This is a genomic window from Sphaerisporangium sp. NBC_01403, assembly GCF_045040145.1.
Lineage (GTDB): Bacteria > Actinomycetota > Actinomycetes > Streptosporangiales > Streptosporangiaceae > Sphaerisporangium > Sphaerisporangium viridialbum.
In genome coordinates this window covers 5202360-5433045 of sequence record NZ_CP109534.1, presented here as the reverse complement: position 1 = coordinate 5433045, position 230686 = coordinate 5202360, and the positions used below count along the sequence as shown (strand labels likewise).

General features: G+C 70.4%; 181 protein-coding genes, 3 tRNA genes and 2 pseudogenes. 102 read left to right on the top strand and 84 right to left on the bottom strand.

Annotated features, from left to right (window positions below; genetic code table 11):
* The first annotated feature begins 73 nt into the window (after positions 1 to 73).
* Together OG589_RS24335 and OG589_RS24330 are read left to right on the top strand one after the other, a co-directional pair.
* On the top strand, positions 74 to 1795 hold the full coding sequence (locus tag OG589_RS24335; RefSeq protein WP_405139824.1) for an ABC transporter ATP-binding protein: 1722 nt from the start codon (positions 74 to 76) through the stop codon (positions 1793 to 1795).
* An 83-nt stretch (positions 1796 to 1878) separates the two neighbouring features.
* Complete coding sequence (locus tag OG589_RS24330; RefSeq protein ID WP_405139822.1) at positions 1879 to 3795, top strand: ABC transporter ATP-binding protein; 1917 nt, start codon at positions 1879 to 1881, stop codon at positions 3793 to 3795.
* 19 nt (positions 3796 to 3814) lie between these two features.
* Here OG589_RS24330 and OG589_RS24325 read toward each other — a convergent pair whose 3' ends face one another.
* The 4 genes from OG589_RS24325 to OG589_RS24310 all read right to left on the bottom strand — a co-directional run bounded on the left by OG589_RS24325 (position 3815) and on the right by OG589_RS24310 (position 8351).
* Positions 3815 to 4624: an SAM-dependent methyltransferase gene (locus OG589_RS24325; protein ID WP_405139820.1), complete on the bottom strand. Its 810-nt coding sequence runs from the start codon at positions 4622 to 4624 to the stop codon at positions 3815 to 3817.
* A gap of 132 nt (positions 4625 to 4756) precedes the next feature.
* On the bottom strand, positions 4757 to 6388 hold the full coding sequence (locus OG589_RS24320) for a DHA2 family efflux MFS transporter permease subunit (protein WP_405139819.1): 1632 nt from the start codon (positions 6386 to 6388) through the stop codon (positions 4757 to 4759).
* 21 nt (positions 6389 to 6409) lie between these two features.
* Positions 6410 to 7045 carry a MarR family winged helix-turn-helix transcriptional regulator gene (locus tag OG589_RS24315; RefSeq protein WP_405139817.1) on the bottom strand — a complete coding sequence of 212 codons (636 nt, stop codon included), beginning with the start codon at positions 7043 to 7045 and terminating at the stop codon, positions 6410 to 6412.
* Between the two features lie 259 nt (positions 7046 to 7304).
* Positions 7305 to 8351: a hypothetical protein gene (locus OG589_RS24310; RefSeq protein WP_405139815.1), complete on the bottom strand. Its 1047-nt coding sequence runs from the start codon at positions 8349 to 8351 to the stop codon at positions 7305 to 7307.
* A gap of 257 nt (positions 8352 to 8608) precedes the next feature.
* Between OG589_RS24310 and OG589_RS24305 the strand changes: the two genes are divergently transcribed.
* The 16 genes from OG589_RS24305 (at position 8609) to OG589_RS24230 (ending at position 24052) form a co-directional block, all read left to right on the top strand.
* Positions 8609 to 9205, top strand: coding sequence for a class I SAM-dependent methyltransferase (locus OG589_RS24305; protein WP_405139814.1), 597 nt, complete (start codon positions 8609 to 8611; stop codon positions 9203 to 9205).
* 302 nt (positions 9206 to 9507) lie between these two features.
* Positions 9508 to 10326 carry an NAD(P)H-binding protein gene (locus tag OG589_RS24300; RefSeq protein ID WP_405139812.1) on the top strand — a complete coding sequence of 273 codons (819 nt, stop codon included), beginning with the start codon at positions 9508 to 9510 and terminating at the stop codon, positions 10324 to 10326.
* 51 nt (positions 10327 to 10377) lie between these two features.
* Complete coding sequence (locus tag OG589_RS24295; protein ID WP_405139810.1) at positions 10378 to 10977, top strand: RNA polymerase sigma factor; 600 nt, start codon at positions 10378 to 10380, stop codon at positions 10975 to 10977.
* Positions 10961 to 11737 carry a hypothetical protein gene (locus tag OG589_RS24290; RefSeq protein WP_405139808.1) on the top strand — a complete coding sequence of 259 codons (777 nt, stop codon included), beginning with the start codon at positions 10961 to 10963 and terminating at the stop codon, positions 11735 to 11737. Before OG589_RS24295 ends, OG589_RS24290 begins: the two co-directional genes overlap by 17 nt.
* Positions 11734 to 12435, top strand: coding sequence for a hypothetical protein (locus OG589_RS24285; protein ID WP_405139806.1), 702 nt, complete (start codon positions 11734 to 11736; stop codon positions 12433 to 12435). Before OG589_RS24290 ends, OG589_RS24285 begins: the two co-directional genes overlap by 4 nt.
* Positions 12432 to 13244, top strand: a complete 813-nt coding sequence (locus OG589_RS24280) for a hypothetical protein (RefSeq protein WP_405139804.1) — start codon at positions 12432 to 12434, stop codon at positions 13242 to 13244. Before OG589_RS24285 ends, OG589_RS24280 begins: the two co-directional genes overlap by 4 nt.
* A gap of 1 nt (position 13245) precedes the next feature.
* Positions 13246 to 14112 (top strand): ATP-binding cassette domain-containing protein, encoded by an 867-nt coding sequence (locus OG589_RS24275; protein ID WP_405139802.1) that lies wholly within the window; start codon positions 13246 to 13248, stop codon positions 14110 to 14112.
* Between the two features lie 381 nt (positions 14113 to 14493).
* A complete protein-coding gene (locus tag OG589_RS24270; protein ID WP_405139800.1) occupies positions 14494 to 15570 on the top strand; it encodes an ABC transporter substrate-binding protein in 1077 nt (358 codons plus the stop codon).
* 5 nt (positions 15571 to 15575) lie between these two features.
* Positions 15576 to 16442, top strand: a complete 867-nt coding sequence (locus OG589_RS24265) for an ABC transporter permease (protein ID WP_405139798.1) — start codon at positions 15576 to 15578, stop codon at positions 16440 to 16442.
* Positions 16443 to 16456: 14 nt separating this feature from the next.
* Positions 16457 to 17173: an ABC transporter ATP-binding protein gene (locus tag OG589_RS24260; protein WP_405139796.1), complete on the top strand. Its 717-nt coding sequence runs from the start codon at positions 16457 to 16459 to the stop codon at positions 17171 to 17173.
* Between the two features lie 31 nt (positions 17174 to 17204).
* Positions 17205 to 18251 carry an ABC transporter substrate-binding protein gene (locus tag OG589_RS24255; protein ID WP_405139795.1) on the top strand — a complete coding sequence of 349 codons (1047 nt, stop codon included), beginning with the start codon at positions 17205 to 17207 and terminating at the stop codon, positions 18249 to 18251.
* Positions 18251 to 19318, top strand: coding sequence for an LLM class flavin-dependent oxidoreductase (locus OG589_RS24250; protein ID WP_405139793.1), 1068 nt, complete (start codon positions 18251 to 18253; stop codon positions 19316 to 19318). The genes OG589_RS24255 and OG589_RS24250 overlap by 1 nt, the downstream gene beginning before the upstream one ends.
* Complete coding sequence (locus OG589_RS24245; RefSeq protein ID WP_405139791.1) at positions 19308 to 20471, top strand: LLM class flavin-dependent oxidoreductase; 1164 nt, start codon at positions 19308 to 19310, stop codon at positions 20469 to 20471. The genes OG589_RS24250 and OG589_RS24245 overlap by 11 nt, the downstream gene beginning before the upstream one ends.
* A complete protein-coding gene (locus OG589_RS24240) occupies positions 20471 to 21385 on the top strand; it encodes an ABC transporter substrate-binding protein (RefSeq protein ID WP_405139789.1) in 915 nt (304 codons plus the stop codon). The genes OG589_RS24245 and OG589_RS24240 overlap by 1 nt, the downstream gene beginning before the upstream one ends.
* A gap of 127 nt (positions 21386 to 21512) precedes the next feature.
* Positions 21513 to 23093, top strand: a complete 1581-nt coding sequence (locus OG589_RS24235) for a protein kinase domain-containing protein (protein ID WP_405139787.1) — start codon at positions 21513 to 21515, stop codon at positions 23091 to 23093.
* A gap of 107 nt (positions 23094 to 23200) precedes the next feature.
* Positions 23201 to 24052, top strand: a complete 852-nt coding sequence (locus OG589_RS24230; RefSeq protein WP_405139785.1) for a PHP domain-containing protein — start codon at positions 23201 to 23203, stop codon at positions 24050 to 24052.
* Positions 24053 to 24061: 9 nt separating this feature from the next.
* On the opposite strand, the gene OG589_RS24225 is transcribed toward OG589_RS24230, so the two are convergent.
* From OG589_RS24225 to OG589_RS24210, 4 genes are all read right to left on the bottom strand, one after another.
* Positions 24062 to 24847 carry an aminotransferase class IV gene (locus OG589_RS24225; protein ID WP_405152111.1) on the bottom strand — a complete coding sequence of 262 codons (786 nt, stop codon included), beginning with the start codon at positions 24845 to 24847 and terminating at the stop codon, positions 24062 to 24064.
* A 124-nt stretch (positions 24848 to 24971) separates the two neighbouring features.
* Complete coding sequence (locus OG589_RS24220) at positions 24972 to 25931, bottom strand: D-isomer specific 2-hydroxyacid dehydrogenase family protein (RefSeq protein ID WP_405139783.1); 960 nt, start codon at positions 25929 to 25931, stop codon at positions 24972 to 24974.
* An 81-nt stretch (positions 25932 to 26012) separates the two neighbouring features.
* A complete protein-coding gene (locus OG589_RS24215; RefSeq protein WP_405139781.1) occupies positions 26013 to 26345 on the bottom strand; it encodes a YnfA family protein in 333 nt (110 codons plus the stop codon).
* 26 nt (positions 26346 to 26371) lie between these two features.
* Complete coding sequence (locus OG589_RS24210; RefSeq protein WP_405139779.1) at positions 26372 to 27304, bottom strand: NAD(P)H-binding protein; 933 nt, start codon at positions 27302 to 27304, stop codon at positions 26372 to 26374.
* A 309-nt stretch (positions 27305 to 27613) separates the two neighbouring features.
* Here OG589_RS24210 and ppdK point away from each other — a divergent pair, with 309 nt between their 5' ends.
* Positions 27614 to 30274: a pyruvate, phosphate dikinase gene (gene ppdK, locus OG589_RS24205; protein ID WP_405139778.1), complete on the top strand. Its 2661-nt coding sequence runs from the start codon at positions 27614 to 27616 to the stop codon at positions 30272 to 30274.
* 173 nt (positions 30275 to 30447) lie between these two features.
* Positions 30448 to 31683, top strand: a complete 1236-nt coding sequence (locus tag OG589_RS24200) for a deoxyguanosinetriphosphate triphosphohydrolase (protein WP_405139776.1) — start codon at positions 30448 to 30450, stop codon at positions 31681 to 31683.
* Positions 31684 to 31701: 18 nt separating this feature from the next.
* Here the strand turns inward: OG589_RS24200 and OG589_RS24195 are convergent, their stop codons facing one another.
* Positions 31702 to 32601 (bottom strand): M23 family metallopeptidase, encoded by a 900-nt coding sequence (locus tag OG589_RS24195; protein WP_405152110.1) that lies wholly within the window; start codon positions 32599 to 32601, stop codon positions 31702 to 31704.
* 143 nt (positions 32602 to 32744) lie between these two features.
* Between OG589_RS24195 and dnaG the strand changes: the two genes are divergently transcribed.
* The 4 genes from dnaG (at position 32745) to OG589_RS24175 (ending at position 37901) form a co-directional block, all read left to right on the top strand.
* Positions 32745 to 34622: a DNA primase gene (gene dnaG, locus OG589_RS24190; protein WP_405139774.1), complete on the top strand. Its 1878-nt coding sequence runs from the start codon at positions 32745 to 32747 to the stop codon at positions 34620 to 34622.
* Between the two features lie 144 nt (positions 34623 to 34766).
* Entirely contained in the window at positions 34767 to 35903 is a 1137-nt protein-coding gene (gene rpoD, locus OG589_RS24185; protein ID WP_405152109.1) for an RNA polymerase sigma factor RpoD, read from the top strand.
* Between the two features lie 234 nt (positions 35904 to 36137).
* Positions 36138 to 37412 (top strand): amylo-alpha-1,6-glucosidase, encoded by a 1275-nt coding sequence (locus OG589_RS24180; protein WP_405139772.1) that lies wholly within the window; start codon positions 36138 to 36140, stop codon positions 37410 to 37412.
* Between the two features lie 9 nt (positions 37413 to 37421).
* Complete coding sequence (locus OG589_RS24175) at positions 37422 to 37901, top strand: hypothetical protein (RefSeq protein ID WP_405139770.1); 480 nt, start codon at positions 37422 to 37424, stop codon at positions 37899 to 37901.
* 107 nt (positions 37902 to 38008) lie between these two features.
* Here OG589_RS24175 and OG589_RS24170 read toward each other — a convergent pair whose 3' ends face one another.
* On the bottom strand, positions 38009 to 38311 hold the full coding sequence (locus tag OG589_RS24170; protein WP_405139768.1) for a YtxH domain-containing protein: 303 nt from the start codon (positions 38309 to 38311) through the stop codon (positions 38009 to 38011).
* Between the two features lie 223 nt (positions 38312 to 38534).
* On the opposite strand from OG589_RS24170, the gene OG589_RS24165 reads away from it, so the two are divergent.
* The 6 genes from OG589_RS24165 (at position 38535) to OG589_RS24140 (ending at position 43692) form a co-directional block, all read left to right on the top strand.
* A tRNA-Asn gene (locus OG589_RS24165) sits at positions 38535 to 38610 on the top strand.
* A gap of 298 nt (positions 38611 to 38908) precedes the next feature.
* Positions 38909 to 40195 carry a nitric oxide synthase oxygenase gene (locus OG589_RS24160; protein WP_405139766.1) on the top strand — a complete coding sequence of 429 codons (1287 nt, stop codon included), beginning with the start codon at positions 38909 to 38911 and terminating at the stop codon, positions 40193 to 40195.
* 71 nt (positions 40196 to 40266) lie between these two features.
* Positions 40267 to 41043, top strand: a complete 777-nt coding sequence (locus tag OG589_RS24155) for an enoyl-CoA hydratase-related protein (RefSeq protein ID WP_405139764.1) — start codon at positions 40267 to 40269, stop codon at positions 41041 to 41043.
* 292 nt (positions 41044 to 41335) lie between these two features.
* Entirely contained in the window at positions 41336 to 41539 is a 204-nt protein-coding gene (locus OG589_RS24150) for a cold-shock protein (protein ID WP_248964071.1), read from the top strand.
* Between the two features lie 121 nt (positions 41540 to 41660).
* Positions 41661 to 42017: an STAS domain-containing protein gene (locus OG589_RS24145; RefSeq protein ID WP_405139762.1), complete on the top strand. Its 357-nt coding sequence runs from the start codon at positions 41661 to 41663 to the stop codon at positions 42015 to 42017.
* Positions 42018 to 42162: 145 nt separating this feature from the next.
* Entirely contained in the window at positions 42163 to 43692 is a 1530-nt protein-coding gene (locus OG589_RS24140) for a hypothetical protein (protein ID WP_405139760.1), read from the top strand.
* Positions 43693 to 43738: 46 nt separating this feature from the next.
* Here OG589_RS24140 and galK read toward each other — a convergent pair whose 3' ends face one another.
* Positions 43739 to 44875: a galactokinase gene (galK, locus tag OG589_RS24135; RefSeq protein WP_405139758.1), complete on the bottom strand. Its 1137-nt coding sequence runs from the start codon at positions 44873 to 44875 to the stop codon at positions 43739 to 43741.
* Between the two features lie 77 nt (positions 44876 to 44952).
* Here galK and OG589_RS24130 point away from each other — a divergent pair, with 77 nt between their 5' ends.
* The 4 genes from OG589_RS24130 to mshB all read left to right on the top strand — a co-directional run bounded on the left by OG589_RS24130 (position 44953) and on the right by mshB (position 49192).
* Positions 44953 to 45918: a 1-aminocyclopropane-1-carboxylate deaminase/D-cysteine desulfhydrase gene (locus OG589_RS24130; RefSeq protein WP_405139756.1), complete on the top strand. Its 966-nt coding sequence runs from the start codon at positions 44953 to 44955 to the stop codon at positions 45916 to 45918.
* A gap of 28 nt (positions 45919 to 45946) precedes the next feature.
* Positions 45947 to 46774, top strand: a complete 828-nt coding sequence (locus tag OG589_RS24125) for a patatin-like phospholipase family protein (protein ID WP_405139754.1) — start codon at positions 45947 to 45949, stop codon at positions 46772 to 46774.
* Positions 46775 to 47130: 356 nt separating this feature from the next.
* Entirely contained in the window at positions 47131 to 48159 is a 1029-nt protein-coding gene (locus OG589_RS24120) for a LacI family DNA-binding transcriptional regulator (protein ID WP_405139752.1), read from the top strand.
* A 181-nt stretch (positions 48160 to 48340) separates the two neighbouring features.
* Positions 48341 to 49192, top strand: a complete 852-nt coding sequence (gene mshB / locus OG589_RS24115; protein ID WP_405139750.1) for an N-acetyl-1-D-myo-inositol-2-amino-2-deoxy-alpha-D-glucopyranoside deacetylase — start codon at positions 48341 to 48343, stop codon at positions 49190 to 49192.
* Positions 49193 to 49245: 53 nt separating this feature from the next.
* On the opposite strand, the gene OG589_RS24110 is transcribed toward mshB, so the two are convergent.
* The 5 genes from OG589_RS24110 to OG589_RS24090 form a co-directional block, all read right to left on the bottom strand.
* On the bottom strand, positions 49246 to 49629 hold the full coding sequence (locus OG589_RS24110; RefSeq protein WP_405139748.1) for a hypothetical protein: 384 nt from the start codon (positions 49627 to 49629) through the stop codon (positions 49246 to 49248).
* Between the two features lie 86 nt (positions 49630 to 49715).
* Positions 49716 to 55451, bottom strand: coding sequence for an amino acid adenylation domain-containing protein (locus OG589_RS24105; protein WP_405139747.1), 5736 nt, complete (start codon positions 55449 to 55451; stop codon positions 49716 to 49718).
* Complete coding sequence (locus OG589_RS24100; RefSeq protein WP_405139745.1) at positions 55448 to 61999, bottom strand: amino acid adenylation domain-containing protein; 6552 nt, start codon at positions 61997 to 61999, stop codon at positions 55448 to 55450. The genes OG589_RS24105 and OG589_RS24100 overlap by 4 nt, the downstream gene beginning before the upstream one ends.
* A 2-nt stretch (positions 62000 to 62001) precedes the next feature.
* Complete coding sequence (locus OG589_RS24095; RefSeq protein ID WP_405139743.1) at positions 62002 to 65202, bottom strand: non-ribosomal peptide synthetase; 3201 nt, start codon at positions 65200 to 65202, stop codon at positions 62002 to 62004.
* A 145-nt stretch (positions 65203 to 65347) separates the two neighbouring features.
* Complete coding sequence (locus OG589_RS24090; protein ID WP_405139741.1) at positions 65348 to 66850, bottom strand: class I adenylate-forming enzyme family protein; 1503 nt, start codon at positions 66848 to 66850, stop codon at positions 65348 to 65350.
* Between the two features lie 134 nt (positions 66851 to 66984).
* Here OG589_RS24090 and OG589_RS24085 point away from each other — a divergent pair, with 134 nt between their 5' ends.
* On the top strand, positions 66985 to 68388 hold the full coding sequence (locus tag OG589_RS24085; RefSeq protein ID WP_405139739.1) for a hypothetical protein: 1404 nt from the start codon (positions 66985 to 66987) through the stop codon (positions 68386 to 68388).
* Positions 68385 to 69107, top strand: coding sequence for a tyrosine-protein phosphatase (locus OG589_RS24080; RefSeq protein WP_405139737.1), 723 nt, complete (start codon positions 68385 to 68387; stop codon positions 69105 to 69107). Before OG589_RS24085 ends, OG589_RS24080 begins: the two co-directional genes overlap by 4 nt.
* A 23-nt stretch (positions 69108 to 69130) precedes the next feature.
* Here the strand turns inward: OG589_RS24080 and mshA are convergent, their stop codons facing one another.
* The 3 genes from mshA to OG589_RS24065 form a co-directional block, all read right to left on the bottom strand.
* A complete protein-coding gene (mshA, locus tag OG589_RS24075) occupies positions 69131 to 70432 on the bottom strand; it encodes a D-inositol-3-phosphate glycosyltransferase (protein WP_405139735.1) in 1302 nt (433 codons plus the stop codon).
* Between the two features lie 225 nt (positions 70433 to 70657).
* Entirely contained in the window at positions 70658 to 71119 is a 462-nt protein-coding gene (gene lepB / locus OG589_RS24070; RefSeq protein ID WP_405139733.1) for a signal peptidase I, read from the bottom strand.
* Positions 71116 to 71340: a hypothetical protein gene (locus OG589_RS24065; RefSeq protein ID WP_405139732.1), complete on the bottom strand. Its 225-nt coding sequence runs from the start codon at positions 71338 to 71340 to the stop codon at positions 71116 to 71118. The genes lepB and OG589_RS24065 overlap by 4 nt, the downstream gene beginning before the upstream one ends.
* A gap of 479 nt (positions 71341 to 71819) precedes the next feature.
* Between OG589_RS24065 and tnpA the strand changes: the two genes are divergently transcribed.
* A complete protein-coding gene (gene tnpA / locus OG589_RS24060; protein ID WP_405139730.1) occupies positions 71820 to 72248 on the top strand; it encodes an IS200/IS605 family transposase in 429 nt (142 codons plus the stop codon).
* Positions 72218 to 73465: an RNA-guided endonuclease InsQ/TnpB family protein gene (locus OG589_RS24055; protein WP_405139728.1), complete on the top strand. Its 1248-nt coding sequence runs from the start codon at positions 72218 to 72220 to the stop codon at positions 73463 to 73465. The genes tnpA and OG589_RS24055 overlap by 31 nt, the downstream gene beginning before the upstream one ends.
* 133 nt (positions 73466 to 73598) lie before the next feature.
* Here OG589_RS24055 and OG589_RS24050 read toward each other — a convergent pair whose 3' ends face one another.
* The 5 genes from OG589_RS24050 to OG589_RS24030 form a co-directional block, all read right to left on the bottom strand.
* Positions 73599 to 75149 (bottom strand): glycoside hydrolase family 13 protein, encoded by a 1551-nt coding sequence (locus OG589_RS24050; RefSeq protein WP_405139726.1) that lies wholly within the window; start codon positions 75147 to 75149, stop codon positions 73599 to 73601.
* Between the two features lie 194 nt (positions 75150 to 75343).
* Positions 75344 to 76240, bottom strand: coding sequence for a carbohydrate ABC transporter permease (locus OG589_RS24045; RefSeq protein ID WP_405139724.1), 897 nt, complete (start codon positions 76238 to 76240; stop codon positions 75344 to 75346).
* Positions 76241 to 76362: 122 nt separating this feature from the next.
* Positions 76363 to 77277 (bottom strand): carbohydrate ABC transporter permease, encoded by a 915-nt coding sequence (locus OG589_RS24040; protein ID WP_405139722.1) that lies wholly within the window; start codon positions 77275 to 77277, stop codon positions 76363 to 76365.
* A 70-nt stretch (positions 77278 to 77347) separates the two neighbouring features.
* The gene (locus OG589_RS24035) at positions 77348 to 78727 is read right to left on the bottom strand and encodes an ABC transporter substrate-binding protein (RefSeq protein WP_405139720.1); all 1380 of its coding nucleotides are present in this window, start codon (positions 78725 to 78727) and stop codon (positions 77348 to 77350) included.
* 290 nt (positions 78728 to 79017) lie between these two features.
* On the bottom strand, positions 79018 to 80061 hold the full coding sequence (locus OG589_RS24030) for a LacI family DNA-binding transcriptional regulator (protein ID WP_405139718.1): 1044 nt from the start codon (positions 80059 to 80061) through the stop codon (positions 79018 to 79020).
* 274 nt (positions 80062 to 80335) lie between these two features.
* Here OG589_RS24030 and OG589_RS24025 point away from each other — a divergent pair, with 274 nt between their 5' ends.
* Positions 80336 to 83125: a discoidin domain-containing protein gene (locus OG589_RS24025; RefSeq protein WP_405139716.1), complete on the top strand. Its 2790-nt coding sequence runs from the start codon at positions 80336 to 80338 to the stop codon at positions 83123 to 83125.
* 321 nt (positions 83126 to 83446) lie between these two features.
* Positions 83447 to 84007 carry a GNAT family N-acetyltransferase gene (locus OG589_RS24020; RefSeq protein ID WP_405139714.1) on the top strand — a complete coding sequence of 187 codons (561 nt, stop codon included), beginning with the start codon at positions 83447 to 83449 and terminating at the stop codon, positions 84005 to 84007.
* Between the two features lie 69 nt (positions 84008 to 84076).
* On the opposite strand, the gene OG589_RS24015 is transcribed toward OG589_RS24020, so the two are convergent.
* The 4 genes from OG589_RS24015 to OG589_RS24000 all read right to left on the bottom strand — a co-directional run bounded on the left by OG589_RS24015 (position 84077) and on the right by OG589_RS24000 (position 88640).
* Entirely contained in the window at positions 84077 to 84364 is a 288-nt protein-coding gene (locus OG589_RS24015) for an iron-sulfur cluster biosynthesis family protein (protein ID WP_405139712.1), read from the bottom strand.
* 163 nt (positions 84365 to 84527) lie between these two features.
* Positions 84528 to 86003: a class II fumarate hydratase gene (locus OG589_RS24010; RefSeq protein ID WP_405139710.1), complete on the bottom strand. Its 1476-nt coding sequence runs from the start codon at positions 86001 to 86003 to the stop codon at positions 84528 to 84530.
* Between the two features lie 58 nt (positions 86004 to 86061).
* Entirely contained in the window at positions 86062 to 87804 is a 1743-nt protein-coding gene (locus OG589_RS24005; protein ID WP_405139708.1) for an NAD-dependent malic enzyme, read from the bottom strand.
* Between the two features lie 218 nt (positions 87805 to 88022).
* Complete coding sequence (locus OG589_RS24000; protein ID WP_405139706.1) at positions 88023 to 88640, bottom strand: TetR/AcrR family transcriptional regulator; 618 nt, start codon at positions 88638 to 88640, stop codon at positions 88023 to 88025.
* A gap of 195 nt (positions 88641 to 88835) precedes the next feature.
* On the opposite strand from OG589_RS24000, the gene OG589_RS23995 reads away from it, so the two are divergent.
* The 14 genes from OG589_RS23995 to OG589_RS23930 all read left to right on the top strand — a co-directional run bounded on the left by OG589_RS23995 (position 88836) and on the right by OG589_RS23930 (position 103189).
* On the top strand, positions 88836 to 90446 hold the full coding sequence (locus tag OG589_RS23995; protein WP_405139704.1) for an MFS transporter: 1611 nt from the start codon (positions 88836 to 88838) through the stop codon (positions 90444 to 90446).
* Between the two features lie 184 nt (positions 90447 to 90630).
* Entirely contained in the window at positions 90631 to 91623 is a 993-nt protein-coding gene (locus tag OG589_RS23990) for a phosphotriesterase (RefSeq protein ID WP_405139702.1), read from the top strand.
* A 49-nt stretch (positions 91624 to 91672) separates the two neighbouring features.
* Positions 91673 to 92626 (top strand): phosphotriesterase, encoded by a 954-nt coding sequence (locus tag OG589_RS23985; protein WP_405139700.1) that lies wholly within the window; start codon positions 91673 to 91675, stop codon positions 92624 to 92626.
* Positions 92627 to 92640: 14 nt separating this feature from the next.
* Positions 92641 to 93759 (top strand): FAD-dependent monooxygenase, encoded by a 1119-nt coding sequence (locus OG589_RS23980; protein WP_405139698.1) that lies wholly within the window; start codon positions 92641 to 92643, stop codon positions 93757 to 93759.
* A 4-nt stretch (positions 93760 to 93763) separates the two neighbouring features.
* Entirely contained in the window at positions 93764 to 94690 is a 927-nt protein-coding gene (locus OG589_RS23975) for an alpha/beta hydrolase (RefSeq protein WP_405139697.1), read from the top strand.
* Complete coding sequence (locus tag OG589_RS23970) at positions 94687 to 95625, top strand: MBL fold metallo-hydrolase (protein ID WP_405139695.1); 939 nt, start codon at positions 94687 to 94689, stop codon at positions 95623 to 95625. Before OG589_RS23975 ends, OG589_RS23970 begins: the two co-directional genes overlap by 4 nt.
* A gap of 24 nt (positions 95626 to 95649) precedes the next feature.
* Complete coding sequence (locus tag OG589_RS23965) at positions 95650 to 97380, top strand: CocE/NonD family hydrolase (protein ID WP_405139693.1); 1731 nt, start codon at positions 95650 to 95652, stop codon at positions 97378 to 97380.
* A gap of 6 nt (positions 97381 to 97386) precedes the next feature.
* Entirely contained in the window at positions 97387 to 98574 is a 1188-nt protein-coding gene (locus OG589_RS23960; protein ID WP_405139691.1) for a thiolase family protein, read from the top strand.
* The gene (locus OG589_RS23955; protein WP_405139689.1) at positions 98571 to 99266 is read left to right on the top strand and encodes a 3-oxoacid CoA-transferase subunit A; all 696 of its coding nucleotides are present in this window, start codon (positions 98571 to 98573) and stop codon (positions 99264 to 99266) included. Before OG589_RS23960 ends, OG589_RS23955 begins: the two co-directional genes overlap by 4 nt.
* Positions 99266 to 99904 carry a 3-oxoacid CoA-transferase subunit B gene (locus OG589_RS23950; protein ID WP_405139688.1) on the top strand — a complete coding sequence of 213 codons (639 nt, stop codon included), beginning with the start codon at positions 99266 to 99268 and terminating at the stop codon, positions 99902 to 99904. Before OG589_RS23955 ends, OG589_RS23950 begins: the two co-directional genes overlap by 1 nt.
* 204 nt (positions 99905 to 100108) lie before the next feature.
* Positions 100109 to 100243 carry a hypothetical protein gene (locus OG589_RS23945; RefSeq protein WP_405139686.1) on the top strand — a complete coding sequence of 45 codons (135 nt, stop codon included), beginning with the start codon at positions 100109 to 100111 and terminating at the stop codon, positions 100241 to 100243.
* Positions 100240 to 101088: a fumarylacetoacetate hydrolase family protein gene (locus tag OG589_RS23940; protein ID WP_405139684.1), complete on the top strand. Its 849-nt coding sequence runs from the start codon at positions 100240 to 100242 to the stop codon at positions 101086 to 101088. The genes OG589_RS23945 and OG589_RS23940 overlap by 4 nt, the downstream gene beginning before the upstream one ends.
* Entirely contained in the window at positions 101088 to 101798 is a 711-nt protein-coding gene (locus tag OG589_RS23935) for a maleylpyruvate isomerase family mycothiol-dependent enzyme (RefSeq protein WP_405139682.1), read from the top strand. The genes OG589_RS23940 and OG589_RS23935 overlap by 1 nt, the downstream gene beginning before the upstream one ends.
* Positions 101789 to 103189 (top strand): FAD-dependent oxidoreductase, encoded by a 1401-nt coding sequence (locus OG589_RS23930; protein ID WP_405139680.1) that lies wholly within the window; start codon positions 101789 to 101791, stop codon positions 103187 to 103189. The genes OG589_RS23935 and OG589_RS23930 overlap by 10 nt, the downstream gene beginning before the upstream one ends.
* Positions 103190 to 103422: 233 nt before the next feature.
* Here OG589_RS23930 and OG589_RS23925 read toward each other — a convergent pair whose 3' ends face one another.
* Together OG589_RS23925 and OG589_RS23920 are read right to left on the bottom strand one after the other, a co-directional pair.
* The gene (locus OG589_RS23925; protein ID WP_405139678.1) at positions 103423 to 106884 is read right to left on the bottom strand and encodes a right-handed parallel beta-helix repeat-containing protein; all 3462 of its coding nucleotides are present in this window, start codon (positions 106882 to 106884) and stop codon (positions 103423 to 103425) included.
* A gap of 634 nt (positions 106885 to 107518) precedes the next feature.
* A complete protein-coding gene (locus tag OG589_RS23920; RefSeq protein WP_405139676.1) occupies positions 107519 to 108193 on the bottom strand; it encodes a GntR family transcriptional regulator in 675 nt (224 codons plus the stop codon).
* 124 nt (positions 108194 to 108317) lie between these two features.
* Here OG589_RS23920 and OG589_RS23915 point away from each other — a divergent pair, with 124 nt between their 5' ends.
* From OG589_RS23915 to OG589_RS23845, 15 genes are all read left to right on the top strand, one after another.
* Entirely contained in the window at positions 108318 to 109373 is a 1056-nt protein-coding gene (locus OG589_RS23915) for a sugar ABC transporter substrate-binding protein (RefSeq protein WP_405139674.1), read from the top strand.
* Positions 109374 to 109400: 27 nt separating this feature from the next.
* Entirely contained in the window at positions 109401 to 110486 is a 1086-nt protein-coding gene (locus OG589_RS23910) for a mandelate racemase/muconate lactonizing enzyme family protein (protein ID WP_405139672.1), read from the top strand.
* Positions 110483 to 111553 carry an ABC transporter permease gene (locus tag OG589_RS23905; protein ID WP_405139670.1) on the top strand — a complete coding sequence of 357 codons (1071 nt, stop codon included), beginning with the start codon at positions 110483 to 110485 and terminating at the stop codon, positions 111551 to 111553. Before OG589_RS23910 ends, OG589_RS23905 begins: the two co-directional genes overlap by 4 nt.
* Entirely contained in the window at positions 111550 to 112548 is a 999-nt protein-coding gene (locus OG589_RS23900; protein WP_405139668.1) for an ABC transporter permease, read from the top strand. The genes OG589_RS23905 and OG589_RS23900 overlap by 4 nt, the downstream gene beginning before the upstream one ends.
* On the top strand, positions 112545 to 114083 hold the full coding sequence (locus OG589_RS23895) for a sugar ABC transporter ATP-binding protein (protein WP_405139666.1): 1539 nt from the start codon (positions 112545 to 112547) through the stop codon (positions 114081 to 114083). Before OG589_RS23900 ends, OG589_RS23895 begins: the two co-directional genes overlap by 4 nt.
* Positions 114080 to 115084, top strand: a complete 1005-nt coding sequence (locus OG589_RS23890; protein WP_405139664.1) for an aldo/keto reductase — start codon at positions 114080 to 114082, stop codon at positions 115082 to 115084. The genes OG589_RS23895 and OG589_RS23890 overlap by 4 nt, the downstream gene beginning before the upstream one ends.
* Complete coding sequence (locus OG589_RS23885) at positions 115081 to 115914, top strand: amidohydrolase family protein (RefSeq protein WP_405139662.1); 834 nt, start codon at positions 115081 to 115083, stop codon at positions 115912 to 115914. Before OG589_RS23890 ends, OG589_RS23885 begins: the two co-directional genes overlap by 4 nt.
* On the top strand, positions 115911 to 116750 hold the full coding sequence (locus tag OG589_RS23880; RefSeq protein WP_405139660.1) for a fumarylacetoacetate hydrolase family protein: 840 nt from the start codon (positions 115911 to 115913) through the stop codon (positions 116748 to 116750). The genes OG589_RS23885 and OG589_RS23880 overlap by 4 nt, the downstream gene beginning before the upstream one ends.
* Entirely contained in the window at positions 116747 to 118042 is a 1296-nt protein-coding gene (locus tag OG589_RS23875) for an L-fuconate dehydratase (RefSeq protein WP_405139658.1), read from the top strand. Before OG589_RS23880 ends, OG589_RS23875 begins: the two co-directional genes overlap by 4 nt.
* Positions 118033 to 119649, top strand: a complete 1617-nt coding sequence (locus tag OG589_RS23870) for an aldehyde ferredoxin oxidoreductase N-terminal domain-containing protein (protein ID WP_405139656.1) — start codon at positions 118033 to 118035, stop codon at positions 119647 to 119649. The genes OG589_RS23875 and OG589_RS23870 overlap by 10 nt, the downstream gene beginning before the upstream one ends.
* An 11-nt stretch (positions 119650 to 119660) precedes the next feature.
* Positions 119661 to 120410, top strand: a complete 750-nt coding sequence (locus OG589_RS23865; protein ID WP_405139654.1) for an SDR family NAD(P)-dependent oxidoreductase — start codon at positions 119661 to 119663, stop codon at positions 120408 to 120410.
* Between the two features lie 156 nt (positions 120411 to 120566).
* Positions 120567 to 120920 carry a hypothetical protein gene (locus tag OG589_RS23860; RefSeq protein WP_405139652.1) on the top strand — a complete coding sequence of 118 codons (354 nt, stop codon included), beginning with the start codon at positions 120567 to 120569 and terminating at the stop codon, positions 120918 to 120920.
* 13 nt (positions 120921 to 120933) lie between these two features.
* Entirely contained in the window at positions 120934 to 121329 is a 396-nt protein-coding gene (locus OG589_RS23855) for a hypothetical protein (RefSeq protein ID WP_405139650.1), read from the top strand.
* A gap of 80 nt (positions 121330 to 121409) precedes the next feature.
* Positions 121410 to 122942, top strand: a complete 1533-nt coding sequence (locus tag OG589_RS23850; protein ID WP_405139648.1) for an MDR family MFS transporter — start codon at positions 121410 to 121412, stop codon at positions 122940 to 122942.
* A 336-nt stretch (positions 122943 to 123278) separates the two neighbouring features.
* Complete coding sequence (locus tag OG589_RS23845) at positions 123279 to 123446, top strand: hypothetical protein (protein ID WP_405139646.1); 168 nt, start codon at positions 123279 to 123281, stop codon at positions 123444 to 123446.
* Positions 123447 to 123592: 146 nt separating this feature from the next.
* Here OG589_RS23845 and OG589_RS23840 read toward each other — a convergent pair whose 3' ends face one another.
* On the bottom strand, positions 123593 to 124528 hold the full coding sequence (locus OG589_RS23840) for a helix-turn-helix transcriptional regulator (protein WP_405139644.1): 936 nt from the start codon (positions 124526 to 124528) through the stop codon (positions 123593 to 123595).
* A gap of 169 nt (positions 124529 to 124697) precedes the next feature.
* Between OG589_RS23840 and OG589_RS23835 the strand changes: the two genes are divergently transcribed.
* On the top strand, positions 124698 to 125738 hold the full coding sequence (locus tag OG589_RS23835) for a zinc-dependent alcohol dehydrogenase family protein (protein ID WP_405139642.1): 1041 nt from the start codon (positions 124698 to 124700) through the stop codon (positions 125736 to 125738).
* 21 nt (positions 125739 to 125759) lie between these two features.
* Positions 125760 to 126350 (top strand): MFS transporter, encoded by a 591-nt coding sequence (locus OG589_RS23830; protein WP_405139640.1) that lies wholly within the window; start codon positions 125760 to 125762, stop codon positions 126348 to 126350.
* Positions 126351 to 126669: 319 nt separating this feature from the next.
* On the opposite strand, the gene OG589_RS23825 is transcribed toward OG589_RS23830, so the two are convergent.
* Both OG589_RS23825 and OG589_RS23820 read right to left on the bottom strand, forming a co-directional pair.
* Positions 126670 to 130365 carry an FHA domain-containing protein gene (locus OG589_RS23825; protein WP_405139638.1) on the bottom strand — a complete coding sequence of 1232 codons (3696 nt, stop codon included), beginning with the start codon at positions 130363 to 130365 and terminating at the stop codon, positions 126670 to 126672.
* 49 nt (positions 130366 to 130414) lie between these two features.
* Positions 130415 to 130858 (bottom strand): HPP family protein, encoded by a 444-nt coding sequence (locus tag OG589_RS23820; RefSeq protein ID WP_405139636.1) that lies wholly within the window; start codon positions 130856 to 130858, stop codon positions 130415 to 130417.
* A 282-nt stretch (positions 130859 to 131140) separates the two neighbouring features.
* Here OG589_RS23820 and OG589_RS23815 point away from each other — a divergent pair, with 282 nt between their 5' ends.
* From OG589_RS23815 to OG589_RS23805, 3 genes are all read left to right on the top strand, one after another.
* On the top strand, positions 131141 to 131389 hold the full coding sequence (locus OG589_RS23815) for a hypothetical protein (protein WP_405139634.1): 249 nt from the start codon (positions 131141 to 131143) through the stop codon (positions 131387 to 131389).
* A gap of 573 nt (positions 131390 to 131962) precedes the next feature.
* Positions 131963 to 133261 (top strand): MFS transporter, encoded by a 1299-nt coding sequence (locus OG589_RS23810; protein WP_405152108.1) that lies wholly within the window; start codon positions 131963 to 131965, stop codon positions 133259 to 133261.
* A 94-nt stretch (positions 133262 to 133355) separates the two neighbouring features.
* A complete protein-coding gene (locus OG589_RS23805; RefSeq protein ID WP_405139632.1) occupies positions 133356 to 134303 on the top strand; it encodes an endonuclease/exonuclease/phosphatase family protein in 948 nt (315 codons plus the stop codon).
* Between the two features lie 39 nt (positions 134304 to 134342).
* Here the strand turns inward: OG589_RS23805 and OG589_RS23800 are convergent, their stop codons facing one another.
* Both OG589_RS23800 and pulA read right to left on the bottom strand, forming a co-directional pair.
* Positions 134343 to 136094 (bottom strand): carbohydrate-binding module family 20 domain-containing protein, encoded by a 1752-nt coding sequence (locus OG589_RS23800; protein ID WP_405139630.1) that lies wholly within the window; start codon positions 136092 to 136094, stop codon positions 134343 to 134345.
* Positions 136095 to 136233: 139 nt separating this feature from the next.
* Complete coding sequence (gene pulA, locus OG589_RS23795) at positions 136234 to 142035, bottom strand: pullulanase-type alpha-1,6-glucosidase (RefSeq protein ID WP_405139628.1); 5802 nt, start codon at positions 142033 to 142035, stop codon at positions 136234 to 136236.
* Between the two features lie 602 nt (positions 142036 to 142637).
* Between pulA and OG589_RS23790 the strand changes: the two genes are divergently transcribed.
* Positions 142638 to 143222, top strand: coding sequence for a hemerythrin domain-containing protein (locus OG589_RS23790; RefSeq protein ID WP_405139626.1), 585 nt, complete (start codon positions 142638 to 142640; stop codon positions 143220 to 143222).
* 99 nt (positions 143223 to 143321) lie between these two features.
* Here the strand turns inward: OG589_RS23790 and OG589_RS23785 are convergent, their stop codons facing one another.
* On the bottom strand, positions 143322 to 143996 hold the full coding sequence (locus OG589_RS23785; RefSeq protein WP_405139624.1) for a hypothetical protein: 675 nt from the start codon (positions 143994 to 143996) through the stop codon (positions 143322 to 143324).
* 17 nt (positions 143997 to 144013) lie between these two features.
* Between OG589_RS23785 and OG589_RS23780 the strand changes: the two genes are divergently transcribed.
* Entirely contained in the window at positions 144014 to 144313 is a 300-nt protein-coding gene (locus OG589_RS23780) for a hypothetical protein (protein WP_405139622.1), read from the top strand.
* A gap of 264 nt (positions 144314 to 144577) precedes the next feature.
* Positions 144578 to 146695: an ATP-binding protein gene (locus tag OG589_RS23775; protein WP_405139620.1), complete on the top strand. Its 2118-nt coding sequence runs from the start codon at positions 144578 to 144580 to the stop codon at positions 146693 to 146695.
* Between the two features lie 88 nt (positions 146696 to 146783).
* Here OG589_RS23775 and OG589_RS23770 read toward each other — a convergent pair whose 3' ends face one another.
* Positions 146784 to 147140, bottom strand: coding sequence for a hypothetical protein (locus OG589_RS23770; RefSeq protein WP_405139618.1), 357 nt, complete (start codon positions 147138 to 147140; stop codon positions 146784 to 146786).
* 163 nt (positions 147141 to 147303) lie between these two features.
* Here OG589_RS23770 and OG589_RS23765 point away from each other — a divergent pair, with 163 nt between their 5' ends.
* Entirely contained in the window at positions 147304 to 147714 is a 411-nt protein-coding gene (locus OG589_RS23765) for a hypothetical protein (protein ID WP_405139616.1), read from the top strand.
* Positions 147715 to 147757: 43 nt separating this feature from the next.
* Here OG589_RS23765 and OG589_RS23760 read toward each other — a convergent pair whose 3' ends face one another.
* A complete protein-coding gene (locus OG589_RS23760) occupies positions 147758 to 148639 on the bottom strand; it encodes an NAD(P)-dependent oxidoreductase (RefSeq protein ID WP_405139614.1) in 882 nt (293 codons plus the stop codon).
* A 95-nt stretch (positions 148640 to 148734) separates the two neighbouring features.
* On the opposite strand from OG589_RS23760, the gene OG589_RS23755 reads away from it, so the two are divergent.
* From OG589_RS23755 to fabG, 3 genes are all read left to right on the top strand, one after another.
* Entirely contained in the window at positions 148735 to 149091 is a 357-nt protein-coding gene (locus OG589_RS23755) for a winged helix-turn-helix transcriptional regulator (RefSeq protein WP_405139612.1), read from the top strand.
* A 124-nt stretch (positions 149092 to 149215) separates the two neighbouring features.
* The gene (locus OG589_RS23750) at positions 149216 to 150589 is read left to right on the top strand and encodes an NADP-dependent succinic semialdehyde dehydrogenase (RefSeq protein ID WP_405139610.1); all 1374 of its coding nucleotides are present in this window, start codon (positions 149216 to 149218) and stop codon (positions 150587 to 150589) included.
* A gap of 140 nt (positions 150590 to 150729) precedes the next feature.
* On the top strand, positions 150730 to 151479 hold the full coding sequence (fabG, locus tag OG589_RS23745) for a 3-oxoacyl-ACP reductase FabG (RefSeq protein ID WP_405139608.1): 750 nt from the start codon (positions 150730 to 150732) through the stop codon (positions 151477 to 151479).
* Between the two features lies 1 nt (position 151480).
* Here fabG and OG589_RS23740 read toward each other — a convergent pair whose 3' ends face one another.
* The 11 genes from OG589_RS23740 to OG589_RS23690 all read right to left on the bottom strand — a co-directional run bounded on the left by OG589_RS23740 (position 151481) and on the right by OG589_RS23690 (position 163316).
* On the bottom strand, positions 151481 to 152278 hold the full coding sequence (locus OG589_RS23740; RefSeq protein WP_405139606.1) for an anti-sigma factor antagonist: 798 nt from the start codon (positions 152276 to 152278) through the stop codon (positions 151481 to 151483).
* Between the two features lie 282 nt (positions 152279 to 152560).
* Complete coding sequence (locus OG589_RS23735; protein WP_405139604.1) at positions 152561 to 153439, bottom strand: carbohydrate ABC transporter permease; 879 nt, start codon at positions 153437 to 153439, stop codon at positions 152561 to 152563.
* 22 nt (positions 153440 to 153461) lie between these two features.
* A complete protein-coding gene (locus OG589_RS23730; protein WP_405139602.1) occupies positions 153462 to 154565 on the bottom strand; it encodes a carbohydrate ABC transporter permease in 1104 nt (367 codons plus the stop codon).
* A gap of 10 nt (positions 154566 to 154575) precedes the next feature.
* Positions 154576 to 155973 carry an extracellular solute-binding protein gene (locus OG589_RS23725; protein ID WP_405139600.1) on the bottom strand — a complete coding sequence of 466 codons (1398 nt, stop codon included), beginning with the start codon at positions 155971 to 155973 and terminating at the stop codon, positions 154576 to 154578.
* Between the two features lie 211 nt (positions 155974 to 156184).
* Positions 156185 to 157195, bottom strand: a complete 1011-nt coding sequence (locus OG589_RS23720; RefSeq protein WP_405139598.1) for a LacI family DNA-binding transcriptional regulator — start codon at positions 157193 to 157195, stop codon at positions 156185 to 156187.
* 182 nt (positions 157196 to 157377) lie between these two features.
* Complete coding sequence (locus OG589_RS23715; RefSeq protein ID WP_405139596.1) at positions 157378 to 158004, bottom strand: response regulator; 627 nt, start codon at positions 158002 to 158004, stop codon at positions 157378 to 157380.
* Between the two features lie 13 nt (positions 158005 to 158017).
* The gene (locus OG589_RS23710) at positions 158018 to 159271 is read right to left on the bottom strand and encodes a sensor histidine kinase (protein ID WP_405139594.1); all 1254 of its coding nucleotides are present in this window, start codon (positions 159269 to 159271) and stop codon (positions 158018 to 158020) included.
* Entirely contained in the window at positions 159268 to 159990 is a 723-nt protein-coding gene (locus tag OG589_RS23705; protein ID WP_405139592.1) for an ABC transporter permease, read from the bottom strand. Before OG589_RS23705 ends, OG589_RS23710 begins: the two co-directional genes overlap by 4 nt.
* Positions 159987 to 160703: an ABC transporter ATP-binding protein gene (locus OG589_RS23700; protein ID WP_405139590.1), complete on the bottom strand. Its 717-nt coding sequence runs from the start codon at positions 160701 to 160703 to the stop codon at positions 159987 to 159989. Before OG589_RS23700 ends, OG589_RS23705 begins: the two co-directional genes overlap by 4 nt.
* A 142-nt stretch (positions 160704 to 160845) precedes the next feature.
* Positions 160846 to 161958 carry a zinc-dependent alcohol dehydrogenase family protein gene (locus OG589_RS23695; RefSeq protein ID WP_405139588.1) on the bottom strand — a complete coding sequence of 371 codons (1113 nt, stop codon included), beginning with the start codon at positions 161956 to 161958 and terminating at the stop codon, positions 160846 to 160848.
* A gap of 83 nt (positions 161959 to 162041) precedes the next feature.
* Entirely contained in the window at positions 162042 to 163316 is a 1275-nt protein-coding gene (locus OG589_RS23690; RefSeq protein ID WP_405139586.1) for an MFS transporter, read from the bottom strand.
* 179 nt (positions 163317 to 163495) lie between these two features.
* Here OG589_RS23690 and OG589_RS23685 point away from each other — a divergent pair, with 179 nt between their 5' ends.
* Positions 163496 to 164032: a DUF2243 domain-containing protein gene (locus tag OG589_RS23685; RefSeq protein WP_405139584.1), complete on the top strand. Its 537-nt coding sequence runs from the start codon at positions 163496 to 163498 to the stop codon at positions 164030 to 164032.
* A gap of 2 nt (positions 164033 to 164034) precedes the next feature.
* Positions 164035 to 164820, top strand: coding sequence for a cytochrome c oxidase assembly protein (locus tag OG589_RS23680; protein ID WP_405139582.1), 786 nt, complete (start codon positions 164035 to 164037; stop codon positions 164818 to 164820).
* Positions 164821 to 164834: 14 nt separating this feature from the next.
* Here OG589_RS23680 and OG589_RS23675 read toward each other — a convergent pair whose 3' ends face one another.
* The 4 genes from OG589_RS23675 to OG589_RS23660 all read right to left on the bottom strand — a co-directional run bounded on the left by OG589_RS23675 (position 164835) and on the right by OG589_RS23660 (position 167341).
* A complete protein-coding gene (locus OG589_RS23675) occupies positions 164835 to 165362 on the bottom strand; it encodes a hypothetical protein (protein ID WP_405139580.1) in 528 nt (175 codons plus the stop codon).
* Positions 165362 to 165601, bottom strand: coding sequence for a helix-turn-helix transcriptional regulator (locus OG589_RS23670; protein WP_405139578.1), 240 nt, complete (start codon positions 165599 to 165601; stop codon positions 165362 to 165364). The genes OG589_RS23675 and OG589_RS23670 overlap by 1 nt, the downstream gene beginning before the upstream one ends.
* A 61-nt stretch (positions 165602 to 165662) precedes the next feature.
* Positions 165663 to 166499 carry an ABC transporter permease gene (locus OG589_RS23665; RefSeq protein ID WP_405139576.1) on the bottom strand — a complete coding sequence of 279 codons (837 nt, stop codon included), beginning with the start codon at positions 166497 to 166499 and terminating at the stop codon, positions 165663 to 165665.
* A complete protein-coding gene (locus tag OG589_RS23660; RefSeq protein WP_405139574.1) occupies positions 166496 to 167341 on the bottom strand; it encodes an ABC transporter ATP-binding protein in 846 nt (281 codons plus the stop codon). The genes OG589_RS23665 and OG589_RS23660 overlap by 4 nt, the downstream gene beginning before the upstream one ends.
* Positions 167342 to 167489: 148 nt before the next feature.
* Between OG589_RS23660 and OG589_RS23655 the strand changes: the two are divergent.
* A pseudogene (locus OG589_RS23655) lies at positions 167490 to 167807 on the top strand (catalase-related domain-containing protein); the annotation flags it as partial.
* A 29-nt stretch (positions 167808 to 167836) separates the two neighbouring features.
* On the opposite strand, the gene OG589_RS23650 reads toward OG589_RS23655, so the two are convergent.
* Positions 167837 to 168355: an Lrp/AsnC family transcriptional regulator gene (locus OG589_RS23650; RefSeq protein WP_405139572.1), complete on the bottom strand. Its 519-nt coding sequence runs from the start codon at positions 168353 to 168355 to the stop codon at positions 167837 to 167839.
* A gap of 155 nt (positions 168356 to 168510) precedes the next feature.
* Between OG589_RS23650 and OG589_RS23645 the strand changes: the two genes are divergently transcribed.
* From OG589_RS23645 to OG589_RS23630, 4 genes are all read left to right on the top strand, one after another.
* Positions 168511 to 170874 (top strand): transketolase-like TK C-terminal-containing protein, encoded by a 2364-nt coding sequence (locus OG589_RS23645; RefSeq protein WP_405139570.1) that lies wholly within the window; start codon positions 168511 to 168513, stop codon positions 170872 to 170874.
* A 43-nt stretch (positions 170875 to 170917) separates the two neighbouring features.
* Positions 170918 to 171343 (top strand): PH domain-containing protein, encoded by a 426-nt coding sequence (locus tag OG589_RS23640; protein ID WP_405139568.1) that lies wholly within the window; start codon positions 170918 to 170920, stop codon positions 171341 to 171343.
* A 123-nt stretch (positions 171344 to 171466) separates the two neighbouring features.
* Positions 171467 to 174124 carry a glycoside hydrolase family 3 N-terminal domain-containing protein gene (locus tag OG589_RS23635; protein ID WP_405139566.1) on the top strand — a complete coding sequence of 886 codons (2658 nt, stop codon included), beginning with the start codon at positions 171467 to 171469 and terminating at the stop codon, positions 174122 to 174124.
* A gap of 474 nt (positions 174125 to 174598) precedes the next feature.
* Complete coding sequence (locus OG589_RS23630; protein WP_405139564.1) at positions 174599 to 175000, top strand: hypothetical protein; 402 nt, start codon at positions 174599 to 174601, stop codon at positions 174998 to 175000.
* 39 nt (positions 175001 to 175039) lie between these two features.
* Here the strand turns inward: OG589_RS23630 and OG589_RS23625 are convergent, their stop codons facing one another.
* From OG589_RS23625 to OG589_RS23615, 3 genes are all read right to left on the bottom strand, one after another.
* Positions 175040 to 175513 carry a transposase gene (locus tag OG589_RS23625; protein WP_405139562.1) on the bottom strand — a complete coding sequence of 158 codons (474 nt, stop codon included), beginning with the start codon at positions 175511 to 175513 and terminating at the stop codon, positions 175040 to 175042.
* A gap of 86 nt (positions 175514 to 175599) precedes the next feature.
* The gene (locus tag OG589_RS23620; RefSeq protein ID WP_405139560.1) at positions 175600 to 176442 is read right to left on the bottom strand and encodes an alpha/beta fold hydrolase; all 843 of its coding nucleotides are present in this window, start codon (positions 176440 to 176442) and stop codon (positions 175600 to 175602) included.
* Positions 176443 to 176464: 22 nt separating this feature from the next.
* Positions 176465 to 176537 (bottom strand) — tRNA-Ile (locus OG589_RS23615).
* 81 nt (positions 176538 to 176618) lie between these two features.
* On the opposite strand from OG589_RS23615, the gene OG589_RS23610 reads away from it, so the two are divergent.
* Positions 176619 to 176885 carry a putative glycoside hydrolase gene (locus OG589_RS23610; protein WP_405139558.1) on the top strand — a complete coding sequence of 89 codons (267 nt, stop codon included), beginning with the start codon at positions 176619 to 176621 and terminating at the stop codon, positions 176883 to 176885.
* Between the two features lie 72 nt (positions 176886 to 176957).
* Here the strand turns inward: OG589_RS23610 and OG589_RS23605 are convergent, their stop codons facing one another.
* Positions 176958 to 177863, bottom strand: coding sequence for a LysR family transcriptional regulator (locus OG589_RS23605; RefSeq protein ID WP_405139556.1), 906 nt, complete (start codon positions 177861 to 177863; stop codon positions 176958 to 176960).
* Positions 177864 to 177985: 122 nt separating this feature from the next.
* Here OG589_RS23605 and OG589_RS23600 point away from each other — a divergent pair, with 122 nt between their 5' ends.
* Positions 177986 to 178345 (top strand): YybH family protein, encoded by a 360-nt coding sequence (locus OG589_RS23600; RefSeq protein WP_405139554.1) that lies wholly within the window; start codon positions 177986 to 177988, stop codon positions 178343 to 178345.
* 34 nt (positions 178346 to 178379) lie between these two features.
* On the opposite strand, the gene OG589_RS23595 is transcribed toward OG589_RS23600, so the two are convergent.
* The 4 genes from OG589_RS23595 to OG589_RS23580 all read right to left on the bottom strand — a co-directional run bounded on the left by OG589_RS23595 (position 178380) and on the right by OG589_RS23580 (position 184512).
* A complete protein-coding gene (locus OG589_RS23595) occupies positions 178380 to 178787 on the bottom strand; it encodes a RidA family protein (RefSeq protein ID WP_405139552.1) in 408 nt (135 codons plus the stop codon).
* 105 nt (positions 178788 to 178892) lie between these two features.
* Positions 178893 to 179318: a hypothetical protein gene (locus OG589_RS23590; protein WP_405139550.1), complete on the bottom strand. Its 426-nt coding sequence runs from the start codon at positions 179316 to 179318 to the stop codon at positions 178893 to 178895.
* A 173-nt stretch (positions 179319 to 179491) separates the two neighbouring features.
* Positions 179492 to 180463, bottom strand: coding sequence for an ArsR/SmtB family transcription factor (locus OG589_RS23585; RefSeq protein ID WP_405152107.1), 972 nt, complete (start codon positions 180461 to 180463; stop codon positions 179492 to 179494).
* Positions 180464 to 180969: 506 nt separating this feature from the next.
* The gene (locus OG589_RS23580; protein WP_405139548.1) at positions 180970 to 184512 is read right to left on the bottom strand and encodes a discoidin domain-containing protein; all 3543 of its coding nucleotides are present in this window, start codon (positions 184510 to 184512) and stop codon (positions 180970 to 180972) included.
* A gap of 761 nt (positions 184513 to 185273) precedes the next feature.
* Here OG589_RS23580 and OG589_RS23575 point away from each other — a divergent pair.
* Together OG589_RS23575 and OG589_RS23570 are read left to right on the top strand one after the other, a co-directional pair.
* Positions 185274 to 185771 (top strand): GNAT family N-acetyltransferase, encoded by a 498-nt coding sequence (locus OG589_RS23575; RefSeq protein WP_405139546.1) that lies wholly within the window; start codon positions 185274 to 185276, stop codon positions 185769 to 185771.
* 304 nt (positions 185772 to 186075) lie between these two features.
* The gene (locus tag OG589_RS23570; protein WP_405139544.1) at positions 186076 to 186213 is read left to right on the top strand and encodes a hypothetical protein; all 138 of its coding nucleotides are present in this window, start codon (positions 186076 to 186078) and stop codon (positions 186211 to 186213) included.
* 214 nt (positions 186214 to 186427) lie between these two features.
* Here the strand turns inward: OG589_RS23570 and OG589_RS23565 are convergent, their stop codons facing one another.
* From OG589_RS23565 to OG589_RS23535, 7 genes are all read right to left on the bottom strand, one after another.
* Positions 186428 to 188062 carry a cytochrome bc complex cytochrome b subunit gene (locus tag OG589_RS23565; protein WP_405139542.1) on the bottom strand — a complete coding sequence of 545 codons (1635 nt, stop codon included), beginning with the start codon at positions 188060 to 188062 and terminating at the stop codon, positions 186428 to 186430.
* 296 nt (positions 188063 to 188358) lie between these two features.
* Positions 188359 to 190233, bottom strand: coding sequence for an acyl-CoA dehydrogenase family protein (locus OG589_RS23560; protein ID WP_405139540.1), 1875 nt, complete (start codon positions 190231 to 190233; stop codon positions 188359 to 188361).
* Between the two features lie 240 nt (positions 190234 to 190473).
* A complete protein-coding gene (locus OG589_RS23555) occupies positions 190474 to 191523 on the bottom strand; it encodes a hypothetical protein (protein ID WP_405139538.1) in 1050 nt (349 codons plus the stop codon).
* Between the two features lie 98 nt (positions 191524 to 191621).
* Positions 191622 to 192257, bottom strand: a complete 636-nt coding sequence (locus tag OG589_RS23550) for a hypothetical protein (protein WP_405139536.1) — start codon at positions 192255 to 192257, stop codon at positions 191622 to 191624.
* 118 nt (positions 192258 to 192375) lie between these two features.
* Positions 192376 to 195618: an OmpL47-type beta-barrel domain-containing protein gene (locus tag OG589_RS23545; RefSeq protein WP_405139534.1), complete on the bottom strand. Its 3243-nt coding sequence runs from the start codon at positions 195616 to 195618 to the stop codon at positions 192376 to 192378.
* A gap of 497 nt (positions 195619 to 196115) precedes the next feature.
* Positions 196116 to 196748 carry a hypothetical protein gene (locus OG589_RS23540; RefSeq protein ID WP_405139532.1) on the bottom strand — a complete coding sequence of 211 codons (633 nt, stop codon included), beginning with the start codon at positions 196746 to 196748 and terminating at the stop codon, positions 196116 to 196118.
* 109 nt (positions 196749 to 196857) lie between these two features.
* The gene (locus tag OG589_RS23535) at positions 196858 to 198702 is read right to left on the bottom strand and encodes an LVIVD repeat-containing protein (protein WP_405139530.1); all 1845 of its coding nucleotides are present in this window, start codon (positions 198700 to 198702) and stop codon (positions 196858 to 196860) included.
* 424 nt (positions 198703 to 199126) lie between these two features.
* Here OG589_RS23535 and OG589_RS23530 point away from each other — a divergent pair, with 424 nt between their 5' ends.
* Positions 199127 to 199594 (top strand): DUF305 domain-containing protein, encoded by a 468-nt coding sequence (locus OG589_RS23530; RefSeq protein WP_405152106.1) that lies wholly within the window; start codon positions 199127 to 199129, stop codon positions 199592 to 199594.
* Positions 199595 to 199879: 285 nt separating this feature from the next.
* Here OG589_RS23530 and OG589_RS23525 read toward each other — a convergent pair whose 3' ends face one another.
* From OG589_RS23525 to OG589_RS23505, 5 genes are all read right to left on the bottom strand, one after another.
* On the bottom strand, positions 199880 to 201520 hold the full coding sequence (locus tag OG589_RS23525; protein ID WP_405139528.1) for a family 16 glycoside hydrolase: 1641 nt from the start codon (positions 201518 to 201520) through the stop codon (positions 199880 to 199882).
* 214 nt (positions 201521 to 201734) lie between these two features.
* Positions 201735 to 201926, bottom strand: coding sequence for a hypothetical protein (locus OG589_RS23520; protein ID WP_405139526.1), 192 nt, complete (start codon positions 201924 to 201926; stop codon positions 201735 to 201737).
* A gap of 46 nt (positions 201927 to 201972) precedes the next feature.
* Positions 201973 to 204813 carry a hypothetical protein gene (locus OG589_RS23515; protein WP_405139524.1) on the bottom strand — a complete coding sequence of 947 codons (2841 nt, stop codon included), beginning with the start codon at positions 204811 to 204813 and terminating at the stop codon, positions 201973 to 201975.
* Complete coding sequence (locus OG589_RS23510; RefSeq protein ID WP_405139522.1) at positions 204810 to 208019, bottom strand: DUF6493 family protein; 3210 nt, start codon at positions 208017 to 208019, stop codon at positions 204810 to 204812. The genes OG589_RS23515 and OG589_RS23510 overlap by 4 nt, the downstream gene beginning before the upstream one ends.
* On the bottom strand, positions 208016 to 209344 hold the full coding sequence (locus tag OG589_RS23505) for an SWIM zinc finger family protein (RefSeq protein ID WP_405139520.1): 1329 nt from the start codon (positions 209342 to 209344) through the stop codon (positions 208016 to 208018). The genes OG589_RS23510 and OG589_RS23505 overlap by 4 nt, the downstream gene beginning before the upstream one ends.
* 52 nt (positions 209345 to 209396) lie before the next feature.
* Between OG589_RS23505 and OG589_RS23500 the strand changes: the two are divergent.
* A pseudogene (locus OG589_RS23500) lies at positions 209397 to 209534 on the top strand (IS3 family transposase); the annotation flags it as partial.
* Here OG589_RS23500 and OG589_RS23495 read toward each other — a convergent pair.
* From OG589_RS23495 to OG589_RS23475, 5 genes are all read right to left on the bottom strand, one after another.
* Entirely contained in the window at positions 209512 to 209952 is a 441-nt protein-coding gene (locus OG589_RS23495; RefSeq protein WP_405152105.1) for a HEAT repeat domain-containing protein, read from the bottom strand. The pseudogene OG589_RS23500 and the gene OG589_RS23495 overlap by 23 nt on opposite strands.
* A 168-nt stretch (positions 209953 to 210120) precedes the next feature.
* A tRNA-Ile gene (locus OG589_RS23490) sits at positions 210121 to 210194 on the bottom strand.
* 316 nt (positions 210195 to 210510) lie between these two features.
* A complete protein-coding gene (locus OG589_RS23485; protein ID WP_405139518.1) occupies positions 210511 to 211602 on the bottom strand; it encodes a cellulose binding domain-containing protein in 1092 nt (363 codons plus the stop codon).
* Between the two features lie 132 nt (positions 211603 to 211734).
* Complete coding sequence (locus OG589_RS23480; protein WP_405139516.1) at positions 211735 to 212016, bottom strand: hypothetical protein; 282 nt, start codon at positions 212014 to 212016, stop codon at positions 211735 to 211737.
* Positions 212017 to 212047: 31 nt separating this feature from the next.
* On the bottom strand, positions 212048 to 213724 hold the full coding sequence (locus OG589_RS23475; RefSeq protein WP_405139514.1) for a sodium:solute symporter family protein: 1677 nt from the start codon (positions 213722 to 213724) through the stop codon (positions 212048 to 212050).
* Between the two features lie 338 nt (positions 213725 to 214062).
* On the opposite strand from OG589_RS23475, the gene OG589_RS23470 reads away from it, so the two are divergent.
* Complete coding sequence (locus tag OG589_RS23470) at positions 214063 to 217278, top strand: cellulose binding domain-containing protein (protein ID WP_405139512.1); 3216 nt, start codon at positions 214063 to 214065, stop codon at positions 217276 to 217278.
* Positions 217279 to 217372: 94 nt separating this feature from the next.
* On the opposite strand, the gene OG589_RS23465 is transcribed toward OG589_RS23470, so the two are convergent.
* Positions 217373 to 218464 (bottom strand): hypothetical protein, encoded by a 1092-nt coding sequence (locus tag OG589_RS23465; protein ID WP_405139510.1) that lies wholly within the window; start codon positions 218462 to 218464, stop codon positions 217373 to 217375.
* A gap of 371 nt (positions 218465 to 218835) precedes the next feature.
* On the opposite strand from OG589_RS23465, the gene OG589_RS23460 reads away from it, so the two are divergent.
* From OG589_RS23460 to OG589_RS23450, 3 genes are all read left to right on the top strand, one after another.
* Positions 218836 to 219258: a TIGR02611 family protein gene (locus tag OG589_RS23460; RefSeq protein ID WP_405139508.1), complete on the top strand. Its 423-nt coding sequence runs from the start codon at positions 218836 to 218838 to the stop codon at positions 219256 to 219258.
* A gap of 198 nt (positions 219259 to 219456) precedes the next feature.
* Positions 219457 to 220656: a PucR family transcriptional regulator gene (locus OG589_RS23455; RefSeq protein WP_405139506.1), complete on the top strand. Its 1200-nt coding sequence runs from the start codon at positions 219457 to 219459 to the stop codon at positions 220654 to 220656.
* A 183-nt stretch (positions 220657 to 220839) separates the two neighbouring features.
* Positions 220840 to 221679: an esterase/lipase family protein gene (locus tag OG589_RS23450; RefSeq protein ID WP_405139504.1), complete on the top strand. Its 840-nt coding sequence runs from the start codon at positions 220840 to 220842 to the stop codon at positions 221677 to 221679.
* 34 nt (positions 221680 to 221713) lie between these two features.
* Here the strand turns inward: OG589_RS23450 and OG589_RS23445 are convergent, their stop codons facing one another.
* Together OG589_RS23445 and OG589_RS23440 are read right to left on the bottom strand one after the other, a co-directional pair.
* Complete coding sequence (locus OG589_RS23445; RefSeq protein ID WP_405139502.1) at positions 221714 to 223222, bottom strand: protein kinase domain-containing protein; 1509 nt, start codon at positions 223220 to 223222, stop codon at positions 221714 to 221716.
* Positions 223223 to 223303: 81 nt separating this feature from the next.
* Entirely contained in the window at positions 223304 to 223624 is a 321-nt protein-coding gene (locus tag OG589_RS23440; protein ID WP_358553256.1) for a co-chaperone GroES, read from the bottom strand.
* 107 nt (positions 223625 to 223731) lie between these two features.
* Between OG589_RS23440 and OG589_RS23435 the strand changes: the two genes are divergently transcribed.
* The 4 genes from OG589_RS23435 (at position 223732) to OG589_RS23420 (ending at position 228604) form a co-directional block, all read left to right on the top strand.
* Positions 223732 to 224286, top strand: a complete 555-nt coding sequence (locus OG589_RS23435; RefSeq protein WP_405139500.1) for a DUF1349 domain-containing protein — start codon at positions 223732 to 223734, stop codon at positions 224284 to 224286.
* Between the two features lie 221 nt (positions 224287 to 224507).
* A complete protein-coding gene (locus tag OG589_RS23430) occupies positions 224508 to 225326 on the top strand; it encodes an SAM-dependent methyltransferase (protein ID WP_405139498.1) in 819 nt (272 codons plus the stop codon).
* A 127-nt stretch (positions 225327 to 225453) separates the two neighbouring features.
* A complete protein-coding gene (locus tag OG589_RS23425; RefSeq protein WP_405139496.1) occupies positions 225454 to 225771 on the top strand; it encodes an ArsR/SmtB family transcription factor in 318 nt (105 codons plus the stop codon).
* Positions 225772 to 226060: 289 nt separating this feature from the next.
* Positions 226061 to 228604: a penicillin acylase family protein gene (locus OG589_RS23420; protein WP_405139494.1), complete on the top strand. Its 2544-nt coding sequence runs from the start codon at positions 226061 to 226063 to the stop codon at positions 228602 to 228604.
* A gap of 10 nt (positions 228605 to 228614) precedes the next feature.
* Here OG589_RS23420 and OG589_RS23415 read toward each other — a convergent pair whose 3' ends face one another.
* A complete protein-coding gene (locus OG589_RS23415) occupies positions 228615 to 229940 on the bottom strand; it encodes a sensor histidine kinase (protein ID WP_405139492.1) in 1326 nt (441 codons plus the stop codon).
* Positions 229937 to 230602, bottom strand: coding sequence for a response regulator transcription factor (locus tag OG589_RS23410; protein ID WP_405139490.1), 666 nt, complete (start codon positions 230600 to 230602; stop codon positions 229937 to 229939). Before OG589_RS23410 ends, OG589_RS23415 begins: the two co-directional genes overlap by 4 nt.
* Positions 230603 to 230686: the final 84 nt, after the last annotated feature.

Sequence of the window (230686 nt, the reverse complement as noted above, 5' to 3'; positions counted from 1 at the left end):
CGTATAGCGTGTTCCGCGTGATTCCGACCTCCCGTAGGGCCGCGTCCGCTGGGGCGGGCCCATGCTGAGCCGGTTGCTCCGTACCTATCTTCGGCCCTACTCGTCGGCGCTGGCCGCCGTAGTGCTGTTCCAGCTGGTCGGCACCATCGCCTCGCTGTACCTGCCGAGCCTGAACGCCGACATCATCGACCAGGGTGTCGCCGCCGGCGACACCGGCTACATCCTGTCCACCGGCGGCTGGATGCTGGCCGTGTCGCTCGTGCAGATCGCCTGCTCGATCGCGGCGGTCTACTACGGGGCGCGCGTGGCGGCGGGGTTCGGACGTGACGTCAGGTCGAGCGTCTTCCACCAGGTGGGCGCGTTCTCCGCCCGTGAGGTCGCCCACTTCGGAGCGCCGTCGCTGATCACCCGCAGCACCAACGACGTGCAGCAGGTGCAGATGCTCGTGGTGATGACCTGCACGATGCTGGTCGCCGCTCCCATCATGGGCCTCGGCGGCATCATCATGGCCCTGCGTCAGGACATCGGCCTGTCGTGGCTGATGCTGGTCTGCGTCCCGGCGCTGCTCATCTCGATCGGCCTGATCGTCACCCGCATGGTCCCGCAGTTCCGCGCGATGCAGACCCGCATCGACCTGGTCAACCAGGTGTTGCGCGAGCAGCTCTCCGGCATCCGCGTCGTGCGGGCCTTCGTACGGGAACGCGAGGAGACCCGCCGGTTCGCCGAGGCGAACGACGCGCTGACCGGCACCGCGCTGCGCGTCGGGCGGCTGACCGCGCTCATCTTCCCCACCGTGATGCTGATTCTCAACGTCTCCAGCGTGGCCGTGCTGTGGTTCGGCGCGGCCCGGGTGGACAGCGGCGAGATGCAGGTCGGCGCCCTCACGGCCTTCCTCATGTACCTCATGCAGATCCTCATGTCGATGATGATGGCCACGTTCATCTCGATCATGATCCCGCGCGCCGCCGTCTGCGCCGAGCGCATCAGCGAGGTGCTCGACACCGAGTCGTCGGTGCGCCCGCCCGAGAATCCCGTACGGCAGGTGCACGGCCGCGCCGAGCTGGAGATGCGCGACGTCGAGTTCCGCTACCCGGGCGCGGCGGCGCCGGTGCTGTCCGGCATCTCGTTCCGCGCCGTCGCGGGACAGACCACCGCCGTCATCGGCAGCACCGGGTCGGGAAAGACCACGCTGGTCTCCCTGGTGCCCCGGCTGTTCGACGCCACGTCCGGCACCGTGTCGGTCGACGGCGTGGACGTCCGCGACCTCGACCCCCAGATGCTCTGGACGCGCATCGGCCTGGTGCCGCAGAAGCCGTACCTGTTCACCGGAACCGTCGCGAGCAACCTGAGGTACGGCAACCCCAACGCCACCGACGAGGAGCTGTGGGAGGCGCTGGAGGTCGCCCAGGCGCGCGACTTCGTCGAGGCGATGCCCGAGGGCCTTGAGGCGCCCATCACGCAGGGCGGCACTAACGTCTCCGGCGGGCAGCGGCAGCGGCTATCGATCGCCCGCGCGCTGGTGAGCAAGCCCGAGATCTACCTGTTCGACGACTCGTTCTCGGCGCTGGACCTGACCACCGACGCCCGGCTGCGCGCCGCCCTGCGCCCGCACACCGCCGAGGCCGCCGTCGTCATCGTCGGACAGCGGGTCTCCACCATCGCCGACGCCGACCAGATCATCGTCCTCGACGACGGCGTGATCGTCGGCATCGGCACCCATGACGAGCTGCTGGACTCCTGCCCGACCTACATCGAGATCGTCGAGTCCCAACTGACCGCGGAGAGCGCAGTATGAGCGACCGGCCAACGGCACCCACGCGACCGCGACCTCCCGCGGGAGGCGGACCCTTCGGGCGGGGGCCCTTCGGAGGCGCGGGGATGCCCGCCGAGAAGTCGATGAACTTCGGGCCCTCCACCCGCCGCCTGCTCCGGCGCCTGAGCCCCGAACGCTCGAAGATCGTGGCCGTGATCGTCCTCGCGGTGGCCAGTGTCGGGTTCGCCGTCGTCGGCCCCAAGATCCTCGGCCGCGCCACGGACGTGATCTTCAGCGGTGTGGTCGGCAGGCAGTTGCCCGCCGGGACGACCACGGAGCAGGCGGTCGAGGCGGCCCGCGCGTCGGGCAACGGCAACTTCGCCGACATGCTCGCGCGGATGGACGTCGTCCCCGGTCACGGCATCGACTTCGGCGCGCTGGGCACGATCCTGGCGTGGGCCCTGGCGCTCTACGTCGCGGCGTCGGTCTTCAGCTGGCTGCAGGGCTACCTGCTCAACGACGTGACGCAGCGCACCGTGTACCGCCTGCGGGCCGACGTCGAGGACAAGCTCAACCGGCTTCCCCTGAAGTTCTTCGACGGCCAGCCGCGCGGCGAGCTGCTCAGCCGGGTCACCAACGACATCGACAACGTGTCGCAGACCCTGCAGCAGACGCTCAGCCAGCTGCTGAGCTCGCTGCTCACCGTGATCGGCGTGCTGGCGATGATGCTGGTGATCTCGCCGCTGCTCGCGCTGATCGCCCTGGTGACCATCCCGCTGTCGATGCTGGTCACCGGGCTGGTGGCGAAGCGCTCGCAGAAGCTGTTCGTCGCGCAGTGGGCCCACACCGGCACGCTGAACGCCCACATCGAGGAGGCCTTCACCGGGCACGAGCTGGTGAAGGTGTTCGGGCGCGGGCCCGAGGTCGAGGAGGTCTTCAGGCAGCGCAACGAGGAGCTGTTCAAGGCCGGCTTCGGCGCGCAGTTCATCTCCGGCATCATCATGCCGATGATGATGTTCATCGGGAACCTCAACTACGTCGCCATCGCCGTCGTCGGAGGCGTGCGGGTGGCCACCGGCTCGATGAGCCTGGGCGACGTCCAGGCGTTCATCCAGTACTCCCGGCAGTTCACCCAGCCGCTGACCCAGGTCGCCTCCATGGCGAACCTTCTGCAGTCGGGCGTGGCGTCCGCCGAGCGGGTCTTCGAGCTGCTGGACGCCGAGGAGCAGGCCCCCGACCCGGCCGACCCTGTGCTGCCCACCGCCCGGCGGGGGCGCGTGGAGTTCGAGGACGTCTCCTTCCGCTACAACGCCGAGCAGCCCCTCATCGAGAACCTGTCGCTGGTGGCCGACCCCGGGCACACCATCGCGATCGTCGGCCCGACCGGCGCGGGGAAGACCACGCTGGTCAACCTCATCATGCGCTTCTACGAGCTGGACGCCGGCCGCATCACCCTGGACGGCGTCGACATCACCGCGATGCGCCGCGAGGACCTGCGCTCGCACATCGGCATGGTGCTCCAGGACACCTGGCTGTTCGGCGGCACGATCCGCGAGAACATCGCGTACGGCAACCCCCAGGCCACCGACGAGCAGGTCCACGCCGCCGCGCGGGCGACGTTCGTCGACCGGTTCGTCCGCACACTGCCCGACGGGTACGACACCGTGATCGACGAGGAGGGCGGCAACGTCAGCGCCGGCGAGAAGCAGCTGCTGACCATCGCCCGCGCCTTCCTCGCCAACCCGTCGCTGCTCATCCTCGACGAGGCCACCAGCTCGGTGGACACCCGCACCGAGGTGCTGGTGCAGCACGCGATGGCGGCGCTGCGCACCGACCGCACCAGCTTCGTCATCGCCCACCGGCTGTCCACCATCCGCGACGCCGACCTCATCCTGGTGATGGACGCCGGAAGCATCGTCGAGCACGGCACCCACGACGAGCTGCTCGCCGCCGGGGGCGCCTACCACCGGCTGTACTCCTCGCAGTTCAGCGGCGCCCTGGTGCCGGCCGACGGCGAGCCGGCCGGTGAAGCGGTGCATTGACCCCTGGGCAGTGGGGGGGTCAGTGGCGGGCGACGGCGGCGAGGATGGCGGGCTTGGCCGGGTCGAAGGCGGCGTCGCCCTCGTAGTCCGGACGCCAGGCCTGCACCGGCACGATGCCCGGCTCCAGCAACGTCATGCCCGCGAGGAGCTCGGCCAGCCGGTCGGCGCCGCGCGAGGTGAGGGAGCCGGTGGTGGTCGAGCGGTAGACCTGCTGGCCGGCCTCGTGCACTTCGGCGCTGACGTCGCCCGCGAAGGCGTGGGTGATGATCAGGTGGCTGCCGGGGGCAAGGCGTTCGCGGATCGTGGCCACGATGCGCGTGACCAGGGCCTCTTCGGGGACGAAGTGCAGCATCGAGACCAGCAGCACGGCGACCGGCCGGTCGAAGTCCAGAGCACTCACGATCTCGGGATGCGCCAGCAGCGCCTCCGGCTCGCGCATGTCGGCCTGCACGACCGTGCTGTGGCGGTGGTCCGCGAGCAGCGCGCGGCCGTGCACCAGAACGATCGGATCATTGTCGGCGTAGACCACCCTGACCTCGGGGTCGACGCGATGCGCGATCTGGTGGACGTTCTCCTGCGTGGGCAGCCCTGATCCGATGTCCAGGAACTGCCGGATGCCCTCGCGGGCCAGCAGGTCGACGACGCGCGCGAGGAACGCGCGGTTCGCCCGCGCCATCTCCCTGATGCCCGGCAGGACGGTGATGAACTGTTCGGCGGCCCGGCGGTCGGCGGCGAAATTGTCCTTGCCGCCCAGGTAGTAGTCGTACATCCGCGCGACGCTCGGGATGGTCGGATCGATGCTCGCCGGAAGGTTGGTGTGTTCGGCCATGCCTGCGCTCTCTGCCGTTCGCGGACCTTCAGCCTACGGCAAATCCAATGCCGTGGATCTTACATACGTCCGATGTCTGTGCATGAGACAGGTGTCCGCGCCGTCACCATAAGGAGTCTCGGTCCACCGGCGTCAGACCTCCTCGGTGGCCCGCTGCTCGCGCCGGGACCGGGCGGGCGGGATCGGGGTCTCCTTCAGGAAGAGGCTCGCCACCAGCGGTACGGCGAGGATGACGGCGGCCACGAGGAACACGTGGTGCAGCACGTCGGCGAGGCCGGCTCGCATGGAACGCTCGACCAGCTCGAACAGCGCTCGCCGTGCCTCGGGAACCTGCTCGCGCAGCCGGCCGGTCTGGGCCGGGTCGAACAGCGTGGAGAGGTCCCGCGCGCCGCCGCCGGTGAGGGTGCGCAGCAGTTCGGGGGGAGCGCTGAGCGTGGCGAGCCTGGAGGCGATCTCGGCGGACAGGCGGTTGGCCATGATGCTGCCGAGCACCACCACCGCCACCGTGCCGCCGAGGTTGCGCCAGAAGTTCACCTGGGCGGTGGCGACCCCCACGACCTCCTTGGCCATCGAGGCCTGGACGACCGCGGTGGACAGCGGCCAGACCAGCCCCATGCCCATGCCGAGCACCACGAGGTCGGCCAGGACGTGCCAGTGCGGGCTGGCCGGCGTCACAGAGGTCAGCATGAGCAGCCCGGCGACCATGGCGGCGAGGCCCGCGGTGCCGATGAACCGGTAGTGGCGCACGCGCGCGATGAGCTGGCCGGACACCGGCGAGGCCACCAGCATGCCGAGCAGCAGCGGGGTGAGCAGGGTGCCCGAGCCCGTCGCGGTCTCGCCGAGCACGCCCTGGTAGAGCAGCGGGATGAACACCGCCAGGCCGTACAGGCCGACGGCGGACAGGCCCGCGATGACCATGGCGATCGTGAACACCGGGTCCAGGAACAGGCCGAGCGGGACGATCGGGTTGGCGACGGCCCGCTCCACGAACAGGAAGACCGGCAGCCCGACCACCGACACCGCGATCAGGCCGAGCATCAGTGGCGACGTCCAGGCGTGGTCGTTGCTGATGGACAGCGCGATCAGGATGGGGACCAGCGCGACGGCCAGCGCCACACAGCCGGCGAAGTCGATGTCACGCCAGCTCCGCCGGGTCGCCACGTACGGCAGGAAGAAGAAGGTGAGCCCGGCCGCGAGGGCGCCGATCGGCACGTTGACGTAGAAGATCCAGCGCCACCCCCAGTTGTCGGTGATGTAGCCGCCGAGCGGCGGCGCGGCCACCACGGACAGGCCGATGATCGCGCTGAGGAGGCCGTGCAGCTTGACCCGCTGGCGCACGGGGTGGATGTCGGCGACCACGGCGAACGTCACCGCGGTCAGGATGCCGCCGAACAGGCCCTGCACACCGCGGAGCAGGATCAGCTGCAGGGTGCTGGTCGAGGCGCCCACCAGCCAGGAGGTGCCGAGGAAGCCGGCCAGGCCGATGAGCACGAGCGGCTTGCGGCCGAACAGGTCGCCGAGCTTGCCGGCGATGGGCATGAGGATGGTCGAGGTCACCAGGTAGGCCGTGACCACCCAGGCGTAGTAGTTCAGCCCTCGCAGGTCGGCGAGGATGCGCGGCATCGCGGTGCCGACGATGGTGCCGTCGAGGGAGACGACCAGCAGGGCGATGGCGACGCCCGCCGTCGCCGCCACCTTGCGCGAGGCGGACAGTCGCGGCCCGTCTTCATCCGCGGGGGGAACCGATGGCTCTTCCCGGGTCATCGCGACCTCCATGGCCCGTCTTCATCCGCCGGGGGGACGGGCGGTTCTTCCTGCGTCATCGCGACCTCCACGGTCGGCGGTATGCGGGGGGCCGGCGGGCGGCGTCCCGCCGGGACCGGGGTCGTTCCGCTTCGCGGTCGCTCGCCTGACGTTCTGCACGAGACGCAGGCACAGGTGCCGTAGCTGGAGCAGCTCCTCGGTGGTGATGCCGTCGGTGATGCCGACCTGGCGCTCCACCTGGGTCGACCAGATCTCGTCGACGCGCTCACGCCCGCGCGCGGTGAGCGTGGCCAGCAGGGAGCGCCGGTCGCCCGGGTCGGGCTCCCGCCGCACCAGCCCGTCCTTCTCCAGGGAGTCGACGAGGCCGGTCAGCGAGGGAGGGGCGATCTCCAGCGCGGCGGCCAGGTGGACGAGGCGCATGCCCCGCGGCTGGCGGCGCAGCACCAGCAGCACCTGGAGGCGGGCCTCGCTCAGCCCGTGGCGCATGGCCCAGCGCTCCAGCGCCCATCGGTTGACGCGGGCCGCCTGGTTGATCGCCGCGAATGCCTCGACCACGGCGAGCGCCTCGTCGCCCAGCTCGTGGCCGACCAGGTCGCGCAGCTGCGGGTTGAACAGCAGGCCGGTGTCGTCGACGGCGAAGCCGGACTCGTCGGGCATCAGACCTCCATATCATTAGGAGCCTAACTATAAGCTTCCTAACTAAATCTCGGCAAGAACACGCCGGACCGGCTTCGAGAGCTTCCTCGGCACCACGAACCACGAGGAGATCGGCTACTTCACGGGCATGAGCCGCCGCCGGCTCGACGCCCGCACCCCTCAGGCCCCATCGAGACCGAGTCGGCGGCCCTCCTACGGCCCCCCACCCGAAGGCAGCCACCGCCGTACCCGCTCACGGTCGATGGCCGCGAGGGTGGCGTCATGGCAGGCTCGTGGGGGAGGTCCAGCCGAGGCGGTAGGACGTCCAGTCGTAGTCCGTGGCGGTGAAGTCGACGTAGAGGGCGACGCCGAAGCGCTCTCGGCCGGCGGCGCCGAGACCGAGGCGGACCCCCTTGATGGCAGCGCTCACGGTCTCGGCGGAGGCGTGGTGGGTCGGGTTCTCGTCGTGGTAGGCGGGCAGCCCCATGAGCAGCCGGGTGCCGGGCGGGACGGCCGCGAGGGCGAGCTCGGTCTGCCGCCGGACGTAGCCGGCGTAGAGAGCCTCGGTCGGCTGCGCCGTGTCGTAGCTCATCACCGCCACCTGGTCGAGACGCCGGGCGACCTGGGTCAGGTAGCCGGGAGTCCACCACTTGGCGTACCCGAGGAGGCGGCCGCCCAGGCTCATGCCCGGCACCGGTTCGACGTGGTGGGCCGACATCGACAGCACGCCGTGGCCGGGCGGTATGGCGGCACGGGTGGCGTCGAGCAGTGTGAGCAGGCCGGGGTCGCCGTCGGGCACCGGCTCGAAGTTGTAGTGGATGCCGTCGAAGCCCGTGGCCAGCGCCTGCCCGGCCGACCGCACGATGTTGGCGCGCACGGCGGGGGAGGAGAGGTCCAGCTCGCCTGGCTCGACCCGCTGCCCGAGCCAGGCGTGTACGCGCAGGCCCGGCATGATGCTGTGAAGCGCGGCGACGGCCCAGGCGGCGCGCGGATACAGGGAGGCGGGCAGGGTGCCGTCGTAGTCCAGCGGCCCGGTGTGCAGATACAGGTCGCTGATGCCGCTGCCCCGGAGCCGGGTGGCGAGCGCGGCCAGCTCGCGGTCGCCCTTGCGCCCGTCCACCCAGGCGTGCCCGAGCCACACCGCGTCCTGGCCGCGCGTGTACGAACGCGGCGCCGGAGTGCCGAGGCTCAGCGCGTACAGCGAGGCGCCGCCCGCCATGAAGATCAGCACAGGAACGGACACGAGCACCACGACCGCCCGCCACACCCGCGACCACCGTCCAGGCACTCCCGCCGCGACGGATCCGGGATCCTCCGGCCCTGTCATCGGAGGCCCGTCGTCGTGGCGATCTTGGTGCTCAGCGTCTCGGTCCCCTCGACGTGACTGCCTCCGCGCGCGGGCCTTGGCGCTCGTACGGCCCTGCGTCCTGGCCGGGCGCGGCCCGCTCGCGATCAGTGATCCGGAACCCCCCGAACCGCCAAGAAGAGTACCGCCCGTACCTGGTCCCCGAGCCCCGGCCGTCGAAGGTTCTCGCTTTCGGGGCCGGTCCGCTAGTTTGACGTTCCCCTACATGGAGGTGCCGCGTGAGCCGTTGGGCCGAGTTGACCGGTGGTGGTTCGGGGGCGGAGTACGCGTCCCGGTTCGCGAGGTTGGCGGACTCGGGGGTGGACGTGCACGGCGAGGCGACGCTGTGCGCGTCGCTGGTACCGGCCGGCGCGCGGGTGCTCGACGCGGGTTGTGGCACCGGGCGGGTGGCGATCCGCATGGCCGAGCTGGGATACGACTGTACGGGCGTGGACCTCGACGTCTCGATGCTCGCGGAGGCCCGGCGACGTGCACCCGAAATGAGCTGGATCGAGGCCGATCTGGCCACCCTCACAGGGCTGCATGGCTTTGACCTGGTGGTCGCGGCGGGCAACGTCATCCCGCTGCTCGCGCCGGGCACGGAGCCCGCCGCCGTCCGGGCTCTGGCCGGGGCGCTGCGTACGGGCGGCCTGCTGGTCGCGGGGTTCGGCCTCGACGCGGCGCACCTGCCGATCCCGCCGAGCGTGGAGCTGGCCGAGTACGACGGCTGGTGTGAGGCGTCCGGCCTGACCCTGGAACACCGCTTCGCCACCTGGGACGCCGCGCCGTACGAGGGCGGCGGCTACGCCGTCAGCGTCCACCGCCGCCCCCTCTGATCCTCCGACCGCCGAACAGCGGCACCCCGTCGCGCCACGCGGCCAGTCGTGGCGGCCTGAGAAGGACTCCCTGAGCGCATCGGTGCGCGGATCAGGGGGCGCCGAAAATGTGAGGCGGTCGCGGAGGGCGATTCGGTACGCTCACCGGGCTCCCTCGGCAACCAGTGCGCCGGCGTCGAAGCTCTCCCTCCAAAGCCGCTTGACCTGCTGAGGTGGGCCGTTCGTGGTGCTGCTTCCGAAGTCGCAGGACCGGTGAAAGAGGGTCGTTTCCAAAGTCGCCTACCTCGGGAAGAGGGTCGTCAGTGGGCAAGATCGCTGTTACCGGGGTCACCGGGAATCTTGGGCGCGTCGTCGTGGAAGACCTCCTGAGCAGGGTCGAGCCCGGTGACGTCGTCGCGGTCGCCCGCACTCCTGAGAAGGCCGCTCACCTCGCCGCCCGTGGTGCCGAGGTCCGGTTCGGCGACTACGACGAGCCCGCTTCCCTCGACGGCGCGCTGGCCGGGGTGGAGGTCCTGCTCCTGGTGTCGGGTCCGGACCTCACACCCGGGGTACGCGTCGCGCAGCACCTCGCGGTGGTCGAGCGGGCCGCCCGGGCAGGGGTGCGGCGCCTCGTCTACACCAGCGGCATCGGCGCCGAGGAGGGGCAGGGCTTCGCCGCGGACCACACCGCGACGGAGAAGGCGGTGGTCGAGACCGGGCTGGCGCACACGTTCCTGCGCAACGCCCTGTACTCGGAGGCGTTCCTCGGCGCCGCGCTGGCCGAGGCCCGGGGGAGCGGCACGGTCACCTCCTCGACCGCCGGCGGGCCCCTCAACACCGCCCGGCTCCGCGACCTGGCCCTCGCGGCGAGCGCCGCCCTCACCGGCACGGGCCACGAGAACGCGACGTACGAGCTGCGCGGGCCGTTGTGGACCTATCCGGAACTGGCCGGAGTGCTCTCGCGGGCCCTGGGCGAGCCGGTCGCGTACCGGGAGGTCTCGGACGCGGAGGCCGGATGGCTCGGGTCCCTGGCCCCGGCGGTGCGCGCCGGCGCGTTCGCCAGGACCGGCCCTGATCTCGCCCGTCTGCTCGGCCGCCCGCCGGCGAGCCTCGAAGACACCGTCACCGCACTCCTCGCCTGACGCCCGCTTCTGCGATGAACCTCGTTGGGCGGGTGGTGCTACGTACCTGGCATGGGCGGGGGAGCGGAGGGGATGGCGTTGCGCCGGGTCGCGGGAGCCGGTCGTCGCGCACGGGCGGGGACGCCGGTCGAGGACGCGGCCGTCCTGGCCAGGGTGGCCGACGGTGACACCGACGCGCTGACGGAGCTGTACGCGCGCTACGGCAAGCCGGTGTTCGCCTTCCTCTATCGCCTGGCCGGTGACAGGGGCACGGCCGAGGAGATCCTCCAGGACACGTGGCTGGCCGTGTGGCGGTCGGCGGGCACGTACCAGAGCCGGTCCAGCGTGAGCACCTGGCTGTTCGGGGTCGCCCGCCGCCAGGCGCACAACCGGCTGCGCGGCGTTCCCCCTCCGGTCGCGGCCGAGCCCACCGCCGACGGGGCGGACTCGGCCCCGGGGCCCGAGGAACTGGCCGTCGGCCGCGACCGGGTGCAGGCCGCGCTGGAACGGCTGCCGCCGGCGCAGCGCGAGGTGGTCGTGCTCGCGTTGCTCGAGGACCTGAGCCACCAGGACATCGCCGAAGTGCTGGGAATCCCGGTCGGCACGGTGAAGAGCCGGCTGCATCACGCTCGCGCGACCCTCAGGGAGTGCATCGATGAACCAACGAGGTGAATGGCCGGAGTTGCGGGGGATCGCGGACGGAATCCCGCCCACGCCCGGCCCCGAGATCCTGCGCGGCGTCCTGCTGAGGTCCCTGCTGGACGGGGCCGTGCCGCCGCCCGTGCCGAGGCCGATGAGGGCCCGGGCGCTGCTCGCGGCCGAGGCCGCGGTCGTGCATCGCGCGGTCTGGCTGACGTCGGCGCTGGTCATGGCGGCCGGTGTGGGGTTCGTCCTCGCCCAAGGGCACATCGCGGAGCCGGTGATGGCCCTCGTCGTGCCGCTCGTCACCGGCATCGGGGTGGCCGGGGCCTTCTCTCCCGAGCGTGACGAGGCCTTCGAGGTCGTGGCCGTCACACCGACGTCCCCGCGCGTCGTGCTGCTGGCCCGGATGACGCTGGTGCTCGGGTACGACCTGGCCCTCGCGCTGCTCGGCTCGGTGGTGCTGTCCCTGGCGGGCCTCACCCCCGCCGGGCTCGGAAGGCTCGTCATGGTCTGGCTCGGGCCCATGGCGCTGCTCGCGGCGCTCGGCCTGCTGCTCTCGGTGTGCTGGAACCCCGACGGGGCGATCGGCGTGGCGCTCGCGGTGTGGATCCTCTACGCGCTGACCTTCACCCCGTGGTCCTTCACCGGACGTCTCGGCGCCTTCTGGCTCACCAGCCCGGCCGCTTACGCCGTCATCCTCGCTCTCGCCGCCGTGCTCGGCGTCGCGGCCGTGGTCGCCGCCGGCCGGGGTGAACCGATCAGGCGTGCCCGCGCAACCCAATGGTCATGAAACGTCTTGACCTCTGGTCGTACGAGATAGGCCGGGCCGGGCCGGCCGCCCTGGTGGTGCCACCGGTCATCGTCCTGCTGACCGGGCTTCTCGCCGTCTTCGGCGGCCGGCTCGGCTCACGGGAGGGCGCCACGGCGTGGATGATCCTCGGGACCGTCGAGGCGGGGTTCCCGCTCGTGACGGGTATCGCGGCGGCCTCGCTGATCGGCCGGGACCACGCCGTGGAACTCCAGCTCACCCTCCCCTCGCGCTACCGGGTGACCCTGCTGCGACGCCTGGCCGTGACGTTCGGGTGGACGGCCGTCTGCGCGTCGGCCGGCTCGGTGCTGTTCATCGCCACGGGCTGGTGGGACGTGCTTCCCGGCACGCCTGACGGCCTGGCGGGCCAGCTCACCTGGCTGGCTCCCACTCTGTGGCTCACGGCGCTCGGGCTGCTCGCGGCCGCCGTCTTCCGGAGCACCGTGGCCGCCACCACGACGGTCGCCATGGTGTGGCTGCTTGAGCAGATCGCCACCGACGCCCTGCGGGGGAACGCCGTCTCCCGGTGGCTCTACCTGTTCGCCACCTCTCATCGCCCGGTTTCGGCCGACTGGCTCGGCAACCGGGTGACCCTGCTGGTGACGGCCATCTTGCTCCTCGTCGCGGCGTGGCCCCTGCTCGGCGACACCGAGCGCGTGCTCGGAGGTGAGACCGAGTGATCGCGACCCTGCGGTACGAGTTCCTCATGCAGGTGCGGCGGCCCGTCCTGTGGATCGTCTACGGGCTGGCCTTCGCGGCGCTGGTAAGCCTGCTGCGGCAGGGGTACGTCGTCCCGACCCCGGGGTCCGGCGACCCGGACGACCCTCGGCCGGCCATGATCGCGGTAAGCGAGACGGTCGTCGCGCTGATGCCCGCCGTCTACGGCTGCCTGCTGGCCGACCGGCTCATCCGTGACCGGCGGCTCGGCGTCGCCGGTGTCCTGGACAGCACTCCGGCGGGGCATACCGGCCGGTTGATCGGCAAGTACCTCGGTGTCTGCGCGGCCACCGCGCTGCCGATCGCGCTCATCCACCTGGGCCGGGCCGTCGCCTTCGCCGTCGCGGAGGGGCGACCGGCCGCGCTGGGCTGGGCGCTGCTCCTCCTCGTGGTGAAGATCGTCCCAGCGCTGCTCTTCGTCGGCGCCCTCGCGCTCGCCGGCCCGTTGCTGGTCCCGCCCTTGCTGTTCCGGGTGCTGTTCGTCGGCTACTGGTTCTGGGGCAACCTCATCCCCGCCAACATGATGCCGACCATTTCCCACACCGTCTTCTCGGCGAACGCCCGCTACGTGGAGTACGGGCTGTTCGGCGACCCGTACGCGGCGCCGGGGGTCGATGCGATCCCGTACGGTCCGCAGGACGGGGCGGCGCTGAACTTCCTTCGCCCGCTCACCTCCCCGGCCGTCGCCGTCCTCTGGATCGGCGTGATGCTCGCCATGGCGGCGGCCGTGCTCCTCCTCGCCCGCCTCCACGCCATCCGTACGGAGTCCTGACATGCGTATCGAGATCGCCCGCCTGACCAAGACCTACAAGGGCGATGTGCACGCCCTCGACGGGGTGGACCTCGACGTGCCGACCGGCATGTACGGGCTGCTCGGATCGAACGGGGCGGGGAAGACCACCCTCATGCGGATCCTGGTGGGGCTGCTGAAGCCCACCGCGGGGACGGTCCGCGTCGGCGGGCACGATGTGACCACCCCGGACGGGCTGCTCGCCGTGCGGCGGGCCCTCGGCTACCTCCCTCAGGACCTCGGGGTCTATCCCGACCTGACCGCACGGCGGTTCCTCGACTACATCGCCCTGCTCAAGGGGCTCGACGCCCGCGACTTCCGGCGGCGGCGGGTCGGCGAGCTGCTGGAGGTGGTGGGGCTGTCCGACGTCGCCGACCGCAGGCTCAAGGGCTTCTCCGGGGGGATGCTGCGACGGGTCGGCATCGCCCAGACACTGCTCGCCGATCCCCGCCTGCTCGTCGTGGACGAGCCCACGACCGGGCTGGACCCCGAGGAGCGCATCCGCTTCCGCACGCTGCTCTCCCAGCTCGCCGGGGACCGCACGGTGCTGCTCAGCACGCACATCGTCGAGGACGTGGCGCAGACCTGCCGTTTCCTGGCGGTGATGACCAAGGGCCGTGTGGTCTTCAGGGGCGGCGTCGGCGAGCTGGTGGCGCAGGCGGACCGGCGGGTGTGGACGGTCACCACGACGGGCCCCGAGCCGGCGCGCGGAACGATCGTGGCCGCGCTGCCGGAGGGCGCGGGGATGCGCTACCGCGTCGTCGCGGCCTCGCGGCCCGATCCGTACGCCGAGCCCGCCGAGCCGACGCTGGAGGACGGCTACCTCGCCCTCATGGAGGCCGGCCGCTAGGAGCGGACCCGCCGCCGCGCCGTACGGGCGCACGTACCTCGCGTACGTGCGCCCGTACGGCGTTTTGGGGTGTTTGCGGTCTTTGTGGCGTCTCGTCATGTGAGACACGACTTGACTGCTATATTACCTACCTGAAATATAGGTATTGTGCCGAAAGTGACCTTGACCGCCCGGCGCGTGATCGACTTCATGTACGTGGACAGCAGCCTCTGTCGGTGAACGTGGTCCGTCTCGCGCGTGGGTCGCGCTGGAGACGTCTCTCCTGATCCCCATCTCTTCTGGTCGCCCCTGGTCGCAGGGGTCTCTCGCCGTGCCCGGTGGCAGGACGCCGCCGGTCGCGACCGCCGCTACATCCCACTGTCTAAGGGGCTCGTCATCATCATGTGGAATCGCCATCTCCTGGATCCCCGGCCTCGCCGCCGCGTGCGCGCCGCGGTCGTGGCCCTGGCCATCTCGCTCGCCGGCCTCGCCACCGCCTGCGGCACGCCTTCCGCGGCCGGCGAGGAATCCTCGTCCGGAGGGGGGACGGGGGCGGTGCTCAAGCTCCAGGACCCCGGCAACGCGGGCCCCCTCGCCTACGCCAAGCGCGAGGGCATCCTCGAGAAGCGGCTCAAGGCGGTCGGCGCCTCGGTCGAGTGGGGCGGCTCCTACGCCTCGTTCACCGCCACCATCGACGCGGTCCACTCCGGTTCGGTGAACGTGCTGGCCGGGGCCATCTCGCCCGCCGTCGGCTATCTGGCGAACAGCCCGGACATCAAGATCTTCTCGGTGACCGACCCGATCACCGACCCGGCCGCCCCGCAGACCGACGGCCTGGTCGTGGCCCCCGACAGCCCGGTCAAGTCGGTCAAGGACCTGGTGGGCAAGCAGGTGGCCGTGAACAAGGGGGGCAAGGGCGAGTACCTGCTCCTGCTCGCCCTGGAGAAGGCCGGGGTCCCGGTCGACCAGGTCAAGCGGGTGTATCTCAACCCCGACCAGGGCGCGTCGGCGTTCGCGACCGGCAAGGTGGACGCCTGGTGGGCGATCGTCAAGGCCTACCCCGAGGTGGTCGCCAAGGGTGCGCGGGTGATCGTGCACGGCCGCGACCTCGACGACAGGGACCTGACCATCGCCGCCGCGCGCGACGAGCTGCTCGACCGGCACCCCGAGGCGGTACGCGTCTACCTGGACGTGCTGCGGGAGCTGACCGCAGAGGCCAAGAAGGAGCCGGAGAAGTTCGAGAACGTCTTCCTCAAGCAGGGACCGACGGCCGTCACCGGTCCTCGGCTGGAGCTGGACATCGCCACCGCTAAGTACGCGAACATCCCCCGCACCGTGACAAAGGACGACGGCGCCAACATCCAGGAGGTCGCCGGCCTGTTCCAGAAGTACGGCGTGGTGTCGGGCTCCATCGACCCGGCGGACGTGCTCTTCGACCTCGACGCGGCCGGGTCCTCATCGCCCGCCGCGTCCGGGTGACCGCCATGACCCTGGAGAGAGTCCACCCGGTGGACCAGACGGCGACCCGTCCGGCCGATGAGAGCGCCGGGCTGGAGGTTCCGAGGTTCCTCGGTTCGCGCCGCCGCCCGGCGGCCCTGTCGGCGGGCGTGCGCATCGGCGTGCCGCTGCTGCTGCTCCTCGCCTGGTGGTACGGGGCGGGCAGCGGGCGCATCCCCCCGGACGTGCTGGCCGGGCCCGCCTCGGTGCTCGCCGCCCTGCGCGAGCTGGCCGCGACCGGCCAGCTCGCCGAGTACCTGCTCGCCTCGGCGCAGCGGGCCGGGCTGGGCGTGCTGGTCGGCGGGGGGATCGGGCTGCTGCTCGGGGTCGCCGCCGGCATCTCGGCGCTCGGCGAGGAACTGGTCGACCCGACGATGCAGATGATGCGCGCCGTGCCGTTCCTCGCGCTGGTGCCGCTCTTCATCTCGTGGTTCGGGGTAGGCGAGACGTTCAAGATCGTGCTAATCGCAGTGGCGGCGGCCATCCCGATGTACGCCTACACCTACCTCGGCGTGCGGAACGTCGACCGCAAGGTCGTCGAGGCGGCGCGCGGCTTCGGCCTGCGTGGCCACCGGCTCGCGCTCGGCGTCATCATCCCGAGCGCCCTGCCCAACATCCTGATGGCGCTGCGCATCTGCCTGTCGGTCTCGCTCACCGGCCTGATCGCGGCCGAGCAGGTCGGCGCCACCGAGGGCATCGGCTACCTGGTCACGCTGGCGCAGCAGTACTTCAGGCCCGACTACATGGTGCTCTGCATCCTCATCTACGCCGTCCTCGGGCTGGTCTTCGACGCCGTGATCCGGCTGGTGGAGCGGCTCGCCATGCCCTGGCGCGGGCACGTGGTCGCCCGATGAACCCAAAGGACGAGATGAGCGAGCCGGCGCGCGACCTGGCCGTGCGCATCAGCGGGCTGAGCAAGGCCTTCGGCGCCAAGACCGTGCTCTCCGGCATCGACCTTTCGATCCGCAGGGGCGAGTTCTTCGCCCTCCTCGGCCCGAGCGGCACGGGCAAGACCACCCTGCTGCGCATCCTGGCGGGCCTGGACCTCCCCGACGAAGGGACCGTGCTCGCCGCTCCCCGCCGTACGACCGTCTACCAGGAGCCCCGGCTGATCCCCGCCAGGAGGGTGCTCGCCAACGTCACCCTCGGCCTCCCGTCCTCCGCCCGCGAGGCCGGGCGCCGGGCCCTGGCCGAGGTCGGGCTGGACGGGTACGGCGGGGCGTGGCCGGCGACCCTGTCCGGAGGCGAGGCGCAGCGCGTGGCCCTCGCCAGGGCACTGGTCCGCGATCCGGAGGTGCTGCTGCTCGACGAGCCGTTCGCCGCGCTGGACGCGCTGACCCGGCTCCAGATGCAGGAGCTGGTCGCCGAGCTGTGCGCGCGGCACCGCCCGGCCGTCGTCCTGGTCACCCACGACGTGGACGAGGCCGTACGGCTGGCGGACCGGGTCGTGGTGCTGCGGGAGGGGGCGCTGGCGGTCGACAGGACGATCGACCTGCCCCATCCCCGGGACCGCGACAGCCCTCCTTTCGCCGAGTACCGCCGCCTGTTCCTGAACCACCTCGGCGTCGTCACCGCCTCGCACTAGACGTATCGCCAACGAGCCGATGAGGAGACACATGTCATCCATAGACAAGATCTGGTACACCCGCTGCCCCGTGCCCACCGCCAGCGGCCTGGCCCACAACCAGGGCTGGCTGGCCGAGGAGTTCCAGGCGGCCGGCCTTGCGGTCGGCATCCTCCAGGACGCGGGACCTGAGCTGGCCCAGCACCATTTCGACCACCAGCTGCTCGGGCTGTTCCGGGAGGGCGGCAACGTCCCCGCGCTCGCCGCGCGGTCGGCGGGCGCCCCGACCCGGCTGATCGGCCTGACCTGGATCGAGGAGTGGCAGTCCATCCTGGTCAGGGCGGACTCCGGCATCACCGGGGCGGCCGGCCTCGCCGGTGCCAGGGTGGCGCTCCCCGCGTGGGCCGAGACCAGGGCCAAGAGCTTCCCCAGGGCCATGGCCCTGCACGGGACCAAGGGCGCGCTGGCGCAGGGCGGGCTGACCCTCGACGACGTCACGTTCGTGGAGGTGGCCGCCCCGACCAGGCCGTCGGTCGGCCGGGACGCAGGCCGGGACACAGACGGCCGCGCGTTCTCCTGGCCCGGCATCGCCGAGCTCGCCCGCGGCGAGGTGGACGCGGTGTACGCCAAGGGGGCGCGGGCCGCGGAGCAGGCCAAGGAGATAGGCGCCGTGGTGGCCGTCGACCTGGACGCGCACCCCGACCGCCGTACGCGGGTCAACAACGGCACCCCGAGGCCGATCACCGTGCACGAGCGGCTGCTGGACGAGCACCCCGACCTGGTGGTGGGGTTCCTGGCCCAGACCCTGCGCGCCGCGGACTGGGCGGAGGGCAACCTCGATCGGGTGCGCGAGATCCTGGCCGGCGAGACGCGGTCCGGGGCGGAGGCCGTGGAGACCGCCTACCGGGGCGACTTCCACCACTCGCTCCACCCCGACCTGTCGCGGGAACGGCTGGACCTGCTGCGCGTCCAGAAGGACTTCCTGCTGGTGCACGGCTTCCTCGACGCCGACGTGGACCTCGACGCGTGGGTGGCGCCCGAGCCCCTCGAACTGGCCCGCGGGCGCCTCGCCGCACAGGCCGCGGGGGTGGGTGCGTGATGGGCGGGCACCCGGACTTCCTGATCACCGTGCCGACCCGGGGCGACGGGCGCGACCCCGGGCGCGGGGACCGGGGCGACTGGCGGCCCGGCGCGCGGCGCCCGCTGCCCTCGCTCGTCACCGATCCGCGGCCGGGCGCCTTCGGGCCGTTCGACCACCTCGCGCAGATCGGCAGGGCCGCGGAGATCGCCGCCCTCGGCGGCGCGCTGGTGCCGTTCGACCCGGCGGGCGAGGAGTCGCTGGTGGTCGCGGCCGGGCTGCTCCGGCAGAGCCGTCACCTGCGCGTCGTGGCCGGGTTCCATCCCGGCGTGGCCACGCCGGTGTACGCGGCCAAGTTCTCGGCCTCGCTCCAGCGGTTCACCGGCGACCGGCTCGGCTGGCAGCTCGACGTCGACCTGGACCCGGCCGTCGCGCGCTCGCAGGGCGACCACCTGCGAGGCGCCGACCGCTATGCGAGGGCCGACGAGTTCCTCACCGTGGCGAGGGGCGTGTGGCACGAGGAGGGCTACACCTACGAGGGCCGCTTCTACCAGGTGCTCGCGGGCGGCTTCCAGCCGCCGAACTCGGGCCTGCCCTTCCCGCGCGTCCACCTGACCGGCACCTCGCCGGAGGCGCTGGCGCTCTCGGCCCGCCACGCCGACGTCCACCTGTTCACCCCGGACCAGGACGTCCAGGCGGGCATCGAAGAGCTGGCCGCGCTCGCCGAGGCGCAGGGACGCCGCGTCGGGTACGGCCTGCGGATTCCCGTCCTCGCGCGAGATGACGACGACGAGGCCTGGGACGAGGCCCGGCGGCTCTGGGTGCTCACCGGGGGTGAGGAGGCGGGCCTGCCGGACCCTGACCCGCGCACCCGCCTGTGGCCCGGTTTCGCCCGGATCAGCGGTGACGGTTCCGGCTCGTCCGGTCTGGTCGGCTCGTACGAGACCGTCGCGGCCGGGATCCGCGGCTACCTCGGCCAGGGCGTCACCACGTTCGTCCTGGAAGCGCGGCCCGCCATCGAGGAGACCTACCGGCTGGGCGAGCGGCTGCTGCCGCTGTTCGCGAAGGAGATCGAGCATGCCCATTGACATCTACTGGCGTATCGGCACCCACGGCGACCAGCAGTCGCTGCGCCGCCGGGTGACCAGCCGGGGGGAGTGGGCGCCGGTCGTGCCGGGCAGCCTGACCCCCGGCGTGCGGGACGGCCGCCGCGACGGGTACTCCTACGTCGACCACATGGCCGACGTGGCGAGGGCGTCGGAGATCTCGGGGTTCGTCGGCGGCCTGCTGCCGTCGTTCCCCTTCACCGACGACCCGTGGGCCACGGCCGCCGCGCTGGCCCGCGAGACCACGACCTACCGGTTCATGATCGCCTACCAGCCGGGCTTCCTGCACCCGGTGCAGGCGGCGCGGATGTCGGCGAGCCTCCAGCGGGCGACCGGCGGGCGGGTCGTGTACAACATCATCTCCGGCGGCGGCGGCCCGGCCCAGCTCTGGTGGGGCGACAAGGTCGACCACGACGACCGCTACGCCCGCACCTCGGAGTTCCTCGACGTGCTCAAGGGCGTGTGGAACGGCGGCCCGTTCGACTACCAGGGCCGGTTCTACCAGGTCGAGGGGGCGGGCCTGCCCGAGCCGCTCGCGCGGCAGCCCTTCCCTGAGATCTACTTCTCCGGCTCGTCCAAGGCCGCGATCGAGGCGGCCGGGCGGCACGCCGACTACTACCTGTCGTGGCTGGAGCCCTTCCCCGAGCTGGCGGCCAAGTTCGCCCAGGTGCGCGAGCACAGCTCGGCGATCGGGCGCTCGCCGAAGTTCGCCGTGCGCATCGACGTGCTGGCCCGCGAGACCGAGGAGGCGGCCTGGGACGAGATCCGGCGCGGCTGGGAGCACGTCGACCCGGCGGCGCTCCGCGGCCCCGACGGCGACTCCGTCGGGTGGCTGCGCAGCCAGTCGTTCGTCTCCTGGCCGGTACGCGAACCCCGGGAGCTGGAGGTGTCGCCCAACGTCTGGGGCGGCTTCCACCTGCTCCGCGGCGGCCCCGCGTTCGGGCTGGTGGGCAGCTACCAGCAGGTCGCCCAGCGGCTCGACGAGCTGATCGGCATCGGCGTCGACGCGTTCATCCTCGCCGGCGTGCCTCACCTGGAGGAGGCGTACCGGGTCGGCGAGGAGGTGCTCCCGCTGCTGCGCGGCCACGACATCCGCCACAACTCCCCGCTTTCCACTTCGAAAGGATCCATCTGATGAGCGTTCGCGTCGGCTACTTCCCCAACAACAACTCGCTGTGGGTGCTGCGCCACCGCGGCATCCTGGAGCGTTCCCTTCCCGACGTGGAATGGGTCGACCTGCGCAGCCTGCCCGCCGGGGACCGTCCCGCCCCCACCGACGGGCTGCCCTCCGCGCACGGTGACCACCTGTTCGACGGGGGCTACGACTTCATCGGCACCGGCTCCACGCCCCCGGTCACCGCCCAGGGCAAGGGCCTCGACATCGTGTACGTGGCGGTCTCCGGCTCGCGGCACGAGAACGGGCGGCTCGTCGTCCACGAGGACTCGCCCATCACCTCCCTCGCGGACCTCGCGGGCAGGCGGGTCGCGCTCGGGCACGGCTCCTGGCAGACCACCCTGCTGCTGTTCGCCCTCGACCGGGCCGGGCTGACCTGGAAGGACATCGAGCCGGTGGACGCCTACGGGGACGCCGCCCAGCTGTTCCTCGACCGGGAGGTCGACGCCTGGGTGGGCTCGTACCCCGCGCTCACCAGGGTCGAGCGGGAGGCCTCCGTCAGGGAGCTCGTCGAGACGGAGGGGCTGTTCAGCCACCGCTCGCTGTGGTTCACCCGCCGCGACTTCGCCGAGGGACGTCCGGAGGAGCTCGCCGCCATCGTGGCGGCCCTGCAGGAGTCCGACGCCTGGATCCGGCAGAACCCCCGGGCCGCGGCCGAGCTGTTCGCGGCCGAGGACGGCGGGGACGTGGACGCCTGGGAGCACGCCCTGCGCACGCGCCCGTTCGGGCTGCACCCCGTCAGCGAGGACTTCGTCGCCGAGCAGCAGCGTGCGGCCGACCTCTTCCACGCCAGCGGCCTGATCGACCGGAAGATCAGCGTGGCCGAGGCCGTCCTCCCGGAGATCGGCCGCCTGGTCGAGTCCACCAGGGCCTGACGAGTTCCCGGTATCCTGTGACGCCGTAGCGGTTCATGATCGTCACGGTGACCGCGCGACGGGCCCGGCCCGTCGCGCGGTCACCGGAGCGACAATGTGCCGGCCATCGATCAGGAAGGCGTCTGGGGTGCTTCTGGCGGCTCGGTACCGGTTGGACGAGCCTCTCGGACGCGGGGGGATGGGCGAGGTCTGGCGGGCCAGGGACGAGGTCCTGGACCGCCCGGTCGCGGTCAAGCTGCTGCTCGCCGCGTCCCTCGACTCCTCGGCCGCCGCGCGGTTCCGGCAGGAGGCACAGGCCACCGCCCGCCTGAACCACGCCAACGTCGTCGCGGTCCACGACTTCGGCGAGGCCGAGGGCCGCCTGTATCTCGTCATGGAGCTGATCGACGGGCGCAGCCTGGCGGAAGTGGGGAGTGTCACCCCCCGGGAGGTGTCCCGCATCGGGTTCCAGGCCGCGTCGGGCCTGGCCGCCGCCCACCGGCAGGGTGTGATCCATCGCGACGTCAAGCCCGGCAACCTGCTCCTGGCGGCGGACGGCACGGTGAAGGTCGTGGACTTCGGCATCGCCCGCCTGGCCGACCAGGCGGCGACCGCGCTGACCGGCACGGGCCTGATCGTGGGCACCGGCTCCTACCTCGCGCCTGAGCGGGCTCTCGGCAGGGACGCCGGGCCGGCGTCCGACATGTACGCGCTCGGGTGCGTGCTCTACGAGCTTCTGGCAGGGCACCCGCCCTTTCGCGCGGACACCCTGCCCGCACTGCTGTACCAGCATGTCCAGCTCGCGCCGGTGCCGCCGAGCCGGCTCAGGCCGGACGTGCCGCCCGCGCTGGAAGATCTGTTGCTGAGCCTGCTCGAGAAGGAGCCGGGGGCGCGGCCGGGGGCCGACCAGGTCGCGCACTCGCTGGCCACGGGATCACGGACGGCCGGGCATGCCGTCCCGCCCTCACAAGCCCCGCCCCCGCAGGCCCCGCACGGGCCCGCGCCGACTCGCACCATGCCGCCGCTGCCGCATCAGGAGCTCTCTTCCCCGATTCGTCCAGTGCCGCCGGTTCATCCCGGTGTGCCCGCGCCGACCAGCGTCCTGTCCCCGCTGACCGCCGAGCGGACGGGCGGGGTGGGCCGGGCCGCCTGGGCATCCATGCGCCCGGGTAGGCGCAAGCCCGTGATGGCGGCGGCAGGGGTCGCCGTCGCCGCCGTGGTGGTGCTGGCGGTCGCCGCCCTCCGGCCGGGTACGGACGTCACGGGCACGGCCGCGCGACCGGAGATCAGCGCGTCCCCGTCCGCCCCGCCGGCGCCGCCCAGTGTCACGGGGTCGCCAGAGCCCACGGCGACCGCCTCCGCGGTGGCCGAGAGCCAGGAACCGCTGTCGGACGACCCGCGCGTCCTGCTGGCTCAACTGGCGCAGGCGCTGCGCCTGGCGACCGTCCAGGGCAGGCTCGACCCCCGGGTCGCCGCCGACGTGCAGCACAAGATCGCTGAGGCCCGGTCCTCGCTCGCCGGCCGGTGGGACGACCGCGGCAAGAAGAAGGGGCACGACGCGCGCAAGGCGGCCGACCGGATCCGCGACGTCCTGCACAAGCTCGCAGACGCCGAGGAGAAAGGGCTGCTCACCCGCACCCCCGCGCTCACGCGGCTGCTCGTCCACATCTCCGGCCTGGCCGGCAACGACGGCCCGCCCCGTGGCCGCGGAGACGACGAAGAGGACTAGACGGCCGGCGAGGGCTTGGTCGCCGAGCGGCGGGGTGCCCGGTACGGGGCTTCCCGAAGGAAGGGTTCGGCGGCACGCCGGGGCCCTCGAACTGAGAGGCTCGGGGTATGCGGATCGACCTGCACACGCACTCCACCGCCAGCGACGGCACCGACACGCCCGACGACCTGGTGAGACGGGCGGCCGCCGCCGGGCTCGACGTGGTGGCCCTCACCGATCACGACACCACCGCCGGGTGGCCGCCCGCCGTCGCGGCCGTGCCCCCCGGGCTCACACTGGTGCGCGGCGCCGAGCTGTCGGGCCGGTGGTACCGCAGCGAGCCGTCGGTCGGGCTGCACCTGCTGGCCTACCTGTTCGACCCTTCCTACGACCCGATGGTGGCCGAACTGGCCAGGGTGCGGCGGTCGCGCGACATCCGGGCGGAGAACGTCGTCGCGCTGCTGAACGCCGACGACATCGACATCACGCTTCCCGAGGTGCGGGGCTACGCGGCGGGCGGCACGGTGGGCCGCCCGCACATCGCCCGGGCGCTCGTCGGGCGGGGCCTCGTCGGGTCGGTGGACGAGGCGTTCGCCCCCGAGTGGCTGGGCAGCCGCTACCGGCTGCCGAAGGCGGACATGGACGTGCTGACGGCCATCCGCCTGGTGAACGAGGCGGGCGGCGTGTCGGTGCTGGCCCACCCGAGGGCGGGCAGCAGGGGTCACATCGTGCCGGACGACCTGATCGCCGATCTCGCGGTGGCGGGCCTGTGGGGCGTGGAGGCCGGCCACGTGGACCACTCGCCCGAGGACCGCGAGCACGTGCGCCTTCTCGCCCGCGACCTCGGCCTGCGCGCCACCGGCTCCAGCGACTACCACGGCGACAACAAGACCGTGCGGCTCGGCGCCTTCACCACCGACCCCGCCGTCTACGAGGACCTCGTCGCCGGCGCGACCGGCGTCGCCCCTGTCCACGGCTAGCCGGCCAGGTCAGAGCGGGTCGCCGGGGATGGCCGCGTACTCCCTTCGCAGGGTGGTGAGGATCGGCTCGTCCACCGAGAGCTCGGCCCCGTCGATCGAGCGCACGGGGCGCGGGCCGATGGCGGCGTTGGTGATGAACGCCGAGCCCATCGCGGGCAGGTCGCCAGCGTCGATGTCGGCGGCGTCGAAGGGGATGCCGGCGCGGCGCATCACCCCGTTGAGCAGGCGCATGGTCACGCCGTTGAGGCGGTTCGACTCCGGCCACAGGACGCGGCCGGCGCGGACGAACCCGATGTTCCACGCGGGCCCCTCGGTCACGCGGGACCGGCCGTCGAGGAACAGCACGTCGTCGTGGCCGCCGAGCTGCGCGAGCCGCCTGTGCAGCACGGTGCCGAACAGCCCGGTGTGCTTGACCTCGGGCAGGTCGCGCTGGTAGTTGACCGCTCCCAGCGTCAGCGGGGCCAGGGCGCCCGGGGCCGGTCTCGTGCTGACGAGGATCTCCGGCTGGGCCTTGACCGCCGGGTGGGCCAGGTCGAGCTCGGGGTCGAACACGGTGACCCGGACGATGACCGGCGACGGCGCCGAGGCCGCGACGCGCCGGACGAGGTGGCGCACCCGTTCGAGATCGAGGTCGGCGCCGTGGATGACCCGGCAGTCGCCGAGGAGCCTTTCGAGATGGAGGGAGAGGCCTCGGACCCGCAGGTCCTCCACCCGCATGGTGGTGAAGTGCCCGTAGTTGCAGAGCGCGAGGGTGCCGAGCTCGTCTGGTGTGACGGGACGTCCGTTCAGCTCCATCATGTGGCCATCCTGGCAGCTTCCCCGCCGCCCCTCGGACCGCGAGCCCGCTTGTTCGCCCCGGGCGTGAAGCCGCGTACGGCCCGGCGGTGCGGCCCGCCGCCGGATGGACGGGGCTGCGCCGTCAGTAGCCGGTCGCGGGGTCGACGACCCCGTCCAGGGGCAGCCCGGCGCCGAACCGGCGGACGTTGTGCTCCACCCGCTCGCACAGCATGCGCATGACGTACTCGGCCGAGTCCGCGCTGTGCGAGGTGATGAGGGCTCGCGGGTCGCTCCACAGCGGGTGGCCCTCGGGCAGGGGCTCGGGGTCGGTCACGTCCAGGCCGGCGGCGGAGACGCGCCCTTCGGCCAGCGCCTGAACCAGCGCGCCGGTGTCGATGTGCGCGCCGCGCGCGACGTTGACGACCACGGCATGGGCGGGCAGCAGCGCCAGCTCGGCCGCGCCGACGATGTGCCTGGTCTCGGCGGTCAGGGCGAGGGCCAGCACCAGGACGTCGGTGCCGGGCAGCACGTCCGCCAGGGCCGAGGGGGGCAACGTCTCGTCGGCCCCCTCCACCTTGTCCGGCCGGCGGCGGATGACCCGGACGTGGCAGTCGAAGGGCCGCAGCAGCCGGACGAGCCGCTCGGCGATGCCCCCGCCGCCCAGGATGGTGACGCTGCGGCCGGCCAGCGAGCGGGGGTCGGTGACGGACCAGCGCGGAGTGCGCGCCTGGCGCGAGACGTCGCGCAGGCAGGCGAGGACCAGCATGAGGGCGTGCTCGCTCACCTGCCCGGCGAAGGACCCCTTCGCGCAGGTGAAGACCACGGGGCGCTGGAAGACACCGGTGGCCGCGAACCTCTCCACGCCCGCCGAGGGGAGCTGCACCCACCGGACGTCCGGGCTCGCGTCCAGGGCCTCGCTGAGCGCGCCGGGCCGGGCGGGGGCGAGCCATACGAGCCCGTTGGCCTCGGCCGGGGCCACGACGGCCCCGCCGCCACGGGCCACGGCCTCCTCGACGCCGGACAGGAGCCGGTCGGGGTCGTCGGCACGCCCGCCGGCCGTCCGAGGCTCGGTATCCGGAAATATCGCGATACGGGCTTCCACGGCGCTCATTCTTCCGCACCAGGGTCGGCAGTCGTGGCAGGGATCTGGACGACGATCGGCACGGCGGCCGCCTCTGAGCCCTCAGCCGCGCGGGGCGTACATGATGAGGGCCACGCCGGCGAGGCAGACCAGGGCGCCGATCACGTCCCAGCGGTCGGGCCGGAAGCCGTCGACGATCATGCCCCAGGCCAGGGAGCCCGCGACGAAGACACCGCCGTAGGCCGCCAGGATGCGGCCGAAGTTGGGATCGGACTGGAAGGTGGCGACGAACCCGTAGACGCCGAGCGCCAGCACCCCCGCGCCGATCCAGAGCAGGCCACGATGCTCGCGCACGCCCTGCCAGACCAGCCAGGCGCCCCCGATCTCGGCCACCGCCGCCAGGACGAACAGGGCGATGGAGCGCAACACGACCATGGCGATCAGCCTAGCGGTGGGTGGCGTCAGGAACCTGAGCCGTGCCCGCCAGTGCCGGGCCCGCGACCCGCCACGAACTCCCGGACGCTCGTGGCCGGGTGGCCGGTGAGCCGCTCGACGTCGTGGGTGAGCCGGTCGTAGCGGTTCAGCGCGTGGAGCCGCGCCATGGTGGCGATGTGCTCGGAGAGGTGCCCGGGCATCCCCCGCGCGGCGAGATCGTGGTCGATCCAGTGCTGGAGCGGCACGTCGACGTAGGTCACGGGCCGCCCGAGAGCCTGAGAGTACTCGGCCGCCACGGCGTTCATGTCCTGCGATCGCGGCCCGGTCAGCTCGTACACCTTCCCGATGTGCGCGGCGGGATCGGCGAGGACGGCCGTGGCCACGGCGGCGACGTCCGCCGCCGCCACCGGAGAGGTACGCGACGGGCCGAACGGCAGCCTGATGGAGGAGTCCTCGGCCATCGAGGCCTCGGCGAAGGTGGTGAAGAACGGGTGCTCCAGGAAGACGGTGGGCCTGAGCACGATGACGGGGAGGCCCGACCAGTCGAAGGCCCGCTCGGCGAGCCAGTGCAGGCGCTGCTGGTGTGACTCGGCCGTGCTCAGCACCGTCATGTCGGAGACGGTCATCTGGGACAGGCTGACGCACGCCTCCACGCCTCCGTACTCGCGCGCCACGGCCGCCATCGTGACGGCGGCCTCCAGGTAGAGCGGGGAGACGCTCATGGAGAAGAACACCCGGTCACAGCCGTCCAGGGCGGGGACGACGTCGGCGGCCCTGGTCAGGTCGCCGGTCACCACCTCGGCGCCCAGGGCCCGGAGCGCGCCGGCACGGTCGTCCTCGTGGTGGACGAGCGCGCGGACCGCCAGGCCGCGCTCCCGCAGACCCTCGACGACGCTCCGGCCGACCCCTCCGACCCTGCCGGCGGCGCCCGTGACGAGAATCAGCCGATCTCCGGACATCGACGCCCCCTTCTCGGTTCCGTCACGCCATTGTTCACGCGGTGCCGCAAGAAAGGTCTACACCAATTGGAGGTCAGCGAACCTCCTCTTAATCCCCGCCAATGACCAAGAATTGGTATATACCACGAGTCGCACGCGGAGTTTCGGCGGAGTTCACCCCGCAGAGCGAATGGATTAGACCGCTATATTGGGTTCTACCAGGGAAAACACCATGGTGAGGCGAGGGTGACGTTTCCCGAGGTAAATCGTAGGTAGAGTCCCCGGAACGAGGCGGAATCGTACGCCATTGAAGTCGTTGAAGGAGTTCGAGTGCCCAAGTACGTATACGACTTCACCGAGGGCAACAAGGATCTCAGGGATCTCCTCGGTGGTAAGGGTGCCAATCTCGCCGAGATGACGAACCTGGGTCTTCCCGTGCCTCCCGGGTTCACGATCACCGCCGAAGCCTGCCGCCGCTACCTGTCGGACGGAGGCTTCCCCGAGGGGCTCGCGGACGAGGTCGAGACCCACCTCACCGCGATGGAGAAGGGGATGGGCAAGCGCCTCGGCGACGCCGGCGACCCCCTGCTCGTCAGCGTGCGCTCCGGAGCCAGGTACTCCATGCCCGGGATGATGGAGACCGTCCTCAACATCGGCCTCAACGACGAGTCCGTCCAGGGCCTGGCCAAGCAGGCGGGGGACGAGCGCTTCGCCTGGGACTCCTACCGCAGGCTCATCCAGATGTTCGGCAAGACCGTGCTCGGCATCGACGGCGACCTGTTCGAGAACGGCATCGACGCGGCCAAGCGCCACAAGGGCGTCGACAGCGACCTGGACCTCGAAGCGGCCGACTTCCGGCGCCTGGTGGAGACGTACAAGGGCATCGTGCGGGAGCAGACCGGCCACGACTTCCCGTACGACCCGCGCGAGCAGATGCGGCTCGCCGTCGAGGCGGTCTTCGAGTCGTGGAACGCCCCGCGCGCGATCATCTACCGCCGCCAGGAGCGCATCCCGGCCGACCTCGGCACGGCGGTCAACATCGTCGCGATGGTCTTCGGCAACCTCGGCATGGAGTCCGGCACCGGCGTCGCGTTCACCCGCGACCCCGGCTCGGGCCAGCAGGGCGTGTACGGCGACTACCTGCGGAACGCCCAGGGTGAGGACGTCGTCGCGGGCATCCGCAACACCGTCCCCCTGCAGGAGCTCGCGGAGATCGACCCCGACTCCTACCAGCGGCTCCTCGACATCATGAAGACGCTGGAGAACCACTACCGCGACCTGTGCGACATCGAGTTCACGATCGAGCGCGGCAAGCTGTGGATGCTCCAGACCCGTGTCGGCAAGCGCACGGCGGCGGCGGCCTTCCGCATCGCCACCCAGCTCGTCGACCAGGGCCTCATCGACCTGGACGAGGCCGTCTCCCGGGTGACCGGCGACCAGCTCGCCCAGCTCATGTTCCCCCGGTTCGACGTCGGCACCGACCTGCGGCACATCGCGAAGGGCATGAACGCCTCGCCGGGCGCCGCCGTCGGCAAGGCCGTGTTCTCCTCCGAGCGGGCCAAGGAGCTGGCCGAGCAGGGCGAGGACGTCATCCTGGTCCGCAGGGAGACGACCCCGGACGACCTCGTCGGCATGATCGCCGCCCAGGGCGTGCTGACCAGCAGGGGCGGCAAGACGTCGCACGCCGCGGTGGTCGCGCGCGGCATGGGCAAGACCTGCGTGTGCGGAGCCGAGGAGCTGGAGGTCGACGCGCAGGAGAGGCGGTTCACCGCTCCCGATGGCGTGGTCGTCGAGGAGGGCGAGGTCATCTCCATCGACGGCGGCACCGGCGAGGTGTACCTCGGCGAGGTGCCGGTCATGGCCTCGCCCGTCGTGGAGTACTTCGAGGGGTCGGGCGACAGCGGCGACGAGCTCGTCCAGGCCGTGCACCGGATCCTGAGCCACGCCGACGGGCGCCGCCGCCTGGACGTACGGGCCAACGCGGACAACCCCGACGACGCCGCCCGGGCCCGCAGGTTCGGCGCGCGGGGCATCGGGCTCTGCCGCACGGAGCACATGTTCCTGGGCGACCGGCGCAAGCTCGTCGAGGATCTGATCCTGGCCGGTTCGGCGGAGGAGCGCCGCGCGGCCCTGGACGCGCTCGAACCCCTCCAGAGGTCCGACTTCGCCGGAATCCTGGAGGCGATGGACGGGCTGCCGGTGACGATCCGGCTGATCGACCCACCGCTGCACGAGTTCCTGCCCGACATCACCGCCCTCTCGGTGAAGATCGCGCTGGCCGGTGACGGCGCGACCCCGAGGGACCGCAGGCTCCTCGACGCCGTCAAGCGGCTGCACGAGCAGAACCCGATGCTCGGCCTGCGCGGCGTACGGCTCGGCCTGGTGATCCCCGGCCTGTTCGCCATGCAGGTGCGTGCCATCGCCGAGGCGGCGGCCGAGCGGCGCGCGGCCGGGGGAGACCCCCGGGCCGAGATCATGATCCCGCTGGTCGCCGCCGTGCAGGAGCTGGAGGGCGTACGCGACGAGGCCGAGCGCATCCTGGCCGAGGTGGGCGTCGAGGCGCTGATCGGCACGATGATCGAGGTGCCCCGCGCGGCCCTCACCGCCGGGCAGATCGCCGAGGCGGCGCAGTTCTTCTCCTTCGGCACCAACGACCTGACCCAGATGACCTGGGGCTTCTCCCGTGACGACGTCGAGGCGGCGTTCTTCTCGCGCTACCTGGACCTCGGGATCTTCGGGGTGTCCCCGTTCGAGACGATCGACCGGAGCGGCGTGGGCCGGTTGATGAGCATCGCCGTCGAGGAGGGGCGCAGGACCCGTCCGGACATCAAGCTGGGCATCTGCGGAGAGCACGGCGGCGACCCCGAGTCGGTGCACTTCTGCCACGAGATCGGCCTGGACTACGTCTCCTGCTCGCCGTTCAGGGTTCCCGTGGCCCGCCTGGAGGCCGGGCGCGCCGCCCTCGCGTGCGCGGAGCCCGAGTCCCGGTGACCCCTGCCCGCCCCGCCCCCCGCCGGCCCTCGCCGGTGGGGGTCGGGAGCGGGCCGTAGGGGGGGTCTACGGGTCGTCTGACCTGCGAAGAGGCTGGAGATCTGCCGGACATCGTGAGTTTCCTGCATGTTTGTGATGCACAACCCCTCGCAGGGGTAGCATCCCCGCTACCGATGAGAGCGTATGAAGAGTTCGACCAGGCGAGATGGGTCCCGGAACCTCCCGGCAACCCCGAGCGCAGCGCGTTCGAACGCGACCGCGCCCGGGTGCTGCACAGCGCGGCCTTACGGCGGCTGGCGGCCAAGACCCAGGTGGTCGGGCCGGGGGAGATCCCCGACCACGGCCGGCACATCCCGCGCACCCGCCTGACCCACTCCCTCGAATGCGCCCAGATCGGCAGGGAGATGGGCAAGGCGCTCGGCTGTGACCCCGATCTGGTGGAGACGGCCTGCCTGGCCCACGACCTCGGCCATCCGCCATTCGGGCACAACGGCGAGACGGCGCTCAACGAGCTCGCGGCCAGGTGCGGGGGCTTCGAGGGCAACGCCCAGAGCCTGCGGCTGCTCACCCGGCTGGAGGCCAAGGTGCTCACCGCGGACGGCAGGAGCGCCGGGCTCAACCTCACCCGCGCGACGCTCGACTCGGCGCTGAAGTACCCCTGGACCTCCGACCACGGGCCGAAGTTCGGCGTGTACCCCGATGACCTGCCGGTCTTCGAATGGGTGCGGAGCGGCGTCCCGTCCTCCCGGGTCAGCTTCGAGGCGCAGGTCATGGACTGGTCCGACGACGTGGCCTACTCCGTCCACGACCTGGAGGACGCCCTGCACTCCGGGCACGTCACGCTGGCCCTGCTGCGCGATCCGGGGGAGCGGCGCGGCGTCTGCGAGCGCACCCTCAAGTCGTACGCCGGCGACGCCTGCCTGACCGAGCTGGAGGACACCCTCGCCCGCCTGATCGCCGAGCCGCTGTGGCCCTCCCACTTCGAGGGCACCATGGCCGACCTGGTGGCGCTCAAGTCGTTCACCAGCGCGCTGATCGGGCGGTTCTGCCTGTCCGCGCAGGCCGCCACCCTCCGGGCGTACGGCCCGGGGTTCACCAGGCACGGCGCCGACCTGATCGTGCCGAGGGCCACCCGACTCGAGTGCGCGCTGCTCAAGGGGGTCACCGCGCACTACGTGATGTCCAGGGAGGACCACAACGCCAACCAGGCCCGCCAGCGCGAGCTGATCGCCGAGCTGGCCTCGATGATCATGCTGGGCGCCCCGGGAACGCTGGAGCCCGCGCTGCGGGCCGCCTTCTGCGAGGCGAGCGACGACGCGGGCCGGCTGCGCGTGGTGGTCGACCAGATCGCCTCGCTGACCGACGTCTCGGCGGTCGCCCTGCACCGGGGCCTCGGCTCCCGCGCTTAGCGCCCGTGAGCGCCCGGCCTAGCCGGTGGTGACGACGTCAGGGTCCGCGCTCTGGGTCGGGATGGGCCGCTCGGGCTTCTTGCCGGGCTTGGAGGTGCACAGGGTCTGGCACGGGGGAGCGGCGCCCACCCTGGCCCGCACGGCGGCCACCTGCTGGGCGGGGGAGAGCGTGGGGTTGCCGGTCAGCCACGCGTCCAGGTAGTTCCACGGGTCGACCATGCCCCGCCGGACCCACCACAGCGTGGACGGCGTGGCCCAGGACATCGCGAAGTAGAGGTTGGAGCCCCCGCCCCTGGCGTTCCCCGAGTCGCCGATCTGCCCGAGCACCTGGCCCGCGCTCACGCCCATGCCCGGCTTGAGGCCCTGCGCAACCGATTCGAGATGGCCGCCGAGGTACAGGACGCCGTCGGCGCCCACGATCGAGACGAACCGGCCCTCGCGGTCGGCGCCGTGGTCGGTGGAGGACTGCCAGCGGTTCCTGACGTTCACCTCGCGCACGGTGCCGCTGACGGGGGCGACGAAGGAGCAGCCCTTCCCCGCCCAGATCGTGGTCTTGGGCAGCACCAGCTGCTTGCGGGCGTAGCTGACCCGGCATCCGCGCACGGGGAAGACGTAGCTGAACCTCGACAGGCGCGGCGGGGGCACCCGGACCGGGGCGTCGCCGGGCGGCGGCTCGACCGCGGGCGCGGAGGCGCTGGGCTTCAGCGTGGCGGCGTCGATCTCGCCTCGCCCGCTGGGAGACGCCTCTGGCGTACCGGCGGCCCGCGCTCCGCCGGAGGTCACGGCGGCTCCGGACGTGCTCTCCGCCGGAGTGGGCGCGGGTGGCTGCGTGCTGATGCCGGCCACTCCGCCAGGGGCGGCGCAGGCGGCGGTGACCAGCACGGCCGCGGCAATGGCGGCGAGTCGCCCCGATCGCATGATCTCCACCCGCTTGACGTTACCGAAAATGAGCGTTTCCTTTGTAACCGACCTACATGACCCACACGACCCATTCGCGGAAAATCACCCACCATGTACGGCTCGCGCCCCAGGTTGCCGGCGGTGAGCCGTAGACTCACGGCGTGGCAGGGCGGATCAGTGACGAGGACATCGCGCTCGTGCGTGAGCGCTCATCGATCGCCGAGGTCGTGGGCGAGCATATCCAGCTCCGCAACGCGGGCGGCGGCAATCTCAAGGGCCTGTGCCCCTTCCACGATGAGAAGTCCCCTTCGTTCAACGTCACCCCCTCTCGCGGCTACTGGTACTGCTTCGGATGCGCCGAGGGCGGCGACGTCATCACGTTCGTCCGCAAGCTGGAGCACCTCACCTTCACCGACGCGATCGAGCGGCTGGCGCAGCGCGCGGGCATCCAGCTCCGCTACGAGCAGGGCGGTTACGTCCCGGGGCGCGAGCACGGTGAGCGCAGCCGCCTGATCGAGGCGCACAAGGCCGCCGCCGAGTTCTACGCCTCCCTGCTCTCGGAGGCCGAGGCGGCGCCTGGCCGCAGGTTCCTGTCCGAGCGGGGCTTCGAGCGGGTCGACGCCGAGCACTTCGGGGTGGGCTACGCCCCCGCCGAGTGGGACCGCCTCGCCCGCCACCTGCTGGGCCGGGGGTTCACCGCCGCCGAGCTGATCAAGGGCGGCCTGGCCAGAGAGGGGCGCAGAGGCCCCGTCGACCGGTTCCGCGGCCGGCTGGTCTGGCCGATCCGCGACATCACCAACGAGGTGATCGGGTTTGGCGCGCGCAAGCTCCTCGACAGCGACGATGGCCCCAAATACCTGAACACCCCCGAAAGCCCCATCTACAAGAAGAGCACCGTGCTCTACGGCATCGACCTCGCCAAGCGCGAGATCTCCAAGCGCTCCCAGGCGGTCATCGTCGAGGGCTACACCGACGTGATGGCCTGCCACCTGGCCGGCGTGCCCACCGCGGTCGCCACCTGCGGCACCTCCTTCGGCGAGGAGCACATCAAGGTCCTGCGGCGGCTCCTGCTCGACCAGGCCGAGTTCCGCGGCGAGGTCGTCTTCACCTTCGACGGCGACTCCGCCGGGCAGAAGGCCGCGCTCAGGGCCTTCGCCGACGAGCAGAAGTTCGTCACCCAGACCTTCGTGGCCGTGCAGCCCGACGGGCTGGACCCCTGTGACCTGCGGGTCAAGCAGGGCGACGCCGCGGTGCGCGACCTGATCGCCAGCCGCGAGCCGCTGTTCGCCTTCGCCATCCGCAGCGTCATCTCGCGCTACGAGCTCAACTCCAACGAGGGGCGCCTCGCCGCGCTCGACGCCGCCGCGCCGCTGGTGGCCGGCATCAAGGATCAGGCGCTGCGCGACAGGTACGCCGTCGACCTCGACCGCTGGCTCGGCTTCGTGGACGAGCAGATGGTGCGGCGGCGCGTCCACGAGGTCGCGGGGCGCTCCGCCCCCGGCGGCCGTCCCGGCGCCCCTGAGCGGCCCGCCAGGCGCGCGGCGGCGCCTCGCCCGGTCGATCAGGCCGACCCCGTGGTGCGCATCGAGTCCGAGGCGCTGAAGCTCGCGGTGCAGCGTCCAGCGCTCATGGGCCCGGAGTTCGACGCCCTCGGGGCGCAGGCGTTCACCACGCCCGAGCACGTCGCGCTGTACGAGCTGATCATGTCAGCGGGCGGCACGGTGGCGGGCGGCCCGGGCGGGCGCGAATGGGTCGACCTGCTGCTCCAAGCCACCGAGGACGACGCCCTGCGTGCGCTGGCGACCAGATTCGCGGTGGAGGCCCTGCGTGCCGACATGGCCAGTGAGGAGCGATACGGCCCGGCCGTGCTGGCCCGGCTGGCCGAGAACGCCGTGACGCGGGCGCTCGTCCAGATCAAGGCCAAGATGCAGCGTCTCAACCCCGTTGAGCAGCAGCAGGACTACAACCGGCTCTTCGGGGAACTCGTGGCGCTCGAACAACAACGACGGGTGTTAAGAGAACGCGCCGTCGGAGCGTAATTAGCTTTACTATCCGCTTCTCACGGCCGCCAAACTTTTGGTTGATATCGATTCGGTAATAGCTCTGGCCTTACCTTCTGTGCCAAAAATAGGCCTGCCCTTTTCTGGTCCCTATACCGCAGACTATGTCCCGTGGGTGCATCGGTGCTGCCAAGTGGACCGCCGCCGGTAGATCAGGTGGCGGATCTAGTCGCGAGAGGAAGGGAGCGCGGGAGCGTCACCGTCGACGACGTGGCCGCCGCGCTTGACCGCTCCGAGTTGCCGGCCGACGCGCTGGAACGCGTCGTGCGGATGCTCGCCGAAAAGGGTGTGGAGGTGCTCGAGCCTCAGGCGGAGGAGGACACCGTCCGCCCCGATGAGGAGGACGTCGGCAAGCGGGCGCCGACCAGCGACCTCGTCCGCATCTACCTGCGGGAGATCGGCCGGGTTCCGCTGCTGACGGCCGAGGAGGAGGTGGAACTGGCCAAGGCCATCGAGGCGGGCCTGTTCGCCGAGGACAAGCTGTGCGATCTCGGGCTGCGGCTCGCCAAGCCCGAGTTCGAGGAGCTCGTCTGGGAGGGCGTCCGGGCGAAGCAACGGCTCATCGAGGCCAATCTCCGGCTCGTGGTGTCGATCGCGAAACGCTATGTCGGGCGCGGAATGCTCTTCCTCGATCTGATCCAGGAGGGCAACCTGGGTCTCATCCGGGCGGTCGAGAAATTCGACTACACCAAGGGATACAAGTTCTCCACGTATGCCACGTGGTGGATTCGCCAGGCGATCACCCGGGCGATCGCGGACCAGGCGCGCACCATTCGAATTCCCGTGCACATGGTCGAGACGATCAACAAGCTCGTGCGGGTGCAGCGGCAGCTCCACCAGGATCTCGGCAGGGAGCCCGCTCCCGAGGAGATCGCCCTGGAGATGGACCTGCCCGTCGACCGCGTGGTGGAGATCCAGCGCATCGCCCAGGAGCCCGTGTCGCTCCAGTCGCCGATCGGCGAGGAGGACTCCGACCTCGGTGACTTCATCGAGGACGCCGACGCGGTGGTGCCGATCGAGGCGGCGGCGTTCATCATGCTGCAGGACCAGCTGGACGACATCCTCGCCACCCTGTCCGACAGGGAGCAGCGGATCATCCAGCTCCGCTTCGGGCTGTCCGACGGCCATCCGAGGACCCTGGAGGAGGTCGGCAGGGAGTTCGGCGTCACGCGCGAGCGCATCCGGCAGATCGAGTCCAAGACGCTGGCCAAGCTGCGCCACCCGACGCGCGCGCAGATGCTCCGCGACTACCTCGACTGAGCCGGCCCGTCCGGTCCACGGCCCCCGCCGGCCGCTCGCCGGCTCTGCCGGCCCCCGCCGGCCAGGCGGGCCGTGGACCGGGCCCGGCCACGCGGAGCCCGTGATCCGGGCGCCGCGGCTCGTACCGGCACCGGTCACGAGAGGAGGAAGGCAGGGACGGCACTCCCGTCTCCGCCTCAGGGCGGCAGGCGGCACTCCCCTCCCGGACGGCGACGGTCTCCTGCCGACAACCCGATGGACGCGCGGTCCGCGCTCGACGACACCGCGCTCGAGCAGGCCGCACTCGACGTGCTTGACGCGAACTGGACAGGGTCGGCCACCGTGCCGGCGGTGGGGCGCTACCCCCACCAGTGGAGCCTGGACTCCGCCTTCGTGGCGATCGGCCTCGCCCGCCGCCGCTGGTCCCGTGCCTGCGCCGAACTGCTGAGCCTGTTCGGCGGGCAGTGGAGCACCGGGATGCTGCCGCACATCGTCTTCGACCGGTCGACCGGTGAGGCCTACTACCCCGGCCCGTCGCTGTGGCGGTCGGCCGACTGCGCGGCCGCGCCGCACGGGACGATCACCTCGGGGCTCACCCAGCCGCCGCTCCAGGCCTGCGCCGTGTGGTGGATCTGGCGGTACGCCCCCGACCGCGACGCCGCCCTCGCCTTCGTACGGCGGGCCTGGCCGAGCCTGGTCGCCCAGCACGACTATCTGGCCTCGGCCCGCGACCTCGGCGGGGACGGCCTCGCGGCGATCGTCCACCCCTGGGAGTCGGGCCTGGACGACAGCCCGGTCTGGGACGCCCCGCTCGCCGCCCTTCCCCTCGTGCGCTACGCGTACGCGCTGGAGGAGTGGCGGTCCGACAGCCACCACGACCGCTACGTGTGGCTGGCCATGCGCTACCGCGACTCCGGCTACGGCGCGGGCTACCTGCGCGACGAGCATCCCTTCGCCGTCGAGGACCCGCTGTTCAACGGGATCTGGCTGGCCTCGTGCGTGGCGCTGGCCGGCCTCGCGGACGCCATCGGGGCCGACCGGGCGCCCTTCCGCGAGGCCGCCGACCGGATCAGGAGGGCGCTGCTCGACCGCCTGTGGGACGACGGCGCCTTCTACGCGCGCGACCTGCGCGCCGGGCGGCTGATCCCCGTCTGCTCCGTGGGGTGCTTCGGGCCGCTGCTGGACCCTGGCATGCCCGCCCCGGTCGTCGCGGTGCTCGCCGAACTGCTGGAGTCGCGCTTCCTCGGCCCGAGCGGCTATCCCGTGCCGAGCTGCGAGGTGCGGGCGCTGGAGTTCGACAGGTCGACGTACTGGCGCGGGCCCTCCTGGGTGAACACCAACTGGCTGCTCTGGCGCGGGGCGGTCGTGCACGGCCTGGACGACCTGCGGGCGTCGCTGGCGGCGAGCACCCTCAGGCTCGTACGGCAGGCGGGGTTCCGCGAGTGCTTCGACCCCTTCGACGGCATGGGCAGGGGTTGCCGGGACTTCTCCTGGTCGGCCGCCCTCACCCTCGACCTGCTCGCCAGGTAGCTTTCACCCATGCGACTTCCCTGGGGCTCCCGGAGCCTTCCCGCCGAGGCGGGCGTCACGCTGGAGCCGGGCGAACGGGTGCTCGTGCACGCCCGCACGCCGGACGGCGCGTACGTCGTGGCCACCGACCGGGCGCTGCGCCTGCCGGGCGAGGAGCCCCTGCCCTGGTACCGCATCGACCGGGCGATGTGGGACGAGGAGGGGCTGCGCATCGTGGCCACCGACGGCGCCGAGCGGTGGATGGCGCTGCCCGAGCCCGGACGCCTGCCCGAGGCCGTACGGGAGCGGGTCACCTCGTCGATCCTGGCGAGCCGCCACGTGCGCCTCGGGAACCGCGGGGGAGTGCGCCTGGTCGCGCGCCGGGTGCCGGGACAGGACACCGCGGAGTGGGAGTTCGTCTTCGACCCGGGCCTCGATCCTGCCGACCCGGGCCTGCGCGCCGCCGCCGAGCAGGCGCTGGAGGAGCTGAGGCGCAACCTCGGCGTCTGAGGGCGCCCGGGCCTCATGCCCGCACGCCTCATGCCCGCACGCCTCGTCGAGTGAAGCGAGGCGGCCCACGTGGGACTCCGCGTGGGCCGCCTTCACGTGGTGCCGGGTCAGGTGACCCGGTTCACCTCGGTGTCCGGCCAGCCGGTGCCGGTGTCCTCCCTGACGGCGGCCCAGCCGTTCCTGTGCAGAAAGGGCACCCTGTCGCCGAGCACGTCGCCGAGCTTGTGCCGGGTCACCTCGGCGGCCTTGGAGGCCTGGGCTCCGGCCACGCCCGCGGCCTGCTGGACCATGGGACTGTCGGCGACCCGCTGTGTCACCCGCTTGATCTGCTCGTACCGCTCCCGGCCTGCCCGGCTGCCCAAGACGTAGCCGACGGCCAGGCCCACGGCGAACGTGAATCGATATCGCATCTGCTACCTCCGCGTGCCGCTGGCATCCCCGCTCTTCGCCTCCCCTACCCCGGCTGCGAAGGGTTATGGTCCCGACGGGCCGCGCGTTCTGCCGGAAGGCCGCCGTCGCGGGCTGGGGAAGAGGTCTGAGTGATCCGGATGCGACACGCACCCCCCGGAATGCGCTAATCTAGTTCCGCGCCGCAAGGAAGGGCCAACACCCTCCTCGCGACGCGCCAGACGATCCCGTGTAGCTCAATCGGCAGAGCAGCCGGCTGTTAACCGGCAGGTTATAGGTTCGAGTCCTATCGCGGGAGCCACGCTCGCAAGCCCCAGGAGATTCTCCTGGGGCTTGTCGCGTTTCAGGACTCTGAAGATCCCTCTGAGATATGGGGGACAAATCACAAGCGATGACCGAAGATGTGGGTCTGCCGTGTTTCGTGCCGCTGTGCTCACGCGCCAGCACCTGGTGTGACCGCGTTCGCGCGAGGTCCGAAGTCACGGCTGCCGCGGATCATGCAACGCAGCGGGGAGGGCCGCTGCACTCAGGGTTTTCGCGCCGCCGGAACGGCCGGATACCTGTGAGAACAATGTGGCGGTTGTCCTATGGTGTTCTGGATGAGATCTCGACGGCTGTTCTCAGTTTCCGACCTGTCTCAGGCATCCCGGCAGTCACCGGGAGAGGCTCCCCTCGGCGAGTTACCGGCCTACGTCGGGCGCCGGGCCGCGGGGAGGATGCTCCGGTACGACTCCGACCAGGAGGCGAGCGGAGCGGGCCCCGCCGTACCCCCGCCGGACGAGCGCATCGGGAGGGCCGACCCCGCGGAGGCCGAGAAGTTCCTGCGGCTGTTCCACGAGGAGAACCCCGAAGCGGGGCCGGTGGAGCCGCGGCTGAACCAGGTGCTCGCGCAGATCGCGCGGTATGGGACCTACACTCACACCCCCGAGGAGCTGACCTTCGGCGCCCGGGTCGCCTGGCGCAACAGCAACCGGTGCATCGGCCGCCTGTACTGGCAGTCGCTCCGTGTCAGGGACATGCGCTCGGTCGAAAGCGCCGAGGGCGTCGCGGTGGAGTGCGTCAACCACCTGCGGGAGGCCACCGGCTCGGGACGGATCCGGCCGACCATCACGGTCTTCGCGCAGGACCTGCCGGGCCGGCCGGGGCCGAGGATCCAGAACGAGCAGCTCATCCGCTACGCGGGGTACCGCACGCCGGACGGGGTTGTGGTCGGGGACGCGCGCAACGCCGGCCTCACCGCGTCGGCGATGCGCCTCGGGTGGGCGGGCGGCCCTGGGACGCGCTTCGACGTGCTGCCCCTGGTGATCGAGGACGCGCGCAGGATCTCGCCGCTGGTGGCGACCATCCCGGGCGACGCCATCCTGGAGGTGCCGCTTTCCCACCCGGCGTACCCGTGGTTCGAACGGCTCGGCCTGCGCTGGCACGCCGTGCCCGTGATCTCCAACATGTGCCTGGAGATCGGCGGCGTCTGCTACCCGTGCGCCCCGTTCAACGGCTGGTACATGGGGACCGAGATCGGCGCGCGGAACCTCGCCGACGAGGACCGCTACAACCAGCTTCCCGTGGTGGCGGAGAGACTCGGGCTCGACACCTCCAACGACCGCACGCTGTGGAAGGACCACGCGCTGGTGGAGCTGAACGTCGCGGTGCTGCACTCCTTCGGGCAGGCGGGCGTCACGATCACCGACCACCACACCGAGGCCCGCAGGTTCATCTCCCATCTGGAGCGTGAGGAGCGTTCTGGACGGGTCTGCCCCGCCGACTGGTCCTGGATCGTCCCGCCGCTCTCCGGCTCGCTCACACCCGTCTTCCACCGCTACTACGACGACGTGCAGCTGACCCCCGCCTTCGTCCAGCACCACCGCAAGGGCGAGCACGACGGCTGACCCCCCGTTCCCGCCTCCTCGGCGGAATTGGTGTAGAACGTTATTCGGTAGCGGTCTCTCCGGGAGGTTCGATGTCCGATCTCGTGCTGTCGTCGCTGGACGAGGGCGTGCTCACGCTGACGTTCAACCGGCCGGACCGGCTGAACGCGTGGATGGACGCCATGGGGCGGCGCTATTTCGACCTGCTGGAGGAGGCCGAGCGCGACCCCGAGGTGCGCGCGATCGTGGTCACCGGCGCGGGCAAGGGATTCTGCGCGGGCGCGGACTTCCAGACGCTCACCGCCCTGCAGGACGGCTCGTACGACGAGGAGCCGGACAAGCGTCCCAACACCCATCCCACGACGATCCGCAAGCCGATCGTCGCGGCGGTCAACGGCGCCTGCGCGGGGCTCGGCATGGTGCACGCGCTGGTGTGCGACGTGGTGTTCACCTCGGCCGACGCCAAGTGGACCACGGCGTTCGCCCGGCGCGGCCTCATCGCCGAGTACGGCCTCGCGTGGATCCTGCCCAAGCTCATCGGGCAGGCGAGGTCCATGGACCTGCTGCTCTCGGGCCGCACGTTCACCGGCACGGAGGCGGGCGAGCTGGGCCTGGTCAACCGCGTGGTGCCGGGGGACCGGCTGCTCGAAGAGGCGGTCGCCTACGCGCGCGAGCTGGCGGCGCACAGCTCGCCGGCCTCGATGGCCGTGATCAAGCGGCAGGTCTGGGGCGCCTGGCAGGAGTCACTCGACGACTCCGCCGCCGAGGCGGTCCGGCTCATGATGGAAGCGTTCGGGCGGCGCGATTTCGCGGAGGGCGTCGCGAGCTTCCTGGAGCGCCGTCCCCCGGCGTTTCCACCGCTGAGCTAGGCGGTTTCGACCCGCCTGCGTGGTATCCACCTCCATCTCCCGGGGTCCGGCAGGAGTTCCACCTGGGGATGTCGGCTTGGGCCCCCCGGCGTTGGCGAAGGGGCTCCGCATGGTGTTGAATGGCAGTGGTTGTAGTGGAGGTTCGTTAACGTGTAGCAGCGCCTGCGGAGTTCTTACAGCGGGCGTTCCACCGTGCGAAGCCAATGTGCTTTCAAGGGGCGGTCGGTCGCTAAACAACCCGGGGCTCCACGCCCGTGGACCTCGTAGATCGTCTCATGAGGAGATCAGTTTCATGGCTCAGGGAACCGTCAAGTGGTTCAACGCCGAAAAGGGCTTCGGTTTCATCGCTCCCGATGACGGCAGTGCGGACGTCTTCGTCCACTACTCCGCCATCGACTCGAGCGGCTACCGCAGCCTGGAGGAGAACCAGCGCGTCGACTACCAGACGACGCGTGGGCCGAAGGGCCCCCAGGCGGAGCAGGTTCGCCCGCTCTAATCATTATTCGAGCCGCGAGGCTCCTGTGAAGGCGGCTCTGCCGCCTTCACCCCAAGGACGCAAGTAGGGGCGGTTTGCACCACCGCGAGCCGCCCTCGCGTCCATTGATTGGAGGTCCTCATTGGACCTATCCATAACCGTCCGTGCCGACACGGCCGTGTGCCGCGTCAGCGGGGACGTCGACATCTCATGCTCTCCCGTGCTGCGTGAGCGGCTTCTCGCCGCGCTCCAACCGCCGCGCGCCCGCCTCGTCCTCGACCTCTCCGAGGTCACCTTCATGGACGCCAGCGGGCTGGGCGCCCTCATGGCCGCCCGGCGTCGCTCGCTGCTTCTCGGTGGCGGAGTTCGCCTGGTGGCCCCCTCGTCTCCCGTGCGCCGCGTGCTCGAAGCGAGCGGGCTGCGATCCCGGTTTCCTGTGGAAGTAGGCACGTTCTCCGCGAAGGCGGATCCGGGGGTCGCGCAGCTCGCCTCGCAGTGACGGCCGTACGGACTGTAAAACCTTGATCGAAACGGCGCCTTCTCCGGAGTTTCTCCGGACAGAAGGCGTCGTTTCGTCTTACCATGTCTTGACAGAGATTCATGTATTTCCTACCTTCTAAATAGGTAAATCGAGGGAGGCGAGCGTGACCGGATCCGTCTGCGTCGTCGGCGCCGGGCCAGGTGCGGCCTGCCTGGTCGAGCGCATCCGCGCCAACGCCTCCGAGCTGATCGGCTGGCGCCCGCTCGACATCCACGTCGTGGACGCCTCTGGCGGGCCGGCCGTTCCCGAGGCGCAGGCGCCGGGGGTGCGCGTCCACGTCCACCGGGCGAGGGCGGTCGATCTGGCGGGCCGCCGGGTGCTGCTCGACGACGGCACCCGCGTCGACACCGACGCAGTGGTCCTCGCCCAGCACCACCTGGACGTCCTCGCGACGCCGGGCGAGCTGGAGCTGCTCGGCTTCGCCCGCAGGCACAGCCTGTACTACCGTCCCACCGGCTACGCGGGCGAGCTGCCGCTGCGGCACGTGCCCGGCGGGCAGCCCGTGCTGGTGCGCGGCCTCGGCACGGTCTTCGCCGACGTGCTCGCAGGGCTGACCACGGGGCGCGGTGGCCGGTTCAGGCGCGACCGGAGCGGCGAGCTCACCTACGTCGCCGGCGGCAGGGAGCCGCTGATCCACGTGGGCTCCCGGCGCGGTGTGCCCCATCGGGCCATGATCGAGTACGCCCTGAGAGGCGACCCGCCGCCGCCTCCGAGGTTCGTCACCGCGCTCGCCGACCGGCCGAGGGACTTCCGGCGGGAGGTGTGGCCGCTGGTGGCCAAGGATCTCGCCTTCGCGTACTACCACGAGATCCTGACCGCCCACCCGGAGCGGGCCCGCATGCGCTGGGCGGACTTCGCCGAGGCCTTCGCCCCCGAGGAGTGGGAGGGCAAGACGATGCGGGCGCTGATCCGCGCGGCCGTGCCCCGCTTCGAGGACCGGCTCAACCTCACCAGGTTCGACCGCCCGCTCGCCGGCATCCGTTTCGGCGACCTGCCCGGCCTCCAGAGGTGGATGCACGGCTACCTCGCCGCCGACCTCTCGCGCAGGGCCGACCCCGCGCACAGCGCCGACCTGGCCATGATCTACGGGCTGCGCGGCGTGCTCGACGTGATCGCCGGGCAGGTGCCGGGTGACCCGTGGTTCCAGGGGTTCGCAGACCACGCCGCGGGCGGGCTGCCCGCCGCGCGGCTGGCCGAGCTGAGGGCCCTGGGCAGGGCGGGCATCGTCACCTTCCTCGGCACCGACACCCGGGTCGAGCCCCACGAGAGCGGCACGTGGCGGGCGACCGGCGCCACCGTGCCGGGATCACTCACCGCCCGCGCGTTCATCGAGGCGAGGCGCCCCGGGCCCGACGTCGGCCGCACCCGCGACCCGCTGGTCAGGCGGCTGCACGCGCGGGGGGAGTGCGTCGAGGAGGCGGGGCTGCTGAAGGTGAGCCTGCCCGACCGGCGCATCGTCGACCACGCCGGGGCGGCTCACCCCCGGAGGTTCGCCTTCGGCCCCTGGACCACCGGGGGCGGGGCGACGACCCCGCACCGGGGAGTCGACACGGTGGTGGCGCGCCAGGCCGACTCCCTGGCGCGCACGCTCCTCACCGAGACCCTCACCCCGACGGTCGCCAAAGTGGCCTGACCCGCCGCACAGGCTCCCACCGGAACCATCGCCCTGACCTGGTCTCTCAGGCGAGGCGGCGGGCTCCGGCGGCGGGGACGGCGGGAAGGAAGCGCGGGGGCGCCCAGCCCCGCCCCTCGTAGGCCTTCGCGATCTCCTCGCGCACCCTGTCGACCCGGTCGTCGGCCACCAGGGCGATCGCCGAGCCGCCGAAGCCGCCTCCGGTCATGCGGGCGCCGCGAGCTCCGCCCCTGACGGCCCCCTCGACCGCCACGTCCAGCTCGGGGCAGGACACCTCGTACTGATCGCGGAGCGAGATGTGGGAGGCGTTCAGCAGGGCGCCGATCTCGCGGACGGCGCCCGCGCGCAGCAGCCCGATCAGCGCCTGCACCCGGTGGTTCTCGGTGACGACGTGCTGGACCCGCTTGCGCTCGTCGCCCCCGAGCATGGACAAGGCTCCTGCGAGGTCGGTGACGTCGCGCAGGGCCTCCACCCCGAGGCGCTTGGCCGCGCTCTCGCAGTCGCGCCGGCGCCGGGCGTACTGACCGTCGGCGAGCTCGTGGTGGACGCCGGTGTCGATGATCAGGATCTGCAGCCCGTGGGCGGCCAGGTCGAGCGGGACCGCCCGGGACGCGAGGCTGCGGCAGTCCATGAAGAGGGCGTGGCCCTCCTTGCCGAGCGCGGAGGCGGCCTGGTCCATGATGCCGCAGGGCATGCCGACGAAGTCGTTCTCGGCCCTCTGCGCGAGCAGGGCGAGGTCGAGCCCGCTCAGCCCCAGGTCGTACAGGTCGTTGAGTGCCATGGCGACGGCCACCTCCAGCGCGGCGCTGGAGGACAGCCCCGCGCCCTGGGGCACGTCGCCGTCGATCACCAGGTCGGCGCCGCGCACGGCGTGCCCGGCCTGGCGCAGCGCCCAGAAGACGCCCACGGCGTAACGGGCCCAGCCCTCGGCCCGCTCGTAGTCGTCGATCACCTGGGGTCGGCCGGCGCCGGGCTCGGAGGTGGCCTGGAGGGAGAGCAGCGTGACCGAGTCGTCGTCGCGACGGCCCGCGACGGCCGTGACCCCCCACGGCACCGCGAAGGGCAGCACGAAACCGTCGTTGTAGTCGGTGTGCTCGCCGATCAGGTTGACCCGCCCAGGAGCGTGCCAGGCACCCTCGGGCTCGCGGCCGAACGCCGCGCGGAAAGCATCGACAGCACGCATCACGGCGGCTCCTCGTGTTCGGGGTCGGTCGTAGCCTACCGACCGCCCGCAGCCGGCTCTCGTGCCAAGCTGGCCCTGTGGACAACGGCGGGACGCTCCCCTCAGTACTCGCGCTGCGGCTCCCCAGCCCTCTGGAGGAGCTGCGCGACGACCGGCTGGGCGAGGTCCGCGTGTTCCTCAAGCGCGACGACCTGATCCATCCGGAGCTGCCGGGGAACAAGTGGCGCAAGCTCCGGCACAACCTCGCCGAGGCCGCGCGGCAGGGGAAGGGCACGCTGCTGACCTTCGGCGGCGCCTACTCCAACCACATCAGGGCGACCGCCGCGGCCGGGCACCACTTCGGCCTGGCGACGATCGGCGTGATCCGGGGCGAGGAGCACCTCCCGCTCAACCCCTCGCTGGCGTACGCCGTGTCGCGCGGCATGCGGCTCACCTACCTCGACCGTTCCACCTACCGCGCCAAGGACTCCCCGGAAGTGATCAACCGGTTGCGCGCCGAGTGGGGTGATTTCTACCTGCTCCCCGAGGGCGGCAGCAACGCGCTCGCGGTTCGGGGCTGCGCCGAACTGCCCGCGGAGGTCGCGGCCCAGCTCCGGGACGCGAGTCCCGAAGGCGCGGGCGGCGGGCGGCCGTTCGACGTGATCTGCTGCGCGTGCGGCACGGGCGGCACTTTGGCCGGCATCGCCTCGGCGCTCCCTCCGGGGTGCCGGGCCGTGGGCTTCCCCGTGCTGAAGGGCGGCGAGTACCTGGCCGGCGAGGTGGAGCGGCTGCAATGCGAGGCCTTCGGGACGTCCTCGCCGGGCTGGAGCCTCGAATGCGGCTTCCACTTCGGCGGTTTCGCAAGGACGACCAGGGAGCTCGGCGCGTTCATCGAGGACTTCGCGGCACGGCACGGCCAGACGCTCGACCGGGTCTACGTGGCCAAGATGATGTACGGCATCTTCGAGCTGGTGGCCAGGGGGGCGTTCCCGCCGGGCACCCGGCTCGTGGCGGTCGTCACCGACGGTCCGGGCCCAGGCCAGGGCTCCGGACGGCTAGCATGATCTTCCGGAACGAGGCAGGGGATCTGTCATGACAAAGCGTGCTTTGGTGCTTGGTGGCGGCGGGGTGGCGGGCATCGCCTGGGAGACGGGAGTCCTCGCCGGGCTGGCGGAGGGCGGCATCAACTGCCGCACCGCCGACAAGATCGTCGGTACGTCCGCGGGCGCCACCGTCGCCGCCCAGATGACCAGCGGCGTCCCGCTCGACGAGCTCTACCGGCGCCAGGCCGACCCGGCCCTGCAGAACAAGGAGCTGCCGAGCGGCATCTCGGTCGAGGAGCTGGTGTCCTCGTTCGAGGCCCTCTACCAGCGGACGCGGGACCTCGCCCAGGTGCGCAAGGAGGTCGGCGAGCTGGCACTCGCGGCCAGGACCGTCCCCGAGCCCGTACGGCGCGAGGTGATCGCGAACCGCCTTCCCCGCCATGAGTGGCCCGAGGCCGACATAGCGCTCGTGGCCGTGGACACCGCCACGGGCGAGCACCGCGTGTTCGACCGGGCCTCCGGGGTCGATCTCGTCGACGCGGTGGCGGCGAGCTGCGCGGTGCCGGGGGTGTGGCCCCCGGTGACCATCGGCGACGGCCGCTACATGGACGGCGGGGTCAGGTCCGGGGTCAACGCCGATCTGGCCGCCGGGTACGACCGCGTCCTGGTCCTCGCTCCCCTCGAAGACCCCCAGCTCGCGGGGCAGGTGGAGGCCCTCGGCGCCGGCGGGGAGGTGGAAGTGATCATCCCTGACAAGGCGTCGCTCACCGCCATGGGCGCCGACCCGCTGGACCCTGCCGTGCGCACCCCCTCCGCCGAGGCCGGCTACGCGCAGGGCCGGGACATCGCCGAACGTCTGATCACTTTCTGGATCTGACCGGTCTTGCGAAGCGTTGTGCGCGGTAGTGCGAAGCGGATGCTGGGGGATTGGTGTGTCTCGCTGACAGGGGTGGCGGGCGTGAGTTGCAAGTGCCTGTAAGGCAGTGCAAATCCGCGTCACATCGGCGCGACCCTCGATGCGACGGTCGCCGCTGACGTGCGGTCGGTGACATCTGCCCAGGTGGTAACGGGTAGGCGAGGGGCTTGGACGCCTGCGCCCGTCTTCGCGGGCCGACGGCGTCCTGGAGCGGGCACCGGCCGCCGCTCCGGTTGGACCGGTCCTGATGTAGACCGGTTTCACGCTAAGCCGTCGGAATGTAAGCGGCTTGCAGGTTTCCGACCTATGATTGCGCCGTGACACGGCGACTTGCGGAAGTGGCGAAGAAGGTCGGCGTCAGCGAGGCGACCGTCAGCCGGGTGCTCAACGGCAAGCCCGGTGTGGCGGACGCGACGCGCGCGGCCGTGCTGACCGCTCTGGACGTGCTCGGCTACGAGCGCCCCACCCAGCTCAGGGGCGAGCGGGCCCGTCTGGTGGGCCTGGTGCTCCCCGAGCTGGGCAACCCGATATTCCCCGCGCTCGCGGAGGTGGTCGGCGGCGCGCTCGCCCAGCAGGGGTTCACCCCCGTGCTCTGCACCCGCACCGCGGGCGGCCTGTCCGAGGCCGACTACGTGGAGATGCTGCTGGAGCAGCAGGTCTCCGGCGTGGTGTTCGCGGGCGGGCACTACGCCGAGGCGGACGCGCCGCACGAGCACTACTACCGGCTGCTGGAGCTCCGGCTGCCCGTGGTGCTGGTCAACGCCGCCGCCGAGAGCCTGGGCTTCCCCCAGGTCTCCACGGACGACGCCGTGGCGGTCGAGCAGGCGTTCGGCCACCTGACCTCGCTCGGCCACGAGCGCATCGGGCTGGTGCTCGGGCCTGAGGACCACATCCCCTCGCGCCGCAAGTACGCGGCCTTCGTCGCCTCGGCCCGCGCGGCCGGCGTCGAGGTGGGGCCCGAGTCGGTGGAGCGCACCCTGTTCTCCCCTGAAGGTGGCCAGGCGGTGGCCACCAAGCTGCTGAAGAAGGGCGTCACGGGCCTCATCTGCGGCAGCGACCCGCTCGCACTCGGGGCCATCCGGGCCGTGCGCCGGCTCGGCATGTCGGTGCCCGAAGACGCCTCGGTGGTGGGGTTCGACGACTCCGCCTTCATGAACTGCACCAACCCGCCGCTGACCACGGTGCGCCAGCCCATCGAGGCCATGGGCAGGACCGCCGTGACCCTGCTGGTCAGCCAGATAGAGGGCGCGTCGGTCACCGCGGAGGAGCTGCTCTTCGAACCTGAGCTGGTCGTCCGAGGCTCGACAGCGCCCGCCAAGATCCGTTCCACCGCCCTTGTGGAGTAGGGCCCCGGTTTCGGGCGCGCCGGAACACTCGGGAAGATGGACCCCCAAACCAACAACGCGGAACCTGGCAGGCGGCCTCTCGGCTCGATCCCGGCTCAGGACCCCGGCGGGCGCTCGCCCGTCCAGGGGTTCCGGCCGGGAGCCTTCAGCTCGGGACTCTTAAAGGAAAGGCAGGTCGGCCATGTCGCCCGATCGTCGAATTCTTTTCGTCCACGCCCACCCCGACGACGAGTCGATCGGCACCGGGGCCACGATGGCCAAGTACGCGGCCGAGGGCGCGCACGTCTGCCTGGTCACGTGCACGCTGGGCGAGGAGGGTGACGTGATCCCCGCCGAGCTGCGCCACCTCGGCGCCGACAGGGAGGACCGGCTCGGGGAGTACCGCGTGGGCGAGCTGGCCCGCGCGTGCACCGCGCTCGGCGTGGACGACCACCGGTTCCTCGGCGGGGCGGGGCGCTGGCGTGACTCCGGCATGATGGGAGCGGCCACCAACGACGACCCGTCGTGCTTCTGGCAGTCCGACCTCGACCTCGCGGCGGCGGAGCTCGTCGGCATCATCCGCGAGGTACGGCCGCAGGTGATCGTGACGTACGACGACAACGGGTACTACGGGCATCCCGACCACATCCAGGCGCATCGCGTGGCATGGCGGGCGTTCGAGAAGGCCGCCGACCCGTCCTTCGGCGATGGCGAGCCGTGGTCGCCGTCGCGCTTCTACGCCACCGCGACGCCGCTGTCCGTGTTGGAGAAGGCCGTCGACACCGGGCCGTTCGAGCGGCTGAAGTCCGTGGAGGACTTCGGGTTCGGCGTTCCTGACGACCAGGTCACCACGTACGTCGACGCGACCGCGCACCTGGATGCGAAGATCGCCGCCCTGCGGGCGCACCGCACCCAGATAAGCGTGGACGGCCATTTCTTCGCGCTGTCCAACAACGTGGGGCAGCCCGCGCAGCCTGTGGAGTACTTCACCCGGCTGGCCGGCGAGCCGGGTCCCCTCGGCGACGACGGCCGCGAGTCCGACCTCTTCGGCTGACCGCAGCTCAACCGCTCGCTCGCACGCGGCACCGGCCCGCCGCCGCGACCGGCTCAGGCGGGGAGGTCCGCGCGGGTCAGTCCCTGTAGGTGGCCGACCAGGCTGTCCAGGTCTTCCATGAACCAGGCGTCGCCCTCGAACTCGATCTCGACGTCGAGTCCGGACTCGATGGCGTCGATCAGGCGGACCATCGAGAGCGAGCCGACGCCCAGCGCCACGAACGAGCAGCCGGCGCCCAGGATCTCGGAGGCGGAGACCTCCCCGTCGCACGCTTCCGACAGGGCCTCCGCGAGCCATCTCCGCAACGCGGCTTCATCGGATGGCCCGACGGCCCGGCCGGACGCGGGCGCCTGGTCTCCGGACCCTGGCGCGTGGTCTCCGGACCCCGCGCCGGGGGTGGTGGGGCCGTGGCCCCCTTCGAGCACGATGTCCGTCATGGTGTGATCTTCCCTCATAACGCCCGTTTCCTCCATATCCGCGCCGTCTCGGGGGTTCGTGCCGTTCATCGGGCTCTCCTCGTTCCTCAGGTGGTCGTCCTGCCTATGGCCTCGGCTCCGACCAGGTCGTCCGGGGTCGCGTCGGGGATCTCCTCGTCGAACCCGGCCAGCGACCGCGTGCGGAGTGCCACCAGTGCCGTGCCGGCGATGCCGAGGGCGAAGACGACGTACATGAAGCCGATGCCGCGTCCGGGCCCGGTGCCGATCAGAGCACCGACGGTCGGCGCGAGGACCCCGCCCCTGGCCAGCATCGGCTCGAACAGCCCGCTCACGACGGGAGCCACCACGCCGAACCCCAGCGGCAGGGTGGACCACGAGATCACGGTGTTCAGCGCGAACACCCGTCCGTGGAAGCGCTGGGGCACCTTGACCTGGACGATCGTCGCGTAGATGCCGTTGAGCAGCGTCAGCCAGAGGGTCATCCCGAACGCGCCCGCCGCGATCAGCACGAGATCGGCCCGCAGGCCGGTCACGGCGGCGCACACTCCGAGGGCCAGGGTGCAGTAGAGAACCCCTCGCATGCGCATGCGGCGCGGGCCTCCCCACAGGCTCATGACCAGCCCGCCGAGGAAGCCCGCCATCCCCGAGAAGAAGGCCACCCGGCCGGTGTCGTTCAGTGTCCCGAACGACAGCACCAGCGGCGTGACCATGAGGAACAGCGGCGACAGGAAGACGTTCAGCCCGGCGAAGAAGAGCAGCATGGCGCGGAAGCCCCGGTTCCCCCACGAGTACCGGAATCCTCCGGCGATCTCCGCGAGCAGTGTCTCCCTGCGCCGGGCGGCCATGGTGACCGGGAACCGTACGAGGAGCAGCGTGCCGATCGCGACCCCGTAGCTCACGACGTCCAGGGCGATGATGCCCCCGAGGCCGATCACGGCCATGAGGCCGACGGCGACCAGGGGCACCACCAGTTGCGCCGAGGAGTTGACCATCTGGGCGATGCCGTTGGCGTGGCCGAGGAACCGTTTCGGCACGAGCTGCGGGATCGCCGAGGCGTACGCGAGACGCTGGAAGCTCAACGCGACCGACAGCGTGACCAGGGGCAGGTAGATGTGCCAGATCTGCAGGTTGCCCGTCCACAGCAGCGTCCCCAGCACGAGCTGGCTGCCCCCGGCCCCGATGTCCCCGGCCAGCATCACGCGGCGCCGGTCCAGCCTGTCGACGATCGCTCCCGCGAACGGCGCCACGAGCAGCCCGGGGACCAGCCCGAGCACGGCGAACAGTGCGAAGTTCGCGACCGAACCGGTGGTCTGGTAGATCCAGATCGGCACCGCGAACTCGGTGAACGCCGAGCCGAGGATCGACACGAGCTGCCCGGCGGCCACGGCGGTGAAGCGCCGCATGCTGGGCTCCGGCCCCGAGGAAGCGCCCCCGGCCCCCTGCCCCCGCCGCGACACCCCGGCCACCCACCACGTCGCGCCCTCCGGACGCCCCCCACCGGCTGAAGCGACCGGCGGATGTACGGAGCCGGGTGACGAGGTGACGGAGTCGAGGGATGGGTGGACGTGGGTGATGATCTGGGCGAGCTCTGCCGCCCGATATTTCAGGAAGAAGTGCCCGGCCTCGTGGATGACCACCAGCGCGGAGGTGTCCGCGAGGAAGTGCCACTCGCGGTAGCGCTCCTCGTGGAACTCGGTGGCAGGGTCGCGGTCACCGGCCAGAGTGATCACCGGCGCCCGCAGCCGTGCCACACCCACACCGCCGCCTGTGGCCGCGCCGCCGGTGCCGGTTCCGCCCGTGTACGGGCCGGCGCCGCCGCGGGGGTCGAGGAGGTCGGTGAAGTACTCCTCGGCGCGTTCCGCCTCGCGGCGCATGTTGCGGACGATGCGCTCGGCGTGCTCGGGTTCGAGGTCGCTCAGGTCCACGCCCATGGACGCCAGCCAGTTGGCGTAGGCCCGGTCGGAGGACACCGCCGCGGCCCGTGCCAGCCGCGACAGCGCCCGCGCCACCCGGCCGCGCGGCCGGGCGAACGGGAATGCGGCGCCGATGTAGACCGCGTCCAGCTCCCGCCCCGAGGACTCCAGGCGGCGGGCGATCTCGACCGTGAGCGCCGACCCCACGCTGCTCTGCCCGTACAGGACGAGCGGGCCGCTCACCCGCCGCAGGATCTCCTCGGCGCACCGCCGCGCCAGCTCGTCGAACGGTAGCGCCTCCTCCGCAAGCCCCAGGTCGTTGCCGGGGATGGCGATCGACAGCAGCCGGTGCCCGGCGGGCAGGGCCTGGGCGAGCGGCCGGTAGACGACGGCGCTGCCCCCGCCGTACGGCACGCACACGTACGTAACGGTCGCCGCGTCCGGCGGCAGCGGCGGGGTCAGCTCGTGCAGCAGCGGGCGCGCGGACCCGTCGGCGGACCCGCCGGACGGGCGTTCGGACGGGCGTTCGACCAGCGCGGCCAGTCCCCGTACCGTCGGATGCTGGAACAGGTCCATCAGCGAGACGCCGTCGCCGAGCGTGCGCCGCATCCTGGCGATGGCCTTGGTGGCCGACAGCGAGTGCCCGCCCAGTGCGAAGAAGTCCTCCTCCGCGCCGACGCCTTCGAGCCCGAGCACCTCCGACCAGATCGCCGCGATCGCCACCTCGGCCGGGGTGCCCGGCAGGGCCGCCGCCTCGTCCCGCGTCACCTCGGGGGAGGGCAGCGCGCGCCGGTCGAGCTTGCCGTTGGGCGTCAGCGGCAGCCGGTCGAGGGTCACCACCGCCTTCGGGACCATGTACGCCGGCAGCACGGAGGCGAGCCGGTCGCGGATCTCGCGTGGCTCCGTGTCCCCGACGACGTACGCGACGAGGGCTTCCCGGTCGACGACCACGGCGGCACGTACGATCCCAGGGTGTTCGAGCAGCCGGGCCTCCACCTCGCCCAGTTCGATGCGGTACCCCCGGAGCTTGACCTGGCCGTCGAGGCGGCCGAGGAACTCCAGCTGCCCGTCCGGCCGCCAGCGCGCCCGATCACCTGTCCGATAGAGCCGCCGGTCGCCCGGGGACGCCTCAGCCGCGACGGGCAGGCCGTACGGTGGGTCGTCGCCCGCCCCCGCCGCGACGGGGAGGCCGTACGGTGGGTCGTCGCCCGCCCCCGCCGCGACGGGGAGGCCGTCCGGGGCGGTGACGAAACGCTCGGCGGTGAGCTCGGGACGGTTCAGGTAGCCGCGGGCCAGCCCCGCGCCCCCGATGTACAGCTCGCCCGGCACCCCGGCCGGGACCAGGTTGCGCCATTCGTCCAGTACGTACGCCGAGGTCTCCGACAGGGGCCTGCCGATGGGCGGGCGCTCGCCGGAGTCACGGAGCTCCGCGCCCGTGGCGATGATCGTCGCCTCGGTGGGGCCGTAGGTGTTGACCAGCCGCACCCGGCCGCCGAAGCGCCGGTGCCATGCCGCGACCGCCGAGGGCTCCGACTGGTCGGCTCCGAGGATGGTCAGCCGCAGCCCCGGCGGCCACGCGACCGCGTCGATGTCGGCGACCAGCTCGTGCCAGTACGGCGTGGGCAGGTCGAGCACCGTCAGCGCGCTGCCCTCGGGGGTGGCGAGGAAGTCGGGCAGGAACTCGCCCCCGCTGGGGAGCAGGGTCAGCGTGGCGCCGGCCGACAGGCAGGGGTAGACCTCCTCGGCGTGGGTGTCGAAGCTGACCGAGGCGAACTGCAGCACCCGGTCGGCCGGGCTCAGCTCGTACGTCTCGCGCATCCAGGCCACCCGCGCCGCGAGCGCCGCGTGCGTGACGACCACGCCCTTCGGCCTGCCGGTCGAGCCGGAGGTGTAGATGACGTACGCGGCGCGTGCGGGATCAGGACCCGGAACCCCGGCCGGCCCCGGCTCCGCCGACGTCCATGCAGACCCCGGACCCGGTTCCGCGTCCGGGGTGAGGTGGGGGACGCCGGGGCGCCCCGGCTGCCCGTCCGGGGTGAGGTGCGGGATTCCGGGGAACCGCTTCTCCGCCCCGGCGTCGGCGACCAGCAGCCGTGCCGCGCTGTCGGCGAGCATGTACGCCAGCCGGTCGTCCGGATAGGCGGGGTCCAGGGGGAGGTACGCCGCCCCAGCCTTCCAGACGGCGAGCAGCGTCACGAACAGTTCCGGGGACCGGTCGAGGCAGACCCCCACGATCGACTCGGGCCCGGCCCCCGCCCTGCGCAGCGCCAGCGCCAGCCTGTCGGACCTCTCGTCCAGCTCGGCGTACGTCACCCGAACCCCTGACGCCCCCACATCGGCGACCCCCGAAGGCGCGGGGGTGTGGTTGTCAGAGGCGGCCAGTGCTATGGCATGGGGGGACGCCGTAGTGGCGGCGGCGATCAGTTCGGGGACGGTGGGGGCGGGGGACGGGCGCGCGGGGCCGAGGCTCCAGGCGGTGATCCGCTCCCGCTCCTCCGCGCCGAGCAGGTCGATCGCGGACAGCCGCACGCCCGGATCCGCGACGACCGCCCGCAGCAGGCGGACGAACCGGTCGGCCAGCGCGCCGATCGTCGCCCGGTCGAACAGGTCGGTCCGGTACCCGAACCCGAGGGTCAGGCCGTCCCCGTCGCGCCACGCTTCGAGGGTCACGTCGAACTTGGCCGCGCTGTAACCGCTGTCGAAGCCCTCGACGGCGATGCCCCGCATCGGCGCCGCCTGGCCGAGGTCGTTCTGGGTGTGCACGACGATCATGGTCTGGAACAGCGCGGAGCGGCTGAGATCGCGCTCCACCCGCAGGTCGGTCATCAGCCGCTCGAACGGGATCTCCTGATGGGTGAACGCGTCCAGCACGGTGGACCGCGTACGGTCCAGCAGCTCCCGGAAGGACGGATCGCCCGACAGGTCGCCCCGCAGGACCAGGGTGTCCAGGAAGTACCCGATGAGAGGTTCGAGCTCCAGCCGCCCGCGCCCGCCGATGGGCGAGCCGACGCAGATGTCCCGCTGCCCCGCGTGGCGCATGAGCAGCGTCTGGTAGGCCGCCAGCAGCGTCATGAACAGCGTGCACCTCTCGTCGGAGGCAAGGCGTTCCAGTCCGGCGGCCGTGGCGGCGTCGACCCTGAGCGTCACGGTGTCGCCGTCCGAGGTGTGCACGGCGGGCCGGGGCCGGTCCGCCGGCAGCTCCAGGGCCGGGGCGTCGTCCAGCTGTCTCCGCCAGTACGCGAGCGAGCGTTCCGCCGCCTCTCCCGCGAGCCGCTCGCGCTGCCAGATCGCGTAGTCCGCGTACTGGACGGGCAACGGCGTGAGCGGCGAGGGCTCGCCGGACAGGAAGGCGTCGTAGAGGGCCGCCAGCTCGCCGAGGAGCAGGTTGACCGACAGGCCGTCCGCCACGATGTGGTGGCACACCAGGCTCAGCACGTGGTCGTCGTCGCCGAGGCGCAGCAGCGTGACCCGCAGCAGCGGCCCCGTGGAGAGGTCGAAGGGCGTGGAGACCAGGCCCGCGACCACCCGGGCGGCCTCGTCCTCCGTCACCTCCAGGCACTCGACGGGCAGCGGTGACGGAGGGTCGACGACCTGGACGGGGGTCCCGTCCACGTCGGGGAACCGCGTGCGCAGCGTCTCGTGCCTGGCCACGATCTCGTCGAACGCCCGCCGCAGCGCGGGGACGTCCAGCGGGCCGCGCCACCGCTGGGCCAGGGACATGGCGAACGCCGTGTCACCGGGGTCGAGCTGGTCGAGGAACCAGATCCGTTCCTGGCCGAACGAGAGGGGGACGTTCTCGGTGCCGGGCGCCCGCACGGGGATCGACGGGGCGGCGGGCTCGTCCACGGTGGCGCGCCGGCGCAGGCGCTGGGCGAGCAGCGCCTGCTTCGACGGCGAAAGCGCGCTCACGGGGCCTCACCCTCCAGCAGCCGGGCCGCCTCCTCGTCGCTGAGCTCGGCCAGCTCCTCCGTCAGGACCCGCTCCACCTCCGCCGCCAGGTCGGCCACGGTGCGGTGGGTGAACAGCGCGCGGATGGGGACCTCGACGCCGGTGGTGGCGCGGAGCCGGGACCCCACCTGGACGGCCAGCAGCGAGTGGCCGCCGAGCGCGAAGAAGTCGTCGAACGCGCCGACCTCGCCCGCGCCCAGCACCTCCTGCCAGATCTCGGCCACCAGCGCCTCGGCATCGGTGCGAGGCGCCGTGAACGGGCGGCCGTCGCCGGGGTCTGGCGGCGGCAGCGCCCTGCGGTCGACCTTTCCGCCGGGCGTGAGCGGCAGCGCGTCTAGCACCACCCAAACCTCGGGCACCATGTACGACGGCAAGGAAGCGGCAAGCTCCCGCCGCAGCACCACCGGGTCCAACGGCTGGCCGGGGTCAGGGCCGGCCGGTCCGGCCACGTACGCCACCAGCGTTCCGTCGCGGGCGACCACGGCGGCCTGCCGTACGCCAGGATGGGCGAGGAGGCGTCCCTCGATCTCGGCCGGCTCGATGCGGAACCCGCGTACCTTCATCTGGTCGTCCAGGCGGCCGAGGAACTCCAGCCGCCCGTCCGCACGCCACCGCACCAGGTCGCCCGTCCGGTACAGCCTCCCCTCGCCGGGCCGGGTGACGAAGCGCTCGGCGGTGAGCTCCGGGCGCCCGAGGTAGCCGCGTGCGAGCCCGGCGCCGCCCAGGTGCAGCTCACCCGGCGCGCCGGGGGGCACCCGCCGCCCGTGCCCGTCGAGCACCACCGCCCGGGTCGCGCCGATCGGCCGTCCTATGGGCGGGCGTCCTGTCGTGTCGGCGGCCCCGAGGTCGGTGGCGGTCGCGATGATCGTGGCCTCCGTCGGCCCGTAGGTGTTCACCAGGCGCACCCGGTCGCCGAACCGCTCGCGCCAGCGGGCCACGGCGGCGGCGTGGGCCTGCTCGCCGCCGAGGATGACCAGGCGCAGCGCGTCGGGCCACGCCACCCGGTCGAGCTGGTCCACGAGCTGGTGCCAGTACGCGGTCGGCAGGTCCAGCACCGTGACCTCGCGGCCCCGGGGCCCGGCGAGAAGCTCGGGCAGCGTGAGGGCGCCGCCGGGCAGCAGCTCCACGGTCGCCCCTGCGGCGAGCGCCGGGTAGATCTCCTCGGCGTGCGTGTCGAAGCTGAGCGACGCGAACTGGACCACCCGGTCCCCGGGGCCGAGCGCGTACGCCCGCTTCATCCATTCCACCCGGGCAGCCAGCGCCCGGTGTTCGACCACCACGCCCTTGGGCGCTCCGGTCGAGCCGGAGGTGTAGATCACGTACGCGGCGTCGCCGCCCTCCCGCTCGCCCGATACGGCGGTGCAGTCCGGTTCGGGGTGTGCTCCGGATGCGGTTGAGTCCGTTTTGGTGGCCGCATTGGGGTGCTGGGTGTGGGAGTTGCGGGTTTCCTCGATGACCAGCAGCGGGGTGTTCGAGGGCAGCAGGTGGGCCAGGTGCGTCCGGGTCACCACCACGGCCGCGTCGCTGTCGGCGATGAGCAGGCCGATGCGCTCAGCGGGCAGCTCGGGGTCGAGAGGCAGGTACGCGCCCCTCGCTCGCCACACGGCCAGCAACGCCACCACGGCGTCGGCCGAGCGGTCGACGTGCACCCCGACGACGCTCTCCCTGCCCACCCCGCGCTCGCGGAGCCGGTGCGCGAGTGAGGCGACCCTGCGGTCCAGATCGGCGTACGTCAGCGTCTCGCCGCCGCAGCTCACCGCCGTCGCGCCCGGCAGGGAGACCGTCACCGCCTCGATCATTCCGGGGACAAGGATGCCGGAGGTCCCGGTGCCGGCCTGCGGGGCTCCGTCTGGCTGCGGCTCGCCGGAGACGGTGACCTCTTCGAGGGCGCGCAGCCGGGTCTCGTCGCCGGGCGTGAGCATGGGCAGCGCCGAGATCGCGCGGCCGGGGTCCGAGACGATCGCGCGGCACAGGAGGGTGAACCTGGCGGCCAGGCCCGCGATGGCCGACTCGTCGAACAGCTCCGCGTCGTAACCGAGGACCAGCGAGAGCCCTTCGGGCCTGCGCCACGCCTCCAGCATGAGGTCGAACTTGACCTGCCGGTAGCCGGCGTCGAACCACTCCAGGTCCAGGTCGCCCAGAGCGGTCCGCGCCGCACCCTCGTCCTGGCTGTGCAGGATGGCCATGGTCTGGAAGAGGGGAGTGCGGCTGAGGTCCCGCGGCACGTCCAGCTCGGTCAGCAGCTTCTCGAACGGCACGTCCTGGTGTGCCAGCGCGGCCAGGACGGTCGCGCGCGTGCGGTCCAGCAGGCTCGTGAAGGAGGTGTCGCCGGACAGGTCCCCTCGCAGGACCAGGGTGTCGGCGAAGTAGCCGACCAGCCCCTCGAACTCGACGTGGTCCCGCCCCGCCGAGGGCGAGCCGACCAGGATGTCGGTCTGCCCGCTGTGGCGGGAGAGCAGCACCTGGTAGGCGGCGAGCAGCACCATGAACAGCGTCGCGCCGCGCTCGCGGGCGATGTGCTCCAGCCCGTCCGCCAGCTTGGCGGGCAGCGCGAACGCGTGGAACCCGCCCCGATGCCCCGATACCTCTGGCCTGGGATGGTCGGTCGGCAGCTCCAGTACGGGCGGTCCTGCGAGCCGCTCGCGCCAGTAGGCGAGCGCCGCCCCGTCGTCGCGCCCGCGCCGCCAGTGCGCGACGTCGCCGTACCGCAGCGGCAGCTCGGGCAACGCGGCGTCCGTCCCTTGGGTACGGGCGCTGTACAGCCGGGCGAGGTCGTCGCCGAGGATCGTGAGCGACCAGCCGTCCCCGGCGATGTGGTGCAGCACGACGCACAGCACGTGGTCGTCGTCCGCGAGTCGGATGAGGGTGACGCGGAGCGGAGCGGCGGCCGCCAGGTCGAAGGGGGCGTTGGTCCGCTCCGCGACGATCCGCCCGGCCTCCTCCTCGCTCCCGCCGAGGATGTTCCCGTCGTGCACGCTCCCGCAGTACACGTTCCCGTCGTTTCCGCCGTGGGTGTTCCCGCCGAGGATGATGTGCTCGACGGCCGGGCCTCCGGCGGGTTCGACGACGGCGACCGGGCCGCCGTCCCTCTCGGGATAGCGGGTGCGGAGGGTGTCGTGCCGTTCGGCGAGGTCGCGGAGCGCGCCGGTCAGCGCCTCGGCGTCGAGCGCGCCCCGCAGCCGCCACACCAGGTACATGTTGTACGCGGCGTCGCCCCGGTCGAGGCGGTGCAGGAACCACAGCCGTTCCTGAGCCGGGGAGAGCGGCGGTGGCGTGCCGTCGTCGGGACGCCGCCGCGGGAGCGCCCCGCCGGCCTCCGACCGATCCTGTACGGCCGACGCGTAGCCGGACACCGTCGGATGGGCGAACAGGTCACGGAGCGGGATCTGCACGCCGAGCGCGGCGGTCATCCGCGCGGTCACCTTGACGGCGAGCAAGGAATGGCCGCCCAGCAGGAAGAAGTCGTCGTCCGCTCCGAGGGGGCCGGCCTTCAGCACCTCGCCGAACACCTCGGCCACCCGGTGCTCCAGCGGTGTGCGCGGCGGCCTGCCGAGTCCCGTGGGCCGCCGGTCGGGCGCGGGCAGGGCGTTCCTGTCGATCTTGCCGTTCGGGGTCATGGGCAGGGCCGGAAGGGAGACCACCACGGCGGGCACCATGACGGCCGGCAACGAGCGAGCCACGTGCGCGCGCACCCCCGCCGCGTATCCCACGGCGTCGCCCGCGTAGCCCGGGGTGTCGCCCGTGTCGCTCGCAGTGTCACCCGCCGCATCGGTCACGACGTACGCGACCAGGGTGTCCGCGTGGATGGCGGCGACCGCGCGCCGCACGCCCGGGCAGGTCGCCAGCACCGCCTCGACCTCGCCCAGCTCGACACGGTGCCCGCGAAGCTTCACCTGGCCGTCGGCGCGGCCGAGGAACGAGATGCGGCCGTCGGCCAGCCACCGCACCCGGTCGCCGGTCCGGTAGAGCCTCGATCCGGAGGGGCCGAACGGGTCGGGAACGAACCGCTCCGCGGTGAGCGCCGGGCGGCGCAGGTAGCCGCGCGCGACTCCCGCGCCCGCGATGAACAGCTCCCCTGGCACGCCTGCCGGCACCGGCCTGAGCCGTTCGTCCAGCACGTACACCTGGGTGTTGGCCAGGGGACCGCCGATCGTCACCGTGTCCGGTTCCACGGGGACCCGTTCGCAGGTCGACCAGATGGTGGTCTCCGTGGGGCCGTACACGTTCCACAGGTCGCGCACCCGTCCCCGCAGCGCACGGGCCAGCACGGGCGGGAGCGCCTCCCCGCCGACGAGGGCGGTGACCGACGGGCGGTCGAACCCCGCGTCGAGCATCGCCTGCCACCCCGACGGCGTCGCCTGCACGTGGGTCACGGCGTACGCGGCCGCGAGCCTGGCCAGCGCGAGCGGGTCGGCCGCCTCCCGCGTCCCCGCGATCAGCACGTGCCCCCCGCTGACCAGGGGCAGGAAGAGTTCGAGCCCAGAGATGTCGAACGACAGGGACGTGAGGGCCAGCCAGAGGTGGCCGGGGCCGGAGCCGAGCAGCTCCTTCATCGACAGCAGCAGGTTGACCAGGGCCCGGTGCTCGATCGCGACGCCCTTGGGACGCCCGGTCGAGCCGGAGGTGTAGATCACGTAGGCCAGGTCGGCCGGGGTCGCCGTCGGCTCGGGTGCGGAGGCGGGCTCCGCGGCGAAGGCCGCCGGATCCTCGATCAGCAGGGCCGGGACGTCGCACTCGGGGAGCCGGTCGCGCAGGCGTTCCTCGGTCAGCAGCAGCTCGGCGCCCGAGTCGGCGAGGACGAACGCGAGCCGGTCGCGGGGGTACTCCGGGTCCAGGGGCAGGTACGCGCCTCCGGCCTTCATCACGGCCAGCAGTGCCACCAGCGTCTCCGGCGAGCGGTTGGCGCACAGCGCGACGAGCACGCCGGGCCGTACCCCCTCGCGCCGGAGCCGGTGGGCCAGCCGGTTGGCCGAGGCCTCCAGCTCGGCGTACGTCAGGGTGCGCCCCTCGAAGGTCACGGCCGTCGCGCCGGGACGGCCCGCGACCAGCTCGGGGAGCGTGACGTCCGGACGCGGGGCGGCGGTGTCGTTCCACTGGAGCAGGAGCCGCTCGCGTTCGACCACGTCCAGGAGGTCGAGGTCGGACAGGCGGCGGCCGGGGTCCTCGGTGGCCTCGATCAGCAGGGCCTCGAAGTGCCCGGCCATGCGTTCCACCGTCTCGCGGTCGAACAGGTCGGCGTTGTAGACCAGGGAGAGCCTGAGCCCGTCCTCGTCCTGGCGGAACTCCGCCGACAGGTCGAAGGTCGCGAGCCGCACGCCGGGGTCGAACGGCTCGGTGGTCAGGCCCGGCAGGGGCGGGAGGCTCTCGGCGTAGTTGTAGAGGATGAGCTGCGCCTGGAACAGCGGGGTCCGGCTCAGATCCCTCGGGAGGTTCAGCTCGCTCACGAGCCGGTCGAAGGGCAGGGCGTCATTGGAGTACGCCTCAAGGGCGCTGGTACGGACGCGGGTGAGCAGCTCGCGGAAGGTCGGGTCGCCCGAGAGGTCCACCCGGAACACGAGCGTGTTGATGAAGAGCCCGATCAGCGGCTCCAGCTCGGGTGTGCCCCGCCCCGCGACGGGGGTGCCGACGCAGATGTCCTCCTGTCCCGAGTAGCGGGCCAGCAGCGCCTGGTAGGCGGCCATGAGCGTCATGAACCGGGTGCCGCGCGTGCGCCGGGCCAGCTCGTCGATCTTCTTGCTCAGCGAGGCGGGCAGGAGGCGGTTGACGCTGCCGCCGCTGGAGGTGGTGACCGGCGGGCGAGGCCGGTCCGTGGGCAGCTCGAGCGTTGGGGCACCGTCGAGCCGCTCTCGCCAGTAGCCGAGCTGCCCGTCCAGCACCTCGCCCAGCCGCTCGCGCTGCCAGAGCGCGAAGTCGGCGTACTGGAGCGGCGGCGGGGGCAGGTCTGGTGTGCCGGCGTTCACGTACGTCCCGTACAGGGCGGCCAGCTCGCGGAAGAAGATCTGGCTCGACCAGCCGTCCACGGCGATGTGGTGGAACACGACGCACAGCACGTGCTCGCGCTCGGACAGTCGGAGCAGGCTCGCCCGGAAGGGATACTCGCCCGCGAGGTCGAACCGCCGGGCCACCCGCTCGGCGGCCATCGCCTTGGCCCGGGCCTCCCGCCCATCCACCGGCACCTCAGCCAGATCCACCACCTCCAGCCAGTCCCCCCCGACACCGGCATCCGCGGGAGAGGGGGGTGGGTCGATGACCTGGACGGGGTCGCCATCCTTGGCCGGGTAGCGGGTGCGCAGCACCTCGTGCCGCGCCACGATCTCCGCGATCGCCCGTTCCAAGGCCCCGGCGTCGAGGGGGCCGCGAAGCCGGTGGGCGAGGAACACGTTGTAGGCGGCTCCGCCGCTCCCCTCAAGGCGGCTGAGGAACCACATGCGCTCCTGGCCGTACGACAGGGGCGGGTCGCCGAGGCCGGCCGGGCGAGCGATGATCTCCCCGTGCGCGAGAGTTCCCATGATCAGCGCACCTCCCTGAGGGACGGCACCGGCGCGGCGCGCGTGGCCGGGATGTTCGCGATCTCCGTGAGCAGGTCGCCGAAGGTCGGGGCGTCGAAGAACAGGCTGAGAGGCACCTCCAGTCCGAGACGTTGCCTGACGCGGGACGCGATCTGCGTGATGGTCAGGGAGTGCGCTCCGAGGTCGAACAGATCGTCGTCCGGCTCGATGCCGTCGATGCGCAGCACTTCCTGGCAGATCGCCCGTATCTGCGCGGCCTGGCTCGAAAGGACCGTCTCCCCGCCCGGCGTGACGGGGGCGCCGTCGCCTCGCGGTGCGGGGTCGGGCAGCGCGGACCTGTCGAGCTTGCCGTTCGGCGTGAGGGGCAACGCGTCGAGCACGGTGAAATGGTCAGGGATCATGTACCTCGGCAGCCCGCGACCAAGGAACGCCCGCAGCCCGCCGACGTCGATACCCGAACCGTCCCCGGCCGAAGCATCTGTGGCCGGCTCGGCGTGTCGGAGGACGAGGTAGGCGGCCAGGGTGGCGTCTTCGTTCTCCGGGTCGCGGACGATCACCGCCGCCTGGCCGACCAGCGGGTGCTCCAGGAGGCGGGCCTCTATCTCGCCCGGTTCGATGCGGTGCCCGCGCAGCTTCACCTGGTTGTCGGTGCGCCCGAGGTATTCCAGGGTGCCGTCCGCGCGCCACCGCGCCCGGTCGCCCGTACGGTACACGCGGCCGCCGCCGAAGGGGCCGGGGACGAACCGCTCGCGCGTCAGGCCGGGGCGGCCGAGGTAGCCCTGGGCCACTCCCGCCCCGGCGATCACCAGCTCGCCGGGCACGCCGATGGGGGCGAGGTCGTCCTGGTCGTCGAGCACGTACACGGCCGTGTTGGCGATCGGCCGCCCGATGGACACCGCCTCGGGCTCGGCCGGTACGTCCCAGGCGGTGGACCAGATCGTCGTCTCGGTCGGCCCGTACACGTTCAGCAGGCGCTTCACCCGGCCGCGCAGCTCGCGTGCGAGGGGCAGGGGCAGCCCCTCGCCCCCGGCGAGCGCGACCACGTCAGGACCGTCGAAGCCGGCGGCGAGGAGCATCCGCCACCCGGAGGGCGTCGCCTGGACGTGGGACACCCGCTCGGACCTGATGAGCTCCACGGCACCCGGGCCCCGCGCCGCGTCCTCGCCGGCGACGACCACCCGGCCGCCCGTCACCAGGGGGAGCAGCAGTTCCAGCGCGGAGATGTCGAATGAGAGGGAGGTGAGGGCGAGCCACGCGTCCCCGGGAGCGGCACCCAGCAGGTCGCGCATGCCGAGCAGCAGGTTCGCCAGCGCGGAGTGCGGGACCGCGACGCCCTTGGGCCGTCCGGTGGACCCGGAGGTGTAGATGACGTAGGCGACGTCGGCGGGATCCAGCGAGCCCGTGACGGCGCCGGACCCGTCGTCCTCCGCGAAACCGGCCACGTCCGAGCTGATGCGGACCTGCCGCAGGTCGGTCGGGGTGGTGTCGTCGTCGGTGAGGATGGTCCTGACGGCCGCGTCCGTCAGGATGAAGGACAGGCGATCGGGCGGGTAGCCGGGGTCGAGCGGGAGGTAGGCGGCGCCCGCCTTCATCACGGCCAGCATCCCGGCGATCATCGTCCACGAGCGTCCCACGTGCAGGGCCACGAGCGTCCCCGGCCCCGCTCCTTCGCGCCGGAGCCGCCGGGCCAGCCCGCTGGAGACCGCGTCGAGCTCGGCGTAGGTCAGCCGCCGGTCGTCATGGACCACGGCCTCCGCGTCCGGGGTCGCGCGCACGCGCTCGGCGAACATCGCGACCACGGTCGCGTCCTGCGGGTACGCCACGCGGGTGGCGTTCCAGCCGGAGGACACCAGCTCACGTTCCTCGGGGGAGAGGACCGGCAGGTCACGTACGCGGGTGTCCGGCTCCTCGGCCGCCGCCGTGAGCAGCGCGACGAAGTGGCCGGCCAGGCGCCGCGCGTCATCGGCCCCGATGGCGCCCGCGTCGTACCGCAGGTCGGCCGACAGGCCGTCGGAGTTCTCGACGAACTGGGCGTTCAGCGTGTTCCTGACCGCGCCGGGGAACATCATCCAGTCCACGGCGGTGTCCACCCCGGCGAACACCGGCTCCTCGGCTCGCTTCCGGTAGCTCACCGAGACCGGCGTGAGCGCCCCGCGTGCCGTCAGGCCGCCGACGGCCTGGGTGAGGGGCACGTGCCGGAAGCGGTACAGCTCCCGCAGCTCCGTACGGACGTCGGTGGCGAACGCGCGGAAGGTCGTGTCGGGGGCGGGCCGCGCGGACAGTGGCAGCTCGTTGACGTACAGCCCGATGTGGTCGCGGGTCGCCTCCCCGCGCGTGCCGAGATCGAGCGCGAGCATGAGGTCGTGGTTGCCGTAGCGGTGCAGGAGCGCCCGCAGGGCCGCGACGACGAACTCGAACCGGGTGACGCCCAGCTCCTCGGCCGTCTTCACCAGCCGGGTCCACACCGTGCCGTCGAGCGCGAACCCGGCGTGCCCGCCCTCGCCCGTCAGCAGGCCCGGCCCCCGCGAGCCGGGCAGCACGACCTCGCCCTCGTCCCGCCACCTGGGCGTCCAGAAGTCCCGCGCCCCCTCCCGGTCGGCCTCGACCCGCGCCCTCTCGACCTCGGCATGCGCACCGTACGAGCCGCAGAGCCGCGACGGGACCTGGGCGTGCGCGCCGTACAGGGCGGCGAGGTCGTGGACGAGTACGTCCTTGGAGCCGCCGTCGAAGACCAGGTGGTGGGCCACGAACAGCAGCACGTGCCGCTCGGGGGCCAGGGTGAAGAGCGTGAACCTGGCCAGCGGTCCCCGTTCCGGCTCGAACTCCCGAGAGACCTCCCGCCGGACGAGCTCGTCCAGAGACGCCGCCGGCTGAACGGGTTCGTCCAGTGAGGCCGCGCCCCGGACGGGTTCGCCGAGAGGGGCCGCTTGCTTGCCGCCGGAGTCCGGGGTCCCGGCTGAGAGGTCGTGGTGGGTGATCGGCGGTGGGGTGGGGGAGGGGCGTAGGAACAGGACCCCGTCCTCCTCCCGCACGCGGGCGCGCAACGTCTCGTGGCGGGCGACCAGGGCCGAACAGGCGGACAGCAGCGCCGTGGTGTCGAGCGCGCCCTCGAAGTGGATGGCGAGGGGCAGGTGGTACGCGGGACCGGGGACGCCCGTCCGCTCGGCGACCCAGACACCGTGCTGGGCGAATGAAGCCTGCATCAGTTCTCTTTTCTGAGCGAGCACTCGTGTATCCGTGACCGTGACTCGTGATGGCGACCCGTGACCGCGACCGGTGACCGTGATCGCGACCCCGGTACGGCTCGGGCCGGGTCCCGGGTCCCGGGTCCCGGGTCGTGGAGGGCCGCTAGGAGTCGGCGGAGGACAGGACCCGTTCGCGCAGCTCCCGTTTGACCACCTTGCCGCCGGCGTTCTTCGGCAGCGAGTCGAGGATCAGGACCCGCCTGGGCAGTTCGTGCTCGGCGAGCCGGGGAGCGAGGAAGGCGCGCACCTCGCGGAGGGAGAGCGAGGCGGAGGAGACGATCGCCGCCACCACCTGCGTGCCGAGGCCGGCGTGCGGGGTCCCGAAGACCGCGGCGTCGCTGACCTCGGGGTGCTCGTGGAGCGCCGCCTCGATCTTCATGGTGGAGATCTTGAAAGCGCCGGACTTGATGATGTCCTGGTCGCGATCGACCAGGTGGAGGTAGCCCTCGCCGTCCAGGTGGCCGACGTCCCCCATGCGGATCCAGTGTCCCCGGAACACCGCGGTCCCCGCCTGGCGGTCCCCGTAGTACGCGCGCGGCGCGGTGGGGGAGCGGAGCCACACCTCGCCCGTCTCCCCGGCGGGGAGGGGTTCGCCGCCCTCACCCGCGATGCGGATGTCCCCCGGTGAGGCGGGACGCCCGACGGAGGTGGGCCGCGCCGGGTCGAAGATCATGGTCAGCTGCGCGGGCGCCGCCTCGGTGGAGGTGTAGTAGTTGACGATCACGGCGTTGGTGAACACCTCGCCCAGCGCGACCGCGACCGGAGGCGGCAGCGCGGCGGCGGTGGACCCGAACAGCCGCACGCTCGACAGGTCGTACCGCTCGTGGATCCCCGCCTTGAGCAGCTCGCCGGCCATCGTGGGGACGGCGAAGACGGTGCCGACCCGCTGCGACTCGATGAGCTTCCCGAACCGCGCGGGCGTGAACAGCGGCAGCGTCAGCGCTGAGGCCTCGGCGTCCAGGGCGTTGATGAGCATGGTCTGGGCGGCGTTGGTCCCGACGGGGAACGCGTGGAGGAAGTGCCGGGAGTGCGCGAGCGGGCGCCGCCGCCCGCTGAACGCGCAGCCGAAGGTGAGGTTGCCGTGGGTGGCGGCCACGCCCTTCGGCCTGCCCGTGGTCCCCGAGGTGTAGAGGATCTGGGCGAGGCTCCCCTCGGAGCCCTCCACGCCCACCGGCCCGCCCGGCCCGTTCTCGAGGTCATCGACCGTCCAGGCCCGCGGGCCGCCGGGCGGTGGCCGGACGCCACGCTCGTGGATCACGCCGGAGGCGGCGCAGTCGGACAGCATGAAGGCCAGCTCCGCCGGGGGAAACCGGTCGGACAGCGGCACGGCGACGCCGCCGGCCTTGTGCACGGCGCAGTAGGCGACGGCGAAGTCGATCCAGCCCCGGCCGCCGAACAGCAGGCCGACGCGGTCCCCGGCGGCCAGGCCGCGTTCGAGCAGGCCACGGGCCACGGCGTCCGACCGTGCCTCCCACGCGCCGAACGTCAGCGTGCCGACGCCGTCCACGACCACGGCCGCCCGGTCCGGATCTTCCCCGGCCCGTGTCGCGAGCAGCCGCGTCGTCGTCCGTGCTGCCCGTGCTGTCCCTGCTAACGGCGTTGTCATAGGTAACCCTCGATCGCCACGAGCTTCCCCGTCGGGCGAGCTATCGGTATCACGACAAAAGACTGACAGATTATGAGAGAGTGACGCAAGAAGTAGACATTGCCGAAGAGGCGGCGGCGTTACGGGGGTTTGTGATGGCCGAATCCGGATGGACGCCGCCCGTGCAGGTCGTGCGCAGCGGCAGGCTCACCTGGGCGCAGCACGAGTGGGTCCAGTGGATCCCCACCGACTCGCCCACCTCGTTCGAGGACAACATCTGCGCCGCGATACCCGGGCGCGACATGCCCCGCGAGGTGGTCGTGGCCGCCGTACGCGACGTCATCCTGCGGCACGAGGGCCTGCGCACGGTCATCGAGCGCGGGAAGGGCGACGCGGCCCGCCAGCACGTCACCCCGGTCGACGCGCTGCTGGACCAGATCATCGAGGTGACCGACCAGGACCCCGAGGGGCCCAGGTTCGACACCCCTTGGCGGCGCACGTGCTTCAGGATCGGCGCGGAATGGCCCATCAGGGTGGTGCTGTTCCTGCGGGGAACGGCCGTCCGGCGCGTCGACCTGGTGGTCGACCACGTCGCCATCGACCCGTGGGCGATGAACGTCCTGTGCCGGGACCTGTCCCGGGCGATCAGGTCGCGCGCGGCCGGGCGCGAGCCCTTCGCCGCGGGCGCCCCGGCCGAGCAGCCCATCGACGCCGCCGAGGCCGAGGTCACGCCCGCCGGGCAGGCCTACCAGCGCAGGGCCATGCGCCACTGGGAGCGCCGGCTCGTACGGATCAGGGAGGGGCTCGACGGGTACGCGCCGCGCACCCCTCCGCCCGCCCCGCCCGTGCCGCTCACCGAGTACGGGGGCTTCCGCTCCTGCTGGCTGATCTCCCGCCGCGCGGGGGAGGCGGCCGTGACGCTCGCCCGCACGACCGGCATCTCGGCCTCCTCGGCGTTCCTGCTCGCCTTCGGCGCCGCGGTCTGCGCGGTGGAGCGCTCGCCGCTGGCCGGGCTGTTCGCGATCTCGGCGAACAGGATGTCCCCCGCCGCCGCGGGCTCGGTGCGCAAAGCCACGATGACGCTGCCCGTGATCATCCCCGAGGTCACCCGCGACACCTACGCCGGAGCCCTCGCGGAGTGCGCCGCCCAGCAGCTTGACGGGCACCGGTTCGCCAACGCCGATCCCTACGCCACCGAGCGGATGTGCGAGGACATCCTCCGGGGCCTCTACAAGACGGCCGTGGCGTACCCGAGGTTCAGCTACATGGACGAGTCGGTCGCCGGGCGGTTCAGCACCGCGTGGTCGGCCAGGACGGGCCGGTCCTATGATGACGGGGAGGTCACGTTCGCCCCGCCGAGGCTGCTGGGCGCGAAGTACATGCTGACGGTCCTGCACCGCAGTGAGGGGGCCGTGCTCAGCCTGCAATGGAGCGACGAGACCCACTGGGGCGAGGCGGCTGAGAGCATGCTGAGGCACATCGAAGATCTCATGGTGTGGGCGGCCTACGGCTATCCGGGGGACATGCCCGTGCTCGGCCGCGACCGGGTGGCCCGATGATCCACGACCGCCACCTCGACTTCGACGGCTGCTACAACGTCAGGGACCTCGGCGGCCTGGCCACCGGGGACGGCCGCACGACCCGCGCGGGCGCCGTCGTCCGCTCGGACACGCCCGACCGCCTGACCGCCGAGGGATGGTCGGCGCTGCGCGCGTACGGCATCCGCACGCTGGTCGACCTGCGCAACGACCGCGAGGTGCGGGCCTGGAACGGGTACCGCCCGCCCTGGATCACGGTGCTCCGCGCCCCGCTGGACGACGACGGCGACACCGAGTTCTGGGAGCGGCGGCGGCACCTCTACGGCACCCCGCTCTACTACCGCACCTTCCTGGAGCACAAGCCCGGCAGGTGCGCCGCCGCCATCACCGCGATCGCCCAGGCGCCGCCCGGCGGCGTCCTGTTCCACTGCGTCGCCGGCCGCGACCGCACGGGCATCGTGGCCCTGCTGCTGCTCGCCCTCGCGGGCGTCGCGCCCGCCGACATCGCCTCCGACTACGAGCTGACCACCGAGCGCCTCGGGCCCCTGTACGCCAAGCTGGGCGAGGAGGACGAGGCGCCGATGATCAGGCGCAGGCTCCTGAAGGAGAACACCTCGGCCCGCGAGATCATCCTGACGACCCTGGCCGAGCTGGACGTGGAAGCCCACCTCCTCGACGGTGGCCTCCACAAGGACGACCTCGGAACCCTCCGGGCCCGCCTCCTCGGCCCCCCGGACTGAGCCGCCGGCCGGGCCGCCTGCCCTCAGGTGGTGGCCGTGACGCGGCCGAGGTTCGGCGGAAGGCCGCCGGCCGAGGGGAAGTCGTCCATCGCCTCCGCGTACACGCCGACCAGCCGGTCCACGGCGTCGTCCCAGCCGAACCGCGACGCGTGCGCGATCGCCCCCTGCCCGAGCGCCCGCAGGCGCCGGGGCGCCGCCACCAGGTCGCCCAGCACGCGCGCGTACCTGGCTGGATCATGCCCGTCCACGAGCACGCCGGAGACGCCGTCCCGTACGGCTGTGCGCAGCCCGCCCGCGGCGGCGGCCACCACGGGGACGCCGCACGCCTGGGCCTCCAGCGCGACGAGCCCGAACGTCTCGGCGTGGGAGGGGACGACGACCGCCGTGGCCGCCCGGTACCAGTCGGCCAGCACGGGCTGGGGGCACGGCGGCTCCAGCCGCACGTGGGCGGTGATGCCGAGGGCGGCGGCCACTTCGGCGAGGTGCGACGGGTTCGCCCGCCCGGTCCCGCTCGGCCCGCCCACGACCGCCGCGACGAGGCGCCCTGCCAGCCCCGGATCGTCCTTCAGCATGCGGGCGGTGGCGCGCAGCAGCACGTCCGGGCCCTTGAGCGGCTGCACGCGCCCGGCGAAGAGCAGGAGCACGGCGTCGGCAGGAAGGCCCAGCCTGCGCCGTGCCTCGGCGGGCGAGCCCGGCCGGAAAAGCGACAGGTCGACCCCCGGGTTGATCGTCCGCACGCGGGCCGGGTCGGCTCCGTAGAGCGTGACCAGGTGGTCCGCCTCCTGCACGGTGTTCGCGATGAGCCGGTCGGCGGCGGCCACGACCTCGGTCTCCCCGGTGATGCGGCTCGCGGGCTCGCGCTCGTCGCCGCTCGCGAGCGCGGCGTTCTTGGTCTTCCCCAGCGAGTGCATGGTCTGGACGAGCGGCGCCGCCCACTGCCGGCGGGCCGCGATGCCGACCTGGCCGGACAGCCAGTGGTGCGCATGGATGAGGTCGTACGGGAGGCCGCCGCCCTCGGCCCGGGGGCTCAGGATCTCTTCGGTGAACCGGCCGACCGTCCCGGGTAACTCCGCCTTGTCCAGCTCGGCGGCGGCGCCCGCGACCACGTGCAACACGCGCACTCCGGGGACCAGCTCCGCCACCGGAGGGGCGTCACGGGCGGTGGCACGGGTGAAGACGTCGACCTCGACGCCCCGCCCGGCCAGGCGCTTGGCGACCTCGACCACGTAGACGTTGAGCCCGCCGGCGTCACCCCCGCCCGGCTGCGCGAAGGGGGAGGTGAGCACGCTGATCGTCGCGATGCGGCGGGGAGAGCGTCGCAGCACAGTACTCACCTTCGATTCGAGATCCCGGAAAGGGCCCTGCGGCTCGCGCCGGATGGCGAGCTCAGGACGCGTTCGGTCTCCGTCCCGTACGGCTCGGCCCCCGATGCCGCTCGCCCCAACGCCGCCCGAATAGGGGCCAGTGCGAGAGAACTTACAGAGATTGAATAGAAGCCTGCAAGAGATAATGCGAAACACGCAAAATGATGACAGCGCGGCCGTGTGGCGTCACAGACCGGCACCAGTGGCCATCAGGCGGCGGACCACCACTCCGAGCAGCCGATGTTCGGGGAAGTAGCCGAACTGGCGGGAGTCGGCGCCCGCCGGGTTGTCGCCGAGCAACACCAGCCTCCCCGGGGGAACCGCCGACTCGGCGACACCGCGCAGCGCGGGAACGCGATCACGAGGAACGGGATCGCCCGGCAGGGCGACCGCTCGCTTGATGAGATGGGGGATGACGGTTCCGGCCGGGACCGCCGCCGCCGATCGGTCCGGGGGGCGCATGACGACGACGTCGCCGGCCTGGATCCGGTGGAGGCGTGCCCGCCGCACCAGGACCCGATCTCCGGTGCGGAAGGTGGGCTCCATGCTGCCGCCCGCGACGGTCACCACCACGAAACCCCTGCGGAGCCACAGGGCGACGCCGGCGGCCAGGAAGCAACCTGCGGCCAGAACCGCGACGGCGGTCATGACGCTCCTCCGACCGTCAGTGAGTCGTCCTGGTACCCCGATGCCTGTAGCCGGAAGAGGCGGGCGTAGGCGCCCTCCGCGGCCATCAGGGCCTCGTGGCGGCCCGACTCCGTGATCACACCGTCGTCGAGCACGGCTATCGCGTCGGCCTTCCGGACGGCGTCGAGCCGGTGCGAGATGAGCAGGCTGGTGCGGTTCGCGCGGTGGCGCCGCGAGATCACGGAAGACGGTGAGATCGAGCTCGCCGTCGAGAACGGAGACGAGATATCCGGGGTGGCGTCCGACGAGGCGCTGAGACCGCGATCGGTCGACGAGCAGGTGGCGCAGCCGGGAGGTGTAGGTGCGAACGTTGGCGACCGCGGACCGCGGAGCGGCCCCGTCCCAGATCGCGGGGACGAGGCGCTCGACGGGGACCACCCGGTTGGGCTCAAGGGAGGAGCGCGGTCAGCAGGTTCCGCTGTTTGGCGGGATCGAGGGGCAATGGTACGTCGTCGCGGTGAACCTCAAGCGGTCCGAGGATGCGGAATCCCACGCCATCAGACCCCGTTCGCGGGGGCCACCGGCTTTAGCCGGTGGGGGAATCGAAGGCCCCTTCGGGGCGGCCCGGCGTAGCCGGGACCGCCGCCCGGCACGCATTGTGCCGGGTTCAGTGATAACCGCTCTCATATACAGGCGGTGCATGTTAACTAAGGGTGTGGTTGTGACCAGGACGGTTCGCCGGTTCTCCGGCGGCGTGTACGACCTCGGGCTGCACGTGGTGTGGTGTCCGAAGTACCGCCGTCCGGTCCTCGGCGGACGGGTCGCCTCACGCCTGGAAGAACTGATCCGGGCCAAGGCTGACGAGCACGGGTGGGAGATCATCGCCCTGGAGGTGATGCCCGATCACGTGCATCTGTTCGTCGAGCACGACCCGAAGTCGTCGGCGTCGTACGTGGCCAACCAGTTCAAGGGCTTCACCTCCCGTGTCCTGCGGGCGGAGTTCCCGCACCTGAAATCGAAGCTGCCCACCCTGTGGTCCTCGTCGTACTTCGCCGCCTCGGTGGGTGCCGTGAGCACCGACACGGTGCAGCGGCACATCCAGACGCAGTGGGAGCGTCCGTGGAAGAAGGAGCAGGGGGAGCGGGCGTGATCCGCGCGTACAAGTTCCTTCTTCGCCCCACAGCCCGTCAGGCGCAGGCTCTGACTGAGATGCTGCGGGATCACTGCTCGCTGTACAACGCAGCGCTTCAAGAGCGCCGGGATGCCTACCGGCACGTCTCGAAGACCACCGTCCGGTACGGGGACCAGTCGGCCCAGTTGAAGGAGATCCGGGCGTTCGATCCTGAGCGTCAGGGTCGCTGGTCGTTCTCCTGCCAGCAGGCGACGCTTCGGCGTCTGGACAAGGCGTTCGCGGCGTTCTTCCGCCGGGTCAAGGCCGGGGAGAAGCCCGGATACCCGCGTTTCAAGGGCGTCGGGCACTTCGACACCGTCGAGTTCCCCAAGGACGGCGACGGCTGCCGCTGGGACTCCCAGCCGCACGACACCCAGACCCGTGTGCGCCTCCAGGGCGTCGGGCATGTGCGCGTGCACCAGCACCGGCCCGTGCGTGGCAGGGTGAAGACGATCAGTGTCAAGCGGGAAGGCCGCCAGTGGTACCTCATCCTCTCCTGTGATGACGTCCCCGCCGAACCCCTGCCTGCCACCGGCAGCATCGTCGGTATCGACATGGGCACTGTGCACTTCTTCACCGACTCCAACGGCGAGCACAAGGACAACCCGCGCTTTTTGGAGTCGATGGCCCAGGAGCTGGCTGCCGCCCAGCGGCACCTGGACACCTTCCCCAAGCGCACCCGCAAGCGGACGAAAAAGCACCGGGCAGCCGCCCGGAAAGTCGCCAGACTGCACGGCAAGATCCGGCGCCGGCGTCTCGACCACCACCACAAGACCGCGCTCGCGCTCGTTCGAGAGAATGACGCGATCGCCCACGAGCGGCTGAACACGGCGGGCATGACCAAGGCGCCCGCACCCAAGCCCGACCCCGAGCAACAGGGCGCGTTCCTGCCCAATGGCTCCGCCGCCAAGGCCGGGCTGAACCGCAGCATCCTCGACGCGGGTTGGGGGCTGTTCCTCCAGATCCTGGCGAACAAGGCTGAAAGCGCCGGTCGCCGAGTGATCCCGGTGGACGCCCGCAACACCTCCCGCACCTGCCCGCCCTCCGCCGGAGGATGCGGGCACGTCGCGAAGGAGAACCGCGTCACCCAAGCAAAGTTCGAGTGCGTCAAGTGCGGGTTCGTCGAGAACGCCGACCGCGTGGCCGCGCTGAACATCCTCAACAGGGCCGGGCTGGTCCTCTGCGCGGTGGCTTAGCCACCGACGCAGGAAGCCCGCGCGTTTACGCGTGGGTGGAGTCACTGACCTCCCGTGGCGACCCTGCGAAGTACGGCTTGCGCCATGGGCGCAAGCCGTACGGTCGTTTCCCGGAGCGGACGACGAGAACGGGCTAGCCGATGCGGAGCCAGACGGCCGTGTCGGAGGGGAGCAGGTCCCCCTCCAAGGGGCCGCTCGCGAGGAGCACGCCCTCGTGGGGCGGCAGCGCGACCGGGTCGGGGTTGAAGTTGACCACGCAGGCGAGCCCGGACTCACGGGCGAAGGCCAGCACGCCGTCCTCGGAGTCGAGCCAGCGCAGCGAGCCGTCACCGAGCTCGGCCCGCCGGATCCGCAGCGCGGTCCGGTAGAGGCAGAGCATGGAGTTCGAGTCGGCGGCCTGGGACTCGGCCGTCAGGGCCTTCCAGGAGGCGGGCTGGGGCAGCCAGGGCTCACCGGTGCTGTAGCCGAAGGGGGACTCCTGGCCCGACCACGGCAGCGGCACCCGGCAGCCGTCCCGGCCGGGAACCGTGTGCTTGGACCGGGTCCAGATGGGGTCCTCGCGAAGCTCGTCCGGAATGTCGTCGACCTCGGGCAGGCCGAGCTCCTCGCCCTGGTAGACGTAGACGCTGCCGGGCAGGGACATCGCCAGCAGCGCCGCGGCCCGGGCCCTGCGCTCGCCGAGCACCAGGTCCGAGGGGGCGCCGTCCCTGCGCTCGGCATGGTCGAAGGACGTCACCTCCCTGCCGTACTTGGTCACGGGGCGCGGGACGTCGTGGTTGGACAGCACCCAGGTCGGCGGGGCGCTGATCGGCACGTGCGTGGCCAGCGTCAGGTCGATCGACGCGCGCAGCTCGTCCGCGTCCCACGGGCGGGCCATGAAGTCGAAGTTGAACGCGGTGTGCATCTCGTCGGGACGCAGGTAGAGCGCGAAACGCTCCTGGTCGGGCAGCCAGACCTCGCCGATGAGGATGCGCTCGCCGTACTCGTCGGCGATCTGCCGCCAGCCCCGGTAGATCTCGTGCACGGCGTCGTGGTCGGTGTAGGACTCCTCGACGCTGCTGAAGTCCTTGATCAGCACGGCCGCGGAGTCGATGCGGATGCCGTCCACGCCGCGGTCGAACCAGAAGCGCAGCACGTCGTGGAACTCCTCGACGACCTCCGGGTTGCTCCAGTTGAAGTCGGGCTGCTCGGGGGCGAACAGGTGGAGGTACCACTGCCCGTCGGCCACCTGGGTCCAGGCCGGGCCGCCGAAGATGGACTTCCAGTCGTTCGGCGGCAGGTCACCCCGGCCGTCGGCGAACCAGAACCGCGCCCGCTCCGTAGAGCCGGGGCCGGCGGCCAGCGCCTGGACGAACCATTCCTGCTGGTCGGAGCCGTGGTTGGGGACGATGTCGATGATCGTCTTGATGCCCAGCGCGTGCGACTCCTGGATGAACTTCTCCGCCTCGGCCAGCGTGCCGAAGGACGGCTCGATGTCGCGGTAGTCGGCGACGTCGTAGCCGCCGTCCGCCATCGGGGAGGGGTACCAGGGATTGAGCCAGATCGCGTCGACACCGAGATCGGAGAGGTAGGGCAAGCGGGACCGCAGTCCAGCCAGGTCGCCGATGCCGTCGCCGTTGCCGTCGGCGAAGCTTCGCAGGTAGACCTGGTAGATCGCGGCTCCCCGCCACCACGTTTCGGACATGCTGGAGTCTCTCCCTTACAGATTCGGTGTGCGGCTCGCGCCGTTTCGATGGACGGCCCGGGTCGCTGCGTGTACGGCGCGAGCGGCATGGTGTTCGGCCGGCGCGTCGTTTTCCTGGAGGGCCGGCGTGGCTTGGGCGGAGGGCTCGCGCCGTCTGCGGAGGCCGGCGTGGCTCCGGCGCACGGCGCGCCCGCTCATCCCTTGAGGCTTCCGGCGGTGAGACCCGCCATGATGCTCCGCTGGAAGACGAAGAAGACCACGATCGCCGGGATGCTCGCGATGACCAGCGCCGCCATGAGCACGTTCTGCGGCATCTGGGCCGACAGCGAGGAGATGCCCACGCTGATCGACATCTTGTCGCTGTCGGGCAGCACCAGCAGCGGCCAGACGAAGTCCTTCCAGACGGTCACGACCGACAGGATGGACACCACTCCGATGATCGGCCGGGACACCGGCAGCACGATCGACCACAGGATCCTGAACGGGGTGGCGCCGTCGATCTCGGCGGCCTCCAGCAGCTCCTTGGGGATCGAGTCGAAGAACCGCTTGAGCAGGAAGATGTAGAACCCGTTGGCGGCGGCGGGCAGCCAGATCGCCCACGGGGTGTTCAGCAGGTTCCAGCCGAGGATCGGAAGGTCCTTGACGGTCAGGTACGCCGGCAGCAGGATCACCATCGGCGGGATCATCAGCGTGGCGAGCATCAGGCCGAGGATCGCCTTGCCGAGCACCGGCCGCAGCTTCGACAGGGCGTAGGCCGCCGTGACGTCGATGGCCAGGGTGAACAGCCACGCGCCCGCGGCGTAGATGACCGTGTTGCGCAGGAACAGGCCCAGGTCGAGCTGGTCCCACGCCTCCTTGTACACGCTCCAGTCGATCGACGTGGGGAAGAACGACGGCGGGATCTGGGCGAGCTCGTCGGAGGACTTCAGCGCCCCGGTGACCATCCAGTACAGCGGGAAGACGAAGATCGCGGTGAAGCTCACGACCACCGTCACGAGAACGATCCAGTAGACGACGCGCCCCCGCCGGGTGTTCAGCGTGTGCGGCGAGACCAGGCCCCTGAACTGGCGTTCCATCTTCTTCTTCGGCACGCGGGATCGGCGCGCCTTTCCGTGACCGGACGCCGGTGGGGGGACGAGGCGAACGGGACGGTTCGACTCGACGCCACTGCTCGACGACTCAACTGTGCTGTGCGACATCGATGCCCTCCCTCCTAGATCTGGTTGTCCCGCGAGACACGCAGGTAGACGGCGGAGAACACCATCAGCACGAGCATGAGCATGAGCCCCAGCGCGCCGCCGCCGCCGAAGTTCCCGAAGCTGAAGGCGTACTGGTACATGAGATAGGCGACGGTGACCGTCGCGTTCTCCGGGCCGCCGCCGGTGAGCAGGTACGGCTCGATGAACACCTGCATGGTGGCGACGATCTGCAGCAGCAGCATCACCAGCAGGATGAGCTTGGTCTGGGGGATGGTGACGTGCCACACCCGCTTGAACAGCCCCGCGCCGTCGAGCTCGGCCGCCTCGTACAGCTCGCTCGGGATGCTCTGCAGCGCCGCCAGGTAGATCAGCGTGCCGGTGCCGAGGTTCATCCAGGTCGAGACGATGACGAGCGACAGCAGGGCGGTGCTCGTGGAGTCCAGCCACGCGAGCGGGGGCAGGTGCACCATGCTGAGGATCTGGTTGAAGAGCCCGGGTCCCGGGTCGTAGAACCACTTGAACAGCAGGACCGCGACGGCCGGCGGCAGCATCACGGGCAGGTAGACGACGAACCTGAGGTAGGCCTTGGCGTGCCTGAGCTCGTTGAGCACGATGGCGGCGACGAACGGCACCACGTATCCGATGATGAGCGCGAGGCCGGTGAACTCGGCGGTGTTGAGCCAGGCCGGCCCGAACGCCGAGTCCTCGGTCACCGTCTGGAAGTTGTCCAGGCCCACCCATTCGGGCGGCCCGACGAAGTTCGTCTTCTGGAAGCTGAGCAGGAACTCCCGCACCATCGGGTACCAGGAGAAGAACGCGAAGCAGATCAGCGCCCCGCAGAGGAAGCCGTACGCCGTCAGATTGCGGCGCAGGCCGCGCCGCACCGCCCCCGGGGTGCGCCGCCGTCCCCTCGCGGTCATTGTGGTCATCGGTTGGACTCCTGATCTCGACGTGACCGGCGGGGTGCCGGCCTACTGGCCGGCACCCCGGGCTCAAAGGTCAGCTGGACTTCGCCAGCACGTTGTTGGCCTTCTTCTCCGCGTCAGAGAGGAGCTGGTCGATGTTGGCGTCCTTCCTGGTCAGCACCGCGGACATGGCCGTGTCGAGGATCGCGTAGATCTCCTGCGCCTTCGGCGGCTCCAGCTTGAACTGGACCGTGGCGTTGGCGTCGACGTACGTCTGGAAGTGATCCACGGGGATCGTCGCGAACTGCTTGCGCAGCTCCTGGATCTTCTGGCCCGGCTCGGTGTTGCCGAACAGGTCGATGTCCGGCAGTCCGACCGGCAGCCCGTCGGCCTTGGCCCGCTCGAAGTTGAACTGGCCCTGGCCGGGGGTCAGGAACTTGTACTCCAGCCACTGGAGACCGGCCTTGATCTGGTCGGGGCTGGCCTTGGGGTTGAACATGTAGCCGTCGCCGCCGCTGAGGGACTGGGTGGCCTCCGGCATCCCCGTGACGCCGTAGTCCTCGAACTTGCCCTTGAAGGTGTTGTTCACCTCCTTGACCACGTCGGGAGCGCCGATCATCATGCCGAGCTTGCCGCTGCCCATCATCCGCATCAGGTCTTCCCAGCGCAGCAGCTGCTTGGTGCCCATGCTGTTGTCGGTCCAGCGCATCGTCTTGAGGTTCTCAAGGACGGCCTTGCCCTGGGGGCTGTTGAAGGCCGCGGTCTTGCCGTCTGCGCTGACCATCTCGCCGCCGCGACCGTACAGGGAGGAGGTGAAGTGCCAGCCGCCGGTGTTGCCGGCGCTGTACTCGCCGTACCCGACGTAGCCGGGGCCGAGCGCGGCGATCTTCTTGGCCGCGGCCTGGACGTCGGCCCAGGTCTTCGGCGGGGCCTCGGGGTCCAGGCCGGCCTGGGTGAACAGCTTGCGGTTGTAGACGAGCCCCGTCGAGTAGTTGACCCTCGGAAGGCCGTAGGTCTTGTCGCCGCTCTTGAAGACGCTCATGACGTCAGGACGGATGTCCTTCAGAGCGGGGACGCTGTCGAGGTACGGCGAGATGTCCGCCGCCTGCCCCGCGGCGATGATCTTCTGGACGTCGGTGTAGTAGACGTAGAAGAGGTCCTCCATCTCCCCGCCGGCCAGCTTGGCCTGGAACGTCTCGGGAACGATGCAGGGAAAGGCGTCCTTGCCCTCGACCGTGACGTTCGGGTGCAGCTTCTGGAACGCCGCGACGTCCGCGTCCCACTGGGCCGCTTCCTTCGGGTTGTTCTTCGGAGGCTTGCAGCCGACCGTGATGGTCACGGGGGCATCGGCAGCGGGAGCTGAGGCGCCGGACGACGAGGCGCCGTCAGGGGTGCTGCCGGCGTCGCTGCCGCATCCGGCAGCGGCAAGTGCGATGCCTGCACTGAGCAGGATCGCAAGGTTGCGGGGTTTCATGGATGTTTCCCTCCTGGACTGCCCCCGACTACGAGGCTCAAGACTGGTACAGCTTCGCGAACCGGTTGGGAGCAACATATAGAGACAGACATATGTCAGCAAGAGTCCGTCGTGCATGATGCAAAAAAGTGACAGTGCGCCGATCGGTACGGCGATGTGACCTTGACGTCACGGGAGCGAGGTGACGTGGCACATCTCCACCTGGGAAGGGGGAAGACCGCCCACCGGGGCGGAGGTCTGACGGTGGGTGGTGAAGTCCTCGGACCCGCTCATGTGGTGCTCGACCTGAGCTAGTCGCGTGCCTTGACGGGGCCGGTCGAGCCGCGGACGACCAACTCGGGCTCGAACAGAAGCTCCTCGGCGGTGACCGAGCCGCCGTCGATCTGGTTGACCAGCAGGGTGACCGCCGTCCTGCCGATCGCCTCTATGGGCTGGCGCACGGTGGTCAGCGGAGGGTTCGTACAGTTCATGAACGAGGAGTCGTCGAAGCCGACCACCGAGATGTCCTCGGGCACCGACATGCCGAGCCGGCGCACCGCCCGCAGGACGCCGAGGGCCAGCACGTCGCTGGCGCAGATGATGCCGGTGATCCCGCTCTTGACCAGCCGGGTCGCCACCGCCTGGCCTCCCTCCAGGGAGAACAGGCTGCGCTCGACCGAGTCGGGGCCGCAGTCCAGCCCGGCCCTGCGCGCCTCGGCCTCGAAGGCCTCGAGCTTCCGCTGCGAGGGGACGTGGTCGTCGGGGCCGAGCACCATGCCGATGCGCGTGTGCCCGAGCGAGGTCAGGTGGCCGAAGGCCTGCTCCACCGCCACCACGTCGTCGGTGGCCAGGCAGGGGAAGCTCAGCTCGCTGATCGCCGCGTTGACCAGCACCGCGGGCAGCCGCAGGTCGAGCAGCCTGAAGTAGTGCTCGTGGGGGGCGTCGGTCTCCATGTAGTGCCCGCCGGCGAAGACCATGCCGGAGACCTGCTGTTCGAGCAGCATCTCCACGTAGTCGGACTCCGAGAGGCCGCCCGCGGTGCGCGTGCAGAGCACGGGCGTGAACCCGCGCTGCGCGAGCGCGCCGCCGACGACCTCGGCGAGCGCGGGGAAGATCGGGTTGCCCAGCTCGGGAAGAACCAGCCCCACCAGCCGGGCGCGCTCCCCTCGAAGCTGTGTAGGACGCTCGTAACCGAGCACGTCGAGCGCCGTCAGCACCGCCGCCCGGGTCGCGTCGGAGACCCCCGGCTTGCCGTTGAGTACACGGCTCACCGTGGCCTCGCTGACCCCGACCTTCTTAGCGACCTCCGCCAGCCGACGTGTCGTCGAGCGCGGGGCCGCAGTATCGCTTGTCACGGTCGCAAATATACGTCAAACAGGTGCAAACGGTTTGCGCCTGGGCGGCTCGAATGTTCTGGTAGGCCGTGGTGGACCCTCTTGAAAGCGTTTCATCGCCCGGGGGTACGGAAAATACCGTGATCTAGTCGTGACCTTGCACGTTTCCGTCGAAACATTGCGGTTATCTGTGCGTCATCTTATGGTGTGGGCAGTTCCGCCGGGCAAGCGACGGTCCGCGCGTCCCTGACCGCGAAGCGTCCGGCTCTTCGCTTTTCGCAGAAGGGTCCAGTCGATGAAGAAGACCGGCAGGGTACACGCCTGGACGATCGCCACGGTCGTGGCACTGGCAGCGGGGGCAGTCTCGGTCCCGCTCATGTCGTCGGGTGCGGTGGCCGCCACCGCGGTCGACTCACCCTGGGACTTCGCCGGGCGCGGGGCCAGCGTGCCCTTCATCGAGTTCGAGGCCGAAGACACAGCGCACGCTACCACGAACGGCCAGGTCATCGGCCCGGACCGCGTCTACACGCACCTCCCCTCCGAGGCGTCGGGCCGCAGGGCGGTGACGCTCGGCGGGGCCGGCCAGTACGTGGAGTTCACCCTCACCAAGCCCGCCAACGCGATGTCGCTGCGCTACAGCGTGCCGGACAACGCCGCCGGAACCGGCCAGAACACCACCGCCGATCTGCGGGTCAACGGCACGCACCTGAAGGACCTGGCCCTGACCTCGCGGTACGGCTGGTACTACGGCGGCTACCCCTTCGGCAACAACCCGGGAGCCGGGAACCCGCACCACTTCTACGACGAGACGCGGACCATGTTCGGGTCCACGCTCGCCGCGGGCGCCAAGGTCCGGGTGCAGTCCAACGGCGGCATCCCGATCACCGTCGACCTGGCGGACTTCGAGGTCGTCCCCGGCCCGATCGCCCGGCCCGCCGGGTCGCTGTCGGTCGACGACTTCGGCGCCGCGCGCAACGGCACCACCGACTCCACGGCCGCCTTCCAGGCCGCGGTGGACGCCGGCAAGGCGCAGGGCAAGGTCGTCTACATCCCCGAGGGCACCTACACCCTGTGGAACCACGTGATCGTCGACGGCGTGACCCTGGCCGGGGCCGGTCCCTGGTACAGCGTGCTGACCGGACGCCACCCCACCCAGCGCAACCTGGCGGCGGGCATCTACGGCAAGTACGTCAACAACGGCGGCCCGAGCCGCAACGTCACGCTCAAGGACTTCGCCATCATGGGCGAGATCACCGAGCGCGTGGACGGTGACCAGGTGAACGCCCTCGGCGGCGCGATGTCCAACTCCACCATCGACAACCTGTGGCTCCAGCACACCAAGGTCGGCGCCTGGATGGACGGCCCGATGGACAACTTCACCATCAAGAACAGCCGCATCCTGGACCAGACCGCCGACGGCGTGAACTTCCACATCGGCGTGACCAACTCGACGGTGACCAACACCTTCGTGCGCAACACCGGTGACGACGGTCTCGCGATGTGGCCGGAGAACGTGGCGAACGTCAACAACTCGTTCACGCACAACACGGTGATCCTGCCGATCCTGGCGAACAACATCGTCACCTACGGCGGCAGGGACATCAAGATCACCGACAACGTGGTCAGCGACACGATCTCCAACGGCGGCGGCATCCACATCGCCAACCGCTACCCAGGGGTCAACTCCGGCCAGGGCACCGCGGTCGCCGGCACGATCACCGTGGCCCGCAACACGCTGCTCAGAGCCGGCAACTCCGACTACAACTGGAACTTCGGCGTCGGCGCGCTGTGGTTCGACGGGCTGAACGAGCCGGTGAACGCGACGATCAACGTCACCGACACCGACATCCTGGACAGCTCGTACGCCGCCATCCACTTCATCGAGGGCAGCACCAAGACCGTCAACTTCACCAACGTGCGGATCGACGGCACCGGCACGTACATGATCCAGGCGCAGTCGCCTGCGACCGCGAACTTCACCAACGTCAGCGCCGCCCACATCGGCGCGGGGGTCGCGATCCACAACTGCGTCGGCACCGGGCTCGTCATCACCCAGGGCGCCGGGAACACCGGCTGGAGCCCGGGCTCCTCCACCTGCACCGGCCAGTGGCCCGCGCCGAACTACATCTATCCCGGCGGTGGCGGCAACACCACCCCGACCCCCACGCCGACGCCCTGCTCGCCCGGCACGGGTGACGTGGCCCGGGGCAAGACGGTGACGGCCACGAGCCAGAACCAGGGCTTCGCGGCGCCGAACGCGGTGGACGGCGACGCGAACAGCTACTGGGAGTCGGCGAGCAACGCCTTCCCGCAGTTGATCACCGTGGACCTGTGCGGGATCGTCTCGGCGCGCAGTGTGGTGCTGAAGCTGCCCCCGCCTGCGGCATGGGCCACCCGCACGCAGACGATCGCGGTCCACGGCTCAACGGACGGCACCAACTGGACGCCGCTCTCGGCCGCCGCGGGGCGTACGTTCGACCCGGCCTCGGGCAACACGGCGACGATCACGTTCCCCGCGACCAACGTCAGGTACGTGCGGCTGACCTTCACCGGCAACACCGGCTGGCCCGCCGCGCAGCTCTCCTCGTTCGAGGTGTACGCCACCGGAGGCCCGGACCCGACGCCGACCCCCACGCCCACCCCGACCCCGACTCCCACGCCTCCCTCGGGGAACCTGGCACGCGGCAAGGCGACCAGCGAAAGCGGTCACTCCGACGTGTACGGGTCGGGCAACGTGGTCGACGGCAACGCCGGCACATACTGGGAGAGCGTGAACAACGCCTGGCCCCAGACGGTGACGGTCGATCTCGGCGCCGCGACCGGCGTCGGCCGGGTGGTGCTCAAGCTGCCGCCGGCGGCCTCCTGGGCGACCCGCACGCAGACGCTCTCGGTGCTGGGATCCACCAACGGGTCCTCCTACAGCACCGTGAAGGGCTCCGCCGCCTACACCTTCAACCCGGCCACCGGTAACACGGCCACGATCACCTTCCCCGCGACCAGCCAGCGCTACCTGCGCCTGAGCTTCACGGGGAACACGGGCTGGCCCGCCGGCCAGCTCTCCGAGTTCGAGGTCTACGCCTCCTGACGAGGCCGTCGTCCCTGGAGAGGGACGCGAGGACCGGGTCCTCGGGGACAGGAGGACGCACCTGTCCCCGAGGCCCCTCATCCGAGGCCTCCCGCAGACCCCGGACCAACCTGGACTGGTCCGAGGCCGATGCTCTCGGAGGAGGGCCACCTCCTCCGAGAGCTCGGGCAAATACTCCAGCCGAGCCGCGCCAAGCGTTGATCCACAAGACTGTTGTCCCCGACTGCGGTGCCGGCCGGGACAACAGTCTTGTGCGTACATCCCGGTTACGGGCGATCTGGCACTCTGTCGCCACACGGTCCCCGGCACCGAGAGGCCTCCATGACCACAGAGAACGACAGTCGTCGCCTGTTTCCCTCCACACTGCGGCTGAGCGGTCACGGCCTCGTCCTGCGCGAGTGGACCGATGACGATCTCCCGGTGATGGCGGAGCTGTTCGACGACCCGGAAATCGCCTACTGGACGCCGCTGGTCTCCCCGTTCGGACTCCAGGCCGCCCGCGACTACCTGGAGAAGGCCCGCCGTTCCCGGGTCACGGGGCAGCGCGTCCACCTGGCCATCACGACGGACGGCGACCGGGCCAAGGGCGAGGTGCTGCTCAGCCTGAGCATGTGGGACGACGGCACAGGGAGCCTCGGCTACGCCGTCGGCGCCGCCTACCGGGGGCAGCGGCTGGCCGTCCGTGCCGTGCGGGTGATGAGGGACTTCGCCCACACCACGGCGGGGCTGTCCCAGGTGTTCCTGGAGATCGAGCGGGACAACGAGGCCAGCATCCGGGTGGCCAGGGCGGCCGGTTTCCAGCTCACCGACGCGCCGCCCAGCGTCGTCGAGGACAAGGGCCGGACCCTGAGCCTGTTCACCTGGTCCCACTCCCGCCCCTGAACGCCGGGCGTACGCCCCCGCCCGGCGCCCAGGGCCGGACAGCGGGGCGTCGCCGCCTGTCCTGCGAGGTCAGACCGCCTGGTCCTCGACGTGGAACGAGATGCCTCCCTGGTCGTCGATGTCGGCGTCGAGTGCCTTGTCGTCGAGTACGCTCGCGGCCACCGGGTCCAGGTAGACCTTGGCCCCCTCGCTTTCGACGACCTTGTCGGTGTTCTGGGGCCCGTCCGCTACTGACAGCATCAGCGAGCCCGCGTCGTCGTCCTGCGACGAGATACGGATTCCCTTGTCGGTCGACACGCCCGCTTGGGCGTTGAGGTCACGGATCACCTTGGCGGCGGTGTCTGTAAGCGTGAGCATTGCGTCTCCTCGCCAGGGTTGATTTCTTGGATTAATCCCGCCCATGCCCGCTTTGGACGGCATAAACCGCCCCGCCGGGCTCTGCGGGTCGAATCTGGCTAATAACCCGTTGACGCGCCGTTGGCACGGCCGCGCCTCGCCGACCGGCGGAAACGGGCCCGCCTCAGGGCCGCGCGGTGTCGCCGGGGGTGGCGACGCCGGGCCGGGTGAGGCGTTCGGGGTCGACGACCTTGTCGTAGAGCGCCGGGCCGACGCCGGACCTCAGGGCGGCCTCCCTGAGCGTGAGATTCTCTTCGAGCGCGCGGTGGGCGATGCGGGCGGCCCTGTCGTACCCGATCACCGGGCTGAGCGCGGTGACCATCATCAGGGACCGCTCGACGTACTCCTTCAACTTCGCGGTGTCGAGCCGGGTGCCCTCCACGAGGTAGGCGCGGAAGTGGTCCATCGCGTCCGCCAGGATCCGCGCCGAGTGCAGCACGTTGGCGATGATGATCGGCCGGAAGGCGTTGAGCTCGAAGTTGCCCTCCGCCCCGGCCATCGACACCGCGCCGTCGTCGGCGATCACCTGGATGGCGACCATCAGCATCGCCTCCGCCTGTGTCGGGTTGACCTTGCCCGGCATGATCGAGGAGCCCGGCTCGTTGGCCGGCAGGATCAGCTCGTGCAGGCCCGCGCGCGGCCCGGACCCGAGCCAGCGCATGTCGTTGGCGAACTTGAACAGCGACACCGCGAGCGCGCGCAGCGCCGCGGAGACGCGGACCATCGCGTCGCAGGAGGCCTGGGCGGCGAACCTGTTCGGGGCACCGGTGAAGGGGTGGCCGGTGAGCTCGGCGATCAGCGAAGCGACCTCGTCCCCGAACCCCGGCGGCGCGTTCAGCCCGGTGCCGACCGCCGTGCCGCCGACCGCCAGCCGGTACAGGCCGGGCAGCGTCTGGCCGAGGTGCTCGCCGGCGTCCTGGAGCTGGGCGGCGTAGCCCGACCACTCCTGGCCGACGGTCAGCGGGGTGGCGTCCTGCAGGTGGGTGCGGCCGATCTTGACCACGTGCTCCCACTCGCGGCTCTTCGCCGAGGCGGCCTCCCGCAGCCGGGCCAGGGCGGGCGTCAGGCGGCTGTCGAGGGCCCGCACCGTGGCGATGTGCATGGCCGTGATGAACGTGTCGTTGGACGACTGGCTCATGTTCACGTGGTCGTTCGGATGGATCGGGTCCTTGCTTCCGAGCCGGCCGCCGACCAGCTGGATCGCCCGGTTGGAGATCACCTCGTTGACGTTCATGTTCGTCTGCGTGCCCGAGCCGGTCTGCCAGACGTACAGGGGGAACTCGCCGTCCAGCCGGCCGTCGACGACCTCGTCGGCGACCCGGCCGATCAGGTCGGCCTTCCACCCGGGCAGGAGGCCTCTCCGCCCGTTGACGATCGCGGCGGCCTTCTTGACGTAGCCGTAGGCGTGGTAGACGGCCTTCGGCATCCGGTCGTCGCCGATGTCGAAGTGGATCAGCGACCGCTGGGTCTGCGCGCCCCAGTAGTGGTCGGCCGGCACCTCGATCTCGCCGAGGGAGTCGCTCTCGACGCGCGTGCCGGAGGCGTCCAGCCCGATCGGCAGATCCAGGATCGGCGGGGCGGCGTCGTGCTCCGGGGCCACGGTCAGGCTCCCCGGACCGGTGGGGCGGCATCGTGCTCTCGGTGCGCCGGGGCCACGGTCAGGCTCCCCGGACCGGCCGGTACACCGGCTGCCACATCGCGTCCTGGACCCGCTGGACGGGGTCGCCCCGCTCGGCGCGGGCCAGGCCCTCCTCGGCCGCCTGCCGGGCCACCGCGACCGCGACCGTGGCCGAGACCTCCCTGAGGTTGTCCACCTGCGGCAGCAGCGAGGCGCCCGGGATGGAGACGTCCACCATCCCGGCCACCGCGTCGGCGGCGGCCCGCAGCATGCCGTCACCGACCCGCCGGGCCCGCGACACGATCGCGCCCAGCCCGAGCCCCGGGTACAGCAGGGCGTTGTTGGCCTGGCCGATGACGTAGGTGACGCCGTTGTAGGTGATGGGGTCGACCGGGATGCCCGTGGCGACCAGCGCGCGGCCGTCCGTCCACCGGATCAGGTCGGCCGGCATCGCCTCGATCCGCTCGGTCGGGTTGGAGAGCGGGAAGATGATCGGCCTGTCGACGCCGGCGGCCATCGCGCGCACGATCTTCTCGGTGAAGGCCCCGTGCGCGGTGGAGGTGCCGATCAGCATGGTCGGCCTGACCCGCTCGACGACCTCTTCGAGCCCGATGCCGTTCCCGTCCCTGTCCCAGTCCGCGACCTCAGGCGCCGGGCGGGCGTACGGCACCTGGAAGTCGCGCAGGTCCCGCAGGTCGTCGGTCAGCAGGCCCTGCTTGTCGACCGCCCAGACGCGGCGCGTGGCCGTCTCGCGGTCCAGGCCGTCGCGGACCATCGCGTCGCGCAGCTGGTCGGCGATCCCGATGCCCGCCGTACCTGCTCCGAAGATCACGATCCGCTGGTCGCGCGGCGGCGTGCCCGTGACGCGGACGGCGGCCAGCGTCGCCGCGAGCACGATCGCGCCCGTGCCCTGCATGTCGTCGTTGAAGGTGGGGATGCGGCCGGTGTACCTCGAAAGGATGCGCCGGGCGTTGGAGGGGCCGAAGTCCTCCCAGTGCAGCAGCGCGCCGGGGAACAGGCGGGTGGCCGCCGTGACGTAGGCGTCGATGAAGTCGTCGTAGCGCCGCCCCCGTGCCCGTGAGTGCCGGTTGCCGACGTAGAAGGGGTCGTTGAGCAGTTCCTCGTTGTCGGTGCCCACGTCCAGCGCGACCGGGATGACCCGGGCGGGGTCCACTCCGGCGGCGGCGGTGTAGACGGCCAGCTTGCCCGCGGCGATGCCGGCGGCGCCGCCCACCCCCCAGTCGCCGATGCCCAGGATCTGCTCGGCGTCGGAGGCGACGATCAGGTCCACGTCGCCGGGGCCCATGCCGAGGTCGCGGAAGGCCCGCTCGATGCCCTCCGGGTCGTCGACGGACAGGTAGACGCCGCGCGGCCTGCGATACTCCTGGTTGTAGCTCCTGATCGCCTGCGCGATCGTCGGGTCGTACACGATCGGGAGCATCTCGCGCAGGTGGTCGGTCAGGAGCCGGTAGAACAGCACCTGGTCGCGGTCCTGGAGCGCGTTCAGGTAGACGTTCTTGCGCAGGTCGGTCGGCTGCGCCAGGTACTGCGCGTAGACCCGGCGCGCCTGCCGGTCGATGGTCTCGACCGCCGGGGGGATCAGCCCGTCCAGGCCGAGGTCCGCCCGTTCCTCCCTGGTGAAGGCCGTGCCCTTGTTCAGCAGCGGGTTTTCGAGGACCTCCAGGCCGCGCGCGGTGGTGGCGTAGCTGCCGTCGGGGTTCTCCGTGAACCCGCGGCGCCCCCCGCGTGACCGTTCGTCCTTGCCGGAGGGCAACGGCCTCATCTCCCCGCGCCTACGAGCCGGGGGACCGCCCCCCAGGTGATCGGCGATCCCTGGCTAGGCTTCCCGCCCCCGCGACCACGGACCCCTCACCACCCGCAAAGTTTCCGCCACCCCTCCCACGGCCCCTTCTGCCGACCAGGCAACCCCGGGTGCATCCTTGCGGGAGATCTCTGTCGCAGGCCACCCGGGATCCGCGGCGGGGTCCGCGCGGTCGGCGCTCAGTGGCTCCCGATCGAGCCGACCCAGCTCTCTGTGAGGACGTCCAGCATCTCGTCGCGCCCGACACCCCAGGTCCCCGGTTTCCAGTGGCGCGCGACGTGGTCGAGCTCGGTGATGGCGATGACGCTGCGAAAGTAGCGGGTGCCGGCCGGGAACCGGTCGGCACGGTCGAGCCCCTCCTTGATGTCGCCGATGGCCTCGTTCAGCCACTCGTCGAGGAGCGTGCGGATCTCGGGGTCTACGGCCGCGGCCTCGAAGGCGGTCGTGGTGTAGGGGCGAATCGCATCCCATCGTTCTTCCGAGGTCGACGCGAGCCACGCGCGGATCCGCTCTCGCGAGCCGTCCTCGACCACGGCGACCAACTCACGCTCGGTCGACCCGTGCTCGGCAGAGGGGAGCCGGCCGAGCGCGGCGTTGAGCCGCTCCGAGACGAGGGCCTTCATCAGATCGACCTTGGAGGGGAAGTACGCATAGAAGGTCACCCGCGTGGTGCCCGCCGCCGACGCGATGTCGTCGACCGTCGTCGACGCATAGCTCTTCGACCCGAACAGCTCCAGGCCGGCGTCGAGCAGGAGCTTTCGCGTCATCTCCTTCTGTGCCGTACGAAGCGTCGCCATGCCCGCCAGCATAGAGCACGACGGCTGCGTTCCGCCCTTGCTGATCGTTCTGAATACGTGTTGCTCAGACACTTGATGCGATGTCAAGTTATGTGACACCTTGCACATCCAACAGGTGGTCGCGCTCACCTCGGGTGGCCGATCCCGAGCGGCCGGAACCGATCGTCCGGCCCCATCGACAAGGAAGAAATCGCAATGACGCAGACCGCTGCGCGCAAGCAGGGCTACACCGTCACGGTGGTCGCCGGCTGCTTCGCCGTACTCCTCGCGCAAGTGGCGTACTCGCTGCCCGGCGCGCTCAACGGCACCCTCCAGCAGGAGTTCCAGACCACCGGTGCCGAACTGACCTGGATCACGGCCGCCTTCGCCATCCCCATGGTCGTCTTCGAGCTGACCACCGGCGTGATCGGTGACCTGTTCGGTCGCAAACGGCTGCTGCAGGTGGGTGCTCTGCTGACCGTTGCCGGCTCGCTCGTCAGCCACGTCGCCGAGACGGTCCAGATCCTGTGGATCGGGCAGGTCGTCGCGGGTCTCGGAGCCGCGATCCTCTATCCGATCTCGCTCGCCATGCTGGCCGCGGTCAGCCCGTCGCAGGAGGCCCGTTCCAAGGCCATCGCCGTCTGGGCCGGCTTCCTCTCGATCGGTGCGGCGATCTCCCCGCTGATGGGTGGGTGGCTGGCCGCAGGGGGCAACTGGCGAACGTCGTACCTCGTGGTGATCGCGGCGGCGGTCGTCTCGATCATCATCACCCAGTTTGCTGCCGACTCCTCGGCGCCGGAGGGGCGCAAGCTGGACATCCCTGGCCAAGTCGCGCTGGCCCTCGGTCTGATCGCCATCCTCTTCGCCGCCACGCAGGGCTCCGAAGCCGGCTTCGCCCGCCCCGAGATCATCGGCGCCTTCGTCGCGGGCCTCGTGCTCCTCGGCGCTTTCGTCGTCATCGAGTTGCGGACCGACGTCCCGCTGCTGCACCTCAACATCTTCGCCAACCGTTCCTACGCGATCGTCGCGATCGCCACTGTGGTCGGCATGTTCGCGTTCCTCGCGACCTGCTACTCGATGAGCATCTGGCTCGGCGCGATCCAGCACCAGAGCGCTCTGAAGATCGGCGTGCTGTTCCTGTTCATCCAGGGTCCGGCCTTCGTGCTGATGGCGGCCGTCTCCCACCTGATCCGGAACTTCTCGCCTCGTTGGGTGCTCACCGTCGGTTTCGCCCTCATCGCCGTCAGCGGCATCTGGTGTTCGACGTTCGACGTCCACGACATGAACTGGACGCAGTTCATCGGTCCGATGCTGGCCCTCGGTGTCGGCTTCGCGCTCACCGTCGGCTCGATCACGGCCGTCGCGATCAACACCGTTCCGCTGCGGCTCGCCGGCATGGCCAGTGCCACCACCAACCTGCTCCGCGACTTCGGCTTCGCTCTCGGTCCGGTGCTCATCGCCGCGTTCGCGGTCAGCGGGGCGAACAGTGACCTGAGCGCTGGTTTCGGCAGGGCGATCGGTGAGTCCGGGCTCGAGCCGCCGTACACCGACATCGCCGGGGGTATCGCACATGGGAGTGGCGCCATGGCGATCAACTCGATGCCGGTCGTGCCCGGCGCCGGTCCGGACATGCCGCCGGTGCCGATGCCGGAGAGCCTCCACGTGCTCGCGCTCGAGTCGCTCGGCAGCGCCTACAGCCTCGCATTCCTGGTCGCCGGCCTCTGTGCCGCCGCCGCCGCGGCTCTGACGCTGTTCGGACTCTTCGGCTCGAAGCGCGCCGACGCCGAGGAGCCTCTCAGCGACGACGAACTCGTCCCCGCCGAGTGACCTGAGTCGCCGGACCGAGTCGAGGTCCCCGCTTCCCGGGGTGGGGACCTGGACCTGTTCTGTACAGGTAGATTGTATAATTTACCTATTGGATAATTGGTTGACATGCTGTTAAATCTACGTAACACGATTCACGCCGCGGCGTGACCGCGGTCACTCGCCGAGACCGAAAGGAGGGGCAGCGATGGGTGCCCAGACTGCCGAGAAGACCACCGACGACACCGTCAACACCGTCCTCGGCCCCGTTCCCGCGCAGGAGATGGGGGTCGTCTCGGTTCACGAGGCTCTGCTGTCGGTGGTTCCGGGAGCGGAGTACGCGTTCGACGTCACCATCGACCGTGCCGAGATCTTCGAGACCCTGGCCGAGAAGCTGAAGGACTTCCGCAGGCACGGCGGCGGGACGATCGTCGACAGCACCGGCATGTTCCACGGGCGCGATGTGAGGCTGTACGAGGCCCTCTCGCGCACGACTGGCGTGCACATCGTCGCGTCGGCGGGCCAGGGCCCCGAGGAGATGCTCGGCGGCTACTTCCTGACGCCGCAGACCAACCCCCCGACGCCATGGCCGGCCGAGAAGTTCGCTGATCTCTTCGCCAAGGAGGTCACCGAGGGCATGGTGGTCCCCCGTGTCGAGCGGCGGGGTGCCGCGGGCCTCGTGGCCACCGCCGCGACCCTCGCGGGCATGACCGCGACCGACGAGAGCCTGTTCCGCGGCGCGGCCCGCGCCGCCTTGGCCACCGGTGTCCCGGTGTCCATCCGCTACGGGAACGACGCCGTACGCGACCTCGAGATCGTCCTGGACGAGAAGCTGCCGGCCGACCGCGTCGTTGTCGGCGGGCTCGACCGCAAGGACGCCTTCGCGGCCGGCGCGCCGCTCGAGGTCGCGACCCGCGGCGCCTACGTCGCCCTCGACCACGTGGGCACCGAGGACGACGCCCACGTCACCGACACCGAGCGCGCCGCCCTGGTCGCCGAGCTGATCGAGGCCGGCCACGGCAACCGGATCCTGCTCTCGAGCAACGCGACCGGCGTCGCCAAGGGCCACCCGGCCAACGACGTGCGCTACAGCTACGTCCTGACCGCGTTCGTCCCTCTCCTCAGGGCACAGGGCCTCAGCGGCGAGGACGTCCAGCGGATCCTCGTGGACAACCCGCGCGACCTGCTGTCGGTGCGCTGAGCGCGCGACAGCCCAAGACCATCAAGTTTTTCCCTAAAAGGTGAGTGCCGTGTCGAGAGTGAACACCGTCCTGGGGCCGATCCCGGCCGAAGAACTGGGCCTCGTGGCCGTCCACGAGCACATCGGGTACGGCATGCCGGGCTCCGAGCTGGACACGAAGTGGTGGAAGAGCCCCGAGCAGCGGTACGAGGAGACCGTCCCGAAGCTGCGCCGGTTCCATGAGTACGGCGGCGGCACGTTCGTCGACGCGACCGGCATCTGCAACGGCCGAGACGTCGACTATTACAAGTCGCTGTCCGCGAAGACCGGCGTGCACATCGTGGCGAGCACCGGCTTTGTCGGCGGCGACACCGCGCTGCCGTTCTTCGCCCGGGCGAGCGTGGAATACCTGGCCGAGCACTTCGTCCACGAGATCACCGTCGGCATCGGCGGCACCGGCAGTCGCGCCGGCATCATCAAGGTCGGCGTGAGCCGTGGTGGCCGCATGACGGACCTGGACAAGCGCATCTACCGCGCTGCCGCCCGCGCCGCCCTGGCCACCGGCGTGCCCATTCTGACCCACCTCGCGATCGACGCCGAGAACGCGATCGCCATCTTCGACGCGGAGGGTCTCCCGCTCGACCGCGTCCTGTTCGGGCACGTCGACGATGGTGTGAACGCCGACAAGACACGCGACACCTGGATCGCGGAGCAGGGCGGCCGGGTCGGGTTCGACACCTTCGGCTACGAGACCGAGCTCGAGGACCCGCCTTTCTGGGCCCGTCCGCGCAAGGAGCGGCTGGACCACTTCCTCCGGTTCATCGGTCAGGGGCACCTGGGCAAGGTGCTCGCCTCGGCCGACGCCAACTGCAGCCCGCTGGGCTGGCCGGGCGTGAAGGGCCACACCGTCAACTACATCTTCACGGACCTCATCCCGGACCTCCGCGCCGCCGGTCTCGACGAGGCCGCGATCAAGACCATCTTCGTCGACAACCCCGCCGACTTCCTTTCGATCAAGAACTGACAAGGACCAGAACCATGCAGCCCTCAGACCTGAAGAACCTGAACATCGCCGTCGTCGGCGCGGGGTACGGCGGCGCGGCTGCGGCCAAGGCCCTGAGCCTCCTCGGCGCCACCGTCAACGTCTACGAGCAGGCGAGCCAGATCCGCGAGGTCGGCGCCGGCATCGGCCTGCGGCCGTCCACCATGGACCGGTTCCGCCAGTGGGGCATCTTCGACGCGATCGCGAAGGTGAGCTCGCCGAGCGACTACTTCGAGATCCTCACCGCCACCGCCGACCCGATCATGAAGGAGGCGTGGCCGGAGATCGACACCTTCGGCGAGAAGACCCACCTGATCCACCGCGGGGACTTCATCGAGGCTCTGCTGGGCGTGCTCCCCGAGGGCATGGTGCACCTCGGTCACAAGCTGGAGAGAGTCACGGACGAGGGTGACAAGGCGACGCTGACCTTCGCCAACGGCGAGTCGGTCACCGCCGACCTGGTGATCGGTGCCGACGGCATCAAGTCGGTCGTGCGCGAGCAGCTGTTCAGCGACAACCAGCCGGTGTTCTCCGGCGAACACGCCTACCGCGCGGTGATCTCCAACGACGACGCCCACGGGATGGCCGTCGACGACAACCTCCGGATGTACATCGGCCGGGGCACGAAGGTCTACTTCCTGCCGCTGCGACACCGCAACCAGGTCTCGTTCGACATCACCGCCCTGTGCCAGGACGGCATCTGGGCGCCGCAGGTCACCAAGGACGACCTACTGAAGACCGTCGAGGGTTTCGACGAGCGGATCGTGAACATCACCCGCGGCCTCGACATGGACGCCGTCAACTGCCGCGCGGTCTACGACATCAACCCGGTCGATACGTGGCATTCGGCCTCCGTCGTCCTCGTGGGCGACGCGGCCCACTCGATGCTGCACCACCAGGGCCAGGGCGCGAACTCGGCGATCCTGGACGCCGGCGCCCTCGCCGACGCCCTCAAGGAGGCCGACTCCGTCAAGGAGGCGCTGGCGCGCTACCAGGCCACCCGCAAGCCGGTGACCGACGAGCTGCAGCGGATCTCGCGCCAGGGCTGGACCGATGACGAGATCAACGACGTCTTCCCGGGCCAGAAGCCCGCGTCCCAGAAGTCGAAGGCCTGACGCCATGCCACTGCACCCCGACATCGCCCAGGTCCTCGCCGGCCTGCCGGCCCCGCCTGACGGTCCGCTCGACCCGGTCGTCATGCGCGCGGCCGAGGAGGCGCAGGTTCCTCCCATGGAGGAGCGCCTGCCGCTCCATTCGGTCGAGGACACCACGGCGCGGACTCCGGCGGGCGAGGTCCCCGTGCGGATCTACACGCCGGTCGACGCCGAGGCGTACGGCCTGCTGGTCTACTTCCACGGCGGCGCCTTCTTCCTCGGCGGCCTGGACACCCACGACCACGTCGCGCGGTCGCTGGCGAAGGAGACCGGGCTCAAGGTCGTCTCCGTCGGCTACCGCCGGGCGCCCGAAGCCGCCTTTCCGGCCGGCCTCCACGACTGCTACGCGGTGGTGCGATGGGCCGCCGAGAACGGCGAGCGCCTCGCATGGGACGGCGCCACTCTCGCCATCGCCGGTGACAGCTCGGGCGGCACCTTCGTCGCGGCCGTCGCCGCGATGGCCCACGACGAGGGATTCGATCGCGTCACGCACCAGGTCCTCTTCTACCCCTCGCTCGATCTCGACTTCGACGTCGACCGCTACGCCTCGCTTCGCGAGAACGCCGTCGGCTACGGCCTGGAGACGGCGGGGCTGAAGCCGTTCAACGCCTTCTACCTCGACAGCGGCGCCGACCCCGCCGATCCGCTGGTCTCGCCGATCAAGCGGGCCGACCTCACCGGGCTGCCGCCCGCGCTGATCGTGACCGCGGAGTACGACCCGCTGCGTGATGAGGGCGAACTCTACGGCCGGCGCCTCAAGGAGGCCGGAGTCGACGTCACGGTGAGTCGCTACGTGGGCGCCGGCCACGGATTCGTGCAGCACTTCTCCTGGATCCCGGCGTACCACCGGGTCTTCGAGGAGACAGCCGCCTTCCTGAGGAGCGAGTCATGACGGACGTGAACGTTCATCCCTTGGTCTCGCCGTGGGGTCGGTTCGGTCTGTACAGCTTCTTCATCGACGCCCCCCAGCCGGCCATCGTCGACACCGGGATCGCCTCCTCGCCCACCGAGGGCATGGTCCCCGCACTCGATGCCATCGGGCGCCGCATCGAGGACGTACGCTGGATCCTGCTGACTCACGGTCACATCGACCACGTCGGCGGTGCCTACGCCCTGTGGGAACTCACCGGCCGGCGCGCGCAGGTGGTCATCCACGAGGCCGACGCCCCGATGCTGCGCTCGCGCCGGGCGCACGTGGATGAGTACCTCCACGGTCGGGCGCAGTACCTGAACGCCCCCGAAGGCGCGGCGAAGGTGACGGCCGCGGCCAACGCGGTCATCTCCGGCGAGATGGAGCCGACCATGCTGCTCAAGGGCGGCGAGACCCTCTCGCTCGGTGGCGACGTCACCGTCTCCGTCCACTCGATCCCAGGCCACACGCCCGGATCGGTGGCCTATGTGATCGACGGCCGGCGCTCGGTGTTCGTCGGCGACGCCGTCCAGGTCCACGGGGCCGCCAACGGCTTCCCCGGCTACGTGGATCCGGTCGCGTACCGCGCCAGCCTGCGGTACCTGCGCGACGAGATCCGTCCGCAGCACCTGTACCTCGGGCACCCGTACCGCCGCGCAGACGGCATGCCGTATGGCGTCGAACTCGACGCCGACCAGGTTGGGGAGGCGATCCAGGGGAGCCTGGACATCGAGACCGGTGTCGGCGAAGCGGCCTGCCGCTGCCTTCAGGACGGCCTGCGGGAGACGGACTCGCCGTACTCCCCGTTCGCCCCTGTCGCCGACAGGCTCGGATACACCGGCGACCCCACGCTCGAGCCGTCGCCGTTCTTCACGTCGATGCACGGCTATCGCACGCACTTCACCCAGAACTCGTGACAGAGGACAAGGAACTTCGCACTCATGGCTGACTTCCAGACGATCCAAGCGGGCGAGCAGACGATTGCCGTCCGCAAGGACCTGCAGGTGCCGATGCGCGACGGCGTCACCCTCGCCGTGGACGCCTACCACGGCACGGAAGACAAGCCGCGGCCGGCCCTGATCGCGATGAGCGCCTATGGCAAGGAGCTGCAGGCCCTCGCCCTCACCACGCCGCCGCAGCGTCGCCCCAGCCCGATGTGGGACGGCTGCATCGAGGCCGGTGACATCGCGCGCGTCGTCAAGGAGGACTACGTCCACGTCATCGGTGACATGCGTGGCACCGGTGATTCCGGCGGCGTGATGATCGGCAACTACAACTCCGGTGGCGTTCCCCAGGGGCAGGACCTGTACGACCTCATCGAATGGGTCGCCGGGCAGCCGTGGTGTGACGGAAACGTCGGCATGATCGGCATCTCCTACTTCGGGTCGATGCAGGTGCTCGCCGCGGCCGAGCGGCCGCCACACCTGAAGGCGATCTTCGTCAGCGGCGGCCATTTCGACTTCTACGAGACCACCTACCACGGCGGCATCATGTGGTTCATGCCGCGGGCCGCCCGCGAGGGACGCGGTGGCGACTCCGGCATCGCGCACACCAACGTCAAGTCCCGCATGCAGGAGCTCTACTCCCCGGAGGAGCTCAAGAAACTCGTCGACGAGCGGCTCCAGGACCCGGACGTGGCCGCGTGGCCGAACCTCGTGCACGTGCTGAAGTACCCGAAGAACCGCGAGTTCTGGTTCGACATCGTGATGAACAACCTCGACGGGGAGTGGTACGAGGAGCGCAACCCCATCGCGCTGGCCGAGAACATCGACATCCCGGTCCATCTGCAGATCGACCAGGGACGCGGCTGGACCGTGGACGGCCACATCGAGCTGTTCAACGTGCTGAAGGGTCCCAAGAAGCTGGACATCGGCTCCTACCCGCCGATGCAGTCGCGCCCCTGGATCGAGGAGCACGACAAGATGTTCCGCTGGTACGAGTACTGGCTCAAGGGCATCGACAACGGCATCATGGACGAGCCGGCCGTGAGCGTCTCCGTAGAGGGCTCGCGTGAGGTGGTCACCGCAGAGCAGTGGCCGCCGAAGGAGATCGAGTACAAGCCGCTGTACCTGCGCCCGCGCCACAAGCTCTCCTGGGAGCCTGAGCTGATGGGCGCGGAGCACGCCGCCCCGGACGGCTTCTACCAGGCACCGCTGACGGTGACCGACAAGGTGGAGACCGTCAGCTGGAGCACCGAGCCGTTCGAGGAGCCCACGGAGCTCATCGGCACCGGTGCGGCGCACCTGTTCGCCGAGATCGACCAGGATGACACGAATTTCATCATGCGGCTGTGGGACGTCGCCCCGAACGGAAGCCGCCAGCTGATCACCACAGGCTTCCTCAAGGCGTCGCACCGCGAGTTGGACGACCGGACGACCGAGGGCAACCCGTACCACCCGCACACCCGCGCCGTGCCGGTGGAGCCCGGGAAGATCGAGGAGTACGTCCTGCGGCTCTGCCCGTTCGCGGCGACGTTCAACCCCGGCCACCGTCTGGTGGTGGAACTGTCCAACGACGAACCGCTGGCCGACGCGCACAACTCGCTGCTGCCGCCGGACGCATTCCACCTGCCGGTGGGTCGCCCCGTCACCCACAAGATCTATCGCGACGCCGCCCACCAGTCCCGGCTCGTGCTGCCGTTCACGAAGCGCACCGCGGTGGAGAACAGGTAGGCGAGCATGGCATTCATCTACACAGCGGCCCGCACTCCCTTCGGCCGGTTCAACGGAGCGCTTGCCGGCGTCCGTTCCGACGACCTCGCGGCGACCGCGATCACCGGTGTGCTCACGAAGGCGCCGGCGCTGGACCCGGCCGAGATCGGCGAGATCGTGTGGGGTTGCGCGAACCAGGCCGGCGAGGACAACCGCAACGTCGGACGGATGGCCGGGCTGCTCGCCGGAGTGGCGGTGTCGGTGCCTGCGACCACGGTCAACCGGCTGTGCGGCTCGTCACTCGATGCTGCGATCATCGGGTCCCGCACGATCGACACCGGTGACGCCGATGTCGTGCTTGTCGGCGGCGTGGAGTCGATGACCCGGGCGCCGTGGGTGCTGCCGAAGCCGGACCGGGCATTTCCCGCCGGCGACACAACCGCCGTTTCGACGACGCTCGGCTGGCGCCTGGTCAACTCGCGGATGCCGTCGGAGTGGACGGTGTCATTGGGGGAGTGCAACGAGCAGCTGCGGGAGCGGTTCTCGATCTCGAGGGAGCGGCAGGACGAGTTCGCCGCGCGGTCGCACCGGCTCGCGGCGGCGGCATGGGACGAGGGCTTCTACGACGACCTGGTGGTTCCGGTCGACGGCGTCGACCTGACCCGCGACGAAGGCATCCGCGCCGACTCCACGCCTGAGAAGCTCGCCGGCCTCAAGCCGAGCTTCCGGCCCGACGGCACGATCACCGCCGGCAACGCATCGCCACTCAACGACGGGTCGGCGGCGTTGCTACTCGGTTCGGAGGCCGCTGCCGCGCAGATCGGGCTTGACCCGGTTGCCCGGATCTTGGGGCGTGGTGCGTTCGCGCTGGAGCCGCAGGACTTCGGGTTCGCTCCGGTCGAGGCTGCCGACAGGGCGCTGGAACGGGCCGGCATCGGCTGGGATCAGGTGGGTGCCGTCGAGCTCAACGAGGCCTTCGCCGTCCAGTCGCTCGCGTGCGTGGACGCCTGGAACATCGACCCCGAGATCGTCAATGTCAAGGGTGGCGCGATCGCGATCGGCCATCCGCTCGGCGCCTCGGGCGCCCGGATCCTCGGCACCCTCGCCAAGGTTCTGGTCGCGAAGGGCGAGCGGTACGGCGTCGCCGCGATCTGTATCGGCGTGGGTCAGGCGCTCGCCGTGGTCCTCGAGAACGTCACTGGAGGACCAGCGTGAGCAAAGCGCAGATCTTCGCATCGCCGGAGGAGGCGGTGAGCGTCGTCAAGGATGGCGACACCGTTCTGGTGGGTGGCTTCGGATTCGCCGGCATGCCGTTCGACCTGATAGATGCCTTGATCCGGCACGGCGCGGGCGACCTCACCATCGTGTCCAACAACGCCGGCAACGGCGACGTAGGCCTGGCCGCCCTGCTGAAGGCCGGCCAGGTGCGGAGGGTCATGTGCTCCTTCCCCCGGCAGGTCGACTCCTACGTCTTCGACGACCTCTACCGCCGCGGGGAGATCGAGCTCGAGGTCGTCCCGCAGGGCAACCTCGCGGAGCGGATGCGGGCGGCCGGGGCGGGCATCGGGGCGTTCTACTGCCCGACGGGCGTCGGCACGCCGCTTGCCGAGGGCAAGGAGACCCGCACGATCGACGGACGCGACTACGTCCTCGAGTACCCGATCAAGGGTGATGTCGCCCTGATCTCCGCTCGCACCGCCGACACGATGGGCAACCTCGTCTACCGCAGGACCGCCCGGAACTTCGGCCCGGTGATGGCCACGGCCGCCACGACGACCATCGTCCAGGTCTCGTCGATCGTGGACGCGGGGCAAATCGACCCGGAGGTCGTCGTCACCCCGAGCATCTACGTCGACCGCGTGGTCCAGGTCGAGCCGCGTCACTACACCGTGCAGGGAGCCCGCTGATGCCACTCAATCCCGACCAGCTCGCGGCCCGGGTCGCGCAGGACATCGAGCCGGGCAGTTTCGTCAACCTCGGCATCGGCCAGCCCACCAAGGTCGCCGACCACCTTCCGGCCGAGATCGGCGTCGTCCTCCACACCGAGAACGGCATGCTGGGCATGGGCCCCGCGGCTGTCGGCGACGAGGTCGACCCTGAACTCACCAATGCCGGCAAGGTGCCCGTCACCGAGCTGCCTGGAGCCGCGTATTTCCACCACGCGGACTCCTTCGCCATGATGCGTGGCGGCCACCTCGACGTGTGCGTCATGGGTGCCTTCCAGGTCTCGGCGAGCGGTGACCTCGCCAACTGGGACACCGGCGCGCCCGGCTCGATCCCCGCCGTCGGCGGCGCGATGGATCTGGCGATCGGCGCCAAGCGGGTCTATGTGATGATGACGCTCTTCGCGAGGAACGGTAGCCCGAAACTCGTGCCCACCTGCACCTACCCCCTCACGGGTGTCGGCTGCGTCAGTCGTGTTTACACCGACCACGCCGTATTCGAGATCACCCCCGATGGCGTCCGCGTGCTCGAGTCGTTCGACACTTCCGTCGAGGAGCTTCGCGCCCGGCTGGAAGTCCCGCTCGCGGTCGACGTCCACTGACCGTTCCCGTCCGTCGGTTAGAGGGGGCGCGATGCTCGCGAACCATGCCTTTGCGGCCGAGGATCCCGGCCGTCCGCCGGTTTCGTCTGGTGCCCCTTCAGACGGAGCGGGCGAGATCGGCCTCGATGGCTTGTCCATTACCTTCCGATTCTGCAGAACAGAATTAGCCGTTCTGCAGAATGCGACAGTAGCAACATTAGCCATATGAGCACCCCTGTGACCACGCCAGAGTCCCCGGTGCAGCTCCGTGCGATCAACGCGCCGGGCCGAGGTCACTTCGAGGCCCTCCAGCTCGACCGCACCCGGCACGACACCCGTATCGAAGGGACCACCCGATGAAGCTCGCCACCCTCCGCGTCAACGGCTCGACCCGGGCCGTGCGACTCGACGGTGACCGGCTGGTCGACCTCGGCGCCACCGACCTCGGCGAACTCCTCTCCCAGGACGGCTGGGCCGAGAAGGCCGCGGCCGTCGACGCGAACGCCGCCAGGACCTACCCCGTCGAGGGCGCGGACTTCGCGCCGGTCGTCCCGCGCCCCTCGAAGGTCGTCTGCGTGGGACTCAACTACAAGAACCACATCCAGGAGATGGGCCGCGAACTTCCGCAGTATCCCACCTTGTTCGCGAAGTTCGCCGACTGCCTCATCGGCGCCACCGACGAGATCGCCCGCCCTGAGGAGACCACCGAGTTCGACTGGGAGGTCGAGCTCGCCGTGGTGATCGGCGCGCCGGTCCGCCGGGCCAGGGGTGTGGAGGCCGAGGCCGCGATCGCCGGGTTCACCGTCCTCAACGACATCACCTGCCGGGACTGGCAGTTCCGCACCCGCGAGTGGCTGCAGGGCAAGATGTGGGACTCCTCCACCCCGGCCGGCCCGTACGTCGTCACCCCGGACGAGCTGCCCGGCGGCGTACGCCCTGAGCTCGAGGTCAAGCTCAGCGTCGACGGCGAGGTCATGCAGCACGACAACACCGGCGATCTGCTCTTCGACCCGGTCACGCTGGTGGAGTACATCTCGACGGTGGTGCGCCTCAACCCCGGCGACATCATCGCCACCGGCACCCCCGGCGGTGTCGGCCACGCTCGCGACCCCAAGCGCTACCTGACCGGCGGCGAGCGCGTCGTCACCGAGATCCAGGGCATCGGCCGGCTCGAGAACACCGTGGCCGAGGAGGGCGCAGCCTGATGCGCCGCACCTTCGAGGACGCGCTGAGCTGGAGCGCGGCGGGCACCAGACTGTTCTTCGGCGCCGTCGCCGGGTGGGGCGAGGAGCAGTACCTCGCCCCCTCCGGGCTCCCCGGCTGGACCCGCAAGCACCTGGTGGCGCACGTGGCGGCGAACGCCGACGCGCTGAGCAACCTGGTGCGCTGGGCCGCGACCGGCGAGGAGACCCCGATGTACTCCTCGATCGAACAGCGCAACGCCGACATCGCGGCCGGCTCCGAGAAGCCGGCCGCCGAACTGGCCGCCTGGCTGCACGAGTCCGCGGACCGGCTCGCCGCCGGCACCGCCGCCCTGAGCTCCGAACAGTGGGACGCCGAGGTGGTCACCGCCCAGGGCCGCACGGTCCCCGCGACCGAGATCCCGTGGCTGCGTTCGCGCGAGGTCTGCGTGCACGCCGTCGACCTGGCCGCCGGTGTCGCCTTCGCCGACCTTCCCACCGGCTTCCTGGCCGCTTTGGCCGACGACATCGCGGGCAAGCGCGGCAACGCTCCCGGGCCCGCGGTCGTCCTCACCGCCGCCGACACCGGTGACTGCTGGGAACCGTCCGGTGAAGACGACGCCACCGCGGTCACCGGCCCGCTCGCGGAGGTCGCGGCGTACCTCGCCGGCCGTCCGCACGCCCTGACCGCGACCGACGGCTCCCCCGCTCCGACACTGCCGGCGTGGTTGTGAGCGTTCACGGCACCGAGGAGAGCAACGTGACCACACCTACGTCCGCGAACCCCGTCGATGTCCTGATCGTCGGGGGCGGCGTCGGCGGCCTGAGCGCGGCATTCGCTCTGGCCCGCGAGGGCCTGCGGGTGCGCGTGCTGGAGCAGGCCCGCGAGTTCGGCGAGGTCGGCGCCGGCCTCCAGATCGCACCCAACTGCACCCGGATCCTGCACGACTACGGCCTGCTCGACGAGGCCAAGAGCCTCGGCGTGCTGCCGATGAGCATGGTGATGCGCGACGCCGTCGACGGCAGCGAGCTGACCCGCCTGGACCTGGTCGACCTGGAGCGCGAGTACGGCTTCCCTTACATGGTCATCCACCGCAGCGACCTGCACGGCATGTTCCTGCGTGCCTGCCGGCGCGCGGGAGTCGACCTGGTCACCGACGCGCGTGCCTGCGGCTATGAGAACACCGAGTCCGGCGCCCGGGTACTGCTGGAGGACGGCCGCGCCGACGAGGCCCGGATCGTCATCGCCGCGGACGGCCTGCACTCGGTCGCACGCCGACTCCTGGCCGACGACGAGCCGGTCAGCTCCTCCTACGTCGCTTACCGCGCCGCCATACCCATCGAACAGGTCGGCCGGGACGTCGACCTCACGGAGGTCTCGGTCCACGTCGGCCCGCGCTGCCACTTCGTCCACTACGGGCTGCGCGGCGGCGAGATGCTCAACCAGGTCGCGGTCTTCCAGTCCCCCAAGGCCCTCGCGGGCGAGGAGGACTGGGGCACACCCGACGAGCTCGACAGCGCCTTCGCCGCGACCTGCCCGGACGTCCAGGCCGGCATCCCGCTGATGTGGCGCGACCGGTGGTGGCGGATGTTCGACCGCGACTCCATCATGACGTGGGTCGACGGCAACATCGCGCTGCTCGGCGACGCCGCCCACCCGCCGCTGCAGTACATGGCGCAGGGCGCGATCATGGCCATCGAGGACGGCTGGGTGCTCGCCAAGCACGTCGCCGCGCGCTGTGCCAAGGACGGCTCGATCGACTGGCCGGGCGCCCTCGCGGCCTACGAAGCCGTCCGCCCCGAGCACTGCCGACGCGTCCTGGCCACGGCCCGCGCCTGGGGAGAGCTGTGGCACCTGGACGGCGTCGCCCGCCTCCAGCGCAACGCGCTCCTGCGGGCCCGCGACACCTACGACTACTCCTTCACCGATTGGATCTATGGCCCCACGGCGCTGACGCCGGAGGAGGAGCCGCCGATGTTCTCGCCGATCCCGCTGGATTCCGTCGATGTCTCCGGCCTGACCGACAGGGCGGAAGCATCCCCGATACCAGCCGGACATTCACCCGCCGGACCTGTCCAACGATCCGCAATACTGAACATCTCCGCAGACCAGGCCATCTCCTGAGCTAGTTCGGATCTGCGGCATGCTCTGGGGGGTTCTTGTTTGGCTTTGACGACAGCGCTGATGACAACGTGCATCTATGGGCACTGTGCGGCTGACCCCGTTTTGTCGGCGTCGATCGGTAGCGTCCTTCGTGCTTCAGTGCAGGTGCGTCGACCACCCGCATCTGGAGAACATGCAGTGCCGGAAAGAAAGCGGCCCGAGACCGCTGGGTCTCGGGCCGCTCCTCGTTGCGGTTACGGTCGAACCTGTATGTTGCCTCCGTTCAGCGGCAGCTGCGCAGTCGGCGTGCCGAGCTGGTAGTACGTGCCGCTGGCGTCCCAGACCCGGATCGCGTAGGTGTCCGGGTTGGTGGTCGCGTTGCCCGAGCCGGGCTCGCCGTTGTCGGTGACGTCCACCTGGAACTGGTTGTTGCCGCCTAGGCTGTACGCGATTCCGGTTGCCCGGTTGACGGCAGTGATCGTGCTCTTCCCGGTGAAGGTGGCGGTGCACACCTTCGGTTTGGTGCTCGTGCAGGACTGTCCCAACGCGGTCATCGCGTTACTCTTGATGGTCCAGTCGTAGTCACCTGCGGGCAGGTAGCCACCCGCAGGGTTGGCGACCTGGTCGGCGGTCAGGGTCTTCCGGTAGGTGTACTGGCTGTTGCCCTGGATGTTGCCGTTCTTCAGGTACTTCGCGGTGAACCCGAAGTCGCTCTTCGTACCGAGGTTTGGCTCGGTCAACCAGCCGCCGCCGGTTGTGAAGCCGGTGCCGTTCAGCACCAGGTACGAGACCGGCGTGGAGGGTTCGGAGGTCTGCTTGTTGGCGTTGGTCGCGGTCGCGGTCAGGCTGTGCGAGCCGGCCGCGAGACTCGACTCGGGTGTGCACGACCAGCTGCCGGTGAGGTCGGCCTCGGTGGTGCAGACCGTTGTGCTGCCGTCCCTGACGGCGATGGTCGACCACCGTTCGGCGGAGCCTGTGACCGTGACCGCGCCGTCGCCCGCCGAGGTGTCGGCCGGCGACGTGATGACCGGCGGGGGCGGTGCCGTCTCGGCCATGAAGGCCATCAGCTCGGCCACGACCAGGTAGTTGGTCCCGCTGAGCTGCACCTGGATGTAGCGGCCGGTCATCGGCCCGTCGATGGTGGTGGGTCGGCCCATGGTGCCGGTGTCATGGAACGACCAGACCCCGGGCGTCGCCGCCCATGCCGCAGCCGGCTTGTCGTCGGTGAACGGGGTGCTGGACACCAGTACCCAGTAGTCCTTGTCGCGGTCCACCTCTGCCTGGGCGCCCGTCCGGTTCCACACCTGGATCTTGTCGAGGTTGTACACCTGGCCCAGGTCGACTCGCCACCAGGCGTTGGCAGCGGAGTTGGTGTGAGCCATCGCCTGCTGCGTGTAGTCGCCGCTGGTGTTGCCGTCCACGCCCTTGCCCGCGCTCAGGTCGCCGAAGCCGGTCAGCGTGGAGATCTGGGACGCCGGCTTGCCGAGGGCGACGTTGTTACCGCCGACCAGGCCAGACTTGGTCCCGACGCCTGCCGCGTTGGTGACGGTGAGGTCACCCTTGGTCTTGCCAGGGGCGAAGTGTGCGATGAGGTAGTTGGGCGAGACGTACTGCACGAGCTTCGCGGGATAGCCGCCGATGGCCACCTGGGAGTCCGGGCTGAAGCCGGACCCGGAGATCAGCGTGCCGGCCGCGGAGTCGGGGTCGCTCACGATGTAGATCCGCGGCGGCTGCTGGTACAGCTGGTGCTGGTAGGCCGGCTGCAGGCCGGCGTTGGAAAGCAGCGAGTTCGGGATGACGCCGGGGCTCGGGTTGCCGGAGATCTGGACGTTGCCCTGGCTCGTGAAGTTCGCCGCCGGGCCGTTGAAGCTGCAGATGTTGCTGTTGATCGCGCCCACCCGGTAGTTGTTCGTGACCCGAACCGGGCCGGGTGTGGTGCAGCCGCCGTTGAAGCCGCCGCCGTTGCCGTACTCGGCGTTGCCGTCGAGCAGGATGTAGCTGCTGCCCTCGTCGTGGTAGAAGAAGTACCGCGGGCCGGGGTTGCTGAACGCGACGTTTCCGGTGACCTGCAGCGCGTGTTCCCAGGTGTTGTTCGACTGGTGGCCCTGGGTGTACATCGGCCCACCATCGCTGCGGTCACGCATCGTGTTGATGAAGACGTTGTTGCGGATCGCGTTGTCCTGGTTGATGCTGGGGTCCGCGGTCAGGTGGTTGATATCGATGTGGTGGCCGCCCCAGCCGAAGCTCACGCCGGTGTACGGCATGTCCATCAGCTGGTTGTGCTCCACGACGGTGCCTCTCGTGTAGTACACCGAGATGCCCACGCCGCCGGAGAACTCCTCGGCCACGTTGTGCAGGTAGTTGTTGCGGATCGAGTTGTTGATCGCGATCTCGTCCGGGTCGTCGTCGAGCGGCAGCGGGTCGTCCATCGCACCGAGCACGAGGCCGTTGCTGGAGATGTCAGTGAACTCGTTGCCCTCGACGAGGTCGCCGTTGGCGCCGTGGTAGAGCCACAAGCCGGCGTTGCCGATGTGGCGGAACCTGCTGTTGAGGAACTGGACGTTCTTCGTGCCGCTCAGCTGCACCGCCGCGGTCGGCGGTGTGTAGTTCTCGGTGGGGCACTGGCCGGGCAGTTCGCCGGCCGGCGGGAAGACAGGCGGGTTGGTCACGTACTGGCACAGGCCCTGGAAGTTGTAGCCGTTCGGCAGCGTGACGGTGTTGCTCGCCTGGATCTGGGAGAAACCGACGTTGGTGCTCGGCTGGTACCAGGTGGTGTGCGCGTACTCGATGCCCGTGAACGTCACGTTGGCAAGTGGATCGGTCCAACTCGCCTCGCTGTGGACGACGTGCTCGTTGACGGCGAGCACGAAGGTCATGGACGCGGGGTCCTCACCGCTCTTGGGCCAGTAGTAGACCTTGTGAAGGGACTTGTCGTAGTACCAGTCGCCCGCCTTCATGAGCTCGAAGGCGTTCTCGATCCAGGTGGGCTGGGAGTTCGCCGCCAAGCTTGGGAAGCCGCCGGACGGGTTGTCGTTGCCCTGGCCGATCGGCGAGGAGCGGCGCTGGGTGTTCTGCCAGCAGGGCTGCGACATCGTCACCGCGGTGCCCACGATGCTGCCGACCAGGCAGCGGCTCTGGCCCCAGGCCTGGTGGTTGTCGTAGACGAACTCGATCTGGTCGGGGTTCCGCCACGACGCGAGCGAGGAGTTGGCTGCGGTGTAGCCGCCGCTGGCGAAGTTCGAGGTCGGCGTCGTGCGGGTCAGCGTCACGGGGTTGGTGCCCCGCGAGCGTGGCACTCGGACGTCGTTGGCATAGAGCCCGCGGGTGCTGATCCCATCGGGGACGTCGACGCTCCAGCGGTTGGGGGCGTCCGCGGCCGGCGCCCAGCCGCTCAGCGGGATGCCGCCGGAGAGGATGGGCCGCTGCGGACCTGCGGGCTGCCACACGATCCGGAACCCGTTACGGCCGGAGTCGGCCGAGGTGAAGGTGAGCGGTTCGGCGAGGTAGTAGGTACCTCCGGCCAGCAGCACGTGGATGTCAGAGTCCATGCCGGCCGCAGCGGTCCGCGCGGAGAGTTGCGCCTGCTGGATCGAGCAGGGCTTGTCGGCGGTGCACGCAGTGCCTGTGCCGTGCGGGGCCGCGTAGATACGGTGCGCCGCCTCGGCGGCAGCGTAGCCCGGGGCGCCGACCGCGACGGCTGCCAAGCCGAGCACCATCGCGATGATGGTGCCGAGATACAGGCCACGCCGGGTGCCGGTGCCGCGTCCGGCTGACGGGGCACAGCGCGGTGAGGACGAGGACTGTTTGGCTGCGCGAGGGCTTGTAAGCGGTCGTGGAGTGGGGGGGCGGATCACGGGGGACTCCCAGTCTGCACGGAACCTATAGGAAATTTTATCTAGAATGCAGGGCCAGTGTGCGGAGGTCAAGATAAAACCCGGCGTGACATGGCGACACTCAGAGTGGCGGCTCGCGATGAAGACGTCAGCCCTGCGCGACACGAAACGCCGCGGCTGAACGCAGCGCACCAGCGCCATCGCGGGCGCTCCGCGGTGCGCGACGGCAAACGGTGGCGAATGCCCGGCCAGAGGCGGCCGCGAGCGTGGCCGGATCCGCGTCGCCTGCTGCGATGGCCTGATGTTCCGCGATGATCGCGGTGCCGAGCCGCATGCTGTAGCGCTGGCGAACAGATGCAGGTGGCAGTTGGTCCTGACGAACGCCTGAAACAGTTGCTCGTCGCCGGCGAGTTCGGCGATCCGCCGGGGTGTCAGGACCGGCGTGGTGAAGGAGCCGCGCAGTTGCTCCTTGCGGGCCAGGCCCTCGGACTCGAGCTGCGCGGTGCCTTGTCCGGAATCAGTCGAAGGCCGGAAGCTGCCGCTCGCGTGCCCTGGTCAGATGCTCACGCATGGCCTCTTCTGCGTCGTCGGGGCGGCCGGCCTGGATGGCGGCGGCGACACGCTGGTGCTCCTCGCCTGTCGTGCCGGCCTGGGCGTAGGGGAAGTACCGCCGGTGCAGGTGGAGATGGACATGCAAGCGGTCGAGGCCGTCGCGGAGCAAGGGGTTGCCCGACGCCTCGGCGATGAGGTTATGGAACCGGGCGTCGTGCGTGGTGAAGGCCGCATGCCAGCGCCAGCCGTCGGGGTCGTCTCCCTCCGGCGCTATCGATGTGGCGGCCTCCGCGGCGATCGCCTCGCGGTGCTCGGGGGAGGCTCGCTCGGCGGCCCATCGTGCGGCGGCGCACTCGAGCAGCAGCCGCAACTCGAACATGTGGGTGAACTCGGCGCGGGTGAGCAGGGGGCTGACGGTGTAGCCGACGAGGGGGCGCTTGCGGACCAGCCCGTCGGCCTCGAGGCGGGCCAGCGCTTCGCGGACGGGTGTGGGGGAGACGTCGAGTTCGCGGGCCAGCGCGTCGATGTTGACGCGGTCGCCAGGCTGCATGCTGTGCTCGAGGATTAGCGCCCTGAGCGTGTCATACACATCGTCGCCGAGCGTGGACCGCCTGAGTCGGATCGGTTTGGGGGGTGCCATCCAGCCCAATCTTCCTACGAAGTCGGAACATTTCCCCGGGGTATCAGGTCTTGACGACCTCGCCGGGGCGGACTATACATCCGGGGAACATCCTATAGGATCCATCCCTCGGAGAGGTGCAGTCATGAATCTACCCCTCACTCGGCTCGGCGGACTGGCTGTCGCTCTGGTGCTCACCGCCGCTGCCACCGCCGGCTGCACCAAGAAGAGCGACGACACAGCGACGGCCGGTGCGACCACCCGGACGCCTGCCCAGGTCAAAATCGCCCTGGTCCCCGGTGGGGCACACCCCTACTTCCAGCCGTGGAAGGACGAGGCCGCCAAGGTGAAGACCGATCTGGGCCTCGGCGACGCCACCTTCAACGAGACCTCCAACTGGGACCAGACCAAGCAGAACGACGTGCTGAAGTCCCTCGCCGCGCAGGGCTACAACGCCTTCGGCATCTTCGGCGTCTCCCCGGAGAACATCAACGCCACCTTCGACGACCTCAAGAAGCAGGGCTTCCGGGTCGCCTCGCTGGCGTCCTGTCCGGCCGGCAGCGTCAACAAGGCGGAGTTCTGCCTGTCCACCGACGTCGAGCTGGCCGCCTACAAGGCGGCGCAGGCCGCGATCCAGGCCATGGGCGGCCAGGGCAACCTCGTACACCTGACCGGCAACAAGGTGGACTCCAACACCCAGCGCCGCATCGCCGGGGTGCAGAAGGCGGTCGACGAGACCGGCGGGAAGGTCAAGCTCCTGCAGACCGTGACCGACGTGGACAAGGACCTGCAGACGGCGCAGAAGGCCGTCGCCGACCTCCTCGCCGCCAAGGGCGACCAGATCCAGGGCATCGTCAACACGGCCTACAACCCCGCGGTCGCCTCCGCCGAGGGCGTTAAGCAGGCTAAGCTGCCGATCAAGGTCGTCGCGATCGACGACGACAAGACCATCCTCGCCGCCATCCGGGACGGATCGGTCGCCGCCTCCGTGCTGCAGAACCCGGTCGGCCAGGCGTCCGTCGGGTCGTATGCGTTGATGAAGCTCGCGGGCGGCTGCACGATGACGGAGTCGGGAGTGATCATCGACTCCGGCTCCTTCGTCGTCGACAAGGCCAACGTCGACACCTATGACACCGACCGGCAGGCGAAGACGGACGAGCTGAAGAAGACGTTCGACAGCCAGTACCTGTCCTGCAAGTAGTCCTTCACGCCCAGTAGGAGCCTCCCCTTGCCCGCGATCACTCACGCCGAGGCGTATCTCGTCGACCTGGAGGTCGAGACCGTACGCACGGACGCCGTCCAGTCGTTCATCAAGCAGGAGACCGTCTTCGTCGAGATCCAGACCGACGACGGCGGCACCGGCACCGGCTACTCGTACACGATCGGCACCGGTGGTACGGCCGTGCTCGCCCTGCTGCGCGACTACCTGTTACCGAGGCTGGTAGGCGCGGACGCTCGTCGGGTTGAGTCGGTGTGGCACGACCTGTTCGCCGCGACCCGGGCGACCACGGTCGGGGCGATCACCTCCCTCGCCCTCGCCGCCGTCGACACGGCCCTGTGGGACTGGCGGTGCCGCGACGCGGGACAGCCGCTGTGGGTGCTCGCGGGTGGTGCGAAGGACCGCATCCCGCTGTACGACACCGAGGGGGGCTGGCTGCACCTCACCACCGAGGAGCTCATCACCGGTGCGAAGGCCAGCCAGGCCGCGGGCTGGCCCGGGGTGAAGCTCAAGATCGGTCGCTCTCCCGTGGAGGACGCGGAACGGCTGGCCGCCGTCCGCGCGGCCGTCGGGCAGAACTTCGACCTGATGCTCGACGCCAACCAGTCACTCACCGCCGCGGAAGCCATCAGGCGGGCACGGCTCCTCGAACCGTTTGACCCCTACTGGTTCGAGGAGCCGCTGCCGAGCGATGACGTCTCCGGACACCAGGCGCTGGCCGCGTCCGCCTCGATCCCCGTTGCGGTCGGGGAGTCGCTCTACTCGGTGGCGCAGTTCCGCGAGTATCTCCACCGGCAGGCGGCCGGCATCGTACAGGTGGACGTGGCGCGCATCGGCGGAATCACCCCGTGGCTCAAGGTCGCGCACCTGGCCGAGGCGTACAACGTGCCGGTCTGCCCGCACTTCCTCATGGAGCTGCACGTGAGCCTCTGCTGCGCCGTGCCGAACAGCCGCTACCTGGAGCACATCCCACAGCTCAGGGCGATCACCCGCCGGGAGACCGAAATCGTCGACGGGCACGCCCTGCCGCCTACGACTCCGGGGCTCGGCATCGAGTGGGACCGTGACGCGATCGACGACCGGAGAGTCCGGTGAGCACGCAGACCACGTCTCCATCCGAGGCGCCGGCGGCGGGCTCGCCGGAACCGCGCAGGACGTCGATGATGCCGCTCTGGGCCAACCCGCGCATCGGCCTGCTCATCCTGCTGATCGCCCTCGTCGCGCTCTTCACCGCGCTGCGTCCCGCGTTCATGGACACCACGCTCACGCTGGTGCCGCTGCAGTCGGACATCAGCGTGTACGCGGTGGTCGGCCTCTCCCAGCTGGCGGTCCTGTCGCTCGGGCACATGAACATGGCCGTCGGCCGCATGGCCGCGATGAGCGCGTTCGCCATGGGGCTCGCCTATGACCGGCTCGGCTTGTCGCTGGTGATCAGCCTGGTGATCGGGCTGATCGTCGGGATGTTGCTGGGCGCGCTCGCCGGGCTGATCATCTCGCGTACCGGGGTCAACTCGTTCGTGGTCACGCTGGCGATGGACTTCGCCCTGGTGGGTCTCATCACGATCCTCTACAGCCGGTTCACCGACGGCGTCGCCTTCAGCGGTCAGCCCGCCGGCATGGATGCCCTGCGCAACGACACGTTCGCCGACTACTGCACGGGCGACATCTGCGGCCCCAACATCCCCTTGGTCGTGCCGATCGCGCTTGTCGCGGCGCTCGTGGTGGGGTTGCTGTTCCGCTTCAGCAGGCTGGGCCGCGAGATCCTGATGACCGGCGCCAACGGAAAGGCCGCCGAGCTGTCCGGCATCCCCATCCGGAACCGGGTGGTGCAGGCGCACGCGCTCAGCGGGCTGCTCGCCGGGCTCGCCGGTTTCCTGCTCGCCGCGAACAACGGAGCGTTCTCGGCGAGCATCGGCGACTCGTTCCTGCTGCCGTCGTTCCTCGGCCCGGTGCTCGGCGGCACGCTGCTGGCCGGTGGCGCCGTCAGCATCCTCGGCACGGTGCTGGGCGCGACGCTCACCCAGGTCATCTACAAGGGGCTGAACCTGCTGCAGTTCCAGCTCGACCAGCTCAATCTCTACATCGGCATGGTGCTGCTGGTCGCGCTGTCGCTTGACCGGGTGCGCCACGTCGTCGCAGAACGAAGGGGGGTGCGGGTATGAGCACCGGTACCACGACGGCCGGCCGTACCGCTCTCGGCGGGAGGCTCAAGGAGGTCACCGTCCGGCCGGAGTTCACCCTCGCCGTGCTCGCCCTCGCCGGCTTCGTCGCGCTTGCCATCGCCACGGACGGCAATCTGCTCTCCCGCGGCACGCTGGACGCGTTCTTCCGGTTCCTCGCCGTCCCGATCGTCATCGGGCTCTCCCAGATGGTGGTGCTGGCCATCGGCCAGATGAACCTGTCGGTCGGCGCGCTCACGGGCCTGTGCGCCATGGTCGCGGCATGGCTCATGCTCGAAGCCGGCCTGCCCGCCCCATTGGCCGTGCTGGGCGCGCTCGGGGTCGGCCTCGCCGCCGGTCTCGTCAACGGGCTGCTCGTCGTGTTCACCCGGATCAACGGCTTCATCGTGACCCTCGCCACCATGACGATCATCGTGGGGCTGCGGTACGGGGTGAACGGCCCGGGCACCTTCCAGGGCTACTCGCAAGGGCTGCGCGACCTCGGCACCGCCTCAGTGCTCGGCCTGCCGGTCGTCTTCGTCCTCGCGCTGGTGGTGGCCGCCCTGGTGGCCATGTTCTTCGGCCGCACGGTCACCGGCCGGCAGTTGCTGGCAACCGGCGGCAGCCCGTTCGCCGCCCGGCTGTCCGGTGTCTCCAACGACCGGTCGATCGTCATCGCGCACGGGCTCAGCGGCCTGCTCGCCGGGGTCGCCGCCATCATCACGGTCGCCGCCTCCGGCTCCGTCAATTACAGCATCGGCGACGATCTGCTGCTGCCGAGCTTCGCCGCGCCGATCATCGGCGGGGTGGCGCTCACCGGCGGAGTGGTCAGCGTTGTCGGCACCTGCCTTGCGGCGTTCCTGGTCCGGCTGGTCGACGTCATGCAGGCGCAGTTCGACATCAACCCGCGCTGGATCGACCTGATCATCGGCGCGGTCGTCCTTGGTGCGGTGCTGCTCGGCACCGTACGACAGAAGTTGTCGAAGGGGTCGTCATGATGCTCACCGCCGAGAGCCTGGTGAAGACGTTCCCGGGAGTGCGCGCGCTGGACGGCGCCACCCTGCGGCTCGCCGCGGGCAGCGTGCACGCCCTCCTGGGCGAGAACGGCGCAGGCAAGAGCACGCTCATCAAGATCATTACCGGCGTGTACCGGCCGGACGGCGGGAGGGTCCTGCTCGGCGACACCGAGTTGCACATGAACGGGCCGCTCGACGCCCAGCGGGCCGGCATCGGCGTGGTCCACCAGGAGCGCAACCTGATCCCCGAGTTCTCCATCGCGGAGAACATCGTGCTGCACCACCTGCCGCGGCGCTTCGGGCTGGTCGACCGGGCGCGGATGCGTGCCGAGGCCCGCCGCTGCCTTGACCTGCTCGACCTGGACCTCGACCCGGACACCCCGGTCTCCCGGCTGTCCGTGGCGCAGGCGCAGCTGGTTGAGATCGCCAAGGCGCTGAGCGTCGACAGCAAGGTGCTGCTGCTCGACGAGCCGACCGCGTCGCTCACCGGGGATGAGGCCGACCGGCTCTACGGGATCGTGCGCAGGCTGCGCGACAGCGGGCACGCCGTCGTGCTGGTGAGCCACAAGCTGGAGGAGGTCTTCGCGGTCGCGGACACGGTCACCGTGCTGCGCGACGGGCGCAGCGTGGCCGAGGCCAAGCCGCTCGCCGACTATACGCAGGACCAGATCGTCGACCTCATGGTCGGGCGGGCGTACTCCTCGGTCCGCCTCGCCGAGCGTCACGTCGACCCGGAGACGGCGCCGGCCTTGCGACTCGACAAGGTGTGCACCGCGCGGGGCCACCGCGACATCTCCCTGTCCGTACGTCCGGGGGAGATCCTCGGACTGTACGGCCTGGTCGGGGCCGGCCGCAGCGAACTGGCCAAGGCGCTGCTCGGGCTCGACCGGATCACGTCGGGAACGGTGGAGGTTCAGGGCCGTCCGGTGCGTATCCGCGATGTCGGTGATGCGCTTCGCCGCTACCGGATCGGCTACGTGACGGAGAACCGCAAGGAAGAGGGCCTCTTCCTCGACCAGCCGATCACCCGCAACGTCGGTGTCACCGTGTGGCGGGGCCTGGCCAGGGCCGGGCTGGTGACCGATGGGGCGGAACGTCGCCTGGTGGCCCAGTACGTCAACCGGCTGGGCATCCGGATCTCTTCGCCTTCCCAGCTCGCGGGCCAGCTCTCCGGCGGCAACCAGCAGAAGGTCAGCCTCGCGAAGTGGCTCGCCGCCAACTGCGAGATCCTGATCGTGGACGAACCGACGGTCGGCATCGACGTTCGCACCAAGGCGGCCTTCCATGAGCTGATCGCCGAACTGGCCGGTTCCGGGCTGGCGCTGCTGCTGATCTCGTCAGACCTGCCGGAGATCGTCACCCTCGCCGACCGGATCGCGGTGATGAACGACTTCAGCCTCCGCGGCGAGCTGGTCAACGACCACGACTACGCCCGGATGAGCCAGGCGATCATACGGTTGGTCCACGCGGGGACCGGCCCTGCGCGGCCACCCGCGGGTGAGGGTGAAGCGGCATGAATCCCACTGATCGGGTCCGGCTGGGCCGGACGGACGTGCAGGTGACCCGGCTCGGCCTCGGGCTCGCCCCGCTCGCCGGGCTCTACCGGGAGGTCGGCGACGGGCAGGCGTACGCCACCGTCGAGCAGGCCTGGGAACTCGGCCTCCGATACTTCGACACCGCGCCGCTGTACGGCAGCGGGCTCTCCGAGCGGCGCGCGGGCCGGGTACTGGCCGGCAAACCCCGCGCGGAGTTCGCCGTCTCCACAAAGGTCGGTCGCCGGCTTGTCGGGTCCGGTGGCCGGGAGGCCGCCCCCGACCCCGGCGACCGGAACGATACCATCTGGGCCGAGCCGACAGACGTCGTGCCAATCCGGGACTTCAGCTCCGAGGGGGTGCTGCGGTCCTACGCGGAGAGCCTGGACCGGCTCGGCCTGGAGCGGGCCGACGTGCTGCACATCCACGACCCCGACGACCATTACCCCGAGGCGCTCGCCGGGGCCCTACCGGCTCTGGTACGGCTCCGCGCCGAGGGCCGGATCGGGGCGGTCTCGGTCGGGATGAACCAGACCGAGATGCTGGCGGACTTCGTCCGTACCGGTGAAGTCGACTGCGTGCTGCTCGCCGGCCGGTACACGCTGCTCGACCAGTCCGGCCTCGCCGAACTGCTACCACTGGCCGCCGAGCAGGGGGTTTCCGTCATCGCCGGGGGTGTCTACAACTCCGGCCTGCTCGCCGACCCCAAGCCCGGCGCCACCTACGACTACCTCCCCGCCCCGGCCGGCCTGCTGGCTCGGGCGCTCGCCGTACAAGAGATCTGCGCCCGGCATGACGTGCCGCTGCGGGCCGCCGCGATCCAGTTCCCGCTCGGCCACCCGGCGGTCGTGAGCGTCGTCATCGGCGCCCGCTCGCCTGCTGAGGTGGCCGACGCCGTGGCGATGTTCTCCCACCACATCCCGGACCGGCTCTGGCAGGACCTGCGCCGCGAAGGGCTGCTCCCCGAGGAGGTGCCGACGCCGTGATCATCGACTCCCACCAGCATCTCTGGACCGCCGACTACCCATGGCTGGCCGATCCGGCGCTCGACCGGATCCGCCGCGACTACGGCGTGGAGGACCTGCGGAAGAACCTGCGCGCCGCGGGCGTCGACCGGACGGTCCTGGTCGAGGCCGGCCGGTGTGACGCCGCCGAGACCACCGAGTTCCTGGCGACCGCGGCGGCGACCCCGGAGATCGCCGGTGTCGTCGGCTGGGCGTCGCTCACCGACCCCACCCTGGCCGACGTCATCGCCGGCCATCGGGCCGGGACCGGGGGTCACCTGCTCGTCGGCATCCGGGACCAGGTGCAGGGCCATCCCGACGACTTCCTCGACCGGCTCGATGTGCGGGCGGGTCTGCGCGCGGTCGCCGCGGCCGGACTCGTCAACGAGGTGGTCGTGCGTGGCCCGCAACTGCCGTCGGTGGCCAGGGCGGCGCGGGCGCTGCCGGACTCCCGGTTCGTCCTCGACCACCTCGGCAAGCCGAGGGTCGCCGCCGGCGCGGGGGGTGTGGACGAATGGCGCGCCCTCATCGCCCCGGTGGCCGCATGCCCGAACGTCGTGGCGAAGATGTCCGGCCTCGTGGCCGAGGCCGATTGGTCCCACTGGACGGTCGAAGACCTGCGTCCCTTTGTCGAGACCGCCGTGGAGATGTTCGGCGGCGGCCGGCTCATGTTCGGGTCGGACTGGCCGGTCTGCGAGGTGGCGGCCTCCTACACCGAAGTTCGCGCGGCGTTCGAGGAGATCCTCGGCGGGACGCCCGACGACATCTTCGCGACCACGGCGATCAGCATCTATCAGTTGGAGATCTCATGAGGTACATGCGGGTGGGCCCGGCGGGGGCCGAGCGCCCCGTGGCTCACGTCGACGGTCGATACTTTGACCTGTCCGGCGTCACCAGGGACATCGACGGGGCATTTCTCGCCTCCGGCGGTGTCGGCGCCGACCAGGCTGTCCGGTTGCCGGAAATCGACGTCGCGGGGCAGCGGATCGGTGCGCCGATCGCCCGGCCGGGTGTCGTGCTCTGCATCGGCCAGAACTACGCCGCCCACGCGGCCGAGTCGGGCAGCGAGCCGCCCGAAGTGCCGATCATCTTCTACAAGGCGCCGAACACGGTCGTCGGGCCGTACGACGACGTGCTCGTCCCGCGCGGCTCGAAGAAGACGGACTGGGAGGTCGAGCTGGCCGTCGTCATCGGTCGGACCGCCCGCTATATCGAGTCGCCGGAGGTGGCGCTCGCCTATGTGGCGGGGTACGCCGTCTCGAACGACGTCTCCGAGCGGGATTTCCAGCTCGCCGTCTCCGGCGGGCAGTGGTCCAAGGGCAAGTCATGCGAAACGTTCAACCCGCTCGGCCCGTGGCTCGTGACTCCCGACGAGGCGGGCGACCCGCGCGCCTTCGGCCTGCGATCGTGGGTGAACGGCGAGCCCAGGCAGGACTCCACCACGGCTGACATGATCTTCGATGTCGCCTACCTGATCTGGCACCTGTCGCAGTACACGGTGCTCGAACCCGGCGATGTCATCAACACGGGCACGCCGCAGGGTGTGGCCCTGTCCGGTCGGTTCCCCTACCTCGCGCCGGGCGACGTGATGGAGGTCGAGATCGATGGTCTCGGCCGGCAGCGCTCGGCCTTGCGGGCGGTGAAATGAAAATCACCGCGGTCGAGACGCACGACATCCGCTTTCCGACCTCGCGGCAGCTCGACGGCTCCGACGCCATGAACCCCGACCCGGACTATTCCGCCGCCTACCTGATCCTGCGTACGGATGCGGGCATGGACGGGCATGGGTTCACGTTCACGATCGGCCGGGGCAACGACGTCTGCCGGGCCGCCATCGACGCCCTTGCCCCGCTCGTGGTCGGCCGGCCGGTGGACGACCTGGGGGAGTTCGCCAGGCGCCTCACCCATGATTCCCAGCTGCGCTGGCTCGGCCCGGAGAAGGGCGTGATCCACTTGGCGACGGCGGCTGTCGTCAACGCCGCGTGGGACCTGGCCGCGCGGGTCGCGGGCAAGCCGGTGTGGCGGCTGCTCGCCGACATGAGTCCGGAGCAGCTCGTCGACCTCGTCGACTGGCGCTATCTCACCGACGCCCTCACCCCCGCCGAGGCGCTCGACCTCCTCAAGGCGGCCAGTCCGGGCAAGCAGGAACGCATCGCCGAGCTCGAACGGCACGGGTACCCGGCGTACACGACGTCGCCGGGCTGGCTCGGCTACGACGACGCCAAGCTCGTACGGCTCGCCAAGCAGGCCGTCACCGACGGATACACGCAGATCAAACTCAAGGTCGGCGCCGACCTCGATGACGACCTGCGCAGGATGGCCCTGGCCAGGGAGGCGGTCGGACCGGGGATTCGCATCGCCGTTGACGCGAACCAGCGCTGGGACGTCGCCGACGCGGTCGAATGGATGACCGCGCTCGCGCCGTACGACCCGTGGTGGATCGAAGAGCCCACCAGCCCCGACGACGTGCTCGGGCACGCCGCCATCAGGCGCGCCCTGGCCGCCGCGGGCCCGGGCGGGCGGCCGGTCAAGGTCGCCACCGGCGAGCACATGCAGAACCGGATCGTCTTCAAGCAGCTCCTGCAGGCCGACGCGGTCGACTTCGTGCAGATCGACGCGTGCCGGGTCGCCGGGGTCAACGAGAACATCGCGATCCTGCTGCTCGCCGCCAGGTACGGCAGGCCGGTCTGCCCGCACGCGGGCGGCGTCGGGCTGTGTGAGCTGGTCCAGCACCTGTCGATGTTCGACTACGCCGCGGTCTCCGGATCGCTGCAGGACCGGGTCATCGAGTACGTCGACCACCTGCACGAGCACTTCGTCGATCCGGTGGTGATCTCCAACGGGGCGTACATGCCGCCCAGCGCGCCCGGCTTCTCCGCGGAGCTGCGGCCCGAGACGCTGGCCGTGTTCTCCTACCCGAACGGCCCGGCATGGCGTTGATCCACGTCGAGCTGGCCACCGGGCACGCGCAGATGCGTCCGGCCGGTGACTTCGACGGGCCGGTCGCCGCGCTGCGGGTGCTTCTCGACGCCATCGACGGCCCGGTCGAGCCGGCCGACGCGCCGCTGGCGCTCGTGGCGAGCAGTGTCGCCGGGGTGGCGGGGCCTGGGCTGGCGCGGTGCGCCGCCGTCGGGCTCTCGCCGCTGTCCGGCGGTGTCGCGGAGACGCGGGCGGAAGGTCCGTACGCCGCGGGGCTGCGGGCGGCCGGGGTCACCGGCGTGGTGCTGCACGGCCGGGCGGCCGGACCCGTCTGCGTGGTGGTCGAGGCGGGGCAGGCCAGGCTCGACCCGGCCGGAGAGTTATGGGGACTGGAGACCGGCCCGGCCACCGACGCCCTGCTCGCCAGGTACGGCGCCGGCGCCGCGGTGGCGGTGATCGGGCCGGCCGGTGAGCACGGTGTGCGGTACGCCTCGATCGTCACCTGCGGGGACCATCCGCTGCCCAGGCTCGGACTGGGCGCGGTGCTCGGCACCAAGAACGTCAAGGCGGTCGTCTGCGTCGGTGGATCCACGCCGCCGGTCGCCGATTCCGACGCGCTGGGCCGGGTAGCCGCCGACTACGCGGCGGCGCTGCCCGGCAATCCGCTCACCGCCTGGCAGCATGGCGAGCCGGGTTTCGGGGTCTGGTCGGCCGAGCCCGGCTATGCGCCGGTGGCCGGTTTCGCCGACACCACCTCGCGCGGCGGCGTCGGCACCGCGCCTGCGCTGGAGCGGATCGCCGCCTGTCCCGGCTGCCCGACCGACTGCATCAAGGTCTACGCCGGGGCGGCGCTGCATCAGGAGGCGCTCGCCATGCTCGGGCCCAATCTTGGCGTCGCCGATCCGTGGGCCGTGCACGCGAGGTGCGTGCAGCTCGGGCTGGACCCGGTGTCGCTAGGCGGCACCCTCGCGGCCGCGGGCGTGCCGGCTGCCGAGGTGCCTTCCGTGATCGAGCGGATCGGGGCCGGAGGCGACCCGCTCGGCGAGGGTTCGGCCAGGATCGCCCCGGACCATGCCATGGCGAGCAAGGGGGTGGAGTTGCCGCCCTTCGACCCGCGGGTGCAGCCGAACCTCGGACTCGGGTACGCGGTCGCACCGATCGGGCCGCGCTACGACATCATCGAGCACGATCTCGACTTCGACCCGGCCGAGGGCCTGCCCCACAGCTATCCGGAAATGGCGGGATTGGGCGTGAGCGTACCGCGCCCGCGGGGTGAGATCGATGTTGTCCGCACCGCGCAGCTCCTGCGGCTGTGGAGCGGTCTCGACGCGCTCGGCATCTGCCCGTACGCCGCGACGCCCACCCGTCCGCTCACGCTTGCGCAGGTGGAGGCGCTGGTTGAGGCGGTCACCGGTGAGCGGCCCGACGTGCTGTCGCTCGGCGCGGAGCGGCTGCGGCTGCAGCGGGAGGTGAACCGGCGGCTCCGCATCAGTCTCGAGGCGGACACCCTCCCCGACAGGTTCTTCAACGAGCCAGTCGCCACCGGAAGGTACGCCGGTGCGGTCCTCGACCGGGAGGCGTTCATGGCCGCGGTGGCCGAGCTGCACCGCGAGCTCGGGTTCATTTGAAAGGAAGCGATATGGGAAATTTTGACGGATTGGTCGCCGTGGTCACCGGAGGTGGCTCGGGGATCGGCAAGGCATGCGTCGAGGCGTTCGTCGCGGGTGGGGCGAAGGTGGGCGTGCTCGACCTCGACCCCGGTGAGCAGGGCGGCGCCACGCTCGGCGTCGTCGCAGACGTCGCCGACTCCGTGTCGCTGGAAAAGGCCATGGCCGAGGTGGCCGCCGCCTTCGGCGGCATCGACATCCTGGTCAACAACGCGGGCGTCAGTGCCGTCGGCACCGTTGAGGCGAACGACGACGCGGAGTGGCACCGGGTGCTCGACATCAACGTCGTCGGGGTCGCCCGCACAACCAAGGCCGCACTGCCGTACCTGCGCCGCAGTGCGCACGGCGCGATCGTGAACACCTCGTCGATCGCCGCGACGGCCGGGCTGGTGCAGCGGGCCCTGTATTCGGCGTCGAAGGGCGCGGTGCACGCGCTGACCCTGGCGATGGCGGCCGACCTGGTCGCCGAGGGCATCAGGGTCAACTGCATTGCCCCCGGCACGGTCGACACGCCATGGGTGGCACGGCTGCTCGCGCGGACCGACGACCCGGAGGGGGAGAAGACGCGCCTCGCGGCCCGCCAGCCCACCGGCCGGTTGGTCAGCGCGGAGGAGGTCGCCGCGGCCGTCGCCTACCTCGCCGACCCCGCGGCCGGTGCGACCACCGGGATGGCGCTCGCCGTCGACGGCGGCATGTCGGGCCTGCGGCTGCCCCGCGCCTGAACGGGGTGGCGGCGGTCAGCGGGCCGGGCGCCTGGTCCGGCCCGCTGACCGCCCCGTCTCGCCGTGGCCTGCGGGTGCCGAGATGACAACCCATGACGCCCCGCTACCGCCAGGCGCTCGGCCGCCTGGCGGTGGCGGGCCACAGTCGCCCGGTACATGCTTGCCGCCCGGTGTCTGGCCCGGTTCGGGTTCACCATGCCGCCGCACAACACCAGCAGGTCGGACTACCCGGCGAACGCCGAATACTTGGGGTGGCTGGGCGCGCTCGACGTCAGTAAGAATGGATACACGGGCACGGAGCGCCAACTGCTCAGCGACATCGAGGCCGCCCGCGCCGGGATACGCGGGTACAGCATCCCGCTGGAACAGGATGACGTCCAAACTGGCGGCGTCTCCACCTTCAAAGGAAAACCCGTGCCGAAGTACGGGTGTGACGGCGAGTCCCAGCGGCAGCTCAACGGGCAAGCGCCGGGGCCAGACGGCAAGGTGCCAGCCATGCCGCACATCTAACCTCTACAACTTCATGGTCCCAGAACTGATTAGGCCCCCTCGCGATGATTGCGGGGGTCTTCTGATCTTGTACAGCTGCGAGATACAGCTACGGGGTCAGTCGCTTGTTCAGGCGCTTCAGCGCCTTGCGGGTTTCGGGGTCTTCGCCGTCGAAGTCGACGCCGTCCCAGACCAGGCCGAGCACTTCGCCGCGACGCAGGCTGAGGAGGAGCACCAGGACGTAGGCGGCGTACAGGGGCTCGCAGACATTTCGGAGTGTTCGAGGAAGCGGCGGGCTTGGTCGAGGCTCCTGGTGGTGTGCTGGCGGCGCTTCTTCGTCGACTTGCTGGCGTTCGGCATGACAGTAAGACCGGCGACGTTCTTCGTGATCAGCTCTTCACGGATGGCGCTGTCGGTGAAAACCAGGTGACGTCTTACATCGCTTGCCGCAAGGCTGGTCGCGGTCGATGAGTTTTGTCGGTGGCTGCAGCCAGTATTTGCTGCATGGCTATGACTGCTCGTGAGACCGAAGGCTGCGACGCCAGCCATGACCACGTTGTGCCCGAAAACCCCGAACGAGGTTCCGTGTCCAGTCCACAGCTCGACTCACTTGCCAAATCCGCGGCAACGGTTTCAGGTCGCACCCCGGCCGTGATCCGACTGCTGGTGCTCGCCACATTCGTGGTCATCCTCAACGAGACGATCATGATCAATGCGATCCCGCAGTTGATGGGGGCGCTGCACATCACCGAGCAGACCGCGCAGTGGCTCTCGACCGCCTTCATGCTGACCATGGCCGCGGTCATCCCGATCACCGGGTGGTTCCTGCAGCGGGTGTCCACGCGCCACGCGTACGCCACGGCGATGGGTCTGTTCCTGCTCGGCACGGCGTTAGCCGCCGTCGCGCCGTCGTTTGAGGTGCTGCTGGGCGCCCGGATCATCCAAGCGTCCGGGACAGCTGTGATGATGCCGTTGCTGATGACGACGCTGATGCAGGTGGTGCCGGAGAAAGACCGGGGCCGGGTGATGGGCACCGTCAGCCTGGCCATCTCGGTCGCGCCCGCAATGGGCCCAGCGATCTCGGGGGTGATCCTTCAGTTCGGGTCTTGGCGCCTGCTCTTCGCCGTGGTGCTCCCCATCGCCGCCGTGATCACTTGGGGCGGCTTAAGGCAGCTCAAGAACATTGGCCAGCCTGAGTTCAGCACTATTGACTGGTTCAGTGTGGCAACCGCCGCGGCCGGCTTCGGCGGCCTGGTCTACGGGCTTAGCCGGTTCGACAGCGGTAACGTCGGCGTTGCCGCCGGAATCGTGGCGGCCGGCCTGGTCACCATCGCCGTCTTCATCGTTCGCCAGCTGTCGTTGCAGAAGCGCGGCGTGCCGCTGATGGACCTGCGGACCCTTCGGCACCGCACCTACACGGTCGCGCTGATCCTGATGTCGGTGGCCTTCATGGCGATGCTCGGCTCAATGATCTTGCTGCCGCTTTATCTGCAAAACGTCCGCGAACTCAGCGCCCTGCAGACCGGACTCCTCGTGATGCCGGGCGGCCTCGCGATGGGTCTGCTCGGTCCGACCGTCGGCCGCCTGTTCGACAGGTTCGGCGGCCGGGTTCTGGTTATCCCCGGCTCGATCGGGATCACGCTCGCGCTCGCTGGCTTCACCCAGGTCACGATGACCATGCCGTACTGGCAGCTCCTCGGTCTGCACGCGCTGCTGATGGTGAGTCTGGCCGCGACCTTTACCCCGGTGTTCACCCTCGGGCTCGGAGCGGTTCCCTCGCACCTCTACTCCCACGGCAGCTCCATCCTGAGCACGCTCCAGCAGGTCGCCGCGGCCATCGGCACCGCGCTCGTGATCACCGTGATGAGCGCGCGAGCCGATGCCCTGAAATCCGAGGGAGCCACCGAGGCGCTCGCCAACCTCGGCGGCATGCGACTGGCCTTCATCATCGGCGCGGTGCTGTCCGTGGCTGTGGTCGTCACCGCCATGCTCCTACCGGCCCGGGCGGAGAGCGCCGGCGAGCATGAGGGACACGGTCTATGAAGCCGACGTGATGGCGGTGGAGTGGGACGCCGTGATCCCTCTTGCCGGGCGGACTGGGCCTGCCCGGCAGCAAGCAGATCAAGTTCGCCGCCGCATATGCCGGGCGGACCGTGACACATACGTTGGCCTTGTCTACCTCGTCTACTACGTTGCCCATATCAGCAGCGTAGGCAACGTGGCTAGGGGCTGCTGATCATGCGGAGCGGTATTACTGCACCTCCGGCCTGCACCTGCCGGTCGCGGACATCCTGCGCTTCATAGCCGTCGTCTACGGCGCCCACTTCGCCACCCACGACATCCGGACTCGTGGGCGCCGCCCGCCGGAGAGGAGAAGGCGTGCCAGGTGCCCAGCACACCGGTGTCGAAGGCGGCATCGGCCTGACCGCCCTCATGGTCGCCACCGCGCGGGCGATCGAGACCCACCGGCGCGATGCCCTCGCCGGCGACGCATACGCCGAGCACTTCGTGCGTGCCGCCGCGGCGTCCGCGGCGTGGGACGGGTGAACCGCTCAGCCGGCCAGATGAAGATCGTGAAAGCTCGAGACTAACGGGCAGACGCATGGAAGCCGCGGGCGGTCGTCCACCAGACGGGTGCGACACCGGCCGCCGTAACCAGGCGGGACGCTTCTTGTCGCCTTTGGCGGAGGCGCTCAGGCTCCGGGGTTATCAACATCGTGCGCGGCAGGGCCGTGGGGGGCTGAGGTGGGCGCCTTGGTCTTCCCGCCCGGCCTCGAAACCTCTTCTTGGGTCGCGGCCCAGCTCGCGAGCAGTTTGAGCGCGTCTGCGCTGGGAGTGCCGGGGGCGGCGGTGTAGACGAGGATGGTCAGGCCGGGGTCGGAGGGCAGTTCCATGGCCTCGAAGTTGAGGTCGAGGTCGCCGACGACCGGGTGGTGCAGCTTCTTGAAGCCGGTGCGGTGGAAGCGGACGTTGTGTGCCGCCCAGCGCTGCCGGAAGGTCTCGCTGCGAGTGGACAGCTCGCCGATCAGCTCGGTCAGCGCCTTGTCGTAGGGGTGTTTTCCGGCTTCTGATCTGAGCATGGCGGCGATGTCGTCGGCGGCTCTCTCCCAGTCCTGGAAGAATTCCTTGGACGCCGGGTCGAGGTAGATGAAGCGGGCGCTGTTCGCCGGTCGCCTCGGGTCGGCGAGCATGGGCGTGTAGAGCGCGCGGGCCATCCGGTTCGCCGCCAGCATGTCGTGCCGATCGTTCCGGACCCAGGCCGGCGCGTCGGTGATCGCGTCGAGGACCTGCTGAACGGACGGCCGCACCTGCTGTGGTGCGCTCCGACGCCTCGGCGCCGGCGACGCGTTGGACTTGCGTGCCAGGTCGAACAGGTGGTCGTGTTCGGCCTCGTAGAGCTGCAACGCGCGGGCGAGAGATTCCAGGACGCTGTCGGATGCCCCGGCGAGGGTGCCGCGCTCCATGCGCACGTAGTAGTCCACGGAGACCCCGGCGAGCATGGCGACTTCCTCACGGCGAAGCCCCTTGACGCGGCGGTTGCCGCCGTAGGCGGGCAGGCCGGCCTGTTCCGGGGTGATCCGGGCCCGGCGCGAGCTGAGGAACTCGCGGATCTCGGTCTGAGGGTCCATGCCTACGACGGTACGCCGGGCACCTGGACGTGAGGGAGGCACTGGCATTACCGGGCACGACAGGCACTCCCGCGCACGTGAGACCCGCGTTTCACTGGGATCACCGGCCGCAAGGAAGCGCATCAGCGCCTGCGGCCGGTTCGACTTCTCGCAACCAGGAAAGGGCCACATGCGAGCCACGTTCATGTACGGCGCCGGAGACGTTCGCATCGAGACGATCCCGGACGCGGTCATCCATCAGTCCACGGACGCGGTGGTGCGCGTCACCCGATCTTGCGTCTGCGGGTCGGACCTGCACCCGTACCGCGGCCTGCCGGCGACCCCGGAGGGCACGACGATGGGGCACGAGTTCGTCGGCATCGTCGAAGAGGCCGGCTCCGAGGTCACCACCGTGAGGAAGGGCGACTTCGTCATCGCCCCGTTCGCCTGGTCGGACGGCACCTGCGAGTTCTGCCGCGAAGGCCTGCACACTTCCTGTGCGCACGGTGGGTTCTGGAACGACGGCAACGGCACTCTCGGCGGCCAGGCCGAGGCGGTGCGCGTCCCGCAGGCAGACGGCACCCTGGTCAAGGTTCCCGGCATCACCGAGGACTCCGCGTCGCTGCCGTCGCTGCTGACCTTGTCGGACGTGTACGGCACCGGCTACCACGCCGCCAAGCGGGCGAAGGTCACGAAGGGTGACACCGTCGCGGTCATCGGCGACGGCGCCGTCGGCCTGCTGGCCGTGCTGTCGGCCAAGCAGCTGGGAGCGGAGCGCATCATTCTCATGGGGCGCCACAAGGATCGCACCGACCTGGGGGTCGAGTTCGGGGCCACCGACGTCGTTCCCGAGCGCGGCGAAGAGGGCATCGCCAAGGTCCTTGAGCTCACCGGCGGCTTGGGTGCGCGCAAAGTCCTTGAGGCCGTCGGGCACATGCCCGCCTACGAGCAGTCGGTCGGCATCGTCCGTCCCGGCGGCATCATCAGCCGCGTTGGTGTGCCGCAGTACGACCAGGGCCCGATCGGGTGGTCGTTCTTCGGCAAGAACACCACCCTGACGGGCGGCCCCGCGCCGGTGCGCGCCTACATCGAGGAGCTGCTGCCCGGCGTCTTGGACGGCACGGTCGACCCGGGCAAGGTCTTCGACCGCACCGTCGGCCTTGAGGAGGTCCCGGACGGCTACAAGGCCATGAACGACCGCACCGCCCTCAAGGTCCTCGTCCGCCCGTAACCCCTTCCTGGGACCGGCCCGGTGCTGCTGACCGTGAGCTCCCCCGAAGGGCGTGAACGCGTCCGGGCCGTGGCCTGGTACGGGGCGACCGCGGGGATCGGCGCGAGCCTGGGCATGGTCATCGGCGGGGCCGCCGCGCACTGGGTCTCCTGGCGGGCCGGCTTCTTCATCAACGTGCCCATCGGCGCCGCCATGATGGTCCTCGCACCAAGGGTGCTGCCGGAGACCGGCCGGGCCGCCGGCCGCTTCGACCTGTTCGGCGCCCTCTGCGCCACCCTCGGTGTCGGCGCCTTGGTGTTCGGCATCATGCACTCAGCCGAGGCCGGCTGGGGCAGCCCGACGACCATCACCGCGATCGCCGTCGGGTTGGCACTGCTGGTCGTGCTGGTACTCAACGAGGCCCGCGCCGCACAGCCGATCATGCCCCTGCACCTCTTCGCCAGCCGGGAACGCGTCGGCGCCTACCTGGCCCGGCTCCTGTATCTGGGCGCCATGATCGGTTTCTTCTACTTCACCACCCAGTACCTGCAGAACGTTCTCGGCCGCCCCGCCCCTGGAGGAGAACGCTTCCCGGCTCGCTCGCGACGTGCGTTCGCCCGAGCGCGGGCGTGAGCCAGGTCGGCATCGTAGATGCCCTGATCGTGCGGGCGCATGTTCCGCTTCAGCTTCCGCGAGATCGTCGAGGGGCCCGCCCCAGCCGTCGAGCGATCTCGCGTATCCCATGCCAGCCACTTCGCGACCATCAGGTTGAAGTAGCGGCGACACGACACCCCGCCGGGGGAGCGGAGGCCGGACCCCACGGTCTCCGCTCCTCCGCCGGACTCGCCATCGCCGCCGGCCCCTCCGACAGGGATCGGCGACGCAGCCACCTCGACGCAAGGTCGGTGCGGTCCGCGGATCGGCGCCGCTGATCCCTTGTCGCGATCGAGCGTCAGTCGGGAAGCGGTAGTGGACCGCCGTGGCCGGGCAGGCCCCGGTCGGCCGGGATCGTCTCCTCGACGGCACCGTCGGCGGTGATGCCCTGGCCGCGGGTCTGCTCGGCGAGGCGCTGGTAGTAGACCGAGACCGCAGCGAGCGCCTCGCGTGCCGCGTTCAGCAGCGTGGCTCCCGCCTGCTCGACGACGTCGGCCTCGTGGATCTCGAACGCCCGGATTCCTTCCAGCGCAGCGGATTTCAGGTCGCGCAGCAGTTGGACGTCCACGTGCGTGTAGATGCGGCACAGCGCCGTGACCCGCCGGAAGTCGTCCCCGGCGAGCAGTAGCTCCATAACGGCGGATACGGAATGCCGGACCAGCCCGGCATCCGACCGCGCGGACATGGCGGCGAGATCGGTGTCGAAGGACCGGATGTCCAGGTGTGGGTCGCAGAAGCCGACGGTGAGTTGCCACAGGGTGCGCAGGTCCTCGTGCACCAGCCCGTCCAGATAACTGACCAGGAACCGCCGGTGCGCCTCGAGGACGTACTGCGCCTTGAAGGGCGTCAGCTCCCGGGGATCTTCGCCCAAGGTGGTGACCGACGTGGTGAATCCGTAGTCGGCGGTCAACGAATTTTCCATGCCGACCAGCAGGTACACGAACCGTACCCAGGTCCGGAACAGTTCTTCCAGCGGCAGCGCGTGCAGACCGTCCTCGGTGAGCACCACGCCCCACCGGGCGCCGAACTGCAGCCGGCGCAGATGGCCGATCTGGTACATCGCGAGTTGGGCGTCGATCTCGGCGTGCGCGTGGTGCAGCACTTTTCGATACGCCGCGGTCGCGTCGAGCCCGACGTGATTGCGGATGATGTGCGGTCCGCCGATGTGCAGGTGCAGGAATTCGCTGACGTCGAACACCGCTCCGCCGATCGCCATCCAGTAGCCCGCGTCGGAGGTGTTGTGCTGCGCCAGATCCGACACCTCGAAGCGAGGACCCTGCTGCACGTGGCCCAGATAGGTGGTGAAGACGTCCGTGCCCAGACGTCCGTCGGCCACCAGTTGGCGGAGGAATTCGCGGCCGTCGCCGGGCACGATGTCGGTCAACGCCTGGAGTACGGAGACGGCGAACCGTGCGCTGCCGCACACGTAGACGAATGCGCCGCGGCCGCCGTCGTCAGTGGAGCGCAACAGCTCCCACAGTGCGTCCGCCTCGGCGCGGATCACGTCGTCCACCCGGCGCCGCTGTCCGGCTTGGACGACGTGGCGCCGGCCGTCGAATCCGATCGCGGCATCGGCGCGGGAGAACGCGACGGAGAGTTTCAGCCGGCCCGCGGCCGCCGCCGCGTCCAAGTCCGTGTGCTCGACGAATCCCTCCGGCGTCCGGATCCCCAGATAGAGCCGATTCTCGCCCGACCCGGTGCGCGCGGCGACGAAGCCCAGGAACGGGGCGATCCCGGAACCGGCCGCGAACATGACGACGGGCCGGGCAGGGTCGGCCGGCAGCCGGAACCGGGGCGTGGGGACGATCTGCAGCGACAGCCGGTGCCGACCCTCGACGCTCGCCCGGCGCAGGAAATGCGATGCCGTGCCTTGCCGTTCCCGCGGGTACGACCACGGCGTCCGGGCGGAGGTGTAATGGAGGCCGGCGACCACCAGTTGCAGCGTGGTGGCCGGTTGGCCGGGCGGCGGCGCCGAGGCGATCGAATACAGCCGGAACGGCTCGGGCGCAATCACCGCGCAGAACGCGTCATCCTCGCGTGAATCCGCCTTCCACAGCCGGGTGACGTCATACCCGCCCGCGTACAACAGGTTCAGGACGTCCCACAGCTCCCACTGGTCCTCCATGCGGGCGTCCACCACGCGCTGCCACGGGCCCACGGCCGTCAGTTTCGCCAGCCGTTTCGCCACGTCCCGTCCGATCGGCCGGAGCCGGGCGAAGCGCAGCAATGTCCGCAGCGGCAGCACGTCGACCTCGCCGTAGCCTGCCCGGCAGGCCACCGCCGCTCGCCACTTCGGGGTGAGCCGCACCAACTCGTCGCCGGTCGCCTGCAGAGCGGCGACGGTGCGGCGCACCAACTCGTCGTCGTTCTCGGCCAGCACGCCGACCCGGTCACCGGGCAAGTGGTGCACGCCCTGCCCGGTGACGTCGATCTCCAGATAGCAGGTCCAGGCACCGGACTCTCCGGTGACGACACGGCCCCGGCGGGCGGTCCCCAACACCACCGGCGGACCCACAGGCGGGCGGCGCTCGTCGCGGACGACGGCCAGCTGGTCGTCCACCTTGTCCCAGGTCCGGTCCTTGAACAGTCCGGTGAACCGGGCGCCGGTCGTCACCTGCCGGCCGACCTTGAACGCCACCTCCAGAAAGCCGTACGCCTTGATGCGGTGCAAGCCCATCCAGCCGCGGTCGCCCACATAGGCGTCGAGCATGGCGTTGTAGATGCCGCGCAAGGTGCTGCTGCGGGTGTCCTCGACGTACTGGCGCACCGACACCTCACGCAACGCGGCCACCAGCTCCTGCCAGTGCCGCGGGAAAAATCCGGCGAGGTAGACGCTCTGTTGCCCGACCAGCGAGCTGTAGCTGCGGCGCTCGAGAAACGCGTCCAGCGCGTGGATCTGCGGTTGCGCGGTGCCGCTCGGGCTGGGTGCGCCTTCGAAGATCGGGACGCCCGCGGTGCCGACCGTCTTAGCCCACAGCACCTGATCCAGCGGATGCCGGGCGCGGGGGTTCGGATCGATCTGCGGATAAATGGCCTGGGTGACGTGCTGCAACCGGTCGAGGATCACCAGTAGCGCGCTCTCCAAGGCGGCCGGATCGTCCGCGACGACGGCCTCCTGAGCATCCAGCATGGCGCCCAGCACGGGCGTGAGCCCCATCGCGAATTCGGTGGTGGCCAGGTAGAACACCCGCTCCGCCGCGTTGTTCCAGGTCGGCACGAGCAGGTCCATGTTGTCCAGCACCCGCGGCCCGGCGGGATCGCGCAGCCGCCAGTTGTAGAAGAACAGATCGATGTAGGAGACGGCCGGGATCTTCTTGCCCAGCCGGCGCGAGACCGTGGTCCACGGTCGCAGCAGCGACTCGGGCAAAGCGGTCGGCGGATCGATCGCCATGTACTGATAGGCGTGGGCGAAAACGCCGAGCAGAGTCGAGGCGCGCAACAGGTATCGGTCGGGCAACGCCTCGGGCCGGGCGTCGAGCACCGGCATCGCATCGAACGCCCGGCGCAGCGATAGCCGACGGAACAGGTCCGGGAGCTGGTCGGTCATCTCGTCCCAGGCTCGGTGCGATTCCGGGAAGGCCAGCAGCGGCGGCTCGGCTGGCAGATATCCATGCGCGAGCGAAAGGAATCCGTCGAGTTCGTGCCCGACTCGCCGGTTGTGCGCCTCGGCGGCCTCCACCACGCGTCGTGCGGCGATACGTGGCGGCGCAACCGGCCGCAGTACGGTCAGCTGGCCGAGCGCCGTCGCCTCCGGGTCGAAGAACGTCCACGTCAGCTCATATCGGCCGATGCGCACTCGATCCCCGGGGACGAGCACCCGGCGCGTCACCCGCGCGTCGTTCACGTAGGTTCCGTTGGAGCTGCCGAGATCGGTGAGCACCAGATGGCTGTCGGCGATCTCCAGCCGCGCGTGGCGCCGGGAGACGGTACCGTCGTCCAGCACCACCGCCGCCGCACCGCTGTCCCGGCCGAGAGTGGCCGGCAGCGCGCACACCCGCTCGCTGGTCTCTCGGGTGTGCCGATCGGTGAGAATCAGCCGGAGATCAGGAATGGTAGATCACCGCACGGCACAGATCGGCCCGGGACAGCGTGCCCACGAGAGTCCCGTCGTCGACCACGGGAAGCCTTCGGATCCCGCGCTCGAGCATCACGATCGCCGCCCGGGCGAGTTCGTCGATCGATCGGACCGTCGCCGTGTCGCGCACGACGAGGGGGTCGATGACGCGGTCGGCGAGGGCGCGGCCCCGCTCCAGGAAAATCTGAAACGCGTCGGCGAGCGTGCCGCCGGCGGCGGTCACGTCGTCGAAGCCGGGCAGCATGGCCCGCACCAGGTCCTCCTCGGACAGCGACCCGACGAACCGGCCGTCGTGGTCCAGGACCATCAGCTGGCCGACCTCCGACACGCTGACCATCTCAGCCGCCCGCCGGATGGTCGCGCCGAGCCGTATGTAGGCCGGGAACGCCGTCATGACGTCGCTGACCAGCACGCCACCTCCCAGGTCCGCCCTGTGGTCGTCCCGCACAGTCGGTTACCTGGCCATTTATCCGAAACAATCATCCGCGAGTATAAATCCATCACGAATGCCGTGTACACCCACTGGACAGAGTCCGCACGTACGTCAGGTCGGCCACCCAACGCCGGTTCGGCGTTGGCGCGTTGAAGACGACGATTTGCCGCAGCGGCGGGTACACCAGCGGCATTCGCCCCCCGGTGAAAATCACCTACCGGAAGAAGTCCGCCAACGCCAAGTCCTACGGACACCGGATCGTTGCACGATGCCGAGTACCACCACCTCATCCGCCTGCAGCTCGGCGGGGACACCAACGACCCGTACAACCTGTGGGTCGAATCGCCATCACCCGGCCAGAAGACCGGCGCCGGCCCCAACAACCCCAAGGACGCGGTCGAGAGCCGCCTGCACAGCGCGATCTGCAGGGGAACGGTCACCCGGGCGGCGGCGCAGCAAGTCATCGCCAGCGGTTGGAGCATCGCCGAATCGGTCCTGCATCTACGCTGACGGTTTCTGCGGAATCCGTGCGCCGCCACCCGGCTCATTGCTTGGTGGTTCACCAAGCAGGTACGCGGCCTCGGCGTCACGATCAACCAGATCCGAATGGATCGCCAGCTCGAAGAAGCTCGCACCCGCCGCCCCGACGCGCTCCACATCTCCGCCATCTTCGGGAACACGCCGCCATCCGCTACGCCGACGCCGCCCGGCGCCTGCTCTCGACCGCCTTCCACCACCTGGGTTCGGAATGTCGAGCTTCTCCCCTGGCTTCAGCACCGTGACTTCCAGCTTGGATGAGCGCGAGGGTGACGGGGGCGGCTGCTTGCTCGCGTCACGCCTTCGTGCGTCGGCAGCCGGGGATTGGGCGTCCCCCTCAGGGCTTTGTGTGCCGCAGGCGGCCGCCACCAGACCACGGCTATCGCCGCGTACGCAAGGATCTTCACTTAGCCGATGATCCGCTAACCCGGGAACGCCGTCCCAGCGCGAGAAGGAATCGTTCCCATCGTGGCGAACTCAGCCGCTACCTGTATTGGTCGCCCACCACGTAGGCGATTTGCCCTCGACTGGGGCCGGAGGGCGGCGATGTTTGGCATTGCTAGGGTTTTGGCTATGCCGCGGCTGGTGGGTCTTCCTGGGTATCGGCGGTTTTGGGGGGCGTCGACGGTTTCGGCGTTCGGTACCTATGTGACGACCCTTGCCCTGCAGATCCTCGCGGCGGTGACATTGGACGCCACGGCCACCGAGCTTGGCCTGCTGAACGCGGCCCGCTGGGTGCCGTACCTGCTGATCGGCCTGGTCGCCGGAGTGATCGTCGACCGCTACCGGCGCAAGCCCATCCTGGTCGGCACCGATCTCGCCCGCGCCGTACTGCTCTGCGCGATCCCCCTGCTGTATCTCGCCGGCCTGCTCACCCTGCCGGCGCTGATCCTGTTCGTGATGGCGTTCGGGACGCTGTCACTGTTCTTCGATGCCGCCGACCAGGCCTTTCTTCCCCGATTGGTGCCGTCGGCCATGCTCACCTCCGCGAACGCCAGGCTGGAGCAGTCCGACGCGGTGGCCCAGACCACCGGCCCGCTGCTCGCCGGAGCGCTGATCAAGGCGGTCGGCGCACCGTTGGCCATCCTGGTGGACGCCGTCTCCTATCTGGTCTCCGGCCTGTTGATCGCCTCGATCCGCGTGGCCGAGCCGGCGCCACCACCGGGCGAGCGCCGCAGCCTGCTCGCCGAGCTGCGTGAGGGGACCTCCTGGGTGTACCGGCACCGGATGCTGGCGCCGATGGCGCTGAGCGGGCACGCCTGGTTCCTGTTCCACAGCATGCTCGGGACCGTCTACGTGCTGTACGCGCTGCGCGGCCCGGACACCGGTGGGGTCGGGGTCGGGGAGTTCCAGCTCGGCGTGACGTACGCGTGCGCCGGCGTCGGCGCGGTCCTCGGCGGAGCCGCCGCCGGCCTGTCGGGCAGGCGCTTCGGCGTCGGCCGGACGATGATCCTCACCCGGGCTCTCATGCCGTTCGCCTGGCTAATGGTGCCCTTGGCCGCGCCCGGTCCGGCGGCTTTGGTGATGCTGGCAGCGGGGCAGTTCCTGTTCTGGGTGGTGATGGGAATCGAGGGCCCGAACGAGATGGCCTACCGCCAGTCGGTCACCCCCGACCGGTTGCAGGGCCGGATGAACACCACGATCCGCTCCCTCAACCGCGGCGCGATCGTGGTCGGTGCACCGCTGGGCGGTCTCATCGCCGACGTGACGAGCTACCGCACCGCGCTCTGGACCGGCATCGGTGGCCTTGGCGTGTCGGCCGTGGTGCTGGCCTGCTCCTCAGTCCGCCACGCCGACATACCTCTCGAATCGCCTACCCCGAGTGAGCTGTCAGCTCAGAAATAGTGGCAGTCCGCCTCATTACCCGTAAGCGTGGCCAACCCCTGTGTAGGTGGTCATAGTGGAACGGCGGGGGGTCACGGACGTTCAGGGAGGGCTCGTGGTCGTCGTCGGCACGTGGAACGTGGAGAACCTGTACCGGCCGGGGGGAGAGTACGGTCCCCACGACGCGGTGGCGTACCAGAAGAAGATCGCGGCGCTGGCCGGCACGATCACCGCGATGGGGCCCGACGTCCTCGGCGTCCAGGAGGTGGGCCAGCCGGAGGCGCTGGCCGACCTGGTGGCGGCGCTGGACGGCGAATGGCACACCGAGCTGTCACCGCATCCGGACGCGCGGGGGATCCGGGTGGGAGTGATCAGCCGCCTCCCCGTGACCGTCCTTGAGAACGTCACGGCCTTCGCCGCCCCGCTGGCCGCCGTGCAGAACGCCGACACCGGCCCCGCGAGCGCCCAGACCAGCCGCGGCATGCTGGCCGTACGCGTCGAGCTCGCCGAGGGCGTCACGCTGGACGTCGCGGTCTGCCACCTGAAGTCCAAGCTGCTGAGCTTCCCCGGCGGCAGGTTCCAGGCCCGCGACGAGGGCGAGCGGGCCAGGTACGGCGCGTACGCGCTGTACCGGCGGGCGGCCGAGGCCACCACGCTGCGCGGGCTCGCGGACCGGCTGGTCGGCGGGCACGGGCAGGACCGTCCGGTGGTCGTCCTCGGCGACTTCAACGACGAGCCGCAGGCGGCCACCACGCAGATCGTGCTGGGGCCGCCCGGCTCCGAGCTGGGCACGGCCGGCGCGTTGCGTCCCGACCGGGGGGACGCGTGGCGGTTGTGGAACCTCGCCACCCTGATCCCCGAGGCCGAGCGCTACTCGCGGATCCACAACGGCCGGGGGGAGCTGATCGACCACATCCTGGCCAGCCGCGCCCTCATCGAGCGGGTCGAGGAGATCAGGTCGGTGGTGGGGCACGGCCTTCCGTCGGTCACCGAGGACCCGGTCGGCCGCCGCGACGCCGCGGACTCCGACCACGCCCCGATCGTCGCCCGCTTGCGGCTGTGACCGGGGTGGGCAGGCCGGGTCGCGGCCTGCCCACGGTGCTCAGCGCCAGGTGTCGTCGCGCGTGGCCGTGCCGCCGCCGGGGGTGGTGAACGACCGGTTCGGGTCGCTTTCCCAGGTGACGGAGCCGTCGGTGTTCTTCTTGATGTACTTGTACTGGACGGCCGTGTTCGCCGGCAGGCTCACCGTGGCCCGCCAGATCGGATACGTCGCCGACGACAGCGCCACGGCGCTCGCCGGGTTCCAGTTGCCCAGCTCGGGGACGTTCCCGACCACGAAGACGTTCTGCCCCCACGACGTCGTCACGTTCGCGTTGAATGAGGTGGCGACGGCCGAGGAGGTCGGGGTGGGGGACGGGGTACCGGTCGCGCCGACCCGGATGGCGACCGCGCCCTTCGCCGGCACGGTGACGCTCGCGGTGCCGCTGGAGCTGACGGTCACCGAGCCGCTGCCGGTCAGGTTGGTGTACGTCCCGGCGGGCAGGCCGGTCGTGAAGGTGCCGGAGTAGGACCCGGAGCCGTTGTTGATGGCCACCCATCCCTTGGCGCCCCGGCTGAAGGCGATGACGCTGGAGCTGGGGGCGGTCCAGTTGGCCACCGAGGTGCCCTTGACCGTGTTGTGGAAGCCGACCATGCCGTTGATCGCGCCGTCGCGGTGCAGGCAGGTCCATCCGCTGGAGCAGTTCGCCGCCGTCACGTAGCCGTTGCCGTCCGAGGGCGGCGAGGCGTCGTTGTTGCTGAAGGTGAAGCCGTCGTAGATCTGCGGCGTGCCGAAGTTCCAGGCCAGCTGGAAGATGTTCGCCAGGTTGTAGGTGGAGCCGCTCTTGTAGGTGAGGGTCGAGCCGTTGCGCTCGGTGTCATGGTTGGTGACGAAGGTGACGGCCTTGTCGCTCGGCTGCATCCCGCCCCAGCTCGCGCCGAAGGTCTGCAGCTCGGAGATGTTTCCCTCGAACTTCTGCTTGAGGTAGCGCCCGTACTGGAAGTCCAGCACGTCGCCGAGCCCCGTGTACTGGCTCGGCTGCACGGCCTCGCCGGCGCCGTAGATCACTTCCTGGAAGATGTACGGGGAGCCGGTGACCTGGCTGTAGATCGCCCCCACGTCGGCCGGGCTCATGTGCTTGACCGCGTCCACGCGGAAGCCGTCGACGCCGAGGCTCCGCAGGTCGTTGAGGTAGGTGGCGATCCGCGATCGTACGTAGCTCGCGCCGGTGTCCAGGTCGGCGAGGCCCACCAGCTCGCACTTCTGCACGTTGTTCGCGCTGCCGGTGTAGTCGCCGTCGTGGATGGTGTTGTCGGAGTTGCCGCAGGCGTTCGGGTAGTAGTGGAAGTCGGCCGACGAGTACGTGCCCGTGTAGGTGTACTTGGAGAAGCTCTTCCCGCCGTACGACGTCGAGCCCTGGCCGGTCATGTGGTTGATCACCGCGTCGGCGTAGACCTTCACGCCCGCCGCGTGGCAGGCCTGGACCATGGACGAGAACTGCGCGCGGCTGCCCATCCGGCTGGTCAGGTCGTAACCGGCGGGCTGGTAGAGCTCCCACCACGAGTGGGTGCCGGACAGCTTCATCGAGTCCTGCGGGGGCGACACCTGGACGCCTCCGTACCCGGCCGGGCCGAGCACGTTGGTGCACTCGGCGGAGACCGAGGGCCAGTTCCAGGTGAAGAGGTTGGCGATGACGTCGTTCGTGCCGGACGGGGCGGCCTGCGCGGAGCCGGTCGTCAGCGGGACGACGACCAGGGCCAGCAGGAATGCCAGGACGGCGGTGATGGTGAGGGGGCGGGATTTGTAGGATCTCACGTGGGGCCTCCAGGTTCGATGGATGCGATCCCGTGCCGGGCCGGGTGCTGCAACACCTGGCCCGGCGTGTGTCCCTCCCCGCCGGTGGACCGCCGGCACGGAGCCGGCCGGTCTCGCGGCGCGGGAGGGGTGGGTGCGCCTACGACCGCACGAAGACCGCGACCGTACGGGCCGGGACGGTCAGGGTGCCGGTCGAGGAGTCGAAGGCGGACTGCCTGACGACGGCGTCGTCGGAGGCCGCCTGGACGGGATGGAGGGTCACCTGGGTTCCCTTCAGCGCGGCCACGGTCTGCGACCGCGTCTGCGGCGTCGCGTTGAAGACGACGGTGATCGACTTCCAGCGCGGGTCGACGCCGGAGGAGTCCAGGTGCATGGTGAGGACGCCCGGGGTCTCCGTCGCGCCGCTCGCCGGGAAGGACAGCCGCTTCTGCACCTCGGCCAGGGAGCCGAGCGAGAACGCGGGGGAGGAGGAGCGGATCTTCAGCAGGTCGCCGAACCGCGCCCGGGCGGCGCCGATCGCCGTGCAGTCGGGCTTGAGCGCCGGATCGGCCAGCAGCGGCCTGGCGTACGGCCATTTGGCCTCGTTGTCGGCCTTCGGCGGCAGCCCGGCGCCGAACCCGTTGCCCGCCGAGCAGTCCCACAGCAGCCGGTTGAACCAGTCGCCGGAGTCGAAGGAGTTGCGGTCCAGGGACTTCGACCGGAGCCGCTCGGTGCCGGCGTTGAGGAACGCCGTGCCCTGCGACAGCATCATCGACGCCAGCGAGAGCGACTGCATGCGCACCCGGTCGGCCATCGGCGTCGCCTGCGGCAGCTTGTAGGCCAGCGCGTCGAACAGCGTCTCGTTGTCGTGGGCGTCGACGTAGTTGACCGCCTCGCCCGGGGCGCCGGTGTACCCGGCGGGGGAGCCGTTGTAGTCGACCTCCGAGCCCTTCACCTCCTTGCCCGTCGAGGCCGTGAACCGGAAGTCGCGCAGGTTTCCGGTGAGCCCCACCTTGACCAGGTCCTGGTAGTGGAGGAGCCGCGCCTCCTGCTGCTCCGCGGTGCCGTTGGCCGGGGAGCCGTTCGGCGAGCCCGCGAGGCCGGAGCCGAAGCCCTGCACCCGGGGGTCGGCGTCGAAGGGCCCGCCGCCGCGCACCGCGTCGCGCAGCCGGTCGTTGAACGTGCCGATGCCGGTGCCCGCCATGTTGGCCTGCGTGGCCTGGACGAAGCGGGCGTTGTCCGCCACCTCGCCGAAGTTCCAGCCCTCGCCGTACAGGATGATCGACTTGCCGTCGACGCCGTCGCGCGCGATCGTCAGCTTGTCGAGCGCGGCCCGCACCGCGAGGATGTTCGCCTTCGGATGGTGGCCCATCAGGTCGAACCTGAACCCGTCGACCTTGTACTCCTTGGCCCAGGTCACGATGGAGTCCACGACGAGCTTGCCCATCATGGCGTTCTCCGGCGCGGTGTTGGCGCAGCAGGTGGAGGTGGCCACCGTGCCGTCGTCCAGCAGCCGGTGATAGTAGCCGGGCACGATCCTGTCCAGCACCGACTTGGGGTCCTGACCGGCGGCGTAGGTGTGGTTGTAGACCACGTCCATCACCACCCGCAGCCCCGCCCCGTTGAGCCCGGCCACCATCGACCGGAACTCGCCGATGCGCCGTGATCCGTCCGGATCGGTGGAGTACGACCCTTCCGGCACGGTGTAGTGCACCGGGTCGTACCCCCAGTTGAAGGAGTCCTTCGCGGCGGTCTTCGCGACGCAGTCCTGCTGCTGCTCGGAGTCGGCGGGCATCGAGGACAGGTCGCAGGACGGCTCGGTGCGGTCGGCCCTCTTCTCCGGGACGCTCCCGATGTCGAAGGCGGGCAGCAGGTGCACGTGGGTCAGCCCGTCGGCGGCCAGCGCCTTGAGTTCCTTCATTCCGGCGGAGTCACCGGTGAAGGCCGCGTACGTGCCCCGCTTCGCCGCTGGGACGGTCGTGTCGGAGGCCGAGAAGTCGCGCACGTGCAGCTCGTAGATGGACGCCTTGTCCTGGCTCACCGCCTTCGGCTTGCGCAGCGAGGTCCATCCGTCGGGCCGCAGCGAGCGGTCGGAAAGGTCCACGAGCTGGCTGCGCACCGAGTCGGCCGCGAGCGACTGGCTGTAGGGGTCGGTCACCTCGTTGGTCACGACCTTGCCGGCCGCCGGGGCGTACACGGTGACGAGGAAGGTGTAGTACCGCCCCTTCCAGGTGGGCATGCCGCGCACCGACCAGACGCCGGTGGCGTCGTCGCGCCGCATCTGCTCGACCGTACGTCCGCCGCCCGAGGCGTCGCGGTAGAGCGCCAGCTCGACCTTCCGCGCGGTCGGCGCCCACACCGACAGCGTGGGCGACGCCGACCCCGTGGACGGCCAGACGGGCCCGAGGCCGGCGGCCGAGGCCTTGGCGTACAGGTCGTCGAGCACGCCCGCGATCTGCACGCCGGTCGCGGTGAGCAGCACGCCCGCGGCGTCCCGCTCGACGGCGACGACCTGGCCGCGCAGCGCCCCGCGCACGAGGTCGGCGTCGCGCGGGTCGACCTTGAGCGCCGCGTACGAGGCCAGGTGCGGCCACTTCGCCTTCTGGGCGTCGGTCAGCCCCGCGCCGGCGGTGAGCCGGACGAGGCGGATGTCGCCGGTCAGGTCGCCCTTGGCGTAGGCGATGTCGCCCTTCTCGGAGAAGGCCAGCGCGTAGTGCGACGCGGCGGAGGGGGTGAGGTTCCATGCGACGGTGTCCCGGTCGATCCAGACGGCCTTCGCCTTGGACAGGTCGGCGTCTGCGCCCCGCGCCGGAGGCTGCGGCAGCAGGTAGCCCTCGGTGGCGGCCAGGCGCCAGACCTCGTTGCCGTCGGTGGCGAGTTCGAGCGACTGGTTGTCTGGAAGGTCCTTCTCGTCGCCCTTGTGGATGATGTAGCTCAGGCTCGTCGCCCCCTCGGCCAGTGGCACACGGTAGTACGCCCCGAAGCCGTCGGTCCCGGCCGGCTGGACGGGCGTGGCCCACTCGGTCGGAGTGGCCGCCCCGCCCCACACGTGCAGCCCCCAGCCGTCGTAGTTCCCGTCCGCGCGCCGGTAATGCAGGATCGCGACGTTCTCCGCGGCGGCCCGGCTCTTGTAGAGCCGCGAGTCACCGGACTTGACGTACGTCTCCGGCTGCGTGGCCGGGGTGAACGACTGGTCGGGGCCGGGGTCCTTGGTGTCGCCCTTGTGGATGATGTAGTTCAGCGGCACCGACGCGTCCTTGAGCGGCACCTTCCAGAACGCGCCGAAGGAGTCGGTGCCGTCGGGCTGGCGGGGGGTCGCCCACTCGGTGCCCGCGCCGTCGGCCAGCGCGTCGCCCCAAAGGTGCAGGCCCCACCCGTCGTAGTCCTTGCCAGGACGGCTGTAGTGGACGGTCGCGTACCCCTGGGCCGCCGCCCGGGAGGCGAACGTCTCGGGCTTGCCCTCGGCCAGCCACACCTCGCCGTTCTTGGCCGGGTTGACCGTACGGTCGCCGCCGTCCTTCTCGTCGCCCTTGTGGGCGATGATCCCGACGCCGGTCGCGCCCGGCTTGAGCCTGATCCAGGCGAAGCGTCCGAAGGAGTCCTCTCCGGTGAGCGGCAGCGGGGCGCCCCACTCGGTGGGCTGCTCGACGTCGCCCCACACGTGCAGGCCCCAGCCGTCGTAGTCCGAGCGCTGGTAGTGCACGACGAGCCAGTCACGTGTGACCGCGCCGGGCTCCTCGGGGACGGGCGCCGCGCCGACGGTGGCCGTCTCGCTCGCGGAGGCGAACCGGCCCGCGGAGTCCTTCACGACCGCCTTGTAGGTGATCTTCGTACCGGCCGCGAGGCCGCTCAGGTCGTGGAACACCCGGAACGTACGGCCGGCGGCGGTGACCGTGGGGGCGTCGTCGGTGCCCAGCACCTTCCAGGGGCCGTCGCCCGCCTTGGCGGCGAACGTCACCTGGTCGAACCCCGTGCCCGGCACGGTCGCCGTGACCGGGATCCGCCCGTCGCCCTCCGGGCCCCTGATCTCCGCGCCGGGGAGCGCGATGGAGACGGCGGGGGCGGCGGCGGGGGCGGCGAGCCTGGCCGAGGCGCGGTAGACGACCGCCGAGAGCGGCGGGACCGTCACGGCGAGCCTGCGGTCGGAGGCCGAGGTGGCCGTGGCCGCCGCCTCGCCGTAGACCTTGGTGAAGGCCATCCCGGCGGAGTAGGTCGGGATGGCGGCGGTCGCGGCCGCCTTGGCGTTGTTCACCGCGACGACGTACTCGACCTGGTCCTTGGCGTCGATGCGGCTGAAGGCGTAGAGGCCGTTCTCGGCGAGGCGCTCGACCTGGGCGCCGTCCGCCAGCGCGGGGTGGGCGTCACGCAGCTTCCCCAGCGCCGCGATGCCCTGGTAGAGCGGGTGGGTCGCGACGAAGTTGTCCTGCGCGTGGGTCGCGGTAGTGCCGATCAGGTCGTCGGTCAGGTAGCTCTGGGTCCGCGAGGCGAACATCGACTGCCGCGCGTCCTTGTCACCGCCCTTGCCGGTGAACCCCTGCTCGTCGCCGTAGTAGACCACCGGCTGCCCTCGGGTGAGGTACATCAGCTCGTGGGCGAGCAGGTCCCTCCTGAGCAGTTCGCCGTCCGGCGCGCCGGGGTTGTCCTGGCTGATGAACCGGCCGATGCGGCCCATGTCGTGGTTGCCGAGGAAGGTCGGCAGCGAGGCCGCGTTGCTGTCGGCGTCGGTGTGGTAGTCGTCGCCCGCGTAGAGCTGGGCGAGCCGCGCCGCCCCGGCCGTGCCGCCGCTGAACGAGCGCGCCGCCTCCTGGAAGGGGAAGTCCAGCGTGGCGTCGAGTCCGCCGCGCGTGGAGTAGCGGCTGGTCTTCGCCGGGTCGCCGGAGTACACCTCGCCGAACATGAAGAAGCGCTTGTTGCCGAGCTGGGCCGCGTAGCCGTGCAGCGCGGGGGAGAAGCGCTCCCAGAACTCCATGTTGACGTGCTGTGCGGTGTCGATCCTGAAGCCGTCGATGCCGGTGTCGCGCACCCACGTCTTGTAGATGTCGGTCATCCCCCTGACGACCTCGGGGCGCTCGGTCCACAGGTCGTCGAGGCCGGAGAAGTCGCCGTACTCGTCGGTCTCGCCGCCGCTGAAGGTGGAGTCGCCCCTGTTGTGGTACATCAACGGGTCGTTGAGCCAGGAGGGCGTCTTCACCCCCTTCTCCGCGACCGGCGTGTACGGGAACGAGTCCGTGTCGACCTTGGGGAAGGTGTCCTTGCCCGCGTAGTCGCGGTCGTCGAACGGCCTGCCGTTGACGTCGACGTACGGGTAGGCGGCCTTGGACCGGTAGGAGTAGGCCTTCTCCTTGTAGTCGACGGCGTCCGCGGTGTGGTTGGTGATGATGTCGAAGAAGATCTTCATCCCGCGCTTGTGCGCCTCGCTGACGAGCTGCTTCATCTGCGCGTTGGTGCCGAGGTGCGGGTCTATCGAGGTGAAGTCGGTGATCCAGTAGCCGTGGTACCCGGCAGAGGCGTCGGCCCCCTTGCCCTGGACCGGCCGGTTCTTGAACGAGGGGGTCAGCCAGATCGCCGTGCTGCCGAGGTTCTTGACGTAGTCCAGCTTGCCGATCAGCCCGGCGAGGTCGCCGCCCTGGTAGAAGCCCTTGTCGGTGGGGTCGAATCCGGTGCTGAGCCGGTCGCCCGTGAGCCCGCCCTTGTCGTTGCGGGTGTCGCCGTTGGCGAACCGGTCGGTCATCGTGAAGTAGAACCGCTCGCGCGACAGATCGGCGCGCAGGGCATCTCGCGCCAGGTCCTTGTCGGAGGGGTCCGCCTTGCCGCTCAGCGCGGATACCAGCGGTTTCCCGGCGTCCGGGGCTGGAGAGCCGGGGGCGGCGAGGTTGGTCACCGCCTCGGGGGCGGCGGCGTGGGCGGGGGACACGGCGGCGAGCGGCGACGCGGTCAGTACCGCTGCGAGGACCGCGGCCACCAAGTGGCCGGGCCCGCGTGCGGGAGACCTTCTCGCGGACCGTGGGGGGAAAGGCCAGACCACTGGAGGCTCCACGGGTCGTATTTCATGGGTGTTGCCCGGAAGTTACTCACAAGACACGATCTATGCAATGCCTTACTGAAATTTCCTGAAAATAACCAATCGGCAGGACATGGGACTGGAAGTCGGCCGGTGTCGATGTCGAGCGGCTACTCCGCCAGGTGATTTACTGATTACCGGCTGTGGTGTTTCCGGTCCCCACAAAATAGCCGCAATGCCGGTAAGTCGCCTGGATGTGGAGAAATATGCTGTACGTCTTCTTTGGTGGCATAAATGGCGATTTGGGGCTTTGGCGGCAGCCGTTCGTGCGGAGCTCCAGGGTGGGACGCCGTCCGCTGTGCCCGGGCCGATCCCTCGGGGGCGCCCGATCCGGGGCCTCCGGCCGCCTTGCCGCCACGACCCGCTCCGCGCCTTTCCGTGCTTTCCACCGCCGCCGCCCAGGTGTCTGGCCGCGCCCGCACTGCGCGTTCCGCCACCTGGGGTACTGACGCGTTCGGCACCCCCGGTGAAGGTAAGCGGACGGTTCTCGTAAGGAGGACGATATGGACGACCGTCACACGGCGCCTGAGCTGTCGAGCGAGAATGACGTCGTTGACCTGCTACTGCGTCAGCACGGCATGATCACCGAGCTTTTCGACGAGGTCGAGCGGGCCACCGGCCGCGAGCGGGGCGAGGCGTTCCACCGCCTGGTGCGGATGCTCGCCGTGCACGAGACCGCCGAGGAGGAGATCGTGCACCCGTACGCCCGGCTGAAGCTGGAAGACGGCGACACGGTGGTGGACCGGCGCCTCAACGAGGAGCGGCAGGGCAAGCTGCTGCTCAGCCAATTGGAACGGCTGGGGACCGACCACCCCGAGTTCTCCCGCAACCTCCGGGCGCTGCGCGCGACCGTGCTGGCGCACGCGCGGGCCGAGGAGCGTGACGAGTTCGCGCTGCTGCGTGCCCGGACGAACGAGGCCGAGCGCCGCGCCATGGCGGCCGGGGTGAGGGCCGCCGAGGCGATGGCCCCCACGCACCCGCATCCCGGCATCGAGTCGGCCACCATGAACATCTTGCTCGGCCCGCCCGCCGCCATCGTCGACCGCACGCGCGACGCCATCAGAAAGGCCATGAACGGCCGACCCTGACCCCGTCCTGCCTTGGCCGGCCCGGCATGATGCCTGGGCCGGCCCGGGCGGTCTATGCGTGGGCGGGACCGGGCGCTCATGCCTGGGCCGGCCTGGGAGTCAGCCGGTGGACTCAGGGGTACGGGGGGTCGGGCGGGCGCCGGGCGGTATCCGCACCGGGATCTCCCCGCCCAGACGCGCCCCCGACGTGAGCTCCAGGTCGTCGCCGCTCCAGAAGCGGCCGGGGTCGTACCAGTTGGGGTTGCGCCCGGTGGGGAGCAGGCCCATCTCCTGGTACGTCGCGGCGACCACCTCCGCGCAGTAGGCGGTCTCCAGGGCGGCGTCCCTCGCGCCCCGCCTGAAGACAGGCACCCGGCCGCGCAGCCAGCGGCCGGCGAGCCGGGCCGTCGAGGGGAACGGCGTGCCGTCGAGCCGCGCGATGGCACGCAGCAGCCCGTCCTCCATCTCGCGGGTGACCGGCCGGTCGAGCTGGCGCAGCCACCCCCGCTGCCCGTACTTCGTCGCCCAGACCACCACCGCGTCGCGCAGATCGTGGAGCTGGACCCCGCGCTGGTGGGTGCCCGACCACATGTCGGGAAGCGACCGGCCCAGCTCGGCATGCCACATCAGCGGGGGCAGGTCGTCGATGACGACCGACATGCCGACGTGGTTGACCGGGCTGTTCGTCGTCATCTGGATGGCCCGGTCGGGCACCGTGCGCCCCCGGAACAGCCAGACGTCCCCGGTGCGTGTCAGGTCGAGGGCCTCGTCGAGGCTGATGCTTACGCCAGACATCCCATTAGCCTAGGGACATGCGCTGGTGGAAGATACTCGGCTTGGCAGGCTTCGCGGGAGTCGCGGCCACGGGGGTGGTGATCGCCCGGGCGGAGCGCCGCCGCCGCGCCTACACCCCTGAGGAGATCCGATCGCGGCTGCGCGACCGCCTCGCCGAGGCCTCTGCGATCGGCACGACCACGCCGCCCCCCGCCCCCGAACCTCTGGGCGCGGGGGGCCGCCTCCGGTCATTGCTCCACTCCCGACTGAACCCAGCAAAAGCCCTGAACACCCGCAAGTTAACGTGGCCCCCCTCGCTGCCCCGCCAACGCCGCTGACGAACCGGCGGGCCAGTCCTCGCCCAGACCGTGCGGCGGAAACCACAACTTCAGCCGGTGGAACCACAACTTCAGCTTCAGCCGATGCGGAGCACCTGTCGCGCGCGACGAAGTGCACTAGCGGGGTCTTATATGGCGATCTTTGCAGAACGGCGGGGCTGACTTACGATTGCGGAGCATCTGGAGCCGAGGTGACGTGGGGCGGCGAGGGATGTGCCTGCTGGGGCACACGTGGGCAACCTGCCCGCCGAGGTAACGAGCTTTGTGGGGCGACAGCGCGAGGCCGCTGAGGTCGTGCGGATGCTGGGGGAGTCGCGCCTGGTCACGCTCACGGGGGTGGGCGGGGTCGGCAAGACACGGCTCGCGCTGCACGTCGCGCGCGAGCTGACGTCGTGGTTCCCCGACGGGGTGTGGTTCGTGGAGCTGTCGTCGCTGCGCGAGGCGGCGCTGCTCGCTCATGCCGTCAGCTCCGTGCTGGGGGTCGCCCAGCAGGCCGGTCGCCCGCAGATGGCCGTCCTGGTCGAGTTCCTCGCGCGCCGGCGCTCGCTGCTCGTGCTGGACACGTGCGAGCACCTCGTGCAGGGGTGTGCCGAGATGGTGGAGACGCTGGTGCGGGGCGCGCCCGATCTGCGGATCCTCGTGACCAGCAGGCGCCTCCTCGGGCTGCCCGGCGAGTCCTGCCTCCAGGTCGAGCCGCTGCCCATCGAAGGCCGCTACCGCGCGGCGGTCGCCGAGGCGGAGCTCGTACCCCCCGAAGGCCGGAGACGTCCTGCCGCACCCTCCGCGAGCGCTGCACCGACGCCGGACGGCGCGGTGGCGTTGTTCGCCGATCGGGCGGCCGAGCATGTCCCCGGGTTCGTCGCGACGCCGGAGGTGGCGCTGCTGTGCCAGCGGCTCGACGGCATCCCGCTGGCGATCGAGCTCGCCGCCGTACGGCTGCGCACGCTGACCGTCGAGCAGATCATGGGACGCATCGACGACCGTTTCGACCTGCTGTCGGGCGGGAGCCGTACGGGACCGCCGCGCCACCAGACGCTGCGCACGGCGATCGGGTGGAGCCACGAGCTGTGCGAGCCGCTGGAGCGCCTGCTCTGGGCCCGCCTCTCGGTCTTCGCCGCGGACTTCGACCTGGAAGCGGCGCAGGCCGTCTGCGCCGACCCGGACACCGGCTCGGACACCGGACTGCGGCGCGAGCAGGTGGAAGACGCCCTGATCGCCCTGATGGAGAAGTCCATCGTGCGGCGCATCGACACGGGTAAGGCGATCCGCTTCCGGATGCTCGACACGCTCAGGGAGTACGGCGCGGAGTGGCTGCGCGAGCTCGATGAGCACGCCCAGGCGCGGTGCCGTCACCGTGACTACTACCTGGGCCTGGCCCGCCGGTTCGATGAGGAATGGTTCGGCCCCGACCAGATCGCCTGGTACGTGCGCATGAACCACGAGCTGCCGAACCTCCGTTCCGCGCTCGACTTCTGCCTTGCCGAGCCTTCTGAGCACGCCGCCGGCCTCGATCTGGCAGGAAGGCTGGCCTACTTCTGGATGGCCTGCGGCTTCATCTCCGAGGGCCGTCACTACCTCCAGCGGGCGCTCTCGCTCAGCCGTACCCCGGGTACGAGCCTGTCGCGGGCGCTGTGGACCTGCGCGTGGCTGGCGGACTTCCAGGGAGACCTGGACGAGGCCAACGACCTCGCCACCGAGTGCCTGTCCCAGTCGTTCTCCGGCAGCGACCTCGCGGCGGCCGGATGGGGCACGGTCTGCTGCGCGAACACCGGACTCCACTGGGGCTACGTCTCCGAGGCGCTGGCCATGTACGAGCGTGCGCGCGAGACGCACGAGGACGGCGGCGACCGCGGCGCCGGCCTCGCGTACGCGCTGACGGGCCAGGCGTACGCGCTGACCCGCCTCGGCAGGCCCGAGCAGGCGCTGTCGTGCCTGCGGCAGCAGAGGACGCTGTGCGGTTCCTGCGGTGACATCTGGCTGCACTCCTCAGGGGACTGGGTCCGCAGCCTCATCGAGCTCGACCGCAGGGACTTCCCGATGGCCGACAGGTTCGCCCGTACGTCACTGCGCGCGAAGCACCTCCTGCACGACAGCCTCGGGATGGTGATGGCGCTGGCGAGCATGGCCCGTTCGGCGGTGGGCCTCGGCGACATGGAGCGCTCGGCCCGGTTGCTCGGCATCGGCGAGCTCGTCGAGCGCGGGTTCGGCCTGTGGCTCGGCCCCTCGGAGCCGGACGGGCTGCGTGAGGAGGCCGAGTGGCGGGCCAGGGCGGTGCTGGGGGACCGGGCCTTCGAGGCGGAGTACGCCTGGGGCCGTGAGCAGGACGTCGAGAGCGCCCTCGCGTACGCGCTCACCGGCGACGACGTGACCACTCGCCCGTAGTTTCGTAGCGGGAAGTTCTTGCGCGGCGAGCGGCGAGCGGCGAGCGGCGAGCGGCGGGCGGCGAGCGGCGGGTCGCGGACGGCCGGGGTCAGTGGGCGTGCCAGTGGCGGCGCAGGTGGGGGACCAGCTCGCCGGCGCGCTCGTCGGGGAAGAAGAGGGCGCCTCGGCCGGTGAGGCCGGGGGCCTCCTCCTGGCCAAAGGTGATCACGATGTACCGGCCGTTGGAGTAGCTGACCACAGGTCGCTCAAGCATGGCCCCCACCCTGCGGGCGACCGCTTGGAACAGCTCCACCATCTCCTCGGTGTCGGCGGACACCCTGAACCGTCCGTCGGCGAGGAGCTGCTGGGCGACGAAGGGGGCGAAGTTCGCCTCGCTCCGGACCTTCTCCTCCGCACTGAAAGGGGTGCGCCGGGGTGCGGGCCGCGTGCCGAGAGGGTGGGACATCGCTGCTCTCCTCGTGATCGCCGTCCGTCTAGCATGCCATCCGGAGCTCCCCCTGCGGACCACTACCGAGGGGTTGACGGTGACCGCGTGGGAGTCGCGGAAGCGGTGAAATCGGGGGTGAAGGTTGTGTTGACATAGATGCCAAAAATGACATTATTCAGCCATGCGTCAGGAAGCCGAGCGGCTGCTGCAGATTCAGGATGACTTCGAGCGCTTCCGCGCCGCCACGCGCATGCTGGTGGACCTCGATGATCTCATCCTCGAGATCTCGCGCATCAGGAACGAGAGCGCCTCGCGGATGCAGATCAGCGCGGTGACGCCCCCCACGCGCTCCGATGACGCCCTGCCCGACGACGCCCGCGCCGTGCTGGAGTGCATCCGGCGGACCGGCGCCCAGCGTTTCCGGCGGCGTGACGTGTTCCGCCGCCTCGCGCGCCGCTTCAAGACCGTCGCGGCGATGGTCCCGGCGCTGGACCTGCTGGAGGCGGCCGGCTACATCCGCAAGGTCGAGCCCAGCACCGAGCCCGGCCAGCCCGGACGGCGCCGCTCCCCCGAGTACGAGGTCCGCCTCTAGAACGTGTCCTGCGGATCTCCCCTGGTGATCCACGGTGGACGCGTCAGCGAGTGAGCAGGTCGATCACGCCCGTGGTGCCCTCGTCGCCGTGGCCGTCGGCGAGGCGGCGCTCCATCAGGGCCATGAACGGGGTCAGCAGCTCGGCGCTGACCCCCTGCTCATCGGCGGTGCGCAGCAGCGTCGAGTTGCCCTCGACCATCATGGCGAGGTTGGAGACCACGCCCTTGGTGTAGTCGCCGCTCTCCAGGTGGCCGGCGATCCCGTACGCGTAAGGGGCCATGGCGGTGAGCCAGTTGACGAGCAAAGGGGCGAAGTCCTCCGGCGCGACGTCCTCCTTGCGGATCAGCGCGAAGGCGTGCGAGACCCCGGCGAACATCCCGGTCATCGCGCTCAGCAGCGCCACGTCGTGGAGGGCGGCGAGGCCGGGGTCCTCACCGACGTACCTGGTGCCGGCCGGGATGGCCAGCGCGCTGTGGTGGGTGTCGAAGAGGGCACGGGATCCGCTGTAGAAGACATAGCCGCCGGATCCCGGCGCGCCGATCATCGGCGGGACCGCCATGATCCCGCCGTCCAGGTAGCGGGCGCCGCGCTCCCCGGCCCACTCGGCGCGAGCGCGCGCCTGGGCGGGGGTGCCGGTGGTGAGGTTGACCAGGTCCCTGCCCGTCAGGTCGGCGCCGGCCAGGGCCTCGCCGACCGAGGCGTCGTCGAGCAGGCAGACCACCACGAGACCGCTCGCGGCCACCGCCTCGGCGGCCGTTCCTGCGACCGTCGCGCCCTCGGCCGCGAGTGGCTCGGCCCGGCCGGGGGTGCGGTTCCAGACGGTCGTCGGATGCCCGGCGGCGAGCCACGCGCGGGCGAGCGCGGTACCCATGGCACCGAGCCCGAGGAGAGTGAGCCGGGACTTCTCAAAGGTGTCGTCATCCATGCCGAATAGACTTGCCGCAGCCCCCGGAATGATCAAGTACGCACTTTGAAGTGGGTGGTTACCCCGGGGTGAGTGAGCAGGTAGGAGGGTGGACCATGGGTACCGCACGGAGGCCGGGGGCGTACGTCTGCGGAATCGACGCGGCGATGGACCTGATCGGCGGCAAGTGGAAGGTGCTGATCCTCTGGGCGCTCGACGAACGGGCGTGCCGCTTCGGCGAGCTGCGCAGGGTGTTGCCGGGAGTGACCGAGAAGGTGCTCGCCTCCCATCTGCGGGAGCTGGAGGTGGACGGCATCGTGCACCGCGAGGTGTACGACGAGGTGCCGCCCCGCGTCGAGTACTCGCTGACTTCGCTCGGCGTCTCGCTCAACGCGGCGCTGGCGCCGCTCGGCGCATGGGGACGGGAGCACGTACTCGGCGGCGTGGAGGGCGCTCACCACGTCCCGCACTAGGCGGCGTCACGCGGAGCCGCACCCGGTTTGCCGTGGGAGGAGTACGCCCCCCGGGCTCCCCGCGCCCGGGCTTCGGGTGGTCGGGCGGATACTGGGAACGAGAGCCAGGTTCCGGGGGGTACTCATGGCGATCGCGACGATCAACCCGGCTACGGGTGAGACTCTGAAGACCTTCGAGCCACTGGACGAGCACCAGGTGGAGGAGCGGCTCGTGCTCGCCGCCGCGGAGTTCGAGAGGTACCGGACCAGCGACTTCAAGCAGCGGGCCGAGTGGATGCTGAGCGCCGCCGCGCTGCTGGAGGCGGAGCAGGAGCACGTCGCCCGGCTGATGACCATCGAGATGGGCAAGACGGTGGCCTCCGCGAGGGCCGAGGTGGCCAAGTGCGTCGGCGGCATGCGCTTCTACGCCGAGCGCGCCGAGGAGTTCCTGGCCGACGAGCCCTCCGATCCCACCGCCGTGGGCGCCCGGCGGGCTTACGTGCGCTACCAGCCGCTCGGGCCGGTGCTCGCGGTCATGCCGTGGAACTTCCCCTGCTGGCAGGTGATCCGGTTCGCCGCGCCCGCGCTGATGGCGGGCGACGTCGGGCTGCTGAAGCACGCCTCGAACGTGCCGCAGGTCGCGCTCTACCTCGGCGAGCTGTTCGCCCGTGCCGGGTTCCCCGGCGGCTGCTTCCAGACCCTGCTGATCGGGTCGGACGCGGTGGAACGCGTACTGCGCGACCACCGGGTGGTGGCGGCGACCCTCACCGGCTCGGAAGGGGCGGGCCGTTCGGTGGCCTCGATCGCGGGCGGCGAGGTCAAGAAGACGGTGCTGGAGCTCGGCGGTTCCGACCCCTACGTCGTCATGCCGTCCGCCGACCTCGAAAGGGCGGTGGAGACCGGAGTCGCCGCGCGCGTGCAGAACAACGGCCAGTCGTGCATCGCCGCCAAGCGGTTCATCGTCCACGCCGCCGTCTATGAGGACTTCACCGAACGGTTCGTGTCGCGGATGCAGTCGCTGCGGCTGGGCGACCCCATGGACGAGGCGACCGACGTCGGGCCCCTCGCCACCCAGCAGGGGCGGGACGACCTGGAGAAGCTGGTGGCCGACGCGGTCGGCCGGGGCGCCCGGGTGCTGTGCGGGGGAGTGACCCCGTCGAGGACCGGGTGGTTCTTCGAGCCGACGGTGATCACCGACGTCACCCCCGAGATGAGGATGTTCGGCGAGGAGGTGTTCGGCCCGGTGGCGCAGCTGTACCGGGTGGCGGACATCGACGAGGCGATGGCGCTGGCCAACGCCACCATGTTCGGGCTCGGGGCGAACGCCTGGACCTCCGACCCGGAGGAGGGGGAGCGCTTCGCCGACGAGCTGGAGGCGGGCCTGGTGTTCGTCAACGGCATGGTCACCTCCTATCCCCAGCTCCCGTTCGGCGGCGTCAAGCATTCCGGGTACGGCCGCGAGCTGGGCGCGAACGGCATCCGCGAGTTCTGCCACATCAAGACCGTCTGGATCGGCTGATCCCCCACCGCGTCACCGTCCGGATTCGGATGATCTAATTTCCGGATGGGACGAGCGAAGGGCGGTGCCCGGGTGAAGGTCTTCGGGTGCCTTCGGGTGAGCGGCGGCGGGCCGGCGCCAGGTGTGGCCGGGGGGCTCGCGTGACGGGCGGCGGGCTGGTGGTCGGCCGTACGGCCCTGGTCACCGGGGCTGGGCAGGGCATCGGGCTGGCCATCGCGCGCATCCTCCACGAGCACGGGGCCAGGGTCGTGGTGACCGACCAGGACGCCGCGCTGGCCGCCACGGCCGCCGAACGGCTCGGCGGCGGGGAGCCGGTGTCCTCGCTCGGATGCGACGTCACCGGCGAGGAGGCGGTCACGGCCGCCGTGAACCACGCCGTCGAACGCTTCGGCACCCTGGACATCCTGGTCAACAACGCCGGAATCACCAGGGACGCCACCCTGCGCAGGATGACCCTCGCCGACTTCGAGGCGGTCGTGGACGTCCACCTGAAGGGCACCTGGCTGGGGGTGCGCGCGGCGGCGGAGGTGATGCGCGCGGCCGGGTCCGGATCGATCATCAATATCTCCTCCCTGTCCGGTAAGTCAGGGAATTTTGGGCAGACGAATTACAGCGCCGCCAAGGCGGGCATCATCGGGCTCACCAAGGCGGCCGCCAAGGAGCTGGCTCCGCGTGGTGTCCGGGTCAACGCCGTGCAGCCCGGCCTGATCCGCACCGCGATGACCGAGGCCATGCCGCCCGACGTCTTCGCCGCGAGGGAGGCCGACATCCCGATGAAGCGCGCGGGCGAGCCGCACGAGGTGGCGGGCGCGGTACTCTTCCTCGCCTCGGACCTGTCGAGCTACATGACCGGCGCGGTGCTGGAGGTCGGCGGGGGCCGCCTGATGTAGGTCAGGGGCCGGGGGGCACGTCGTTGCCAGGGGCCGCCGCGTCAGACCTTTCCGGCATGACGGGCGGCGCGGTTTCCACGGGGTCCATAGCGACGGGCGGGTCCAAGGCGGAGGGTGCGTCCAAACCGGAGGGCGTTCCAAACCCAGAGGCCGCTTCGAAGATGGGAGCCGCTTCGAAGGCCGCCCCTGGATCCACAAGGGGGGCCGGGGCCTCGGGGGGTTCCAGCGGTGAAGGTGGGATCGCGGGTGGTTCCAGGACGGACGGGGTGGGCGCCGGAGCTCCGAGCGGCGAGGGCGCTCGCGGGTCCAGGATGGACGGGGAGGCCGGCGGGGGCTCCAGGATCGAGGAGGTGGCCGGAGGCTCCAGGCCGGAGGGCGCGGCCTGCGGCGGATCGAGGATCGAGGGCACCGTACGCGGTGGCTCCACGGCGGAGGACGCCTGACGCAGGGCCTCCTCGGCGGTGTCGTAGGTGTCGAACGCGTTGTGCAGCCCTGTGATGGTCAGCACCCGGAGGAGCGTGCCCTGCAGGCCGCTGATCATGAGGGCGTGGCCGGTGTTCTGGCTGCGCCGCAGGACGGCGATCAGCTCGCTCAGGCCGACGGAGTCGCAGAAGGTGACCTCGGAAAGGTCGAGAATGATCGCGGATATGCCGGGTATATCCCAAATGCCGCCTAGTTCGTCCCGCAGAAGCGGGGCGGAACGATAGTCCAGCTCTCCTTGAACCTGGACGACGACCGCGCTTTCTCGTATGCCGCGAGAGACGGTGAGTCCCTGTTGCGGATCGGCCCCAAACTGCATGATCAGCTCCTTCGGCCTGCGGGTGTCAGGGCAGGCATGACTCCCTTCCTACCAGTTCCGGCGTGCACCTAACGCCGACCGAGCCCCCAGATCCGGTCTCCGGCCCCCGGAACGTCATCTCCGGGACCGTTCGGCCCCATGGCGGCGCGGGGCTCCACCGCTGCTCCGGGCGCGGTCGCGTGGTGCTCCGCCGGTCCTCCGGCCGGGGGTGGAACCGGGTACGGAAGGGACCGAAGTCGCTCTTCACTACCGGCGGTGTGTGATGGACGAGAAGCCCGCGCCTCAGTCCTTGACGGCGCCGGCGAGCCCGGTGACGAAGTACCTCTGTAGCGCGAGGAACAGCAGGATCACCGGGACGACGATGATCAGTGATCCCGCCATGATCTCGTTGTACTGGGGCACGTTGCCCGTGGCCAGCGATTCGAGGGCCAGCGGCAGCGTGTACCGGGCCTCGTCGTTGAGCGACACCCGCGTCAGCACGTACTCGTTCCAGGTCGGGACGGCGCTGAGCACGGCGACGGTGATCAGTGTCGGGCGGCTCAGCGGGAGGTAGACCCGCCAGAAGATGCGCGCCTCGCTCGCCCCGTCGACGCGGGCGGCGTCGCGAAGCTCCCCGGGGATGGAGCGGAAGGCGTTCGTCAGCATCAGCACCGTGAGCGGCGCCATCCCGTTGACGAACGGCAGGACGAGCCCGAGATGGGTGCCGAGAACGCCGAGCCTGTCCTCCAGGATCACCACAGGAAGCAGCACGGTGATCCCGGGGACGAACAGCAGGGCCACGAAGAACCAGAAGAGGAATCGGCGGCCGGGGAAGTCGAGCACGGCGAAGGCGTACGACGCGAGGCTGTAGATCGCGAGAACGCCGAGCACGGTCAGCCCGGTGACCTTCAGGCTGTTCACGAAGTAGTCGAGGAAGTGCAGCCTGCTCCAGGTCTGGAGGAGCGTGTCCAAGGTCGGGTGGTCCGGTAGGAGATGACCCCCGGCGAGGATCTCGGCGCGGTCCTTGAACGCCCCCGAGGCCATCCAGAGGAAGGGATAGAGACTGACGGCCGCGTAGAACGCCAGCGCGAGGTAGGCGACGGTCTTGACGGCACCCGACCACCGGGACGGGCCCGGGCGTCCGTACGCGACGGGACGGCGAGGTACGGCGGAAGCCGTCATCGCTGGCTCCCCTCGATCGTGGTCACCGGTTGCTCCTCAGCATGCGGCCGTTGGCGAGCGTCAGCAGGAGGGCGGCGATGAAGATCATCCACCCGAGGGCGCTGGCCAGCCCCAATGTGGCCGACAGGCCCTTGAAGAAGGCCAGGTGGTACGCCTGCAGGCTCACCACGTCGGTGTGCCCGCCGGGACCGCCGTCGGTCATGACGCGGAAGATCTGGAATCCCTGCATGGAGTCGCGGAGCCCGAGCAGCAGGATCGCCGCGGTGATCGGCCGTAGGAGCGGCCACACGATGTGCCGTACGGTCCGGACGCTTCCCGCGCCGTCGATCCGCGCGGCCTCCAGGATGTTCGGGCTGATCGACTGCAGCCCGGCCAGGTAGAGGAGCATCGCCACCGGCACCGCACCCCAGATCATGATCACGATGAGCGTGGGGAGGGCGGTCGAGGGATCGGCGAGGAACCCCTGCGGCCGGGCCAGGCTGCCGAGGCCGGCCGAGCGCAGCAGGAAGTTGATCGGGCCTTCCGGTTCCAGCATGTACCGCCAGGCGTAGTAGACCGCGATCCCCGAGGTCACGTACGGAAGGAAGAACACCGACCGCAGCAGGCCGCGCAGCCGGCGCACGGAGTTGAGCAGCACGGCGAGCGGCAGCGCGATGACCACGGTGCCCAGTGGCACGGTGACCATGACGACCAGCGTGTTCAGCGCCGCCCGCCGCAGGTCGGGGGCCAGGGTCGGGTCCTGGTAGAGCAGGTCGGCGTAGTTGCGCAGGCCGACCCACTCCCAGGTGGGGGTGAAGCCGTTCCACTTGGCGAAGCTCAGCGAGACGCCGTAGCCGATGGTGTAGAGGCCCATGAGCAGGAACAGCGCGACGGCGGGGGCCACGAACGCGTACCCGGCCAGCCACCGCCGCCACCGTGACCGCGACCGCCGCCTCCCCGCCGCCGTCCCGCCGCCGTCCCCCGCTGCCGGCGGCGAGCCGATGGCCCTGGACGAGCGGGGCGGGCCGGGCGCCCCCGAAGGCCCGGGCGCCCCCGAAGGCCCGGGCAGGTCGGGCAGGTCGGTGTCGTCGGCCGGTGGGGGAGGGTTCGGGGTGCCGGTCTCGCCGGGGGTGTGCACGGAGGGCATCCTGTCCCGCCTACGAGGCGGCCTTCCACATGGCGCCGATCACCGCGTCAAGCTGCGTGCCCGTGGCGGCGGGGTCGGCCTCCTTCAGCGGCGACAGCTTCACCATGGGCGGGCCGACCTTCGCCTCGTCGTAGCCCGGCGGGCGGAAGGAGCCGTCCGCCGCGTCGTACGTGCTCTCGGGCGGGCCCGTGAAGTACTTCTGCAGCGCGGCCAGGTCGGGGCCGAGGAGCTTCTCGGCGTCCGCGCCGAGGTCGGTGGCCGGCAGGTCGAGCGAGGAGGTGGCGAAGATGCCCGCGCCCTTCGGCGAGGTGAGGAAGTCCACCCACTTGGCGGCGGCGTCGTGGTTCCGGCTCGTCGAGTTGATGGACAGGCCGGTCAGCGCGAGCGGGGCAAGCCGCAGATCGCTGATCTTCCCCCCGCTCGGTGGCGGCACCGGGAAGCTGAGCACGTTCGAGGGCTTCATACCGTTCTGCGCGAGGAAGGCGAGGGTGAACGTGCCGCCCACGTCGAACGCCGACTTGCCCTGCGCGAACGCGACGTCCGCCTCGTCGATGCCCAGCGCGGTCGCGCCCGGGATCCAGTACGGGGTCAGCCGCCCGTAGAGCGACAGGGTCTTGACCCCGTCGGGTGAGGCGAACCCCTGGGTCGTGCCCTTGCCGAACATGGCCTGGTAGCGGTCCTTGCCCAGATAGGCGTACGCGAGCTGGGAGTAGATCCAGTTGAAGCCGGTCTGGCTCACCTTGAGCCCGAGGGACAGGCCGCCCTGCCGGGGATCGGCCTTCGTGGTGGCCCGCAGGTAGTCGATGAACTGCTCCCAGGTCTTGGGAGGCGTTTCCGGGTCGAGTCCGGCCGCGGCCATCTTCTCCCGGTTGCCGTAGATGATGCCGAACGTGCCCGCGGTGAAGGGGACGCTGAACAGGCTCCCCACCTTGGCGGGCTTGAGCTCCACCACCTGCCGCTGCCGCTCGGCGGTCACCAGGCCGGCTTCCCGGGTGCTCGGCAGGAAGCGGTCGAGCGAGGCGGCGGGGAAGTCGCCGGCCAGGTCCGCGAGGAGCCCCGACCCGCCGATCCTGAAGTCCTCGCCGCCCGCGTGCACTTCGAGGACGTCGGGGAGGTCCTTGGTCTGCGCCGCGCTCTGGATCTTGGCGGTGAAGGCGTCGTCCGGCGTGATCGCCTCGACCTTGACGGCGACGCCGGTCTGCCGCGCGAACTCGGCGGCGGCCTTCTCCAGCGCGGCCAGGTGCGTCCGCTTGAAGGTCCACATGCGCAGGGCCGTCCCGCCTGATCCGGAACCGGACCCCGCGTCGCCGCCGGAGCCGGAGCAGGCGGCGGTGCCGAGCGCGAGGAGCAGGGCGGTGACGGTCGCCGCGGCCTTCCGGTATACGGGTCTCAGCCTGGTCCTTGCCATGGGAACCTCCGGTTCCGGCGCGCGCGGAAGCGTTCGCCGTGCCCCGTCCGGCGGCGAAACCGCAGGACATGACCTAGCAAATCGTTAAGACTGACCATGAAACTACGCCTGGGACAATCGATGTCAATGGGGCGTCCACATCCCGGGTCACAGAACGCGGAAGAGGCCGGTGAGCCGGCGGTGGCGCCAGGGAGGAGGGATCTCCCGGCCGCTAGGCGGACTGGCGGCGTACGAGGCGGGCGGGGACGATCGTCTCGCCGGGCGGGCCGGTCATCGTGCCGGAGAGGCGGTCGAGGAGCAGCCGGCCGCACTCCTGCCCGATCTTCCTCGCGGGGTTCGCCATGGTCGTGAGCCGCGGCGAGACCAGCGTCGCCGCCTCGATGTCGTCGAACCCCATGATGGCGAGGTCGCCGGGCACGTCGAGGCCGCTCTGGCGGGCCGCGTCCAGCGCGCCGATGGCCATGACGTCGTTGGCGCAGATCACGGCGCGCGGCGGGCGCGGCAGGCCGAGCAGCCGCAGGGTGCCGGCCATGCCCCCCGCGCGGCTGAACCGCGTGTGCACGATCAGGTCGGGGTCCGGGCTGACGCCCCGCCCGGCGAGCGCGCCGAGGTAGCCGGTCACCCGCTCGGCCGCCGGCCCCTGGGCGTCCGGCCCGCAGACGAACCCGATGCGGCCGTAGCCCTGGTCGAGCAGGTAGCGGGTGGCCTCCGCGGCCCCGCCCTCGTCGTCGCTGTGCACGAGGTCCACCCCGTCCTGGACGAGCCTGCCGCCGAGGCGTACGACCGGGATGCCGAGGTCGCTGGCGGGCAGCAGGTCCTCGGCGTGCGTGTGGAAGACCGCGAAGGCGATGCCGTCGACCTGCCGGGCGATCATCTGCTCCACGGCGGACCGCTCCAGGTCGCGGTCGCCGTCGGTGTTGGTGATGATCTCGTGGTAGCCCGCGGGCCCGAGGACGTCCTGGAGCCCGCGCGCGAGCATGGGGTAGAACGGGTTGGTGATGTCGGGGATGATCAGCCCGATCGCCTGGCTCCTGCTGGTGCGCAGGCCCCGGGCCAGCACGTTCGGGCGGTAGCCGAGCACCTCGATGGCGTCGAGCACGCGCTTCCTGGTCTCGGCCGAGACCGGCCGCCGGCCGTTGAGCGTGTGCGAGACGGTCGTCGCGCTCACGCCCGCGAGCTCCGCGACCCTGCCGATGCTGGGCCGATGGCCGCGAGAGGGCACCTGAGACCTCCTTCACCGGCCTCCTGGCAGGCCGGCGGTGCGGACGGTGACCGTGTCACCGGCGGGACGGCTCTCGCCGCTTCCCGTCAGGGTCCGGCTTCGCCGCAGCCGGAGTCACGACCGGATCGTACCTCGCACACGTGCGATCGCTCCTGCGTGGCAGGTGAGATCGGGCAGCGGGATCAGGTGTCGGCGGCAGGCCTGAGCAGACCGGTCTCGTACGCCGCCGCGACCGCGGCCGCGCGGTCGTTCACCTCCAGCTTGGCGAAGATGTGCAGCAGATGCGTCTTCACCGTCGCCTCGGTGATGAACAGTTTCGCTGCGACCTCACGATTGGTCGCGCCACGGGCGATGAGCCCGAGCACCTCGAGCTCCCGACGGCTCAGCGTCCGCTGTTCCGGAGCGCGCGCCCTGTGCGTCATCACGCCGGCCACGGACGGAGACAGCACCGTCTCGCCGCGGGCCGCCGCCTGCACTGCTCGGCGCAGATCGGCGCGCGGGGTGTCCTTGAGCAGGTAGCCGGTCGCGCCCTGCTCGATCGCCGGCAGGACATCGGCGTCGTCGTCGAAGGTGGTCAGGACGAGCACGCGGATGCCCGGCGTCTGCTCGCGTAGCCGGCGGATGAGCTCCGCGCCGCTCATCTTCGGCATGCGCAGGTCCATGAGCACGACATCGGGGCCGGTCCGCATGGCCACGACGAGTGCTTCCGGCCCGTCGGCCGCCTCGCCGACGACCTCGAAGTCGTCGTCGCCGGTGAAGATCCCGCGAAGCCCATCGCGGACGACTGGGTGGTCATCCACGATGATCATACGAATCGGCACGTCACCATGACTTTCTGGAGTGGTCGGACGATTCCGGGTCTTCCGAGCCCGCGGGGATGGCCGGAACGGTGGCGGAGATCCCCGTCCCCTGGCCGGGGGCCGTCTCGACCGCGAAGTTCCCGGCCAGCCGGGTGACGCGCTGACGCATCGCGATGAGGCCGAAGCCGCCCGTGTCCGAGGAGCCCGTCGCCTCAGGGACGAAGCCGGAGCCGTCGTCACGTACGTCCAGCGCCACTACGTCCTCCATGTACGACAGGGTGAGGGCGACCCGGGTGGCCGAGGCGTGCCTGCCGACGTTGGCCAGCGCCTCCTGCGCCACCCGCAGCAGGGTGATCTCCACCTCCGCGTGCAGCGGCCAGGGGTCGCCGGTGGCCGACACGGAGACGGGCACACCCGTGTCCCGCGACCATCTCGTCGCGACGTCGTGAAGGGCGGCGGGGAGCTGGGCCTCGTCCAGCGGCGCCGGGCGCAGCGCCTGGACCGATCGGCGGGCTTCGCCCAGGCTCTCCCTGGCCAGGGCGCGCACCGTGTTCAGGCGGGAGCGGACGGCGGCCGCGTCGTCGATCACCGTGTCGGCGGCCTCCAGTTGGGTGAGGATGGCCGTCAGGCTCTGGGCGATGGTGTCGTGGATCTCCCGGGCCATCCGCTGCCGCTCCCCGAGCACGCCGGCCTCACGAGCGCGGGTGAGCAGCCGGGCCTGCAGGCTCGCGTTCTCCTCCGCGAGCGCGGCGAGCTTGGCGCCGGTCTCCCGCAACTGCGCGATCATCACCTTGCGGTGCTCGTTCTGATCGGAGACGGTCTGGATGGAGAGGCCGGCCGTGGAGGCGACCAGCACCGCGACGAGAAAGGAGTACAGCATCTCGCTCGGGGTCCGCCCGGGCTCGGGGGGAGCGGCGACCAGCACGGCGGCCGTGGCGGCCACCCCCGCGTACGCCCACCGCCCGGGCAGCAGGGTGAAGGCCTGGATGAAGGCTCCCACCCCTGTCAGCATGAACAGCGTGTCGATCCTCACCAGCGTCCCGATGACGGCGAGCATCACGATGAAGTAGATGATCACCACGAACGGCCGCTCGATCCGGCCGGGGTGCGACGTGACCAGGAACCAGTGCCAGGCCCCGGCGAGCAACGCCAGGGCCAGCACCTCCGGCCTCCAGTCGCGCAGCAGGGAGAAGACCGCCGGCAGCAGGATGAACACGTACGGCAGCGCGGGCCAGGCGCGGTCCCAGCGCGAGACGTCGGTGCCGGCGGTGGTCACCACCGGAACGCTTTGACGGCGACGCCGCCGGCGATGACGAATATCGCTGCCATGATGCTCAGGTTAACCGGCGAGATCGCGTTGCCCGCCCAGCCGTCGCGGATCGCCTGGACCACAGGAGCCATGGGGGTCAGGTCGCCGATGGCGCGCATCGAGCCGGGCGTGACCTCACGGGGGATCATGGCGCCGGAGACGAAGACCATCGGAAAGAAGACGCTCAGGCCGATCACCGTCGCGCCGCGGCCGGTGGGCACGAGCGCTCCGATGAACAGGCCGATGGCGCCGAGGCTCAGCGCGCCGAGCACCCACGCCAGCAGGACGCCCGCCGCGTTGGACGGTGCCGCCAGCCCGAAGACGGCCAGCCCGAGGGCGATCAACAGCACCGTCCCGGCCGCGGCCAGCAGCATGTGAGCGGCCCACTGGGAGGCGAGCAGCATGGTGGGCGAGGCGGGGGTCGCGCGCAGCCGCTTCAGAATCCGCCGTTCCCTGTACTGGGCCAGCGTGGCCGGGAGGATGACCAGCCCGGCCAGACCGATGACGAAGGTGCTCAGCATCGGCACCATGGCGTCGATGGCCGGCAGCCCGCCTGGCAGGGGTTTGCCGGTGCGCATCTTGACCCACAGTATGAGCACGGGGAAGGCCAGGGCGAAGAACGCCGACATCGGATCACGCATGATCAGTCTGAGCTCGACCGCGACGGTTCGCGTGACGCCTTTCACGCCATGTCCCTTCCGGTCAGCGCGAGGTACGCGCCGTCCAGCGAACCCGATCGGCCCTTCGCGACCAGCTCGCGCGGGCTGCCCTCGGCGACGACACGGCCCCGGTCGATGATCGCGATGCGGTCGCACAGCGCCTCGGCCTCGTCCATGAAGTGGGTGACCAGCACGACGGTGACCCCGCGCTCGCGCATGTCGCGGATCAGGCCCCAGGTGGTGCGGCGGGCGGCGGGGTCCAGGCCCGTGGTCAGCTCGTCGAGGAAGACGACCTCGGGGTTGCCGACCAGGGCGAGCGCGATGAACAACCGCTGTTTCCAGCCGCCGGACAGGCTCGCGAAGCCCGCGCGCCTCTTGTCCGCCAGACCCCACGCGTCCATGAGGTCCCGATGGTCAGCGGGCTTGTCGTAGAAGGAGGCGTACATCCGCAACGCCTCGCCGACCTTGATCGCGTCGGGCAGGGCCGCCTCCTGCAACTGGACGCCGATGCGCTGCAGCAGCCTGCGCCGGTCGCTCTGAGGGTCCAGGCCCAGCACCCGCAGGGTGCCGCCGTCTCGCCGCCGCGACCCCGACGCGCACTCCACGATCGTCGTCTTCCCCGCCCCGTTCGGGCCGGCCATTCCGAAGATCTCGCCTCGCTCCACCCTGAGGGAGACGCCGTCCACCGCCTTGGCGGTCCCATAGCTCTTGCTCAGGCCGTCGATCTCGATGACTGTCATGTTCCGAGGATCACCGGCGGGCGGCGTCTCGGACATCCACCGAACGGTTGATGGGGGCCGTCACCGGGCCCGGCGGTCGGCGCGGCGGACGAGGGCGACGACGGCGCCCGCGGCGCTCTCCCGATCGGGCGCCTACGGGCGCCTACGGAAGGCCGGGGAGGATCATCGTCACTCCGGGGGTGCCCATGGTCCCCATGGCGGCCAGGGCGTCCGGGGTCTCGCCGAGGCCGATCGTGCGGGTGACGAGCCGCTCCGGCCGCAGCGCCCCATCGGCGATCATCGCCAGCATGGGCGGGTACGCGTGCGCGGCCATGCCGTGGCTGCCGAGGATCTCCAGCTCCAGCCCGATGACCCGGTCCATGGGGACGGCCGGGTGCCCGGCCGCCCGGGGGAGCAGGCCGATCTGTACGTGCCGTCCGCGCCGCCGCAGGCTCTCGATGGCGGCGCCGCAGGTGGCGGCGCTGCCGAGCGCGTCGACCGTGAGGTGGGCGCCCCCGCCGGTGACTTCCCTGACGCGCTCCGCCGGGTCCGCCGTCCCGGCCGGCCTGGTGCCCCCGCCGTGGGGAGCGGTCGTGCCCGGTGCGGCCGTACCCGGAGAGCTCTCCGTGAGCACGGTCTCCGCGGCTCCGAAGTCCGCCGCCAGTTCGAGCGCGGCGGGGGAGACGTCGACGGCGACCACCCGGGCGCCGCACGCGGCGGCGATCATCACGGCCGACAGCCCGACGCCGCCGCACCCGTACACCGCCACCCACTCGCCGGCCGCCGCCCGCCCCTGGGAGACGACCGCGCGGAACGCGGTGGAGAAGCGGCACCCGAGTCCGGCGGCGGTCGGGAAGGGCATGGAGCCGGGCAGGCGCACTAGGTTGACGTCGGCGTGCTCGATGGCGACGTACTCGGCGAACGAACCCCAGTGCGTGAATCCGGGCTGGGTCTGGCTCTCGCAGACCTGCGCGTCGCCGGCCGCGCATGCCGGGCACCGCCCGCAGGCGCAGATGAACGGGGTGGTGACGCGATCGCCGGGACGCCACCTGGTCACATCGCCGCCGACCGCCTCGACGACACCGGCCAGCTCATGCCCCGGCACATGCGGAAATTTCCGGATATCGGGGTCGTGACCCATCCAGCCGTGCCAGTCGCTACGGCACAGCCCGGAAGCCTCCACCCGGATCACGGCGCCCGCGCGCGGCGGCTCGGGGTCGGCCACGTCGCGGACCTCCGGCTGCCTGCCGAACCCGTCGTACAGCACCGCGCGCACCGGCTTCTCCGTCCACCCGACTCCGCCACAGAACAGGATGATTGTCTCCTATCGGACACACGGCAGCGGACCGGGCCGAACGCTCAGGCCGCCTCGCCCGCGAGCGTCTCCGGGCGCGGGCGGCGGATAGGGGTGAGCAGCCCGGCCATCGCGATCAGCAGGCACGCGACGCCGATGACCAGGCACGTGGCCGTGACGCCGTAGTGCGCCGCGCCGGCGGTCAGCACGGCCGCGCCGACCGGGCCGAGCGCCGAGTGCAGGGTCCAGAACGCCGAGGTGACCCGGCCGAGCAGGTGGTCGGGCGTCACCTCCTGCCGCAGGGACATGGAACAGATGCCGGCCACGCCCGTACAGAACAGCAGGATCGTCGCCAGCGCCGCGACCACCGGCACACCCGTGGCGAGCCCGACGCCCGCGACGGCCACGCCGGCGACCGCGTACGCGCCGATCCAGCAGAGCCCGAAGCCCAGAAGCCTGCGCGCCGGGGCGACCACCACGGCGGCGCCGAGGGTGCCCACGGTGGCGAACGCCAGCACGTACCCCACGCTGCCGTCCGGCTGCGCGAGGTCGTGCTTGAGGTAGTAGACAAGGATGTCCGGCAGCCCGAAGGTGAGGAACGTCAGCATCGACAGCAGCACGGTGAGAGACCGCAGCACCGGGTGCCCCCACAGGAAGCGGGCGCCGGCCGCGAACTCCCGCAAGGCCGCCCGCCGCCCGGAGACCCCCTCGGCCTCCAGAGCGCTGTCCGCACTGGTGGACGGAGAAGCGGCGGCGGGGCGCAGGCGGAGCAGGGAGATGCCGAGCGCCGACAGGGCGAAGCTTCCCGCGTCGATGGCTATCGCCGCCGCCGGTCCCCACAGGCCCGACAGCACGCCCGCGAGCATCGGCCCCCCGACGCTCGCCACGGCGTACGTGCCGTACAGGTGGCCGTTGGCCTTGGTGATCTGGCCGGGCGCCACCAGGCGCGGCACGACCGCGACGTACGCGACCTGGAACAGCATCGAGAAGGCGCCCGCGAGCGGCACGACGACGTACAGCAGCCACGTCTGCGGGGAGAACAACCAGGCGAGCGGTATCACCGCGTAGAGCAGGCACCGCGCGACGTCGCACACCATCAGCAGCGCGCGGCGGTCGACCCGGTCGGTGACGACCCCGGCGAAGACCCCCGTGACGGTGGAGGCGGCGCCGGCGAGCGCGGTGACCACGCCCATCTGGACGACCGAGCCCGTCACGTGCAGAACGAGCAGCGGGAGCGCGACGTAGGAGATCGAGTCGCCGACGCTGGAGAGGGTCTGCGCCGTCATGAAGACGACGAAGTCGCGGTTCCTCCACAGGGACGGAGCGCTCTGCCCGGTCATCTGCCCCCTCGGTGTCGGCTGTGCCGACCTTCTCGCGGGGCCGGGCGGCGGCGCAAGGCCGTTCGCGTTCAGGTGCGATCACGCTCCGCGCAAGCAGATGATCAAGCCTGGCTTACCCGCCGCCCCGCCTGGGGAGGTGACGGACTGGTGATCCATACGGAACCGGCCAGAAGGGAACCATGATGGCGATCAGGTCGGCCGGCGAGCGGGATGTCATGCTGCCGGGCATCGTCCTCGGGCTGGGGCTGGGCGGGTTCGTCGACGGCATCCTGCTGCACCAGGTGCTCCAGTGGCACCACATGCTCAGCAGCACCGACAGCGACCACATCGGCGTGCGGTACTACTCAACCCACACGGTCAGCGGGCTGGAGATGAACACCATGTGGGACGGCTTCTTCCACGTGTTCACCTGGCTGGCGGTGCTCATCGGCCTCGGTCTGCTGTACTCGCGCGTCATCCACTCGCGCGGCAGGATCTGGACGTCGCGCGTGCTGTGGGGGTGGGGCCTGGTCGGGTGGGGGCTGTTCAACCTCGTCGAGGGCACCGTGGACCACCACATCCTGGCCATCCACCACGTACGCACCGACGCCTACCAGACGTGGTGGGACATCGGGTTCCTCGTCCTGGGCGCCCTGCTGGTCGCGGGCGGCTGGCTGTTGCAGCGAGGCGGAACGGTCCTCGACCTGTGCCGCGCCGATTCCGCACAGGAGTCCTGACCGTGCACGCGCACGAGGCGCACGGCCAGGGAGCCGCGTTCGCCGTCCTCGCCGTCCTGCTCGCCGCCTGCTACGCGGCGCTCGCGGCCCGGCGGCGCGGGGAGGCCAGGGGCTGGAGCCACTGGCGGACGGCGAGCTTCGTCGCGGGCGCCACGCTCCTGCTGCTGGGGTCGCTGCCCCCGGTCGCCTCGCTCGCCGGGCATGACTTCCGGGGGCACATGCTCCAGCATCTCCTCATCGGGATGCTGGCGCCGCTCGGCCTGGTGCTCGGCGCCCCGGTGACGCTGGCGCTGCGATCGGCCTCCCCCCGCCACCGGCGCGCCATCGCGGCGGTGCTGAGAAGCCGGGCCCTCCACCTCGCCGCGGGCCCGTGGACCGCGCTGGCGCTCAACGTGGGCGGTCTCGCGGTGCTGTACCTGACCCCGCTGTACCGGATGACGGCCGGGCACCCGATGCTCCATCACCTGGTCCACGCGCACTTCCTGCTCGCGGGCTGCCTGTTCGCCTGGGTCGTCGCGGGGCCCGACCCCGCGCCGCGCCGCCCCTCGGTGCCGCGCCGGCTGGTGGTGCTGGGCGTGGCGGTCGCGGTGCACGCCACGCTGTCCCAGCTCATGTACGCCGGGCTCCTCGTCGATGTGCCGGTGCCCGCCGCCCAGCTGCGGGGCGGTGCCGAGATCATGTACTACGGAGGGGACGTCGCCGAGCTGCTGCTGGCCTTCGCGATGGTCAGCACCTGGCGCCCGGCCAGGCGCGGGCGCCTGACGTCTCCGCCCGCCTACGCCTCCTGAGCCCCGCCGCTCGATCAGGCCTCGTCGTCGTCCGGGGGCGGGTCAGGCAGGCGCCAGCCGGCGACGAGGTGCGGCATGATCATGTGGGTCGTCCAGGCGGCCATCAGGAACATGAAGAGCGCCGCCGTGGGGATGCGCAGGACGTGGTCGCCGTCGTCCATCAGGAGGAACGACACCACGAGGGAGATGCCGAGCATCCACGAGGTGCCCCGGTGGGCCAGGGCGTAGACGCGGCGCCGCTCGGTGAGCTGCCGCTCGTCCAGCCTGCCGTCGGCCATGCCCACCACGCCCCCGGAGGCCACGGCGAGCACCGCGAAGACCCACAGGTAGATCATCAGGCCCGCGCCCATCAGCGCGAAGGTGGTCCACATCGCCGTGTCGCTCGGCGCCAGGAACCAGCAGACGATCGAGCTGGTCCAGAGCGTCGCGAGCGCCACCCCGCCGAGGACCACCGTGCCGCGGCGGCCCCGGCGGGTGCCGTACCAGAAGAACCGCATGCCGCGCCGGGCGTCCTCGATGCGCTTCTGGTCGAGCTCGGCCATCACTTCATCACCTCACTGCCAAGCCGGGGGAACGGCTTGAGGGAGAACACGACTTCCATCGGCACCGAGAAGTACTCGGCGATGCGCATGGCGAGGAACAGGCTCGGGCTGTACTCGCCCCGCTCCAGGTATCCGATGGTCTGGTAGTGGACACCCAGCGCGGCGGCCAGATCCTTGCGCGAGACCCCGCGCTCCACCCTGAGCATCGAGATGCGGTTGTACACCTCTTCACCGGACATCGCATCAGTCTCTCAGCTCGGGGCGCGAGGCCGCCCGCGTCCCGCCGTCCCCACGCACGGCTCAGGAGCCCTGCGCGACCGGGCGCCGTTCCGCCAGCCGGGAGCCGGACTCGCGGCGCGTGGCCCGCCTGACCAGCACGGGAGCGACCAGCATGCCGGCCACGGCCCAGAGCGCCAGCACGCCCGCCACCTGCGGGAGCCGCCAGCTCCCGCCGATCTCGACGGCCAGCATGGAGTCGGGCAGCATGGCCGCGCGCAGGCCGAGCCCCTGCCAGTAGAGCGGGAAGGCCTGGGCGATCCCCTGGACGATGCCGGGCATGAAGGTCATCGGGAGCATGACGCCCGAGGTGAGCATCAGGCCCATCATGGGCAGGCCCAGGATGCCCGCGGCGGTCTTCGGCCCGGGGAGCACGCTGCCGATCGCGGCGCCCAGCGGCACCACCGCGACGGTGCCCAGCAGGAGGACCCACGCGAGGGTCACCCAGTCGCGCGGTGGCGCGACTCCGCCCACGAGCAGGCCGGTGGCGAGGATCAGCACGGTCTGCACGACGATCTGGCAGACCAGCGTGACCGCGCGGCCCACCAGGTAGGCGGGAATGCCGCCGGGGATGGTGCGGAGCCGCAGCAGCGTGCCGTCCTCCCTGTCGGTGGTGAGCGCCATCGGGAGCGTCATGAGCGCCGAGCTGAAGACGCCGAAGGCCAGGAACCCGGCCGTCATGAACGTGGCGGCGGTCATGGTCGTGCCCTTGACCGGCGTGTCACCGATCCAAAGGAGCAGCAGGGCGAACATCCCGACGGTGCCGGCCAGGTTCGTGAGCACCTCCTTGCGGTCCTTGAGCAGGTGGGTGTGCTCGGCCCAGCCGCGGCGCACCCCGATGCGCAGGCTTCTCGTGTTCATGCCGCCCTCCCGATCAGGTTCAGGTAGCTCTCCTCCAGGGACGGGCGCCGGATCGCCAGCCCCGGCACCGGCCCGTCGAACCGCCGGTGCAACTCCCACGCCGCGTTCGAGGGGTCGGAGGTGGTCAGAACCCGCTCCCGGCCGTCCTCCAGCCAGCGCACCTGCGACTGCGCCTGTACGGTCTCCGCCAGCTCGCCAGGCGTGCCGCAGACGGCGACCCTGCCCTCGACCAGGATCGCGGTGCGGTGGGCGAGCTTCTCGGCCTCCGCCAGGTCGTGGGTGGTGAGCAGCACGGTCATGCCCTCGTCGGCCGCCAGCTTCTCGATGAGCCGGTGGAATTCCAGGCGCGCCTCCGGGTCGAAGCCGGTCGTCGGCTCGTCCAGGAACAGCAGCTCGGGTCGGCCCACGATGCCGAGCGCGACGTCCAACCGGCGCCGCTGTCCACCCGACAGGAGCCCCACGCGCTGCCCGGCCTGGCCGGTGAGGCCGACCGCGCCCAGCAGCTCGTCGGGATCACGCGGGTCGTCGTGGAACTCCGCCACGTGGGCGAGGAACTGGCGGGTGCCCCACTTGGGGTGGTCCCGCCAGGACTGGAGGACGACGCCGATCTTGGACCGCCAGGCCTCCGTGCCTCTGCCGGGATCGGCTCCCAGCACCCGGACCTCTCCCGCCGACCGGCTCCTGAAGCCCTCCAGGATCTCGATCGTCGTCGTCTTGCCCGCCCCGTTCGGGCCGAGCAGCGTGAAGATCTCGCCCCGTGCGATGTCGAGGTCGACCCCGCGCAACACCTCGGTCGCGCCGTACTTCATGCGCAGCCCACGCACCATCACTGCAGTACTCATGCCGTTGAATGTAGTACGTGTACTACATATCGTCTAGCCAGTACGATCGGCCGGCAGCGGGTTCGGCGCTGTGATGGCCGGCACCACACCCGTTCTTGACAGAAGCGCGAGCTTCAGTGGTGACGAAAGCGGACAGGGGCTTACGACCCAGCGCTACCTGCTCATGGAGGAGTGGGAGCGCGACGACCTGGTGCTGAACTTCACCACCATGATCGCCGAGTGCGACCGCGCGGTGCAGGAGCGGATGGTCTGGCACTTCCTCATGGTCGAGGACGACCTCGGGCTCCGGGTGGGCGCGGGTCTCGGCATCGACCCCGAGGACGTCGCGCACCTTCCGCCGCTGGCGGGCCAGGAGCTGACCGAGGAGGACGAGAAGCGGCTGTCCAGCCTCGGCAAGAACGGCCCTCGCGACGTGACGGGTCTGAAGATGACCCACTGCGTCCCCAACGAGAGGTTCGTGCCCTAGCTCCCACCCGGCGTCCCGGCCGAGGCGGCTTACGTGCGCGTGGCCGGGGCGTTCGTCCGGCCCTCGTCGCCCGAGGCGGTGCGGCGCAGCAGGGGCGTGACCCGGTGGGGCACCATGGTGCGCATCGCCAGGGCGGTGGTGGTGCGTTCCACGCCCGGGGTGGCGAGGATGCGGCCGGCGACCCGGTAGAGGTCGTCGGCGTCCCTGGCGGCGACCCTCACCAGCAGGTCGGCGTCCCCGCCGCTGATGCCGAGGACCTCGATGACCTCGGGGATGCCGGCGAGCCCCTCCGACACCGCCGCGAGCCCGTGCTGGTCGACCCGCACGGTGATGTACGCGGTCAGGCGGTATCCGAGGATCTCGGGATCGAGGCTCCGCTCGAAGGCCGCGAGCACCCCGCGCTCCTCCAGCTTGGCGAGCCTGGCCTGCACCGTGTTGCGCGACAGGCCCACCTGCTCCGCCAGCGCGAGCACGGTGGCCCGCGGGCTCTCGATGAGTGCGAGGAGCAGCCGTGCGTCGACCCGGTCGAGAGTTCCCGAGCTGCGCATACTGCCTCACCTTCCTGGGGTCACCCCTACAAAACCGTGCATGAAGCTTACTTAACCGAGACGCTCTTGCGCATACCCGCTGTTGCTGGTCAGCATGGCTCAGCAAAGTGCTCAACGGAGCGACGGCTGACGTCTGCTGGAGAGGCAAGTATGCGATGAACCACCTGGACCTCGTGGCCTCCTCCGCTCCGGCCGCCGCGACCGACGACCTCGACGTCCTGCGCGAGATCGAGCAGCGGGTGCTCTGGCTGTCGACCGCGATGATCGACCACGCCAACCGTGTGCGCCCGAACCCGACCGGGCTCAAGGTCGGCGGGCACCAGGCGTCGAGCGCGTCGATCGTCTCGATCATGACATCGCTGTGGTTCGAGTGTCTCACCGCCGACGACCGCGTGTCGGTGAAGCCCCACGCGTCGCCGGTGCTGCACGCCGTCAACCACCTGCTGGGCGAGCTCGACGCGTCGTACCTCACCACGCTGCGCCAGTTCGGCGGCCTGCAGAGCTACCCGAGCCGCACCAAGGACCCCGACCCGGCCGACTACTCGACCGGCTCGGTGGGCATCGGGGCCACCGCGCCGATCTGGGGCGCGCTGGCCCGACGCTACGTCGAGACGCACTTCGGCGGGGCGGGCACCGGACGGCAGTACTCGCTGCTCGGCGACGCCGAGCTCGACGAGGGCGCCTGCTGGGAGGCGATCCTCGACCCCCAGGTGGCGGAGCTGGGCGAGGTCGTGTGGATCGTCGACTTCAACCGCCAGTCCCTCGACCGGGTGGTGCCCAACATGGGCGGCACCCGCCTGCAGGGCATGTTCGCCGCGGCCGGCTGGCAGGTCCTCACGGTGAAGTACGGCCGGCTTCTTGAGGAGCTGTTCGCGCGGCCGGGCGGCGAGGCGTTGCGCGCGCGGATCGACGGCATGTCGAACCCCGAGTACCAGCGGCTGCTCCGCTGCGACGCCACCGAGCTGCGGGCCCGCCTCACCGGCACGTACGCGTCCCTTCCCGGCGCGGACCCCGGGATCATCGCCGGGCTGCTCGCCGGCGTCGACGACGCGGCGCTGCACGCCGCCGTCCGCAACCTCGGGGGGCACGACCTGCCGGCCCTCCGCCAGGCGTTCGCGTCCATCGACGACACCCGCCCGACCGTGATCTTCGCGTACACGGTGAAGGGATACGGGCTGGCCACAGAGGGACACCCCCAGAACCACTCCTCCCTGCTGACCGTGGACCAGCTGCACGCGCTCGCCGCGCGGGTCGGCGCCGACCCCGCGCGGCCGTGGACGCCGTTCCCCGAGGGCAGCCGCGCCGCGCTGCGCTGCGCGGAGACCGCCTGGCGGCTGCGCAGGACGCCGCCCCCGCCGCAGGACGTGCCCGAGGTTCCCGAGGACTTCGGGCGCACGCCGCACGGCACCGCGACCACGCAGGCGGCGCTCGGGCGCACGCTGTTCGACCTCAACCGCCAGGCTCCCGCCGCCGGCGCCCGGGTGGTCACCGTCAGCCCGGACGTCAGCTCCAGCACCAACCTCGGCGGCTGGCTCAACAAGGTCGGGGTCTGGGCCACCGACGAGCGCAGGAACTGGTTCGACGACGACGCCGAGACCATCCTGCACTGGCGCGAGCGCCCCACCGGCCGGCACATCGAGCTGGGGATCGCCGAGACCAACCTCGTGGGGCTGCTGGGCGAGCTCGGGGCCACCTGGTCCCGCTGGGGGCAGCCGCTCCTGCCGATCGGCGTGGTGTACGACCCGTTCGTGGAGCGCGCGCTCGAACCCTGGTCCTTCGGCATCTACGCCGGCGGGCAGTCCATCCTGGTGGGCACGCCGTCCGGGGTCAGCCTCGGCCCCGAGGGCGGCGCGCACCAGTCCATCAAGACGCCCTCGATCGGCATCGAGCAGCCCGGCTGCACCGCCTACGAGCCGGCGTTCGCGCTCGACCTGGAGTGGTGCCTGCTGGCGTCCCTCGCGCGGCTCGGCAGGCCGGGCGGGCGGTCGGCCTACCTGCGCCTGTCCACCCGGCCCGTGGACCAGGCCCTCGCGAACGTCCCCGCCGACCCCGCCGCCCGGGAGCTGCGGCGGCGCCAGGTCGTCGCCGGGGCCTACCCGCTCAGGCGCCACGAGCGGCCCTCGGTCACCATCGCGGCGATGGGGGCGGTCGTGACCGAGGCGCTCGCCGCCGCGGCCCGCCTCGGCGAGCTGGGCGTCGGCGCGGACGTCGTCTGCCTGACGAGCCCCGGCCTGGTCTTCGAGGGCATGCGGAGCCGAGGCGGCCACGGTGACGCGCCCACGTGGATCCTGGACAGCGTCTTCCCCGCGCGGCGCGCGACCCCGATCGTCACCGTCGCCGACGGCCACCCCCACACGCTGGCCTTCCTCGCGGGCGTCCACCAGGTGCCGGGCACGCACCTCGGGGTCTCGGAGTTCGGCCAGTCGGGAGGCCTCGACGACGTGTACCGCCACCACGGGCTCGACACCGACAGCATCGTCGCCGCGTGCCTGGACCTCGTCGACTCAGGCCCGGACTGAGGACGGGTGCGCCGACGGGCCGTGTGAGCGATAGCGTGCGGGTATGACGGGCATATCCCGGCAGGCGCGCCAGTGGCGGGTCCGGCGCGAGTTCACCGCCGCCAAGTCGGCGGCGGCCGTCGCGTTCGGCGTCGTCGCGGCGGTCGTCTCCGGTGACACGCGGGGCATGCTTCTCTGCTCGGCCGCCGCCGTGCTGTTCGGCGGGTTCGCCGCCCGCGACCTCATCGCCCCCGTACGGCTCGCCGCCGACACCGACGGGGTGACGGTGGTGACCGGGCTCGCTCGCCGCGAGCGCGTGTTCTGGTCGGAGGTGGCGCACATCCGGGTGGCGCGGAACGCCCGGTACGGCCTGCGGTGGGAGCTGCTGGAGATCGAGACCGCGGAGACGCTGCACCTGTTCTCCTCCCACGAGCTGGGAACGTCGTGCATCGACGCGGCCGACGAGCTCTTCCGGCTCAGGGCGGGCTGAGCCCGCCAATCCGGGAGAGCGCTCTATTGAGGTATTGACTCAGGGCTCGCACAGGGTCAAGATCTGCGAAGTGCGGCTGCGGGGGGCCGCGCGACCCTCCTCGTGCCTCGAGAACGGACGCTCATGACCACACCCCCTGTCCGATCAGGCCCTCGCCGCGCCGCTCTGGCGGTGATGGCCGGCCTGGCGATCCTGGCCACGGGCACCACCGGCATCCCGAGCGCGGGCGCCGACACCGCGAAGGGCGGCGGGCAGCCGGTGATCGGGAAGCCCGCCACGGACCACGGCTGCGCCCGCATCGAGAAGACCCTGCCCACGCTCGCCGACTGGCCGAAGGTCAAGAGCGAGATCAAGCAGAACCCCGCCGACGAGAAGCGGGTGGCGAAGATCCTCTCCGGCATGACGCTGGCCGAGAAGATCGGGCAGATGACCCAGCCGGAGATCTCCGCCGTCACCCCGGCCGAGGTCGCCCAGTACGGCATCGGCTCGGTGCTCAACGGCGGCGGCTCCTGGCCCGGCGGCGACAAGCACGCCACGCCGAAGGCCTGGCTCGACCTCGCCGACGCCTACTGGCAGGCGTCCGTGGGCACGCGCACGAAGATCCCGGTCATCTGGGGCATCGACGCCGTCCACGGCAACAACAACGTCTACGGCGCGACGCTCTTCCCGCACAACATCGGCCTCGGCGCCGCCCACGACCCCTGCCTCGTCCGCGACATCGGGGCCGCGACCGCCACGCAGATCCACGCCACCGGCCAGGACTGGGCCTTCGCGCCCACGCTCGCCGTCGTGCGCGACGACCGGTGGGGCCGCACGTACGAGGGCTTCTCCGAGGACCCCCGCATCACCCGGGCCTACGGGTACGAGGCCGTCAGGGGCCTGCAGGGCGGGAACTCGGGGGGCATCGGCGACAAGGGCGTCATCGCGACCGCCAAGCACTACATCGGTGACGGCGGCACCCTCAAGGGCACCGACCAGGGGGTCAACCCCTCCTCCGAGGCCGAGATGATCAACATTCACGGCCAGGGCTACTACGGCGCGCTAGCGGCCGGCGCCCAGACCGTGATGGCGTCGTTCAACAGCTGGACGAACGCCGACCTCGGCATCAACGAGGGCAAGATGCACGGCAGCAAGCGCGCGCTCACCGACATCCTCAAGCAGAAGATGGGCTTCGACGGCGTCGTGGTCTCCGACTGGAACGGCATCGGGCAGGTCGCCGGATGCACGAACTCCAGCTGCGCGCGGGCGATCAACGCGGGCATCGACGTCGTGATGGTGCCGAACGACTGGAAGGCGTTCATCGCCAACACCATCGCGCAGGTGCAGGCAGGCGAGATCCCGATGGCGCGCGTCGACGACGCGGTGACGCGCATCCTGCGGGTGAAGCTGCGCGCCGGGGTGTTCGACGCGCGCAAGCCGTCCGCCCGTCACAAGGCCGGATCGGCCGGCGCGCTCCAGGCCAGGGAGCTCGCCCGCAAGGCCGTGCGCGAGTCGCAGGTGCTGCTCAAGAACAACGGCAGGGTGCTGCCGCTGGCCCCGCGCTCCAAGGTGCTCGTGGTCGGCAAGAGCGCGGACAGCATGCAGAACCAGACCGGCGGGTGGACCCTCACCTGGCAGGGCACCGGCAACACCAACGCCGACTTCCCCAACGGCACGACGATCCTCGGCGGGCTGCGCGAGGCGCTCGGCGCCTCCAATGTCACCTTCAGCGAGACCGCCGACGGCGTCGACCCCGCCGCGTACGACGCGGTCATCGCCGTCATCGGCGAGACGCCGTACGCCGAGGGGGTCGGCGACCTCGGACGCCGCACGCTGGAGGCGGCCAAGCTCTACCCCGCCGACCTCGCGGTGCTGGACAAGGTGCGCGGCAAGGGCGCGCCCGTGGTCACCGTGTACGTCACCGGCCGCCCGCTCTACGTCAACAAGGAGCTCAACCGCTCGGACGCGTTCGTCGTGGCGTGGCTGCCAGGCACGGAGGGCGGCGGCGTCGCCGACCAGCTCGTACGGACCTCCCGCTGGAGCGAGGGATACACCGGCAAGCTGTCGTACTCCTGGCCGAAGAGCGCGTGCCAGACCCCGCTCAACCCCGGCGGCGAGGGCTACGACCCGCTGTTCCCGCTCGGCTACGGCCTGCGCTACGGCCAGACCGGGTCGGTCGGCACGCTGGACGAGACCTCGCAGGACACGGCCTGCGGCTCGACGGGCGGCGGCGGCACCGCCACCGAAGATCTAGAGCTCTTCAACCGCACGGACGTCGCGCCGTACAAGAGCTTCATCGGCTCCCCCGAGAACTGGGGCGGCACCGAGATCGGCGTCGACGGCACCGCCGCGCACGCCGAGATCAGCGTCGTGCCCTCGGACGTCAACGTGCAGGCGGACGGCCTCAAGGCGACCTGGAACGGCGGGCCCGCGCAGATCTACATGCAGGACCCGGCGGGCGGCAGCGACCTGCGCGGCTACCTCAACGCCGACGCCGCGCTGGTCTTCGACACGATCGTCCACCAGCCCCCGGCGGCCAGGACGGTGATCAGCGCGCACTGCGTGTACCCGTGCTTCGCGGAGGTGGTGGCGACCTCGCTGTTCCAGAACCTGCCGGCCGGGAGCAAGGCCACCGTCAAGATCCCGGTGTCCTGCTTCGCCCCGAACCTGGACTTCGAGAACGTCAACACGCCGTTCCTCGTCTATACCGAAGGCGCCTTCTCCGCCTCCTTCGCCAACGTCCGCTGGGCTCCGAACGCCGCCAAGGATCCCGACGCCCTTAAGTGCTCCGACCTGACATGAACGGGCTTGCCATAGGCGGACCGGGATAGGCCGTTCCGCAGAGGGCCACGAAAAGGGCATGCCCTTTCCGTGGCCCTCTCCGCGTCGGCGGGGCGATGAGAAAGGGTTTTCACTATCCGCGCGGAGGGATCACCATCGGAGGCGTTACGCTCACCGGCCCCAGGCTGAAGCAGCTCAGCCCGGAATTCCGGAGGCATGAGGCGCAGCATATGCGACAGTTCAACTTCTACTACGACGCAACAGGATTCTGGCCGACCTTCCTGGTTTATTATCTTCTTACCCAGCCCCCAGGTGACCCCTGTGACAACATCTACGAGCGACAGGCTGAACGCGAAGGTGACACCGGCTATGGTTGTTAGCTCCGGCGCGACCACAAAAATCCGCTTCCTTCTGATGTGGTCCCTGCGTAAGTCGACGGTCCTGGTAATCTGCATGCTCTCTCTAGTGGCTTGCGTTCCGCTGCCTGGAGACCCGATGCCGAGGCCGGTGGGAGTCGGTCGTACCGCTGAAGGTCAGATCCAGATTTTTGTCGCTCTTTGCCCCGGCGAACAACTGGCGTCTTTTGAGGTGGCAGATAACGCGACGTTGCGGCCTGTTTGGAAGGTATCTCACCCAATCGGCGCGATGAGTCGAGGCGGGTGGGTATCCCTCGGTGAATCAGATGGGTTCGAAGTGCTCGACATTTCGTTGCCGGCGGATGTGCCTCAGAACATTGCCGCGACGGCTCGATTGGCGAACGGTCACAGGTTCGGCTCCGCCTTCGTGCGTGATGAAATACCGCAGGATATGGCCAATACTGGTCGCGTGCTGAACCCGGAGGGGAAAGAAGTCGCGGAAAATGAGTTTCTCCGGGAGGTCCGTGACGAATACTGTTGATTCCTCCGGACTTGGACTCAGAGTAGAGGAACATCCGCGTCAGATCGTGGCTAAGGACCTGAGCGGATAGGCGTCACGCGGGCTCCATCGGTCGCGCCAGTCGATGAGCCGACCGACGATGAGGACCGTCGTGGCGAGGCAGAGCGCGGCGTGGCGGTGCCGGGCTCGGCGGTCGGTGTTGCGGCGAAGCCGGCCGTAGTTCGACCACCACGTGTTGGTCGCTTCGACGATCCATCGCAGTTCGAGACGGAGCGGTTGCTTCTTCACGCCGGGGACCTTGGTTCCTCGCAGTTGGATCTCGAACTGGTCGATCCCGGCGGCGCGGAGACGATCTCGGACCGCACCGGAGTCATAGCCCCGGTCGAGGTGCAGGATATCGGCGAGCAGGCCAGCGTCGGCGAGCGCATCGAGGGTGGGTTCGAGCATGCGCACGTCGTTGCGGTTGGCGCCGTCGATCGCCCAGCCGACCGGGATGCCGTGACGCTCCGACGCGACGGACCACTTCCAGCCCAACTTGGCTCGACGGTGGTGCGCGGCGGTGAGCGATCGATCGGCGGGGCGCTCGTCAACCCGCGACCCGGTTGCGCTCGCCGGGGAGTCTACCCGAGCGCGAGCATCGCCTCGGCGACCTCACCGGCCGCCGCATCGGGGATCGCAATGGCGGCCTCCTCGAGGACGAGCAGCCGCGCCCCGGGGATCTCGCGCGCGATCGCCTCGCCGTTGCCGACGGGGAAGAACGGGTCGCGGCGGCCGTGGACGACGAGCGTGGGGACCTCGATCTCGGCCAGGCGCTCGCGCCAGCGGGGTTTGCAGTCGAGCTTGGAGAACACCATGCCCATCTGGTTGGCCATCTGGACCGGGGGTGCGGTGCCGGGCGTGCGGTCCCAGATGCGCGCGGCGATCGCGCGCGCGGCGACGGGGTCGTCGCCGAGGATCTCCGCGCCGGCGGCGGCGAACTCCGCCACCGCCTCGCGGTCGGTCCAGTCGGGCATCGGATGCGCGAACAGCCGGCTCATCGTCGCCTGGTCATGGTCGGGGAGGTCATCGTCGGGCGGGCCGGGCGCGACCGCGCGGGTGCCGGCCAGGGTGAGCGCCGAGAACGCGCCCGGATGGTCGAGCGCGGCCACCTGGGCGACCATCCCGCCGACGCCGATCCCCGCGAGGTGCGCGGGCCCGCCGCCGAGCGCGCCGGCAAGGGCCGCTGCGTCGGCGGCGAGGTCGCGCAGGGTGTAGGCGGGCGCCTCCGGGTCCGCCGTCGTCGACTCGCCGCTATCGCGCAGGTCGTAGCGCACCACGCGGCGCCCGCCGGCGGCGAGGCGCTCGCAGAGCGCGTCGGGCCAGGAGAGCATCGTCGTCCCGCCCGCGAGCAGGACCAGTGGTGCGTCGTCGTCACCGAAGGACTCGATGCCCAGAGCGACCTCATTGGCGTTGACGGTGGTCATCGGATCACTGTAACCGGAGCCATGGGCCGGGCTGGATTCGCACCATCGACCTACGGATTATGAGTCCGCTGCTCTAACCGCTGACCTACCGGCCCGACGGCGGCAAGGCGACGTCCTTGAGGGATCGGTTTGGTGGGCAGCAACCCGGCATCAAAACCGGGCCACCCCGACGACCGGTGGATGGTCTCCTTCAGCGCCTATCCGCGCGAGTCCTAAGCTGGCGTCGGCCCTGGTCCCCCGAGAACTGGGGCGGCACCGAGATCGGCGTCGACGGCACCGCCGCGCACGCCGAGATCAGCGTCGTGCCCTCGGACGTCAACGTGCAGGCGGACGGCCTCAAGGCGACCTGGAACGGTGGGCCCGCGCAGATCTACATGCAGGACCCGGCGGGCGGCAGCGACCTGCGCGGCTCCGAACGCCGCCAAGGATCCCGACGCCCTTAAGTGCTCCGACCTCACCTAGCCCCTGTGACCGCCCCGGCGAGGAGACGGCCTCCTCGCCGGGGCGGCGCCCGTTCACGGCTCGCCGTCCGCCCGCAGGTCGGCCAGGACCTTGCGGGCGTGGGCGATCAGGGCGCGGGCCGCGGGGCCGGCCGGGCCCTCGGCCCGCCACGCGAGGGCGACGCGCCCGCGCAGGCTGGGACGGACGAGGGTCAGGGTGCGCAGCTCCCCGTCGTAGGAGGCGGGGAGGGACTCGGGGACGATGGCGACGCCGAGGCCCCGCCCGGCGAGCTGGGCGAGCATGCGCGGGTCGCTGGCCTCGAAGGCGACGCGCGGCCGGAAGCCCGCCGAGGCGCAGGCGTCGTCGACGATGGATCGCAGGCCCGTGCCCCGGGGCAGGCTGATGAGCGACCGCTCCCGCAGGGCGTCGAGGGGCACGGTCTCCCGCCCGGCCAGCGCGTCGCCGGGACCCACCACCACGACGAACCGCTCGTCCACGAAGGCCTGGATCTCGATGCCCGGGGGCCGGTCGACCCCGAGACCCACCAGCGCCAGGTCGAGCTCCCCGGAGTGCAGAGCCTCGATCAGATGGTCGGAGTCGGCCTCGGAGAGGGTGATCTCGACCCCGGGATGGTCCTCGTGGAACTCCGCCAGCAGAGCCGGCACGTCCACGGACGAGCACGAGATCACCATGCCCATGGCGACGTGCCCGCGCGTCAGCCCGGTGAGCTCGTCGACGGCCAGCCGCGCGCCGGCCACCGCCCCGAGCGCGGCCCGGGCGTACGGGAGCACGGCCGCGCCCGCCGCCGTGAGGCGCACCGTGCGCCCCGAGCGGTCGAGCAGCTCCTCGCCGAGCTCACGCTCCAGCCGGCGGATCTGGGCGCTCACGCCGGGCTGGGCGACGTGCACCCTGGCCGCCGCCTTGGTGAAGCTCGCCTCCTCCACCACCGCCACGAAGTACTCAAGCTGCCGCAGCTCCATAACGCCTGATTATAGCGATCAGCGAATCCAGCTCTTGGACTTCTGACCGGTGCCGGCGCGACGATGGACACGACGCCGGGCCGGGAGATCACGGCCCGGATCTCTCATAAGGAGAATCGACGATGACCGATGGACGTGCAGGGGCGAGGGAGCCCGAGGACCTGGCGCGGCTCTTCGTGGAGCGGGCGAAAGCCGGCGACGCCGAAGGGCTGGCGGCGCTGTACGAGCCCGACGCCGTACTGGGGTTCCCGCCAGGGCAGGTGACGGCCGGCCGCGAGGCGATCCGCGAGGTGTGCGAGCGGCTGGTCGCGCAGGCCCCCGAGTTCAAGCTGGAGGAGGCGCTGCCCACGCTGCGCAACGGCGACCTGGCCCTCACCTCGACACGACCGTCCGACGGCACGGGCGGCAGGGTGCAGGTCGTGCGCCGCCAGCCCGACGGCACGTGGCTGAGGGTCATCGACCGGCCCGAGATCCGCGACTGAACACTCCCTCATCGGGGCACGGGCACCCCCGCTGCTACTCAGCGGCCGGTACGGCGGCCACGGCCTCGATCTCGATGAGGATGCCGGGTCTGAACAGGCCCGCGACCTGCACGAGCGAGCTGGTCGGCGGCCGTTCGAGGTTGAGGAACTCGTCGCGTACGGCCCGGACGGTGGCCAGGGCGGAGGTGTCCACCACGAAGATCGTGAGCTTGAACACGTCGTCCCAGGTGGCGCCGCCGGCTTCCAGCGCGGCGCCGACGTTCTCCATGACCAGGCGCGTCTGGGCCTCCCAGTCGCCCTCGGCCGCGACGGCGCCGTCCGCGGCGATCGGGACCTGGCCGGAGGTCCATACGAGCCGGCTGCCCGGAGGGACGCTGGCGACGTGGCTGTACCCGTTGGTCGGGGGCAATGTCGGTGGAGTGCTGAACTCGACGCCTGTCATGCCCAGCATGATCCCACCGCCGGCCGGGTTGCCGGCGGTGGGGGCGGCGGCGCGACCCGGTGCCCCGGTTACCCGGTCACGCCCACCGGGGGAAGTCATGCCAGGTCAGGCGGTGAAGGTCGGCACCTTGGTCCAGGTGCTTCCGGACTTGATCTCGTACCCCGACTTGCCGTAGCGAGGGTCGCCGGCGCTACACAGAGCGGTGGTGGTGGCCCCCTTCGAGGAGATCGACGCCCCGTACCTGTAATAGGTCCCGTACGGGAAGCCGTTGCAATGGACGTATGCGCGGATGGTGGAGCCGCAACCGTTCTCGAGCAGCTTGACTCTCACCCCGAGCAGCATTCCAGTGAGGTCGGACTGGCTGACGGCGGTCGTCGAGGTGGAGAAAGTGCACCCCGGATCCCGCAGAGCCGACGAAGAAGCCGCGTGTGCCGCGGTCGCGAACGAGAAGGTGCCGGCCACCGTGGTGGCGAAGAGCACGGCCATTGACCTGTTGCGGACCTTGATTGCGAGGGAATTCGTGCCGAACATGTGTCGATAACGCCTTTCGTCTTTCCTGCGGCCGTTATTCGTGATTTCCGGCCGGATCAGAGCCGGTGGCTTCAGGAATGACGATAAGATCCGGGAATCGCGGTCACAATGCCTTTCGGTCCTGCCCGAAAGGGCCTGTTCGACGCCGTTCCCCGGGGCGAGAGGCGTGTTTCTCAGGTGGTGAGCGAATCGCTGCGCAGCAGGGTCGACCCCAGCGGTGTCAGCGTGTGCAGGACGGCGCCGCCCATCCGGACGGTCGAGACGAGCCCGGCGTTGCGCAGCACGGCGGCGTGCTGGCTGGCCGAGGCGAGGGAGACGCCGACCCGTTCGGCCACGGACGTGGTGGTGGCCGGGTCGCGAAGCGCGGCGAGGACGGCGGCCCGCGTACGGCCGAGCAGGGGCCCGAGGGTGTCGGCCGCCGAGACCGGCTGCTCGCCTCGGTAGATCGGATACGCGAGGACGGTCGGCCCGTCCGGCTGTTCCATCAGCAGGGGCCCGAGAATGAAGTACGACGGCACCAGCACCAGCCCGCGCCCGCCCAGATCGACGTCCCACGCGCCGGGGAACGGGATGCGCAGCACCGGCGGCTGCCAGTGCCACTGGGGGTCGAGGGTGGCGAGGAGCGCGTCCACCCCGCCTCTGAGCAGGGTCTCGGCGCGGAGCGCGCGGTCGGCGAGGCCGTCGGCCTGGATCCGCGGCCATCGCGACGCCACAGACGAGTCGAAGTACCTGCGCAGGTCCCTCGCGAGGGTCTGCCGCGCGCGGGGGGCGTCGGAGGCGAGCTCGAAGGACCAGCGGCCGGCTTCCCGGTGGGCGGCGAGCGTACTCAGGTCGGCGGAGATCTGCGCGATGGGCGCCCGCGTGGCGAGCTCGATGCCCTCGGCGAGGTCGCCTGTGGACGGCTGGAGCAGGAAGTCGGGCAGGTAGTCATGTGGGGGGATCAGGTCAAGGAGCACGCCCGCCCGCGCCCGCAGGCCGCGGCCCACCTCGCGCTCCCAGCCGTTCAGGCCGAACCTGTGCCGGGGCCCGACGGTCGCCGGCAGCCGCAACCGGTGCACGCTCACGACGATCTCCCACAGCGGGATGGGGCCCGGGGCCAGCGTGATCTGACGCAGGTCGGCAGGGGTGAAGTGGAGGCGCATCACAGAGATCAATTCTCGCTGGTTCCCTCCCTTTTCGGGCGCCGCAAACTGGCTCGGAACGAAGAATCCGGCCTCCCCAGGTCTCGCCGGGACTCCCGAGGTCCGCCGCCGAGCACGGTGGTGACGCCGGGTGGCGACATGATGACGACGCCCGGACCTCGTGATGTTCAAGTAGCGCCCGATCACCACTTCGCCGGCCACGAAGCGAATCCGATCCAGCCGGGCTGCCTGTCCGTCAGGGCGTGGCGCATGTCGATCACTTCGGAGAGTTGGCGTCCCGGGCTCCCGCCATGCGAGTAGGACACGTTCTTGGGTGGGCGGCACTTGGTGCCGTCGTCGATTGGGTGACGGGTGGGCTATCGGCAGAAGGCCCCACAGCATGCCGTATCCGTACTTTCACTTCCCTACGGAACGCGGAAGTGCCGCCGGAGAGTGGCCTCCGGCGGCACTTCGTCTGCGGGGCGGCTTCCGGGGACTCGCTCCCCCGGAAGCCGGTGAACCGGTTCCTGCTAGTTGCGGACGATGGTGAAGGTCGACGTCGTGTTCTTGATGTCCACGGCGTTGTTGCTGAGGACGAGGTTGTTGAAGGTGGCCGTGCCGACCGCCGGGCCCTGGCCCGGCTCCGGCAGTTCGTTCACCCAGATGCCGAACCCGGACTTGGCGTCGAACGCGTCACCGCTCTTCTTGGCGCCCGTGATCGAGACGTTGGTGAAGATGGTGTCCTTGACCGGGAACTGCGGCTGGCCGCCGACGTAGTTCGTCTGGAACATGATGCCGCTGTAGGTCGGGTCCACGATGTCCACGTTGTTCACGCGGATGCCCTGGAAGACCTTGGAGGCGGAGAAGATCCAGATTCCGGGGAAGGTCTGCGATCCCCAGAAGTGACCACCCGCACGCACGATCGAGATGTTGTCGAACGTGGTGGGCGGGGAGGCGCCGAAGCCGTTCATCGGGTAGCCGAAGTCCAGCGAGCTGATCGTGATGCCCGAGTAGGTCAGCGTGTCGGCGATGTAGATGTTCCTGAAGGTGTTCGCGTACCCGCCGTAGACCGCCACACCGGCGGCACGCCAGGGGAGGATCGCCGTCAGGTTCTCGTACACGTTGTTCTTCTCGTCGGCTCCGCCCGCGTCGATGGCCGAGAACAGCGCGAAGCTGTCGTCGCCCGTCGTGCGCGCCTCGTTGTTGCTGACGAGGTTGTCCGTGCTGCCGTTCGTCATGTTGATGCCGTCGGCGAACGTGTCACGGATGCGGGAGTTCTTGATCGTGATGAAGTCGGTGTTCGCGCCCCAGTACATGCAGACCATGTGCTCGACCCAGATGTTGTCGATCACCATGTTGGCGACGTTGGAGAAGTCGAACACCTTGCCAGGACCGTCGATACGCGAGGTGTAGTTCCCGAAGTAGGAGAAGCCCGAGAACGTCGACCCGTTGGCGGTCGAGTCGGCACGGAAGCCGACGTCGGTGTTGTCCTGGGTGGTCGGCGCGAAGAAGCGCGTGTACCAGGGGCCGGCGCCGACGACCTTGATGCCCTTGCCGTAGACCTGGAACTTGTTGGCCGTCTGGTAGTCGCCCGGGGGCAGGTAGACGCCGACGAGGTTGGTGTCCTGGCGTGCCTTGTCGAGCGCGTTCTGCACGTCCTGGTGGGCGAAGCCCGTCGGCACCGCGTACTTCGCGGGGTCGGGGTTCGGGATCACCGACACCTGCTCGGTGTTGATGAAGTCGATCGCGTAGTTGCTGGTGTTGGCCGCGTCCTTCTGGAGCCTGATCTTGCTGCCCGCCGGGACCGTGGTCCCGAGCATGACGTTGGCCTCGTCGTAGATGTGACGCGGGCCGGATCCGGGCGAGTTGGAGGGGCTGGTCTCGTTGCCGTACAGCCAGGCGTACTTGGACGTCAGGTTGATGGGCTTGAGGAAGGTGCCGTTGACGTAGATGTTCAGCGTCGAGTTGATGCCGCCGCCGCCCGCCGCGTCCGGGATGGAGAACCGGGTGACGAGGGTGTTCGTGCTGGCCTTGGTGGTGAACTCGACGTAGGCGCCGTTGGAGTTCAGCGTGACGGCCTTGCGGCCGGACGCCTCGCCGGCGAGGTCGCCGATGTCGCGGTTCGGGCCGACCACGGCCGCGCCGCCGCCGATGACGCCGTCCTCAGCCTCGTAGCTGTCGTAGGGCATGTTCGCGCCGCGGCCGACGAAGAACGGCTGGGTGACGGTGTTGTTGCCCTGCTTGACCGGCAGTTCGTTGGCGTCGTTGGCGATCACCGTCTTGACGGTGTACTTGCCGTTGGCGGCCGTCCAGGTGCCGAGGTTGACCGGGCTGGTGGTCGCACCGGGGGCGATCGCGCCGGTGTAGGAGCCGGTCAGCGTCTTGACGACGGTGCCGGCGTCGTTGGCGACGGTCAGGGTGATGGCGTGGGCGCCACCCGCGGAGGCCACGGTGCCCTGGTTCTTGATCGCCACGGAGAAGGTGACGTTGTTGCCCGCCGCCGGGTTGCTGGGCGACCAGGAGGTGCCCGGCACGAGGTCGGAGGTGTCGACCGGCTTGACGACCAGCGAGGACGGGCTGGTGTAGCTGTTGTTGGTCTCGTCCTGCTCGACCACGCTGTTGGCCTCGTCGACCTTGGCGCTGAGCGGGTAGGTGCCCGCGTCACGCGCTCCGATGTTCGCCGAGACGGTGCTGGTGGCTCCGGCCGCCAGCGCGCCGACGGCGGCGGTGCCGACCTTCGTGGTGCCGAGGTAGAAGTTGACGTTCGTCGCGCCCGAGGCGGCGGTGCCGATGTTCTTGACCGTGGCCGACAGCGTGATGGCGTCGGTCTCGATCGGGGCGGCCGGGGCCGACGACATGCCGGTGATCGTCAGATCGGGGTTCGGGGCCGCGGTGCCGATGACCTGGAACTCCGCGGCCTGGCCGGCGGGGGCGCCGGAGTTGCTGGTGTACTTGAGCTGGACGTCGGCGACCCTGCCGCTGACCGGGATGCTCACGGAGTTCCCGGAGGCGGGGTTGAAGGTGTAGACCGTCGCCGAGGACAGGTTGCTGAACGTCGTCGCGCTCTGCTCACGCCCGAGCACCTGGATGGTCTGCGTGCGGGTGCCCCACGAGCTGTCGGGGTTGAGCTTCACCACGACCGAGTTGACGTCGGCGTTGGCGCCGAGCTGCACCGTGAGGGTGTTGGGGTAGGCCCCGCCGTTGCCCTCCCAGTACGTCGCCACGTTGTTGTCGTTGGCGTTGGTGGGCACGAAGGTGAAGACGGAGCCCGAGGCGGTGATCGGCTTGCCGACGGCGAGGTTCGAGCCGCCGGTGCCGCTGCCGTTGCGCGTGACGGTGTTGCTGTTCGCCGACTCCTTGCCCGAGGCGTCCTTGGCCCTGACGAAGTAGGACACCGTCGCGGTGTCGGGCTGGCTGTCCGTGTAGGTCAGGACGTTGCCGGCCACGCTGCCGCGCAGGTTGTTGTTGGCGTAGATGTCGTAGCCCGTGACGCCCACGTCGTCGGTGGAGGCGCCCCACGTCAGCTTGATCTGGCCGGAGCCGGGCTGGGTGTACGCCAGGTTCGTCGGCGCGGTCGGCGCGGTGATGTCGCCGCCGGAGACCGGGCCGTACACCTCGAACTCCGAGATCTGGCCGGCCGGCCATCCGGTGTTACCGGTGATGTTCAGCCGGACGTACCGGGCGCTCGCGGCGGTGAAGTTGATCGTCACCGTGTTGTTGGCCGACGGGTCGAAGACGCGCCCGGCGGAGGCGGAGAGGTCGGAGAAGGAGGTCCCGTTCGTGCTTCCCTGCACCGCCAGGGTTTCGGTCCTCGCGCCCCAGTTCGCGGTGGGGAGCTTCAGGATGACCTGGTTGACGCTGACGGACGACCCGAGGTCCACCTGCAGCCACTGCGGGAAGGCGTTGTTGTTGCTCTCCCAGTAGGTGGCCTGGTTTCCGTCGTTGACGTTGTTGGCGGTGTAGGGGTTGTTGGAGCTGCTGGCCGAGACGACCTTCCCCGATGCCAGGTTGGGGCCCGCTGCCGAGGCCGGGAGGACCGGCCCCGCCAACACGAGCAGGCTGGTCGCGACCAAGCCTGCGACCAGCCTTAACGCTGGGTACTTCATCTTCATTGAGTTCTCTATCTCTCGTCTGGAACGACAGGGTGAAGCGGGAGTGCGTGACCTCCGCCGCGCGACGCTCCGAGGTGTCGCTGGGGGGTGCTGTTTCTCAACGCAGACGGCGATGAACGCTGCAACCGACGGGTCGTGGGGGCGGCGACCGACCGCGCAATGCCGAAGCCGACATCACCTGGGCCTCCGTGGATGGGGGCGGGGCGGGTGCACGGACGCAGTGCGTTCCAGCCAGAACTTGCGGAGATAAGAAAGAAATAGAACAGTGGTTTGCAAGAATCTTGCAGGGCGTTGGCCAAAGGTTACATACGTGCTACGGCCGCGTCAACGGTTTGGAAAGCCCGGCTTGGTATGACACGGAGCGGTTACGGCCGACCCACCCGGTCTGCCCGAATTCGGGTTATCTGTGTCCTGGATACCCGTCGTCCGGAAGTGGTGGCGCGTGCCGGGCGAGGGGCCGGAGGGCCGCCGGCGCCGGGGTTCCTGAGGGCCGAGAAGGGGGCGACGGGGATTTCGGAATAACCGTATCCCTGGGATTCGGTCGGCATGAGCTATCGGGGAAATCGCCGGTTCTCCGCAGGGTGCGACACCTTATGGTCACATGCCTTCCAGGTACGACATATGGGCGTAACACTGGGAGTCGTGTCTCCCGCCTCCCGCACCCCGCAGGCACGTACCCGCCGAGGGCGAACGGAAGTCAGCCACGTGGAAGAGGGCATCTGATGGAGATCCGGGAATGCCGGGATCAGGATCTCGGTCCACTGGAGCACCACATCCCGTCGCCCGGACGGAACCGATTCCACGAGGCGCGCTTCCGCCGGCAGGAGCAGGGCCGCAGCACGTTCCTCGTCGCCTGGACCGATGACATCCCCGTCGGTTCGGGTGAGATCTTGTGGCACGGATGCGCCGCCCCCGAGGTCGCTCAGCGCTACCCCGGCTGTCCCGAGCTGAACGGCCTCACGGTCTCACCCGAACGGCACTCCCAAGGCATCGGGACGGCACTCGTGCACGCAGCCGAGGCCCGCGCCCGCCAACGCTTCCACCAGCGGATCGGCCTGGGCGTCGACGACGAGAACCACCGGGCGGCCGCGCTCTATCTCCGGCTCGGCTACGAAGAGACCGGGTGCCGATATCTCGACCGCTACCAGTACCTCGACGACCAGGGAACACGCCACGAGGCCGCCGATTCCGCACGGTTCCTGGTCAAGCGGCTCCAATGACACGCGGCCTGTGCCCGCCAACCGAACCGCGGTCGCTCCGCGTGGCGGCGTGGTAACCCGGAAATCCTGACCGGGAGGCCGTATGGTGGTCATGACGGCCCGTGGACGAGGTGCGGACCAGAGGTGTATGCGCTGGCCAGGGCACCGAACTCTGCGGATTAATCGGCAAGACATGTACCGTGATGGGCCCGGTAGGCGCATACTGGAGACAATGAAGACATCCCGGACCGTGACCCGGCGCTACCTGCCTGGAAGTCCTTTCAACGTCCCAGCCGCTCCCCTCCCCCCTGTCGAGCAGTATGCCTTGCAGGATTTGGTAACCCACGACAAGTACGGCCTTGGCCGAGTCATCGGTGTCGAGGATGACATCGCTGTGCTCGTCGACTTCGGTCCGCAGCAGGAGCGCATCCTGGCGCCGTACGCCAAGCTCACCAAGCTCTGACCCGTCAGCGGCCGAAGCGATCAAGCCGCCCGAGGTTGCACCGACCTGCTCCGGCACCGGAGCGGGCGGGTCTCGCCGGAGAGCAACGGCGAGGCAGCACGGACCGGTCGATCCTCAAAGGGCCACGGTCGTCCTCCGTGGCCCTTTGCTTTGAGACGCTGCCCCGGGCTCACGCGAGATCCCGCGCTGTCGGCACCACTTCGGTCCGTCCAACTCAGTCGACTCTGACCTGCGGAGGGGGAGCGCCCTCGCCTTCCCGCTCGTGCTCCTCGTGGGCCGTTTCCAGCCCGATGGCCTCGGTGTCGGAGGAGTAGGCCCGGCTGAGCTCGGCTCGGAGCCTGCCGAGCGGGGTGCGCAACCCCTTCGGAGGCACGCCACCGCCGTCCGGAGCGGCCTCGATGGCGGGGATGGCCTTCTTCCCCTGTACCAGCTCCACCAGATCCTCCGGCGGAGGAACGTGAACCTCGACGTACTCACCGTTGGGCAGGCGCTTGATGACCCCGGACTCCACGCCGTGGAGCACCTGCTCCAGTTCCCTGCGCTGAAGTCCGACGCACAGCCGGTACGTGACCACGTACGCCAACGCCGGCCCGAGGAAGATGAGCACTCGCCCCACCTCGGTCGTGGCGTACAGCGGGATGTGGAACTTCGCCGAGATCCAGTCGTTGGCACCCATCACCAACAGGAGACTGTAGAAAGTGATCGCCGCGACGCCGATCGAGGTGCGGTGCGGGTTGTTGCGGGGCCGGTCGCACAGGTGGTGCTCACGGTCGTCCCCGGTGATCCACCGCTCGGCGAACGGGTATAGCGCCAGGCCGGTGAAGATGATGCCCATCGGCAGCAGGGCCGGTATGAGCACGCTCAGCGGCAGGGTGTACCCGAGGAAGTTGATCTCCCACGCGGGCATGAGCCGCAGCGAGCCTTCCAGGAAGCCCATGTAGAAGTCGGGCTGGGATCCCGCCGAGATGTCCGCCGGCGTGTACGGACCGAACAGCCAGATCGGGTTGATCTGGGCGAACGTGCCGAGCAGCGCCAGGACGCCGAAGGTGAACAGGAAGTAGGCGCCCGACTTCAGCATGAAGGACGGGTAGAGCGGGGCGCCCACCACGTTGTGCTCGGTGCGCCCCTTGCCCGGCATCTGGGTGTGCTTCTGCACCCACATCAGCGTCAGGTGAGCGGCGATGAGCGCCAGCAGGAGGCCGGGGATGAGCAGGATGTGGATGGTGTAGAACCGCGAGATCACGTCTTCCCCGGGATACTCGCCGCCGAACAGGAAGAACGAGAGATACGTACCGACCAGCGGGAGCGAGATCAACACACCCTGGGTGATGCGGAGACCGGCGCCGGAGAGCAGGTCGTCGGGAAGGGAGTAACCGGTCAGCCCCTCGGCGAGCGCCAGGGTGAACAGCAGCACACCGATGATCCAGTTGAGCTCGCGCGGCTTGCGGTAGGCCCCGGTGAAGAACACCCGGAGCATGTGCACCATCAGGCCCCCCACGAACAGCAGCGCCGCCCAGTGGTGGATCTGCCGGATCAGCAGGCCGCCGCGGACGTCGAAGCTGATGTGCAGCGAGGACTCGTAAGCCTGGGACATGTGCACGCCCACCAGCGGCGCGTACGAGCCGTTGTAGGCGACCTCGGCCATGCTCGGCTTGAACCAGAACGTCAGGAAAGTGCCGGTGAGGAGCAGGATGACGAAGGAGTAGAGCGCGATCTCACCCAGCAGGAACGACCAGTGGTCGGGGAAGACCTTGCGTAGGTTGCGCTTGAGGAAGCTCCCGGCGCCGATGCGGTCGTCGATGAAGCTCGCGTGGTGCGCGATGGCCTTGGGAGTGCCGTCGAGGCTCATGCCTGCCCCCTAGCTTCGGCTTCGGCGTCCCCGCGCTCCCAGAAGCTGGGACCGGCCGTTGAAGTCGCTCCGTGTGCCCCCGTCGCGCCGGTGCGGTGGCACCGGAGGCGCTTTGGCGACCTCCGGCGGCGCAGAGATCCTCGCCTGCTGCCGTTGTCGGCGAAGGCACTCAGCAAACGAGCCGACCTGGAGTACCGCCTTCCCCCATACTCAGCGCGAATGCGTGCAATTGCGAACCATCTGACATGCAACAGCGACCCAAAAATGGGTGGGACTCGACCAGAGCGGCGTCCGCGTCAATGGATATGGCGGTGGACGTCGCTCGCGGTGGACAGACCGGGTAGGGCAGGGGCGATCCAGGGGCCGTCCAGTGAGGGATCGAGGATGCCCTCTTCCACGAACGTGTAACGCCCGTCAAGGATCAGGCGGGCCAGCCGTACGTCTCGTGCGTCGGAGTTGTCCCACAGCCGGTGGAACAGCGCGTCCGCGCGCAGCCGAGCCTGGTGGCAGAACATGTCCGCGATCTCCTGCGGCTTGTGGCCGAACTCGGCGGCGTCCTCCTGGGCCCGGACGCAGGTGGCGGTGATGGCGAACAGTTCGGCGCCGATGTCCACGATTCTGGAGAGGAAGCCCTGCTTGTGCTCCAGCTTTCCCTGCCATCGCGACATGCCGTAGAACGTGCACCGGGCGAGCTTCCGGCTGGTCCGTTCCACGTATCTGAGGTGGTGGGCGAGCGGGCCGAAATGGGAGTAGGACGTGGGGAACTGGCCGGCCCCCGCCACCAGCGTGGGCAGCCAGCGAGCGTAGAAGCCGCCCGCCTTGGTCGCCGCCCGTCGCTTGGCTTTGAGGTCGGCCTTCGGGTCGATGAGCCCTCCTGCGACCGAGAGGTGCGTGTCCACGGCCTCGCGAGCGATGAGCAGATGCATGATCTCGGTGGAGCCCTCGAAGATGCGGTTGATCCGTACGTCCCGCAGCATCTGCTCGGCGGGGACGCCCCGCTCGCCGCGGGCCCGCAGCGACTCGGCGGTCTCGTATCCCCGTCCGCCTCTGATCTGGACCAGTTCGTCCGCCACTCGCCAGGCCATCTCCGAGCCATAAAGCTTGGCCAGGGCCGCCTCGATGCGGATGTCGTTGGTCTCGTCGTCGGCCAGGCGACTGACCAGGTCGACGATGGCTTCCAGGGCGTAAGCCGTGCAGGCGATGAAGGAGATCTTGCGGGCCACCGCCTCGTGCTCTCCGATCGGGTGACCCCACTGGACTCGCTCGGCGCCCCACTCGCGTGCGATCTTCGCGGCCCACTTGACCGAGCCGGCGCATGTGGCGGGGAGCGAGAGGCGGCCGGTGTTGAGCGTGGTGAGCGCGATCTTCAGCCCCTGTCCCTCGCGGCCGATGAGGTTGCCCGCGGGGACGCGGACCTGGTGGAAGCGGGTCACCCCGTTCTCGATCCCGCGCAGGCCCATGAAGGAGTTCCGGTGCTCGACGGTGATGCCGGGGGCGTCGGCCTCGACGACGAAGGCTGAGATCTTGCTCCCCGTCCGCGCCATCACGACGAGGAGGTCGGCCACGACCCCGTTGGTCGTCCACAGTTTCACCCCGTCGATGACATACGAGTCGCCGTCGCGGACGGCGGTCGTGGACAGCCGGGCGGGGTCGGACCCTACATCTGGCTCTGTGAGGAGAAAGGCGGAGATTCCGCCGCGTGCGCATCGGGGGAGGAAGCGCTGCTTCTGCTCGGGCGTTCCGAACAGCTTGAGCGGCTGAGGTACGCCGATGGACTGGTGGGCCGAGAGCAGCGCGCTGAGCGCGGGGGAGTAGGACGCGGTGAGCGCGAGCGCCCGTGTGTAGTACAGGTGGCTCAGCCCCAGCCCGCCGTACTTGTTGTCGATCGTCATCCCGAACGCGCCGAGCGCACGCAGGCCCTTGACCACGTCGTCCGGCACGACCGCGGAGCGTTCGATGAGCGCCGGGTCGACGCTGTCGTGCAGGAACCTCCGCAGGGCCCGCAGGAAGTCCTCGCCCTTCTTGGCCTCCTGTTCGCTCAACTCCGGTGCCGGATGGACGAGATCGGGCCGGAAGTCGCCGAGGAAGAGCTGCTTTCCGAAGCTCGGACGGGCCCACTCCTTCTCGCGGGCCTGCTCGGCGACCTCACGTGCCCTGGCGTATTCGGTCATCGCGACCTCCTCAGACCGTGGATGCTTTCGACGCTACGCCTGTTCGCTACCGGTGAGTAGCTTCCGGTACCGCCAGCGGTACGCTGTGCGTCCAGCGAGGCCGCAGCCGCCGTCCACACCAAGGGCACGCGTCATCACAACGCCGGTTCCCGCGCCGCAGGCCCAAGCGGCATGTGAGTACTCGTGGAGGACTCCAGGCCATGGTGTCTTCTTCCGGTCGCCCGGCACCCCCGGGCATGGTCAGTCTTTCGGTGTGCCGCCGTAGTGGGCGATCAGTGCGCTTGCCTCGCGCAGGATCGCGGCCTGCCGCTCGAGGCGCCTGCGGCGCCGGGAAACGGCCACCCGGATGACCAGGAAGGCGACGACGAGGAGGACGAGGAGAGCGAGCTGCGGCCACGGCAGCGCCCAGAGCGTGGTGTCGATCGTCACCCGCTCGGCGACGACGCCCGGGGGCGACTTACCCGCGGGTGAGGGGATCGCCACGACTTTCGTGGTGATCGACCCCATCGGCCAGACGCCGGTCACCCGTGCGGTGAACTCGCGACTGCCACCCGGCATGATTTCCCTGGTCTTGGCTTCGGACGTGTCGTCCCAGCCGCTTTCCCCCACCAACGCGGACGTTCGGACCTGCGCGTCCGGGGCCACCCGGACATTGCCGACGTTGGCCACGGTGTAGGTCACGTCGATGTAGCCCGCGGCGAAGGGGTTCCATGAGCCGGTGTATTCGGTCCGCAGATCGGTCACGGCGACTTTGGCCACGTAGTCGCCGGTCACGCGGAGGTTCACCCGGACGCCCACCCGGTTCTGGACCCGGACCTGCCCGGAGATCGTGTCCACGGACGCGGTGACACCCGCGGGGTGGTCCCCCGGCGTCGCGTTCCGCGGCACCGAGACCTTGACGGGCACGACGGCGGTGGCACCGGCGGGAATGGTCACCTTGTCGGGAAGCTTGATCCATGCTCCGCCGTCGGTCGGCGTGGCGTCCGAGGGCCGCATGTCGAACAGTCCCTTGGCGGTCAGGTAGCCGTCGTTGGCGTCGATCGCGAAGACGACCTCCTTGGTGGAGCGGTTGATGATCGCGACATGCTCGGTCACCTCCTGCCCACCGGCCAGTTCGACATCGATCACGCTGCGGCCATCGGGGCCGTTGGCGTCGGCCGGCGCGACCGACCAGGTGATGTCGCTCCGGCCTGCGGCGCCGGCCGGGCCGGCGAATCCGACCAGGGTGGTCGCGACAGCGCACAGGAGCGCGAGGAGGGCGAGTGCCCTGCGCGGACTGCTCATGGCCAACAGAGGTGTCTCCTGTCTCATCGTGAACGTTCCGGGACGTGCGCCAGACTCGCACACGTCCCGGACATCCACAGCGGCGGTGGCGTCCCGCCGCCGGCTCAGGACTGGTTGAACAGCGAGAGCGTCAGGGTCGAGTGGTACTCCCCGGCGGCGACGTCGACCGGGGTGCGCAGCGCGAGGTCGGCGTTGACCTGGTGGGTGCCGATCTCGTCAGCGGAGTTCGCGGTCGAGACGAGCAGTTCCTGGCCCTGCAGACCCACGGCGGGTGCTCCGGTGCCGTCGGAGACGACACTGGAGACGGGCTCACCGGGCGCCACCGACCCGGTGGAGGAGCCGGTCAGCAGGTGCGGGGTCCATCCCAGGTACTCCGGGCCGATGGTCTTGGCCGGGTCGCCGGTCGCGACCAACTGGCTGGACTGGCCCACGACCGCCCAGAAGTCTCCCGCGGGGATCTCGTCGGGAAGGCGGGTGTCGGTCACCGTGACCGTCGGCAGGGTGCCGGTGAACTGGCGGGCGGCGGCGTTGGATCCGTTCTCCGCGAGGGTCACGCCGCTGTTGTCCGCCACGGTCATCGACACCTGACCGGGAACGCGGAGGGGCTCGATCGTCACCGACACCTCGATCCCGTCGCTGTCAGGGTCGCCGTCCGCCATCGCGGGAGCCGTGGCTACGCCGGCAAGCGCGAGGCCGAGCACCGATGCGGCGAGTATCTGGGTGGCTCTCTTGGTCTTCATGTGATCGCTCCATTTATGGGTGCAGGGCCGGGGCCGGCCGAATCGACCGGCCCCGGTTCACTAAGGGCGGCGTCCCCGGGCACCTACGGCGCATTTACCGTGGCCACCGCCGGTCCGGTCAGGCGCAGCTGATCGCGGTGTAGGTGGCGTCGTAGGACGAGGTGACCTGCTTGCCACCGATCGTCGCGGTTCCCGTCACGGTCGCCGTGCCGGCGGCGAGCTGCCCGGTCCGGGTGTTGAAGGACTGGTACGCCTGCTTGCCCGTGGCCACGTCGGCCACGGTCTTGGCACCGTAGGCGGTCGACAGCGTCACGTTCGCCGGCACGGAGGCGTCGTTGACGGCCGTGACCGCCACGTACGCCGATGTGCCCACGCAGCGGGCCTGGGCGGTCACGGTCAGCGCGATCTCCGGAGCGACCGACACCGCGACAACCTTGATCTCCTCAACGTTCCCGGCCTTGTCGGCCGAGCGGTACCGCAGCTCGTGCTGCCCCTGTCCCGAGACGGTGACCGTCCCGGTGTACGGCACCCAGGCGCCACCGTCCAGGGAGTACTCGGTGCTCGCCACGCCGGACGTCTCGTCCGTCGCGGAGAGGGTCGCCGGCACACCGCCGTTGTCCGCCGCACCGACCGTGGCGGTCGTCACCGGCGCGGTCGCGTCCACCTTGACGGTCAGCGTCTTGAGAACCTCGACGTTGCCCGCCTTGTCGACGGAGCGGTAGGCCAGCGTGTGCGAGCCGTCCCCGATGATGGCGATCGGCGCGGTGTACTTGGTCCAGGCGCTGCCGTCGAGCTGGTACTCGGTACGGTCGACCTTGCTCTCCTGCCCGGGGGTCGCGGACAGCGTGACCGACACCGGACCGGTGAACCAGCCACTGGCCGGCTCGGCCGGGGTGGTCGTCGCGGTCGTCACCGGCGGCGTCTTGACCTTCACGGTCTCCTTGTTGTAGTTCTTGCCGTTGCCGTCCGGCTTGTAGTTCTTCTCGATGTTGCCGGCGATGTCGACGGCGAACCAGGACACCTCGGTGGTCTTGTCGACCGTGATCTGCTGCGCGCTCTCACGCATGCCCGCCGACGCCAGCTTGAGCGAGTTCAGCGTCGGCCGGCTGCCGTCCAGCGTGTAGTACACGTTGGCGGGCTCGTCGATCTTGAAGGTGAACGTGGTGGAGGTGTCGGTCCGACTGGTGATCTTCAGGTCCGACTCGGGACGCTCGTGGTCATCGGCGAAGGCGCGGGCGACCTCGAGGATGGCGATCTGCCCGTTGGCGAACTCCATCGTCTCCTCGTGACCCTCGCTGAAGGCCGGCTGGAAGCCCACCGCGGTGAACCGCTTGGTGGCCGGGTTGTACATGTCCGCGCCGACCTCGAAGTCCCAGCCGATGATGCCGCGGCTGTACCAGTGCTCGTCGGCGCTGTTGCCGGCCGCCGAGTAGAGCACGTCGGTGACGGGACCGGTACGGCCCGGCCAGATCGCCGTGCCGCGGTGGGTCTGCACCGCGGACAGGATGTGGTCGGAAGCGGACCAGAAGTAGTTCTCGGTACCGAAGTCGACCCGCGGCAGCACTTCGCGCCCGGCGGTCTTGTAGGCCCCCGGAGGCCACATGAAGTAGCCGCCGTAGGAGTGCGTGTTCATCGCGAACTTGATGTTCGGGTACTGGTTGGTGAGCCACACCTCGTTGCGGGTCTCCGGCTCCGACAGCTTGGAGGGGCCGGAGTAGGTCTCGCTGGTGCAGGTCGACGAGGAGCCGTTGTACCCGTCGAAGATGGCGCCGACCGAGAAGTTCCGGTTCAGGTCGACACCCCAGGCGTTGCGGTTCGCGGGGTCGGCCGCGCTGGCGGCGCAGTAGTTGACCATGTTCTTGCGCTGCATGTTGTAGTCGTACATCGAGTAGTGCGCGCCGTCGGGGTTGGCGGTCGGCAGTACGAAGATGTCGAGGTTGTCCACGAGCTTCTTGGTCGCGTTGTCCCGCGCGTAGTTGCGCAGCAGCCGCTCGGCGGTCTCCACGCAGGTCAGCGGGGTCACCCACTCACGGGCGTGCTCCTGGCAGTAGAGGAACACGCCGGTCTTGGAGCGGTCCCGCTTCTTGCCGATGCGCAGGACCTTCATCTGGAACGGGTCGCGCGACACGCCGGCCGGCGCCTTGAGGTAGTCGGTCAGCCGCACGGTCGTCGCAGCGGCCACCACGCCCGCGCCCGCGTTGCCGCGGTAGGTGTTCGCCGTCACCAGTGCCGACGCCGCCGGGTCGGCGTTGACGGCGTCCACCACCTGCTTGGCGGTGCTGGTGATCGCGCCGGAAGCGTTCGTGGCCAGGTTGACCACGATGTCCTTGCCGTTGACCGCGACCGACAGCGGGGAGGAGGCGGCGTTCGGGTTGACCAGCGCCGCGGTGATGTCGTTGCCGCCCTCGCTGCCGTAGGTCTTGGAGCTCAGGTAGACAATGCCGGCCGAGGCCGTGCCGAACTGCGCCTGGGCGAGCCGGCGGTAGCCGTTCGTCTTGTACGGCAGGTCGATGATCTCCGACGTCTTCGGGAACTCCTTGGCCAGACCGACGATCCGGTCGGTGACCTCGGTCGGGTCCATGTAGTGGTCGGTGAAGTCGGAGACGTAGTGCTCCTTCGGCGCCTTGCGCGGCGCACCCAGCCACTTGCTCACCTTCGCCGTCACCGTACCGCCGCGGTTGCTGGTCACCGTGACCTTGGCCGGCTCCCGGTCGATCGCGAGCGGCGAGGTGAACCGGTGGTACATGTACTGGCCGGCGTCGGTGAAGCGGGACATCGTCGCCGTGCCGCCCGAGTCGGGGGCGGTGTCCTTGCCGCTGTCCCAGGTGGCGGTGAGGACGGTCTGCGCGTCGGTCGCGCTCGACTTCACCTCGACCGACAGGAAGCGCTGGTTGTCCAGGCTGGTGAACCACTCCGCGCGCAGGACCGTGAGCGTGTCCTCCGCCGCGGCCTCGGCCGCGGCGACCCTCGCCAGGGCCTGCGACCGCTCGACCTTGTTGGCGGCGAAGTCGCTCTCGTCGGAGATGACGCCACGAAGATCGAAGCCCTGGTCCCGGAGGTCATCGGCCTCCCGAGGGCTGAGGATGGCGTGCACCTCGATGCCGTCATCCACGGGTTTCTTGTATTCGGCCAGGTCCACGCCCATGTCGGCCAGCCGGTCCACGTCGGCCTGTTCCGGCACGACGATCCGGACCAGGGCGACGCCGTTCTGCTCGGTGGCGGGCAGACGGTCAGGGGCGACGTCGCTCACCGGCGGGCTCGGGTCGGCGAGCACCGGAAGTGGGCTGACAGCGATGGCCAGGGGTAATGCGAGCGCAACGGCGAAGCGGCGAGCTCTGCTGCTGTTGGCAGCGCCTCTCATTGACGTTCCTCCATCTGCGTGCCGGCCAGGTGGGGGGAGTTCACCCTGGCAGGAAGCACGCAAGTCGAGGGAAGTCTTTTGCAACGGTCCTATTTCCGTCAAGCGGTCATATTTACCGTTTAAGGTATTTTTCGATAACAGTCTTATTTCTGGGCACTTTTGGGGATGTAGCGCCCAGATCTCACATCGGTAGTGCCGCACAAAACCCGGTGGGACCGGGGATCGAACGGCAGCCTCGGCCGAGGCACAGCCGGCTGGCCGACTGGTCCTTGAGAAGGCGGCGGCTCCGGTGGAGCTGGGGAGCTCCACCGGAGCCGAGCTGTGACCCGCCCGTCTACCAGCGGGTCTTCGTACCTGGCGGAAGGCCGGCAGGTACCGCGCCGGTCGTCACTTGATGGTGTGTCGGTAGGTGTGGGAGCACGTGCCCCGACTCTCCTCGTCACGACGACGGTGAACGTGGTCTCGCCACAGCGGGCGGGGAGTGTTCTCCCGTTGGCTCAGGACTGGTTGAACAGCGAGAGCGTCAGGGTCGAGTGGTACTCCCCGGCGGCGACGTCGACCGGAGTGCGCAGCGCGAGGTCGGCGTTGACCTGGTGGGTGCCGATCTCGTCAGCGGAGTTCGCGGTCGAGACGAGCAGTTCCTGGCCCTGCAGACCCACGGCGGGTGCTCCGGTGCCGTCGGAGACGACACTGGAGACGGGCTCACCGGGCGCCACCGACCCGGTGGAGGAGCCGGTCAGCAGGTGCGGGGTCCATCCCAGGTACTCCGGGCCGATGGTCTTGGCCGGGTCGCCGGTCGCGACCAACTGGCCGGACTGGCCCACCACCGCCCAGAAGTCTCCCGCAGGGATCTCGTCGGGAAGGCGGGTGTCGGACACCGTGACCGTCGGCAGGGTGCCGGTGAACTGGCGGGCGGCGGCGTTGGATCCGTTCTCCGCGAGGGTCACGCCGCTGTTGTCCGCCACGGTCATCGACACCTGACCGGGAACACGGAGGGGCTCGATCGTCACCGACACCTCGATCCCGCTGTTGTCAGGGTCGCCGTCCGCCATCGCGGGACCGGCCACACCGGCAAGCGCGAGAGCGAGCACGGATACGGCGAGTATCTGGGGGGTCCTGTTGCTTTTCATGTGATTGCTCCACTTATGGGGGGCGGGGCCGGCCGTCCTGTCGGCCGGCCGGCCCCGGTTCAACTAAGCGGCGTCCCCGGCGCGTACACCGTGGCTACCGCCGGTCCGGTCAGCCGCAGCTGATCGCGGTGTAGGGCGCGTCGAGCGACGAGGTGACCTGCTTGCCACCGATCGTCGCGGTGCCCGTCACGGTCGCCGTGCCCGCGGCGAGCTGCCCGGTCCGGGTGTTGAAGGACTGGTACGCCTGCTTGCCCGTGGCCACGTCGGCCACGGTCTTGGCACCGTAGGCGGTCGACAGCGTCACGTTCGCCGGCACGGTGCCGTCGTTGACGCCCGTCACCGCCACGTACGCCGACGTACCCACGCAGCGGGCCTGGGCGGTCACGGCCAGCGAGAGGCCAGGGGTCAGCTTCGGCTGGTGCTGCGCGTTGAACCCGTCGAGCTTCACGGCCGCCGCCGCGTTGATCTCGGCCTGGCTGAGGAACTGGCTCGGCGTCAGCTTGAAGGCGTCGAAACCGCGTGCGATCTCGTTACCGTAGATGTAGCCGTTGTACCAGTAGACGGACCAGTAGCCGCCGGTGACCAGCGAGGTGCCACTGACCGGGCCACGGTCGAAGAACGCGATCTCCCTGGGGTTGCTGGAGTCGGTGAAGTCGAACACCGACAGGCCACCCTGGTACCAGGCCTGGACCATGACGTCGCGACCGGGGATCGGGACGAGCGACCCGTTGTGCGCGACACAGTTCTCCATCGTCGTCTGCGGCGCCGGCATCTTGTAGTAGCTCCGGAAGACGAGCTTGCCGTTGACGATGTCGTAGATCGAGTTCGCGCCCCAGGACGGCAGGTCGGTGGTCCTGCAGCGCGCGGCGGAGCCGCCGCCCCACTCGTCGGTGAAGACGACCTTCGTACCGTCGTTGTTGAAGGTGGCCGAGTGCCAGTACGCGTAGTTGGGGTCGGAGACCGCGTCGAGCCGCTTCGGGTTCGTCGGGTCGGAGATGTCGATCAGGATGCCGTTACCAGCACAGGCACCGGCGGCCAGACCGATTTCCGGGTACGCCGTGATGTCGTGGCACTGGTTGGTGACCGGCGACGGCGACCAGTTGATGCCCGCCGGGTGCTGCGGAGTGGGCGGGGAGTTCTGCAGGCCGTTGATCGCCCCGGTCTCCGGGTCGGTGAACAGCCGGGGGTTGCTCACGACCGCCGCGTTCTGCGGCGCGGCCAGCGGCACCCGGATGACGTCGATCCGCCACAGCGAGGTGGCCGGGTCGGTCGCCGCCGTGTTGGCGCAGCCCGCGAGCTCCTGGCCGGAGCGAACGCTGGCGGTGCCGGAGACGTAGACGTAGACGTTCTCCGGCTCGTTCTTGCTGGTCACCAGCGAGTGGGTGTGCGAGCCGCGGCAGGTCTGCACCGCCGCCACCTGCACCGGGTGGCTGATGTCGCTGATGTCGAAGACACGGACACCGCGGAAGCGGTCGGGGTTGACCGTACCGCTGGCTCCCTGCGTGCCACAGTCGATCCGGCCGCGGGTCTCCTCAACCGACATGAACAGCAGGTTCCCGTACACCGACAGGTCGCCCTGCCCGCCCGGGCACACCACCGACGTCTTCAGCACGGGGTTACCGCCGGTGGAGATGTCGTAGATGTTGAAACCGTTATAGTTGCCGGAGAACGCGTAGTTTCCGCCGAATGCCAGGTCGGAGTTGAGGTACGAGCCGTTGCCTGGGCTGGAGGGGACGTAGAAGCCCTCTGGCCTGTCCCGGTGCGCGGTCTGTTCCATTCCGCTGATGGCCTGCTGGGCGTCCAGCCATCCGGCGCTGAGACCGACCCGGGGGTCGACGTCGGCGGCCGCGGAGGTCGCGGCTGGCAGTAGCCCCAGCAGTAACGCGCCTACGGCGATGATCCCGAGCTTGTGTAGTCTGGCACGTCCCCCACGTGCCGAACGGCTACTTCTCACGGGCCGTTTCCCTTCTTTCGGGCATCTCCTCCCTAGTTGATCAATCGCGAAGGGCGACCCGGGATCTGGCCGGTGCCTCTTGTGACGCCAGCTGGGGGGGAGATCCACTTTGGTGTTACCCGCGAACTGTAACGGAGACGACCTTGATGTTCTATACCATGACATCTCTATTGTTCCTGGTGGACATCACCCGGCAAGGCGGAAAAGGTCCCAAATAATGAGTTCGCTGCCCACACTGCGATATCTAGGCATGTTAGCGCTGGTCACGGGCGTGATCGCCGGATGTACCACGGAGACGCCCAAGGCGCCGACCGCTCCAGTGATCGTTCAACCGGGATCTCCAGGCGCACCCGGACAGACGCTCCCCGCTAGCTCAGCGTCAGCGGTCGCTGACACTCCGTTCACCGCCGCGGACGTGCTCTTCATGCAGGGGATGATCCCGCACCACGCCCAGGCGCTGCGAATGACCGACCTCGTCCCCTCCCGCAGCACGAACCGGGACATCACTTTGATCGCCAAGCGGATCCAGGCCTCCCAGGAGGACGAGATCGCGCTGATGCGACGCTGGCTCCGGGACCGCGGCCAGACAGTACCGGCCGCGGACCACGATCACTCCGGCGCGGGCGGGGAGCTCATGCCCGGAATGCTGACAGAGGAGCAGTTCGCCGAACTGAAGAAGGCCACCGGCACAGACTTCGACCGGGCCTTCGTGCAGTACATGATCGCCCATCACATGGGCGCGCTCCAGATGGTCGAGAAACTGTTCAACAGCGACGGCGGCCAGGAAACGGAGATCTTCACCTACGCCTCCCACGTCGACGGCGACCAGCGCATCGAGATCGACCGCATGCAGAAACTCCTGGCCCAACTGGGCGGCCCCGCTCCGAACTGACCCGCCGCTTCCCCTCCCGGCCGGGACACGTTCGCCCGGGGCGGCCGTGAACTTCTGGACCGCTGCCTGCTCTGGAACGAACACCACCTGCGGCATGCCCTGCGCGAGTACGAACAGTTCTACAACGAGCACCGCCACCAGGCCCTGGCTCAGGCGGCTCCGCTACGCGCGGTCCCGATTCCGATCAACGATCCAGAGCGAATCATCGACCTGAACATACGCTCAATACATGGCAGGCCGACGGATGGCCCTCGTTTGAACGGGCCACCCGCCGGCCTCCATCGGTCAGCTTGTCGGTTCGATCCAGATGGTGCGGTACCGGACCGGGTTGCCGTGGTCCTGCAGCCGGATCGGGCCGGCGGACGGTCCCTCGGCGTCGCCGAGGGTCGTCGGCCCGTCGACGGCGACGTTGTTGTGGACGGTCACGCCGTTCCACACCACCGTCACCCGGGCGTTTTCGGTCTTGACGCCTGCGCTGTTGTACCGCGCGGCCCGGAACGTGATGTCGTACGTCTGCCACGTCTGGGGGGCGGTCGCGGCGTTGCTGTCGGCGGCCTTCTTGGAGTAGATGGATGCTGCCTCGTCGTTGGCCAGCGTCGTGTCGCCGAAGGAGTCGAGGATCTGCACCTCGTAGCGGCCCTGCAGGTACACGCCGCTGTTGGCCCTTGCCTGGCCGGTGACGTCCGGAGGGTACTGCGGCAGCCAGAACTCCAGATGCATCTTGAAGTCGCCGAAGGTCTGCCGGGTGCGGATGTCGCCGTTGCGGACCTCCATTCCCCCGCCGGTCAGTAGCCACGTCGCGGCGCTGCCGTCGGTGTGCTGCCACGCCGCCAGGTTGGAGCCGTCGAACAGCGTCACCCGGGCCGGTGTGCCGCCCGGTGCGTACACCTCGAACTCGTAGATGCGTGCCGCGGTGTCGGTGCTACTGGTCGGCGCCGTCACGTTGAGCCGCACGTACCTGGCCTGTGTCGCGGCGATGTCGTGGGTGGTCGTGCCGGCGGTGTTCCCGGTGACCGTGACCGCGTTGGTCCAGGTGGTGCCGTTCGTGCTCACCTGGATGTTGAAGTCCCTCGTGTTGAAGGTCGCGGGCTCACCACCGGCCGCCGCGTGCTTGACCACGAACCGACCCACGCTGCTGCTGGCACCGAGGTCGACCTGCATCCACTTGCTGCCGCCGAGTGAGCACCACTTGTCGCTGTTGCCGCCGGACACGCTGCCGTTGACCGCCTTCGCCGCGGTCTCGTTGGCGTTGCACGCGCTGTCCGAGGTGGCCGGCTTGTTCAGCGCGAGGTTGGCGCCGGTGCCGCCGCCGCCCGCGACCGTGATGAAGTCGAGGTTGATATATCCGGTGTCGCCTTGGTCGTACCGGTAGGAGATGGTGTTGGTCCCGGCGTTGAGGTTGAGCGATTCGGTCTTGGTCGCCCAGGTCTCCCAGTCGGTGGTGCTGGCCAGGGTGATCTGTCTGATCTTCGCGCCGTTGACGTAGACGCTGACGGTCTTGTTGCCGACGAACGGGTACGGGCCGTTGGAGTAGCGCAGCCCGACGTCGTACGCCCCCGCTGAACTGGCTGTGACGTTGAACGTGGTGGCCGCGCCGACGGTGCCGTACCCGGCGACGAAACCGGTGCCGGTGTAGCAGCAGTGGTCGGTCATCACAGTCGCGCCGCCGGCGAGTGCCGCCGACTCCGCCTCGTACGTGCCGGCCGGTGGCTGGGCGCCCCCCATCGAGTTCAGCGTGTACCTGGCCTCGCCGGGTTGCTGGGGCGGCACGGCGGCGCCGGCGGGCGAGGCTCCGAGGCCGCCCACGGCGAGGATGGCAGTCAGGCAGAACGCTGTGAGCACGGCCCGTCTACGACGTGCGGGCGGCTCGGCGCCCTGGTGGGTGACGGGCACGTTGATCCACGGGGGTTGCCGATGCGGTGTCAACTTCCACTCCTCCAAGTAGCGGGACAGTTGACGTGGCGCGCCGACACCTCGTCCGATCTGGTGACAAAACCGTAAGGGACTTCCGCTGCGCTTGTCCATCATTTGCCGTCGTAACTGGTTAGGTGCCCCAAAGCGGTCTTCATTGTGGTGGAGGGCTGTGATTCTCCCAGCGGTCTCAGCCGCAAGATTGACACGGATGAGGGCCTGTACCGCTTCAAAAGGCTTGGCTGGATGTCTCCAATTCCGCATGGAAGCGCCGGCCATCGATGGTTGTGATTTCGATGCGCTGTTCGTCCTTGATGGTGGCGCTCTGGACCTTGTGCTCCTGGATCTGCTTGGTGACGAACGGGAGGTTGGCCTGCTCGTAGTCGTCGCGGTTGAGAAGAGCGAACCCGGTAACGAGCACGATGGCGACGGCCAGTGCCCAGAGCAGTGGCTTACGCAGCGGGCGATCAGGCCTCCCGGGTCAGGAACTGGTGGAGGCTCCGGCAGACCCGGATCAGCGAGGTCGAACCGCGCTTCTTCGTGTGGGCGGCCACCTCGGGGATCTCGCCCCGCGCGTCGGCCCACGTGGCGATGTCGGTGGCCAGCACGACGGCGTCGGTGTGCAGACGCTGGGCCCGCTCGCCCTCCCTCGGGAGGAAGACGGCCAGGAAGTGGCGCAAGATCGTCCATACCTCCGCGTGCGCGCCCTGCTTGGCGGCCAGCTCCAGTGAGGGCAACGCGGGGTCGACCTCGTAGCGGGTGCGGCGGCCGAACAGGCCCAGCAGGCGGCCCGTCTCGGCGGCGGGGAGCGCGCCCTTGGCCGCCAGCTGAAGCAGTGGGGGCACCGCGTCGTCGCCCTCCACGGTAAGGAAGTAGGCCAGGACCAGGGCCGTCGCCGGGCCGGACGCGCCTTCGGCCAGGGTCAGGTTGCGGAGGTCGTCGATCGCGATGTCGGGCGGGTCGAAACGGTCGATCAGGCCGATCGCCAGATGGGCCGCCGCTAGCTCCCGGTGGTGGGGCGTCATGCCGGGCCAGAAGTGACGTGACACGCGCCGGAACGGCCGCATCCCAGGCGCGGTCAGCAGGGCGTCGAGGTGGGCGAGACCGGTGGGCTCCACGGGTTGCCAGCTCACGTTGGCGATGCCGCGCTGGTCGAGGACGTGGTCGTCGTAGGGCACGACGCGGGAGCCGAGGTCGAGGGTCCAGGTCAGCTCCACCTCCGGGGGTGGGGGTGCGCCGCGCCCGAACCAGCGGGCCACCACCGCAGCGGCCGCCGAGCCGATGCCCTTCGCGCGTTCGGCCAGGTCGGGGGCGGGATTGGGCGGGAGGCGTAACAGGGCCTGTTCCAGGTCCAGCGGGAGCGGTTCGCAGCCGGATTCCGCGCACACGGCCAAGCGGTTGAGCAAGATCTCGGGGTCGAGGTGGCCGTCGGCGCGGGTGGGGGTGGCCAGCAGTACCGGGGGCAGGGCTCCGGCCTTCGCCGCGCGCAGGAGTTCGTCGAGGCGGGACAGGAGGAAGGCGTGGGGGCGGGCGCACTCCCGCAGGTGGGGGAGGCGGTTCCAGGGGGCGGGCGCAGGTCGCGCCTTCGGGTCGTAGGGGTCAGTCTGGACGTCGATCGTCCGCAGGATCTCCTCCTGTACGTAGTCGGGCATCTCGTGGAGCGGGACGACCGTGCGGAGGCCGGGGAACAGCTGGAAGGCCGTGGCCGCGACGTTCACCATGCCGTCGTACAGGGCCTGCCCGAGGTCGCCGGACAGGCCGGGGAAGGCCTGCTCCGCGTCGGCCCGCTGCTCCTCGGAGATCGTCTTCCTCGAAGGGCGCTGCCTCGGCGGACGGGACATGGGCGGACCCGGATCTTCGCCGGGGTCGACGAGTTCCCTGGCCAGCGCGGTGCACCAGTCACGCGGGGACTGCCACGTCGGCGCGTCGTAGAGCACCGGCCGTAGGTGTTCGCCGAACCGCCGGGCCAGCGTTTCCCTCAGGGAGTCCGGGTTCGTATGTGCCTCCCCCGTGACCGCCGCCAGCCACGCCTCGACGTCGATCCAGCCGATCTCCTCCGGCGGGCCGCTCTCCAGGCCGGAGGTGGGGAACGGGCCGGGGGTGGTGGCCTCGGGTAGGCGGCCGGGGGTGAAGTCGCTGGTCCAGCCTTCGGTGAAGCGCTCGAAGAGCTGCCGGGCTGAGGCCGGGGGCAGCAGTTCGGCCGCCTCCAGGATCGGGGCGGGGTCGGTGAGGTGGTCGGCGTGCTTGAGGGTGAGGGTGACCGCGCGGTCGCGCACCTCGTGAGAGGTGTGCGCGTACGCGTTGGTCAGCGCGGTGACGTGGTCGGCCACACGTTCCGGTGTGGTGGCGAGGTCGCGGTCGAGCCAGGTCAGGCCCTTCACGGCGAGCTTGGCCTCTTGGCGGAAGGTCATCGCCTCGATGGCCTCGGCGACGTCCGCCGGGTCGAGCCGCGCCTGGCGCACTTGCCGCCAGGCCAGCTCGGCTACCGGGCCCGGCGCGGCGGGCAGCAGACGCAGGTAGTCGCGCAGCCGCCCGGCCGACTCCTCTCGCGTGGGCGCCACGAGCGTGTGCAGCCGGACGAAGAAACGCAGGTCCTGCGCGTCGCCGCCGAGCAGGAAACGGCTCACGCAGCCGGTGATGATCTGCTCGCGCGGCAGCGTGCGGGCGGCCAGGGCCAGCCAGCGGGACGGCTTCGGGGTGAGCGTCTCGTTGACCAGCGCCCGGCCCGCGCCGGCCGCCTCGAAGATCCTCGGAAGCAGGTGGGGCGTGAGCGGGTCCTTGGCCACCCCCACCGCCGACAACCAGGCCGCCACCAGCGGCTCGTGGTCGGGTGGGGTGGCCTCGCCGTCACGCAGCAGTTCCAAGGCCAGCGGCACGATCCGGTCGTCGGGACGGCGGATGCGGCGCGCGAGCCGTACCGCCAGATCGGCACGCCAGGCCACCGGGCGACCGGAGACCGCCTTCACCAGCCGGTGCGGGCTCGGCGCGCCGGTCCAGCGGGGATTGAGGTCGCGCTTCATCAGCCAGGTGACCACCCCGGCCGGGCCGGGGATGGTCGCCGCGCCCACCATCATCAGCACCTCGGACCGGCCGGTGACCGGGTCGTCGGCGCTCCAGTCGAAGGCGTCCCCGTCGACGGTGGTGGCCGGCAGCAGGCTCTCGCGGAGCTCGGCGAGCAGGCCCGGCAACCCGGCGGCGACGGTGGCCCGCTCGGCGTCGGTGAGCTTGGGCAACCGCAACGCCAGACCCTCGGCGTCGCGGTTGAGCACGAGATTCCTGATCTCGGTACGGTTGTCGTCAGAGGTCATGACGTGGCTCCGGTGAGCTGGGCGTGAAGGCGCTTGCACTCGTGGACGAAGCGGATAGTCCGGCGGCTGCGCGCGAACTCGGCGACGACCGGGATCTCCCCGTGCGCGCCGGTCCAGCGTGCCACGTCGCCGGCGAAGGCGACGAGTTCGGCGTGGGTCACGGTGATGCGCTGCCCCTCGCCCGGCAACATCCCGGGCAGCAGAGCGCGCAGGATGCGCCACACCTCGTGGTGGCCGCCGGCGTGGGCCAGCTCGGTCAGGGCCGCGATGGCGGGGCGGGTCTCCTGCCAGGTGCGGCGCAGCACCAGCGCGAGCTGGCGGCCGATCGCCTCGGCGGGCAGCTCGCCCCTGGCGGCCATGCTCAGGACCAGCGGGATCATGCCGGGCACGCTGTCGGCCAGGAGAAAGGCGAGGATCACCGCCGTGGACTCGCCCATCGGGCCCTGGGAGATCTCCAGGCCGGTGATCTCCGTGGGCGTCACCCATGCGCCCCAGCGGCCGCGCAGCAGGAGGGGCAGGAAGTTGACGGCCACGACCTCGCGGTGCGAGGGCAGCATGGCGGGCCACGCCCGGAGCGTGCTGCCGAACTCGTCGACCGTCCAATCGAACGGCTGACGCAGCAGCACCTCGTCGATCAGCCGATGGCCGGTCGGGGCCGTCACCCGCAACACCGGCTGCAGCCTGACCTCGGTGAAGTGCTCCGGTTCGCCGTCGCCGAACTCGACCATGGACGCGTCCACCATGTGGCGCCACACGTGGCCGCACTCGGGGTCGGCCATGCCGTCACCGGCGAGCCAGCGGGCGGCCGAGCGCGCCGCCTCCGAGTCGACCTTGGCGGCCCGGTCGGCCGCAGCCTGGTGGCTGCCCCGGGGTAACCGCAGCAGCGCCTGCGCCAGGTCGGCCGGGGGCGGCTCCACCCCGGCGGCGGCGCAGGTCTCCAGCCGGTCGACCAGCACGTCGGGGTCGAGGTGGCCGCTCATCCAGGTCGGCGTGGCCAGCAGCACAGGCGGCAGAGTGCCGTTTCGGAGGGCCTCGGCGAGTTCCGCGTAGCGGTGCAGCAGGAAATCGTGGGGCGGGGAGACGCGATTGGGGTGGGGCAGCTGGTTGCGCCGCCGCCACTCGTCGTGCTCGGGCAACTCCTTGGGCATGAAGGAACGCAGCCGGGGCGGGACGAAGACGACGGTCACCTCCACGAGCGGCTCGCCCGGGCTCGGCGGGGGCACCTGCTCCTCTGCCCGCATCGCCGCGATCCGGGCGGGGTCCACGCCGAGCTCGGCCATGCGCTCGTAGGCGCGGTCGAGGATGAAGGACGGCATGGCCTCCACGGAGTCGTCGTACAAGACGCCAGGCCTCGTCCGCACCGGACGGAGGCGATCCGGCAGTCTGTCGTCGTAGATCTCCACGTCCTCGTCGTCGGCGCCGAAATACCACGGCTGCTCGACGTCGGTGGGGGAGCCGTACAGGTGGATCCGGCCCCTGGCGAAGGGGATCTGCCGGTCGCCCTCGTGGGCCACCGCCCCGTCCGGGCCGTCGTCGCTGGTCCAGGTGATGAAGAAGGCGCGCAGCGGGGTGTCGTCGTCGAGGTAGCGGCCAGGCCGGTAGGCGCCGCCCACCATGATCCGCCGGGGCGACGGCTCCGGGTCGGGCTCCTCGCCACGGGTGAGGGCGCGTACTCCCACGGAGTGGTTCGCGCCGTCCCAGAACTTCTCCGGCCCGATCGGCGGTAGCTCCGGCACGCTCCCGGGAGTGACGAGCTCGGCGGACAGCGCCGACTGCCAGTCGTCGGGGTCGAGGCGCACCTCCCTGGACCGCCAGTAACCCTGGTCCTGCTCGACGTGGGGCTTGAGCTTGCGGCGCAGTTTCGCCCGGTCGTCGGCGATCCCGGCGACGAAGGCCGCCAGCCAGCGCTCCTGGCCGATCCAACGCTCGTGGTAGTTGGGGGAGATCGACGGCTCGGGGAACCGCCGCGCCTCCGGCAGCTCGGGCAGCGGCGGGAACTCCTTCTGCTCCAGCAGTTCCTCGACCGGGGTCTCCCCGCCGAACTGCTCGGCCAGCTTCGCGCCCAGGTCGGCGGGGAGGTGGCCGACGCCGTCGAGGATCGCCCCGGTGTGGTCGGCGAACAGGTCGGCGTATTTCAGGGTCAGCTCGGCCGCGCGGTTGCGCACGTCGAAGGACTTGTGCGCGTACGCCGTGGTCAGCGCGGTCACGAAATCGGCGGCCGCCTCGGGCGTGGCCCGGATCGCCTGGTCGAGCCAGCGCAGGCCCGTGGCGGCGAGCTTGGCCTCGTCCCGGAAGGTGAGCGCGTCGACCGCCTCGACCAGGTCGGCGTGGTCGAGCGGCATCGCCCCGCGCACCTGCCCTGCGGCCAGCTCGGCGACCGTGCCCGGAGCTGACGGCAACAACCGCAGGTAGTCGCGCAGGCGGGGCGCGGACTCCGCGGGCGTGGGGTCGAGGAGCATGTGCAGCCGGACGAAGAACCGCAGGTCCTGCGCCTCGCCGCCACGCAGGAAACGGCTCACGCAACCGTCGAGCACCTGCTCCTTGGGCAGCTCGCGGGCGGCGGCGGCCAGCCAGCGGGTTGGCTGGGGCTCCAGCCGCTCGTCACGGAGGGCGCGGCCCGCGCCGTCGGCGTCGAAGACACGAGGCAGCAGCACGGGGGTCAGCGGGTCATCGGCCACGCTCGGCGCGGCCAGCCAGGCGGCCACCAGCGGGTCGTGGTCGGGCGGCACGGCGCCGGACTCGCGCAGCAGCGCCACGGCCAGCGGCGCGATGCGGTCGGCGGGACGGCGCACCCGCTGGGCCAGCCGGACCGCGACATCGCGACGCCACTCCCGGGGGCGGGTGGCCGCCACCCGGCACACCTGGGCGACGTTGGGGTCCTCGGCCCAGCGGCGGTTGACGTCGCGGGCGGTCATCCACGTCACGGCGGCCGCCGGGCCGGTGATGACGCCGACACCGGTCAGCAGCAGCGCGTCGGCCAGTTTGTCGAGCAGGTCGCCGACCTCCCAGGAGGCCATCTCCTCAAAGTCGTCGGGATGCTGGGCGCGCACCTGCTCGGTGCGGGCGCGGCGCAGCTCCTTGACGAGGCCGGGCAACCGCCCGCTCAGCTCGGCGCGCTCCTCCTCGGTGAGCGTGACCAGCCGGTCGGCCAGGCGGGTGACCTGGTTGCGGGTGACCAGGTCGCAGATCTCCGTCCAGAGGGTCATCGGGAGACCGCCACGGCGGCGCGGGCGACGATGCGGGCGGCCAGCACGTGTTTGCACGGCCCACGGGAGCCGCGATGGTCCCACCACCATTCGCAGGTGCAGGAGCCGTCGGCCAGCGAGACCCGGCGCGCGCCGCCCGAGGTGTGGACGGTGGCCAGCTCGCCTTCGAGGTGCACGGCGCCCGCGTCGACGAGCTTGCGCGCCTTGGCCAGCCGCGGGTTGAGCAGGATCACGTTGTCCTTGTCATAGGGCAGCTCACGGTGGAAGTGGGCGGCCTCCGACAGGTCGTAGCCGACCCGGCCGACGACGCCGAGCTGCGTCAGCGCGGCCCGCACCCGGTCGGCGGGGATGCCCGCGCGGTCGGCTAGCAGGCCGATCTCGACCTCGGGCTCGAAGCTGAGCAGCATGCCCACTACGTCGGCGTCGTTCTCGGCCTCGTCGGTGGCCAGGTCGTCGAGCACCGCGCCCTCGCCGGAGAAGCCGCGCCACCGCTCGGGCGAGAGGGTCAGCGTGTAGCGCATGCCGGGGAGCTCCAGCTCCCAGGCGCTGGAGGCGGCGTCGGCCGGGCCGTACACCCGGAGGGACTTCGCGAAGCGCAGCAGTGGCAGGAGGGTGGCGAGCCGGTTGGGGCCGGCGAGCTGGACCGAGCCCGGAACCTGACGGTCGGAGACCTTCAGCTCACGCCCCGCCTGCGCCACCCACACCGTGCCCTTCTTGGGCAGCCCGCGCAGGAACCGCACCGCCGCCATGCCGGTCAGCTCACCGCGCTGGTCCATGCCCGAGGCGATGACCTGCACCTCGGCGAATCCGCGTAACCAGCGCTCGGGCAGCGGCACCTTCTTCTCCACCACCGCGCCGTCCATCGTGGTCACGACCAGCTCGTCGAGGCCTACCCCCAGGTGCAACGGGTCACGCGCGCCGATGCGCGCCAGCGCCTCACGGAGCGGCGCGTTCACGTCGACGTTGGTGGTGCCCCGGTCGAACACCTCGCCGTCGAGCGTGCCGTTCAGCAGATCAAGCCGGGCATACACGCCGCCACAGGCCGAGAACGACTCGAACCGCAACCGGTCTCCGTTGCACGTCACCACCGGGTCCCGCACCCAGCCGGGCCGCGCCTGCGGCTGGTGGTAGCGGGCCAGCGCCACATCGGCGACGCCGAGCAGGCCCGCCGCGGCGGGGGCCGCCTGAGTCACCACGCCGCTGAAGAACCGGGGGGCCACGGCCGGGCCGGACAGGGCCCGCCCGCCGGAGGTCGCCAATCCGAGACGACCGTCGACAAGGGAGGAGGGCGCGGCGTACGTGTACGCCTGCGTCGCTGAAGTCATGACCGGGACATTAGATCGCCCCACTGACAAACTGGCGCGGCAGATGACGGTCAGCCAGGCCCGCCTCGAGCTCTTCCGATGGCTCACCTTCTACAACGCCCGCAGGCGCCACAGCGCCCTGTCCTACCTCTCACCCCTGGAGTTCGAACAGCAACACCAGAAAGCCGCTAGGCTCCCACTCGCGGCATAAACCCTGTGTCCATATCTCGGGGAGCGGTCCGCCAGTAGATCGCCCCACCCGGTGCGTACCAGCCCGAGACTTTCCGGACGGACGGGCTCGGATCGCTGGTGTGTGCCGCCTCCAAGGCGGCGACGGCGCGGACGTCGGTGTGAGCGAACTTGCCGACAAGCTCAGCGGCCCTCATCCGGACCTTGGGCTCCGGATCGTCGCCCAGATGACGGAGTGCCGGTTCGAGGACAAGGTCGGAACCGGGTGCACATGTGTCGCTCTTGCAGCGGTCGCAGGCCAAGGCGTGGAAGGCGGCAATCCTGACCTTTGCGTCAGGGTCGTCGGCCATGGCGATGAGCTGACTCATGGACTCGGTGTCGACCAGATGGTCGAGGAGCCGACAGCAGCCCTCACGGACGCCAGGGTTCTCATGTCGCAGGCCCTCGCGGATGGCGGTCAGCGCGGCCTCACCGCGTCGCAGTGCTGGTCCCCCTTCGGTCCCCCCCTGAGGGGACGCCTGAGGGGACGCCTGAGGGGGGACCTGGAATTGACCATCCCAGGTGAACGAAAGAGGCCAGGTCAGGGGGCTGTTCTTCAGGTGGGGGAGTAGGGCGGGTGGGACTTGAACCCACGACCGACGGATTATGAGTCCGCTGCTCTGACCGGCTGAGCTACCGCCCCGCAAGCCTGGAGTCTCTCATAAGTTGGCGTCCATGTGAGCCTGGGGAGTTGTTCACTTTAGCTCGTCCCTGCACAAGTTTAGGGGAGCCTGTCATGGACGGGGTGTTGATCGGGTCCAGGGTGGGCGGCTGACGCCCTGGAATGAGCCGCCCACCCTGGACCGATCGGGTCGGGATGCGCCTTTCGAAGCGGGACAAAACGGTCGTACGGAGGGGGACCGAAGGGCCGTGCGCGGAGCAGGATCAAAGGGGCATACGGGAGTGGGGCCAAAGGGGTGGGCCGGGAGCGGGACCCAACGGCCGGGCGGGGAGCGGGGTCAGGGGGCTGTGCAGGTGGGGGTGGGGGCGGTGTTGGTGCCGGTCCAGCTGCCGTTGAAGCCGAAGGTGGTGGAGGCGCCGGCTCCCAGGCTGCCGTTGTAGCTGAGGTTCTTGACCGTCACGGCGCTGCCGCTCTGGGTCAGGGCCCCGTTCCAGAGCTGGGTGACCGTCTGGCCGTTGGCGAAGGTCCACTTGACCGTCCAGCCGGTGATCCCCGCCGTGCCGGTGTTCTTGACGGTCACCTCGGCGCCGAACCCGCCCTGCCAGGAGTTGGTGACCTTGTACGTGGCCGAGCATCCGGTGCCCGCCGGTGGCGGCGTGGGAGTGGGAGTCGGGGTCGGGGTCACGGTGGGCGTCGGGGTCGGGGTGGGCGGCGGGGTCGTGCCGAGCAGGCGGGTCAGGGCCGGGTACCACTTGTCGGCCATCTTCTGGTCGCCCGTGCTGTTCGGGTGCACCCCGTCGTAGGTGTCGCTCGCGGTGCTGAACCCGGTCCACTGGTCCACGACCACGATCGGTGACTGCGCGGTGGTCTTGGACGAGGCCCAGCCGGGGATCGCGGCGTTGAGCGCGACGGCCCGCTGGCCGCATTCGGCGCAGGTGCTGGGGTTCATCGGGATGATCTGGGCGACCACGATCTTCATGTTGGGGTTGCTCGCCCGCATCTGGTCGACCAGCTTGCCGTACGCCGCGAGGATCGTGTCCGTCGGGCGGTTGCTCCACACGTCGTTGGTCCCGAAGTGCATCAGCACGACGTCGGGCTTGGTGGCGGAGAGCCAGCCGGGAAGCTGGTTCTGGTCGGCCACGTTGGTGACGAGCGCGCCGCCGTGTCCCTCGTTGTCGCCGTCGTAGGACACCGAGCACCCCTGGGGCGGCAGGGTGCCGACGAAGTCGAGGCCGGTGTAGCCGCCCTGGGCCAGTTTGTTCCACAGCAGGGCCCGCCAGCAGCCGGGGGAGCCGGTGATCGAGTCGCCCAGCGGCATGATCTTCACGGTCGCGGCCCGGGCGGGCAGGACGGGCGTGATGACCAGGTACGCCAGGACTCCGATCAGGGCCGTCACCATCGCCAGGAGCGTACGCCTCGTGGTCGCCATCCTTCACCTCCGGTAGTCCGCCTCGCGATCGTAAGGACGCGGGCCCTTTCCGAGAAGGAAGCCGCTTGCCGGAGCCGTGCTGACCTGGGCCTCAGCCTCGATTGACGCTGAAAGTTACATTTCGGGCACGGGTCATGCGGGCCCGTGCTCCGTGTCCTCCTCCTCCGAGTGGGACGCATCGGGGGCGTCGAGGGGGCGCAGCCGCTCCCACAGGAGGAAGACGGCGCCGACGACGATCATGGCGATGCCGGTCCAGAGGTTGATGCGGACGCCTTCGGCCTTGTCCACGGCCGCCTTGTCGTCCAGGAGGCCGACGACCGAGAGGATCACGCCGTACAGGAGGAACAGGGCGCCGATGATCCGGCGGATGTCGAACAGCCGGGCCACGCGCCTGCGGCCGGTCTCGTCGCTCACAGGGGTCTCCGATCGGGGGTGGTCATGCTCGTCAGATGAAGGGGATGTAGAGCGCGGCGGCCAGGATCACGGCGCCCGCGCCGAGCACGACGGGCGAGCGGAACCAGGCCTTGTCGCCCTTCAGCGCGTCGTCCGCGATCGAGGCGTCGCTGAGCCCGTAGACCAGGCCGCGCAGCTCGCTCTCGGGCTTGGGCGTCGTGACCAGGGTGACCACGACGGAGACGATCGTGTCCACGACGAACGCGGTGCCCGCGCCCCAGAAGGTGGCGTTGAGCTCGGTGCCGAAGTCGATCACCCCGGCCTTGAACAGGATGTACGAGGCGAACGCGGCGAGCGTGCCCGTCAACAGTCCCCAGAAGCCGGCCCACGCGGTCATCCGGCGCCAGAAGAGGCCGATGATGAACGTCGCGAACAGCGGCGCGTTGAAGAAGGAAAACAGCGTCTGCAGGTAGTTCATGATGTTGCTGAACCCCGAGGCGATCAGCGCGGTGCCGATGCCGAGCACGACTCCGCCGACGGTCGCGAGGCGCCCGAGCCTCAGGTAGTAGTCGTCGGGCTTGTCCTTCTTCACGTGCGAGCGCCAGATGTCGTAGGTGAAGACCGTGTTGAAGCCGCTGATGTTGGCCGCCATGCCGGCCATGAACGACGCCAGCAGGCCGGTGACGGCGATGCCCAGCACGCCGTTGGGGAGCAGGTCGCCCATCAGCAGCGGGATCGCCTCGTTGTACTGGGGGCCGCCGGGCTTGCCGAGGTCGCTGAAGAGCACCAGCGCGACCAGGCCGGGGATGACGGTGACCGCCGGGATCATCAGCTTGGGGTACGCCGCGACGATCGGGGTGAGCCGCGCCGCGGTGGTGTTCCGCGCGGACAGCCCTCGCTGCACCTCGGCGAAGTTGGTCGTCCAGTAGCCGAAGGACAGCACGAAGCCGAGGCCGAGCACGATGCCGATCCAGTGCGCGCCGAGGGGGTTGCCGTCGGCGGAGCCGGTGCCCGCCCAGGAGTGCAGGCCGGGGTCGCCGAGCGCCGACTGCCGCACCTTGTCCGCCAGCCCCGAGAAGCCACCCACCTTGATCAGGCCGAGCACGGTGATGGGGATCAGGCCCGCGAGGATGACGAAGAACTGCATCACCTCGTTGTAGATCGCGGAGGACAGGCCGCCGAGCACGACGTACGCGAGCACGATGGCCGCGGACACGACGATCGACAGCAGCAGGGGCCATCCGAGCAGCGCGCCCATGACGAGCGCGAGCGCGTACAGGTTGATGCCGGCGATCAGCACCTGTGCCACGGCGAAGGTGATCGCGTTGAGGAGCTGGGTCTGGCCGTTGAAGCGCCGCCGCAGGAAGTCGGGCACGCTGTGGACCTTGGACCGGTAGTAGAACGGCATCATCAAGATGCCGAGGAAGACCATCGCGGGGACGGCCCCGATCCAGTAGTAGTGCACGGTCGCGATGCCGTACTGCGCGCCGTTGGCCGCCATGCCGAGGATCTCGGTGGCGCCGAGGTTGGCGGACAGGAACGCCAGGCCGGTGATCCAGGCGGGCAGTGATCGTCCGGAGAGGAAGAAGTCCAGGCTGGTACGGATGGCCCGGCGGGCGGCCAGGCCGATGCCCAGCACGGTGACGAAGTAGAGCGCCAGGACGACGTAGTCGAGGAGGTTGACGTCGAGTTTCAGGTCCGGCGCCGCAAGAGTGAGGTGATGAGGCACGACCCCCCGTTACCCGGAAATTTCGGGCTTTCACCTGCTCGTTCGCGCGAGTTGCGCGGTGGTCGCCCACCGTCGCCGCCGGGTGCGGGTTCACCATCGTGTACGCCCGCCCGCGCGCCCCGGACGCGGTTCGCCCAGCGTGCCGGCGGCGCCCCGGTCAGCGGCGAGAAAGTTTAATCCCCAAACTATTGACGCGCCGGGCCCGACTGTGTGAACCTGCGGCCGAGGCTGTCAGGAGCCTCATGGGAACCATGCACGCTGGAGGCCGACGGTCAGGGTCCCACCTGATCGTGCATGGCGGTTGTCCGTATTTCGAAGGGATTCGAAGGGAACCGTTCATGCGCAAGAAGCTCCTCAGCATGCTCGCGATGGCGCTGGCCGCGTCCTTCCTCGCGGGCGTGAAGGCGCCGCCGGTGGCGGCCGCCGCGTCGGACCCGTACACCTACAAGAACGTCCAGATCGCCGGCGGCGGGTTCGTACCGGGGATCATCTTCAACCAGACCCAGAAGGACCTCATCTACGCCCGCACCGACATCGGCGGCGCCTACCGGTGGAACCAGGCCACCCAGACCTGGACCCCGATGCTCGACTGGGTGGGGTACGACAACTGGGGCCTCAACGGTGTGGTGAGCCTCGCCACCGACTCCGTGGACCCGAACAAGGTCTACGTGGCGGCCGGGATGTACACCAACTCCTGGGACCCGAACAACGGGGCGATCCTGCGCTCCAGCGACAAGGGGGCCACCTGGCAGACCTCGCCCCTGCCGTTCAAGCTCGGCGGCAACATGCCGGGCCGGGGCATGGGCGAGCGGCTGGCGATCGACCCCAACAAGAACAGCGTCCTGTACTTCGGGGCGCCCAGCGGGAACGGCCTCTGGCGCAGCACCGACTCCGGCGTCACCTGGGCGAAGGTCACGAACTTCCCCAACGCCGGCAACTACGTGGCCACCCCGGGCGACGCCTACAACGGCGACAACCAGGGCGTCGTGTGGGTGACGTTCGACAAGCGCACCGGCACCGCCGGTAACGCGACGCAGACCGTCTACGTCGGGGTGGCGGACAAGGCCAACACGGTCTACCGCACCACCAACGGCGGCACCACCTGGGAGCGGGTCGCGGGGCAGCCGACGGGGTACATCGCGCACAAGGGCGTACTCGACACCACCAACGGCTATCTCTACATCGCCACCAGCGACACCGGCGGCCCGTACGACGGTGGCAAGGGCGACGTGTGGCGGTACGCCACCGCGACCGGCGCCTGGACCCAGATCAGCCCGATCCCCTCCAGCAGCGCGGACGACTACTTCGGCTACAGCGGCCTGACCGTCGACCGCCAGCACCCGGGCACGCTCATGGTCGCGACGCAGATGTCGTGGTGGCCGGACGTCATCTTCTTCCGCAGCACCGACTCGGGAGCCACCTGGACCCGGGTGTGGGACTTCACCAGCTACCCCAACCGCTCGTTCCGCTACAAGATGGACATCACGGCGTCCCCGTGGCTGACCTTCGGGGCCAACCCCTCGCCGCCCGAGGTCACTCCCAAGCTGGGCTGGATGACCGAGTCGATGGAGATCGACCCGTTCAACTCCGACCGCATGATGTACGGCACCGGCGCCACGCTCTACGGCACCACCGACCTCACCAAGTGGGACACCGCGGGCGCGCAGTTCACCATCAAGCCCATGGTCGCCGGTCTTGAGGAGACCGCCGTCCTCGACCTGATCAGCCCGCCGACCGGCGCGCCGCTGGTCAGCGGGCTCGGTGACATCGGCGGGTTCCGGCACAACGACCTGACGAAGGTCCCGGCCATGATGTTCACCCAGCCGGTGTTCACCAGCACCACCAGCCTCGACTACGCCGAGGCCAACCCGAGCGTGATGGTCAGGGCGGGCAACTTCACCGACTCCGACCGGCCCAATGACAGCCACGTGGCGTTCTCCACCGACGGCGGCGCGAACTGGTTCCAGGGCACCGAGCCCGGCGGCGTCAACAGCGGCGGGACGGTCGCCGCGAACGCCGACGGCAGCAGGTTCGTCTGGGCGCCGGGCGACTCCGGCCTCCAGGTCGTCTACTCGGTCGGGTACGGCAACAGCTGGTCCCAGTCGTCCGGCGTGCCGGCGAACTCCGTGATCGAGTCCGACCGGGTCAACAAGAACAAGTTCTACGCGTTCTCGGCCGGCGGCTTCTACGTCAGCACCGACGGCGGCGCGACCTTCGCCAAGACCGCCGCCACCGGGCTCCCGACGACCGGGAACGTGCACTTCAAGGCCCTGCCGGGCACCGAGGGCGACATCTGGCTGGCGGGGGGCACCTCCACCGGCACCTACGGCCTGTGGCACTCCACCAACTCCGGCGCCTCCTTCACCAAGCTGGCCAACGTCGCCCAGGCCGACAACATCGGCTTCGGCAAGGCCGCGCCGGGCAAGACGTACCAGGCGCTCTACACGGTCGCCAAGATCGACGGGGTGCGCGGGGTGTTCCGCTCCGACGACGCCGGGGCCACCTGGGTCCGGATCAACGACGACCAGCACCAGTACGGCAACTTCGGCGAGGCGCTGACCGGCGACCCGCGGATCTACGGCCGGGTCTACATCGGCACCAACGGCCGGGGCATCATCTACGGCGACCGCAACGGCGGTGGCGGCACGCCCGACACCACGGCGCCGTCCAAGCCGGGCACGCCTACGGCGGGGTCGATCACCTCGTCGGGCGCGTCGCTGTCGTGGACGGCCTCGACGGACAACGTCGGGGTGACCGGGTACGACGTGTACCGGGTGGCGGGTGCCACCGATGTGAAGGTGGGTACGGCGACCTCGACCTCGTTCGCGCTGACCGGCCTGTCGGCGAGTACGTCGTACACGTTCTACGTGGTGGCGCGGGACGCGGCGGGCAACAGCTCGGCGGCCTCCAACCCCGTCACGTTCACCACCAGCAGCGGCGGCGGCACGGACACCACGGCGCCGTCGAAGCCGGGCACGCCTACGGCGGGGTCGATCACCTCGTCGGGCGCGTCGCTGTCGTGGACGGCCTCGACGGACAACGTCGGGGTGACCGGGTACGACGTGTACCGGGTGGCGGGTGCCACCGATGTGAAGGTGGGCACGGCGACCTCGCCCTCGTTCGCGCTGACCGGCCTGTCGGCGAGTACGTCGTACACGTTCTACGTGGTGGCGCGGGACGCGGCGGGCAACAGTTCCGCGGCCTCCAACCCCGTCACGTTCACCACCACCAGCGGCGGCGGGACCGGCGGCGGCTGCACGGCCACCTACAGCGTCACCAACTCCTGGCAGGGCGGCTTCCAGGGCGACGTCGCGGTCAAGAACGCCGGCACCTCGGCGATCACCGGCTGGACGGTGAAGTGGACCTTCGCCAACGGCCAGACCATCACCCAGATCTGGAACGGCACGCTGACCCAGACCGGGGCGGACGTCACGGTGAAGAACGTGAGCTACAACGGGGCCCTCGCAGCCGGCGCCTCGACGTCGTTCGGCTTCAGCGGCACCTGGACCACCGCCAACACCGTCCCCGCGACGGTCACCTGCACGGCGAGCTAGCCGAGGCGGTTTCCCGTGATCCGGCAGACGGGCCCGGTGCCATCCAGGCACCGGGCCCGTCACCTGCCCGCCGGGACGGACGGAGGTACGCGGGTCAGAACGCGGAGACGTAGGTGGACATCGACGGCTGGTTCAGCGGGGTGACGGCGTTGTAGCAGACGATGTCGCGCACGAACGCCTCGTTGCCCGAGGTGTTCCACAGGGTGAGCAGGTTGCAGTACTCCGGCCCGGGCCCGAAGGCCGTGACCTGCACGTCGTCCTGGAGCACGCCGACCTTGTGGAAGGTCACGAGGCGGAAGCCGACTCCGGCGGTCTGGATGTCGTTGAAGGAGCCCTGCGAGTTGTAGTTGATCGCCGCCGGCACCGGCACGTACGGCCCGGGGTTGGCGGGGACGTTGTCGTAGGTGTAGGCGAAGTTCTTCGGCGGGATCGCCGCCCCGGTGATCGCCCGCTCGCGGTGGTAGGTGAGGTTCCACCCGGTGTTGAGCGGGACGTTCGTCGCGTTGTGGCACCGCACCTGGATCTTCTGCCCGCCCGTGTACGGCGACCAGGCGCCGATCTTGCAGCGGGCCGGCACGCTCGGGTCGACGGCCGTGACCTGGATGTTGCCCGTCTGTCCCGTGGAGCCGATGCCCTGCAGGTCGACGGTCCACACGCCGACGCCGGTCGGAGTGACGAGGTTCGGGGCGAGGGCCGAGTTGAACGACGAGGCGATGGCGGCGCCGTTCCAGTTCACGTAGGCGAACGCCTGGGGAAGCGGTACGGGCCCGGTGCTCTCGGAGAAGACGATGGTGTACGGCGTGAAGACCGGGCCTCCGCCGTACTTGTAGCACTGCACCGCCACGATCTCGTCGGTCCCGGACTGGAACCACTTCTGGACCTGGCACCACATGGCGGTCTGGGACACCGCAGTGACGTGCACGATGCCGCCGCTCGGGATGCCGATCGACGGGAACCTCACGAACGTCTGGCCGACGCCGCCGGGGGTGACCGTGACGGTGGGCCCCGGCAGCCAGCTTCCCGCCTGGTGGTTCGGGTCCGGGACACCCGAGGTGGTGTTGACGTACGCGAATCCCCAGCGATTGGGCACAGCCGCCTGCGCGCTGGTGCTCACCGAGGTGAGCCCGCCTGCGAGCACGGCCGTGATGCAGAGCATCCGTAGCATCACTCTTCGTAACCGACTCATGTCGTCCTCCATCCGTTCGGGGCTTGGACTGGCACACATGACCGCGACGCCGGTGTCCCGGCGAGAGTGGTTGAGGATGGAGTGTCTGGAATCACACGGCCTCTACGGCTTTTGATAACCCGCCATATGACCGTTGAGAAGACCCAACCTTTCCCGCCGTGCCGACTCCTCCGAACTGCGCGAGTCATCGGCCAGGACCGGCGCGGGCGGATGACCGTCCGAAAACCCGCAGGTGGGAGCCGCCGCCACGCCCGGACGGCCTCCGCCTGGAGTCGTACGGCGAGTTCTGCCCCCGGTAGGAGGTGAGCATGGAGGGGCCCACCTATTGTGGACAAGGACATGGGGGTCCGACCGGGGGGTGCACTGTGGCCGTGACCGACGACAGGCGCGGCGGCGCCTCCGAGGGCTCGAACGCCGAAGGTTTCAAGGGCTGGCTCGAAGGGGTGCGCGCGACGCGCACGGGCCGCCTGACGCTGAAGGTCGTCATCGGCGTGGTGGGGGCCGCGCTGGTGATCGGCGGCCTGATCCTGGTGCCGCTGCCCGGCCCCGGATGGCTGATCGTGTTCGCCGGCCTCGCCGTGCTCGCGACCGAGTTCGCGTGGGCCCACCGGCTGCTGGAGTTCGCCAAGAGGACCCTGTCGAGCTGGACCGAGTGGCTCAAACGCCAGGGGTGGCCCGTGCGCATCCTGGTGGGGGCCGTGACGCTGGCCGCCGCCGCCGTGATCGTGTGGTTCATGATCAGGGTCAGCCTCGGCATCGACCTCATTGAAGAGGCCCGCCAGTTCGTGACGTGACCGAACGGCGGTTCCGGCCCGGTGTGAGCCGCGATTTTCTTGGTGAGCCGGATGACGCTTTGTCACCTGAGTGCGCGTCAACTGTCCGAGAAATGTGAGGGAAAGCATAAATAACCTCGCGTCTTCGGAGTAACGTCCGGCATCAGAGATCCTCACCGGACAAGAGGTGCATCAGGTGAGCGCCATCCAGGGACGCGTGTGAGCGCCGTCGCGGCACCCGCGCCGTCCTCTGTGCCCCGCGAGTTCGCGGACGTCATCCGGGCCCACCTCGCCGATCTCACCGAGGAGATGATCGGCGACATCCAGGCGAGCGTGCCCGAGTACTCAAGGCCGGGCGACGAGAAGTACGTCAGGGCCGTGCGGCGGGCGGTGGAGGAGGCGCTCAAGCAGTTCCTCGACCGGGCGGCCGAGAACGGCGCCGGCAGGGGCAGGCTGCTGGAGGTCTACCGCGCGATCGGCAAGGGCGAGGCCAACGAGGGCCGCCCGCTCGACTCGCTCCAGGCGGCGCTGCGCATCTGCGCCCGGGTGGCCTGGCGGCGCCTCGCCCTGGAGTCCGAGAGGCTGAACCTCTCGCGGCAGCGTCTGTGCGAGGTGGGCGAGGTGATCCTCGTGTACCTGGACGAGATCGCCGCCGCCGCGGCCGAGGGGTACGCCGAGGCGCAGGTCAAGGTCGCGGGTGAGCTGGAGCTGCGCCGCCGTCGCCTGCTCGACCTGCTGGTGTCCGACCCGCCCGCCGACCCCCGGGCCGTGGAGGACCTGGCCAGGGCGGTGCGGTGGGCGGTGCCGAGGACCGCCGCCGGGGTCGCGATGGCCGCCCGGTCGCCTGGCGCCGGCGCCAGGCCCGCCCTCCCGCCGGACGTCCTGGCCGATCTCGACCGGTCCGACCCTTGCCTCGTTGTGCCCGACCCCGAGGGCCCCGGCCGCACGAGGATCCTCGACGTCGCGCTGAGGGACTGGTACGTCGTCCTCGGCCCGCCGGTGCCGGTGAACGAGGCGGCGCAGTCGCTGCGCCTGGCGCGCGAGGCGCTCGCGCTGGCCCGCCGGGGGGTGCTGGCGTGTGACCAGGTCGTCCGCTGCGCCGACCACCTGTCCACACTCATCATCTTCAGGGATGAGGCGCTGATCAGGGTGATGAGGCGCGTGAGGCTGGCGCCGCTGCGCGAGCTGCGCCCCGCACAGCGCGACCGCATCGCCGAGACGCTGCTGGCGTGGCTGCAGAGCGGCTACAACGCCAACGAGGTGGCGTCACGGCTGCACATCCATCCGCAGACGGTGCGTTACCGGCTCCGGCAGGCGACGGAACTGTTCAGCGACCAGCTCAAGGCGCCGAACGACCGTTTCGAGCTGGAAATAGCACTCCGCGCCAGGGCTCTGGCCGCGCGGTCCGTACAGCGCTGAAAAGGGCTGCACGGGTATGTAGGTGAGTTCTCTTCGGCATGCCTGACATGCTGTTTTGTCATTCATGTGATACGGCGCCGGGTACCTTTCATTGCCCGGGACAATGTTATTCACTCGCGACTCGCTTAACTTTTCTGGCATTCAGCCGAAACAGGCTGTTAATGGCTGGAAGGCAGGAAAGTCATGCGTTTGCGAGTCGTCGTCTCGGCATTGGTCGGGGCAGTGCTGCTCTCCTCGGCGTTCACCGGCACCGCGCACGCCGAGACCTCCCCGGCGGGGGCGAACGACTGGACGTGCAGGCCCTCGGCAGCCCATCCGCGTCCGGTGGTGCTCGTCCACGGGACCTTCGAGAACATGGCCCTGAACTGGCTGAAGATCGCGCCCGTGCTGAAGAGGAACGGCTACTGCGTCTTCGCGCTCAACTACGGAGGCACGCAGGACGCCCTCATCCAGGGCACCGGGGACATCGCCCGCTCGGCCGACCAGCTCTCGGCCTTCGTCGACCGGGTGCTCGCGGCGACCCAGACGCCCGAGGTGGACATCGTCGGCCACTCCCAGGGCGGCATGATGCCGCGCTACTACCTCAAGTTCCTCGGCGGCGCTGCCAAGGTGCGCAGGCTGGTCGGCATCGTGCCCTCCAACCACGGCACCGGTCTCAGCGGCCTGGTCGCGCTCGGCAACCTGCTCGGGCTCACCGGCCCCGTCACCGACGCCTGCCCCGCCTGCGGCCAGCAGATCGCCGGCTCGGCCTTCCTGGCGAACCTCAACTCCGGCGGCGACACGGTGCCGGGCGTGGACTACTCGGTGATCACCACCAGGTTCGACGAGGTGGTCACCCCGTACACCTCGGCGTACCTCCGGGGAGCGGGGGTGCGGAACCTGCTGCTCCAGGACGCGTGCCCGTTCGACCTCAGCGCCCACGTGGGCGTGATCGTCGACCCCGTGGTCCAGAAGATGGTGCTCAACGAGCTGGACCCCTCGTCCGCACACGGGCGGATCAACTGCCTTAACCCGCTGGGCTGAATCGAAACGGGCGGGACTCCCGGGGCCGAGGTTCCTAGGAGTCCCGCTTCAGCTTGGCGTACATGGTGAAGTACACCTCGCGGCTCGCTTCGTTCTCCCCGTGGCCCGAGTACGCGAACTCCAGCCTGCCGTCCGCGCCGAGGGTGAGGGTGATCGTGCCGTTGCGCACGCAGTTGCCGCGCATGCTCACCCGCTTGAGCGTCGCGGTGTCCCCGTTGACCCGCACGAGCTTCGAGGCGCCCGTGCAGCGGTATTCGAGGAACGCCTCGGTGACCGTCGTGGCGCCGTCCCTGACCGTCAGGACGAGGGAGTCGGTGGCTCCGGGGTCGTACTTCACCCGGCCGCGCCACACTCCCGTGAACCCCGCGGGGAAGGCGGCGGCCCCGCTCGAAGCCCGGGGAGTGGTGCCCGGCTCAGTGGGAGCGGGCGACGTCGTGGTCGACCCGGTGGGCCCGGGCGGCGTCGCGGTCGATCCGTCGGGAGTCGCGGCGGCGGGCGTCGCGGTGGGGGAGGGGACCGGGGGCGGCGTGCCGGACGGCGCCGAGGGGCCGGTGGTCGTGGCGGTGACGCCCCTGGCGTTCCCGCCGACGGCAGGGACGAGCACTGCCGCCGTGACCCCGGCCGCCAGCACCGCAAGGCTCACGCCGAGCAGCACCCCTCGCCGGCGCGGGCGAGGCGCCACGGGTGCCGTCGCCGCGGGTGCCGGTGTCAGGGGAGCGAGGGCCGGGGGCGGTCCGGCGACGGGGACGACCCGGCCGAGCAGGCGGAGGTGGATGTCGATCATCGTGGGCCGGGCGGCAGGGTCCTTGGCGAGCGCGTCGGCCACGATCGACCGCAGAGGCTCGGTGAGCGGCCCGAGGTCGGGCGGCGCGGTGAGGATGCGGTTCATCACCGCGGGCAGGGCGTCCTCCCCGAACGGCGGGCGCCCGCCCGCCGCGTACACGATCACGCCGCCCCAGGCGAACACGTCGGCGGCCGGGCCGATCGCCGCCCCCGCGAGCTGCTCGGGCGCCATGTACGCGGGGGTGCCGACGATGCGGCTGCTGAGCGTCGCCGAGCCCTCGAACGCCCGCGCGATGCCGAAGTCGATCACCCGGGGACCGTCCGGGCCGAGCAGGACGTTCGCCGGCTTGAAGTCGCGGTGGACGATGCCGGCCTCGTGCACCGCGGCGAGCGCCGTGGCGGTCGCGACCGCCAGGCGGTGCAGGTCGGGCCCGGAGCGGACCCCGGCCCGTTCCAGCGAGGGCCCCGGGACGTACTCGGTGACGATGTAGGGCTGGGCGGCGTCCGGGTCGGCGTCGAGCACCTGGGCCACGCAGAACGGCGCGACCCGGCGCGCGGCGGCGATCTCGCGGGCGAAGCGGTGGCGGGTCTCGTCGTCGGCCGTCAGACCGGCGCGGAGCAGCTTGACCGCGACCGGCTCGCCCCCGGCCTTGCGCCCGAGGTACACGACACCCTGCCCGCCCGCGCCGAGGCGTCCCTCCAGCCGGTATCCGCCGGCCTCGTGCGGGTCTCCATGGAGCAACGGCGTGATGTCCGGCATCGGCCCCTCCGGTCCTTCCCCTCGGCAACGGCCACGCTACCCGGCGATCACGGCGCGGGCGGAGGGGCGGCGCGGAAGCCGTCAGAGGTACAGGCCGGTGCCCTGCTCGGACTGCGGGGTGGCCAGGGCGTGCAGGTCGCGCTCGCGCATGACGAGGTAGACCTGGCCGTGGACCTCGACCTCGTATTGGTCCTCGGAGTTGAACAGCACCTTGTCGCCCACCTTGACCAGCCGGGCGTTGGCGCCGACGCCGCACACCTCGCCCCACACCAGCCGGTTCGCCATGGTGACGGTGGCCGGGATGACGATGCCCGCCGAGCTGCGGCGCTCCTCGGACTCCGGCTCGACCTTGACCATGACGCGATCATGGAGCATCTGGATCTCGAATTTCGGGTCAGCCACCTTCGCAGCTTATTCGGCCGCGGGGGGCACAGTGACGCGACTTCGTCCGGTCCCGTGAGCTGGGAGCGCTCCCATTGACATGATCTGTAGGGTGGCCGCAAGGAGGCATGATGACCGAGGACTTCAGCGAATGGCAGTGGGTCAACGAGCCCGCGAAGTGGTCGGCGGGTGATGATCTCCGGGTCACCGCCGACGCGCGCACCGACGCCTGGCGGGTCACCCATTACGGGTACACCTACGACACCGCCCACATGTTCGGCAAGGTCGTGCCCGGCGACCTGCGCGTGACCACGACCTTCCGGGCGTCCTACGCCGAGCAGTACGACCAGGCGGGCGCCATGCTCCGCGTGGACGAGAAGAACTGGATCAAGGCGGGCGTCGAGTACGTCGACGGGAAGATCAACATCAGCGCCGTGGTGACCAGGGACTTCTCCGACTGGTCCATCCTGCCGGTCTCCGGCCCGGTCGAGTCGGTGAGCCTGGAGCTGGCGCGCGAGGGCGACACCGTGATCGTGAAGTACGGGCTCGACGGCGCGGAGCCCCTCACCATGCTGCGCCTCGCCTACTTCCCGCCGTCGGTCCCGGCCCTGGCGGGCATCATGTGCGCGGCTCCCATGGGCGAGGGCTTCGAGACCCGGTTCACCTCTTTGAAGCTCTCCTGACGGCCCGAATGCGACCCGATTTATGGGTTTTGTCCGCTATGCCCCGATTTTCGGTAAGAAAGTTATCTATCAACCGGAGAGTTGCCGGGTCGTAAGACCGTAATATGGATATGTTGGTTGCCTGTGATGGATTCGGGTGTTTGCGGTGGTCTTGATGGTTTATCGCCATACCTCGGCCGTTACGTCGCCCGTGATCCCGCGCGCGGCTGAGGGGTTGAAGCGTGACTGACGAGACCAGGCGGGCACCGGCGGGTCTGGACACCAGCGCCCCGAACTACGCCCGCATCGCCAATTACTTCCTCGACGGCAAGGACAACTTCGCCGCCGACCGCGAGGCGGCCGAGCAGATCCTGGCCGTGGCCCCCGAGATCCGCACCATGGCGAGGGAGAGCCAGGCCTTCCAGGGCCGGGTGATCCACTATCTCGTGGAGCAGGGCGTCACGCAGTTCGTCAACGTCGGAGCCGGGATCCCCGGCCAGCAGAACACCCACCAGGTCGCCCAGTCGCTGACGCCCGACGCGCGGGTGGTGTACGTGTCCACCGATCCGGTCGTGCTCTCGCACTCGCGGGCGCTGCTCGCCACCGACGAGCGCACCGGTGTCGTCGAGGGCGACATCCTCCACCCCGCCGAGCTGCTCGCGGACCCCGGCCTGCGGCGGGTGATCGACGTCGATCGGCCCTTCGCCGTCGTGGTCATCAGCGCGCTGCAGTTCATCCCCGACGTGGACGACCCCTTCAAGCGCGTGGCGGAGCTGCGCGACCTGATGCCGGTCGGCAGCCACCTGGTCGTCATTCACGCGGTCTTCGACTCCCGCCCCGAGGCGGCGGGGCCGATCGTGGACGTCTACCATCGGGTGCTCGGCCGCACGGAGGGCGCCGGCCGCACGCGCGCCCAGGTCGCGGGCTTCTTCGAAGGCATGGAGCTGGTCGATCCCGGGCTGGTCTACATACGGCAGTGGCGCCCGGACAACCCCCTGAACGTCCACCGTCCGGAGAAGGCCTGGCTGGTCGGCGGAGTCGCCCGCAAGGCCGCCCCCTGACCACCTCAGGCCGCCCCCTGACCACCTGAGGCCGGCCGTCGGCCGCCGGCGAGGCCGGTCTCCCACCGCCGCGACGGTGCGCGTTTATTTCCTTGTGGCTATATGCCATGGGAGTTATCATCGTTCCATGGCTACCGCCTTCGCCGTGCTGGCCGAACCCCACCGCCGCCGCATCCTCGACCTGCTGCTCGAGCGGCCGAGGGCCGTGGGCGAGCTGGTCGAGGAGCTCGGGCTGACCCAGCCCGGCACCTCCAAGCATCTCAAGGTGCTCCGCGAGGCGGGTCTCGTCCGGATGCGCCCTGACGCCCAGCGGCGCGTCTACGAGCTCCGCCCCGAGCCGCTCGCGGAGGTGCACGAGTGGCTGGAGCCGTACCGCCGCATGTGGGCGAGCCGCCTCGACGCCCTGGAGCGCCACCTGGACTCCATGCCAGGCCTGGACGACTGACCAGAGCGCTCAGACCCGGGGAGCACCAGTCGCGCGAAGATCGTGCGGTGGTCGGTCACCCACCACCTCCGTCTGGGGGCGGATTCGTGGAGCATGCCGTGACTACCGCAGCACCGGGGCCTTGGACGGTTGTCAAACAGCGGCCTCTCGGTAATCAATCGCACATAGCGCAGGGTCGATACTGTGATGCGCACATGTCGTGAAAGGTCCGTGAATCTTGAGGATTGCCCCCTTTGCCCGGTTTTCCCGTCCGTTTCGATGGGGGGCACGCATCCTCACCGCCGTCCTGGTGCTGGCGCTCCTCCTCGCCGGGGTGGGCGTCTGGACGGTACGAAGGTCCTTCCCGCAGCTCGACGGCGAGCTCCGGCTCCCCGGCCTGAGCGCGAAGGTGACCGTCCTGCGTGACCGCCACGGCATCCCGCAGATCTACGCGGACGACCCGAAGGACCTGTTCAGGGCACAGGGTTACGTCCACGCCCAGGACCGGTTCTGGGAGATGGACTTCCGCCGCAAGACCACCGCGGGCCGCCTGTCGGAGCTGTTCGGCACGTCCACGCTCGACGTGGACAAGGTGGTGCGCACGCTCGGCTGGCGGCGGACGGCGGAGAAGGAGGTCGGCCTGCTCGGCCCCGGCACGCGCCAGGCCCTGGACGAGTACGCGGCGGGCGTCAACGCCTGGATGGGGCAGCATCAGGGCTTCGCCGACCGGAGTCTCGAATACGCCGTGCTCAAGCTGACCAACGGCTCCTACACACCGGAGCCGTGGACCCCCGCCGACTCGCTGGCATGGCTCAAGGCGATGGCCTGGGACCTGCGCTCCAACATGGACGACGAGCTGGAGCGCGCCATCGACGCCTCCGCGGTGCCCGTGGACCGGGTCAAGGAGCTGTTCCCGGCCTACCCGTTCGACAGGCACCAGCCGATCGTCACGGCGGGAGCCGTACGGGACGGCGGGTTCGATCCCAAGGCCGCGGCGAAGGCCTCCGAGGGGGAGACGCGGGCCACGGTGTCGTCGCGGGCCCTCGCGGAGGTGTCGCGTACGCTGCGGGCCGTGCCCTCCCTGCTCGGCACGGCCGGGGCGGACCGCGCGGGGATCGGCTCGAACTCCTGGGTCGTGGGCGGCGCGCACACCGACACGGGCAAGCCCCTGCTGGCCAACGACCCACATCTCGGGCCGCGCATTCCGTCCATCTGGTACCAGGCCGGGCTGCACTGCCGGGTGAAGTCCGCCGCGTGCCCCTACGACGTCGTCGGCTACACCTTCTCCGGTCTCCCCGGCGTCGTGATCGGGCACAACGACCGGGTCGCCTGGGGCTTCACCAACCTCGGCCCCGACGTCACCGACCTCTACCTGGAGCGCACCAAGGGGGAGACCTACGAGGCCAAGGGCGAGTGGCTGCCCATGGAGACCCGCACCGAGGAGATCAAGGTCGCCGGGCGGCCGTCCGAGAGGCTGACCGTGCGGTCGACCGGGCACGGGCCGATCATCTCCGGTGTGCTCGCCAGTGCCGGGGACGCGCTGCCCGGCGCGGCCGGAAACGCCGGGGAGCCGGGTACGGGGAAGCAGGCGGGGGAGACCGGCAGGCTCGCGGCCGGCGGGCACGACGTGGAGGTCGCTCTCCGCTGGACCGCGCTCGACCCGGGCCGTACGGCCGACGCCCTGCTCCTGCTGGACACGGCCTCGAACTTCGACCAGTTCAGGAAGGCGGCGTCGTACTTCGAGGCCCCCGCCCAGAACATGATTTATGCGGATGTAGACGGCAACATCGGCTATCAGGCTCCCGGCCGGATCCCCGTCAGGTCCAAGGGCGACGGCCAGTGGCCCGCGAAGGGATGGACCGGCGACGAGGAGTGGACCGGGTTCATCCCCTTCGAAGAGCTGCCCATGGCGTACAACCCGCCGGAGGGGTTCATCGCCACCGCCAACAACGCGGCCATCGGCCCGTCCTACAGCCGGTTCCTGACCTCCGACTGGTCCTACGGCTACCGCTCCCAGCGCATCGTGGACCGGATCAAGGAGGCGACGGCCAAGGGCAAGGTCTCGGCCGACACGATGCGGGACATCCAGATGGACTCGTCCAACACGCTGGCGCCCGTGCTCGTGCCGTACCTGCTGCGGGCGGGCATCCCCCTCGACGGCGGCGGCGAGATCAAGGACCTGCTCTCGGCATGGGACTTCACCCAGAGCCGAGACTCCTCCGGGGCCGCCTACTTCAACGCCGTCTGGAGCCACCTGCTCGAACGCGCCTTTGACGACGAACTGCCGGAAGGCGGCCGCGCGGGCGGCGGCGACCGCTGGTACGAGGTGGTGCGCTCGCTCCTCGACAAGCCCACCGACCCCTGGTGGGACGACGTCCGCACCAAGGACAGGGTGGAGAACCGCGACGACGTGCTCCGCGCGGCGATGACCGACGCCACCAAGGAGCTCAGGGCCGCGCTGGGGGATCTGCCCGCGGACTGGCACTGGGGCGACCTGCACACCCTGGAACTGACCAACGAGACCTTCGGGACCTCCGGCATCGGCCCGATCGAGTGGCTGTTCAACCGGGGCCCGCTGAAGCTGGCCGGGGGCAAGGACGCGGTCGACGCCACCGGCTGGGACGCCACCGAGGGCTACGAGGTCAACTGGGTGCCGTCGATGCGGATGGTCGTGGACCTCGCCGACCTCGACCGCTCACGCTGGGCCAACCTGACCGGCGCCTCCGGGCACGCCTTCCACGCGAACTACGACGACCAGGCGCCCATCTGGGCGGACGGGGCTTCGACCCCGATGCGCCAGACCGAGGCGGCCGTACGGAAGGACGCGGTGAACACGCTCACGCTCATCCCCTAGAGAGGCTGGCTCAGGGACCGGCCGTCGGCAGTGTCACCGTGATCTCCAGCCCGCCGTCCCGCGGCGGCTCCGCCCGCAGGGTCCCGCCGTGGGCACGCACGATCGACTCCACGATCGCCAGGCCGAGGCCGTGCCCGGACGGACGGTCGGACCGGCTCGCCTGCCGGGTGTCGAGACGGTGGAACGGTTCGAAAGCCCGGTCGGCCTCGGTCCGGCTCAGTTTCCGCCCGGTGTTACGCACCACGAGCCGCACGTCGCCGTCCGGCCGCTCGTCCACGCGTACGGTCACGGACCCGCCGCGGTGGTTGTGCCGGACTGCGTTGTCGACCAGGTTGACGACCAGCTGCCGAAGCAGCACCCTGTCGCCCCGGAGGCGCCCCTGGTCGCCTGATGCGGTGAGGGTGACCCCGGCCCGCTCCGCCTGCGCCTTCGTCTGAGCGCACATCTCCTGCACCAGGACGCCCAGCCTGACGTCCTCCTCCACGACCGCGCCGTGGTCGGCCCGTGCCAGGGTCAGGAGCGCCTCGGTGATCTCGGTGGAGCGCCGGTTGAGGGTGAGCAGCTTGGGCCCCAGGTCCTCCAGCCGGTACGCGTGCGGAGCCGCGAGCGCCACCTGGAGGACCGTCCGCATGCCCGCCAGCGGCGTCCGCAACTCGTGCGAGGCGTTCGCCGCGAACCGATTCTGTGCCTGGAACGCCTTGTGGAGGCGCTCCAGCATCCCGTCGAACGTGTCCGCGAGTTCCCTGATCTCGTCCTTCGGCCCGGCCAGTGCGATGCGCTCGTGCAGTGTGGAACCGGCGATACCCCGGGCGGCCGTGGTGATCCGCTGGAGCGGCGCCAGCATCCGGCCCGCCACGAACCACCCGAGGACCACCGCCATCACCAGCAGGATCAGGAGGGCCATGGCACTGAAGACCAGCAGCGCTTCGAGGAAGTCGGCCTTGGTGGAGACCTGTAGCGAGGTCACGCCACCGGACGGGGACATGCAGTGGGCCACCGAGGATGTGCCGTCGGAGGGCGAGGTCACGCGGTCGAAGAATGCGCCCACGCGGTCGAAGAACGCGGCCACGCCGCCGGGGGAGGAGGCTTCGCAGTCAGGCGACCAGGTCAGACTCATACTGTCGGGGTGCGGGGTCATCCGTATGGACGGAAGGCCGGTAGGTGTCCCGTCCCGCTGATCGGGACGGCCTGTGGTCAGGTTCTCGCTGTAGACCGGAACGTATTTCATGAAGACGTACAGCAGGCCGATCATGGCCGCGCCGGCCGCCGCGAAGAGTCCGCCGTAGGTGAGGGTCAGCCGGGTGCGGATGGTGACCCGGGGCCGACCGGCGCTCACGGCGCCGGCGCCAGGTAGTAGCCGACCCCGGTCATGGTGTGCAGCAGGGCCGGTTCACCGAGCTTGCGGCGCAGCGCGGAGATGGCGATGCGGACGGCGTTGGTGAACGGGTCCGCGTGCTCGTCCCATGCCTTCTCCAGCAGTGTCTCCGCGCTGACGACGCCGCCCTGCGCGGCCATCAGCACGTGGAGTACGGCGAACTCCTTGCGAGTCAGCCGCAGATACCGCCCGTCCCGGTACACCTCGCGGCGGTACGGGTCGAGCCGCAGGTCAGCGCACTCCAGTACCGGCGGTGGCGGGGTTCCCGCCCGGCGGTGGAGGGCATGCAGCCGGGCCACCAGCTCCGGGAAATCGAATGGCTTCGGGAGATAGTCGTCCGCGCCCAGCCGTAGCCCGTCGACCCGGTCGTCCAGCGAGGAGGCGGCCGTCAGCATCAGGACGCGCACCGAGCGGTACTGGTCGGCCAGCCGGCGGCACACCTCGTCGCCGTGGACCCCGGGCAGGTCACGGTCCAGGACCACCACGTCGTAGTCGTGGCAGGCCAGCCGCTCCAGGGCGGACTCGCCGTCGAACGCCAGATCGACGGCCATGGCCTCCCGGCGCAGCCCCGCCTGCAGTGCCTCCGCCATGAACGGCTCGTCCTCTACAACCAGCACGCGCACGTGTTCGCCCTCCCGCTTCTCGCCGGTCCGATTTGTACGGCCGGTGGCCGCTACTCAGTGGACACCCGGGCGGCCTACGGCGGA

Excerpts from the sequence above, each read along its gene's own strand:
- OG589_RS24330 (WP_405139822.1), top strand. The coding sequence starts at position 1,879 with ATGCCCGCCGAGAAGTCGATGAACTTCGGGCCCTCCACCCGCCGCCTG.
- OG589_RS24325 (WP_405139820.1), bottom strand. The coding sequence starts at position 4,624 with ATGGCCGAACACACCAACCTTCCGGCGAGCATCGATCCGACCATCCCG.
- OG589_RS24320 (WP_405139819.1), bottom strand. The coding sequence starts at position 6,388 with ATGACCCGGGAAGAGCCATCGGTTCCCCCCGCGGATGAAGACGGGCCG.
- OG589_RS24315 (WP_405139817.1), bottom strand. The coding sequence starts at position 7,045 with ATGCCCGACGAGTCCGGCTTCGCCGTCGACGACACCGGCCTGCTGTTC.
- OG589_RS24310 (WP_405139815.1), bottom strand. The coding sequence starts at position 8,351 with ATGACAGGGCCGGAGGATCCCGGATCCGTCGCGGCGGGAGTGCCTGGA.
- OG589_RS24295 (WP_405139810.1), top strand. The coding sequence starts at position 10,378 with ATGGGCGGGGGAGCGGAGGGGATGGCGTTGCGCCGGGTCGCGGGAGCC.
- OG589_RS24290 (WP_405139808.1), top strand. The coding sequence starts at position 10,961 with ATGAACCAACGAGGTGAATGGCCGGAGTTGCGGGGGATCGCGGACGGA.
- OG589_RS24285 (WP_405139806.1), top strand. The coding sequence starts at position 11,734 with ATGAAACGTCTTGACCTCTGGTCGTACGAGATAGGCCGGGCCGGGCCG.
- OG589_RS24275 (WP_405139802.1), top strand. The coding sequence starts at position 13,246 with ATGCGTATCGAGATCGCCCGCCTGACCAAGACCTACAAGGGCGATGTG.
- OG589_RS24270 (WP_405139800.1), top strand. The coding sequence starts at position 14,494 with ATGTGGAATCGCCATCTCCTGGATCCCCGGCCTCGCCGCCGCGTGCGC.
- OG589_RS24265 (WP_405139798.1), top strand. The coding sequence starts at position 15,576 with ATGACCCTGGAGAGAGTCCACCCGGTGGACCAGACGGCGACCCGTCCG.
- OG589_RS24260 (WP_405139796.1), top strand. The coding sequence starts at position 16,457 with ATGAGCGAGCCGGCGCGCGACCTGGCCGTGCGCATCAGCGGGCTGAGC.
- OG589_RS24255 (WP_405139795.1), top strand. The coding sequence starts at position 17,205 with ATGTCATCCATAGACAAGATCTGGTACACCCGCTGCCCCGTGCCCACC.
- OG589_RS24250 (WP_405139793.1), top strand. The coding sequence starts at position 18,251 with ATGGGCGGGCACCCGGACTTCCTGATCACCGTGCCGACCCGGGGCGAC.
- OG589_RS24245 (WP_405139791.1), top strand. The coding sequence starts at position 19,308 with ATGCCCATTGACATCTACTGGCGTATCGGCACCCACGGCGACCAGCAG.
- OG589_RS24240 (WP_405139789.1), top strand. The coding sequence starts at position 20,471 with ATGAGCGTTCGCGTCGGCTACTTCCCCAACAACAACTCGCTGTGGGTG.
- OG589_RS24230 (WP_405139785.1), top strand. The coding sequence starts at position 23,201 with ATGCGGATCGACCTGCACACGCACTCCACCGCCAGCGACGGCACCGAC.
- OG589_RS24225 (WP_405152111.1), bottom strand. The coding sequence starts at position 24,847 with ATGGAGCTGAACGGACGTCCCGTCACACCAGACGAGCTCGGCACCCTC.
- OG589_RS24215 (WP_405139781.1), bottom strand. The coding sequence starts at position 26,345 with ATGGTCGTGTTGCGCTCCATCGCCCTGTTCGTCCTGGCGGCGGTGGCC.
- OG589_RS24210 (WP_405139779.1), bottom strand. The coding sequence starts at position 27,304 with ATGTCCGGAGATCGGCTGATTCTCGTCACGGGCGCCGCCGGCAGGGTC.
- OG589_RS24200 (WP_405139776.1), top strand. The coding sequence starts at position 30,448 with ATGAGAGCGTATGAAGAGTTCGACCAGGCGAGATGGGTCCCGGAACCT.
- OG589_RS24195 (WP_405152110.1), bottom strand. The coding sequence starts at position 32,601 with ATGCGATCGGGGCGACTCGCCGCCATTGCCGCGGCCGTGCTGGTCACC.
- OG589_RS24180 (WP_405139772.1), top strand. The coding sequence starts at position 36,138 with ATGGACGCGCGGTCCGCGCTCGACGACACCGCGCTCGAGCAGGCCGCA.
- OG589_RS24175 (WP_405139770.1), top strand. The coding sequence starts at position 37,422 with ATGCGACTTCCCTGGGGCTCCCGGAGCCTTCCCGCCGAGGCGGGCGTC.
- OG589_RS24170 (WP_405139768.1), bottom strand. The coding sequence starts at position 38,311 with ATGCGATATCGATTCACGTTCGCCGTGGGCCTGGCCGTCGGCTACGTC.
- OG589_RS24160 (WP_405139766.1), top strand. The coding sequence starts at position 38,909 with ATGAGATCTCGACGGCTGTTCTCAGTTTCCGACCTGTCTCAGGCATCC.
- OG589_RS24155 (WP_405139764.1), top strand. The coding sequence starts at position 40,267 with ATGTCCGATCTCGTGCTGTCGTCGCTGGACGAGGGCGTGCTCACGCTG.
- OG589_RS24150 (WP_248964071.1), top strand. The coding sequence starts at position 41,336 with ATGGCTCAGGGAACCGTCAAGTGGTTCAACGCCGAAAAGGGCTTCGGT.
- galK (WP_405139758.1), bottom strand. The coding sequence starts at position 44,875 with ATGCGTGCTGTCGATGCTTTCCGCGCGGCGTTCGGCCGCGAGCCCGAG.
- OG589_RS24125 (WP_405139754.1), top strand. The coding sequence starts at position 45,947 with ATGACAAAGCGTGCTTTGGTGCTTGGTGGCGGCGGGGTGGCGGGCATC.
- mshB (WP_405139750.1), top strand. The coding sequence starts at position 48,341 with ATGTCGCCCGATCGTCGAATTCTTTTCGTCCACGCCCACCCCGACGAC.
- OG589_RS24110 (WP_405139748.1), bottom strand. The coding sequence starts at position 49,629 with ATGACGGACATCGTGCTCGAAGGGGGCCACGGCCCCACCACCCCCGGC.
- OG589_RS24100 (WP_405139745.1), bottom strand. The coding sequence starts at position 61,999 with ATGGGAACTCTCGCGCACGGGGAGATCATCGCTCGCCCGGCCGGCCTC.
- OG589_RS24095 (WP_405139743.1), bottom strand. The coding sequence starts at position 65,202 with ATGCAGGCTTCATTCGCCCAGCACGGTGTCTGGGTCGCCGAGCGGACG.
- OG589_RS24090 (WP_405139741.1), bottom strand. The coding sequence starts at position 66,850 with ATGACAACGCCGTTAGCAGGGACAGCACGGGCAGCACGGACGACGACG.
- OG589_RS24085 (WP_405139739.1), top strand. The coding sequence starts at position 66,985 with ATGGCCGAATCCGGATGGACGCCGCCCGTGCAGGTCGTGCGCAGCGGC.
- OG589_RS24080 (WP_405139737.1), top strand. The coding sequence starts at position 68,385 with ATGATCCACGACCGCCACCTCGACTTCGACGGCTGCTACAACGTCAGG.
- lepB (WP_405139733.1), bottom strand. The coding sequence starts at position 71,119 with ATGACCGCCGTCGCGGTTCTGGCCGCAGGTTGCTTCCTGGCCGCCGGC.
- OG589_RS24050 (WP_405139726.1), bottom strand. The coding sequence starts at position 75,149 with ATGTCCGAAACGTGGTGGCGGGGAGCCGCGATCTACCAGGTCTACCTG.
- OG589_RS24040 (WP_405139722.1), bottom strand. The coding sequence starts at position 77,277 with ATGACCACAATGACCGCGAGGGGACGGCGGCGCACCCCGGGGGCGGTG.
- OG589_RS24035 (WP_405139720.1), bottom strand. The coding sequence starts at position 78,727 with ATGAAACCCCGCAACCTTGCGATCCTGCTCAGTGCAGGCATCGCACTT.
- OG589_RS24025 (WP_405139716.1), top strand. The coding sequence starts at position 80,336 with ATGAAGAAGACCGGCAGGGTACACGCCTGGACGATCGCCACGGTCGTG.
- OG589_RS24020 (WP_405139714.1), top strand. The coding sequence starts at position 83,447 with ATGACCACAGAGAACGACAGTCGTCGCCTGTTTCCCTCCACACTGCGG.
- OG589_RS24015 (WP_405139712.1), bottom strand. The coding sequence starts at position 84,364 with ATGCTCACGCTTACAGACACCGCCGCCAAGGTGATCCGTGACCTCAAC.
- OG589_RS24005 (WP_405139708.1), bottom strand. The coding sequence starts at position 87,804 with ATGAGGCCGTTGCCCTCCGGCAAGGACGAACGGTCACGCGGGGGGCGC.
- OG589_RS24000 (WP_405139706.1), bottom strand. The coding sequence starts at position 88,640 with ATGGCGACGCTTCGTACGGCACAGAAGGAGATGACGCGAAAGCTCCTG.
- OG589_RS23995 (WP_405139704.1), top strand. The coding sequence starts at position 88,836 with ATGACGCAGACCGCTGCGCGCAAGCAGGGCTACACCGTCACGGTGGTC.
- OG589_RS23990 (WP_405139702.1), top strand. The coding sequence starts at position 90,631 with ATGGGTGCCCAGACTGCCGAGAAGACCACCGACGACACCGTCAACACC.
- OG589_RS23980 (WP_405139698.1), top strand. The coding sequence starts at position 92,641 with ATGCAGCCCTCAGACCTGAAGAACCTGAACATCGCCGTCGTCGGCGCG.
- OG589_RS23975 (WP_405139697.1), top strand. The coding sequence starts at position 93,764 with ATGCCACTGCACCCCGACATCGCCCAGGTCCTCGCCGGCCTGCCGGCC.
- OG589_RS23970 (WP_405139695.1), top strand. The coding sequence starts at position 94,687 with ATGACGGACGTGAACGTTCATCCCTTGGTCTCGCCGTGGGGTCGGTTC.
- OG589_RS23965 (WP_405139693.1), top strand. The coding sequence starts at position 95,650 with ATGGCTGACTTCCAGACGATCCAAGCGGGCGAGCAGACGATTGCCGTC.
- OG589_RS23960 (WP_405139691.1), top strand. The coding sequence starts at position 97,387 with ATGGCATTCATCTACACAGCGGCCCGCACTCCCTTCGGCCGGTTCAAC.
- OG589_RS23950 (WP_405139688.1), top strand. The coding sequence starts at position 99,266 with ATGCCACTCAATCCCGACCAGCTCGCGGCCCGGGTCGCGCAGGACATC.
- OG589_RS23945 (WP_405139686.1), top strand. The coding sequence starts at position 100,109 with ATGAGCACCCCTGTGACCACGCCAGAGTCCCCGGTGCAGCTCCGTGCG.
- OG589_RS23940 (WP_405139684.1), top strand. The coding sequence starts at position 100,240 with ATGAAGCTCGCCACCCTCCGCGTCAACGGCTCGACCCGGGCCGTGCGA.
- OG589_RS23935 (WP_405139682.1), top strand. The coding sequence starts at position 101,088 with ATGCGCCGCACCTTCGAGGACGCGCTGAGCTGGAGCGCGGCGGGCACC.
- OG589_RS23925 (WP_405139678.1), bottom strand. The coding sequence starts at position 106,884 with ATGGTGCTCGGCTTGGCAGCCGTCGCGGTCGGCGCCCCGGGCTACGCT.
- OG589_RS23920 (WP_405139676.1), bottom strand. The coding sequence starts at position 108,193 with ATGGCACCCCCCAAACCGATCCGACTCAGGCGGTCCACGCTCGGCGAC.
- OG589_RS23915 (WP_405139674.1), top strand. The coding sequence starts at position 108,318 with ATGAATCTACCCCTCACTCGGCTCGGCGGACTGGCTGTCGCTCTGGTG.
- OG589_RS23900 (WP_405139668.1), top strand. The coding sequence starts at position 111,550 with ATGAGCACCGGTACCACGACGGCCGGCCGTACCGCTCTCGGCGGGAGG.
- OG589_RS23895 (WP_405139666.1), top strand. The coding sequence starts at position 112,545 with ATGATGCTCACCGCCGAGAGCCTGGTGAAGACGTTCCCGGGAGTGCGC.
- OG589_RS23890 (WP_405139664.1), top strand. The coding sequence starts at position 114,080 with ATGAATCCCACTGATCGGGTCCGGCTGGGCCGGACGGACGTGCAGGTG.
- OG589_RS23880 (WP_405139660.1), top strand. The coding sequence starts at position 115,911 with ATGAGGTACATGCGGGTGGGCCCGGCGGGGGCCGAGCGCCCCGTGGCT.
- OG589_RS23875 (WP_405139658.1), top strand. The coding sequence starts at position 116,747 with ATGAAAATCACCGCGGTCGAGACGCACGACATCCGCTTTCCGACCTCG.
- OG589_RS23870 (WP_405139656.1), top strand. The coding sequence starts at position 118,033 with ATGGCGTTGATCCACGTCGAGCTGGCCACCGGGCACGCGCAGATGCGT.
- OG589_RS23865 (WP_405139654.1), top strand. The coding sequence starts at position 119,661 with ATGGGAAATTTTGACGGATTGGTCGCCGTGGTCACCGGAGGTGGCTCG.
- OG589_RS23860 (WP_405139652.1), top strand. The coding sequence starts at position 120,567 with ATGCTTGCCGCCCGGTGTCTGGCCCGGTTCGGGTTCACCATGCCGCCG.
- OG589_RS23855 (WP_405139650.1), top strand. The coding sequence starts at position 120,934 with ATGGTCCCAGAACTGATTAGGCCCCCTCGCGATGATTGCGGGGGTCTT.
- OG589_RS23850 (WP_405139648.1), top strand. The coding sequence starts at position 121,410 with ATGACTGCTCGTGAGACCGAAGGCTGCGACGCCAGCCATGACCACGTT.
- OG589_RS23840 (WP_405139644.1), bottom strand. The coding sequence starts at position 124,528 with ATGGACCCTCAGACCGAGATCCGCGAGTTCCTCAGCTCGCGCCGGGCC.
- OG589_RS23835 (WP_405139642.1), top strand. The coding sequence starts at position 124,698 with ATGCGAGCCACGTTCATGTACGGCGCCGGAGACGTTCGCATCGAGACG.
- OG589_RS23810 (WP_405152108.1), top strand. The coding sequence starts at position 131,963 with ATGTTTGGCATTGCTAGGGTTTTGGCTATGCCGCGGCTGGTGGGTCTT.
- OG589_RS23790 (WP_405139626.1), top strand. The coding sequence starts at position 142,638 with ATGGACGACCGTCACACGGCGCCTGAGCTGTCGAGCGAGAATGACGTC.
- OG589_RS23785 (WP_405139624.1), bottom strand. The coding sequence starts at position 143,996 with ATGTCTGGCGTAAGCATCAGCCTCGACGAGGCCCTCGACCTGACACGC.
- OG589_RS23780 (WP_405139622.1), top strand. The coding sequence starts at position 144,014 with ATGCGCTGGTGGAAGATACTCGGCTTGGCAGGCTTCGCGGGAGTCGCG.
- OG589_RS23770 (WP_405139618.1), bottom strand. The coding sequence starts at position 147,140 with ATGTCCCACCCTCTCGGCACGCGGCCCGCACCCCGGCGCACCCCTTTC.
- OG589_RS23765 (WP_405139616.1), top strand. The coding sequence starts at position 147,304 with ATGCGTCAGGAAGCCGAGCGGCTGCTGCAGATTCAGGATGACTTCGAG.
- OG589_RS23760 (WP_405139614.1), bottom strand. The coding sequence starts at position 148,639 with ATGGATGACGACACCTTTGAGAAGTCCCGGCTCACTCTCCTCGGGCTC.
- OG589_RS23755 (WP_405139612.1), top strand. The coding sequence starts at position 148,735 with ATGGGTACCGCACGGAGGCCGGGGGCGTACGTCTGCGGAATCGACGCG.
- OG589_RS23750 (WP_405139610.1), top strand. The coding sequence starts at position 149,216 with ATGGCGATCGCGACGATCAACCCGGCTACGGGTGAGACTCTGAAGACC.
- OG589_RS23740 (WP_405139606.1), bottom strand. The coding sequence starts at position 152,278 with ATGCAGTTTGGGGCCGATCCGCAACAGGGACTCACCGTCTCTCGCGGC.
- OG589_RS23735 (WP_405139604.1), bottom strand. The coding sequence starts at position 153,439 with ATGACGGCTTCCGCCGTACCTCGCCGTCCCGTCGCGTACGGACGCCCG.
- OG589_RS23730 (WP_405139602.1), bottom strand. The coding sequence starts at position 154,565 with ATGCCCTCCGTGCACACCCCCGGCGAGACCGGCACCCCGAACCCTCCC.
- OG589_RS23725 (WP_405139600.1), bottom strand. The coding sequence starts at position 155,973 with ATGGCAAGGACCAGGCTGAGACCCGTATACCGGAAGGCCGCGGCGACC.
- OG589_RS23715 (WP_405139596.1), bottom strand. The coding sequence starts at position 158,004 with ATGATCATCGTGGATGACCACCCAGTCGTCCGCGATGGGCTTCGCGGG.
- OG589_RS23700 (WP_405139590.1), bottom strand. The coding sequence starts at position 160,703 with ATGACAGTCATCGAGATCGACGGCCTGAGCAAGAGCTATGGGACCGCC.
- OG589_RS23690 (WP_405139586.1), bottom strand. The coding sequence starts at position 163,316 with ATGACCGGGCAGAGCGCTCCGTCCCTGTGGAGGAACCGCGACTTCGTC.
- OG589_RS23685 (WP_405139584.1), top strand. The coding sequence starts at position 163,496 with ATGATGGCGATCAGGTCGGCCGGCGAGCGGGATGTCATGCTGCCGGGC.
- OG589_RS23675 (WP_405139580.1), bottom strand. The coding sequence starts at position 165,362 with ATGGCCGAGCTCGACCAGAAGCGCATCGAGGACGCCCGGCGCGGCATG.
- OG589_RS23670 (WP_405139578.1), bottom strand. The coding sequence starts at position 165,601 with ATGTCCGGTGAAGAGGTGTACAACCGCATCTCGATGCTCAGGGTGGAG.
- OG589_RS23665 (WP_405139576.1), bottom strand. The coding sequence starts at position 166,499 with ATGAACACGAGAAGCCTGCGCATCGGGGTGCGCCGCGGCTGGGCCGAG.
- OG589_RS23660 (WP_405139574.1), bottom strand. The coding sequence starts at position 167,341 with ATGAGTACTGCAGTGATGGTGCGTGGGCTGCGCATGAAGTACGGCGCG.
- OG589_RS23650 (WP_405139572.1), bottom strand. The coding sequence starts at position 168,355 with ATGCGCAGCTCGGGAACTCTCGACCGGGTCGACGCACGGCTGCTCCTC.
- OG589_RS23645 (WP_405139570.1), top strand. The coding sequence starts at position 168,511 with ATGAACCACCTGGACCTCGTGGCCTCCTCCGCTCCGGCCGCCGCGACC.
- OG589_RS23640 (WP_405139568.1), top strand. The coding sequence starts at position 170,918 with ATGACGGGCATATCCCGGCAGGCGCGCCAGTGGCGGGTCCGGCGCGAG.
- OG589_RS23635 (WP_405139566.1), top strand. The coding sequence starts at position 171,467 with ATGACCACACCCCCTGTCCGATCAGGCCCTCGCCGCGCCGCTCTGGCG.
- OG589_RS23630 (WP_405139564.1), top strand. The coding sequence starts at position 174,599 with ATGCCGAGGCCGGTGGGAGTCGGTCGTACCGCTGAAGGTCAGATCCAG.
- OG589_RS23620 (WP_405139560.1), bottom strand. The coding sequence starts at position 176,442 with ATGACCACCGTCAACGCCAATGAGGTCGCTCTGGGCATCGAGTCCTTC.
- OG589_RS23605 (WP_405139556.1), bottom strand. The coding sequence starts at position 177,863 with ATGGAGCTGCGGCAGCTTGAGTACTTCGTGGCGGTGGTGGAGGAGGCG.
- OG589_RS23600 (WP_405139554.1), top strand. The coding sequence starts at position 177,986 with ATGACCGATGGACGTGCAGGGGCGAGGGAGCCCGAGGACCTGGCGCGG.
- OG589_RS23595 (WP_405139552.1), bottom strand. The coding sequence starts at position 178,787 with ATGACAGGCGTCGAGTTCAGCACTCCACCGACATTGCCCCCGACCAAC.
- OG589_RS23590 (WP_405139550.1), bottom strand. The coding sequence starts at position 179,318 with ATGTTCGGCACGAATTCCCTCGCAATCAAGGTCCGCAACAGGTCAATG.
- OG589_RS23575 (WP_405139546.1), top strand. The coding sequence starts at position 185,274 with ATGGAGATCCGGGAATGCCGGGATCAGGATCTCGGTCCACTGGAGCAC.
- OG589_RS23565 (WP_405139542.1), bottom strand. The coding sequence starts at position 188,062 with ATGAGCCTCGACGGCACTCCCAAGGCCATCGCGCACCACGCGAGCTTC.
- OG589_RS23560 (WP_405139540.1), bottom strand. The coding sequence starts at position 190,233 with ATGACCGAATACGCCAGGGCACGTGAGGTCGCCGAGCAGGCCCGCGAG.
- OG589_RS23550 (WP_405139536.1), bottom strand. The coding sequence starts at position 192,257 with ATGAAGACCAAGAGAGCCACCCAGATACTCGCCGCATCGGTGCTCGGC.
- OG589_RS23545 (WP_405139534.1), bottom strand. The coding sequence starts at position 195,618 with ATGAGAGGCGCTGCCAACAGCAGCAGAGCTCGCCGCTTCGCCGTTGCG.
- OG589_RS23540 (WP_405139532.1), bottom strand. The coding sequence starts at position 196,748 with ATGAAAAGCAACAGGACCCCCCAGATACTCGCCGTATCCGTGCTCGCT.
- OG589_RS23530 (WP_405152106.1), top strand. The coding sequence starts at position 199,127 with ATGCAGGGGATGATCCCGCACCACGCCCAGGCGCTGCGAATGACCGAC.
- OG589_RS23515 (WP_405139524.1), bottom strand. The coding sequence starts at position 204,813 with ATGACCTCTGACGACAACCGTACCGAGATCAGGAATCTCGTGCTCAAC.
- OG589_RS23510 (WP_405139522.1), bottom strand. The coding sequence starts at position 208,019 with ATGACCCTCTGGACGGAGATCTGCGACCTGGTCACCCGCAACCAGGTC.
- OG589_RS23505 (WP_405139520.1), bottom strand. The coding sequence starts at position 209,344 with ATGACTTCAGCGACGCAGGCGTACACGTACGCCGCGCCCTCCTCCCTT.
- OG589_RS23485 (WP_405139518.1), bottom strand. The coding sequence starts at position 211,602 with ATGGCGACCACGAGGCGTACGCTCCTGGCGATGGTGACGGCCCTGATC.
- OG589_RS23470 (WP_405139512.1), top strand. The coding sequence starts at position 214,063 with ATGCGCAAGAAGCTCCTCAGCATGCTCGCGATGGCGCTGGCCGCGTCC.
- OG589_RS23465 (WP_405139510.1), bottom strand. The coding sequence starts at position 218,464 with ATGAGTCGGTTACGAAGAGTGATGCTACGGATGCTCTGCATCACGGCC.
- OG589_RS23450 (WP_405139504.1), top strand. The coding sequence starts at position 220,840 with ATGCGTTTGCGAGTCGTCGTCTCGGCATTGGTCGGGGCAGTGCTGCTC.
- OG589_RS23445 (WP_405139502.1), bottom strand. The coding sequence starts at position 223,222 with ATGCCGGACATCACGCCGTTGCTCCATGGAGACCCGCACGAGGCCGGC.
- OG589_RS23435 (WP_405139500.1), top strand. The coding sequence starts at position 223,732 with ATGATGACCGAGGACTTCAGCGAATGGCAGTGGGTCAACGAGCCCGCG.
- OG589_RS23425 (WP_405139496.1), top strand. The coding sequence starts at position 225,454 with ATGGCTACCGCCTTCGCCGTGCTGGCCGAACCCCACCGCCGCCGCATC.